The sequence below is a fragment of the Thioclava sp. F42-5 genome, assembly GCF_002213195.1.
Taxonomy (GTDB): Bacteria; Pseudomonadota; Alphaproteobacteria; order Rhodobacterales; family Rhodobacteraceae; genus Thioclava; species Thioclava nitratireducens.
Genome location: NZ_NBNZ01000001.1, coordinates 678,120 through 903,295 on the forward strand (window position 1 = coordinate 678,120; position 225,176 = coordinate 903,295).

General features: G+C 64.8%; 218 protein-coding genes, 4 tRNA genes and 1 riboswitch (1 of these 223 only partly in view). Of the genes, 117 read left to right on the forward strand and 105 right to left on the reverse strand.

The annotated features are described in order from the left end of the window. Positions 1-131: 131 nt before the first annotated feature. Positions 132-222: riboswitch (glycine riboswitch) on the reverse strand. A gap of 164 nt (positions 223-386) precedes the next feature. After that, positions 387-1,715, reverse strand: coding sequence for a glutamate--tRNA ligase (gene gltX / locus B6V74_RS02990; RefSeq protein ID WP_088721920.1), 1,329 nt, complete (start codon positions 1,713-1,715; stop codon positions 387-389). A gap of 97 nt (positions 1,716-1,812) precedes the next feature. On the opposite strand from gltX, the gene B6V74_RS02995 reads away from it, so the two are divergent. The 12 genes from B6V74_RS02995 (at position 1,813) to B6V74_RS03050 (ending at position 12,009) form a co-directional block, all read left to right on the forward strand. After that, complete coding sequence (locus B6V74_RS02995) at positions 1,813-2,229, forward strand: metallopeptidase family protein (protein WP_075776224.1); 417 nt, start codon at positions 1,813-1,815, stop codon at positions 2,227-2,229. A 97-nt stretch (positions 2,230-2,326) separates the two neighbouring features. After that, a complete protein-coding gene (locus tag B6V74_RS03000; protein WP_075776140.1) occupies positions 2,327-3,259 on the forward strand; it encodes an MBL fold metallo-hydrolase in 933 nt (310 codons plus the stop codon). A gap of 130 nt (positions 3,260-3,389) precedes the next feature. Continuing rightward, the gene (locus tag B6V74_RS03005; protein ID WP_075776141.1) at positions 3,390-4,337 is read left to right on the forward strand and encodes a 1-phosphofructokinase family hexose kinase; all 948 of its coding nucleotides are present in this window, start codon (positions 3,390-3,392) and stop codon (positions 4,335-4,337) included. A gap of 62 nt (positions 4,338-4,399) precedes the next feature. Beyond that, entirely contained in the window at positions 4,400-5,161 is a 762-nt protein-coding gene (gene hisF, locus B6V74_RS03010) for an imidazole glycerol phosphate synthase subunit HisF (protein WP_078603953.1), read from the forward strand. Beyond that, on the forward strand, positions 5,158-5,469 hold the full coding sequence (locus B6V74_RS03015; RefSeq protein ID WP_075776143.1) for a phosphoribosyl-ATP diphosphatase: 312 nt from the start codon (positions 5,158-5,160) through the stop codon (positions 5,467-5,469). The genes hisF and B6V74_RS03015 overlap by 4 nt, the downstream gene beginning before the upstream one ends. A gap of 190 nt (positions 5,470-5,659) precedes the next feature. After that, entirely contained in the window at positions 5,660-6,691 is a 1,032-nt protein-coding gene (locus tag B6V74_RS03020; protein WP_088721921.1) for an NADP-dependent oxidoreductase, read from the forward strand. A gap of 93 nt (positions 6,692-6,784) precedes the next feature. Continuing rightward, positions 6,785-7,207: a TerB family tellurite resistance protein gene (locus tag B6V74_RS03025; protein ID WP_240496911.1), complete on the forward strand. Its 423-nt coding sequence runs from the start codon at positions 6,785-6,787 to the stop codon at positions 7,205-7,207. A 164-nt stretch (positions 7,208-7,371) separates the two neighbouring features. Beyond that, positions 7,372-8,166 (forward strand): amino acid ABC transporter ATP-binding protein, encoded by a 795-nt coding sequence (locus B6V74_RS03030; RefSeq protein ID WP_088721922.1) that lies wholly within the window; start codon positions 7,372-7,374, stop codon positions 8,164-8,166. Positions 8,167-8,199: 33 nt separating this feature from the next. Next, complete coding sequence (locus B6V74_RS03035; RefSeq protein WP_075776147.1) at positions 8,200-8,922, forward strand: transporter substrate-binding domain-containing protein; 723 nt, start codon at positions 8,200-8,202, stop codon at positions 8,920-8,922. A gap of 49 nt (positions 8,923-8,971) precedes the next feature. Beyond that, on the forward strand, positions 8,972-9,850 hold the full coding sequence (locus B6V74_RS03040) for an ABC transporter permease subunit (RefSeq protein ID WP_075776148.1): 879 nt from the start codon (positions 8,972-8,974) through the stop codon (positions 9,848-9,850). Next, positions 9,847-10,674: an ABC transporter permease subunit gene (locus tag B6V74_RS03045; protein WP_075776149.1), complete on the forward strand. Its 828-nt coding sequence runs from the start codon at positions 9,847-9,849 to the stop codon at positions 10,672-10,674. Before B6V74_RS03040 ends, B6V74_RS03045 begins: the two co-directional genes overlap by 4 nt. A 3-nt stretch (positions 10,675-10,677) precedes the next feature. Further along, entirely contained in the window at positions 10,678-12,009 is a 1,332-nt protein-coding gene (locus B6V74_RS03050; protein ID WP_088719065.1) for a glutamine synthetase family protein, read from the forward strand. Positions 12,010-12,103: 94 nt separating this feature from the next. Here the strand turns inward: B6V74_RS03050 and B6V74_RS03055 are convergent, their stop codons facing one another. The 5 genes from B6V74_RS03055 to B6V74_RS03075 all read right to left on the reverse strand — a co-directional run bounded on the left by B6V74_RS03055 (position 12,104) and on the right by B6V74_RS03075 (position 15,278). Beyond that, positions 12,104-13,411 (reverse strand): MATE family efflux transporter, encoded by a 1,308-nt coding sequence (locus B6V74_RS03055; protein WP_088721923.1) that lies wholly within the window; start codon positions 13,409-13,411, stop codon positions 12,104-12,106. Then, positions 13,404-13,928 (reverse strand): PaaI family thioesterase, encoded by a 525-nt coding sequence (locus B6V74_RS03060; protein ID WP_075776152.1) that lies wholly within the window; start codon positions 13,926-13,928, stop codon positions 13,404-13,406. Before B6V74_RS03060 ends, B6V74_RS03055 begins: the two co-directional genes overlap by 8 nt. After that, positions 13,925-14,383: a PaaI family thioesterase gene (locus tag B6V74_RS03065; RefSeq protein ID WP_088719067.1), complete on the reverse strand. Its 459-nt coding sequence runs from the start codon at positions 14,381-14,383 to the stop codon at positions 13,925-13,927. The genes B6V74_RS03060 and B6V74_RS03065 overlap by 4 nt, the downstream gene beginning before the upstream one ends. Before the next feature lie 65 nt (positions 14,384-14,448). Further along, complete coding sequence (locus B6V74_RS03070; protein WP_075776154.1) at positions 14,449-14,724, reverse strand: peptidase; 276 nt, start codon at positions 14,722-14,724, stop codon at positions 14,449-14,451. A gap of 104 nt (positions 14,725-14,828) precedes the next feature. Further along, on the reverse strand, positions 14,829-15,278 hold the full coding sequence (locus tag B6V74_RS03075) for a nucleoside deaminase (RefSeq protein WP_088721924.1): 450 nt from the start codon (positions 15,276-15,278) through the stop codon (positions 14,829-14,831). A 123-nt stretch (positions 15,279-15,401) separates the two neighbouring features. Here B6V74_RS03075 and B6V74_RS03080 point away from each other — a divergent pair, with 123 nt between their 5' ends. From B6V74_RS03080 to B6V74_RS03105, 6 genes are all read left to right on the forward strand, one after another. Next, positions 15,402-17,051, forward strand: coding sequence for a pseudouridine synthase (locus B6V74_RS03080; protein ID WP_088721925.1), 1,650 nt, complete (start codon positions 15,402-15,404; stop codon positions 17,049-17,051). A 253-nt stretch (positions 17,052-17,304) separates the two neighbouring features. Then, positions 17,305-18,216 (forward strand): 5-bromo-4-chloroindolyl phosphate hydrolysis family protein, encoded by a 912-nt coding sequence (locus B6V74_RS03085; RefSeq protein ID WP_088721926.1) that lies wholly within the window; start codon positions 17,305-17,307, stop codon positions 18,214-18,216. 61 nt (positions 18,217-18,277) lie between these two features. Further along, on the forward strand, positions 18,278-19,456 hold the full coding sequence (locus B6V74_RS03090; RefSeq protein WP_075776158.1) for a toxic anion resistance protein: 1,179 nt from the start codon (positions 18,278-18,280) through the stop codon (positions 19,454-19,456). Next, positions 19,453-20,421 carry a DUF2927 domain-containing protein gene (locus B6V74_RS03095; protein WP_075776159.1) on the forward strand — a complete coding sequence of 323 codons (969 nt, stop codon included), beginning with the start codon at positions 19,453-19,455 and terminating at the stop codon, positions 20,419-20,421. The genes B6V74_RS03090 and B6V74_RS03095 overlap by 4 nt, the downstream gene beginning before the upstream one ends. A 22-nt stretch (positions 20,422-20,443) precedes the next feature. Further along, entirely contained in the window at positions 20,444-21,571 is a 1,128-nt protein-coding gene (locus B6V74_RS03100) for an SPFH domain-containing protein (RefSeq protein ID WP_075776160.1), read from the forward strand. 4 nt (positions 21,572-21,575) lie between these two features. Then, a complete protein-coding gene (locus B6V74_RS03105; RefSeq protein WP_233243023.1) occupies positions 21,576-22,709 on the forward strand; it encodes a zinc ribbon domain-containing protein in 1,134 nt (377 codons plus the stop codon). 4 nt (positions 22,710-22,713) lie between these two features. Here B6V74_RS03105 and B6V74_RS18880 read toward each other — a convergent pair whose 3' ends face one another. Next, a complete protein-coding gene (locus B6V74_RS18880; protein WP_158275078.1) occupies positions 22,714-22,890 on the reverse strand; it encodes a hypothetical protein in 177 nt (58 codons plus the stop codon). Between the two features lie 68 nt (positions 22,891-22,958). Between B6V74_RS18880 and B6V74_RS03110 the strand changes: the two genes are divergently transcribed. The 7 genes from B6V74_RS03110 to B6V74_RS03140 all read left to right on the forward strand — a co-directional run bounded on the left by B6V74_RS03110 (position 22,959) and on the right by B6V74_RS03140 (position 27,640). Continuing rightward, a complete protein-coding gene (locus B6V74_RS03110) occupies positions 22,959-23,411 on the forward strand; it encodes a thioredoxin domain-containing protein (RefSeq protein ID WP_078539752.1) in 453 nt (150 codons plus the stop codon). An 86-nt stretch (positions 23,412-23,497) separates the two neighbouring features. After that, positions 23,498-23,573: transfer RNA gene (locus tag B6V74_RS03115), tRNA-Ala, on the forward strand. Positions 23,574-23,857: 284 nt separating this feature from the next. After that, positions 23,858-24,361 (forward strand): YbjN domain-containing protein, encoded by a 504-nt coding sequence (locus tag B6V74_RS03120; protein WP_075776162.1) that lies wholly within the window; start codon positions 23,858-23,860, stop codon positions 24,359-24,361. A gap of 26 nt (positions 24,362-24,387) precedes the next feature. Beyond that, a complete protein-coding gene (gene proC, locus B6V74_RS03125) occupies positions 24,388-25,200 on the forward strand; it encodes a pyrroline-5-carboxylate reductase (RefSeq protein WP_075776163.1) in 813 nt (270 codons plus the stop codon). Then, positions 25,197-25,532, forward strand: a complete 336-nt coding sequence (locus B6V74_RS03130; RefSeq protein ID WP_075776164.1) for a tRNA-binding protein — start codon at positions 25,197-25,199, stop codon at positions 25,530-25,532. Before proC ends, B6V74_RS03130 begins: the two co-directional genes overlap by 4 nt. Then, positions 25,532-26,479, forward strand: a complete 948-nt coding sequence (locus tag B6V74_RS03135; protein WP_088721927.1) for a D-glycerate dehydrogenase — start codon at positions 25,532-25,534, stop codon at positions 26,477-26,479. Before B6V74_RS03130 ends, B6V74_RS03135 begins: the two co-directional genes overlap by 1 nt. A 42-nt stretch (positions 26,480-26,521) precedes the next feature. After that, on the forward strand, positions 26,522-27,640 hold the full coding sequence (locus B6V74_RS03140; RefSeq protein ID WP_088721928.1) for a beta-ketoacyl-ACP synthase III: 1,119 nt from the start codon (positions 26,522-26,524) through the stop codon (positions 27,638-27,640). Between the two features lie 3 nt (positions 27,641-27,643). Here the strand turns inward: B6V74_RS03140 and B6V74_RS03145 are convergent, their stop codons facing one another. From B6V74_RS03145 to B6V74_RS03175, 7 genes are all read right to left on the reverse strand, one after another. Continuing rightward, positions 27,644-28,225 (reverse strand): thymidine kinase, encoded by a 582-nt coding sequence (locus tag B6V74_RS03145; protein WP_075776167.1) that lies wholly within the window; start codon positions 28,223-28,225, stop codon positions 27,644-27,646. Positions 28,226-28,276: 51 nt separating this feature from the next. Then, positions 28,277-28,726, reverse strand: a complete 450-nt coding sequence (gene dtd, locus B6V74_RS03150; protein ID WP_088721929.1) for a D-aminoacyl-tRNA deacylase — start codon at positions 28,724-28,726, stop codon at positions 28,277-28,279. After that, positions 28,723-29,646 (reverse strand): carbohydrate kinase, encoded by a 924-nt coding sequence (locus B6V74_RS03155; RefSeq protein WP_088721930.1) that lies wholly within the window; start codon positions 29,644-29,646, stop codon positions 28,723-28,725. Before B6V74_RS03155 ends, dtd begins: the two co-directional genes overlap by 4 nt. A gap of 83 nt (positions 29,647-29,729) precedes the next feature. After that, the gene (locus B6V74_RS03160) at positions 29,730-31,859 is read right to left on the reverse strand and encodes a hypothetical protein (RefSeq protein WP_088721931.1); all 2,130 of its coding nucleotides are present in this window, start codon (positions 31,857-31,859) and stop codon (positions 29,730-29,732) included. Continuing rightward, a complete protein-coding gene (locus B6V74_RS03165) occupies positions 31,856-34,597 on the reverse strand; it encodes a DUF4159 domain-containing protein (protein WP_088721932.1) in 2,742 nt (913 codons plus the stop codon). Before B6V74_RS03165 ends, B6V74_RS03160 begins: the two co-directional genes overlap by 4 nt. Beyond that, the gene (locus B6V74_RS03170; protein ID WP_233243022.1) at positions 34,597-35,517 is read right to left on the reverse strand and encodes a DUF58 domain-containing protein; all 921 of its coding nucleotides are present in this window, start codon (positions 35,515-35,517) and stop codon (positions 34,597-34,599) included. The genes B6V74_RS03165 and B6V74_RS03170 overlap by 1 nt, the downstream gene beginning before the upstream one ends. Next, entirely contained in the window at positions 35,514-36,530 is a 1,017-nt protein-coding gene (locus B6V74_RS03175; protein ID WP_078519704.1) for a MoxR family ATPase, read from the reverse strand. Before B6V74_RS03175 ends, B6V74_RS03170 begins: the two co-directional genes overlap by 4 nt. Positions 36,531-36,602: 72 nt before the next feature. On the opposite strand from B6V74_RS03175, the gene B6V74_RS03180 reads away from it, so the two are divergent. Beyond that, entirely contained in the window at positions 36,603-37,196 is a 594-nt protein-coding gene (locus B6V74_RS03180) for a DUF1285 domain-containing protein (protein WP_088721933.1), read from the forward strand. Position 37,197: 1 nt separating this feature from the next. Further along, positions 37,198-37,947 (forward strand): TIM barrel protein, encoded by a 750-nt coding sequence (locus B6V74_RS03185; protein WP_088721934.1) that lies wholly within the window; start codon positions 37,198-37,200, stop codon positions 37,945-37,947. A gap of 9 nt (positions 37,948-37,956) precedes the next feature. On the opposite strand, the gene B6V74_RS03190 is transcribed toward B6V74_RS03185, so the two are convergent. After that, positions 37,957-38,913, reverse strand: a complete 957-nt coding sequence (locus tag B6V74_RS03190; RefSeq protein ID WP_088721935.1) for a cation diffusion facilitator family transporter — start codon at positions 38,911-38,913, stop codon at positions 37,957-37,959. Between the two features lie 266 nt (positions 38,914-39,179). On the opposite strand from B6V74_RS03190, the gene B6V74_RS03195 reads away from it, so the two are divergent. Further along, positions 39,180-39,416, forward strand: coding sequence for a DUF2798 domain-containing protein (locus tag B6V74_RS03195; protein ID WP_088721936.1), 237 nt, complete (start codon positions 39,180-39,182; stop codon positions 39,414-39,416). On the opposite strand, the gene polA is transcribed toward B6V74_RS03195, so the two are convergent. Beyond that, complete coding sequence (gene polA / locus B6V74_RS03200) at positions 39,410-42,235, reverse strand: DNA polymerase I (RefSeq protein WP_075776177.1); 2,826 nt, start codon at positions 42,233-42,235, stop codon at positions 39,410-39,412. The two genes, B6V74_RS03195 and polA, sit on opposite strands and share 7 nt — an antisense overlap. A gap of 314 nt (positions 42,236-42,549) precedes the next feature. Here polA and B6V74_RS18885 point away from each other — a divergent pair, with 314 nt between their 5' ends. Beyond that, the gene (locus tag B6V74_RS18885; protein ID WP_166504559.1) at positions 42,550-42,711 is read left to right on the forward strand and encodes a hypothetical protein; all 162 of its coding nucleotides are present in this window, start codon (positions 42,550-42,552) and stop codon (positions 42,709-42,711) included. Positions 42,712-42,742: 31 nt separating this feature from the next. Here B6V74_RS18885 and B6V74_RS03205 read toward each other — a convergent pair whose 3' ends face one another. After that, positions 42,743-42,949: a zinc-finger domain-containing protein gene (locus tag B6V74_RS03205; protein WP_075776178.1), complete on the reverse strand. Its 207-nt coding sequence runs from the start codon at positions 42,947-42,949 to the stop codon at positions 42,743-42,745. 81 nt (positions 42,950-43,030) lie between these two features. Here B6V74_RS03205 and B6V74_RS03210 point away from each other — a divergent pair, with 81 nt between their 5' ends. Beyond that, positions 43,031-43,963 (forward strand): ABC transporter ATP-binding protein, encoded by a 933-nt coding sequence (locus B6V74_RS03210; RefSeq protein WP_075776179.1) that lies wholly within the window; start codon positions 43,031-43,033, stop codon positions 43,961-43,963. Here B6V74_RS03210 and B6V74_RS03215 read toward each other — a convergent pair. The 11 genes from B6V74_RS03215 to B6V74_RS03260 form a co-directional block, all read right to left on the reverse strand. After that, a complete protein-coding gene (locus tag B6V74_RS03215; RefSeq protein ID WP_088721937.1) occupies positions 43,960-44,817 on the reverse strand; it encodes a DUF1989 domain-containing protein in 858 nt (285 codons plus the stop codon). The genes B6V74_RS03210 and B6V74_RS03215 overlap by 4 nt on opposite strands. A 118-nt stretch (positions 44,818-44,935) precedes the next feature. After that, positions 44,936-45,112, reverse strand: a complete 177-nt coding sequence (locus tag B6V74_RS18890) for a hypothetical protein (RefSeq protein ID WP_168184171.1) — start codon at positions 45,110-45,112, stop codon at positions 44,936-44,938. A 190-nt stretch (positions 45,113-45,302) separates the two neighbouring features. After that, positions 45,303-46,079, reverse strand: a complete 777-nt coding sequence (locus B6V74_RS03220) for a succinate dehydrogenase iron-sulfur subunit (RefSeq protein ID WP_075776181.1) — start codon at positions 46,077-46,079, stop codon at positions 45,303-45,305. 17 nt (positions 46,080-46,096) lie between these two features. After that, complete coding sequence (locus B6V74_RS03225; RefSeq protein ID WP_088721938.1) at positions 46,097-46,384, reverse strand: hypothetical protein; 288 nt, start codon at positions 46,382-46,384, stop codon at positions 46,097-46,099. After that, positions 46,384-48,189: a succinate dehydrogenase flavoprotein subunit gene (sdhA, locus tag B6V74_RS03230; RefSeq protein ID WP_088719084.1), complete on the reverse strand. Its 1,806-nt coding sequence runs from the start codon at positions 48,187-48,189 to the stop codon at positions 46,384-46,386. Before sdhA ends, B6V74_RS03225 begins: the two co-directional genes overlap by 1 nt. A gap of 15 nt (positions 48,190-48,204) precedes the next feature. Next, positions 48,205-48,597, reverse strand: coding sequence for a succinate dehydrogenase, hydrophobic membrane anchor protein (locus B6V74_RS03235; protein ID WP_075776184.1), 393 nt, complete (start codon positions 48,595-48,597; stop codon positions 48,205-48,207). A gap of 11 nt (positions 48,598-48,608) precedes the next feature. Beyond that, positions 48,609-48,998 carry a succinate dehydrogenase, cytochrome b556 subunit gene (gene sdhC, locus B6V74_RS03240; protein ID WP_075776227.1) on the reverse strand — a complete coding sequence of 130 codons (390 nt, stop codon included), beginning with the start codon at positions 48,996-48,998 and terminating at the stop codon, positions 48,609-48,611. A 255-nt stretch (positions 48,999-49,253) separates the two neighbouring features. Next, positions 49,254-50,288 (reverse strand): MaoC family dehydratase, encoded by a 1,035-nt coding sequence (locus B6V74_RS03245; RefSeq protein ID WP_075776185.1) that lies wholly within the window; start codon positions 50,286-50,288, stop codon positions 49,254-49,256. Then, on the reverse strand, positions 50,288-50,491 hold the full coding sequence (locus B6V74_RS03250) for a DUF1737 domain-containing protein (protein ID WP_075776186.1): 204 nt from the start codon (positions 50,489-50,491) through the stop codon (positions 50,288-50,290). The genes B6V74_RS03245 and B6V74_RS03250 overlap by 1 nt, the downstream gene beginning before the upstream one ends. A 1-nt stretch (position 50,492) precedes the next feature. After that, positions 50,493-51,044, reverse strand: a complete 552-nt coding sequence (locus B6V74_RS03255; protein WP_088721939.1) for an NnrU family protein — start codon at positions 51,042-51,044, stop codon at positions 50,493-50,495. Positions 51,045-51,056: 12 nt separating this feature from the next. Further along, positions 51,057-51,929 carry a CoA ester lyase gene (locus tag B6V74_RS03260; RefSeq protein ID WP_088722180.1) on the reverse strand — a complete coding sequence of 291 codons (873 nt, stop codon included), beginning with the start codon at positions 51,927-51,929 and terminating at the stop codon, positions 51,057-51,059. Positions 51,930-52,093: 164 nt separating this feature from the next. Here B6V74_RS03260 and B6V74_RS03265 point away from each other — a divergent pair, with 164 nt between their 5' ends. After that, positions 52,094-52,426: a hypothetical protein gene (locus B6V74_RS03265; RefSeq protein WP_075776188.1), complete on the forward strand. Its 333-nt coding sequence runs from the start codon at positions 52,094-52,096 to the stop codon at positions 52,424-52,426. A gap of 11 nt (positions 52,427-52,437) precedes the next feature. Here B6V74_RS03265 and B6V74_RS03270 read toward each other — a convergent pair whose 3' ends face one another. Beyond that, positions 52,438-53,184 (reverse strand): sulfite exporter TauE/SafE family protein, encoded by a 747-nt coding sequence (locus tag B6V74_RS03270; RefSeq protein ID WP_346393643.1) that lies wholly within the window; start codon positions 53,182-53,184, stop codon positions 52,438-52,440. Between the two features lie 237 nt (positions 53,185-53,421). Between B6V74_RS03270 and mdh the strand changes: the two genes are divergently transcribed. Together mdh and B6V74_RS03280 are read left to right on the forward strand one after the other, a co-directional pair. Next, positions 53,422-54,384, forward strand: coding sequence for a malate dehydrogenase (gene mdh, locus B6V74_RS03275; protein WP_075776189.1), 963 nt, complete (start codon positions 53,422-53,424; stop codon positions 54,382-54,384). A 69-nt stretch (positions 54,385-54,453) separates the two neighbouring features. Continuing rightward, positions 54,454-55,713, forward strand: a complete 1,260-nt coding sequence (locus tag B6V74_RS03280) for a hypothetical protein (protein WP_088721940.1) — start codon at positions 54,454-54,456, stop codon at positions 55,711-55,713. Here the strand turns inward: B6V74_RS03280 and B6V74_RS03285 are convergent. Beyond that, entirely contained in the window at positions 55,700-56,746 is a 1,047-nt protein-coding gene (locus B6V74_RS03285; protein WP_088721941.1) for a glycosyltransferase family 2 protein, read from the reverse strand. The two genes, B6V74_RS03280 and B6V74_RS03285, sit on opposite strands and share 14 nt — an antisense overlap. Positions 56,747-56,999: 253 nt before the next feature. Here B6V74_RS03285 and sucC point away from each other — a divergent pair, with 253 nt between their 5' ends. The 6 genes from sucC to lpdA all read left to right on the forward strand — a co-directional run bounded on the left by sucC (position 57,000) and on the right by lpdA (position 66,092). Continuing rightward, positions 57,000-58,193, forward strand: a complete 1,194-nt coding sequence (gene sucC / locus B6V74_RS03290; protein ID WP_075776192.1) for an ADP-forming succinate--CoA ligase subunit beta — start codon at positions 57,000-57,002, stop codon at positions 58,191-58,193. Between the two features lie 5 nt (positions 58,194-58,198). After that, positions 58,199-59,086 carry a succinate--CoA ligase subunit alpha gene (gene sucD, locus B6V74_RS03295; protein ID WP_075776193.1) on the forward strand — a complete coding sequence of 296 codons (888 nt, stop codon included), beginning with the start codon at positions 58,199-58,201 and terminating at the stop codon, positions 59,084-59,086. A 577-nt stretch (positions 59,087-59,663) separates the two neighbouring features. Beyond that, positions 59,664-62,618, forward strand: a complete 2,955-nt coding sequence (locus B6V74_RS03300) for a 2-oxoglutarate dehydrogenase E1 component (RefSeq protein WP_088721942.1) — start codon at positions 59,664-59,666, stop codon at positions 62,616-62,618. Between the two features lie 4 nt (positions 62,619-62,622). Continuing rightward, on the forward strand, positions 62,623-64,155 hold the full coding sequence (gene odhB / locus B6V74_RS03305; protein WP_088719089.1) for a 2-oxoglutarate dehydrogenase complex dihydrolipoyllysine-residue succinyltransferase: 1,533 nt from the start codon (positions 62,623-62,625) through the stop codon (positions 64,153-64,155). A gap of 107 nt (positions 64,156-64,262) precedes the next feature. Continuing rightward, complete coding sequence (locus B6V74_RS03310) at positions 64,263-64,655, forward strand: MAPEG family protein (RefSeq protein ID WP_075776196.1); 393 nt, start codon at positions 64,263-64,265, stop codon at positions 64,653-64,655. A 48-nt stretch (positions 64,656-64,703) separates the two neighbouring features. Further along, positions 64,704-66,092, forward strand: a complete 1,389-nt coding sequence (lpdA, locus tag B6V74_RS03315; protein ID WP_088721943.1) for a dihydrolipoyl dehydrogenase — start codon at positions 64,704-64,706, stop codon at positions 66,090-66,092. A gap of 93 nt (positions 66,093-66,185) precedes the next feature. Here the strand turns inward: lpdA and B6V74_RS03320 are convergent, their stop codons facing one another. The 3 genes from B6V74_RS03320 to B6V74_RS03330 all read right to left on the reverse strand — a co-directional run bounded on the left by B6V74_RS03320 (position 66,186) and on the right by B6V74_RS03330 (position 69,972). Continuing rightward, positions 66,186-66,689 carry an acyl-CoA thioesterase gene (locus B6V74_RS03320; protein ID WP_075776198.1) on the reverse strand — a complete coding sequence of 168 codons (504 nt, stop codon included), beginning with the start codon at positions 66,687-66,689 and terminating at the stop codon, positions 66,186-66,188. A 72-nt stretch (positions 66,690-66,761) separates the two neighbouring features. After that, positions 66,762-69,212, reverse strand: a complete 2,451-nt coding sequence (gene hrpB, locus B6V74_RS03325; protein WP_240497034.1) for an ATP-dependent helicase HrpB — start codon at positions 69,210-69,212, stop codon at positions 66,762-66,764. Positions 69,213-69,219: 7 nt separating this feature from the next. Next, entirely contained in the window at positions 69,220-69,972 is a 753-nt protein-coding gene (locus B6V74_RS03330) for a DUF3108 domain-containing protein (protein WP_088721945.1), read from the reverse strand. Positions 69,973-70,102: 130 nt separating this feature from the next. On the opposite strand from B6V74_RS03330, the gene meaB reads away from it, so the two are divergent. Next, positions 70,103-71,089 (forward strand): methylmalonyl Co-A mutase-associated GTPase MeaB, encoded by a 987-nt coding sequence (gene meaB, locus B6V74_RS03335; protein ID WP_088719093.1) that lies wholly within the window; start codon positions 70,103-70,105, stop codon positions 71,087-71,089. 17 nt (positions 71,090-71,106) lie between these two features. On the opposite strand, the gene B6V74_RS03340 is transcribed toward meaB, so the two are convergent. The 5 genes from B6V74_RS03340 to B6V74_RS03360 all read right to left on the reverse strand — a co-directional run bounded on the left by B6V74_RS03340 (position 71,107) and on the right by B6V74_RS03360 (position 74,033). After that, a complete protein-coding gene (locus B6V74_RS03340) occupies positions 71,107-71,667 on the reverse strand; it encodes a copper chaperone PCu(A)C (RefSeq protein WP_088721946.1) in 561 nt (186 codons plus the stop codon). Between the two features lie 39 nt (positions 71,668-71,706). Next, positions 71,707-72,060: a hypothetical protein gene (locus B6V74_RS03345; protein WP_075776203.1), complete on the reverse strand. Its 354-nt coding sequence runs from the start codon at positions 72,058-72,060 to the stop codon at positions 71,707-71,709. 113 nt (positions 72,061-72,173) lie between these two features. Then, a complete protein-coding gene (gene rpmB / locus B6V74_RS03350; RefSeq protein WP_075776204.1) occupies positions 72,174-72,461 on the reverse strand; it encodes a 50S ribosomal protein L28 in 288 nt (95 codons plus the stop codon). Positions 72,462-72,643: 182 nt separating this feature from the next. Next, positions 72,644-73,300 carry a GntR family transcriptional regulator gene (locus B6V74_RS03355; RefSeq protein WP_088721947.1) on the reverse strand — a complete coding sequence of 219 codons (657 nt, stop codon included), beginning with the start codon at positions 73,298-73,300 and terminating at the stop codon, positions 72,644-72,646. A 31-nt stretch (positions 73,301-73,331) separates the two neighbouring features. After that, entirely contained in the window at positions 73,332-74,033 is a 702-nt protein-coding gene (locus tag B6V74_RS03360; protein ID WP_088719095.1) for a SprT family zinc-dependent metalloprotease, read from the reverse strand. Between the two features lie 137 nt (positions 74,034-74,170). On the opposite strand from B6V74_RS03360, the gene B6V74_RS03365 reads away from it, so the two are divergent. Both B6V74_RS03365 and B6V74_RS03370 read left to right on the forward strand, forming a co-directional pair. Further along, positions 74,171-74,497, forward strand: coding sequence for an FYDLN acid domain-containing protein (locus B6V74_RS03365; protein WP_075776207.1), 327 nt, complete (start codon positions 74,171-74,173; stop codon positions 74,495-74,497). A gap of 261 nt (positions 74,498-74,758) precedes the next feature. Beyond that, a tRNA-Ala gene (locus B6V74_RS03370) sits at positions 74,759-74,834 on the forward strand. A 501-nt stretch (positions 74,835-75,335) separates the two neighbouring features. On the opposite strand, the gene B6V74_RS03375 is transcribed toward B6V74_RS03370, so the two are convergent. The 4 genes from B6V74_RS03375 to B6V74_RS03390 form a co-directional block, all read right to left on the reverse strand. Then, a complete protein-coding gene (locus B6V74_RS03375; protein WP_088721948.1) occupies positions 75,336-76,304 on the reverse strand; it encodes a class 1 fructose-bisphosphatase in 969 nt (322 codons plus the stop codon). Positions 76,305-76,365: 61 nt separating this feature from the next. Beyond that, positions 76,366-76,791, reverse strand: a complete 426-nt coding sequence (locus B6V74_RS03380) for an RpiB/LacA/LacB family sugar-phosphate isomerase (protein WP_346425915.1) — start codon at positions 76,789-76,791, stop codon at positions 76,366-76,368. A gap of 80 nt (positions 76,792-76,871) precedes the next feature. Continuing rightward, positions 76,872-76,948: transfer RNA gene (locus B6V74_RS03385), tRNA-Arg, on the reverse strand. A gap of 146 nt (positions 76,949-77,094) precedes the next feature. Then, a complete protein-coding gene (locus tag B6V74_RS03390; protein ID WP_075776230.1) occupies positions 77,095-78,519 on the reverse strand; it encodes a HAMP domain-containing sensor histidine kinase in 1,425 nt (474 codons plus the stop codon). A 305-nt stretch (positions 78,520-78,824) separates the two neighbouring features. Here B6V74_RS03390 and rpmH point away from each other — a divergent pair, with 305 nt between their 5' ends. The 8 genes from rpmH (at position 78,825) to yihA (ending at position 85,809) form a co-directional block, all read left to right on the forward strand. Beyond that, a complete protein-coding gene (gene rpmH, locus B6V74_RS03395) occupies positions 78,825-78,959 on the forward strand; it encodes a 50S ribosomal protein L34 (protein ID WP_075776231.1) in 135 nt (44 codons plus the stop codon). A gap of 130 nt (positions 78,960-79,089) precedes the next feature. Further along, positions 79,090-79,518 carry a ribonuclease P protein component gene (gene rnpA, locus B6V74_RS03400; protein WP_088721949.1) on the forward strand — a complete coding sequence of 143 codons (429 nt, stop codon included), beginning with the start codon at positions 79,090-79,092 and terminating at the stop codon, positions 79,516-79,518. Beyond that, complete coding sequence (gene yidD / locus B6V74_RS03405; RefSeq protein ID WP_075776232.1) at positions 79,515-79,805, forward strand: membrane protein insertion efficiency factor YidD; 291 nt, start codon at positions 79,515-79,517, stop codon at positions 79,803-79,805. Before rnpA ends, yidD begins: the two co-directional genes overlap by 4 nt. Further along, entirely contained in the window at positions 79,798-80,679 is an 882-nt protein-coding gene (gene ttcA, locus B6V74_RS03410; protein ID WP_088719098.1) for a tRNA 2-thiocytidine(32) synthetase TtcA, read from the forward strand. The genes yidD and ttcA overlap by 8 nt, the downstream gene beginning before the upstream one ends. A gap of 81 nt (positions 80,680-80,760) precedes the next feature. Next, entirely contained in the window at positions 80,761-82,380 is a 1,620-nt protein-coding gene (locus B6V74_RS03415; protein WP_088721950.1) for a GGDEF domain-containing protein, read from the forward strand. Between the two features lie 167 nt (positions 82,381-82,547). After that, complete coding sequence (gene yidC / locus B6V74_RS03420; protein ID WP_088721951.1) at positions 82,548-84,395, forward strand: membrane protein insertase YidC; 1,848 nt, start codon at positions 82,548-82,550, stop codon at positions 84,393-84,395. Next, positions 84,392-85,159 (forward strand): MOSC N-terminal beta barrel domain-containing protein, encoded by a 768-nt coding sequence (locus tag B6V74_RS03425; protein ID WP_088721952.1) that lies wholly within the window; start codon positions 84,392-84,394, stop codon positions 85,157-85,159. Before yidC ends, B6V74_RS03425 begins: the two co-directional genes overlap by 4 nt. Continuing rightward, positions 85,159-85,809, forward strand: a complete 651-nt coding sequence (gene yihA / locus B6V74_RS03430) for a ribosome biogenesis GTP-binding protein YihA/YsxC (protein ID WP_075776237.1) — start codon at positions 85,159-85,161, stop codon at positions 85,807-85,809. Before B6V74_RS03425 ends, yihA begins: the two co-directional genes overlap by 1 nt. A gap of 21 nt (positions 85,810-85,830) precedes the next feature. Here the strand turns inward: yihA and argF are convergent, their stop codons facing one another. From argF to B6V74_RS03445, 3 genes are all read right to left on the reverse strand, one after another. Continuing rightward, a complete protein-coding gene (gene argF, locus B6V74_RS03435) occupies positions 85,831-86,757 on the reverse strand; it encodes an ornithine carbamoyltransferase (RefSeq protein ID WP_088719102.1) in 927 nt (308 codons plus the stop codon). A gap of 88 nt (positions 86,758-86,845) precedes the next feature. After that, positions 86,846-88,024: an aspartate aminotransferase family protein gene (locus tag B6V74_RS03440; protein WP_088721953.1), complete on the reverse strand. Its 1,179-nt coding sequence runs from the start codon at positions 88,022-88,024 to the stop codon at positions 86,846-86,848. Positions 88,025-88,246: 222 nt separating this feature from the next. After that, positions 88,247-88,993 carry a ZIP family metal transporter gene (locus B6V74_RS03445; RefSeq protein WP_088719409.1) on the reverse strand — a complete coding sequence of 249 codons (747 nt, stop codon included), beginning with the start codon at positions 88,991-88,993 and terminating at the stop codon, positions 88,247-88,249. 154 nt (positions 88,994-89,147) lie between these two features. Here B6V74_RS03445 and B6V74_RS03450 point away from each other — a divergent pair, with 154 nt between their 5' ends. Then, positions 89,148-90,311: an alpha-hydroxy acid oxidase gene (locus B6V74_RS03450; RefSeq protein ID WP_088721954.1), complete on the forward strand. Its 1,164-nt coding sequence runs from the start codon at positions 89,148-89,150 to the stop codon at positions 90,309-90,311. Here B6V74_RS03450 and B6V74_RS03455 read toward each other — a convergent pair. Then, positions 90,302-91,180 (reverse strand): helix-turn-helix domain-containing GNAT family N-acetyltransferase, encoded by an 879-nt coding sequence (locus B6V74_RS03455; protein ID WP_088719105.1) that lies wholly within the window; start codon positions 91,178-91,180, stop codon positions 90,302-90,304. The two genes, B6V74_RS03450 and B6V74_RS03455, sit on opposite strands and share 10 nt — an antisense overlap. A 203-nt stretch (positions 91,181-91,383) precedes the next feature. Here B6V74_RS03455 and B6V74_RS03460 point away from each other — a divergent pair, with 203 nt between their 5' ends. The 3 genes from B6V74_RS03460 (at position 91,384) to pth (ending at position 93,285) form a co-directional block, all read left to right on the forward strand. Continuing rightward, positions 91,384-92,019 carry a 50S ribosomal protein L25/general stress protein Ctc gene (locus B6V74_RS03460; protein WP_078539807.1) on the forward strand — a complete coding sequence of 212 codons (636 nt, stop codon included), beginning with the start codon at positions 91,384-91,386 and terminating at the stop codon, positions 92,017-92,019. 189 nt (positions 92,020-92,208) lie between these two features. After that, entirely contained in the window at positions 92,209-92,499 is a 291-nt protein-coding gene (locus B6V74_RS03465; protein ID WP_088719106.1) for a hypothetical protein, read from the forward strand. Positions 92,500-92,586: 87 nt separating this feature from the next. Next, a complete protein-coding gene (gene pth, locus B6V74_RS03470; protein ID WP_088721955.1) occupies positions 92,587-93,285 on the forward strand; it encodes an aminoacyl-tRNA hydrolase in 699 nt (232 codons plus the stop codon). Here the strand turns inward: pth and B6V74_RS03475 are convergent, their stop codons facing one another. After that, positions 93,286-93,720, reverse strand: a complete 435-nt coding sequence (locus B6V74_RS03475; RefSeq protein ID WP_075776245.1) for a VOC family protein — start codon at positions 93,718-93,720, stop codon at positions 93,286-93,288. Between the two features lie 154 nt (positions 93,721-93,874). On the opposite strand from B6V74_RS03475, the gene thyX reads away from it, so the two are divergent. Further along, on the forward strand, positions 93,875-94,789 hold the full coding sequence (gene thyX / locus B6V74_RS03480; RefSeq protein WP_088721956.1) for an FAD-dependent thymidylate synthase: 915 nt from the start codon (positions 93,875-93,877) through the stop codon (positions 94,787-94,789). A gap of 765 nt (positions 94,790-95,554) precedes the next feature. Further along, the gene (locus B6V74_RS03485) at positions 95,555-95,968 is read left to right on the forward strand and encodes a DUF1810 domain-containing protein (RefSeq protein WP_088721957.1); all 414 of its coding nucleotides are present in this window, start codon (positions 95,555-95,557) and stop codon (positions 95,966-95,968) included. On the opposite strand, the gene B6V74_RS03490 is transcribed toward B6V74_RS03485, so the two are convergent. The 8 genes from B6V74_RS03490 to B6V74_RS03525 all read right to left on the reverse strand — a co-directional run bounded on the left by B6V74_RS03490 (position 95,957) and on the right by B6V74_RS03525 (position 104,072). After that, the gene (locus B6V74_RS03490; protein ID WP_075776248.1) at positions 95,957-96,868 is read right to left on the reverse strand and encodes an ABC transporter permease; all 912 of its coding nucleotides are present in this window, start codon (positions 96,866-96,868) and stop codon (positions 95,957-95,959) included. The two genes, B6V74_RS03485 and B6V74_RS03490, sit on opposite strands and share 12 nt — an antisense overlap. 12 nt (positions 96,869-96,880) lie before the next feature. Then, on the reverse strand, positions 96,881-98,161 hold the full coding sequence (locus tag B6V74_RS03495; protein ID WP_088719110.1) for an ABC transporter permease: 1,281 nt from the start codon (positions 98,159-98,161) through the stop codon (positions 96,881-96,883). A gap of 17 nt (positions 98,162-98,178) precedes the next feature. Next, positions 98,179-98,670: a DUF2314 domain-containing protein gene (locus B6V74_RS03500; RefSeq protein WP_168184172.1), complete on the reverse strand. Its 492-nt coding sequence runs from the start codon at positions 98,668-98,670 to the stop codon at positions 98,179-98,181. Positions 98,671-98,736: 66 nt separating this feature from the next. Then, the gene (locus B6V74_RS03505) at positions 98,737-99,813 is read right to left on the reverse strand and encodes an ABC transporter substrate-binding protein (RefSeq protein WP_075776251.1); all 1,077 of its coding nucleotides are present in this window, start codon (positions 99,811-99,813) and stop codon (positions 98,737-98,739) included. A gap of 114 nt (positions 99,814-99,927) precedes the next feature. Then, positions 99,928-101,028, reverse strand: coding sequence for an ABC transporter ATP-binding protein (locus B6V74_RS03510; RefSeq protein ID WP_075776252.1), 1,101 nt, complete (start codon positions 101,026-101,028; stop codon positions 99,928-99,930). A gap of 444 nt (positions 101,029-101,472) precedes the next feature. Next, positions 101,473-101,709, reverse strand: a complete 237-nt coding sequence (locus tag B6V74_RS19200; RefSeq protein WP_088719410.1) for a Hint domain-containing protein — start codon at positions 101,707-101,709, stop codon at positions 101,473-101,475. Between the two features lie 475 nt (positions 101,710-102,184). Then, positions 102,185-102,271 (reverse strand) — tRNA-Leu (locus B6V74_RS03520). A 142-nt stretch (positions 102,272-102,413) separates the two neighbouring features. Further along, positions 102,414-104,072 carry a peptidoglycan-binding domain-containing protein gene (locus tag B6V74_RS03525; RefSeq protein WP_088721959.1) on the reverse strand — a complete coding sequence of 553 codons (1,659 nt, stop codon included), beginning with the start codon at positions 104,070-104,072 and terminating at the stop codon, positions 102,414-102,416. A gap of 201 nt (positions 104,073-104,273) precedes the next feature. Here B6V74_RS03525 and lipB point away from each other — a divergent pair, with 201 nt between their 5' ends. The 4 genes from lipB (at position 104,274) to B6V74_RS03545 (ending at position 108,081) form a co-directional block, all read left to right on the forward strand. Further along, positions 104,274-104,948 (forward strand): lipoyl(octanoyl) transferase LipB, encoded by a 675-nt coding sequence (gene lipB, locus B6V74_RS03530; protein WP_088721960.1) that lies wholly within the window; start codon positions 104,274-104,276, stop codon positions 104,946-104,948. 114 nt (positions 104,949-105,062) lie between these two features. Beyond that, positions 105,063-105,494: a c-type cytochrome gene (locus B6V74_RS03535; RefSeq protein WP_075776255.1), complete on the forward strand. Its 432-nt coding sequence runs from the start codon at positions 105,063-105,065 to the stop codon at positions 105,492-105,494. 286 nt (positions 105,495-105,780) lie between these two features. After that, positions 105,781-107,451 (forward strand): cytochrome c oxidase subunit I, encoded by a 1,671-nt coding sequence (gene ctaD, locus B6V74_RS03540; protein WP_075776256.1) that lies wholly within the window; start codon positions 105,781-105,783, stop codon positions 107,449-107,451. A 93-nt stretch (positions 107,452-107,544) separates the two neighbouring features. After that, positions 107,545-108,081: a DUF2244 domain-containing protein gene (locus B6V74_RS03545; RefSeq protein ID WP_088719115.1), complete on the forward strand. Its 537-nt coding sequence runs from the start codon at positions 107,545-107,547 to the stop codon at positions 108,079-108,081. Positions 108,082-108,102: 21 nt separating this feature from the next. Here the strand turns inward: B6V74_RS03545 and B6V74_RS03550 are convergent, their stop codons facing one another. Both B6V74_RS03550 and B6V74_RS03555 read right to left on the reverse strand, forming a co-directional pair. Continuing rightward, the gene (locus B6V74_RS03550) at positions 108,103-108,288 is read right to left on the reverse strand and encodes a DUF3008 family protein (RefSeq protein ID WP_075776258.1); all 186 of its coding nucleotides are present in this window, start codon (positions 108,286-108,288) and stop codon (positions 108,103-108,105) included. 80 nt (positions 108,289-108,368) lie between these two features. After that, positions 108,369-108,833, reverse strand: a complete 465-nt coding sequence (locus tag B6V74_RS03555; protein ID WP_075776259.1) for a GatB/YqeY domain-containing protein — start codon at positions 108,831-108,833, stop codon at positions 108,369-108,371. Between the two features lie 170 nt (positions 108,834-109,003). On the opposite strand from B6V74_RS03555, the gene carA reads away from it, so the two are divergent. Beyond that, positions 109,004-110,167, forward strand: coding sequence for a glutamine-hydrolyzing carbamoyl-phosphate synthase small subunit (carA, locus tag B6V74_RS03560; protein WP_088721961.1), 1,164 nt, complete (start codon positions 109,004-109,006; stop codon positions 110,165-110,167). Positions 110,168-110,237: 70 nt separating this feature from the next. On the opposite strand, the gene B6V74_RS19115 is transcribed toward carA, so the two are convergent. After that, positions 110,238-110,582 (reverse strand): hypothetical protein, encoded by a 345-nt coding sequence (locus B6V74_RS19115; RefSeq protein ID WP_240497036.1) that lies wholly within the window; start codon positions 110,580-110,582, stop codon positions 110,238-110,240. On the opposite strand from B6V74_RS19115, the gene B6V74_RS03565 reads away from it, so the two are divergent. After that, on the forward strand, positions 110,556-112,322 hold the full coding sequence (locus B6V74_RS03565) for a glycosyltransferase (RefSeq protein ID WP_240497037.1): 1,767 nt from the start codon (positions 110,556-110,558) through the stop codon (positions 112,320-112,322). The two genes, B6V74_RS19115 and B6V74_RS03565, sit on opposite strands and share 27 nt — an antisense overlap. On the opposite strand, the gene B6V74_RS03570 is transcribed toward B6V74_RS03565, so the two are convergent. After that, positions 112,323-112,976, reverse strand: coding sequence for a GntR family transcriptional regulator (locus B6V74_RS03570; RefSeq protein ID WP_075776261.1), 654 nt, complete (start codon positions 112,974-112,976; stop codon positions 112,323-112,325). 96 nt (positions 112,977-113,072) lie between these two features. Here B6V74_RS03570 and B6V74_RS03575 point away from each other — a divergent pair, with 96 nt between their 5' ends. The 3 genes from B6V74_RS03575 to B6V74_RS03585 all read left to right on the forward strand — a co-directional run bounded on the left by B6V74_RS03575 (position 113,073) and on the right by B6V74_RS03585 (position 115,530). Next, entirely contained in the window at positions 113,073-113,774 is a 702-nt protein-coding gene (locus B6V74_RS03575) for a pyrimidine 5'-nucleotidase (RefSeq protein WP_088721963.1), read from the forward strand. A gap of 113 nt (positions 113,775-113,887) precedes the next feature. After that, positions 113,888-114,115 (forward strand): hypothetical protein, encoded by a 228-nt coding sequence (locus tag B6V74_RS03580; protein ID WP_075776263.1) that lies wholly within the window; start codon positions 113,888-113,890, stop codon positions 114,113-114,115. A 203-nt stretch (positions 114,116-114,318) separates the two neighbouring features. After that, positions 114,319-115,530 (forward strand): UbiH/UbiF family hydroxylase, encoded by a 1,212-nt coding sequence (locus B6V74_RS03585; RefSeq protein WP_088721964.1) that lies wholly within the window; start codon positions 114,319-114,321, stop codon positions 115,528-115,530. Here the strand turns inward: B6V74_RS03585 and B6V74_RS03590 are convergent. The 5 genes from B6V74_RS03590 to ppk2 all read right to left on the reverse strand — a co-directional run bounded on the left by B6V74_RS03590 (position 115,527) and on the right by ppk2 (position 119,945). Next, positions 115,527-116,885 (reverse strand): MATE family efflux transporter, encoded by a 1,359-nt coding sequence (locus B6V74_RS03590; RefSeq protein ID WP_088722181.1) that lies wholly within the window; start codon positions 116,883-116,885, stop codon positions 115,527-115,529. The genes B6V74_RS03585 and B6V74_RS03590 overlap by 4 nt on opposite strands. Before the next feature lie 100 nt (positions 116,886-116,985). Next, positions 116,986-117,582: a cytochrome b/b6 domain-containing protein gene (locus tag B6V74_RS03595; RefSeq protein ID WP_088719120.1), complete on the reverse strand. Its 597-nt coding sequence runs from the start codon at positions 117,580-117,582 to the stop codon at positions 116,986-116,988. Between the two features lie 6 nt (positions 117,583-117,588). After that, positions 117,589-118,032, reverse strand: coding sequence for a cytochrome c (locus tag B6V74_RS03600; protein ID WP_075776266.1), 444 nt, complete (start codon positions 118,030-118,032; stop codon positions 117,589-117,591). 263 nt (positions 118,033-118,295) lie between these two features. Further along, entirely contained in the window at positions 118,296-118,898 is a 603-nt protein-coding gene (locus B6V74_RS03605; RefSeq protein WP_088719121.1) for a class I SAM-dependent methyltransferase, read from the reverse strand. A 93-nt stretch (positions 118,899-118,991) separates the two neighbouring features. Beyond that, positions 118,992-119,945: a polyphosphate kinase 2 gene (gene ppk2, locus B6V74_RS03610; protein ID WP_088722182.1), complete on the reverse strand. Its 954-nt coding sequence runs from the start codon at positions 119,943-119,945 to the stop codon at positions 118,992-118,994. 198 nt (positions 119,946-120,143) lie between these two features. On the opposite strand from ppk2, the gene B6V74_RS03615 reads away from it, so the two are divergent. From B6V74_RS03615 to B6V74_RS03635, 6 genes are all read left to right on the forward strand, one after another. Beyond that, positions 120,144-120,803, forward strand: coding sequence for a glutathione S-transferase family protein (locus B6V74_RS03615; RefSeq protein ID WP_075776269.1), 660 nt, complete (start codon positions 120,144-120,146; stop codon positions 120,801-120,803). Positions 120,804-121,024: 221 nt separating this feature from the next. Further along, positions 121,025-121,360, forward strand: a complete 336-nt coding sequence (locus B6V74_RS03620; protein ID WP_143597868.1) for a hypothetical protein — start codon at positions 121,025-121,027, stop codon at positions 121,358-121,360. Between the two features lie 123 nt (positions 121,361-121,483). Further along, positions 121,484-123,439, forward strand: a complete 1,956-nt coding sequence (parE, locus tag B6V74_RS03625; protein ID WP_075776271.1) for a DNA topoisomerase IV subunit B — start codon at positions 121,484-121,486, stop codon at positions 123,437-123,439. 9 nt (positions 123,440-123,448) lie between these two features. After that, positions 123,449-123,931 carry a hypothetical protein gene (locus tag B6V74_RS18720; protein WP_146694510.1) on the forward strand — a complete coding sequence of 161 codons (483 nt, stop codon included), beginning with the start codon at positions 123,449-123,451 and terminating at the stop codon, positions 123,929-123,931. Positions 123,932-124,474: 543 nt separating this feature from the next. Beyond that, a complete protein-coding gene (locus B6V74_RS03630) occupies positions 124,475-125,326 on the forward strand; it encodes an aldose 1-epimerase family protein (protein WP_088721965.1) in 852 nt (283 codons plus the stop codon). Beyond that, positions 125,323-125,826 carry a gamma-glutamylcyclotransferase family protein gene (locus B6V74_RS03635; protein WP_088721966.1) on the forward strand — a complete coding sequence of 168 codons (504 nt, stop codon included), beginning with the start codon at positions 125,323-125,325 and terminating at the stop codon, positions 125,824-125,826. Before B6V74_RS03630 ends, B6V74_RS03635 begins: the two co-directional genes overlap by 4 nt. Here B6V74_RS03635 and pdeM read toward each other — a convergent pair. Together pdeM and B6V74_RS03645 are read right to left on the reverse strand one after the other, a co-directional pair. Further along, positions 125,799-126,446: a ligase-associated DNA damage response endonuclease PdeM gene (gene pdeM / locus B6V74_RS03640; protein ID WP_088721967.1), complete on the reverse strand. Its 648-nt coding sequence runs from the start codon at positions 126,444-126,446 to the stop codon at positions 125,799-125,801. The two genes, B6V74_RS03635 and pdeM, sit on opposite strands and share 28 nt — an antisense overlap. Continuing rightward, positions 126,443-128,848, reverse strand: a complete 2,406-nt coding sequence (locus B6V74_RS03645; protein ID WP_088721968.1) for a ligase-associated DNA damage response DEXH box helicase — start codon at positions 128,846-128,848, stop codon at positions 126,443-126,445. The genes pdeM and B6V74_RS03645 overlap by 4 nt, the downstream gene beginning before the upstream one ends. A gap of 305 nt (positions 128,849-129,153) precedes the next feature. Here B6V74_RS03645 and ilvD point away from each other — a divergent pair, with 305 nt between their 5' ends. Then, positions 129,154-130,989: a dihydroxy-acid dehydratase gene (gene ilvD, locus B6V74_RS03650; RefSeq protein ID WP_075776278.1), complete on the forward strand. Its 1,836-nt coding sequence runs from the start codon at positions 129,154-129,156 to the stop codon at positions 130,987-130,989. 52 nt (positions 130,990-131,041) lie between these two features. Here the strand turns inward: ilvD and B6V74_RS03655 are convergent, their stop codons facing one another. The 11 genes from B6V74_RS03655 to B6V74_RS03705 form a co-directional block, all read right to left on the reverse strand. Further along, positions 131,042-132,109, reverse strand: coding sequence for an FUSC family protein (locus B6V74_RS03655; protein WP_146694511.1), 1,068 nt, complete (start codon positions 132,107-132,109; stop codon positions 131,042-131,044). A gap of 53 nt (positions 132,110-132,162) precedes the next feature. Next, positions 132,163-132,993, reverse strand: coding sequence for a fructosamine kinase family protein (locus tag B6V74_RS03660; protein ID WP_240497038.1), 831 nt, complete (start codon positions 132,991-132,993; stop codon positions 132,163-132,165). 534 nt (positions 132,994-133,527) lie between these two features. Then, positions 133,528-133,713, reverse strand: coding sequence for a PLDc N-terminal domain-containing protein (locus tag B6V74_RS03665; RefSeq protein WP_075776281.1), 186 nt, complete (start codon positions 133,711-133,713; stop codon positions 133,528-133,530). A 171-nt stretch (positions 133,714-133,884) separates the two neighbouring features. Next, the gene (locus tag B6V74_RS03670; RefSeq protein ID WP_088721970.1) at positions 133,885-136,971 is read right to left on the reverse strand and encodes an efflux RND transporter permease subunit; all 3,087 of its coding nucleotides are present in this window, start codon (positions 136,969-136,971) and stop codon (positions 133,885-133,887) included. A gap of 7 nt (positions 136,972-136,978) precedes the next feature. Continuing rightward, positions 136,979-138,172 (reverse strand): efflux RND transporter periplasmic adaptor subunit, encoded by a 1,194-nt coding sequence (locus tag B6V74_RS03675; RefSeq protein WP_088721971.1) that lies wholly within the window; start codon positions 138,170-138,172, stop codon positions 136,979-136,981. Between the two features lie 342 nt (positions 138,173-138,514). Continuing rightward, the gene (locus B6V74_RS03680; protein WP_088721972.1) at positions 138,515-140,482 is read right to left on the reverse strand and encodes a bifunctional 2',3'-cyclic-nucleotide 2'-phosphodiesterase/3'-nucleotidase; all 1,968 of its coding nucleotides are present in this window, start codon (positions 140,480-140,482) and stop codon (positions 138,515-138,517) included. 148 nt (positions 140,483-140,630) lie between these two features. After that, positions 140,631-141,644, reverse strand: coding sequence for an oligopeptide/dipeptide ABC transporter ATP-binding protein (locus tag B6V74_RS03685; protein ID WP_088721973.1), 1,014 nt, complete (start codon positions 141,642-141,644; stop codon positions 140,631-140,633). After that, positions 141,641-142,618 carry an oligopeptide/dipeptide ABC transporter ATP-binding protein gene (locus tag B6V74_RS03690; protein WP_075776286.1) on the reverse strand — a complete coding sequence of 326 codons (978 nt, stop codon included), beginning with the start codon at positions 142,616-142,618 and terminating at the stop codon, positions 141,641-141,643. The genes B6V74_RS03685 and B6V74_RS03690 overlap by 4 nt, the downstream gene beginning before the upstream one ends. 1 nt (position 142,619) lies before the next feature. Further along, on the reverse strand, positions 142,620-143,543 hold the full coding sequence (locus tag B6V74_RS03695; RefSeq protein WP_075776287.1) for an ABC transporter permease subunit: 924 nt from the start codon (positions 143,541-143,543) through the stop codon (positions 142,620-142,622). Position 143,544: 1 nt separating this feature from the next. After that, positions 143,545-144,468 carry an oligopeptide ABC transporter permease OppB gene (gene oppB, locus B6V74_RS03700; RefSeq protein ID WP_075776288.1) on the reverse strand — a complete coding sequence of 308 codons (924 nt, stop codon included), beginning with the start codon at positions 144,466-144,468 and terminating at the stop codon, positions 143,545-143,547. 65 nt (positions 144,469-144,533) lie between these two features. Next, positions 144,534-146,153, reverse strand: a complete 1,620-nt coding sequence (locus B6V74_RS03705; RefSeq protein ID WP_341865727.1) for a peptide ABC transporter substrate-binding protein — start codon at positions 146,151-146,153, stop codon at positions 144,534-144,536. Positions 146,154-146,574: 421 nt separating this feature from the next. Between B6V74_RS03705 and B6V74_RS03710 the strand changes: the two genes are divergently transcribed. The 11 genes from B6V74_RS03710 to B6V74_RS03760 all read left to right on the forward strand — a co-directional run bounded on the left by B6V74_RS03710 (position 146,575) and on the right by B6V74_RS03760 (position 159,170). After that, a complete protein-coding gene (locus B6V74_RS03710) occupies positions 146,575-148,017 on the forward strand; it encodes an MFS transporter (protein WP_088721974.1) in 1,443 nt (480 codons plus the stop codon). A gap of 143 nt (positions 148,018-148,160) precedes the next feature. After that, positions 148,161-149,180: an aldo/keto reductase gene (locus B6V74_RS03715; RefSeq protein WP_088719135.1), complete on the forward strand. Its 1,020-nt coding sequence runs from the start codon at positions 148,161-148,163 to the stop codon at positions 149,178-149,180. A 225-nt stretch (positions 149,181-149,405) separates the two neighbouring features. Continuing rightward, entirely contained in the window at positions 149,406-149,777 is a 372-nt protein-coding gene (locus B6V74_RS03720; RefSeq protein WP_075776291.1) for a hypothetical protein, read from the forward strand. Continuing rightward, positions 149,774-152,080 carry a pyrroloquinoline quinone-dependent dehydrogenase gene (locus B6V74_RS03725; protein ID WP_240497039.1) on the forward strand — a complete coding sequence of 769 codons (2,307 nt, stop codon included), beginning with the start codon at positions 149,774-149,776 and terminating at the stop codon, positions 152,078-152,080. The genes B6V74_RS03720 and B6V74_RS03725 overlap by 4 nt, the downstream gene beginning before the upstream one ends. A 208-nt stretch (positions 152,081-152,288) precedes the next feature. Further along, complete coding sequence (locus B6V74_RS03730) at positions 152,289-152,798, forward strand: 2Fe-2S iron-sulfur cluster-binding protein (RefSeq protein WP_088721975.1); 510 nt, start codon at positions 152,289-152,291, stop codon at positions 152,796-152,798. Continuing rightward, on the forward strand, positions 152,798-153,820 hold the full coding sequence (locus B6V74_RS03735; RefSeq protein WP_088721976.1) for a xanthine dehydrogenase family protein subunit M: 1,023 nt from the start codon (positions 152,798-152,800) through the stop codon (positions 153,818-153,820). Before B6V74_RS03730 ends, B6V74_RS03735 begins: the two co-directional genes overlap by 1 nt. Then, positions 153,817-156,012 carry a xanthine dehydrogenase family protein molybdopterin-binding subunit gene (locus tag B6V74_RS03740; RefSeq protein WP_088721977.1) on the forward strand — a complete coding sequence of 732 codons (2,196 nt, stop codon included), beginning with the start codon at positions 153,817-153,819 and terminating at the stop codon, positions 156,010-156,012. The genes B6V74_RS03735 and B6V74_RS03740 overlap by 4 nt, the downstream gene beginning before the upstream one ends. Continuing rightward, entirely contained in the window at positions 156,002-156,919 is a 918-nt protein-coding gene (locus B6V74_RS03745) for an XdhC family protein (protein WP_088721978.1), read from the forward strand. Before B6V74_RS03740 ends, B6V74_RS03745 begins: the two co-directional genes overlap by 11 nt. A 3-nt stretch (positions 156,920-156,922) precedes the next feature. Then, positions 156,923-157,495: a nucleotidyltransferase family protein gene (locus B6V74_RS03750; RefSeq protein WP_088721979.1), complete on the forward strand. Its 573-nt coding sequence runs from the start codon at positions 156,923-156,925 to the stop codon at positions 157,493-157,495. Positions 157,496-157,542: 47 nt separating this feature from the next. After that, positions 157,543-158,538: a DNA topoisomerase IB gene (locus tag B6V74_RS03755; RefSeq protein ID WP_088721980.1), complete on the forward strand. Its 996-nt coding sequence runs from the start codon at positions 157,543-157,545 to the stop codon at positions 158,536-158,538. 143 nt (positions 158,539-158,681) lie between these two features. Further along, positions 158,682-159,170, forward strand: coding sequence for a fasciclin domain-containing protein (locus B6V74_RS03760; protein WP_075776298.1), 489 nt, complete (start codon positions 158,682-158,684; stop codon positions 159,168-159,170). A 141-nt stretch (positions 159,171-159,311) separates the two neighbouring features. Here the strand turns inward: B6V74_RS03760 and B6V74_RS03765 are convergent, their stop codons facing one another. Both B6V74_RS03765 and B6V74_RS03770 read right to left on the reverse strand, forming a co-directional pair. Further along, positions 159,312-159,818, reverse strand: coding sequence for a hypothetical protein (locus B6V74_RS03765; RefSeq protein ID WP_075776299.1), 507 nt, complete (start codon positions 159,816-159,818; stop codon positions 159,312-159,314). A gap of 1 nt (position 159,819) precedes the next feature. Further along, a complete protein-coding gene (locus B6V74_RS03770) occupies positions 159,820-161,271 on the reverse strand; it encodes a trehalose-6-phosphate synthase (RefSeq protein ID WP_088721981.1) in 1,452 nt (483 codons plus the stop codon). 343 nt (positions 161,272-161,614) lie between these two features. Here B6V74_RS03770 and B6V74_RS03775 point away from each other — a divergent pair, with 343 nt between their 5' ends. The 6 genes from B6V74_RS03775 (at position 161,615) to B6V74_RS03800 (ending at position 167,613) form a co-directional block, all read left to right on the forward strand. Beyond that, positions 161,615-162,670, forward strand: a complete 1,056-nt coding sequence (locus tag B6V74_RS03775) for an AI-2E family transporter (RefSeq protein ID WP_088721982.1) — start codon at positions 161,615-161,617, stop codon at positions 162,668-162,670. A 33-nt stretch (positions 162,671-162,703) separates the two neighbouring features. Further along, on the forward strand, positions 162,704-163,513 hold the full coding sequence (locus tag B6V74_RS03780; protein WP_077701143.1) for a hypothetical protein: 810 nt from the start codon (positions 162,704-162,706) through the stop codon (positions 163,511-163,513). Positions 163,514-163,710: 197 nt separating this feature from the next. Continuing rightward, on the forward strand, positions 163,711-164,571 hold the full coding sequence (locus tag B6V74_RS03785; protein WP_088721983.1) for a cytochrome ubiquinol oxidase subunit II: 861 nt from the start codon (positions 163,711-163,713) through the stop codon (positions 164,569-164,571). Beyond that, positions 164,568-166,688: a cbb3-type cytochrome c oxidase subunit I gene (locus tag B6V74_RS03790; RefSeq protein ID WP_088721984.1), complete on the forward strand. Its 2,121-nt coding sequence runs from the start codon at positions 164,568-164,570 to the stop codon at positions 166,686-166,688. The genes B6V74_RS03785 and B6V74_RS03790 overlap by 4 nt, the downstream gene beginning before the upstream one ends. Continuing rightward, entirely contained in the window at positions 166,685-167,305 is a 621-nt protein-coding gene (locus B6V74_RS03795) for a cytochrome c oxidase subunit 3 (RefSeq protein ID WP_088721985.1), read from the forward strand. The genes B6V74_RS03790 and B6V74_RS03795 overlap by 4 nt, the downstream gene beginning before the upstream one ends. After that, positions 167,302-167,613 (forward strand): cytochrome C oxidase subunit IV family protein, encoded by a 312-nt coding sequence (locus B6V74_RS03800; protein WP_075776304.1) that lies wholly within the window; start codon positions 167,302-167,304, stop codon positions 167,611-167,613. The genes B6V74_RS03795 and B6V74_RS03800 overlap by 4 nt, the downstream gene beginning before the upstream one ends. Positions 167,614-167,618: 5 nt before the next feature. Here B6V74_RS03800 and B6V74_RS03805 read toward each other — a convergent pair whose 3' ends face one another. The 3 genes from B6V74_RS03805 to B6V74_RS03815 are packed head-to-tail and all read right to left on the reverse strand — an operon-like array spanning position 167,619 to position 170,171. After that, positions 167,619-168,380, reverse strand: coding sequence for a 5-oxoprolinase subunit PxpA (locus B6V74_RS03805; RefSeq protein WP_088719147.1), 762 nt, complete (start codon positions 168,378-168,380; stop codon positions 167,619-167,621). Then, positions 168,373-169,404, reverse strand: a complete 1,032-nt coding sequence (locus B6V74_RS03810; RefSeq protein ID WP_088721986.1) for a biotin-dependent carboxyltransferase family protein — start codon at positions 169,402-169,404, stop codon at positions 168,373-168,375. Before B6V74_RS03810 ends, B6V74_RS03805 begins: the two co-directional genes overlap by 8 nt. Continuing rightward, the gene (locus B6V74_RS03815) at positions 169,401-170,171 is read right to left on the reverse strand and encodes an allophanate hydrolase subunit 1 (RefSeq protein WP_088721987.1); all 771 of its coding nucleotides are present in this window, start codon (positions 170,169-170,171) and stop codon (positions 169,401-169,403) included. The genes B6V74_RS03810 and B6V74_RS03815 overlap by 4 nt, the downstream gene beginning before the upstream one ends. 135 nt (positions 170,172-170,306) lie before the next feature. Between B6V74_RS03815 and B6V74_RS03820 the strand changes: the two genes are divergently transcribed. The 3 genes from B6V74_RS03820 (at position 170,307) to B6V74_RS03830 (ending at position 173,186) form a co-directional block, all read left to right on the forward strand. Further along, positions 170,307-171,272 (forward strand): TRAP transporter substrate-binding protein, encoded by a 966-nt coding sequence (locus tag B6V74_RS03820; RefSeq protein ID WP_088721988.1) that lies wholly within the window; start codon positions 170,307-170,309, stop codon positions 171,270-171,272. 84 nt (positions 171,273-171,356) lie between these two features. Continuing rightward, on the forward strand, positions 171,357-171,881 hold the full coding sequence (locus B6V74_RS03825; protein ID WP_088721989.1) for a TRAP transporter small permease: 525 nt from the start codon (positions 171,357-171,359) through the stop codon (positions 171,879-171,881). A gap of 3 nt (positions 171,882-171,884) precedes the next feature. Continuing rightward, positions 171,885-173,186: a TRAP transporter large permease subunit gene (locus B6V74_RS03830; protein WP_088721990.1), complete on the forward strand. Its 1,302-nt coding sequence runs from the start codon at positions 171,885-171,887 to the stop codon at positions 173,184-173,186. Between the two features lie 19 nt (positions 173,187-173,205). On the opposite strand, the gene B6V74_RS03835 is transcribed toward B6V74_RS03830, so the two are convergent. Both B6V74_RS03835 and B6V74_RS03840 read right to left on the reverse strand, forming a co-directional pair. After that, positions 173,206-173,715, reverse strand: coding sequence for a winged helix DNA-binding protein (locus B6V74_RS03835; RefSeq protein ID WP_088719151.1), 510 nt, complete (start codon positions 173,713-173,715; stop codon positions 173,206-173,208). Between the two features lie 59 nt (positions 173,716-173,774). Next, positions 173,775-174,578, reverse strand: coding sequence for a crotonase/enoyl-CoA hydratase family protein (locus tag B6V74_RS03840; RefSeq protein ID WP_088721991.1), 804 nt, complete (start codon positions 174,576-174,578; stop codon positions 173,775-173,777). A 151-nt stretch (positions 174,579-174,729) separates the two neighbouring features. Between B6V74_RS03840 and B6V74_RS03845 the strand changes: the two genes are divergently transcribed. Beyond that, on the forward strand, positions 174,730-175,734 hold the full coding sequence (locus B6V74_RS03845; RefSeq protein ID WP_088721992.1) for an LLM class flavin-dependent oxidoreductase: 1,005 nt from the start codon (positions 174,730-174,732) through the stop codon (positions 175,732-175,734). A 75-nt stretch (positions 175,735-175,809) separates the two neighbouring features. Here the strand turns inward: B6V74_RS03845 and B6V74_RS03850 are convergent, their stop codons facing one another. From B6V74_RS03850 to B6V74_RS03865, 4 genes are all read right to left on the reverse strand, one after another. Next, a complete protein-coding gene (locus tag B6V74_RS03850; RefSeq protein ID WP_075776313.1) occupies positions 175,810-177,135 on the reverse strand; it encodes a TRAP transporter large permease subunit in 1,326 nt (441 codons plus the stop codon). Beyond that, positions 177,132-177,743: a TRAP transporter small permease gene (locus B6V74_RS03855; protein WP_088721993.1), complete on the reverse strand. Its 612-nt coding sequence runs from the start codon at positions 177,741-177,743 to the stop codon at positions 177,132-177,134. The genes B6V74_RS03850 and B6V74_RS03855 overlap by 4 nt, the downstream gene beginning before the upstream one ends. Positions 177,744-177,819: 76 nt before the next feature. Beyond that, on the reverse strand, positions 177,820-178,839 hold the full coding sequence (locus B6V74_RS03860; protein ID WP_075776314.1) for a TRAP transporter substrate-binding protein: 1,020 nt from the start codon (positions 178,837-178,839) through the stop codon (positions 177,820-177,822). 24 nt (positions 178,840-178,863) lie between these two features. Continuing rightward, a complete protein-coding gene (locus tag B6V74_RS03865; RefSeq protein ID WP_075776315.1) occupies positions 178,864-179,400 on the reverse strand; it encodes a gluconokinase in 537 nt (178 codons plus the stop codon). A 107-nt stretch (positions 179,401-179,507) separates the two neighbouring features. On the opposite strand from B6V74_RS03865, the gene B6V74_RS03870 reads away from it, so the two are divergent. The 3 genes from B6V74_RS03870 to B6V74_RS03880 all read left to right on the forward strand — a co-directional run bounded on the left by B6V74_RS03870 (position 179,508) and on the right by B6V74_RS03880 (position 182,536). Beyond that, on the forward strand, positions 179,508-180,530 hold the full coding sequence (locus B6V74_RS03870) for a LacI family DNA-binding transcriptional regulator (RefSeq protein WP_075776316.1): 1,023 nt from the start codon (positions 179,508-179,510) through the stop codon (positions 180,528-180,530). 217 nt (positions 180,531-180,747) lie between these two features. After that, a complete protein-coding gene (locus B6V74_RS03875) occupies positions 180,748-181,794 on the forward strand; it encodes a glycosyltransferase family 4 protein (protein ID WP_088721994.1) in 1,047 nt (348 codons plus the stop codon). A gap of 166 nt (positions 181,795-181,960) precedes the next feature. Continuing rightward, complete coding sequence (locus B6V74_RS03880) at positions 181,961-182,536, forward strand: YSC84-related protein (RefSeq protein WP_088719154.1); 576 nt, start codon at positions 181,961-181,963, stop codon at positions 182,534-182,536. Between the two features lie 97 nt (positions 182,537-182,633). Here the strand turns inward: B6V74_RS03880 and B6V74_RS03885 are convergent, their stop codons facing one another. From B6V74_RS03885 to dsbD, 3 genes are read right to left on the reverse strand one after another with little or no spacing between them, the layout of a single operon-like run. Next, on the reverse strand, positions 182,634-183,248 hold the full coding sequence (locus tag B6V74_RS03885; RefSeq protein WP_088721995.1) for a DsbA family protein: 615 nt from the start codon (positions 183,246-183,248) through the stop codon (positions 182,634-182,636). Further along, complete coding sequence (locus tag B6V74_RS03890) at positions 183,245-183,997, reverse strand: L,D-transpeptidase (protein WP_088721996.1); 753 nt, start codon at positions 183,995-183,997, stop codon at positions 183,245-183,247. Before B6V74_RS03890 ends, B6V74_RS03885 begins: the two co-directional genes overlap by 4 nt. Further along, positions 183,994-185,931, reverse strand: a complete 1,938-nt coding sequence (dsbD, locus tag B6V74_RS03895) for a protein-disulfide reductase DsbD (protein ID WP_168184173.1) — start codon at positions 185,929-185,931, stop codon at positions 183,994-183,996. The genes B6V74_RS03890 and dsbD overlap by 4 nt, the downstream gene beginning before the upstream one ends. Before the next feature lie 73 nt (positions 185,932-186,004). On the opposite strand from dsbD, the gene B6V74_RS03900 reads away from it, so the two are divergent. Both B6V74_RS03900 and B6V74_RS03905 read left to right on the forward strand, forming a co-directional pair. Continuing rightward, the gene (locus B6V74_RS03900; RefSeq protein ID WP_075776322.1) at positions 186,005-186,700 is read left to right on the forward strand and encodes a response regulator transcription factor; all 696 of its coding nucleotides are present in this window, start codon (positions 186,005-186,007) and stop codon (positions 186,698-186,700) included. A 17-nt stretch (positions 186,701-186,717) separates the two neighbouring features. Then, positions 186,718-188,010, forward strand: coding sequence for a sensor histidine kinase (locus B6V74_RS03905; RefSeq protein WP_276206147.1), 1,293 nt, complete (start codon positions 186,718-186,720; stop codon positions 188,008-188,010). A gap of 9 nt (positions 188,011-188,019) precedes the next feature. Here B6V74_RS03905 and ligD read toward each other — a convergent pair whose 3' ends face one another. Next, positions 188,020-190,428, reverse strand: a complete 2,409-nt coding sequence (ligD, locus tag B6V74_RS03910) for a DNA ligase D (protein ID WP_088721999.1) — start codon at positions 190,426-190,428, stop codon at positions 188,020-188,022. Next, positions 190,428-191,345, reverse strand: a complete 918-nt coding sequence (locus B6V74_RS03915) for a Ku protein (RefSeq protein WP_088722000.1) — start codon at positions 191,343-191,345, stop codon at positions 190,428-190,430. Before B6V74_RS03915 ends, ligD begins: the two co-directional genes overlap by 1 nt. Before the next feature lie 367 nt (positions 191,346-191,712). Here B6V74_RS03915 and B6V74_RS03920 point away from each other — a divergent pair, with 367 nt between their 5' ends. After that, positions 191,713-192,573 (forward strand): NAD(P)-dependent oxidoreductase, encoded by an 861-nt coding sequence (locus tag B6V74_RS03920; protein WP_168184174.1) that lies wholly within the window; start codon positions 191,713-191,715, stop codon positions 192,571-192,573. Between the two features lie 7 nt (positions 192,574-192,580). Here B6V74_RS03920 and B6V74_RS03925 read toward each other — a convergent pair whose 3' ends face one another. Continuing rightward, positions 192,581-194,464 carry an FAD-dependent monooxygenase gene (locus B6V74_RS03925; protein WP_088722002.1) on the reverse strand — a complete coding sequence of 628 codons (1,884 nt, stop codon included), beginning with the start codon at positions 194,462-194,464 and terminating at the stop codon, positions 192,581-192,583. A 109-nt stretch (positions 194,465-194,573) separates the two neighbouring features. Here B6V74_RS03925 and B6V74_RS03930 point away from each other — a divergent pair, with 109 nt between their 5' ends. Beyond that, the gene (locus B6V74_RS03930; protein ID WP_240497040.1) at positions 194,574-195,005 is read left to right on the forward strand and encodes a MarR family transcriptional regulator; all 432 of its coding nucleotides are present in this window, start codon (positions 194,574-194,576) and stop codon (positions 195,003-195,005) included. Between the two features lie 52 nt (positions 195,006-195,057). On the opposite strand, the gene B6V74_RS03935 is transcribed toward B6V74_RS03930, so the two are convergent. From B6V74_RS03935 to B6V74_RS03945, 3 genes are all read right to left on the reverse strand, one after another. Then, positions 195,058-197,322, reverse strand: coding sequence for a molybdopterin cofactor-binding domain-containing protein (locus B6V74_RS03935; protein WP_088722003.1), 2,265 nt, complete (start codon positions 197,320-197,322; stop codon positions 195,058-195,060). Continuing rightward, the gene (locus B6V74_RS03940) at positions 197,319-197,792 is read right to left on the reverse strand and encodes a (2Fe-2S)-binding protein (RefSeq protein WP_075776330.1); all 474 of its coding nucleotides are present in this window, start codon (positions 197,790-197,792) and stop codon (positions 197,319-197,321) included. Before B6V74_RS03940 ends, B6V74_RS03935 begins: the two co-directional genes overlap by 4 nt. Positions 197,793-198,030: 238 nt before the next feature. Then, positions 198,031-198,570 (reverse strand): DUF882 domain-containing protein, encoded by a 540-nt coding sequence (locus tag B6V74_RS03945; protein ID WP_075776331.1) that lies wholly within the window; start codon positions 198,568-198,570, stop codon positions 198,031-198,033. 527 nt (positions 198,571-199,097) lie between these two features. Here B6V74_RS03945 and B6V74_RS03950 point away from each other — a divergent pair. Next, a complete protein-coding gene (locus tag B6V74_RS03950; protein ID WP_166504562.1) occupies positions 199,098-199,565 on the forward strand; it encodes a nucleoside deaminase in 468 nt (155 codons plus the stop codon). Positions 199,566-199,645: 80 nt separating this feature from the next. Here B6V74_RS03950 and B6V74_RS03955 read toward each other — a convergent pair whose 3' ends face one another. Next, entirely contained in the window at positions 199,646-201,160 is a 1,515-nt protein-coding gene (locus tag B6V74_RS03955; RefSeq protein ID WP_088722005.1) for a catalase, read from the reverse strand. A gap of 245 nt (positions 201,161-201,405) precedes the next feature. Between B6V74_RS03955 and glgX the strand changes: the two genes are divergently transcribed. The 4 genes from glgX to B6V74_RS03975 all read left to right on the forward strand — a co-directional run bounded on the left by glgX (position 201,406) and on the right by B6V74_RS03975 (position 208,817). Next, positions 201,406-203,481: a glycogen debranching protein GlgX gene (gene glgX / locus B6V74_RS03960; RefSeq protein ID WP_240497041.1), complete on the forward strand. Its 2,076-nt coding sequence runs from the start codon at positions 201,406-201,408 to the stop codon at positions 203,479-203,481. Then, on the forward strand, positions 203,478-205,205 hold the full coding sequence (gene treZ / locus B6V74_RS03965) for a malto-oligosyltrehalose trehalohydrolase (RefSeq protein WP_240497042.1): 1,728 nt from the start codon (positions 203,478-203,480) through the stop codon (positions 205,203-205,205). The genes glgX and treZ overlap by 4 nt, the downstream gene beginning before the upstream one ends. Next, positions 205,205-207,481 (forward strand): malto-oligosyltrehalose synthase, encoded by a 2,277-nt coding sequence (treY, locus tag B6V74_RS03970; RefSeq protein ID WP_088722006.1) that lies wholly within the window; start codon positions 205,205-205,207, stop codon positions 207,479-207,481. Before treZ ends, treY begins: the two co-directional genes overlap by 1 nt. A gap of 223 nt (positions 207,482-207,704) precedes the next feature. Further along, positions 207,705-208,817 carry a sugar phosphate nucleotidyltransferase gene (locus B6V74_RS03975; RefSeq protein WP_168184175.1) on the forward strand — a complete coding sequence of 371 codons (1,113 nt, stop codon included), beginning with the start codon at positions 207,705-207,707 and terminating at the stop codon, positions 208,815-208,817. Positions 208,818-208,966: 149 nt separating this feature from the next. Here B6V74_RS03975 and B6V74_RS03980 read toward each other — a convergent pair whose 3' ends face one another. The 3 genes from B6V74_RS03980 to efeU are packed head-to-tail and all read right to left on the reverse strand — an operon-like array spanning position 208,967 to position 213,023. Then, a complete protein-coding gene (locus B6V74_RS03980; RefSeq protein ID WP_088722008.1) occupies positions 208,967-210,223 on the reverse strand; it encodes a Dyp-type peroxidase in 1,257 nt (418 codons plus the stop codon). A 17-nt stretch (positions 210,224-210,240) separates the two neighbouring features. Further along, a complete protein-coding gene (gene efeO, locus B6V74_RS03985) occupies positions 210,241-211,440 on the reverse strand; it encodes an iron uptake system protein EfeO (RefSeq protein ID WP_206185172.1) in 1,200 nt (399 codons plus the stop codon). A gap of 38 nt (positions 211,441-211,478) precedes the next feature. Continuing rightward, entirely contained in the window at positions 211,479-213,023 is a 1,545-nt protein-coding gene (efeU, locus tag B6V74_RS03990) for an iron uptake transporter permease EfeU (protein ID WP_088722009.1), read from the reverse strand. Positions 213,024-213,301: 278 nt separating this feature from the next. On the opposite strand from efeU, the gene gndA reads away from it, so the two are divergent. From gndA to B6V74_RS04045, 11 genes are all read left to right on the forward strand, one after another. Beyond that, the gene (gene gndA / locus B6V74_RS03995; protein ID WP_075776338.1) at positions 213,302-214,711 is read left to right on the forward strand and encodes an NADP-dependent phosphogluconate dehydrogenase; all 1,410 of its coding nucleotides are present in this window, start codon (positions 213,302-213,304) and stop codon (positions 214,709-214,711) included. Positions 214,712-214,921: 210 nt separating this feature from the next. Then, the gene (locus B6V74_RS04000) at positions 214,922-215,674 is read left to right on the forward strand and encodes an SDR family NAD(P)-dependent oxidoreductase (RefSeq protein ID WP_088722010.1); all 753 of its coding nucleotides are present in this window, start codon (positions 214,922-214,924) and stop codon (positions 215,672-215,674) included. Continuing rightward, the gene (gene atpD, locus B6V74_RS04005) at positions 215,671-217,062 is read left to right on the forward strand and encodes a F0F1 ATP synthase subunit beta (RefSeq protein ID WP_088722011.1); all 1,392 of its coding nucleotides are present in this window, start codon (positions 215,671-215,673) and stop codon (positions 217,060-217,062) included. Before B6V74_RS04000 ends, atpD begins: the two co-directional genes overlap by 4 nt. Then, the gene (locus B6V74_RS04010) at positions 217,059-217,469 is read left to right on the forward strand and encodes a F0F1 ATP synthase subunit epsilon (RefSeq protein ID WP_075776341.1); all 411 of its coding nucleotides are present in this window, start codon (positions 217,059-217,061) and stop codon (positions 217,467-217,469) included. The genes atpD and B6V74_RS04010 overlap by 4 nt, the downstream gene beginning before the upstream one ends. After that, positions 217,466-217,762, forward strand: coding sequence for an AtpZ/AtpI family protein (locus tag B6V74_RS04015; protein ID WP_075776342.1), 297 nt, complete (start codon positions 217,466-217,468; stop codon positions 217,760-217,762). Before B6V74_RS04010 ends, B6V74_RS04015 begins: the two co-directional genes overlap by 4 nt. After that, positions 217,759-218,031 carry a hypothetical protein gene (locus B6V74_RS04020; RefSeq protein WP_088722012.1) on the forward strand — a complete coding sequence of 91 codons (273 nt, stop codon included), beginning with the start codon at positions 217,759-217,761 and terminating at the stop codon, positions 218,029-218,031. The genes B6V74_RS04015 and B6V74_RS04020 overlap by 4 nt, the downstream gene beginning before the upstream one ends. Then, positions 218,028-218,714 carry a F0F1 ATP synthase subunit A gene (locus tag B6V74_RS04025; protein WP_088722013.1) on the forward strand — a complete coding sequence of 229 codons (687 nt, stop codon included), beginning with the start codon at positions 218,028-218,030 and terminating at the stop codon, positions 218,712-218,714. Before B6V74_RS04020 ends, B6V74_RS04025 begins: the two co-directional genes overlap by 4 nt. A 2-nt stretch (positions 218,715-218,716) precedes the next feature. Continuing rightward, positions 218,717-218,962 (forward strand): F0F1 ATP synthase subunit C, encoded by a 246-nt coding sequence (locus B6V74_RS04030; protein WP_075776345.1) that lies wholly within the window; start codon positions 218,717-218,719, stop codon positions 218,960-218,962. Between the two features lie 2 nt (positions 218,963-218,964). After that, positions 218,965-219,699, forward strand: a complete 735-nt coding sequence (locus tag B6V74_RS04035) for an ATP synthase F0 subunit B (protein ID WP_075776346.1) — start codon at positions 218,965-218,967, stop codon at positions 219,697-219,699. Further along, complete coding sequence (locus B6V74_RS04040) at positions 219,686-221,188, forward strand: F0F1 ATP synthase subunit alpha (protein ID WP_088722014.1); 1,503 nt, start codon at positions 219,686-219,688, stop codon at positions 221,186-221,188. The genes B6V74_RS04035 and B6V74_RS04040 overlap by 14 nt, the downstream gene beginning before the upstream one ends. Continuing rightward, positions 221,185-221,988 carry a F0F1 ATP synthase subunit gamma gene (locus B6V74_RS04045; protein ID WP_075776348.1) on the forward strand — a complete coding sequence of 268 codons (804 nt, stop codon included), beginning with the start codon at positions 221,185-221,187 and terminating at the stop codon, positions 221,986-221,988. Before B6V74_RS04040 ends, B6V74_RS04045 begins: the two co-directional genes overlap by 4 nt. Before the next feature lie 162 nt (positions 221,989-222,150). On the opposite strand, the gene B6V74_RS04050 is transcribed toward B6V74_RS04045, so the two are convergent. After that, positions 222,151-222,570 carry a hypothetical protein gene (locus B6V74_RS04050; protein WP_088722015.1) on the reverse strand — a complete coding sequence of 140 codons (420 nt, stop codon included), beginning with the start codon at positions 222,568-222,570 and terminating at the stop codon, positions 222,151-222,153. Between the two features lie 378 nt (positions 222,571-222,948). Between B6V74_RS04050 and B6V74_RS18895 the strand changes: the two genes are divergently transcribed. After that, the gene (locus B6V74_RS18895; RefSeq protein ID WP_157771562.1) at positions 222,949-223,095 is read left to right on the forward strand and encodes a hypothetical protein; all 147 of its coding nucleotides are present in this window, start codon (positions 222,949-222,951) and stop codon (positions 223,093-223,095) included. Positions 223,096-223,406: 311 nt separating this feature from the next. On the opposite strand, the gene wrbA is transcribed toward B6V74_RS18895, so the two are convergent. The 3 genes from wrbA to B6V74_RS04065 form a co-directional block, all read right to left on the reverse strand. After that, positions 223,407-224,000, reverse strand: a complete 594-nt coding sequence (wrbA, locus tag B6V74_RS04055) for an NAD(P)H:quinone oxidoreductase (protein WP_075776350.1) — start codon at positions 223,998-224,000, stop codon at positions 223,407-223,409. A 44-nt stretch (positions 224,001-224,044) separates the two neighbouring features. Continuing rightward, the gene (locus tag B6V74_RS04060) at positions 224,045-224,953 is read right to left on the reverse strand and encodes a pirin family protein (RefSeq protein ID WP_088722016.1); all 909 of its coding nucleotides are present in this window, start codon (positions 224,951-224,953) and stop codon (positions 224,045-224,047) included. Positions 224,954-225,126: 173 nt separating this feature from the next. After that, a protein-coding gene (locus B6V74_RS04065) for a GMC family oxidoreductase (protein WP_088722017.1) crosses the window boundary here: on the reverse strand, positions 225,127-225,176 show its end. The gene runs 1,522 nt beyond the window's last position; 50 of the gene's 1,572 nt are visible here — the last part of the coding sequence; its start codon lies off the right edge, out of view; its stop codon occupies positions 225,127-225,129.

Consider the following 225,176-nt stretch of genomic DNA (forward strand, 5'->3'; position numbering starts at 1 on the left):
TCCGGCATCGATTCATGAGCCTTCCGGCTCGCCCGATGCCCCCTCTGTCCGTGCCTGCAATGCAGACGCCTGAGATCGTTATCCCTTCGGCGGATGCCGCGATTGCGCGCCGCATCACTCTCCAGAGTCCTTCGTCGGGCACGGTCCTTTTGCCTGAGAGTTTACCGGGGCGGTTGCTCCTTCGGCACCGAGGTTACCCCCGGATTCTCCCGTATCCGACTTCTTCCGATTACCTGAGGCCCCGCGCGACTGACAAGCCCCAATCGCCAAAACCGCCGCTTTGCCGCCGAAAACGACCTCACGAGGTCGCGAATTGCCCAAACAAAAAGCGCGAGGAAAATCCCTCGCGCCTTTCGAATTGATCTCACGAGCCTGCGGCGGAGCCGTCAGCCGCGCGCCGGAACCTTGTGCAGAAGCGGCATCAGCTCGCCCATATCGGGCCCGTGCGCCATGCCGGTCACGGCCTTGCGCAGCGGCATGAACAGCCCCTTGCCCTTGCGCCCGGTCGCTTCCTTCACCTCCGAGGTCCAGTCCTTCCACGTGGTGTCGGAATAGGGCGGCGCGGGCAGCATCGTCATGGCCTGCGCGATGAAGTCGCGATCTTCCTCGTCGATCTCCGGCTCCGCGCCGTTCAGACACAGATCGGCCCAGCCCTTCAGATCGTCGAGCTTGTCGATATTCTGCGAGGCGACCTTCCAGAAACGCTCGCGCTGCTCCTCGGGGATACCGAGTTCCGCGATGCGGTCCGCCACCGCCTCGAACGGCAGGTGCTGGTTGCGCGCGCGGGTCAGCGGGATCAGGTCCGCTGGGTCGAATTTCGTGGGCGCCGAGCCGAAATGGTTCAGATCGAACCCGTCGGCCAGCTCGTCGATCGACATCTTCAGCTCGATCGGCTGGCTCGAGCCCAGACGCGCCATCATCGACAGCAGCGCCTCGGGGGCGATCCCTTCGGCGCGCAGATCGCGGATCGAGAGCGCGCCAAGACGCTTCGACAGTTCCTCGCCCTGCGGGCCGGTCAGCAGCGAATGGTGCGCGAAGCTCGGAACCTTGCCGCCGATCGCCTCGATGATCTGGATCTGCGTCGCGGTATTGGTGACGTGATCGCCGCCGCGCACGATATGGGTGATGCCCATATCCGCGTCGTCTACCGGTGAGGCGAAGGTATAGAGCACCTGCCCCGAGGCCTTGATCAGCACCGGATCGGACACGCTTGCCGCATCGATGGACAGATCGCCAAGGATGCCGTCTTTCCACTCGATCCGCTCGAGTTCCAGTTTGAAGCGCCAGTATCCTTCCTTGCCCTCGGCGCGAAGCGCGTCTTTTTCGGCATCCGACAGATGCATCGAGGCGCGGTCATAGACCGGCGGGCGACCCATGTTCAGCTGTTTCTTGCGCTTGAGGTCCAGCTCGGTCGGGCTCTCGAAGCATTCATAAAGCTTACCGTCGGCCTTCAGCTGTTCTGCCACCTCGGCATAGCGGTCGAGCCGCAGCGACTGGCGCTCTTCCCGGTCCCACTCGATGCCGAGCCATTCGAGATCCTGCTTCAGTGCGTCGATATATTCCTGCTTCGAGCGCTCCTGATCGGTGTCGTCAAGGCGCAGGATGAATTGACCGCCGGTCTTGCGGGCGATCAGGTAGTTCATCAGCGCGGTGCGCAGGTTTCCGACATGGATATAGCCGGTGGGCGACGGGGCGAAACGGGTAACGGTGGTCATCTGGGCAAACTCCTGTTGGCGCCTGCTCTTTCACAAGGCGGTGCGTTTGTCCATATGAGGGGCCATGCGAGAGGTGCAGAGCGGCTTGGAGGTGGCGATGGGCGAGGGTTACGATTGGGCGGATGTCACGGCGCCGGGCATCGAGGAGATCGAGGCGCTGGCCGAGGCCGCGCGCGCCGCCCTGCCCCCGGCTTTCGCGAAAGCTGCGGCAGAGGTCGCGATCCGGGTGGAAGAGTTCGCCTCCGAAGCGATGCTCGCCGATCTCGGCATCGAAGACCCTTTTGAGCTGACGGGGCTTTATGACGGCATCCCGTTGACCGAGAAATCCGTGATGGACCCCGGTGGCCACGCGGATGTGATCTGGCTCTTCCGACGTCCGATCCTCGACGAGTGGGTCTCGCGCGGCAACGAGCCCCTCGGTGCCCTCGTCACCCATGTTTTCGTGCACGAATTGGCGCATCACCTCGGGTGGTCCGACGGCGATATTTCTTCGATCGATCGCTGGTGGGAGTGAACCGAAGCGGCTCACGCTACGTTCACGAGTCTGTGGGAGCGGCGCGAAGCGCTCGACTTCGACATGCGAAGATCAACCATCGAGAGGGAGAGACCCGATGACCAGGACCTTCATGACCCGCCGTACAGCATTGAAAACCGCCGCTTTCCTGCCCGCCGCCCCCGCGCTTCTGACCGGGACCGGCGCCGCCGCGCAAAGCGCGAACGAAGCCCCGCCCGCGATCCCGCGCTATCGTCGGATGCAGATGGGAGATCTGACGATCACCACGCTGCTCGCCGGATCGCGCGAGCTGGAAGAGCCGCAGACGATCTTCGGCATGAACGCCAGCCCCGAGGACTTCGCCAAGCTCTCTGAGGCCAATTACATCCCTGCGGACAAGTCGCTTAACTTCTTCACCCCGACCCTGATCGAGACCGGCTCGGAGAAAATCCTCTTCGACACCGGCTTGTCGCCCGAGGGGATCACCTCGGCGCTCGCCGCCGCTGGGCATTCGCCCGAGGACATCACCCATGTCGTGATCACCCATATGCATGGCGACCATATCGGCGGGCTGATGGGCGATGGCGGCGAGACCTTCGCCAATGCTGCCTACATCACCGGCCAAAAGGAATTCGACCATTGGTCGAACGCGGGCAACGACACGTTCGAGGCCAAGGTCCGTCCGCTGGCCGAGAAGATGAGCTACCTCAAGGGTGGCGATTCGGTCGTCTCCGGCATCTCGGCGGTCGAAGCCTTCGGCCACACGCCGGGCCATATGGCCTTCATGGTGGAGTCGGGCGGCAAGGGGCTGATGCTCGCTGCCGACACGTCGAACCACTATGTCTGGTCGCTTCAGCGCCCGGAATGGGAAGTGAAATACGATATGGACAAGGAGATGGCCGCGAAGACCCGCAAGGAGCTTCTGGGCCGTGTCGCCGCCGACAAACTGGCTTTCATCGGCTACCACATGCCCTTCCCGGGCGTGGGTCATCTCGAGGCACTCGACACCGGCTTCCACTTCCACCCGATCACCTATCAGCTCAACGTCTGATCCATCGTTTCGATTGTCCGGACGGTCCTTTCGCCGTCCGGGCGCCCACTACCTCAATCCCGCACGCCCCCTTGATCGCAGATCGTTAGCTGCGATGATCCCGATACCCACCACGGCTTCGGAGCCTGCGATGACCTCGATCCTCACGATCACGCTCAACCCGACGGTCGATCTGTCGATCGAAACCCCCGAAATCGCGCCGGAGCGCAAGCTGCGCTGCACGCGGCCGCTGACCGATCCGGGGGGCGGCGGGTTGAATGTCAGCCGCGCGATCGCTGCCTTGGGCGGCAATTCCACGGCCTTCGTCGCCCTTGGCGGCACCACCGGGGATCGGGTGATGCGGCTTCTCGCCGAGGCGGGGATCGCTCTCTTCCCCTACCCCGCGCCGGGCGAGACGCGGATGAGCCTGACTGCCACCGACCAGAGCACGGGCGCGCAATACCGCTTCGTGATGCCGGGGCCGGACTGGGGCGCGCGCGATGTCGCCAAGGCGCTCAGCCGGATCGCGCGCGCCGCCCCTGAAGACGGGATCGTCGTGCTGTCCGGCTCGCAACCGCCCGGCGTGCCCGAGGATTTCCCCGCGCGGCTGGCGACGAAGATGGCCCGGACCAAGGCGCGGCTTTTCCTCGACACCTCCGGCAAGGCTCTGCACCAGTTGATGGAAAGCAAGGCGCAACCCGCCGACGTTCTGCGGATGGACGAACTGGAGGCCGAGGAGTTGGCGGGCCGCAAACTGCCCGAGCGCAGCGACAGCGCCGACTTCGCGCAAAGCCTCGTGCAGCGCGGACTGGCCCATGCGGTGATCGTCGCGCGCGGCTCGGATGGCAACGTGCTCGCCACCAAGGACGCGCGCTGGTTTGCCGTGGCGCCTAAGGTCGATGTCGTCTCGAAAGTGGGCGCGGGCGACAGTTTCGTCGGGGCTTTCACACTCGCGCTCTCCCGCGGCAAACCTTTCCACGAGGCGTTGCAGCACGGCGCGGCAGGCGCGGCGGCCACCGTGACCACCCCCGCCACTGACCTGTGTTCCGCCGCGATGGTGCGCCGCCTTCTGCCGCATTGCCCCGTCGAGCCGATCTGAGCACTCTGCCCCTTTGCCTCGCGGCACCTGCGCGTTATGAAAGCGCCAAAGGAGCGCCGCCCATGCTGAAGACCCGCATTATTCCCTGTCTCGACGTCGCCGATGGCCGCGTCGTGAAAGGCGTCAATTTCGTGAACCTGATCGACGCGGGCGACCCGGTCGAGGCCGCGAAGGCCTATGACGCGGCAGGCGCAGACGAGCTGTGTTTCCTAGACATCCACGCGACCCATGAAAACCGCGGCACCATGTTCGATCTGGTGACCCGCACCGCCGAGCAATGTTTCATGCCGCTCACCGTGGGCGGCGGCGTGCGCACCCATGAAGACGTGCGCGCACTCCTGCTGGCAGGCGCCGACAAGGTCTCGTTCAACTCCGCCGCCGTGGCGGATCCGAACGTAATCACCGAGGCCGCCGACCGCTTTGGCAGTCAGTGCATCGTCTGCGCGATCGACGCAAAGACCGTGGAGCCGGGCCGCTGGGAAATCTTCACCCATGGCGGCCGCAAGCCGACCGGCATCGATGCGGTGGAATTCGCCCGCACCGTGACCGCGAAGGGCGCGGGGGAAATCCTGCTGACCTCGATGGATCGCGACGGTACCCGCGCAGGCTTCAATCTGGAGCTGACGAAGGCGATTTCGGACGCGGTGGACGTGCCGGTGATCGCTTCCGGCGGTGTCGGCAATCTCGATCACCTGGTGGAAGGCGTGACGAAAGGCGGCGCCTCGGCCGTACTCGCCGCCTCGATCTTCCACTTCGGAGAGTACACGATCCGCGAAGCCAAGGAATATATGGCCGCCGCGGGCATTCCGATGAGGCTGCAATGAGCATTCTGGACCAACTCGCCGCGACCATCGAGAGCCGCAAGGGCGCCGATCCCGACACCTCCTGGACCGCGAAGCTGCTGGCCAAGGGCCCGGAGAAATGCGCCGAGAAATTCGGTGAGGAAGCGGTGGAGGCTATCATCGCCGCAGCGAAGGGCGACCACGAAAACCTGACCTACGAGGCGGCGGATGTGCTTTATCACCTCTTGGTGATGCTGGCGGCACGCGACGTGAAGCTGGCCGATGTGCTGGCGGAACTGGAGCGCCGCGAGGGCACCTCCGGCATCGCCGAGAAAGCCGCGCGCAGCTAAGGGGCGCTGTCCCTTCTCTCCTTCGGAAATTCATCCCAGGGATATTTCCGCAAGCCCGATGACGCCCCGGAAACCTCTGGCATTCGGGCTTGTCGAAATATCCCGGGGGTGAGGGCGAAGCCCGAGGGGGCAGCGCCCCCTTTCCCCGTGCGAACCGCGTGCTAGCTGGCCTCTCAAACAGGAGGCTTTCATGGCTCAGACCCAAGACACCAACCGCAAGATCATCCTCGCCGAGCGCCCGAAAGGCGCGCCGAACGAGAACACGCTGAAATTGGAAACCGAGGCCGTGCCGCAGGCGGGCAAGGGCGAGATGCTGCTGCGCACCGTCTATCTGTCGCTCGACCCCTATATGCGCGGGCGGATGTCGGATGCGAAATCCTACGCCACCCCGGTCGAGATCGGCGGCGTGATGACCGGTCAGGTCGTGGCCGAGGTCATGGAGAGCGATGTCGCAGGCTTCTCGAAGGGCGATTACGTGCTCTCGCCCTCAGGCTGGCAGGATTTCTTCGTCTCGGATGGCACGCAGGTACTCAATCTCGGGCCGGAGCCGGAGAACCCGAGCTGGGCCTTGGGGATTCTCGGGATGCCGGGCTACACGGCCTACGCGGGCCTGCTGAAGATCGGCGAGCCGAAACCCGGCGAGACTGTTGTGGTTGCCGCCGCCTCCGGGCCCGTGGGCGCAACGGTCGGCCAGATCGCCAAGATCAAGGGCTGCCGCGTCGTCGGCGTCGCGGGCGGAGCCGAGAAATGCGCCCATGTCACCGAGACCCTGGGGTTTGACGCCTGCATCGATCACCGCGCCGAGGATTTCGCCGAACAACTGGCCGCGGCCTGCCCAAACGGCATCGACGTCTATTTCGAGAATGTCGGCGGCAAGGTGCTTTACGGCGTGCTGCCGCTTCTCAACCCCTTCGCTCGAATGCCGGTCTGCGGCATGGTCGCGTGGTATAACCTGCAAGGCCTGCCCGAGGGACCCGATCACGGGCCGCAGATCCTGTCGACGATCCTGCGCATGAAGGTGAAGGTGCAGGGTTTCATCATCTTCGACAGCTTCCCGATCGAGCTTTATCAGGAATTCTCGGAGGCGATGACCGGCTGGCTGAAAGAGGGCAAAGTTCAGTACAAGGAGCAGGTGGTGGAGGGACTAGAGGCCGCGCCGCAGGCGCTTTACGATCTGCTGGAGGGCCGCAATTTCGGCAAGATGGTCGTGAAAGTCGGCTGAAGGCGAGAGATGTGCGCAGGGCTTTCGCATCCGTGACTTGCCCTGCGCCGCGCATCGCTTATCTCTACGCTTATGTTTGGACGCCTTTTCGATATGCTCAACGATCCCGCCCCCGATCCGATGGAGGGGGAAGATCGCGAATTGGCGCTTGGCGCACTTCTGGTGCGGCTCGCGCGGTCGGATGAAAACTATACCGAAGACGAGAAGATCCGGATCGACCGGGTTCTCGCGCAGCGCAACGGGCTTTCGAGCTTCGAGGCGACCGAGATGCGCAAGCGCGCCGAAGAGGTCGAGGCGGGTGCGCCCGATACCGTCCGCTTCACCCGCGCGCTGAAGGACAAGGTCGCCTACGAGGACCGCACCGGCGTGATCGAGGCGCTGTGGGACGTGGCGCTGGCCGACGGGGTGCGCGACGCCCATGAGGATGCGCTGATCCGTCTCGCGGCGAAGCTTCTGGGCGTCAACGATGTCGATTCGGCGGTGGCGCGGCAGCGCGTCGAGGCCCGCCGAAGCTGAGTTAGAGGGACAGGCCGGCGTGGAGGCGCGACCGGTTCACGCATATTTTTTCCTCAGATGCTCGTGATTTCGGCCCCTTCCCCATCGTCAACCGGGCAGACGCAGTTGCAATCATCGGCCAAATCGCGCCAGATTGCGCGGATGGACAAAGAGAAGCTGCCTGCGTGACCCGAAACGAGCCTGCGCCCCAAGACGCGCCCGTCATCGAAATCCGTGACCTTCACAAGAGCTACGGCTCACTCGAGGTGCTCAAGGGCGTCTCGATCACCGCCCCACGCGGCCATGTGGTGTCGCTGATCGGCTCTTCGGGCTCGGGCAAGTCGACCCTCTTGCGGTGCTGCAACCTGCTCGAAGACAGCCAGAAGGGCGACGTGATCTTCGAGGGCGAGCGCGTCGCCTGGCGTGGCGAGGGACTCAATCGTCGTCCCGCCGACCGCGCGCAGGTCACCCGCTTCCGCACGAACCTGTCGATGGTGTTCCAGCAGTTCAACCTCTGGGCCCACATGACGATCCTGCAGAACGTAATGGAAGCGCCGGTGACGGTGCTGGGCCGCGACAAGGCAAAGGTCGAGAAGCTGGCGCGCGAATTGCTGGCGAAGGTCGGCATCGGCGACAAATGCGACGCCTGGCCCGCGCAGCTCTCGGGCGGTCAGCAGCAGCGGGCGGCGATCGCGCGGGCGCTGTGCATGGAGCCCAAGGCGCTTCTTTTCGACGAGCCCACCTCGGCGCTCGATCCCGAATTGCAGCAGGAGGTGGTGAAGGTCATCAAGGACCTCGCCGCCGAACACCGCACCATGATCCTCGTCACCCACGACATGCGGCTGGCGCGTGACGTCTCGGACCACGTCGTCTTCCTGCACCAGGGCAAGATCGAGGAAGAGGGCCCGCCAGAGGCTCTGTTCGGCGCGCCGAAATCGACGCGCCTGCAACAATTCCTGTCGGCCACCGCGCCGGCGTGAACCAACCCAAGAACAAACAACGGGGAACCCAAGATGAAAAAACTGATCCTGACCGCCGCCATTCTCGGCCTGTCGGCCGGCATTGCCGCGGCTGAAACGGTCCGCATGGGCACCGAGGGCGCCTACCCTCCCTACAACTACATCGACGACAACGGCGAAGTTGCAGGTTTCGAGCGCGAACTGGGCGACAAGCTCTGCGAGATGGAGAGCCTCGATTGCACCTGGGTCACCAATGACTGGGATTCGATCATCCCGAACCTGCTGAGCGGCAACTACGACACCATCATCGCTGGCATGTCGATCACCGCCGAGCGCGAGAAGTCGATCGACTTCACCCAGCCCTACTACCCGCCGGCGCCCTCCGCTTATCTCGCGATGGATCCGAACGTCGATCTCAAGGGCGCCGTGGTCGCGGCGCAGACCGGCACGATCCAGGCGGCCCATGTCGCCGAAAGCGGTGCGACGCTCGCCGAATACGCCACGCTCGACGACACGATCGCGGCGGTGAAGAACGGCGAGGCCGACGCGGTCTTCGCCGACAAGGACGCGCTCAAGCCCTTCGACGGTCAGGACAACCTGCAATTCGTCGGCGACGATGTGCCGCTGGGCAAGGGCATCGGCATCGGCCTGCGCAAGTCCGACACCGAGCTCAAGAACAAGCTCGATGACGGGATCTCGAAAATGAAGGCCGACGGCTCGCTCAACGAGATGATCAAGAAGTATTTCGGCGACAAAGCGCTGACCTTCAAAAACTGATCCAGAAAGCGGGGGGCGGGTCACGCGGCGCGCCCCCCGACCGATCCAGATGCTCAACAGCTGTTCCGATCCTTCCGCCCTTCACGGGCTTTCCTGGCTTCTGTGCTACCTGACAACGGGCAAGCACATGATGTTCTATGGCTCCTTTGGGATCGTGCTGATCCTGCTGGCCGTGACGGCGCCGGTGGCGCTGATCTTCGGTTTCGGGGGCGCGCTCGCCGCGCGTTCGACCCTCGCACCGCTGAAGCTTCTGGGACGCGGCTATATCGCGATGGTGCGCGGTGTGCCGGATATCATCTTCTTCCTCTTCGTGCCGATCGCGATGGACCAGGGGCTCGAATACCTGAAATCGCGCGCGATCTGCCCCGACCCCGGCCCCGCCTGGACGGGGAACGAGTTCCACGTCTGTGCCGCGGCGAAAATCCCGCTCGGTACCTCCCCACAATTCTACCACGAGGCCTATGGCTTCGCGCTGGCCGTGGTGGCCTTCTCCATCGTCTACGGGGCGTTCGCCGCGAACGTGCTGTTCGGTGCGATGCAGGCCGTGCCGCGCGCGCAGCTGGAGACCGCCGAGGCTTACGGCATGACCCGCGCGCAGGTGAACCGCCGCGTACTGATCCCGCAGATGTGGGCCTATGCGATCCCCGGACTGTCGAACCTCTGGATGATCCTCATCAAGGCGACGCCTCTGCTGTTCCTTCTGGGCATCGAGGATATCGTCTACTGGGCGCGCGAACTCGGCGCGACCAAGTCGCAGATCTACTCTTATCCACACCCCGACTGGCGGCTCTACTACTTCCTCGCGCTGCTGGTCTTCTATCTGGTGATGACCAAGCTCTCCGAGATCGTGCTGGCGCGCATCAACCGCCGCCTCTCCTTCGGGCAGGCCACGGCTGCCGGTGAAGCGCTGAGAAAGGCGGGCGCATGAGCTGCATTCAGACCATCGCGGATTACGGTCTGCGGTCCGTGGGCATCGGCGAGCGGCTGCTGCCGCGCTCCGATTTCACCATGTGCCAGCAATTCACCCTGATCGGCTCGGGGATGATCTGGAACCTCTATTTCGGCATCCTCGCGCTTCTGGCGGGCTTCTTCCTCGCGACCACGCTGGCAGTGGCGAAGAACTCCGAACGTGCAATTTTCCGCAAACCCGCGGACTGGTTCATCTTCCTGTTCCGCGGCTCACCGCTTTTCATCCAGTTTTTCCTCGCCTACGAGGCCTTCGCGATGCTGCCCCGGGCTGGCTTCCCGATCCTCGGCATCACGGTCGCGACGGACTGGATCACGCGGGCCTGGGCAGGCGCCTTGATCGTGCTGTTCTTCAACACCTCCGCCTATGCCGCCGAGATCTTCTACGGCGCGCTGCGCTCGGTTCCGAAAGGCGACATGGAAGCCGCGGACGCCTATGGCATGACCGGCTGGACCAAATTCCGCCGCGTGACATGGCCGACGATGCTCCGGCTCGGTTGGCCGTCCTACACCAACGAGGCGATCTTCCTGTTCCACGCCACCACGCTCGTGTTCTTCTCGGGCTTCCCGGCGTTCCGGCAGGAGGGCGACGCGCTCTATTACGCGAAATATTTCGCGGACAAGACCTTCAATCCCTTCATCCCCTACCCGATCGCGGCGTTCTATTTCATCCTGCTCACGCTCTGCGTCATCGCGGTCTTCGGGGTGATCAACCGCCGCCTGAACCGCCATCTGCCGCAGGAAAGCCGCAAGCGCTTCCGGTTCAGGCCGCAGATTATCAGGTGACACATGAACTGGCTGCACGACCATCCCGACGTTCGCACGATCCGCGTGGCGGCGGCCGATCTCAACGGGGTGGCGCGCGGCAAACGCCTGCCGGCTCGTTTCGCCGATAAGGTCTTCACCGAAGGGACGCGCTTCCCCTATTCGGTGATGAACCTCGACATCTGGGGCGAGGATGTCGAAGACAGCCCGCTTGTGTTCGAGTCCGGCGATGCCGACGGCCTTCTGATGCCGACAGAGCGGGGCTTCCTGCCGATGCCGTGGCTCTCGGCGCCGACGGCGCTGCTGCCGATCTGGATGTTCCACATGGACGGCACGCCCTATGCGGGCGATCCCCGGCAGGCGCTGGCCCGCGTCGTGGAACGCTACAAGGCTCTGGGGCTGACCCCCGTGGTCGCGACCGAGCTGGAATTCTTCCTGATCGACGATAGCGGCAAGACCCTGCGGGTGCCACCCTCGCCGCGCTCGGGTAAACGCCGCACCGGCGGCGAGGTGCTATCGTTGCGCGCGCTCGACGCGTTCGACATTTTCTTCAGCCAGCTCTACGACGCCTGCGAGGCGATGGATATTCCCGCCGATACCGCGATCTCCGAAGCGGGTCCCGGCCAGTTCGAGATCAACCTTAGCCACCAACCCGACCCGCTTAAGGCCGCCGATGACAGCTGGCTGTTCAAGATGCTGGTGAAAGGGCTGGCACGCGCGCATGGTTTCGCCGCGTCCTTCATGGCGAAACCGTACGACGAATGGCCCGGCAACGGCATGCATATGCATTTCTCCGTGCTCGACGCCGAGGGCAACAACATCTTCAACGACGGCACGCCGCAGGGCTCGGATCAGATGCGCCACGCGGTCGCCGGCTGTCTGGCTGCGATGTCGGGCTCGGCGCTGATCTTCGCGCCGCATGAGAACAGCTATGACCGGCTGGTGCCCGACGCCCATGCGCCAACTGGGATCGCCTGGGCCTACGAGAACCGCACCTCGGCGCTGCGTATCCCGGCCTCTGGCCCGCAGGCGCGCCGGATCGAGCATCGCGTGGCGGGCGGCGACGTGAACCCCTACCTGATGATCGCCGCTATCCTGGGCGCGGCGCTGATCGGGATCGAAGACAAGATGGAAGCGCCCGAGCCGATCAAGGGCAACGCCTATGCGCTCGACCTGCCGCAGATGCCCACCGACTGGGAAGAGGCGATCGACGCCTTCCAGAATTGCGAGATCATGCCGCGCATCTTCGACCGCGAACTGATCACCAATTTCGCCATGACCAAGCGGCAGGAGCTGCATTACATGGCGGAGCTCTCGGATCAGGAACAGACCGAGCTTTACCTGGATACCGTCTGAAGGGGGCGCTGCCCCCTCGGGCTTCGCCCTCACCCCCGGGATATTTCTCCCAAGGGGAAGGGAGAGGCGGGGCGCAGTCAGAGGGGCCGCGCCTCTACCCGGATGAAGCTTTCGCCTCGGCCCGGGGATAGAGCCGGCCCATCGTCAGGCCGCGCGTGGCGTTGAGGATCATCAGCCCCGCCCAGAGCCCGTGATTGCCGAAAAGCGGGATCAGCACGAATAGCGCCACCGTGTAGATCGCGACCGAGACGACCATCGCGTTGCGCATCTCGCGCGTCAGGGTCGCCCCGATGAAAATGCCGTCGAGCATCCAGGCCGGTCCCCCGATCAGCGGCGCGGCAGCGATCCAGAACAGGTAATCGCGCGCCTCGATGCGGACATTCGGCGCGGTGGTCATCAGGTCGATGATCGCAGGGCCTGCGAGCAGGAAGACCGCGCCCAGCACGAGCGCGCCACCGATCCCCCATTGCGAGGACACGATGCTCGCCCGGCGCAGCCGTGCCGCGGAATGCGCGCCCACGGCCTGCCCCACGAGGCTCTCGGCGGAGAAGGCGAACCCGTCCAGCGCGAAGGCCGTGATCTGCAGGAATTGCAGCAGCACCTGATTGGCCGCGAGGGTCACATCGCCCTGCCCCGCGCCGAGGAACAGGAAGGAGGTGAAGCTCGCCTGCAGCAGGATCGAGCGCAGCATGATGTCGGTATTCACCCGCGCCATAGTCGCCAGTTTCACGCGGTCGAAGATCGCGCGCGCGCGCCACAGCCCTCCCGCAAAGGCAGCGCGACACAGCCAAAGCGCCAGCAGCACACCGCCGATTTCGGAGATGAGCGTGGCGCCGGCAACGCCTTGCACGCCCCAACCGAAGCCGAGAACGAACAGAAGATCCAGCCCGACGTTCAACGCGTTCATCGCCACCTGTAGCAAGAGGACCCCGCGCGTGCGCTCCAGCGCAATCAACCAGCCGGTGAAGGCGTAAAGCGAGATAGTGAGCGGGGCGCCCCAGATGCGGATCTGCAGGTAGTCGCGGGCAAGACCCTCGACCTCGTCGCTCGCAGGAGCCAGTTGGAACGCTGCCCAGAACAGCGGCAATTGCAGCACGATCAGGCTCAGCCCGGCGATCCCCGCAATGATCAGCGCGCGCATCAGCCCGGCGGACACCTCGCCCGTGTCGCCCGTCCCATGCGCCTGGCTCACCAGCCCCGTTGTGCCCATCCGGAGGAAGCCGAAGATCCAGTAGAGCGAGGACAGGATCACCGCTCCGATCCCCACCGCCCCGATCGGCGCGGGCAGGCCGATCTGGCCGACGACAGCCGTGTCGACCGCGCCGAGGATCGGGATCGTGGCGTTCGAGAGGACGATGGGCAGCGCGATCTTCAGGACCCGCGCATGGGTAATCTCAGCCATTGGCGGAGGTATCGTCCCGCGCGGGCATCAGGAAGTGTCCGGTCGCCTGCGCGAAGATCCGGGTCCGGTTGTCTTGCCACGCCTCGACATGGACGCTGGCGTAACGCCGCCCCGAGCGGTTGACCCGCGCCCGCGCATAGGCGTCGCGCGGCAGGCCGGAGCGCAGGTAATCCACCGTGAAGTCGATCGTCTTGGGCAGCCGCGGCAGGCTCTCGGGCGTCAGCGCGTCGAAATCGATCCGCCCCGCCTCGATATCGTCCCAGAGGTAGGACCAGCTGAGCTCGATGATCGCGGTGACCTCTAGAAAGGCCGCCGTCACCCCGCCATGGATCGCGGGCAGCATCGGGTTGCCGATCAGCTTGTCATCATAGGACAGAACACCGGTCAGCTCGTCGCCGCGCCGGTCGAAACCGATGCCGAGGAATTGCGCGTAAGGAATGCCCTCGACGAGCATCTTGAGCGCGCCGTCACGGCGCTGCTTGACCTGCTGGACGGGTTCGGGCTTGGGACGGCTCATGCCTGGCCCTCCGATTTGGGTTTGTCGGGGCGCGAGACGGTGAAAGCACCGGTGGCAGTCGCCACGGGGCGCTCCGCGTCCTCGTCATGGGTGGTCGCACGCACGAAGGCCACCGAGCGGGTGACGTGATAGCATTCGGCCCGCGCGGTGATCCGCTGGCCGGGCGTCGCGGGGCGCATGTAATCGATGCGCAGATCGAGCGTCGCGGTAGAGGCGCCCGCCTGCGGGTGGCTCATTACGGCGGCGCCCGCGCAGGTATCCATCAGCGCCGAGACCGCGCCGCCATGGATCACGCCGGTGCGCGGATCGCCCACGAAGCGCGTGTCATAGGGCATCGAAAGGGTCGCGCAGCCGGGGCGGATCTCGTCCATCTCCATTCCCAGCGCGCGGGAATGCGGGATCGCCTCAATGAACTGGCGCGCCTGTTCGAGTATCTTGTCGTTCTCGTCGCTCATGAAATCATCCCCGAATGTCTTGCGCGACTATCCCCGCTGGCCGACGGGGTTACAAGACCCGCGCCTCAGCCCTGCCCCTGCGACATCAGGAAATAGCGCGCGATCCCGTAGAGGTAGAAACCGGTGAACATGATGTTGAGATATTTCAGCTGGCGCTCTGTATGCAGCCAGGCGTGATAGGCCCAGATCAGACAGAATGGCAGGCTGAGAAACAGGTTGAGCGGGTACCAGTTCTGCACGATGGCAATGGTGGAGGCGATGCCGAGGGCGAGCGCGACCCATTTCATCTCTTGCTGATAGGCAGCAAGGCCACCTTCGCGCAGACGCAATGCCGAACGCATTCCCGCTCCTTCTGGTCGTCTTCGATATAGGGGATCGCGGCCCCTAGGGCCTGCGATACGCTTGATATGCCACATGAAAGTAGACGCGTCCAGACGGGCGAGGCTCAGCGGCGCGCTGCGAAGAAATCCTTCAAAAGCGTCTCGGCCTCCGCCGCCCCGATGCCGTCGTAGATTTCCGGCACGTGGTGGCTCTGCGGATGCGCGAAGATGCGCGGCCCCTGCGCGACGCCGCCCGATTTCGGATCGGCCGCGCCATAATAGAGCCGCGCGATCCGGGCCTGCGAGATCGCCGAGGCGCACATCGGACAGGGCTCGAGCGTGACATAGAGGTCGTAACCGGGCAGCCGCTCCGAGCCGATCTGCGCACAGGCGTCGCGCATCGCGAGAATCTCGGCATGGGCCGTCGGATCGCCGAGCTCGCGCGTGCGGTTGCCCGCAGACGCCACCACCCTACCGTCAGGGGAGACGACGACCGCGCCGACGGGCACTTCGCCGCGCTTGGCCGCCGCGCGCGCCTCTGCCAGCGCCTGTTGCATGAAAGACCGGAATTCCATGGCTCTTCATCGCCTGCAAACCCGCGCTTATCAAGACGCTTCCCACGCGCCTCGGAAAGGTGTAGATCGCGGTCTTTCGCGCCCGAGCGACTCGCGCGCCCCCTCCCCTAGAAGGAACCGGACATGACCGACACTCCCGAAAATTCCGCCCCGAAATCCGTCGAAAAATCCGCCGCGAAGGAACGCGTCGCCAAGGTGATCGCGCGCTCCGGCGTGGCCTCGCGCCGCGACGCCGAGAAGATGATCCTCGCCGGCAAGGTCGCGGTGAACGGCAAGCAGATCGACTCGCCCGCACTCGACGTGGCGGCCTCGGACAAGATCACCATCGACGGCAAGGCGATCGACGCACCGCAGGAGACGCGGCTGTGGCTCTATTACAAGCCGCTGGGTCTGGTCACGACCGAGAAGGACGAACAGGGCCGCCGTACGATTTTCGACGAAATGCCCGAAGGCATGCCGCGCGTGCTGAACGTGGGCCGTCTCGACCTCAACTCCGAAGGCCTGCTGCTCTTGACCAATGACGGCGGCCTCAAGCGCCGTCTGGAACTGCCCGAGACCGGCTGGCTGCGCAAATACCGCGTTCGCGTGAATGGCCGCCCGACCGAGCAGAGCTTCGAGCCGCTGCGCCAAGGCATAACCATCGACGGCGAAGAATTCCTGCCGATGGAGGTCTCGCTCGACCGTCAGCAGGGCGCGAATGCGTGGCTGACCGTGGGCATCCGTGAAGGCCGCAACCGCGAAATCCGTCGCGCCATGACCGAGATCGGCTTCCAGGTGAACCGCCTGATCCGGATCAGCTATGGTCCGTTCCGCCTGATGGACATGAAGGCAGGCGACGTCATGGAAGTGAAGCGCAAGATGCTGCGCGACCAGCTGGGCGGCCTGCTCGACGACAAGCCGGTGGGCGGCGAAGCGAAGCCCGAGCGCAAGGAGCGTGGGGATCGCCCGGAGCGCGGCGAGCGCAAGGACCGGGGCGACAAGCCGCGCTTCAAGCGGGATCGCGACGACGGCGGGCGCGATGACAAGCCGCGCTTCCGCAAGGATCGTGACGAAGGCGGCAGTGAGGATCGTCCGCGCAAGCCGCGCACGGGCGGATTCAAATCGCATCGTGACGAGGGCGACCGCGGAGATCGGGGCGAGCGCGGCGATCGTGGGCCGCGCTTCTCGAAGGACCGGGGCGACCGCCCGGATCGCGGGCCGCGTGGCGACAAGCCGCGCTTCAACCGGGACCGCGACGAGGGTAGCCGCGACGACAAGCCGCGCTTCCGCAAGGACCGCGAAGAGGGCGGGCGCGAGGATCGCCCGTTCCGCGACGGGCCACGCAAGCCGCGGGCCGGTGGCTTCAAGTCGCATCGCGATGAAGGCGAGCGCGGCGATCGGGGTCCGCGTTTCTCGAAGGATCGGGGCGAGCGCCCGGATCGTGGGCCGCGTGGCGACAAGCCCAGCTTCAACCGCGACCGCGATGACCGCTCCGGCGGGAAGTTCGGCGGCAAGCCCAGTGGGAAGTTCGGCGACAAGGCACGCTTCAGCAGGGACCGCGACGAAGCGGGCCGCGACGACCGTAGCGGCGACAAGCCCCGCTCGGGCGGGTTCAAATCGCATGGTGGCAAACCGGGCGGGAAACCGCGTTCGGGCGGCTTCAAATCCCACGGCGACGCGCGCGGCGACCGGCCCGCACGTTCCGGCGGCTTCAAATCGCATGGAGGCAAGCCGGGCGGAAAACCCGGCGGCAAGCCCTTCGGCGGCAAGCCGCGCGGTGGTAACCGCGACTGACCGGCGAAAACACGCTGTGAGTGAGGGGAAAACCGCCGTGGTTTTCCCCTCACTTTTTTCCTCGGCGGGTTTACGCGAATTTCACACCGTCTCTCTGGCATAGACCCGCCAGCCTGCTTATAAAATATTATCAGGACGCCGGAATTCGCGTCCGATGGCAGGGGCTGGCGATGTCGCGCGAAGCGCAAAAAAGAATCGCTTTCTGGCTGATGATCGCGCTGACGCTGTCGGTCGCGTTCACCGGGAGCGTGTGATGGCTCAACGCTATGGCGGAAAATACTCGCCCCAAGGTCCGGCCAGCGGGCCCGACCTGCACGATCCCCGCAGCATACCTCCCCATCGCCGTCCCGATGCTCGCCACCCCCAGGAAGGCCGTCCGTTCTGGATCGTGGCCGCCGCCCTGCCCTTTCTGCTGAGCGCTTTCGGCAGCGGGCCCCTCACCTTGGCCCGCGCGCTCGCGGCTTTCGCGCTGATCGCGGGCGCCGCCTGGACGATCCGCGAGGGGCTGCGGGCGGAATTCGCCTATGTCGCCCGCGCCTCGGCCAAGCGGCCCGCCTTTCCTCGGAAGATTCTGGGCTCGGTCGCCTATGGGCTGGGCCTCGCCATCGGCGCACAAGCGCCCGGCCTCGGTGTGATCGGAGCCGCCGGGATCGGCGCGATCGGCACCGTTGTCTCGCTCGTGGCCTTCGGTCTCGATCCGCTGAAGGACAAGGGGATGGACGGCGTCGACGAATTTCAGCAAGAGCGCGTCGCCCGCGTGGTCAAGGAGGGCGAGGCCTATCTGGAAGAGATGCGCAAGGCGATCACCCCCTCGGGCGAGCGTGTCCTGATCGGCCGGGTCGAGCAATTCGCCACCACTGCCCGCGATCTGTTCCGCGCGGTCGAGGAAGACCCCGGCGATCTGGCGCAGGCGCGGCGCTACATGACGGTCTATCTGCAGGGCGCGCGCGACGCGACGATCAAGTTCGCCGACCTGTGGCGCAACACCCGCGATCAGACCGCACGCGACGATTACGCGGCGCTGCTGGATGATCTGGAGGCGAATTTCACCGCGCGCACCAGGAAGATGCTGGAAGACGGCCGCGAAGGGCTGGAAATCGAGATCGACGTTCTGCGCGACCGGCTGGCGCGCGAAGGGGTCGTGCCGACGACCCGAAAGACATGACGAGGCGTGACGTGACACGTGACCCCGGGACCTGTCCCGACAGGCGCAAGGAGGCCCTGAGATGACCGAGACGACCCGCCAGAAGGCGACCGAGCTGATGACCGAAGTGGAAGGTGTCAGCGGCTCCCTGCTGCCCGAGCCGGGCCCGGCAGAGGCGGTGACCCCGCTCGATCAGGCTCCGCCGGAAACCGCCGAGGAAATCCGCAAGCGCATGGCCGAGCTGGACATGAGCGACACGAATTCGATCGTCCGCTTCGGTTCGCGCGCGCAGACCGATCTGCAATCGATCAGCCAGGAAATGCTCTCGGGCGTCAAGAACAAGGATGTCGGCCCCGCCGGGGACAGCCTGCGCCAGATCGTCACCACGATCCGCGGCTTCTCGGTGTCGGAACTCGATGTACGCCGCAAGCGCAGCTGGTGGGAGAAACTGCTGGGCCGCGCCGCTCCGTTTGGCAATTTCGTCGCCCGCTTCGAGGAGGTGCAGGGCCAGATCGACCGCGTCACCGACGAGTTGCTGAGCCACGAGCATAACCTGCTCAAGGACATCAAATCGCTCGATATGCTCTACGACAAGACGCTGCATTTCTACGACGAGCTCGCGCTCTACATTGCAGCGGGCGTCGAAAAGCTGGCCCAGCTCGACACGCAGGAAATCCCTGCAAAAGAAACAGAGATGGAAGCCGCTTCCGAAGATCAGAAAGTACTCAAGGCACAGGAACTCCGCGATCTGCGCGCCGCGCGCGACGATCTGGAACGCCGGGTGCATGATCTGAAACTGACGCGTCAGGTGACGATGCAGTCGCTGCCTTCGATCCGGCTGGTCCAGGAAAACGACAAGAGCCTTGTGACCAAGATCAACTCGACGCTGGTGAACACGGTGCCTCTCTGGGAGACTCAGCTGGCGCAGGCGGTCACGATCCAGCGCTCGCGCGAGGCGGCGGGCGCCGTGCGCGAAGCGAATGACCTCACCAACGACCTGCTGACCGCCAACGCCAAGAACCTGCGCGAAGCCAATGCCGAGATCCGCACCGAAATGGAACGCGGCGTTTTCGACATCGAGGCGGTGAAAGCGGCCAATGCCGATCTGGTCGCCACGATCGAAGACAGCCTGCGCATCGCCGACGAAGGCAAGCGCAAGCGGGCCGATGCCGAGAAGGAACTGATCGAGATGGAAGACAAGCTGCGCAACACCCTGTCGGCGGCGAAATCCTCCGCACAGGCCGGCGGAGCTGCGGGATGATGCGGATGCGTGCGGCCTTCCCGGTTCTTGCAGGGCTGGCGGCGCTGGCCCTTTCGGCCTGCACGCCGGGCTTGGGCGGCTCGCCGCTCGCACCGGACAAGACCGCGCGCCCGCCCAGCGCGCCAGCCGATCTCGACCGCTCCAAGGTCACGGAGCAGAGCGCGCTGTCGCGAGAGATGTCTGCCTATTTCGCCAAGACCGCCGCCGAGATGGAAAGCCGCGGCCAGCTGCGCACCGATGTCGCGCCGCGCGATGCACCGTTCAACCAGCGCCAACTGGTGCAGAACTTTATCCATATCGCGCTCTACGACGAATACGCGGCGCAGGGCGGCGGGTTCGTCGCCCGCCAGACGCCCTCTCGGCTGCGGCGCTGGGAGAAACCGGTGCGGATGGACGTCGATTTCGGCGCCTCGATTCCCAAGGCCGACCGCGCCTCGGATGTCGCCGAAGTGCGCGCCTATGCGGGCAAGCTCGCGAGCGCCTCGCGCCATCCGGTCAGCGTTGTAAAGCATGGCGGCAATTTCCACGTGCTGTTCCTCAACGAAGACGAGCGTCGCGCGATCGGCCCGCGACTGCGACAACTCGTGCCGGGGATCGATGAAAGCTCCGTCGAGGCGATCACGAACCTGCCGCTGTCCACCTACTGTGTCGTCTTCGCCTTCTCGCAGGGCGACAGCCCGATCTATACCGACGCGGTCGCGGTGATCCGCGGCGAGCACCCGCCGGAACTGCGCACCAGCTGTATCCACGAGGAGCTGGCTCAGGGGCTCGGCCTCGCGAATGACTATCCGCGCGCGCGGCCCTCGATCTTCAACGATGACGAGGAATTCTCGCTGCTGACCAAGCATGACGAGCTGCTGCTGCAGATGCTTTACGATCCGCGCCTGAAGCCCGGCATGACCGAGCGCGAGGCCCGCCCGATCGTCACCACCATCGCCGCCGAATTGCTGGGCGGCGCAAGCTGAGAACCAAGAAGGAACCGCATCCATGGGCATTCTCGATTTCCTCTCGGGCGAATTCATCGACGTCATCGGCTGGACCGACGACACCCGCGACACGATGGTCTGGCGGTTCGAACGTGAGGGCCATGCGATCAAATACGGCGCCAAGCTGACCGTCCGCGAAGGTCAGGCCGCCGTCTTCGTCCATGAGGGGCAGCTGGCCGATATCTTCGGTCCGGGCCTCTACATGCTGGAGACGAACAACCTGCCGATTCTGACGACGCTTCAGCATTGGGATCACGGGTTCAAATCGCCCTTCCAGTCCGAAATCTATTTCGTCAACACAACGCGGTTCAATGACCTCAAATGGGGCACGAAGAACCCGGTCATGGCGCGCGATCCCGAATTCGGCCCGGTGCGCATCCGCGCCTTCGGCACCTATTCGATGCGTGTCACCGACCCGGGCAAGTTCCTGACCGAGATCGTCGGCACCGACGGCGAATTCACCTCGGACGAGATCAGCTACCAGCTGCGCAACGTGATCGTGCAGGAGTTTTCGCGCGCCATCGCCAGCTCGGGCATCCCGGTCCTCGACATGGCGGCGAACACTGCGGACATGGGTAAGGTGATCACCAAGGCGATCGCACCCACCATTGCGAATTACGGGCTGGAGCTGCCGGAATTCTACATCGAGAACGTCTCGCTTCCCGAAGCGGTGGAGGCGGTTCTCGACAAGCGCACCTCGATGGGCATCGTGGGCGATCTGAACCGCTACATGCAATATAATGCCGCGGAGGCCATGGGGCAGCCGGGCTCGGGCGCCTCCGCCGGGATGGGCGCGGCGATGGGGGCCGGAATGGGCGCGGGCATGGGCATGGCAATGGGTCAGCAGATGGGGCCGTGGGGGCAGATGGGTCAACAACCCGCCGCCGCCGCACCGCCGCCCCCTCCCCCGCCGCCGGTCGAGAAGGTCTGGCATCTCGCGGTCAACGGCCAGACGCAGGGGCCCTTCGGGCGCGGCCATCTGGGACGCATGGTCTCGGAAGGCTCTCTCACCCGTGACAGTCTCGTCTGGACGCCGGGTCAGAACGGCTGGATGCGCGCCGAGGACGTGACCGAACTGGCGCAGCTCTTCACCATCGCACCGCCGCCGCCCCCGCCTGCTGCGAGCTGATCCGATGCTGGGTTTCCCGAAAGTGGGGCGGAGCGCAGCTGCCGCCCCTGCCGACCCACGCGGCGAGAGCCACTATCACTGCGAAAGCTGCGGCGCCGATCTGCGGTTTGCGCCGGGCCAGACGCGGCTCGTCTGCGACCACTGCGGCCATGTGCAGGACATTCCCTCCGCCACCGGGCGCGGTGAGGCCCGTTTGCGCGAATTGCCGCTCGACGATGCGCTGACCCGCGAATTGCCCGCGCAGGAGATGGAGGAGCACCGCACCGTCTCCTGCCCCAATTGCGGCGCCTCGATCGAGCTGCAGAATGGCGAGCACGCGACCGAATGCCCGTTCTGCGCGACGCCGGTGGTGGTCGATACCGGCACGACGCGGCTGATCAAGCCGCAAGGCGTGCTCCCCTTCCAACTGACCGAGGAACAGGCGCGCGCGGCGCTCTCGAAATGGCTCGGCTCGCTGTGGTTCGCGCCCAACGGGCTGTCGCAATATGCCCGCAAAGGCCGGCGCATGACCGGCATCTACGCGCCCTTCTGGACCTTCGATGCCGCCACCCGCACGCGCTATTCCGGGCAGCGCGGCGATGCTTACTACGTCACGCGCACGGTGCAGACCGACAAGGGCCCCCGCACCGAGCAGGTCCGCCGCATCCGCTGGACCCCGGTCTCGGGTCAGGTCGCGCGCGATTTCGACGATGTGGTGATCTACGCCGCGCGCTCGCTGCCGCCCGAGTACGTGCAGGCGCTGCGCCCTTGGGATTTGACGGCACTCGAACCCTACCGGCGCGATTACCTCGCGGGCTTCACCGCCGAGGGCTACACCGTGCAACTGCAAGAGGGCCATCATGCCGCGCAGGCAGAGATGATCCGCGTCATCCAGACCGACATCCGTCGCGATATCGGCGGCGACGAGCAGCGGATCGGCGCGATGGACCCGCAGTTTTCGGCCGAAACCTTCAAGCATATCCTGCTACCGATCTGGACCGCCGCGTACAAGTTCCGCGGCCGCTCCTACCGCTTCGTCGTCAACGCCCAGACGGGCCGCGTGCGGGGGGATCGCCCGTGGTCGGCATGGAAGATCGCACTGGCAGTGATTGCTGCACTAATCGTGGCGGGCGTGTTCTTCTACCTGAAGGGCCGCTGAGAGATCAGCCTTTTGCCAAGTCTTCCATCCCGAAGGCGACGCCCTGCGGCGCGAGCCATTCGGCGAAGCGCGCAATCTTCTCGTCAATCGAGCAGGTATTGGTCTGCCGCGCCATTTCGATGTCATAGGCGGCGCGAAGATCCATCTGGCGTTCGGGGCTCAGCTCTTTCCAGCGCGTCATGTCGTCTCCTTGCAAAGCCGAAGTGGGTTCCCGATATATCTTTCAACCCAATGTAAAGGAGGGGTGACATGACCCAATCCTCTCAAAGCTATCGTGTGACCTGCCTCGATTGCGGACAGGCCAACCGCGTTCCCGCCGAGAAGCTGGGCGCGAACCCGAAATGCGGCACCTGCGGCGGATGGCTCGTTTCGCACAAGGTGACGGAAGTAGATTTCAAGACGCTCGCCAAGGCCGAGAAGGACGACCTGCCGCTGCTGGTCGATTTCTGGGCGCCGTGGTGCGGCCCGTGCAAGGCAATGGCGCCGCAGTTCAACATGGCCGCAGAGAAGCTGACACCCCATGTGCGGCTCGCGAAGATCAACACGCAGGTGAACCCTACCGCGACTCAACGCTACCGGATTCAGGGCATTCCCGCCTTCATCCTGTTCGCGAAAGGCCGCGAGGTCGCCCGTGCCGCAGGGGCGCGCCCGGCAGGCGATCTGGTCAATTTCGTGAAGTCGAAAATCTCGGTGCCCGCATAAAGCGGATCGGCAGAAATTTTAGCGTGCGGCGCGGGCGGGCCGCTTGACAACGCCCGCGCCTTGCGCGAAATACCACGCCACGGTACGGGGCCTTAGCTCAGCTGGGAGAGCGCGTCGTTCGCAATGACGAGGTCAGGGGTTCGATCCCCCTAGGCTCCACCAAACCGCCTCAAAAAGCGCCCGACCTTCGGGCGCTTTTTGCGTTTCAAAGCGATCTCAAATACTTAGCGGAAGAGAGCCAGCCAATGGCCCCGCTTTGTGGATGAACTATCCCCAGATTTCGTGGCACCCGCCCGGCTTATCCACCACAAATTGCTTTACAGAACGCAAACCTGCCTACACGATATGTTGTAGGGAAAGGCGGCTGCTACCGCCGCTCCTTGTAAAGCCGACAAGCCCTAGGGGAGCTGCACTCCGGGCATCTAAAAAGGCAGGGGGATACGAGCATGGCACTGAGCGAAGACTATCTGTACGCCGAGGAACTCCACCCGATCGACATCGTCGAGACGCTGGCCGAAGCCCATGAATGGGAATTCGACCGGGTTACCGATGACCAGATCGCAATGGCGGTCGAGGGTCAGTGGCGGACTTACTCGATCACCCTCGCCTGGTCGCCGATGGATGAAACCCTGCGGCTGATCTCCACTTTCGAGATGGATCCGCCCGCGACCCGTGAGGGCGCGCTCTACGAGCTTCTCAACCGCATCAACGACCGGGTCTGGACCGGCGCCTTCACCTTCTGGCCCGATCAGCGGCTGATGGTCTGGCGGCACGGGCTGGTGCTATCGGGCGGGCAGATGCCCGGGCCGGAGCAGATCGACCGGCTGATAGGCGCGGCTGTCGTGTCCTCCGAGCGGTTCTACCCGGCTTTCCAGCTGGCGACCTGGGGCGAGCGCACTCCCGAAGACGCGATGCAGGTGGCCATTGCGGAGGCCTACGGGCGCGCCTAATCTCCCCCCGAACCAAAGGGGGAAGCATGAGCTTTGATAACATTTCCGACCGCGGCCTCGTCATTCTGGGCTGCGGACGCATGGGCGGCGCGATCCTTCAGGGGCTGTTGAAGGGCGGTCTGCCCGCAGCTTCGGTCTGGGTGGTCGATCCGAATCCATCCGACTGGCTGAAAGAGTCCGGCGTGAATCTCAACGCCGAACTGCCCGACCACCCGGCTGTCGTCCTCGTCGCGGTGAAGCCGCAGATGATGGCCGACGCGCTGCCGCAGCTGTCGGCCATGGCCGAAGGCGATACTCTGTTCGTCACCGTCGCCGCGGGGATCACCATCGAGGGCTACGAGAAGATGCTGGGCAAGCAGGCGCGTCTGGTGCGCGCCATGCCCAACACGCCCGCCGCGATCGGCCGTGGCGTGACCGCGATCGTCGGCAATCCGAACGCGACGAGCGACGATCTGGACACGGCAGATGCGCTGATGACCGGCGTGGGTCAGGTCGTGCGGCTCGACAACGAGGGCCAGATGGATGCGGTAATCGGCGTCTCCGGCTCGGGCCCGGCCTATGTCTTCCACCTGATCGAGGTGATGGCGGCAGCGGGCGAGGCCGAGGGGCTCGATCCCGACCTGGCGCTGCGGCTCGCCAAGGCGACCGTGGGGGGCGCGGGGCAATTGGCCGAGGATAGCGACGAGAGCCCGTCGAAGCTGCGCGAGAACGTCACCTCGCCCGGCGGCACCACGGCAGCGGCGCTCGAGGTTCTGATGGACCCCGAGACCGGCATGCCGCCCCTGATGCGCAAAGCGGTCGCCGCGAATATCGCGCGCAACCGGGAGCTGGGGAAATGACCATCTCCTTCGACGACTTCATGAAGGTCGACATCCGGTGCGGCCGGATCACGCAGGCCGAGCCCTTCCCCGAGGCGCGCAAGCCCGCGATCAAGCTCTGGGTCGATTACGGCCCGGAGATCGGCGTGAAGAAAAGCTCCGCCCAGATCACGGTGCATTACGCGCCCGAGGAGCTGGTCGGCAAGCTGGTCTTCGGCGTGGTCAACTTTCCGCCGCGCCAGATCGGGCCGTTCATGTCCGAGGCACTGGTGCTCGGCGTGCCGGACGAGGCGGGCGAGGTCGTGCTGCTGACGCCCGACAAGGACGTCCCGATCGGCGGGAGGATGTATTGATGAAGCTCCTCGTAACCCGCAAGCTGACCGACGAAGTCGAGGCCCGCGTGGCGCGCGAATTCGACGTGACCTTCCGCAACGGGGCCGCGCCGATGACCGAGGAGGAAACCCGCGCGGCTCTGGCCGAGTATGACGCGCTTCTCGTCACGCTTGGCGACAAGGTGACGGCGGCGGCCTTCGAGGGCAGCCCGCGCGCGAAGATCGTGGCCAACTTCGGGGTCGGCTATAACCATATCGACGTGGCCGCCGCCGAGGCGAAGGGCATCACGGTGACCAACACGCCGGGCGCGGTGACGGACGCCACCGCCGATATCGCGATGATGCTGATCCTGATGAGCGCACGGCGCGCCTCGGCGGGCGAGCGGTTCGTGCGGCGCGGCGAGTGGACCGGCTGGACGCCGACGCAATTCCTAGGCCAGCACGTCTCGGGCAAGAAAGTCGGGATCATCGGTCTGGGCCGCATCGGTACGGCAATTGCGAAGCGCTGCCATTTCGGCTTCGGCATGGAGGTGGCTTACACCAAGCGCACCCCCGTCGATCCGGGCTTCCCCGCGACGCATTTGAGCCAAGACGAGTTGCTCGCCAGTTCCGATTTCGTGGTGATCGCGGTGCCGGCGAGCCCCGCCACGCATCACCTGATCGGCGCCGCCGAGATCGCGAAGATGCAGCCACATGCGCATCTCATCAATATCGCTCGCGGCGATATCGTCGACGAGGCGGCACTGGTGGCGGCGATGCAGGGCAATGTGATCGCGGGCGCGGGCCTCGACGTCTACGAGCGCGAGCCCGACGTCCCCGAGGCCCTGCGCGAGATGGATAACGTCACGTTGCTTCCGCATCTGGGCACCGCCGCTCTTGAGGTGCGCGACGACATGGGCCACATGGCGGTCGACAATCTCATCGCCTTTCGTGACGGCAACACGCCGCCCAATCGCGTGTCGTCTTGACCTTTCACCTCCTTGGCGGGAGGCTCTGCCAAGGAGGATCCGATGCATCAAGCCGTCATTACCGGGACCGGGGTCTATACGCCGGAACACGTCATCACGAATGCCGAACTGGTCGAAGCATTCAACGCCTATGCCGATCTGTTCAACGCCGAGAACGCAGAGGCCATCGCCGCAGGCGAGATCGAGGCCAAGCCGCATAGCTCGGTCGAGTTCATCCTGAAAGCCTCCGGGATCGAGCAGCGCTACGTGATGGACAAGGAAGGCGTGCTGGACCCCACGCGCATGTATCCGCGCCTGCGCCAGCGCTCGGATGAAGAGCCCGGCATCATGGCGGAAATCGCGCTCGATGCCTGCCACAAGGCGCTGAAGATGGCGGGCCGCACGGGCGAGGACGTCGATCTGGTGATCTGCGCGGCCTCGAACATGGAACGCGCCTACCCCGCCATCGCGATCGAGATTCAGAAGCTTCTCGGCGCGGGCGGTTTCGCTTTCGATATGAACGTCGCTTGTTCCTCGGCCACTTTCGGCATTCAGGCCGCCGCCGACATGATCCGCACCGGCTCCGTGCGGCGCGCGCTGGTCGTGAACCCCGAAATCACCTCGGGCCATCTCGAATGGCGCGACCGGGATTGCCATTTCATCTTCGGCGATGTGGCGACCGCGACACTAATCGAACGGCGCGAGGATGCGCCACATGGCTTCCTGATCCGTTCCACCCGTTGCGCGACGGAGTTCTCGAACAACATCCGCAACAATAACGGCTTCCTGCGCCGCACCCGGCCCGATGGCGTGGCCGACCGCCGCGACATGCAGTTCATGCAGGAGGGCCGTAAGGTCTTCAAGGAAGTGCTGCCAATGGTGGCGGGCCATATCCACGACCACCTCACCGAGACTGGCGTGGCGACCGAGGACCTGCACCGCCTCTGGCTCCATCAGGCGAACAAATCGATGAACGACTTCATCGGCAAGAAGGTTCTGGGCCGCGATCCCGAGCCGGGCGAGCAGCCCAATATCCTGCAGGACTACGCCAACACGTCGTCTGCCGGCTCGATCATCGCGTTTTCGAATTATTCCGACGATTTCAAACCGGGCGAGATCGGACTGATCTGTTCTTTCGGGGCGGGCTATTCGGTGGGCTCGGTCGTGGTCGAGAAGATCTGAGGCTTAGGCCTCTCCCATCGCCTCGCGCCAATGACGGCGGCAGAGGCTGACATAGGTCTCGTTGCCACCGATCTGCACCTGATCGCCATCGCGCAGCGCCTGTCCGTCCGGGCCCATCCGCACCACCATCGTGGCCTTCTTGCCGCAATGGCAGATCGTGCGGACTTCGCGCATCTCGTCGGCGAGCGCCAGCAGCGCCGCCGAGCCGGGGAACAGCTTGCCCTGAAAATCCACGCGCAACCCGTAGCACATCACCGGCACGCGCAGGTCATCGACCGCGCGGGCGATCTGCCAGACCTGCGTCTCGGTCAGGAACTGCGCCTCGTCCACGAAGATGCAGGCGCAGGGGCCGTCCGCCAAGCGCTTCTCGATCAGCGCGAACATATCGGTCTCTTCGGTGAAACAGGCCGCCTCCGCACCGATGCCGATCCGGCTCGCGATGCGCCCGTCGCCCGCGCGATTGTCGAGCCGCGCGGTCACGAGGAACGTCTCCATCCCGCGTTCGATATAGTTGTGGGAGGCTTGCAAGAGGATCGTGCTCTTGCCCGCGTTCATCGTGGAATAATGGAAGTAGAGCTTGGCCATGGCCTGCAATAGCCCGCGATTTTCAGGGGAGCAAGACTGCCCCAGCGACGTTCACGGACGGTCGGCGCTGTCCATCCAGATCGTGACCGGCCCGTCGTTCAGAAGCGCCACTTTCATATCCGCGCCGAACTCCCCGGTCTGGACCGGCAGGCCCAGAGATTCGAGGTGCCGGGCGAAATGCCGATAAAGCCGATCGCCCTCTTCGGGCGGTGCGGCAGCAGAGAAACCGGGGCGGTTGCCGCGCGAGGTGTCAGCGGCCAGCGTGAACTGGCTGACCACCAGACAGGCGCCGCCAATATCACCCACCGCGCGGTTCATCTTGCCCGCCTCGTCCTTGAAGATGCGCAGTTTCGAGACCCGCTCTGCCAGTTTCTCGGCCACTTTCTCGTCATCACCCTGCATCGCACAGCACAGGATCAGAAGGCCGGGCCCGATTTCGGAGATGCGATTGCCGTCGACGGTGACCGAGGCTTCGGAGACCCGCTGGACCAGCGCCCTCATGCCAGCTCGTCCGACCAGGGCGGGTTGGCCCCTGCCCGGCTGACGACGACCGCAGCGGCGGCCACGCCCAGCTTGAGGCAGTCGGAGATCAATTCTTCCTCGGCTCCTGCAAGCTTGCGCTTGTCGAGAGCATCGGCGCGATCCAGCGCCGCCAGAACGCCAGCGTTGAACGTGTCGCCTGCACCGACCGTATCGATTACCTCGACCTTGCGCGCGGGCACGAACACCTCGCAGTGCTTCGAGAAGCCATGCGCGCCGGTCGCGCCTTCGGTGACGAAGACCAGCTTCGGCCCCTTGGCGAGCAGCCCGCGCGCGAGATCGGCGATGGTGCCCGGCCCTTCGATCCAGCGCAGATCCTCGTCCGAGACCTTCACGATATCGGCCACGGCGAACATCCGTTCAAGCCGCGCGCGATAGGCCGTCTCGTCGCGGATGAAACCGGGACGGATATTCGGGTCGATCATCGTCACGCGGCTCTCCGCCTCGCGCAGCATCAGCGCCTCATAGGCCGCGCCGCAGGGCTCGACCGGCAGGGAGATGCCACCGAAGAACATCGCCTTCACCTCTGCCGGGATCGCAGGCATATCCTCGATCTTCAGCATGCGACCCGCGGTATTCTCGTCGTAGAAGGCGTAGCTCGCATGGCCGTCGGTGAGCGTCACGAAGGCCAGCGTCGTGGGCCGGTCCGAGCGGACCGAGAGCCCCGCATCGACGCCGCTATCAGAGAGTGAGTGGACCAGCATCTGCCCGAACAGATCCTCTGACAGCCCCGACAGGAAACCCGAGCGCGCCCCCAACCGCCCCAGCGCGATCGCGGTATTGAACACCGCTCCTCCGGGATAGGGCGCAAAGGCCGGCTCGCCTTGCGCGCTCTCGCGCGGGAGCATGTCGATCAGTGCCTCACCACAGCTCAGGATCATCGGGGCCTCTCCTCCGTCTTCGCGTTCCGATACCGCTAACACCTGCTACACGTGAAGCGGTCTCCGGGCAATCCCCGCTTGGATCACGCTGCGCTCGGCCCGCCGCCACCGCCGCGCCGATTCCGCCCTTCGATCAGCCATGCCCCCACGGTCAGCAGCGCTGCGAGGAGCAGCCAGACCCAGGCGGGCATCAGCGGCTGCACGCGGATATCGGTGGTGGCCGTCGCGCCGCGCGGCGTGATGCCGATCCAGCCGCGCCCTGCCGAGGGTCGCCCCGCACGCACCTCGCGGATATCGGGCACCCCGTCTTCGAGCCGCGTCACGCCGCCATTCGACGCCTCGACCACGGCAGCGAGGGGATCCCCGCTGGCAATCGTCTGTTCGAACTCGCGCGGGCTGGCGGGGCCCATCGCCACGACCCGCTCCAGATCGCCGTCCTTGAGCCGGTAGAGCCCTGCCTGGGGCGCGGTCCAGCGCGCGGTGAAGCGACCCGGCGCGGTCTCGGTCAGCGGCACTTCCTGCGTCGAGCCATCGGGCAGCGTCACGGTCACCGGCGGCGCGGTATCTTCCATCGTGCGACGGATGATCCGCATCGAAAGCGCGCCGGGATCGATCTCGGCATAGAGTGCCTCCTCTTCCAGTTCAGGCTCTTTCATCTCCCAATGCGCGATGCGGCGCAGCAATTCGAGCTGTGGCCCACCGCCGTCATAGCCGCGATCCCAGAGCCATGCCTGATCGGACGCCAAAAGCGCCACCCGCCCCTCGCCTTCGCGCGATAGCACCAGCAGCGGCTTGCCCTCGGCCCCGGACATGACGACCTCGCCGGTGGGGTTCGTCAGTTCGATCTGGCGCAGCCAGTGCCCCCAATGCGGGCCGTCTTTCTCGGCGGCCGTATCCTCGCCCTCGGGCGCAGGTGCCCCTTCCAGCCCGGCGGTTACCGGGTGGCGCAGGCCCAGATCGGTCGGGCGCGGCAGAAAGCTTTCCGACATGACGCGGCCGGTGGGGCGCGCGGGCATGATGTCGCCAAGGCTCGTCTGATAGAGGCTTTCGACGGTCGCGAATTCCGGACCGGCGGCCACGAGGATCGCGCCGCCGCGCTCGACGTAATCCTTGATGTTGTCGAAATAGGCCGACGGCAGGATACCCCGTGCGCCGTAGCGGTCGAAGATGATCAGATCGAACTGGTCGATCTTGTCGACGAACAGCTCCTGCGTCGGGAAGGCGATCAGTGACAGCTCCGTCACCGGCACGCCGTCCTGTTTCTCCGGCGGACGCAGGATGGTGAAATGCACGAGATCGACGCCCGCATCCGACTTAAGAAGGTTGCGCCACGTCCGCTCGCCCGCATGGGGCTGACCCGAGACCAGAAGCACCCGCAGCCGGTCGCGCACGCCGTTGATCTGCACGGTCGCGACATTGTTGCGGTCGGTCAGCTCTCCATCCAGCGGCGTCAGCGTGAACTGCACCACGTTCTGCCCGCCATGGGTCAGCGTCAGCGGCAGTTCCAGATCGCGATCGGTGCGCACCTTGTAGCTTTTCGGGTCCTTGCCATCGATCGAGATCGTCAGATCGGCCACGCCGCCCGCGCTTTCGGGAACGGCGCCCATATCCTCGACCTTGAGACGGATATCGGTTTCCTCACCGATAATGCCAAAGGAAGGCGCGGTCTCGATCAGGATACGACGATCCCAGTCGCTGCGCTTGCCGGTCAGCAGCACCTGCAGCGGCGCGGGCAGATCGGGGGCAAGCTGCGCGTCATGGGCCTGCCCGTCGGTGACCATCAGCGCCCCCGCGACCCGGGCGCGCGGCTCGGCGGCCAGCGCCTCGGCGAGGCTCGCGCCCAGCTCGGTGCCGGCATTGTCGGCCCCGTCCGGAACGGTGATCCGGCGCGTCTCCACATTAGGCATCGCATCGAGCTGCGCTTGCAGACGTGCCACGGCGCGGTCGGTCTGTTGCCCGCGATCCGAGAGCTTCTGCGAGGAGGACCGGTCGTCGACCAGCAAAACGATATTCGACAGTGGCGTGGTCTGTTCGCGCTGCAAGGAGGGCTGCGCGATCGCGGCCAGCAGCACCAGCGCGGCCAAGGCCCGCAGCGCCCAGCCCTTAAGCCCGCGCCATAGCGCCAGCGCCAGCAGAACGGCCGCCACAGCGGCCGCGCCCGCGATCACAGGCCATGGCAGAAGCGGCGCGAAGATTACCGACAGCCCGTTCATTGCCCCAGCCTTTCGAGAAGCGCAGGCACATGGACCTGATCGGATTTATAGTTGCCGGTCAGCACATGCATGATCAGGTTCACCCCGAAGCGATCCGCGATTTCGCGCTGACGCTCGCCGGTGCGGCCGCGCCCCACCGGGAACATCGGCATCCCGCGATCGTCGACGGCCCAGGCCGAGGCCCAATCGTTGCCGCCGATCACCACCGGCGTCACCCCGTCATTGAGGTTGCGAAACGGCATCCCCTCGGCGCGTTCGGCATCGGCTGGCGGAGCCTCCACCCAGATCGTGCCATCATAGCGACCGGGGAAATCCTGCAGAAGGTAGAAGGTGCGGGTCAGTACGTGATCATCCGGTATCGGCGCGAGCGGCGGAATGTCCAAGGGCGCGGCCAGCGCCTGCAAACGCTTGCCTGCGGGCGTCGCCTCGCCGAAGCCCGCAATATCGGCGTCGCGCGTGTCGAACAGGATCATCCCGCCGCCGCGCAGGTAGCGGTTCAGCTTGGCATATTCCATCGGGCTCGGTGCAGGCTGATCTGCCGTGATCGGCCAGTAGATGAAGGTAAAGACGGCCAGATCGTCATTCTTCAGATCGACCATCATCGGCGCGGAAGGCTCTACCGTGGTACGCCGGTTGAGAACCTGCGACAGGCCCTTCAGCCCCGCCATCGAAACCCGGTCAACTTCGGCATCGCCGGTGGGCATCGCGGCCAGAACCACGTTGGACGCAGCCTCGATCGCGCGCGCCGGATCCATATCCTCGGCATGGGCTTGCGGCGGCGCGAAGCTTGCGAGGATCACGGCGGCCCCGAAAGCGGCGGCCTTCATCGCACGCGGCCCCCAGAGCTTGCCCGAGAGCGCCAGCGTCGCGAGGATGTCCAGCAGAAGCGCCGCAAGCGCAGCCCCCAGAAGCCAGCCTTTCAAGGGCATTTCGCGTTGTTCGAAAGCCCCTTCAACGGGGACATTCGCAGGCCAGCTCGCGGGCGAAAGCGTCGCGCCGCGCGGCAGGGCGTTCAGCGCGACCGAGCGGTCCTCGGCGGTGTAGATGCCCGGGCGCAGCTTCGGCCCCGGCTCGGCCTTGGCCAGCTCCTCGCCCGGCACACCTGCGGCAGCGCCTGCATCCTGCAGCCGCCCGAACCCGTCGAGCAGCTTCTGCGGCACCCAGGTCTGGCCTGCGAGATCAGCCTCTTCCGGCGCGGCGGGCCGGGCAGAGACCGCGAGCCGTTCCAGCATCTGCGGGAACAGCAGCGACAGCGGCAGGGTCGACCATTCGGCATTGGCGGTGACGTGAAACAGCACCACCGCCCCCTGCCCCATCTTGGCGCGGGTGACGAGCGGCGTGCCATCGGTCAGCGCGGCGATCGTGTGTTCGCTCAGGTCCGGCGCGGGCTCGGCCATGACCTGTGCCTTCACCGTCACGTCGTCGGGAACCGTCAGCCCCGTAAAGGGCGAGTTTTCCGGGAAGGGCGCCAGCGCGCGCGGATCGCCCCAGCTCATCGTGCCGCCCAGCGAGCGGCCTCCGGCACGCAGCTGCACCGGCAGCAACGTGTCGGCGTCGAGATTGGCATTGGCCATGCGCGGCCCTGCGAAGCGGATCAGCAGCCCGCCCTTCTCGACCCATTCCTGCAGTTTAGCCTGTTCGGGCAGATCGGCCATATCGGCGAGGATGATCACGTCCGGATCGGCGGTCAGCACGTCGGCAAGCGTGCCCTCGATCAGGTCCGCCGTCGGGGCGAGCGCCTGATGCAGGTAATGCGTGGGCGAGAGCAGCTCCAGCCCCTCGCGGTCGCGCGCACCCGAGAGGATCGCGACCTTGCGGCGTTTGACCGCGTCATCGGTCAGGCTCACCGCACCGGCCGAGCGCATGCCCGTGACCTCGATCCGGGTAATCCGGTTGCGTAGCTCGGGCGGCAGATCGAAACGCAGCTCTGTTTCGCGGCTGTCGGTGAACTGAAGCGGCTGGCTCGCCAGCTCGCGCTCGACACCCGCCGGATCGCGCCCTACCGCGGCGACATCGCGCGGGCTGGGCGGAATAGTGGAGGCAAGCGCGGGCACGACGAGCGCGCCATCCTCGATCCGGGCCGCGCCCAGCGCCAGAACTGGCAGTTGCGGCTGCCAGACCTTGACCGGACCGCGCGCCTCCAGCGCGCTCAGAACACCGGCCCGGCTGTCGCGGGCCAACCCGTCAGACAGCCAGAGCGTCTCGAAATTCCCGCCCGGCAGGTTTGCGGCGTCGAAGTTCTGCGGCGCCCAAGGCTGCGGCTGGATGCCGGGGAGCGACTGGATCAGCGCGCCCGCATCCGTGAAACTCACCTGTGCGGGCGGTGGATCGGCGAGCGAAATTACAGCTGCCGGACGGCCCGCCTGCTGCGCGTCCTTCAGCGCCGCCGTCATCCGCTCCACCCGGCGCGACCAATCGCGGGCAGAGGCCCAGCTACCGTCGACCACGATCAGGAGCGGCCCGGTTCCGGGCACGACCCGCTGTGGGTTCAGGACCGGCCCGGCAAAACCGATGATCGCGGCGGCCAGCGCCAGAAGACGGAGCGCCAGCAGCCACCACGGCGTGCGCGCGGCCTGCACTTCCTCGTCCTTGAGGCCCAAAAGCAGCGCGACGCCCGGGAAGCGCCTGCGGATCGGCGCGGGCGGTACCGCGCGCAGGATCAGCCAGATGATCGGCAACGCAGCCAGCCCCAGCAGAAGCCAGGGCGCGGTGAAGCCGATGGGGCCGAGCATCCACATCAGCGCCCCCTTTCGAGCGCGGAATAGAGCCAGAGCAGCGCCACCTGCGCCGGATCGCCCGTGTGATGGGTCGAGAACTGCCAGCCCGCGCTGCGCGCAAGCGTGGCGAGCTGATCGCGCCGTGCGGCCAGCCGGTCGAGATAACGCGCACGCAAATCGCCAGCCTTGCGCGTCTCATGGACCAGCGCGCCGGTCATCGACTGGAAGATCGTGCGCCCATCATAGGGAAAGGCTTCCTCGTCCGGATCGAGCACCTGCATCATCACGCCCGAGACGCCACGATCCGCCAGACGCCCCAGCGCCGCCTCGATCGGGCCGAGATCACCGAAGAAATCCGACAGCAGCACGACGCGCGATTGCGGCGTGACGCCCGCGATTTCGGGCGCGCCGTAATCCTGCACGCCCGCCTCGCGCGACAGAAGGCCCGCAAGCTCCATCAGCTGCGCGCGTCCGGGCCGTGGTGGTGCGAGAGGGCCGGTCAGCCCCACGCGCTCACCGCCGCGCACCATCAGCACCGCGAGCGCGAGGCCCAACACCCGCGCGCGCTCGGATTTGGTGACGCGGGCGTTGCGACCGCTCTCGGCCCCGGTGAAGCGCATCGAGGCCGCATCATCGACCCACAGATGCACCGATTGCGCCAGTTGCCATTCGCGCTGGCGCACATATTGGCTATCCGAGCGCGCCGAGCGCCGCCAATCGACGAAGCGCAGCTCGTCGCCCGCATGGGCGGGGCGGTATTGCCAGAATTCCTCGCCCGATCCCGCGCGCCTGCGCCCATGCGACCCCATCTGAACGGTCGCCGCCAACTGCTCCGCCGCGACCAGCAGCGGAGGCAGCGCAGAGGCTGCCCCTTCCGCCTCGCGGCGCAGGCTCAGCGCGGGGGCGGGCCCCGACGCTGCGGTATCGGAGGTCACGCTCAAGCGGCGGCCCCGGCGGCGCGCGGCCCGGTGACCTCTGCCACGGCGCGGTCGATCAGGTCGCCCAACGTCTCGCCCCGGGCGCGGGCCGCGAAGCTCAGCGCCATGCGGTGGATCAGCACCGGGCGGGCCATTGCCTGTACGTCGTCCAGCGTCGGCGCCAGTCGGCCATTGATCAGCGCACGCGCCCGAACGGTCAGCATCAGCGCCTGCGCGGCCCGCGGCCCCGGTCCCCAGGCCAGCGCATCGCGGATGAAGTCGGGCGCCTCAGCCTCGCGCGGACGGCAGAGCCGCACCAGATCGAGGATCGCATCGACAACCTTCTCGCCCACGGGCATCTGCCGCACGATCCCCTGCGCCTCGATTAGTTCGGCCGGGGTGAAGACGGTATGCGCGCCCTCCGCCGCGACACCGGTGGTCGCCAGCAGGATCGAGCGCTCTGTCTCGCGATCCGGGTAATCGACGTCGATCTGAACGAGGAAACGGTCGAGCTGGGCCTCGGGCAGTGGATAGGTGCCCTCCTGCTCGATCGGGTTCTGCGTGGCGAGAACGTGGAAGGGCGGGCCAAGCGGGCGATGCTCGCCGGCGATGGTGACCTCGCGTTCCTGCATCGCCTGAAGAAGCGCAGACTGGGTCCGGGGCGAGGCGCGGTTGATCTCGTCCGCCATCAGCAGCTGGCAGAAGACCGGGCCTTCGAGGAAGCGGAACGCGCGGCTGCCGTCGGGCGCCGTTTCCAGAACTTCGGAGCCCAGAATATCGGCGGGCATCAGGTCCGGCGTGAACTGGATGCGGTTCGATCCCAGCCCCATCACGGTCGACAGCGTCTCGACCAGAAGCGTCTTGCCCAAGCCCGGCAAGCCGACCAGAAGCGCGTGCCCCCCGGACAGCATCGCCGCCAGAACCAGCTCCACCACCTGATCCTGGCCGATGAATCGCCGGTCGATCGAGGCGCGGGCCTGGGCGAGCTTGCCGCCAAGTCGTTCGATATCTTCCATCAGCTTTTCGGGCTCGGCCATGACATTCTCCCCGTTGATGCCTATCTTGCCAGCAAAGCAGATAACCACGCTCCGACCAACGGCCAAATTCGCATGACGGATCACAAACAGACAGTTTCGACCTCTTCCCCCACGGCAGATGGGCTTGCGGATGCAGCCAAGAAAGCCAGCAAAAAGGGCCCGCCGCCCGTGCATTTGTGGGATCCGCCCTTCTGCGGCGACCTCGATATGGAGATCCGCCGCGACGGGACGTGGTTCTATCTTGGCACGCCGATCGGCCGCGAGGCGCTGGTGCGACTGTTTTCATCGATTCTGAAACTGGAGGACGGGAAATACTATCTCGTTACCCCGGTCGAGAAGGTGGGCATCCGGGTCGAGGACGCGCCGTTCATCGCCGTCGATTTCACCGCTGAGGGCGAGGGCGACGACCAGTCGATTCGCTTCACGACCAATGTGGGCGACGTGGTTCTTGCCGATGCAGACCACGCGATCCGGGTGGAACATAGCGAGGATGGCGAGCCCCGCCCCTATCTGCATGTGCGCCGCGGACTGGAGGCGTTGATCGACCGCAAGAGCTTTTACCGGCTCGTCGATCTCGCCGTGACCCGCGAATTTGAGGGCGAAGATTGGACCGGTGTGATCTCGGCTGGCAGCTTCTTCCCGATCATGCGTGCCGCGGAGTTGTGATGTGCCGAAGTTCGCCGCGAACCTGACGTTCCTCTTCACCGAACTGCCTTTCATGGATCGTTTCAAAGCGGCAAGAAAAGCCGGCTTCGACGCGGTCGAGGTGCTGTTTCCCTACGACGCTTCCGCGCAAGAGATGCGCCACGAACTGATCCGTCACGACCTGAGCTTCGTGCTGATGAACGTGCCGCCGCCGAATTACACCGGCGGCGATCGTGGCTTCGCCGCGGTACCGGGCAGCGAAGCGCGCTTCCGCCGCGATTTCGACCGCGCGATGCGCTTCGCCGACATCCTGAAGCCGCGCGTCATCCATATCATGGCGGGCAAGGCAGAGGGCGCGGAGGCCCGTGCGACCTATATCGAGAACCTGAAATGGGCGACGGCGCGCGCGCCGAAACGGGTCCTGACGATCGAGCCGGTCAACCCGACCGACATGCCCGGTTATTTCCTCGACAGCTTCGATCTCGCGGCGGAAGTGCTCGACGCGGTCGCTGCCCCGAACCTACATCTGCAATTCGACGCCTATCACGCGCAGATGCTGACCGGCGATCTGGCGGGCTGTTGGGCCGCGCACGGGCATCGCGCGGCGCATGTGCAATTCGCGGATGCGCCGGGCCGGGGCGCGCCCGGTTCGGGCAAAAGCGATCTCGCGGGCTTCTTCGCGACGCTCGATGCGGCAGGCTATGATGGCTACGTCTCGGCGGAGTACACGCCGAAGGGCAGCACACCGGAAAGTCTGGACTGGCTACGCTAGGCCCCGCGCTCAATGCGCGGGGTGCGCCCCGTGCTCATGGTCGTGATCGCGAGCCGCGTGGTCGTCATGTGCCTTGTGGTCGGCGCAGCCCAGATCCGCGCTTTCCGGCTCCAGCGTCGCATGATGGATGCCGAACTGGTGTGCCAGCATATCCTTGGCCCGCGCAATGACGGTTGCGTAATTCCGCCCCTCCGCCAGCACGAGATGCGCCTCGACGGAGACGCGCCGCTCGTCGATCTGCCACAGGTGGACGTGGTGGACACCCTCGACGCCTTCGACATCCCCCAGCGCACGGCGTACCTCGGTGCTGTCCTTCTCGGGCGGCGCACCGAGCATCAGGATGCGCAGCACCGGTTTCAGATCGGTGGCGACATGCCACAGGACGAAGAGCGAGATGCCGATGGTCAGGATCGGGTCGACCATCTTCCAGTCGTAGAGCAGAATCACGACACCGCCCACGATCACCGCGACCGACGCCCCGGCATCGGCCAGATTATGCAGGAAAGCCGCGCGGATGTTCAGGCTGTGCTTGGAGAGCGCATAGGTCAGCGCCGCCGTCGCCAGATCGACGATCAGCGCCAGCGTCGCGAGCCAGACCACGATCCAGCCATCGACCTGAGGCGGATCGATCATCCGCCCGACAGCCTCCGCGATCAGCCAGAGCGAGATCAGGATCAGCGCGATGTAATTGACGAAGGCCGCGATGACCTCGGCGCGCGACCAGCCGAAGCTCATCGCGGCATCCGCGCCGCGCTTGGCCAGCTTGCGCGCCCCGAAGGCCAGCACCAGCGCCGCCGCGTCGGAGAAATTATGAACCCCGTCCGCGATCAGCGCCATCGAGCCAGCGATCGCCCCGCCCAGCACCTGCGCGACCGTCAGGATGACATTGACGACCACCGCCCAGAGCACACGGTTATCGCTCGTATCGGCGTCGAGATGGTGGTGGTGGTAATGATCGTGGGGCATGGGCGCTTTTCTCGAATCTCGGCGCCTGAGGCGCGGTTGGGACGCTCCGCAGGGGATGTTGGGGCCAAGTCGAACGCGATGCCCGCATTTTCGGCTTGGTCCAAATATCCCCGCCGGAGGCATGCGCAGTCTCAACATTGCGCGGCGGCGGGGTCAATGCGAGACAACTCGTTCGCGCGGATCAGCACACAGGTTTGTGCGTTGCCTCCTCACGCTCAATCACCAAAATGCGAGCGGAGAATTTTCCGACCCGAGAAGGAGACCCGATGATCCCCGCGCGCTATGCCCATTTCGTCTTCAGCCTGATCCTGTCGGGGATCATGTCGTGTCTGGTCTCGGGCGTGGCGACCTACCGGGCGACGGGGCTTGTGGAGGACTTTCCGGCGCTCTGGGCGGCAAGCTGGCTCTCGAGCTGGATGTTCGCCTATCCTTCGGTGCTGCTGGTCGCGCCGTTGGCGCGGCGCGTGACCAATATCCTCGTGCGTCAACCCGCGGCTCAGTGAGCGGCGGCCCAGCTCTCCCCCTGCCCCGCGTCGACGACGAGCGGCACCGAGAGCTTCATCACCGGCTCCGCCGCGCCTTCCATCGTCGCCCGGGCGGTCTTGATCAGGTCGTCGATCGCGGCGTCCTCGACCTCGAAGATCAGTTCGTCATGCACCTGTAGCAGCATCCGGGCCGGGAGACCGTCGATCGCCTCGGGCATCCGCACCATCGCGCGGCGAATGATATCGGCCGCAGCCCCCTGGATCGGCGCGTTGATCGCGGCGCGTTTGGCGAAGCCCGCCGACGGGCCTTTCGCGCCAATATCGGGCGTATGGATTTTACGTCCGAACAGGGTCTGGACGTATTTGTGCTCCTTAGCGAAGGCCACCGTGTCGTCCATGTATTTGCGGATACCGGGGAAACGCTCGAAATAGCGGTCGATGAAGCCCTGCGCCTCGGCCCGCGGGATGCGCAGGTTGCGGGCAAGGCCGAAGCCGGAAATCCCGTAGATCACGCCGAAATTGATCGCCTTCGCCTGACGGCGGATCTCAGGCGTCATCTGGTCGAGCGGCACGTCGAACATCTCCGAGGCAGTCGCGGCGTGAATGTCCAGTCCTTCCTTGAAGGCCTCGCGCATCTCGGGAAGATCCGCCACATGGGCGAGGATGCGCAATTCGATCTGGCTGTAGTCGAGCGACACGATCTTGCAGCCCTCGCGCGCCACGAACGCCTCGCGGATGCGGCGGCCTTCCTCGGAGCGCACGGGAATGTTCTGCAGGTTCGGATCGGTCGAGGCCAGACGTCCGGTATTCGCGCCCGCGATCGAGTAGCAGGTATGGACGCGGCCCGTTTCGGGATGGACATGGGTCTGCAGCGCATCCGTGTAGGTCGATTTCAGCTTCGAGATCTGCCGCCAGTCGAGCACACGTGCCGCCAGCCGCGCGGCCTGCGGGTTGGTGTCTTCCATCGTGGTCACGTCTTCGAGCACATCCGCGCCCGTGCCATAGGCCCCGGTCTTGCCCTTCTTGCCGCCCTCGACGCCCATCGTGTCGAACAGGATCTCGCCCAGCTGTTTCGGCGACCCGACATTGAAGGGCTGGCCCGCGATCTCGGCGATCTCGTCTTCGAGTTGCGCCATCTTCTGCGCGAAGGCGTTGGACATGCGCGACAGCACCGAGGCGTCGACCTTCACGCCCGCGATTTCCATATCGGCCAGCACCGGCACCATCGGACGCTCCAGCGTCTCGTAGACGGTGGTGACGCGTTCGCGATGCAGCCGCGGCTTGAACTGCTGCCAGAGGCGCAGCGTGATATCGGCGTCCTCAGCGGCGTAGCGGGTAGCCTTCTCGATCTCGACCTTGTCGAAGGTGATCTGGCTCTTGCCGGTGCCGATCAGTTCCTTGATCGGGATCGGCTGATGATTGAGATAGCGATCCGAGAGCGTATCCATCCCATGGCCGTGCAGCCCCGAGAACATTGCGTAGGACATCAGCATCGTGTCGTCGATCGGCGCCACGCGGATCCCGAGCCGGGCGAAGATCTTGAAGTCATACTTCATGTTCTGGCCGATCTTCAGGATCGCCGGGTCTTCGAGCACGGGTTTGAGGAGCGCCAGCGCCTCCTTGAAGTCCATCTGGCCGGCGACACGTTCGGAGCCGCCGAAAAGATCATCGCCGCCGGAGATATGTGCGAGCGGCAGATAGGCCGCCTTGCCCGCTTCGGTGCACAGCGACACGCCCACCAGTTCGGCCTTCATGTCATTGAGGGACGTGGTTTCGGTGTCGACCGCGACCCAGCCCTTGGCGCGGGCCTCATCCAGCCACTGCGTCAGTGTCTCGGCATCGCGGATGCAGACATAGCTGTCGGGATCGAAGGGCGGCTGGTCCACCTCCGGCGCGGGGTCGACATGGCTTGCCGGCACGTCGGTGACGACGGGCGCGGGCGGCGGCTCGGCGCCGAATTTCTCGGCCACGCGGCGGGTCAGCGTGCGGAACTCCATCTCATTGAGAAAGCCCATCAGCGTATCGACATCGGGCTCGCGGATTTCCAGATCGTCGAGCGTGAACTCGATGGGGGTCTGATCGTCTAGAGTTACCAGCTGCTTCGAGAGGCGAATCTGCTCGGCCTTCTCGATCAGCGTCTCGCGGCGCTTGGGCTGCTTGATCTCGGAGGCACGTGCGAGCAGCGTCTCCAGGTCGCCAAATTCGTTGATCAGAAGCGCCGCCGTCTTCACGCCGATGCCGGGGGCGCCGGGGATATTGTCGACCGAGTCGCCTGCGAGCGCCTGCACGTCGATCACGCGCTCGGGGGCGACGCCGAACTTCGCCTCGACCTCCTCGACACCGATCGCGCGGTTCTTCATCGCGTCGAACATCTCGACCCCGCCGCCGACGAGCTGCATCAGATCCTTGTCCGACGAGATGATCGTGACGCGGCCGCCGGCCTCGCGGGCCTGCCGGGCGAGCGTCGCGATGATGTCGTCGGCCTCGTAGCCCGCCAGTTCCTCGCAGGCGATGTTGAACGCCTTGGTTGCCTCACGTGTCAGCGGGATCTGCGGGCGCAGTTCCTCGGGCATCTCGTCGCGATTTGCCTTATAGAGATCGTAGAGGTCGTTGCGGAAGGTGTGGCTGCCCTTGTCGAAGATCACGGCTGCATGGGTCGGCGCGTCGGAGCCCTTGGCGTCCTCGATGTATTTCCACAGCATGTTGCAGAATCCGGAGACCGCCCCGATCGGCAGCCCGTCGGATTTGCGAGTCAGCGGCGGAAGCGCATGATAGGCGCGGAAAATGAAGGCCGAACCGTCGATCAGATGCAGGTGACAGCCTTTGCCGAATGCCATTGCGGAACCCTCCTTCGCGCGTTGGCCCCGGTTGTGCCACAGGGGGGTGCAGAGGGAAAGAGGATCGGCGACCGCTCAGCGTGAAGGGCCGCGCCCGAGCCTTGGGTGCGCGCTACGCTGTCGTCTGGTTTGAGCAGTTCATTTCGCAAGCCCGTAGGGCAGAGAGGCTGTGGGCTCCATTACCAATGCGCCCTCCCGGGGGAAGGTCGGGCGCCTCCCGGGCTGGTCGGCTGCGCCGAGCGATACGCGTGGCGCCCCTTGTCAGAGCCCCCGAAATCCCCCATCTCAAGCGGCAACCGTAAAGGATTTGAGCTATGGACTATTCCAAGATGGGCGGCGCGAAGCCGCCGAAGAACACGCCCAAACATGCCGAGCATAACGCCTACGGCACCGACAAGACGCCTTTCAGCAAAAAGGACCCGAAGGCTGCGCTGCTTGAACGCATGAAACGCGCGGCACAGAAAAAGGACGGCTGAACGCCGTCCTTCCCTGTCGACTCAGACAGGTTCAGTGATCGTCATGCGCGTGATCGCGGTCGATCACGTATTTCTTGTCGCAATAGCCGCATTCGACGAAACCGGTGTCCCGCGGGATCGACAGCCAAACGCGCGGATGGCCGAGTGCCCCCTCGCCGCCGTCGCAGGCAACCTTCCAGGTGGTGACGACCTCGGTCTCGGGTGCGTCGGGGGCATTGGGCGAATGGGTGGCAGTCATGGATGCTCCGTATATATAAGGCACGAAAACCGCGCCCTGAAATCTGGGCTTCATTCTAGCAATCGCGAAAGGCGGGGCAAGTTGGAACAGCAGGCAATCGAAGTCACCGGGCTGCGCAAAACCTATGCAGGCGGCAAGAAGCAGGCACCGAAAGAAGCACTGAAGGGGCTCGACCTGTCGATCCCTGCGGGGTCGATCTTCGGGCTTCTCGGCCCGAACGGGGCCGGCAAGTCGACGCTGATCAACATTCTTGCGGGGCTGGTGAAGAAAACCGACGGGCGCGTCGTGATCTGGGGTTTCGATCAGGACGTGAACCCGCGCCAGTCGCGCGCCGCGATCGGGGTGATGCCGCAGGAGCTGAACATGGATCCGTTCTTCACGCCCCGCGCGGCGCTGGAGATGCAGGCGGGACTCTATGGCGTGCCGAAATCCGAGCGCTGGACGGACGAGATTCTCGAACTGGTGGGCCTGTCGGACAAGGCCGAGGCTTATGCGCGAAACCTCTCGGGCGGGATGAAGCGGCGTCTGCTGCTTGCCAAAGCGCTGGTACATCGCCCGCAGATCCTCGTGCTGGACGAGCCGACCGCAGGCGTCGATATCGAGCTGCGCGCGATGCTCTGGCGCAATGTCCGCAAGCTCAATGAGCAGGGCATGACGATCATCCTGACCACGCACTACCTCGAAGAAGCCGAGGAAATGTGCGACGAGATCGCGATCATCAACAACGGCGAACTGATCGTGCGGGACACCACGCCGAACCTTCTCAAGCGGATGGACCGCAAGGCGCTGGTGGTGGAGCCGCGCAACGAAGTCACGAAAGAGATTCGGCTTCCCGAAGGCGTCACGCTCGAGACCCGCGCGGGCGGACAGATGGCGTTTTCCTACTCGCGCAACGAGACCTCGGCAGAGGATATCCTCGACGCGCTGCGCGTCGCCGGTGTCGAGATTCGCGACATCGCGAGCGAACAGCCGGGCCTCGAGGAAGTCTTCGTCTCGCTGACCTCGAACCGTTAAAGCCCGTGGCTGCGGTCGTAGGCGTTGGGCGCGGGCGGCGCCCAGCCTTCGGGCGCTGATTTCGGGCAGTAGATTTCCACGCCCAGCGGGTAACATGCAGCCGCGTCCGAGCTGTGCTCGGCTGAACAATCCCCGCCCGGGCACGCCGACAGAACGCCCAGCAAATCGGTCTCTGCGAAGAATTCGAGATAATCACCGGGCCGGACCGGGCTCGCCTTCATGAAATACTGCCCGGTGTCGCGGGTGAAGCCGGTGCACATGAAGACGTTGAGCACGTCATGCACCAGCGCCTCCGCCTCGTGCAGAGGCAGATCACGGGCCGCGGCCAGCGCACGGGTCAGGTTCGAATGGCAGCAATGGTGATACTGCCCGCCATCGGACAGCAGGCAATGCGTATAAGGATCGCAGCGCGTGCCGATCACGTCATGGACCGAGCCACCGAATGCGTCGATGCCATACCAGTCGAGCGTATCCTCGGTAATCGTCGCCAGCGGGCGCATCGTCGGAAAGCCGGACCACAGCTGGTCGCCGCGGCTCAGATGCGTGCCATGCAGCGCGCGTGTCTTGCCTGAATAGAACCGCTCGGACAGGTCCGCCGAGAACAAATTCAGATCGCCCACCTGCGGCCCCTCGACCGAAGCGATGCGGAAGAAATGTCCGGCGGGCACGTCGAAGGCCAGCGCCTCGCGCGGGGGCACTCGCAGGTCGGCGATCTTGTCCCAGTTCCCGCGCGCGGCGCGATAGGCGGGCAGGTCCGGCGCGGGCAGCGCGTCCGTCGGGTAACAGATCACCGGCGCGATATCGCGGCGGGTTTGGGCGTCTTCGGGCGCGGCGTGCTCGGGCGTCGGATGCATGGGGCTCCCTCCTTGTCGCGCCCACTCTGCCCTGCCCCGCCCAAGAGCGAAAGGCGCAAAGAAAAACCCCGGCGAAGAGCCGGGGCAGTCACGACGGAACTATTCGGGAGGTCACCGCTCAAGCCGCGGTGTAATACTCGTACATCAGCTCGACCGCTTCGAGACCGGTGGTCTCTTCAGCTTTCGCGGCCGGGGTGAAATCAGGGGCGGATTTCTCCGGGGTGTAGTAGGCCAGATGCTCTTCGGCCACTTGAACCGGTTGCGCCCCTTTGGGGAATTTGACGATGTCGACCATGGAACTCTCTCCAGTCACGTTTCGAGTTCCTCCCTGCCACCCGATTTAGGGATTTTCGCGGGGATTCAAACCCAAAATGCTGCAACCGCGATATGCATTTGCCGCAACGCAGCGAAAAGGGCGGCTCGCGCCGCCCTTTCTACTATCTGCTGGGGGCGAACCATAGGCTCGCCCCAATATATGCATCGGATCAGACGACCCGGTTGACCTGCATCCGCTTGATCTCAGCGATCGCTTTCGCCGGGTTCAGACCTTTCGGGCAGGTCTTGGTGCAGTTCATGATCGTGTGGCAACGATAGAGCTTGAAGGGGTCTTCGAGCTGATCGAGGCGCTCTGCCGTCGCTTCGTCGCGCGAGTCGATGATCCAGCGATAGGCGTGCAGCAGCGCTGCCGGGCCGAGATACTTGTCGCCGTTCCACCAGTAGCTCGGGCACGAGGTCGAGCACGAGGCGCACATGACGCACTCATACAGACCGTCCAGCTTCTTGCGGTCTTCGATCGACTGGCGCCATTCCTTCTCGGGACGGTTCGTCTTGGTCTCGAGCCAGGGCATGATCGACGCGTGCTGGGCGTAGAACATGGTTAGGTCGGGGATCAGGTCTTTCACCACCGGCATATGCGGCAGCGGGTAGATCTTCACGTCGCCCTTGATCTCGTCGAGACCGTAGATACAGGCCAGCGTATTGATCCCGTCGATGTTCATCGCACAGGAACCGCAGATGCCTTCGCGGCAGGAGCGGCGGAAGGTCAGCGTCGGGTCGATCTCGTTCTTGATCTTCAAGAGCGCGTCGAGAACCATCGGCCCGCACTTGTCCATGTCGATGAAATACGTGTCGAGACGCGGGTTCTCCCCGGTATCCGGGTCCCAGCGATAGATCTGGAACTTGCGGATATTCTTGCCATCCGGCTTCGGCCAGGTCTTGCCGACGCGGATCTTGGAATTCTTCGGAAGCGTGAACTGAACCATGGTTGGTCCCCTTTCCGTCAGTACGAATAGAGCGGCCGCGTGGGCATTCGGCCGGATTTTCTGTAAACGCAGGAGTCGTAGGCCGCGGACGGGTCGCCCTGCACCGAGGCGCCGATATTCATCTCGACCTTCAACTTCGAGCTGAAGCCGCTATTGGTGACGCCCATGCCCGCCTCGCCCGTGATGGGCGGCTTGGGCGCGAACTGGGCATAGCACTGGCGCTCGGCCTGCTCGACCGGGATAGGGGCGCAGGCGGCAAGGCCAAGCCCTGCCGCAAGAAGCCCATATGCCGGCGTGTGACGCATCAATAGACCCGCTTCTTCGGCGCGATCTTCTTGATCTCGATCCCGCCCTGATCCTCGGGGGTCAGCGGGTCCATGTGGACCGGGCGGAAGGTCAGATCGACGTTCGCGCCGTCGACATGCATGATCGAGTGCTTGCGCCAGTTGGTGTCGTCGCGATCGGGATAATCCTCGTGAGCATGTGCACCACGGGATTCCTTGCGTGCCTCGGCGCCCACGATGGTCGCCAGCGCGTTCGGCATCAGGTTCTCGAGTTCCAGCGTTTCCATCAGGTCCGAGTTCCAGATCAGCGACCGGTCCGTGACCTTGAGATCGTCGAGCTTGGCGGCAACCGCCTTCATCTTCTCGACCCCCTCGGCCAGCGTCTTGTCCGTCCGGAACACCGCCGCATCCGCCTGCATCGTGCGCTGCATCTCGTCGCGCAGCGCCGCGGTGGGCGTGCCGCCATCGGCGTAGCGCACCTTGTCGAAGCGCTCGAAGATGGCGTCGATCTTGGCTTTCGGGATGTCCGGGTTCGACGCGTTGGGATCGACGACCTCGCCGGCGCGGATCGCGGCGGCACGACCGAAGACCACGAGGTCGATCAGCGAGTTGGAGCCCAGGCGGTTCGCACCGTGCACAGAGGCCGAACCCGCCTCGCCCACGGCCATCAGGCCGGGCACGATCGCATCGGGATCGCCCTCTTTCGGGTTGATGACCTCGCCGTGGTAGTTCGTCGGAATACCGCCCATGTTGTAGTGCACGGTCGGCAGAACCGGGATCGGCTCCTTGGTGACGTCGACACCGGCGAAGATCTTCGCCGATTCCGAGATACCCGGCAGGCGCTCGGCCAGAGCTTCCGGCGGAAGGTGGCTGAGGTTGAGGAAGATGTGGTCCTTGTGCTCACCCACGCCGCGGCCTTCGCGGATCTCCATGGTCATGCAGCGCGACACCACGTCGCGCGACGCCAGATCCTTGTAGGTCGGCGCGTAACGCTCCATGAAGCGCTCGCCTTCGGAGTTGGTCAGGTAACCACCCTCGCCGCGGGCGCCTTCGGTGATCAGGCAGCCCGAACCGTAGATGCCGGTCGGGTGGAACTGCACGAATTCCATGTCCTGCAGCGCGAGACCGGCCCGCGCGACCATGCCGCCACCGTCGCCGGTGCAGGTATGGGCCGAGGTCGCCGAGAAATAGGCGCGGCCGTAACCGCCGGTCGCCAGCACCACCATCTTCGCGTTGAAGACGTGCATTGTGCCGTCGTCGAGCTTCCAGCAGACGACGCCCTGACACTGCCCGTCATCGGACATGATCAGGTCGATCGCGAAATACTCGATGTAGAACTCTGCGTTGTTCTTCAGCGACTGACCGTAGAGCGTGTGCAGGATCGCGTGACCGGTGCGGTCCGCGGCAGCACAGGTGCGCTGCACGGGCGGGCCTTCACCGTATTCGGTGGTGTGGCCGCCGAAGGGACGCTGGTAGATCTTGCCCTCTTCGGTGCGCGAGAACGGCACGCCGTAGTGCTCGAGCTCGTAGACGGCCTTGGGAGCGTGACGCGCGAGATATTCCATCGCGTCGTTATCGCCGAGCCAGTCCGAGCCCTTGATCGTGTCGTACATATGCCACTGCCAGCTGTCCGGGCCCATGTTGCCCAAGCTGGCGGCGATGCCGCCCTGTGCGGCGACCGTGTGCGAGCGGGTCGGGAAGACCTTGGTCACGCAGGCGGTGCGCAGGCCCTGTTCGGCCATGCCGAGCGTGGCGCGCAGACCCGAGCCACCGGCGCCGACCACGACCACGTCGTAATTATGCGTTTCGTATTCGTAAGCAGCCATTATCTCGTCCCGTTATCAGTTGCCCAGCAGAAGGCCGATGAAGACCATCTTGCCGAGTGCATAGAGTGCGGTCGCCATGATCACGTAAGCCAGCGAATGCATCGCGATCTTGGTGGCCTTCGCGGCGGTGCCGTGGATGTAGTCCTCGATCCAGATCTCGGTGCCCTTCGCGAAGTGGCGCATCCCGACGATCACGACCAGCGCGGTCAGGATGGCCGGAAAGGGCTTCGAGAACGTGGTGATCACGGTCTGCTGGTCCGCACCCAGAGTGGTACCTACGATGTAGAGCCAGGTCGGGATCATGAAGGCGAGAGCAACGGCCGAGGCCGACATCCACCAGTGATGCTCGGGGCCAGTGCCCGAGGCGCCCTTGCCCACGGCGCGCTTGCGGTCGGTGAGGTAACGCATGAGGGCCTCCGTCAGAATTGGATGATGATGAGGGTCAGCACGGTCAGCACGACCGAACCGATGGTGCAGATCCAGCCGAGCATCTCGGCGGATTTGATATCCATGTATTTGCCCGCATCGAAGATCAGGTGCCGGATGCCGGCGAGGTAGTGATACCAGACGCCCAGCAGCGACAGGGTGAAGACGAGATCGCCAAACCACGAGGTCGCGATCGCGTTCACGAAATTGAAGTAATCGGGGCTGGTCGCGGCGGCGAGGAGCCACCAGACGAGCAGCAGAACGCCCACGATGATGCCGTTGCCCGTGATCCGCGTCATGATCGACGAGAAGGAGGTCATCTGCGGACGGTAGATTTGAAGGTGCGGGGAAAGCGGACGCTCAACCTGTTTCGCTTCAGCCATGATCGGTCCCTTTTCGCTGGGCTCGGCGCTCTCGTCGGCCTCGATCGGAGGCACGCGCTGGCGCGGAGCTGGCCGGAATTGGCTCTTTTACTAGCGTAATTTTCTCCCAAGTCACGGGGGGCAAGGTTGAAAACATGTCATTTGCGCGTAAAGAGCGGCGAAAAATTCGCTTTGTGATCACATAAATTCTGTGCGTGATCACATGTTAACGCTCCCGGGCGCCCTGCCCCCGGGAGTGAGTCTCTCGGGCGGCGATCAGATCGGCATCAGAGCCCAGTAGTCGAGGTCGAGCAGCACCTCGGGGAGATATTTGCCGTCTTCTCCCTTATAGCCGAACTCCGGCGCGCCCTGTTTCACGGCGACCAGACGCAGACGGATCGCGCCGACGCCAGGCGCGCCTGTCTCGGCCTTGTCGAGCACTTCCGACCACGCTTTCACCGTATCGCCCGAGAAGCACGGGTTGGCATGCGCCCCGGCATTGAGCGCCACGATCAACTGGGCGTTCGCCAGTCCGTTGAAGGACAGCGCGCGCGCCATGGAGATGACATGCCCGCCATAGATCAGGCGCCGGCCATCGGCACGGAAGGTCGCGTCGAAATGCACCTTGGCGGTGTTCTGCCACAGGCGCGTGGCGATCATGTGCTCGGCTTCCTCGATGGTCACCCCGTCCACATGGTCGATTTTTTCGCCGATCTCGTAATCGCCCCAACGATGCGGCTCGCCCGCCAGATCGAAATCATAATCCTCGAAGCTCAGCCCCTCGGGGATCACCAGATCCTCCGGCGCCACGACCGATGCCAGATCGGGCAGCACGGTCTCGGGCGCGGGCGCGTCCAGATCGCCTTTGCGCACCATCACCCAACGGACATATTCCAGCACAACCTCACCCGCCTGGTTCAGACCGCGGGTGCGGACATAGACCACGCCTGACTTGCCGTTGGAGTTCTGCTTGACCCCGATCACCTCGGATTCCGAGCGCAGCGTGTCGCCCGGATAGACCGGCTTCAGCCAGCGCCCTTCCGCATAGCCGAGATTGGCCACCGCGTTGAGCGACACGTCCGGCACCGTCTTGCCGAAGACGACGTGGAAGGCGATCAGATCGTCGAGAGGCGAGCCATCCAATCCGCAGGCCGCCGCGAATTCGTCCGAGGAATAGAGCGCATGCCGCGCCGGGTAGAGCGCGTGATACAGTGCACGCTCCCCTTCCGCGACGGTGCGCGGGACGGCGTGACGGATCACGTCGCCCAGCTTGTAGTCCTCGAAGAAACGGCCCGGATTGGTTTTGCCCATTATTGCTCTCCCAGCTTCATGTCGGGGTGATACTCACCCTCGATCTCCTTGGTCACGGCTTGGGCACAGCGCATCACGCCATTCGCATGATCGTAGGCATATTGCGGATCGCCATGCAGCACCCAGCCCTTGGACAGCGCAAGGCTGACCTTGTGACAGAAGGCCGAGGTGTCTTCCTCGGTCAGAAGGCGGTAGATTTTCATGTCAGGCTCCGAACGGGTTGTGACCGAACCAGATGTGGATCATCGCGATCAGGCCGAAGAGGACGACCGTGCCGACGATGCCGCCGATCTCCTTGCCGACTTTCACCTCGGGCGTGACTTTCGCGGGCTTCGACTTCTTGTTGATCAGGATGACCTCCACCACGGCCCAAGCGAGCAGACCGCCGAACAGGATGATCCCCGGCAGGGTCGGGTTGACCAGCAGGTGCGCCAAGGCCCAGGTCTTCACCGCAGTCAGCTGCGGGTGGCGAATCTTGCCGCTGAGCCAGAGCTTCATGCCCGAGACCGCGAACAGGTAGACCGCGAAGAGCATCAGCAGGTTGTTGATCCCCTTGAGCGCCGCGTTCGGCGTCCAGAGGTAGAAGACCGGATCGCTTGCGCGCCAGCCGACGAACATCAGAACGAGGCTGATCAGGACGAGAGCGGCGACCATCGGACGCTCGGCCCCTTTGAGCGCGCGCCGGAAGCCCGGAAAGATCCGTTTTGCCAGATGTGCGAGCGACCAGATCAGGACGCCGAGGATGAGTAATGTCATTGCGATTGCCTCTTAGCTGCCAAGCGCGGCAATCGCCTCCGCTTTGGCGAGGACTTGCCGCGCCGTGACGATATGCAGATTTTCGACGATCTTTCCATCCACGACCGCGACACCCTGCCCCGCTTCCTCGGCTTTCTCAAAGGCAGCGATCTGGCGCCGGGCGAGGTCGATCTCGGCCTCGGAAGGGGCGAAGGCCGCATTGCAGACCTCGAGTTGCGCGGGGTGGATCAGCGTCTTGCCGTCGAAGCCCATGTCGCGCCCCTGTTCGCATTCGGCCTTGAGGCCCTCGTCATCCCTGAAGGCGTTATAGACGCCGTCGACGATGATCTTGCCATGCGCTTTCGCGGCGAGAAGGCACAGGCCCAGCCCCGTCTGCATCGGCAGGCGATCGGCGCGGAAGCGGCTCCCGAGTTCCTTCGCTAGATCGTTGGTGCCCATCACCATGCCTTCGAGCCGCGGATGCGCCGCGATATCTCCCGCATTGAGCATCCCCAGCGCGGTCTCCATCATCGCCCAGAGCGGCACGCTCTGAATGAGATCGGCCACCGCGATAAGATCGGCGGGCGTGGAGACCTTCGGGATCAGGATCGCATCGACCTTGGCGCCTGCGCGGATCGCGTCGGCAAAGGCCAGCACATCCTCGCGCCCCCATTCGGTGTCGAGCCCGTTGACCCGCACGATCTTCATGCGCGGGCCGTAATCGACCTCGGTCAGCGTCTTCGCAAGGAGCGCGCGCGCATTGACCTTCTCGTCGATCGCCACCGCGTCTTCGAGGTCGAAGATGATCGCGTCACAGGCAAGCCCGGTGGCCTTTTCCAGCGCACGCTGTTTCGAGCCGGGAATGTAGAGCACGGAACGGGTCGGGCGGGCCATTTGATTCTCCATCTCGTAATTTTCTTTCGCCAGATCGCACGAATGGGACAGAATCGGCAAGGCCAGATTTGCCGCATCGCAGAAAAATCACAACTGCCGACATCGCGCAGCGCCATCGTAAAGCTTTCTTGACAGCTGGACCGTCACTCTCGGATGATGCTTTCAGAGGGATCAAAATGCTGAACAAAACTTATGTGCTCACGCTCGGCCTGGCCGCAGCGATCGGCTTCGCTCAGGCTGCTTTCGGTGAGACGCGGGATCCGTCTGATCCGTCGCGCGCCTGTGGCAAGCGAGACGAGATCGTGGCCAATCTCGAAGCGAAATATCACGAGAGCCGCCGCATGGTGGCGCTCTCCGCAAATAACTCCGTGCTGGAAATTTTCGCGGCGGAGGCGGGCAACTGGACGATCATCGTCACCCCGGCGGATGGCGTGAGCTGCCTGATCGCCTCGGGCGAGGCATTCGAGGAACTCGACGGGAAACTTCCGCAGAAGGACGCGGCGCTTTGAACGCCGCCCCCTCAGTTCATGAGCGCTTGCTGGATCAGCTTCAGCGAGATTAGCAGGAGTGCCCAGATCACGACCTTGAAGAAGATCTCAGTGGGCATCCGCTTGACCAACCAGACGCCGAGGAACACCGAGGCCGAGGCCGGTATCGCCAGAATCAACGCGGTGCCGATGCTGCCCCAGCTTACTTCGCCAAGCGCGATATAAGGCCCGAGCTTCGCGAGATTGACATAGGAGAACAGGATCGTCGCCGTCCCCGCGAATACCTGCTTTGGCAGGTTCAGCGGGATCGTGTAGGCTTGGTAGGGCGGCGCGCCGGAATGGCTGACGAAACTGGTGATGCCCGCGATCGTGCCCCAGAACAGGCCCGGCGCGACCCGCGCTTCCTGCCGCGCACCATGCCGATGCCGGAACAGCGCGTTCACCGCGAAAACAGCGCCGATCACGCCGACCATCAAGGTCACCCAGCGTTCGGGCACGATCTCTGCGGTGGCCCAGCCGATACCGATACCGAAGGTCGCCGACGGGATCAGGATCGCCAGCACACGCCGGTCGTAATGCTTGCGATATGCCCAGAGGCCGAACATGTCCGCGATGATATAAACAGGCAGCAACAGGCCCGCGGCCGCGATCGGGTCCATCACGATCGCCAGCACCGGGACCGAGATCGAGGTTGCCATAGGAACGCCACCCTTCGACAGGCCCACCATGACGGCGGCGAAGACCGCCAAGGCCCAGCCGAGCGTTCCCAAATCCATCATCGCTTGCCCCTCTTCCCGCGGGCGCAGAGAATCGCCCTGCCCCGGTCGGTCCTCTTGCTGGCATGGCGCGCCGGGAAACGGAACCTCGCGCAGGCGGATGCGCGCCGCGGGTGGGGCAGTTTCTGCATACGAGTGCATACAAGCAGCCTCGCCGCAGCGCAGCACCCTTGCCCTTTGCGAGCCAAAGAGCTACTCCACCCGCGATCTATTTTCCAATCCATCCACCCGGAGGACCAAATGGCCAGACCCAAGATCGCCCTTATCGGCGCCGGCCAGATCGGCGGCACGCTCGCCCATCTCGCCGCCATCAAGGAACTCGGTGACGTCGTTCTGTTCGATATCGCCGAAGGTACGCCGCAGGGCAAAGCGCTCGACATCGCGGAGTCGGGCCCGGCGGAAGGCTTCGACGGCTCCTTCAAGGGCACCAACGATTACGCCGATATCGCGGGCGCGGATGTCTGCATCGTGACCGCTGGCGTTCCGCGCAAGCCGGGCATGAGCCGCGACGATCTGCTCGGCATCAACCTCAAGGTGATGAAATCGGTCGGCGAGGGCATTGCAGCCCACGCGCCCGACGCCTTCGTCATCTGCATCACCAACCCGCTCGACGCGATGGTCTGGGCGCTGCAGCAATTCTCCGGCCTGCCGGCACAGAAGGTGGTCGGCATGGCGGGCGTTCTGGACTCGGCACGTTTCCGTCACTTCCTGTCGCTGGAATTCGGCGTCTCGATGCGCGACGTGAACGCGTTCGTGCTCGGCGGCCACGGCGACACCATGGTGCCCCTCGCGCGCTACTCGACCGTCGGTGGCATCCCGCTCCCCGACCTCGTGCAGATGGGCTGGACCACGCAGGAGAAGCTCGACGCGATCATTCAGCGCACCCGTGACGGCGGCGCCGAGATCGTGGGCCTCCTGAAGACCGGTTCGGCCTTCTACGCCCCGGCCACCTCGGCGATCGAGATGGCGGAAGCCTACCTGAAAGACCAGAAGCGCGTCCTGCCCTGCGCCGCTTACGTCAAAGGCGCGCTCGGCCTCGACGGTCTCTATGTCGGCGTGCCGACCGTGATCGGCGCCAAGGGCATCGAGAAGGTCATCGACATCAAGCTCAACAAGGACGAGCAGGCTATGTTCGACAAGTCGGTCGACGCGGTGAAAGGTCTCGTGGAAGCCTGCAAGGGTATCGACAGCACGCTCGCTTGATCGAAATACAGGAGTGATCCAATCTTGGGGCGCGCCTTTGTCGGCGCGCCCTTTGTTTTGGAGAGTGCCATGTGTTCCGCCCGTCTCGTCACGTGTTTCGCCGCCTTGCTCGCCGTTTCACCGATTGCCGCCCATGCGCAGGACGGGCCGGTCACCGTCAAGATCACGCGCAGCGATGCGCCTGCCGTCGATCCGATCTCGGCAAGGATCGGGGCGGAGGGGATCGCGGCTGTGCTGGCCGATCTGAAATCGCGGGACGCGCTCGCGTCGAAGGATCGCTTCGCGCTGGCGGGGCTGGAGTTCCTCGCAAGTCTCGAAGCCGCAACGAGATGGCAGATGGAGGCCGGCGCCGCCCGTGTGCTGATGCCCTTAATCGGCAATGTCCCCGGCGAAAGCGCCGCGCCGCGCGAAACCTTTACCGCCGATGCGGTCACGCGCGAAAGCGAGGCCCTGATCGCCGAGATGGATAGGGCGAGATCCGCGCTCGACGGTGTGGCCGATGGGCCGGAGTTCGGTCTTGCGATCGACCTGAACGACCTCTGGTTCGATCTGGATGGCAATGGCGCGCGCGATGACGGCGAGTCGGCGGTGACAATTCTGCGCGGCGTCTTCATGCCGCGCGCACCGGAGACCGAAGCCGCGGAGGCTCGGATCGTGCGCTTCGACAATGCGGATGCGGCTTGGCTTTCCGCCTATACCCATCTGATCTCGGGCGCCGGCGAGCTGACCCTCGCCTTCGATCCCGAGCCGGCGATCGCGCGGGTGTTGGAGACCTACGCGAAACTCGTGGAAGCGCAGGAGAAAGCCGCCAGCGCGGGTCAATACAGTTCGATGGACGGGCTGAGGATTTTCAGCTTCGTCGACCCGGCGGCTGCGCTTCTCGACATGCTCCACCAGCAACCCGACCCGCAACACACCCGCGCCGCGCGGGATCATTGGCTGGCAATGATTGCCGATAACCGGCAGTTCTGGGACCTTGCCGAAGCCGAGACCGACAATCAGGCGGAGTGGATTCCGAGCGACGCGCAGGATCAGGCGCTTGACGTCGAGTTTCCCGACCGTCTTGGCGAGACATGGCGGGGCGTGCTGAGCGATGGCGAGGCGCTCCTGACGAGCGAAAAGTCCTTCCCCTTCTGGCGCGTGCCGATCGGGGTCGATCTGGGCGCGTGGCTCGAAGACCCCGCGCCGTTGCCGTTGACCGGGGTCGTTCAGGGCTGGGCGCTCGATCCCTATTTCACCGACGCTCCGATGCTGACGCCCGAGAACTGGACGCGCTTTTCGCGGTTGGTCGGCAGCCGGACAGGCTTGATGATGTTCATGCTGAACTGACGAGCGGCTCCGGATCGAAGCCGAATTCGTCCTTTAGGCGAGCGATCAGCTCGGCCTCATGGAGAAGCAGCGCATGGTCGAACGACGCGGGCGAAAGGTCCACCTTGTCGCCAAAAAGCGCGCGCGTTTCGGCCGCGATCTTCACGTCCGGGCGGATCAGCAGCTCGTGGGCCTCCAACTCGGCTGCCTCGTAGTCGCGCATCCCCTGCACCTCCCACCAGAGCGCCTTCAGCTCGGCGGGATCGGCGGCGCGCTCAGCGGCTTCGGCGAACTGCGCCTTGCGGGACCCGACATAGGGCACGGGTTGCCCCTTCACCTTGGTCGTGGCGCGGCGCAGCATCTTGAGGATGAAGTGCAATGGCGTCAGCCCATCGAAATGCATCAACCGCCCATTATAGCTTGGCCTGTAAGGCAAATCGTTTTCCTTACTGTCCCAGTCTTTCAGCGGGTAGTGCACCCCGATCGCATAGCCCCGCCCGGCGCGCACGACGGGCTTCCCTGCGACATGACCCGCGAGACCTTTCTTCAGAAAGCGCGCGCGGAAGCCGTAGAACATCAGCCCGTCATCCTGAAACCCGTCCCAGCGCCGCCGGAACACGCCGCTGAAAATATCCGGGCCGGGTTTGCGGTCGAGATAGCAGCGCTCGTCGACTTCGAGACGCAGCCACGCTTTCTGTTCGCCTGTTTTCGCCAGTTCCCATTCGAGCGGGCGCACGAGGCTCACGAACTCATCCGCGTCGCAATGGATCATCCAATCGAGCTCGGTCTCGGTCAGCGCGCGGGTCGCGTTGTATTTCTGGCGGCCCTGATGGCGTGCGGGACGTTTCCGGCGCCAGCTGCGCTCCCAATCGTCATCGCCGGAATGGTGGATGAAGGCGCCTTCGACCGGCGCGAGCAGCGCCTCGGCCTCCGGGTTCGGGCGGTCGAAGAAGACGTGGACCTCGCTGGCGCCGATGCTCAGATGATGCGCGACATAGGCGGCCACCAGCGCAGCCGGTTCGTCCACCGTCGCCACCACGCCCCAGCGCGGCATATCTTGCCCTTGCGTCACCTGAATTCGATCCCTGCCAATGCGCTCAGCGCAGATAGGTTCAATTAACCGAGTCGTGCCAGTGCACCCATGCCACAGCGCAGCATTTTCCGTTTTGTGATCACACCTTTCCGCCCTGTGATCACGTATGTCGCTTTTTCCGGGCGAGTGGGGCAGATTGTCGCGATTTCGGTTTGTCCCCCCGGCTTAAGCGCCTAGAACCCCCTCAAATCGCACCAGCATGGGGTATCCAAGGATGAATATCCACGAATATCAGGCCAAACAGCTTCTCAAGAGCTATGGCGCACCGGTCTCGGACGGCCGTGTCGTCCTCAAGGCCGAAGAAGCGAAGACCGCAGCCAGCGAACTCGATGGTCCGCTCTGGGTCGTCAAGGCGCAGATCCACGCCGGTGGCCGCGGCAAGGGCCACTTCAAGGAAGCCGAAGCCGGCGAAAAGGGCGGTGTCCGCCTGGCCAAATCGGTCGAAGAGGCTGAAACGCTCGCCAAGCAGATGCTCGGCAAGACGCTCGTGACGCACCAGACCGGCCCGGCGGGCAAGCAGGTCAACCGCATCTACATCGAAGACGGCTCCGACATCGAGCGCGAACTGTATCTCGCGCTGCTCGTCGACCGCGTGACCTCGCGCGTCTCGATCGTGGCCTCCACCGAAGGCGGCATGGACATCGAGGAAGTCGCGGCGAACACCCCCGACAAGATCCTCAGCTTCTCGATCGACCCGGCGACCGGCTACCAGCCGTTCCACGGCCGCCGCGTCGCCTTCTCGCTCGGCCTCGAAGGCCCGCAGGTGAAGCAGATGGTCGGCCTTCTCGGCAAGCTCTACCAAGCCTTCATCGAGAAGGACATGGAGATGCTCGAGATCAACCCGCTGATCGTCATGACCGACGGCAACCTCAAGGTGCTCGACGCCAAGCTCGGCTTCGACGGCAACGCCGTCTACCGCCACTCGGACATCGCCGCCCTGCGCGACGAAACCGAAGAAGACAGCAAAGAGCTCGAAGCGTCGAAATACGACCTCAACTACATCGCGCTCGACGGTGAGATCGGCTGCATGGTGAACGGCGCTGGCCTCGCAATGGCCACGATGGACATCATCAAGCTCTACGGTGCAGAGCCCGCGAACTTCCTCGACGTCGGCGGTGGCGCCACGAAAGAAAAAGTGACCGAAGCGTTCAAGATCATCACCTCGGACAAGAACGTCAAAGGTATCCTCGTGAACATCTTCGGCGGCATCATGCGCTGCGACATCATCGCCGAAGGTGTGATCGCTGCGGTGAAGGAAGTCGGCCTCGAAGTGCCGCTGGTTGTCCGTCTCGAGGGCACCAACGTCGAAAAAGGCAAGGAAATCATCGCGAATTCCGGCCTGAACGTCATCGCCGCCGACAACCTGTCGGATGGCGCAGAGAAAATCGTCAAAGCGGTGAAAGGCTAAGAATCATGGCAGTTCTCGTCAACGAAAACACCAAGGTCATCTGCCAGGGCTTCACCGGCTCGCAGGGCACCTTCCACTCCGAGCAGGCAATCGCGTACGGCACCAAGATGGTCGGCGGCGTGACCCCCGGCAAAGGCGGCCAGGAGCATCTCGGCCTGCCGGTCTTCAACTCGGTCCACGAGGCGAAAGCCAAGACCGAAGCGAACGCCTCGGTGATCTACGTTCCGCCGCCCTTCGCGGCTGACTCGATCCTCGAAGCGATCGACGCGGAAATGGAACTGATCGTCTGCATTACCGAGGGGATCCCGGTCCTCGACATGATGAAGGTCAAGCGCGCGCTGATCGACTCCAAGTCGCGTCTGATCGGCCCGAACTGCCCCGGTGTCATCACCCCCGACGCCTGCAAGATCGGCATCATGCCCGGCCATATCCACAAGCGTGGTTCGGTCGGCGTCGTGTCGCGCTCGGGCACGCTGACCTACGAGGCGGTCAAGCAGACCACCGATATGGGTCTGGGCCAGTCCTCGGCCGTCGGCATCGGCGGTGACCCGATCAAGGGCACCGAGCATATCGACGTGCTCGACATGTTCCTCGACGATCCGGAAACGGAATCGATCATCATGATCGGTGAGATCGGTGGTTCGGCGGAAGAAGAAGCCGCGGAATTCCTCGCCGAGCAGAAGAAAAAAGGCCGTTGGAAGCCGACCGCTGGCTTCATCGCCGGCCGCACGGCCCCTCCCGGCCGCCGCATGGGCCACGCCGGCGCGATCGTCGCGGGCGGCAAAGGCGATGCGGAATCGAAGATCGAGGCCATGAAGTCGGCCGGTATCGTCGTCGCTGACAGCCCCGCCACGCTGGGCGAAGCGGTGATGAAAGCGATCAAGGGCGAATAAGCTCTCTCGAAACTGGCAGGGTCGCGGCGTACGCGGCCCTGCATCCAGACCAAGGAAAGGACCGGACCCATGTCGCTGCGGATCGCACGGCGCGCCTCCCTCCCCGTTTCGGGGACGGTCGCATGCGCCCTGCTCGAAAGCAGCGACGGGGGCCGGTCTTCTTCTGCGGCAGAGCGCGTCGCGAGCGGCGCATGGCTCGCCACGGAATTCGCCGGAACCTCCGCTCATGGCGGGCCCGTTCCGGTCCCGGCTCCCCGCTCGTCGGGCACATCCGACCCCGCGCGCATCCCTGCCCTGCATGGAAGTCCCGAAATCAGCACCTACATCACTGAGCCAGAAGGCAATATGCCCGGGCAAGCAGGTGCCGGTTTCGACGTATCTGTGAGGGCCCCGCGCGCGAAGGAAAGGACCCAGCATCATGTGCCGTTCCACCCCCGTATCCGTCGCGAGGGCCTCTGCGCTCCGCGCGGCCCCGCCACCGCCTCGCGTGCCCAGCGCCTAGCGCGCTCTTCAACGGGCCGGCGATAAACGTTCGAGTTCCCGCAGATCCCTGTTTCACCGACCGAAGGTGAGGAAAATGACCGACCAATCCCCCAACGACCAGTTCAATGCCTCGCAGTTCCTGCAAGGCGCGAATGCCGAATATGTCGAGCAGCTTTATGCGAAGTTTGCCGAAGATCCGTCTTCGGTCGATACCGCCTGGGCTGCCTTCTTCGCCTCGCTCGGTGATCCCGATCAGGACGTGAGAAAATCCGCCGAAGGCGCAAGCTGGGAGCGTCGCGACTGGCCGCCGATGGCAGCCGACGATCTGACTGCGGCGCTGACCGGCGAATGGCCCGCCCCCGCCGAGGGCAAGGCCGCTGGCGACAAGATCAAGAAGAAGGCTGCCGAGGCCGGCGTCGCGGTCGACGAAGCGGCGGTCAAACGCGCCGTGCTGGACTCGATCCGCGCGCTGATGATCATCCGCGCCTACCGTATCCGCGGTCACCTCGCCGCCGATCTCGACCCGCTGGGGATGCGCGACACCGGCCAGCATCCGGAGCTCGATCCGAAGAGCTACGGCTTCACCGATGCCGACATGGATCGTCCGATCTTCATCGACAACGTGCTCGGCCTCGAGATCGCCTCGATGCGCCAGATCATGGATATCGTGAAGCGCACCTATTGCGGCACTTTCGCGCTGCAATACATGCACATCTCCGATCCCGAGCAATCGGCCTGGCTGAAAGAGCGTATCGAAGGCTACGGCAAGGAAATCACCTTCACCAAGACCGGCCGCCGCGCGATCCTCAACAAGCTCGTCGAGGCCGAAGGCTTCGAGAAGTTCCTGCACGTCAAGTACATGGGCACCAAGCGGTTCGGCCTCGACGGTGGCGAAGCGCTGATCCCCGCGATGGAGCAGATCATCAAGCGGGGCGGCCAGCTCGGCCTGCAAGAGGTCGTGGTCGGCATGCCCCACCGCGGTCGCCTCTCGGTCCTCGCGAACGTCCTGCAAAAACCCTACCGCGCGATCTTCCACGAATTCCAGGGCGGTTCGTTCAAGCCCGAGGACGTGGACGGCTCCGGCGACGTGAAATACCACCTCGGCGCCTCCGCCGACCGTGAGTTCGACGGCAACAAGGTCCACCTGTCGCTGACCGCGAACCCCTCACACCTTGAGGCGGTGAACCCGGTCGCGCTCGGCAAGGTCCGTGCCAAGCAAGATCAGCTGGCCGACCGTTCGGACCGCTCCAAGGTCGTCTCGGTGCTGCTACACGGTGATGCAGCCTTCGCCGGTCAAGGCGTCGTGGCCGAGTGCTTCCAGCTCTCGGGCATCCGCGGTCACCGCACCGGTGGCACGATCCACCTCGTCGTCAACAACCAGATCGGCTTCACGACCGCGCCGCACTTCTCGCGCACCTCGCCCTACCCGACCGATCTCGCGCTGATGGTGGAAGCCCCGATCTTCCACGTGAACGGCGACGATCCGGAGGCCGTCGTGCACGCCGCCCGCGTCGCGACCGAGTTCCGTCAGAAGTTCCACAAGGACGTCGTGATCGACATCTTCTGCTACCGCCGCTTCGGTCACAACGAAGGCGACGAGCCGATGTTCACCAACCCGGTGATGTACAAGTCGATCAAGACCCACAAGACCACGCTGCAACTCTACACCGAGCGTCTGGTGGCCGATGGCCTGATCCCCGAGGGCGAGATCGAGGATATGAAAGCCTCGTTCCAGTCGCATCTCAACGAGGAGTTCGAGGCCGGCAAGGTCTTCAAACCGAACAAGGCCGACTGGCTCGACGGTCGCTGGTCCGGCATGGAGCGGGAAAAGAGCGAATACGAGCGCGGCACCACCGCGATTTCGCCCGACACTCTCGAGGAGGTCGGCAAGGCGCTCGTGACCGCGCCCGAGGGCTTTGCCCTGCACAAGACGGTGCAGCGTCTGCTCGACAACAAGAAGCAGATGTTCGAGACCGGCAAGGGCTTCGACTGGGCGACCGCCGAGGCGCTGGCCTTCGGCTCGCTCGTGACCGAGGGCTACCCTGTCCGCCTGTCGGGTCAGGACGCCACCCGTGGTACCTTCTCGCAGCGCCACTCGGCCTTCGTGAACCAGGAGAACGAGGACCGCTATTACCCGCTCAACCACATCCGTGAGGGTCAGGCCCGCTACGAGGTGATCGACTCGATGCTCAGCGAATACGCGGTGCTCGGGTTCGAATACGGCTACTCTCTGGCGGAACCGAAGGCGCTGACGCTCTGGGAAGCCCAGTTCGGCGATTTCGCCAACGGCGCGCAGATCATGTTCGACCAGTTCATCAACTCGGGCGAGCGGAAATGGCTGCGCATGTCGGGTCTCGTCTGCCTGCTGCCGCACGGCTTCGAAGGTCAGGGCCCCGAGCACAGCTCGGCCCGTCTGGAGCGCTTCCTGCAACTGTCGGCGGAAGATAACTGGATCGTCGCGAACTGCACGACGCCGGCGAACTACTTCCACATCCTGCGCCGCCAGATCCACCGCGACTTCCGCAAGCCGCTGATCCTGATGACGCCGAAATCGCTGCTGCGTCACCCGAAGGCCGTCTCCACGGCGGAGGAGTTCATCACCGGCTCGAGCTTCCACCGCGTCCTGTGGGACGATGCAGAGCGCGGCAATTCGGATCTGGAGCTGAAGGCCGACGACAAGATCAAGCGCGTCGTGATGTGCTCGGGCAAGGTCTATTACGACCTGCTCGCGCAGCGCGACGAGCGTGGGCTCGACGATGTCTACCTGCTGCGTCTGGAACAGTTCTACCCGTTCCCCGCGCAGGCGGTCACCAAAGAGCTGACCCGCTTCAAGAATGCCGAGATCGTCTGGTGCCAAGAGGAGCCGAAAAACCAGGGCGCCTGGTTCTTCGTCGAACCCTATATCGAATGGGTCCTCGCCAAGATCGACGCGAAACATGCCCGTGCGCGCTATGCCGGCCGCGCGGCGTCCGCCTCGCCCGCGACGGGTCTGGCAAGCCGCCACAAGGCCGAGCAAGACGCGCTCGTCAACGATGCACTGGAGGGTTGAATAGATGTCCACTGAAGTCCGCGTTCCCACGCTCGGCGAGAGCGTCACGGAAGCCACCGTCGCCACCTGGTTCAAGAAGCCCGGCGACACCGTGGCCGCCGACGAGATGCTCTGCGAGCTCGAAACCGACAAGGTGACCGTCGAAGTGCCGAGCCCCGCAGCCGGCACGCTCGGCGAGATCGTCGCCGCCGAAGGCGAGACCGTCGGCGTCGATGCGCTTCTCGCGACGATCGAAGAGGCTGGCGCCAGCCCCGCGCCGAAGAAAGAAGACAAACCGGCGGAAAAACCCGCCCAACAGCCCCAATCGAACGAGGGAAAGATGACCGACGTGATGGTGCCCAGCCTTGGTGAATCGGTCACCGAGGCAACTGTGTCGACGTGGTTCAAGAAGGTCGGAGACACGGTCGCGGCCGACGAGATGCTCTGCGAGCTGGAAACCGACAAGGTCTCGGTCGAAGTGCCGTCGCCCGCTGCTGGCGTTCTCAAAGAGATCGTCGCCGAGGAAGGCACGACCGTCGACGCCTCGGCCAAGCTGGCCGTGATCGCCGAGGGCGAAAGCGGTGGAACCGCCGCCAGCGCGCCCGCCAAGGAAGAGACCAAATCCGAAGCCCCCGCCGCCGGCGGCAAGGGCGGCAAGGATGTCGAGGATGCGCCGTCCGCCAAGAAGCTGATGGCGGAGAAGGGCATCGACCCGGCTTCCGTTCAGGGTTCGGGCAAGGATGGCCGGATCATGAAGGAAGACGTGGCCAAGGCCGAAAGCGCGCCGAAGCAGGCCTCGGTTTCCGTCGCCTCGACGCCCTCGCAGGCGCCGCGCGGTCCGGTCAATGCCGATGACGCGTCGCGCGAAGAGCGCGTGAAGATGACCCGCCTGCGTGCGACCATCGCCAAGCGCCTCAAGGACTCGCAGAACACGGCCGCGATGCTGACCACCTATAACGAGGTGGACATGTCGGGCGTCATGAACCTGCGCAACGAGTACAAGGACCTGTTCCTCAAGAAGCACGGCGTGAAGCTCGGCTTCATGTCCTTCTTCGTGAAGGCCTGCTGCCACGCGCTGAAAGAGGTCCCGGAAGTCAACGCCGAGATCGACGGCAACGAGATCGTCTACAAAAACTACGTCCACATGGGCGTGGCCGTGGGCACCCCGAACGGCCTCGTCGTGCCGGTCGTGCGCGACGCCGACCAGATGGGCTTCGCCTCGATCGAGAAGACGATCGCCGAGATGGGCACCCGCGCCCGTGACGGCAAGCTCTCGATGGCCGAGATGCAGGGCGGTTCCTTCACCATCTCGAACGGCGGCGTCTATGGCTCGCTGATGTCCTCGCCGATCCTCAACCCCCCGCAATCGGGCATCCTCGGCATGCACAAGATCCAGGAACGTCCGATGGTCGAGAACGGCCAGATCGTCATCAAGCCGATGATGTATCTCGCACTCAGCTACGACCACCGCATCGTCGACGGCAAAGGCGCCGTGACCTTCCTCGTGCGCGTCAAGGAAGCGCTGGAAGACCCGCGCCGCCTGCTGATGGATCTGTAAGACCGGAACGAAGGCGGCATCCCCTGCCCCTTCGCTCTTGCTAAATATCCTCGGGGGGTCCGGGGGGCAAACAGCCCCCGGTCCTCCCTCACCTCCGGGAGCGACCGATGACCCCCGAACTGACCGTGCTCATACTCGCGATCCTGCTCCATCTGGGGCTGATGGTGGCGTATTCGGTGAAGGCCAATACCGAGCTCGGCACAAAATACCCCGTTTCCCCGCGCGACAAGACGCCGCCGCCGATCTCGACCCTGCTCGGACGGCTGCAGCGCGCGATGAACAACTCCTTCGAGGGCCTCATTCTCTTCGCCCCCGTCGCACTGGTCATCGGACTTACCGGACAATCGAGCGCCGCTACCGTGGCCTTCGCCTGGATCTTCCTGATCGCGCGGCTCCTCTACATTCCGTCCTATCTGCTGGGCTGGGTCCCGTGGCGCTCGCTCATCTGGGGCTTTTCCTTCTTCGCAATTCTGGCGCTGGCGATTGCCGCGCTGATCTGACCTCCCGGCGCGAGGCCTCCTCGCGCCCCAACCCAAGGAGCAAGAACAATGGCTGACTATGATGTGATCGTGATCGGCGGCGGCCCGGGCGGCTATGTCTGCGCCATCCGCTGCGCCCAGCTGGGCCTGAAGACCGCCTGTGTCGAAGGCCGCGAAAGCCTCGGCGGCACCTGCCTCAACGTGGGCTGCATCCCGTCCAAGGCGCTGCTGCACGCCACCCACGAGCTGCACGAAGCCGAGCATAACTTCGCCAAGATGGGCCTGAAGGGCAAATCGCCTTCGGTCGATTGGAAGCAGATGCTGACCTACAAGCAGGAAGTCATCGACGGCAACACCAAGGGCATCGAGTTCCTGTTCAAGAAGAACAAGATCGACTGGATCAAGGGCTGGGGTTCGATCCCCGAGACCGGCAAGGTGAAAGTGGGCGACGACGTCCATAACGCCAAGTCGATCGTGATCGCCACCGGCTCCGAGCCGTCGTCGCTGCCGGGCATCGAGATCGACGAGAAAACCGTCGTGACCTCGACCGGCGCGCTGTCGTTGAACAAGATCCCGAAGTCGATGGTCGTGATCGGCGCGGGCGTCATCGGTCTGGAAATGGGCTCGGTCTATGCTCGTCTCGGCGCGGATGTCACCGTCGTGGAATATCTCGACGCAATCACCCCCGGCATGGACGGCGAGGTCTCGAAGAACTTCCAGAAGATCCTGACCAAGCAGGGACTGAAATTCGTCATGGGCGCCGCCGTCCAGAGCGTCGACGTGAAGAACGGCAAGGCCACGGTGAACTACCAGCTGCGCAAGGATGAGAGCAACGCGTCGATCGAGGCCGAGACCGTCCTCGTCGCGACCGGCCGCAAGCCCTATACCGACGGTCTGGGACTTGAAGGCGTGGGTGTGGAGATGCTGCCGCGCGGTCAGGTGAAGACTGACGCGCACTGGCAGACCACCGCCAAGGGCATCTACGCGATCGGTGACGCGGTCACCGGCCCGATGCTCGCCCACAAGGCCGAGGACGAAGGCATGGCTGTTGCCGAAGTCATCGCGGGCAAGCATGGTCACGTGAACTACGAAGTGATCCCGAGCGTGATCTACACCAGCCCGGAAGTCGCCTCGGTCGGTCAGACCGAAGAGGCGCTCAAGCAGGACGGTCGCGCCTACAAGGTCGGCAAGTTCTCCTTCATGGGCAATGGCCGCGCCAAGGCCGTGTTCCAGTCGGACGGCTTCGTGAAGCTGATCGCGGACAAGGAAACCGACCGCATCCTCGGCTGCCACATCATCGGCCCCGGCGCGGGCGACCTGATCCACGAAATCTGCGTGGCGATGGAATTCGGCGCCTCGGCACAGGACGTGGCGCTGACCTGCCACGCTCACCCGACCTTCTCCGAGGCCGTTCGCGAAGCCGCCCTGGCCTGCGGCGACGGCGCGATCCACGCCTGATCGGCCAAGGGTCGAGAGAAACGCGAAAGGGCGCCCCGCGGGGCGCCCTTTTCGTTTGGCGCGGTGGCCCGAACTCCGGTCTCGCGCTCAGGCTTAGCCCTCGCCGTGATCCGCAGCCGCATCCATCTTCGCGGCGAATTCACGGCGCAGTTCCCGGCGGAGTTCGGCGGCGCGCCAGCGGTGGCGTTCCTCGTCCGTGTCGGGCTTCAGCGTCGGCACCTCTGCGGGTTTTCCGTTTTCATCCACCGCGACCATCGTGAAATAGCAGCTGTTCGTGTGTCGCCGCGTGCCCGCGGTGATGTTCTCGGCTTCGACGCGGATGCCGATCTCCATCGAGGTGCGGCCCGTATGGTTCACGCTGGCGCGAAACGTTACCAGCTCGCCCACGTTGATCGGTTGCTGGAAGGTCACCTGGTCGACCGACAGCGTCACCGCGTAGCGCTGCGAGTAGCGTGAGGCGAGCGAGAACGCGACCCGGTCGAGCCAGTTCAGCAGCGCGCCGCCATGCACCTTGCCCGAAAAATTCGCCTGATCGGGCGTCATCAGCACGGTCATCTCGAGGCGCTTGCGGTCCTCGAAGGTCAGTGTTTCGGTCATGGTTTTCCCTCATTGCCTCGCGCCATATGCGCGAAAGCCTCTCGTAGGGTCAATCCGCGCGATGCGCATGGCTCACTTGCGCGGCTTCGCCCGCAGCGTCGGATCGGCCTCGCGCGGGTCCTCGGGCCACGGGTGCTTGGGGTAGCGCCCTCGCATATCCTTGCGCACATCGGCGTAAGAGCCCTCCCAGAACCCGGGCAGGTCCATCGTGACCTGAATGGGTTTGTGGCCGGGTGACAGCAGCGTGATCCTGAGCGGCAGGCGTTTCGGGCCGACCGTCGGATGGGTGGTGACGCCGAACATCTCCTGCAGACGGATCTCGATGCCCGGCGCCTCGCCAGCGTAGTCAATGGGCACAGGACGGCCGAGCGGAGTTTCGAAATGCGCGGGGGCAAGACGGTCCACCAGCTGCATCTGCTCCCAGTCGAGCGCTGCGCGCAGCGGATCGGTGAGGTCGAGCTTGCGCAGGTCGGCCTCGGTCCTCGCCTTGCCGAGATAGGGCAGAAGCCAGTTCTCGGCGGAGGCCAAAAGCCCCTCATCGGAGAAATCGGGCAGATCGGCCCCCTGCCCGCGCAGCAGCTCCACCCGCGCCTGCAGCCGGCGCGCCGCCGCGCTCATCGGCAGGCCGATCTGGCGCAATCCTGCCAGCGCGCCTTGCGCCACCGCCTCGCGCGGGGCGTCTTTCCACACGCGATCGTCGAGGACCAGCGCGCCGAACCGCTCCTGCTTGCGCGCGATCACGCGGCCCTCTCGCTTGGACCAGTCGCAGACATCCTGCCATGCGATTTGATCCGCGTAGAGGCGACGAAGCTCGGCCTCGGAGATCGCGATGCCTTGGCGCACTTTCGCCTCGCGCGGATCGCCGTCGAGATCGCTCACCACGATGAGGCGTTGCGCGCCCAGCGGATCGCCTTCGGCCACCACCGCCCCTTTGCCGCCCGAGAGCACGTAGCGCGGCGCATCCCCCTTGCGGCGAAGCCCCACACGGTCAGGGTAAGCGAGCGCGAGTTGCTCGGCGGAGGAATAGGTCTCGGGCGCTGCAGTGGCGAGGCGGGCCAGCCGCTTCGCCTCGGATCGGATACGCTCGATTGTGCCGCGATGGGGCGTATAGGGGTGGTGCGCCTCGAAGCGCTTCGGGTCGCGAATCGCGCTGAGCCGCAGCGTCAGGTCAGCGGGCGCGCCACGCAGCGGATCGCGTTCGGCCAGAAGGGCAGCAAGCGGTGCCGCCTCGGGGCCCGCGGTCAGCAGCATGTGCCCGAGGCGCGGGTGCAGCGGCAGTTTGGCGAGCTTGCGCCCGTGTTCCGTGATCAGCCCCGATTTCAGCGCGCCGAGTTCTTCCAGCAAAGCGCGCGCCTCGGTCATCGCAGGTGCAGGCGGCGGCGTCAGGAAAGCCAGATCGCCACCATCTGTACCCCAGACCGCGAGTTCCAGCGCGAGTCCGGTCAGGTCGGCGACCTCGATCTCGGGCGGGGCGAAGGCGGGCAGCGCGCCCTCCGCACCCTTGGTCCAGAGCCGGTAGCAGATGCCCTCGGCCACGCGGCCCGCGCGGCCCCGGCGCTGCTCGGCCTCGGCGCGGGAGACGGGCTCGGTCACCAATCGCGCCATGCCGGAGCTTGGATCGAAGCGCGCCCGGCGTGCGCGGCCGCCGTCGATCACGACGCGGATGTCTTCGATCGTCAGAGAGGTTTCCGCTATGGCCGTGGCGAGCACCAGTTTGCGGCCCGAGGGCGCGGGCGCGATGGCGGCGCGTTGGGCGGCGAATTCCATCGCGCCGAACAGCGGGCGGATCGCGATGTCATCGGCCAAGCGGCCCTTCAGCAGCCCTTCGACGCGGCGAATCTCGCCCTCGCCCGGCAGGAAGGCCAGAAGGCTCCCGTCGGTGGCCTCCGCGGCCTCGGTGATCAGCCCAGCCATCGCGGCCTCGAACCGCATCGAACTATCCACCGGACGGTCCAGCCAGCGCGTCTCGACCGGAAAGGCCCGCCCCTCCGACACCACGATCGGCGCGTCGTCGAGCAATGCCGCCACCGGCTCTGCATCGAGCGTGGCCGACATCACCACCAGCGCCAGATCGGGCCTGAGCGCGCCGCGCACCTCCCATGTCAGCGCCAGCCCCAAGTCTGCGTTCAGCGAGCGTTCATGGAATTCGTCGAAGATCACGCAACCGATGCCGGTCAATTCCGGGTCGGATTGCAGAACGCGAGTCAGGATGCCCTCGGTCACCACCTCGATGCGCGTGGATTTCGAGACCTTCGCCTCGCCCCGGATGCGGTAGCCGACCGTCTCGCCAACCTTTTCGCCCAAAGTGTCCGCCATACGCTCGGCGGCGGCGCGCGCGGCCAGCCGGCGCGGCTCCAACATGACGATCCGGCCCTTGATCTGGTCGAGCAGCGCGAGGGGCACGCGGGTCGTCTTGCCCGCGCCCGGCGGCGCCATCAGCACCGCGCGGCCATGCGATGAAAGCGCCGCCCGCAGATCGGGCAGCACCACGTCGATCGGAAGAGAAAAGCGGTCTGTGTTCACCCGCCCCTTATTGCCGAGTGAGACGACCTTTTCCATAGAGCGTGTCGGTCTCGATCTTGTCGACCTGCAAACCGCCATTCGGGCTCGGCTCGTAATAGAGGGTGAAGGCGAAGCGGGACTTTTCCTTCATGTCCTTCTCGGAGAAGCCCGCGAGGCGGCGATATTCGCCCGAACAGACGATGTTCTTGCCATCGGGCTTGGGCTCGAAGAGCCGCACCTGCGAGCGCCGCGCGCCGTCATACATCTTCACGTCGAGCTTGCAGGCCTCGTCGCGCGGCACGTCACGCAGCACCGCATAGAGCGCCGTCAGCGGGTCGACCGTGCCGCCCTGTTTCGCGGGATCGACATCCCGGGGCGAGGGCTTGCGCGGTGGCTGCTGACTGACGGAAACCGGCGTGCCGTTATTGTAGATGATCTGGTGCTTGGACTTGCGTCCCGGTGCGTCGTCGACCTCTGAATATTTCATCGGGGTGAACTTCTGACCGTCATAGAGGCCGGAGACACTGGCCGAAAACTTGATTTTCCGCAGCAGCCCCACGAGGCCCGCCGTCTGCAACACGCCGTTCGCGCCATAGGCACCGTCGGTGATCTTGCCGTTGATCGCCAGCTCACCCGCGCGGATGCCCTTGAGCACCACGTCGAAGACGATCTTGTCGCTCTGATCGGCGCGCGCCGGCGCCGTGCCCAAGGGCGCGACTAGCAACGCGGCGCTCAGGATCGCAGCCACCGGGCGCGACGCAAGGCTCGATAGAAATCTCATTGGTATCCTCTTGTCAGGAATTTCCCATTCGCTCTGGACATAGGTCGCAGGGTGCAGGCAAGTAACCGATAAGTCTTCACGTCTGATGTCATTTTTGACACGAATACCCAAAATCAGCGAAAGCCTGCCGATGACCGATCAAAGCCCCGCCGACCTCGCTCCGCGCATTCTCGCCTCCGATCGTCGCGCCCTGGCGCGTGCGATCACGCTGGTGGAATCCGGACGGGCGGAGCATCGCGCGCAAGCGGTCGAACTGCTCGATACGCTCGCAGGTGAAGGGCGTCAGGCGCTGCGGATCGGGCTTTCGGGCACGCCGGGAGTGGGCAAATCGACTTTCATCGAAGCCTTCGGGATGATGCTGACCGGCAAGGGGTTGAAGGTCGCCGTGCTGGCGGTCGATCCGTCCTCGGCCCGCTCCGGCGGCTCGATCCTCGGTGACAAGACCCGTATGGAACGTCTGTCGCGCGATCCCAACGCCTTCATCCGCCCCTCGCCCTCACAAGCGCATCTCGGCGGCGTCGCGCGACGCACCCGCGAAGCGGTGAGCCTCTGCGAGGCGGCGGGCTTCGACGTCGTGCTGATAGAGACCGTGGGCGTCGGCCAGTCCGAGACGCTGGTAGCCGAGATGGTCGACCTGTTCGTTCTGCTGATGGCCCCGGCTGGCGGCGACGAGCTGCAGGGCGTCAAGCGCGGTATCATGGAGATGGCCGACCTGATCTTGGTGAACAAGGCGGATGGCGATCTGAAACCGGCCGCCATGCGGACGGTCTCGGATTACGCGGGCGCGCTGCGGCTGCTGCGCAAGCGCCCGCAGGACCCCGAGGGTTTCCCGAAGGCGCTGCCGGTCTCGGCCATGGAGGAGAACGGGCTGGAGAAAGCATGGGAAGAAATGACCGCGCTAGCCGAATGGCGCCGCGCGAACGGGCATTTCGATCAGCGCCGCGCCGAGCAGGCGCGGCACTGGTTCGAGGCTGAGGTCCGCGAGGGGCTCCTTGCGCGGTTGCGCCAGGATCCGGAGATCCGGGCGAAAATGCGCGAATTGGGCGACGCAGTGGCCAGCGGTGAAAGCGCGGCCTCTGCAGCTGCGGCCGTGATGCTGGAGCAGTTGGGCGGCTGAGCGCCGCCCTGCCCGGCTTACATATCGCCTTCTTTCTTATCCATGGTGGGCTCGGTATGTTCCGGCTCGCCGTGGGTCACGTCTTCATTTGAAATCTCCGGTGTGGAGACAGGCGCGGGATCCTGCGCAGTCTCGGTCGGCTGATCGCGGCTCAGATCGACCGGGACGTCGACGACCATCAGTCCGGTTTTCTCGAAACGCAGATTGAGCGTGACCATGTCACCCTGATGGAGCGACTGCTTCAGCCCCATGAACATGACGTGATCGCCGCCGCGCTGCAGGACATGCTCGCCCTTGGCGGGAACCTCGAAGCCTTCCTTGACTTCGAGCATCTGCATCGCGCCGTTCGGTCCCTGCTTGTGCGTATGCAGTTCGACACGCGCGGCAACGTTCGAGCTGACCGAGACGAGCCGGTCGTCGAGATCGGAGATGTTCTTGATCTCCATGAAGGCCGCCGCCGATTTCGACATCGGGGTCGAGACCCGGACATAAGGGTCGATGATCTGGATCTGGTCAGCGGCGAAGGCGGGGAGAGCGACGGCGATCAGCGCCGCGCTCATCAGGTATTTGCGGATCATTCATGTCTCCTGAGGGTGTATTCGTCTGAAGGCTGGGGATCAGACGGCTGCAGGCGGACCACGGGCGCGCGGCACCACGAAGGCCTGCGCCTGCGCGCTCTCGAGCTCGACCGTCTGCAGCCTGCGCCCCTCGCCCTGCGGCGGAGTCGGCAGGGCCGGCGCGACCGCGACGGCGGCCATCATCGCCAGCACCATGTCGGGACAGAGATGCACGGGGCCAGTCGGGTTGCCATCGGCATCGACGCTGATCGTGGTCACGCCATAGCCGGTGCAGATCACCACCTCGCCCGCGACACGCGCCTTCCCGCGCGCAACCGCCATGGTCATGCTGGTCATGGCCAGCACGAGCGCCGCGACGATCCCGATCAGTAGCTTGAAGCGCGTCCTCCACATGGCGCTCACACTAGCGTGAGGATGTGACGATGGGAATGCGACAGTTCAGCCGAACAAAGCAAAAACCCCGCGCCTCGGCGCGGGGTTCTCGAAAATTCCGATCCGGAAAGGGATCAGGCGGCAGCCTGAGCTTTCGCGATCGCTTTCTTGATCTTCAGAGCGTTCACCGAGAGGTCCGCATCCTTCGCCTTGGCGAGGAACGCGTCGAGACCGCCGCGATGGTCCACCGAGCGCATGCCGGCTGCGGAAACGCGCAGCTTGAAGCTCTGGCCCAGAGTATCCGAGATCAGGGAAACATCGTTCAGGTTCGGCAGGAAGCGACGACGCGACTTGTTGTTCGCGTGGCTCACTTTGTTGCCCGTCGTGGGGCCCTTGCCGGTCAGTTCGCAAACGCGCGACATGGCATTCTTCCTTCGTTTCTTACCTGGCCGAAGTTACGCGAATCGCGCGCCCGGCCCCAACATGAAAAGGCGCCGCTTGGCAGCGCCCGAAAATCTGTTGGCGCGGAATACGGCCAATGGCGCCTCGCGTCAAGTCGCCCAGGCCGATTTTATACACCTTCCCCACCGCTTCAGGGGCGGTTTCACCACCCGCGCTGAGCCAGATGGCGCAAACCCTGGGTCACATCGGTGCGCACGGCCAATCTCAGCGCCGGTTCGTCGCCCGCCCGCAGAGCGGAGAGAATCATCCGGTGATGGCGCGGCGGCTCGTTGCGCTGCAGCTTGGTATAGACCGCGCGCATCGTCGGCCCCAGCTGCAGCCAGACGGTCTCGATCACCGCGAGCATCGCGGGCGCCTGCGCGCGTAGATAGAGCATGCGGTGGAATTCGAGGTTGGTGCGGATGTAGCCGACCGCATCCTGTTTCGCGACGGCCTCGGCATTGGCGACGTTGATCGCACCGAGACGGTCGATCAGCGCGAGGTGGGCGCGCGGCAGGGCACGGGCCGACAGTTCCGGCTCGATCAGCGCCCGCAGCGCGGCCAGCTCCTCGATCCGTTCGTTGGACAGCTCCGGCGTGGTTACCCGCCCCGAACTCGACAGCGTCAGCGCGCCTTCCGCAACCAGCCGCCGCAGCGCCTCGCGCGCGGGGGTCATGGAGACACCGTATTGCTTGCCCAAACCCCGCAACGTCAGCGCAGTGCCCGGCAGCAACTCCCCCACCATGATCTGCTGGCGCAAAGTGCGGTACAGCCGATCATGGGCGGCGGTCTCGATGGGGCGTGTGGAAATCGTTGTCATTCGCTTTTTGTGATCACGTTGCCGCCGCGGGTCAATCGCGAAACCGGATCGCATGGAGCGCGGAGCCTTCGCGCTTGAGCCATGCGCGCTCTGCCTTGAAGCTCGGCCGCAGGGATTCGACGACGCGCCAGAAGGCGGGCGAGTGATTCATCTCCTCCAGATGCGCGACCTCATGGGCCGCGACATAATCCAGCACGTCCGGCGGCGCCATGATCAACCGCCAGCTATAGGAGAGCGCTCCGGTCGAGCTGCAGGACCCCCAGCGCGAGCGGGTGTCGCGAATCGTGATCTTCGCGAAGTCACGCCCGATCTCGGAGGCGTAGCGCGCGGTCGCCGCATGCAGTCTCTGACGAGCTGCGTGTTTGAAGAAAGTCTCGACCCGCACGCCCAGCCGTGCCGGATCTTCGGGCACGAGGAGGCGCGCGCCGTCGATCTTCGGGCTGCGCAGCGACGCGGGTTCGAGCATCAGCATCTGCCCCTGGAACGGGACAGCTTGTCCGAATCGCACGGCCTGCGCGGGCGGGATCGCCCCGAGCGTCTTGCGCAGCCATTCGGTTTGCGAGCGCGCGAAGGCCAGCGCCTCTCGCTCGGACGCGCCCCGCGGGATCGTGAGCGCCACCCGCCCGTCGACCCGCGACACCCGCAATGAGAACCTGCGCGCGCGCCCGGAACGGCGCATCACCAACTCCACCTCGGGCAGTTCGGGAATGTGAGGTGGGCGGGACAGGGGCATTCTCCGGCAGGTTCGGTCACGAGGCGCGGCCATCGGGTCGCAGCCCCACAAGAAAGGCGCGAAAAGGCTTTGACACCCTGCGCGGCATGTGGCAGTTGGCTGCGACTCTGCTGGATATAAGTGCGCAGGAGAATTCCATGCCGAAAGAGGAATGGGGCGTCAAGCGTCTGTGCCCGCATTGCGCGAGCCGCTTTTACGACCTGAATAACGACCCGATGACCTGCCCGGTCTGCAACAACACCTTCACCCTCGAGGCTCTGACCTCGGGCAGCGGTCGCACGCTCGTGACCGACAAGACGTCGTCGCAGAAAGATGACGACGTCAATCTCGACGATGACGATCTCGACGACGATAACGGCGACGTGGATCTCGACGACGATCTGCTCGACGATGACGACGATGACGACAATGTCTCGCTCGATGACATCGCGGATGTCAGCACCGAGGACAAGGAAGACAACTGATCGGCTGGGCTGCTCGGACGAGAGATCAAGGCGCAACGGGAAACCGTCGCGCCTTTTTCTTTTTCCGGACGTGAGGCCGTGCCTTTCCCGCTTCTCCCCTGCCCCGACGCGCCCTCTAGGCCAGCGCCGCTCAGGTGACGCACGGGAATACGCAGCGGACGAAAATTTCCCCCGCCTTCACAACAAATTCCTCTTGCGCCGCCCCGACGCTTTGCCTATACGCCTCCCCACACAGCGGGCCTGACCCGCTGGACCTCCGGTGGGGCCATAGCTCAGTTGGGAGAGCGCTTGAATGGCATTCAAGAGGTCAGGGGTTCGACTCCCCTTGGCTCCACCAAACAAACTTCCGAAAACGCATCCGATCACATCGCGCTTGTCCTGAGAAGTTCGCCGCGCGCCGGCGCGGTCCGGTTGCCTTGCGCTTAGGCTCCCCCGCATAGGGCTTTCTTCCGCCAGCGAACGACACCGTGAGGACGTGGAGTGTGCGCCAACGCAGCCTTGTCGACCTCAATCGGGCGAGCGCGCGCTTCGGGACGCGACCGACACAGGCGTTGTACTTCGTCGAGTAGCGTCCACCGAGGTCGTCCTTTGCGCGCCGCCAACTCACTCGTGCGCGCGGCCTGTTCGTCGGAGAACGGCCGCTCGCGATCGCGACGATAGCTTCTTCGCATTGGGGCTCGTATCCCGTTGCGCGTCTTCGAACGGAAAGCGTGGTTTCTGCGGCATTCCGGGGCCATGGAGAAAATCGCTCAACATGTGCCGCACTTGTGGCTGGCCTCGACAGGCGACGTGCTCAGCGCGCCGCCAGCAATTGGCGTAGCGTGATGCGGTCCATAGGTCAGGTCTCCTCCGAAAGATATGTCTTGATGATCTCGACCTCTTCCGCCGCGCCGAACACGAGCGGCACGTTCTGGTGCGGCGCCTCCGGTACGAGATCGAGGATGCGCTTGGTGCCATCGGTGGCGCGGCCGCCTGCCGCTTCGATCAGACAGGCGATCGGCACCGCCTCATAGGCCAGCCGCAGCCGCCCCCCTCGATACCCCTCGCGTCGGTCGGCTGGATAGAGGAACGCGCCGCCCTTGAGCAGGATACGGTGCAATTCACCGGCCGCCGCCGCCAGCCAGCGCATGTTGAAATCGCGCCCGCGCGGGCCCTCTGCCCCGGCGCGCAACTCTGCGGCCCAGCGTTGCAGCCCCGGGCTCCAATGGCGCTCGTTAGAGGCGTTGTAGGCAATGGTCGACGCTTTGGGCGACAGCCGGACATCCTGCGCCGTCATGCGGAAGTCCTCGCCGTCATAGGTGGCGATCTGCACCCCCTGCCCGGCCGTGAACCCGAAATCCAGCGAATGTCCGAAGGAGGCATAACCCGCCGCGATTGCCTCCGAACCAGGACGCCGGAAATCGGCGGGCCCGGTCGGATAGATCGCGAACAGCATCCCGAGCGGCGCGCCGATACCGATCGAGCCCGACCCGTCGATCGGATCGATCGCGAGATCGAAGCGGCCTTCCGGGTCGAGCAGTTCGACCTCTTCGGCCTCTTCCGACAGCATGTGCCGCACACCCAGCCCGGCAAGCGCCGCAATGATGTGGTCATGCGCGCCAACATCGAGCGCCTTCTGCACATCGCCGCTCTCATTCTGACCACAGGGCGCGGCCGGATCGCCGGGCAACCTGCCCGCCGCGAGCCGCTGCTCGATCGGCGGCAAGGCATTCGCCAGCGCGGCGATGATCTCTCCAAGCCCGCCAGCAGGCAGGCAGTCACGCAGGTGCGCCGCCTGCGAGGGACGGTCGTTCGGCAAGGTCAGCATGTGGGAATTCCGTCAGTGAGTTGGGACCGGGCGGCGAACCGCCCGACCCTCGGGAGTTCGCTCAGACCGTCGTGTGATACTTGGCATCGACCGCGTCAATGGCCTGAACGTTGTCCGCCGATTTCCCCTCGGGATCGAAGGACGAGGCCAGGAAGGCATCGGCGATGTCTTTCGCGAGCTCCGCACCCACGACCCACGCGCCCATCGTGATGATATGCGCATTGTTCGAGGTCGCCGCCTTGCCCGCCGAATAGGTGTCGTGGGTCTGGGCTGCGCGGATACCGGGCACCTTGTTGGCCGAGAGACAGACGCCAATCCCGGTGCCGCAGCACAGAGCTTTTAGAGATGCCGCAGTCGGTCGCGACGCGCAAAGCCACGCAAATCGCACAGTCGAGCGCGAGGCCGGGTCCCGGCGGCGTGATACTCCGGACACCACGCACCTAAGCCTCTGCCATACGTCATGCGCAACGTCTGGGACTGCAGCCACGCCAGCGCTTGACAGCTATCACCGCGCGCGTAACCGCATCAGTGGTGTGCTGATCATCTATATTTCGGAAGGGAGAGAAATGGCGGACCCGGGACGATTCGAACGCCCGACCCCTTGATTCGTAGTCAAGTGCTCTATCCAGCTGAGCTACGGGTCCGCTTATGTGGGGCGATGTAACGGCCACGTCGGAGCGATGCAAGAGCAAATTCGCGGCAATTTCGCAAAACCGTCAAAATTCCCGGATGCCCTCGCGGCAGCCCTGCGGATGGGTGCATCGCTGCCGGCGCGTAACCCCGCACGGGCTCAGGAGATTGCGCCGGCGCCCTTCTCGGAGACACAATCCAACGCGACATCGGAGGGCAGGAAGATGCGAAACTCGGTGCCGCTCCCATCGGTACGAACGAGGTCCAGCCGCCCGCCATGGCCACGAATCAACTCCGCGGCAATAGCGAGGCCGAGCCCCGTACCGCCCGCTCGGGTGCCCCCGGTGAACGGCTTGAAGAGATGTTCGCGGGCGGTCTCGGGCAGTCCGGGGCCACTGTCCTGCACGCGAATCCACCAACCTTCGGAATTCTCGCCTGCGCCGATCTCTACCGTACCGTTCTTTCCGGTGGCCTCGATCGCCTGACGGGCATTGCGCACGAGGTTGTTGAGCACGCGGTAGAGCTGCTCGCGGTCGGCACGGATTACCAGGTTCGGCGGCATGTCGGTGACGAAATCGACGACCGGGCCTTCGCTCGGGTGTTCCTCGTTTTCCAGAACTTCCTGCGCCAGCTCGCCGAACATGAAGCGCGACAGCGTCGGCGGCGGCTCCTTGGCCTTGCCGAAGGCGAGCGTCGTTTCACAAAGGTTGATCGCGCGCTCGATCGAGCCGGTCAGCTTCGGCGCCGCGCGCTTCACGCCCGGATCGTCCGAGCTTTCCATACGGTCGGCGAAGAGCTGCGCCGTGGTCAGGATGTTGCGCAGGTCGTGGCTGATCTTGGCGACCGCTTGCCCCAGCTGTGCGAGACGCTCCTTCTGGCGCAGCGACGCGGTGAGCTGCTGCTGCATCGAGGCCAAGGCCTCTTCCGCCACGCGCAGTTCCTCGACGCTGGCCTGCGGGGTTATGATACGCCGCGCGTCTTCGGGCGCGTCCGCGTAGGATGACATATGCGCTACAAGCCGCTTGATCGGCACGACCATCAAGCGCCGCACCAGCAGGAACAGCAGAACGGCGGTGATCACGGAGAAGACCGCCGAGATCGACAGGAGCCGTAGCCCGTATTCCACCATCGCGATCCGCATCGGCTCGGTCGCGAGCGTCACCTCGATCACGATGCCGCCCTTCTGCACCGGCTGCCCCAGCACCCGGATTACGCGATCCTCGGAATCGAAGAGCGCATGCACCGCGTCACGGATGCGCGTCCATTCGGTCGAATCGCGCAAATCGTAGGTTTCGGTCACGGGCGAGGGAATCGGAGAGGACAACACCAGCTGCCGCGCCGCATCTCTGCGCAGCACGACGTTGAAGACGCCCGCGTTGGAGAGCAGTTCCTTTTCCAGATCGGGCGCGATGGTGGTGTCTGTGGTCAGCAGCGCGAGCGAGGCGATTTGCGCCCGCTCGAGTCGCGTAAGAAGATAGTCCTCACGGAAATTCGCCAGCCCCGGCAAAAGGATCAACGCCTCGGCGAGCACCACGAAAACCGTGGTCAGGATCAGAAACCGTCCTGAAAGAGTGTTCACTTTCATCGCCTATCAAACGCAGAGCCGCCCCGCAGCGTCGGCCTGTCCCCTTCACTGTCACTCTTGATGCACCGCCCGTCAGGATGCAAGGATGCCATCCTGCGCGTCAGCCGCTCTTTGTGCACAAGATAGGTGGCTCGCACGAAAGGCAAAACCCCGTGAGCGGTCACGATCCATGCGAAGCGACCGGAAAAGCCGGAAAAAACCCGCTTTCGCGAATTGACTTGCCGGGGAGAGGTCACTAAAGAGCGGCTTCGAAATGCTATCTGGCCCTCGAATCCTGTTTCTGGGCCCGAACCGGAGTGAAAACGATGAAACGCACGTTCCAGCCGTCGAACCTCGTTCGCGCCCGTCGCCACGGCTTCCGCAGCCGCATGGCCACGAAGGGTGGACGCCGGGTTCTCAACGCCCGTCGCGCGAAGGGCCGTAAGCGTCTGTCGGCTTAAGGCCGTTACAGCCGCGACTGGCTTTTGACGCCGCCGGATGCTTTTCGCAGGTCGGGCCCTCGGGTCGGATCGGTGAAAAGACCGGCGGCTTCGCTATTTTGCGCGCCGTTTATTCGCCGGAGGTCCCCTGATGGCCGCCATACGCTCAGATGATCCGACTCGCCCGACCGCGGTTCTGCGGCAGCGGGCGGATTTCCTGAAAGCGGCCTCTGCGCAGCGTAAGGGGATGCCCGGCTTTCTGCTGCAGGCGCGCAAACGCCGCGAAGACGAGCCCGTCGCCCCCGATCTGATCCGCGTGGGTTTCACCTGCTCGAAGAAGCTCGGCAATGCGGTGGCGCGCAATCGCGCGAAACGGCGTCTGCGCGAAATCGCCCGCGCCGTTCTGCCCAAGGCGGGTCGGCCGGGCTGGGACTATGTTCTGGTCGGGCGCCCCGAGGCGACCGCAACGCGCGACTTCGCCGCCATGCGGGCCGAATTCGAGACCGTGCTCACGATCATTCACGATTTGCCGATCACCCCGCCGAGACCGCGCAAACCCAAGGGGAGCAAACGCAAATGAGCCCCCTCGCCCGAATCCTCGCCCTGCCGGTTCATGCCTATCGCTTGCTGCTCAGCCCCTGGATGGGGCACGGCTGCCGCTACCAGCCGACTTGCTCGGTCTATGCGCTCGAAGCGCTCGAGAGGCACGGCGCACTGAAAGGGGGATGGCTTGCCGGGAAACGGCTCCTCAGCTGCCACCCCTGGGGCGGGCATGGCTACGACCCGGTGCCTGGCGCCGATCCCGAACATGACGCCGCCCATCGTTGCGCCCATGCGCATGACGCGAAGGACACTCCAGATGCTTGATGACGAAGACAGCCCGATCCATCCGCTTTTCGCAGGAGCGCCCTCGACGACCGAGTTCAAGAAACTGCGCAAGCGCATCGTGCGCGAAACCCGCGAGGCGATCGAGAAATACGGCATGATCGAACGCGGTCAACGCTGGCTGGTCTGCCTGTCGGGCGGCAAGGACAGCTACACGCTGCTGGCCGTGCTGCACGAGCTGCAATGGCGCGGGCTGCTGCCGGTGGAGCTGCTGGCCTGCAATCTCGATCAGGGCCAGCCGGGCTTCCCCGCGACCGTGCTTCCGGAATTCCTCGAGAAGATGGGCGTGCCGCACCGGATCGAATATCAGGACACCTATTCGATCGTGATGGACAAGGTCCCGCAGGGCCGCACCTATTGCGCGCTTTGCTCGCGGCTGCGGCGCGGCAACCTCTATCGCATCGCGCGCGAGGAAGGCTGCTCGGCCGTCGTGCTGGGTCATCACCGCGACGACATTCTCGAGACTTTCTTCATGAACCTGTTCCACGGCTCGCGCCTTGCGACGATGCCGCCCAAACTGCTGAATGAGGAAGGCGATCTCTTCGTCTATCGACCGCTCGCCTTCGTCGCGGAGGAAGATTGCGAGAAATTCGCCCGCGCGATGGACTATCCGATCATCCCTTGCGATCTCTGCGGCTCTCAGGACGGGCTGCAGCGCCAGCAGGTGAAGATGATGCTCGACGGCTGGGAGAAGAATGCCCCCGGCCGCCGCAACAAGATGTTCAAGGCGCTACTCAACGCGCGCCCCTCGCACCTGTGCGACCCCGCGATCTTCGATTTCGCGGGGCTCGAGCGGCGCGCGGAGAGTGAAGCGGATTTTAACGAAAACGTCCCGGTTTTGCGCGAGCGCGATTAACCGGCTGAATACCAATTGCGCCTAACCTCGCCTGCGAAGGGGGCTCCTGAGGGGCCTGCATGTGCCACGGGGGTAGGTGTCATGGGAAAGGACGGGGGCAAGCGCGCCGCCCGCAAATCAGAGCTGCGCGCAAAATATCATGGCAAGCCGGGGCCGGTTCTGCTCCGCCGCGAGATGATCGCCTTCGTACCGGCCTGTGGGCTCGCCCTGCTTTGGGTGGGGCCCGAGGCGATGGTGTTGATCGGCCTTACCGCGCTTCTAGTGGGATGGATGACCCGTCCCCTGCCCGTCCCGCTTGAGACTGACGAGGAAGGCTGCGACCCCGCTACCGGCCTGCCGCCGCCAAATGCCGCGATCTCCGAAATGGCCGCATCCCTGCAGGACGCGCGGGCGCGCAATCGCCCGACCGGCTGCCTGATCCTCGGCCTCGACGCGCCGGAGCAGGCGCTCCGGCGCCTGCCGGCCCGGGACTTCGACCTGCTGCTGCGCCGGATCGGCGAGCGGCTTCAGGGGCAGCTGCGCAGCGGCGACGTAGTCACCCGATGGGAGGGTGCCCGTTTCGCGGTCCTGCTGCGCCCGACGCCACGCCTCGGGCTCGAGGGCATGATCCAGCTTTGCGGGCGCCTGCAGGAAGCGGTAAGCGAGCCTTACTCGATCGCGGCACAGACCGAACAGATCACCATGCATATCGGCTTTCACCTCGTGGGCCGGAGTGATGCGCCCCCTGCCCATCGCGAGGACGCCGCCACGCTGGCCAAGGCCGAAGCGCACGCCCATGCGGAGGCGGAGGCGGCCCTGTCGCGCGCCGAAACCGCCGCCGAGCGCGCGATGCGCAGCGGCCCCGGCGCGATCCGCTCCTCCCGTTCCAACAAGATCGTCATGAAAGAGCCGGGCCCGCACCCGCTATCCGCCAGCGTGAGGGAGGCACTGGAGGCCGGGCATATAAAGGCGTTCTTCCTGCCGCAGATATCCACTGATACCGGGGACATCGTGGGATTTCAGGCAATCCCGCGCTGGCTTCACGCGCAGCGCGGGATCCTGACCGAAAGCGAGATTCTTCCCGCGATCGAAGCTGCAGGGCTCGGCGCGCGCTTCTCCGAGGTGATGCTCTACGCGGCCTTCGGTGCGCTGCGCGACATCTCGCGCGACGGCAGCGACTTCGGCCCGGCCTCGCTGCCATTCCTGCACGGCCAGATGGGCGACCCGAGACTGGCCGAGCGGCTGGCCTGGGAATTCGACCGCTTCGGGATCGCCCCGAACCGGCTGCGGCTGATCGTCCCGCAGGCGATGGTGGCGCGGCTCGACGATCCGGTTTGCTGTCGCACGCTGCACGAAATCAAACGCCTCGGCTGCCTGATCGAACTGGCGGGGTTCGGCTCCGGCCCCGTCTCGGCAGAAACGATCCACCGGCTCGGACCGCAGCGGCTGCGCATCCATCGCTCGCTCACCGCACAGATCGACCACAACACCGAACACCAGCGCCTGACCGCCGCGATCGTATCGATGGCCGAAGGTCTGGGGCTGAAAACGCTCGCCGAAGGGGTGCCGGGTATCGCCGAGCACGCGATGCTGTGCCAGCTGGGCTGCTCAGCGGTGCAAGGCCCGGCGATCGCCGCCCCGATGCCGATCAGCGAATTTCTCGATTGGGCAGAACGGCACCGCACCAAGCTCGCCGCGACGCCGCAAATCGGCCGGCGTTGAGCGGCCCCGCAGACCGCGCTCCGCCGCCGCGCGCCCGGCATCGTGACCAAGCACGCAGAGGCAAACCGTGCCCGATCGATCGTTTCAAGGGAAAATGGCTTGACCTTTGGCTGCCCCTTCTGTTGAACCCATGCAAGTTTTCGACAGGCTTGTGGACTTAGGGTTTCATGGACAACCAAAACAAGAATCTCATTCTCGCGGTGGTACTCTCCGCAGTCGTGCTGGGCGTCTGGACCTATTTCTTCCCGCCCACGCAGGACACGACGACCCCGCCGAGCGAGGTGACCACGCAACAGGCCGCGACGCCCGAAAGCACTGATATCGCACCGAAGTCTGCGGCCGACACCACCGGCGCGCCGGTCGATACGGCGACCATGTCGCAAACCGCGAGCGCCCAAGCCCAAAGCGCCGCGCGCATCGCGATCGACACCCCGGCGGTCGAGGGTTCGATCTCGACTCTCGGCGGGCGCTTCGACGACCTGTCGCTCAAGAAATACAAGGAAACGCTGGCGAAAGATTCGCCCGACGTGCGTCTCCTCTCGCCCATCAGCGGCAATACCGACAATTCGACCCTGCCCTATTACGTCGTCTATGGCTGGCTGCCCGCGGGCGGTCTGCCGGGCGATCAGGTGCCCGGCCCGAATACGGTCTGGACGCAGGTCGGCAACGGCAAACTCACGCCCGACACGCCTGTGACGCTTCAGTGGGACAACGGCCACGGCCTGACCTTCCGGCGCGAGATCTCTGTCGATGACAAGTATCTCTTCACGATCAAGCAGTCGGTGCAGAACGGCACCGACGCCGCCGTGAAGCTTGCCCCCTACGGGATCATCGCGCGTCACGGCATCCCCGAGGAGCGCCGCGTCTACGTGCTCCACGAAGGCCTCGTGGCGATGGATGACGGCAATCTCCAAGAGATCAAATACAAGAACATCACCAAGCTCGATAACAAGGGCGCCGAGGGTCAGGCCGAGATCAAGCAGGTGAAGGACGCCGGCTGGACGGGCTTTACCGACAAATACTGGCAGACCGTTCTGGCGCCGATCTCGGGCCCCTTCACCTCGGTGGTGAAATATTCGGGCGAGAAGTCCGACATCTACCAGACCGAGACCCGCCTGCCGGTGATCGACGTCGCGCCGGGCGCCAAGGGTGACGCGCAGACCCACCTCTTCGCCGGTGCGAAGGAATGGGAAACCCTGCGCGACTATCAGGACAATGTCCCGATCCCGAAATTCGTCGACTCGCTCGACTGGGGCTGGTTCTACTTCCTCACCAAGCCGATGTTCCGCCTCCTGCACTTCCTGCATGGCGCGATCGGCAACATGGGCTGGGCGATCATCGCGCTGACCTTCATCATCAAGCTGATCGTCTTCCCGCTGGCACGGAAGTCCTACATCTCGATGGCGCGCATGAAAGAACTGCAGCCCGAGATGGAGAAGATGAAAGAGGCCGCTGGCGACGACCGCCAGAAGATGCAGCAGGGCATGATGGAGCTCTACAAGAAGCACAAGGTGAACCCCGCCGCGGGCTGTCTGCCGCTTCTGATCCAGATCCCGATCTTCTTCTCGCTCTATAAGGTGATCTACGTCACGATCGAACTGTATCACGCGCCGTGGATCGGCTGGATCCACGACCTTTCGGCCCCCGATCCGACCTCGATCCTGAACCTGTTCGGCCTGCTGCCCTTCGCAGCGCCCGATCCGGGCTCGCCGCTCTTCATCCTGTCGCTCGGTATCCTGCCGATCCTGCTGGGTGTCTCGATGTGGTTCCAGCAGCGCCTGAACCCGGCGCCGACGGACAAGACTCAGGCGATGATCTTCGCGTGGATGCCGTGGGTCTTCATGTTCATGCTGGGCAGCTTCGCCTCGGGCCTCGTGCTTTACTGGATCACGAACAACACGATCACGTTCATCCAGCAGTACACGATCATGTCGATGCACGGGAAGCGGCCGGACCTGTTCGGCAATATCAAAGAGAGCTTCTCGCGGAAGAAACCCGCCGAAGAGAAGAAATGAGCGTAACGCTCTCTCGCATCTACCGACATCCGATCAAGTCGATCGGGGTAGAGGAACTGAAGGACGCGTCCCTTGAAGAGGGGCGCGTCTTGCCTTGCGACCGGGAGTGGGCGGTGCTGCATGAGCGCTCCAAGATCGGTGTCGATGCGGAGGGGCGCGCGGATGGCTGGGGCCAGAAGATCAACTTCGTGATCGGACGTTCCGCGCCGGGCCTGATGGGGGTGACGTCGCGGATGCTCGAGAACGGACACATTCTGCTGGAGCACCCCGAGCAATGGCATCTCGAGATCGATCCCGAGCGTGAGCTCGACCAGCGCAAACTGTTGGAATGGCTGCGCCCGTTCTGGCCTGAGAGCGCGCCGCGCCCGACCGCGCTGGTACGCGGCCCCGACCGGGCTTTCACCGATGATCCCCTGCCCTATGTCTCGCTGATCGGGCAGGCTTCGCTCGACGATCTCTCGGCGCGCGTGGGCAAGCACATCGACCGCCGCCGCTTCCGCGCCAATCTCTGGGTCGAGGGCTGGGAGCCCTTCGCCGAGATGGACCTGATCGGGAAAACGGTACGCGTGGGCGAGGCAGAGCTGCAACTGCGCGCCTGTATCGGGCGTTGTCGCGCGACGGACGGCAGTATCGAGACGGGCGAGCGCGATATCGACATGCTGGCAGAGCTGGAACGCCATTACGGGCATACCGACCTTGGCGTGTTCTGCCTCGTCACCAAACAGGGCCGCATCGCGCGCGGCGACAAGATCGAGGTACTCTGATGGAGTTGAATTTCCCGCTGGCCGAAGAGCCCGACGATTTCGCGCGTGAGCGTGGGCGCAAGCTGTTCGCCGCCCCCGTCGATTTCCTCAAGGGCGTCGTCGCGATGAAGGGGCTACCACCCGCCGACCGCATTGAGGTTTGCTTCGCGGGACGATCCAATGTCGGCAAGTCAAGCCTGATCAACGCGCTCACGAACCGCCGCAACCTCGCGCGCGCATCGAACACGCCGGGCCGCACGCAGGAGATCAACTATTTCACCACGCAGGACGGACCCTATCTGGTCGACCTTCCGGGCTACGGCTTCGCGCAGGCCCCGGTCGCGGTGGTCGCGAAATGGCAGGCGTTGCTGAAGGATTACCTGTCGGGCCGCGCAACGCTGCGTCGCGCCTTCGTGCTGATCGACACGCGCCACGGCGTCAAAGCGGTGGACGAGGAGATCCTGACGCTGCTTGACCGCGCCGCCGTCCCATTTCAGGTCGTGATGACGAAGGCCGACAAGGTCAGCGCGAAAGATTGCGAAAAGGTGCTGGATCAGGTGCGTAAGGCGCTGGCCAAACACCCCGCCGCCTTCCCCGAGATCGTACTGACCTCGTCCGAAAAAGGCGAAGGGATCGAGACGCTGCGCGCGATCATCGCCGGGCTGGAGTGACCCCCTGCCCGGCTTCTGTCGTCACTTGCCGAGGCAGTAGCGCATCACCGCCTTTTGCGCATGCAGACGGTTCTCTGCCTCGTCGAAGATCACCGAGGCTGGGCCGTCCATGACGCCGCTCGTCGCCTCGTCATTGCGGTGCGCGGGCAGGCAATGCATGAAAAGCGCGTCGGCCTTGGCGTGGCTCATCAGCTCCTCGTTGACCTGGTAGGGCCGCAGCTGGTTGTGGCGACGCTCCTTCGCGGATTCCGGATCATGCATCGACACCCAAGTGTCGGTGACAACCAGATCGGCGCCTTCGACCGCCTTGATCGGATCGCGCTCTATCGTGATCGGGTGCCCCGCCTTCTCGGCCAAGTCGAGCCACGCACGTTCGGGGTCGAGCGTTTCCGGCCCGGTGAAGGTCAGATCGAAGCCGAACTGCGCCGCGGCATGGGCGAAGCTGGCGAAGACGTTGTTGCCGTCGCCCGACCAGACCACCTTCTTGCCCGCGATCGGCCCGCGCTTCTCTTCATAGGTCATAACATCGGCCATGATCTGGCAGGGGTGAGTGCGGTCGGTCAGGCCGTTGATCACCGGCACCGAGGCATATTCGGCCATCTCGAGCAGTGTTTCCTCCTCGAAGGTCCGGATCATGATCAGATCGACGTAGCGCGACAAAACGCGGGCGGTATCGGCGATGGTCTCGCCATGGCCCAGCTGCATATCCGCGCCCGAGAGTACCATCGATTGCCCGCCCATCTGACGCACGCCGACATCGAAGCTGACGCGGGTCCGGGTCGAGGGCTTCTCGAAGATCAGAGCGACCATGTGCCCGGCGAGCGGCTGCTCGTCATCGGGCGCGCCTTTCGGACGACCGTTGCGGGCCTGCTTCATCGCGATGCCCTGGTCGATCATGGACCGCAGCGCGGCGGGGTCGGTTTTGTGGATATCGAGGAAATGGTTCATCGGTTTGTCTTTCGTGGAGGGGCCTGAGGGGCTGTCCGCCCCGCTGCGCTCCCGCGCAGCCCCCGAGGATATTTACGCCAAGAGGAAGTCAGGCGGCCTTTTCGAGTTGCGACGCGGCGGCATCGAGCCGGGTCACCGCCTCGGCCAGATCGGCCTCGGAAATGTTCAGCGCGGGCAGCAGGCGCAGCACGTTATCCGCCGCCGGGACGGTCAGCAGGTGCTGGTCATAGGCGGCGGCCACGAGATCGGCCGGCGCGCGCTTGCATTTGAGCCCCAGCATCAGTCCGGTGCCGCGCACGCTTTCGAACGTTTCGGGATGCGCCGCGATCAGCCCTTCGAGCTTCTGGCGCAGGAAACCTGCCTTGGCATTCACCTGGTCGAGGAAAGCGGGCTCGGAGACGATCTCCATCACCCTGGCGCCGACGGCGCAGCCCAGCGGGTTACCGCCATAGGTCGAGCCATGCGTGCCCGCGACCATGCCGGAGGCGGCGTCTTCGGTGGCCAGAACAGCACCCAGCGGGAAGCCCCCGCCGATGCCTTTCGCGACCATCATGATATCGGGCGTGACGCCTGCCCATTCATGCGCGAACAGCCGGCCAGAGCGGCCCACGCCGCATTGCACCTCGTCGAAGATCAGGAGCGCGCCGGTCTCGTCGCAGAGATCGCGCAGCCCTTTCAGGCATTGATCGGGCACCGGGCGGATGCCGCCTTCGCCCTGGATCGGCTCGATCAGGATGGCGGCGGTCTTGTCGGTGACGGCAGCCTTGAGCGCCTCGTGATCGCCCCAGGGAAGCTGGGTGAAGCCGGGCAGCAGCGGGCCGAAGCCCTTCACCATCTTTTCCGATTTCGGCGTGGCCGAGATCGCACCGGTGGAGCGGCCGTGGAAGGCGCCCTCGAAGGTGATGATCTCCACCCGGTCCTCGCCTTTCGAGGACCAGTATTTCCGCGCCATCTTGATCGCGAGTTCCGCAGCCTCGGTGCCGGAATTGGTGAAGAAGACCGTATCGGCGAAGGTCTTCTCGACCAGCGCATCGGCCAGCGCCTGCTGTTGCGGGATCTGGTAGAGATTCGAGACGTGCCAAAGCTTCGCGGCCTGCTCGGTCAGCGCCTCGACCAGTTCCGGCGCGGCATGACCCAGCGCATTCACCGCGATCCCAGCGCCCATATCGAGATATCGGTTCCCATCCGCCGTCTCGAGCCAGGAACCTTCGCCCTTAACGAAGGCGAGCGGTGCGCGATTATAGGTCGGCAGGACGGAGGGGATCATCGGGGTCAAGCTCCAGTAAGGGAAGGCAAATTCGTGCAACAGTCCCGGGGGGCTGTCAACATTCGGGGGCCTTCGGTCAGCGATTTGGGATTGGGTGTGGCGGCAGGCCACGGCAGATCGGACGTCAGGCGCTTCAGCGGCGACGTCGGGGACGGGAAATATATGCGGTCCTTACGATCATGCATGGCGCTTACGCTGGGGCAGCGCGGAAGTAAAGAGGGATCAGCCAAGCGTCACGTCGAGGAACATCATCAGGATCAGGCCGAAGAGTAGCCCGGCGGTCGCGCGGTTCTGGTGCCCGTTGCGGTGGGTTTCGGGGAGAATTTCGTGGCTGATGATGTATAGCATGGCACCCGCTGCAAAGGTCAGCCCCCATGGCAGTAGTGCGCCGGAGACCGACACGGCAGCTGCGCCGACCAGCGCGCCCACGGGTTCGACCGCCCCGGTCATCGCGGTGACGAAGAAGGCCTTCCGCCGAGAATAGCCCTGCCCGATCAGCGCGACGGCCACGGCGAGGCCTTCCGGGATGTCTTGCAGCGAGATGCCAGTCATAACCGAGAAGCCGTTCTCGTTGCCCGCGCCGAAAGCGACGCCGATCGACAGACCTTCGGGAAAGTTGTGAATGGTGATCGCGATCACGAAGAGCCAGATCCGCGCCAGTTGCGCCGCATCGGCACCCTCACGGCCGGAGGTGAAATGCTCGTGCGGCAGGGTCGCGTTCAGCCAGGCCACGAAGCCCGCGCCGATGGCGATCCCGATCGCGGCGATGGCGGCGGCGACCCAGACAGAGCCGAACATGGTCTCTGCCACGTCGATCCCCGGCAGGATCAGCGAGAAATACGACGCCGAGAGCATCACGCCCGCCGCAAAACCCAACATCGTATCGGCGGTGCGCTGGCTCATCGAGCGACCCAGGAGCGCCGGGATCGCCCCGGCGGCTGTCGCGACGCCCGCCACCATGCCGCCCATCAGGCCGAGCCATACCTCGTTCACGGCGCTCTCCTTTTCGTGTTCTCCCGGCGAGATGGGAACGGATCGGGCATGATTGCAAGCCTTGCGATGGGTGATTGCGCAAATTTCGCGAGATTGGTAAGGAAACTTAACCACGGAGAGAGGAACCCCCATGCCCGTCATCACCTCCATCGCCGATCTGAAACGTCTGCATAAGCGCCGCACGCCGAAGATGTTCTACGATTACGCGGAAAGCGGCTCGTATACCGAGCAGACCTTCCGCGAGAATACCGAGGATTTCGCGCAAATCCGGCTCAACCAGCGGATCGCGCGGGACATGACGGGGCGCTCGACGAAATCGACGATGCTGGGTCAGGACGTCGCGATGCCGGTGGCGCTGGCCCCGGTCGGGATGACGGGGATGCAGCGCGCGGATGGCGAGATCAAGGCGGCGCGCGCGGCGGAGAAGTTCGGCGTACCCTACACGCTGTCGACGATGTCGATCTGCTCGATCGAGGACGTGGCCGAGAATGTCAGCCAGCCCTTCTGGTTCCAGATTTATACCCTGACCGACGACGACTATAACAAGCGCGTCCTGGATCGGGCACGGGCCGCGGGCTGCTCCGCGCTGGTCATCACGGTCGATCTGCAGCTGCTGGGGCAGCGGCACAAGGACCTGAAGAACGGCCTGACGGCGCCGCCGAAATTCACCCCCGCCGTGCTGGCCGATCTGGCCACGAAATGGCGCTGGGGCATCGAGATGCTGCAGACCAAGCGGCGCTTCTTCGGCAATATCGTTGGCCATGTGGAGAGCGCCGCCGATCCCGCCTCGCTGGCAAGTTGGACGGCGGAAAAATTCGATCAGTCGCTCAACTGGGACCGGATCAAGCAGCTCATGGACATGTGGGGCGGCAAGGTGATCCTGAAGGGAATCCTGAGCGAAGAAGATGCCGAGATGGCGGCCGCCACAGGAGCCGATGCGATCGTGGTCTCGAACCATGGCGGGCGTCAGCTCGACGGGGCGCTCAGCTCGATCCGGATGCTGCCGAAGATCGTCAACGCAGTCGGCGACAAGACCGAAGTCTGGCTCGACAGCGGTATCCGCTCGGGGCAGGACGTGCTCAAGGCGCTGGCGCTTGGCGCGAAGGGCGTGATGATCGGGCGCGCCTATGTCTACGGTCTGGGCGCGATGGGCGAGCCGGGCGTAACCAAGGCGCTCGAGGTCATCCAAAAAGAGCTAGACACATCGATGGCTCTGTGTGGCAAGCGCCGGATCGCGGATCTGGGCCGGGACGATCTGCTGATCCCGAACGGGTTCTTCGACACCTATTCCTGAGCGAGCAGGCGTTTCTCGAAGAACCGGTCCGGGTAGGGATCGTTGTTGTAACGCGGGATCTCGTGCCAGCCGAAGCGCTGGTACATTGCGATCGCTTCGGGCAGCGCTGAATTCGTGTCGAGCCGCAGGCGCAGGTGGCCCAGTTCGCGGGCCGAGACTTCGAGCGCGGTCATTAGCTGCCGCGCTAACCCCAAGCCGCGTGCGGCGGGGGCAATCCAGACGCGTTTCACCTCGGCATAGTCCGCCCCGCCCTTCAGGGCTGCGCAGCCCAGCGGCAATCCGTCGGATAAGGCGATCAGGAACGTGCCATGGGGCGGACGCATCTCGGCTGCCTCGGGGTCTTTCGACAGGCTCACGTCGAAGCCCCCGTCGAACCGGGCAGAGAGTTCCGCATAATATTTGGCCAGACAGGACTGCGCGCGCGGATCGAGTGGGTCGCAGGGCACAATCTCGATCTCGCTGCGCGTCAACGACGTCGCGATCAGGTCCATCGCCCCCAGCAGCGCGGCGTGATCGGGATGGCGAGACAGGATATCCGCCGCCTGCGCATCGGAGAGCCGTTCATATTCCGCGAATTCCGCCTGGCCCGCGTCGGTGAGCCGCGCGATGCGGCGCCGCCCGTCCTCGGGATCGTCCTCCATCACGATCAATCCCTCGCCCTCCAGCCCGCGTAACAGGCGGCTCATCTGCCCGGAATCGAGGGCCAATGCCTCGCGCAGTTTCGCGACATCCCCTTGCCCGCGCCCGATCAGGTTGAGCACCCGCGCAGAACCAAGCGGGCGGCCACGCCCCAGGAAAGACGAGTTGAGCGCCCCGAGCTGTCGGGTGACGGCCCGGTTGAACCGGCGTATACGTGCGATAGAATCCATGGAAATACCTGACTGAAGTCCGGAATATTTTCTGACTTTAGTCAGGTACCAGGCTGTGGCAACCCCAGTTTCCGTCCCCTCCCGGTTTCCGTAACGTCGTCGGTTTCCCCTTGCCATCCCGGCCAATCCCGAGTATTCGCGCGGCTTCATGGGCCCGACACCCTTGGAGGCGGCCCATCACTTTGACAAATTGGAGACCAGTTATGGCAAAAGAGATCGAAACGATCGAAGCCGTGGCGCGTACGGGGACGGGCAAGGGGGCCGCTCGGCAAGCGCGTCGTGAGGGCCTCGTGCCCGGTATCGTGTATGGCGACGGCAAGGACCCGGTTGCAATCAACCTCGACTACAACCGCCTGATCACCCGCCTGCGCAAAGGCCGCTTCATGTCCACCCTCTTCAACCTGAAGATGGAAGGCCAGGAAGACGTCCGCGTGATCTGCCGCGGCGTTCAGAAAGACGTCGTGAAGGACCTGCCGACCCATGTCGACTTCATGCGCACCCACCGCAACTCGCGCATCTCGCTCTTCGTGCATGTCGAGTTCATCAACCACGAGAAGGCGCCCGGCCTGAAGCGCGGCGGCACCCTCGTCGCGGTGCGCCCGGAAGTCGAACTCAACGTTCTCGCCGGCGATATCCCCGAGCAGATCGTGGTCGACCTCGAAGGCAAGCAGATCGGCGACACCATCCACATCTCCGACGTGGACCTGCCGAAAGGCGCCAAGCCCACCATCGAGCGTGACTTCGTGATCGCGAACGTCGCCCCGCCGAAAGGCTTCGGTGGCGGCTCCTCCGACGAGGACGAGGGCGAAGAAGCCAGCGAAGAAGCGACCGAAGAGTAATTCTTCTTCCAATGAGATTTTCGAGACGGGGCCTTTCGGGGCCCCGTTTTTCTTTACGCGGCGCTTGATTCCCCGGATGCGCGGCAAACCGCCAACCAAACGCGTTCACATCTATGTGATCTCGAATTTCCTCGCCTTTTGCGCGAAACGCTATAGCCTCGAAGTTAATACAACCTAAAGGCTAGTCACATGCTGGAGCTATTCGCACTCGTTCTTGCAGCATTCGTGGTGCTACCGCCTAGAATGCTCAACGCAATTAGCCGCGCCCTCTATACGGTGCTGGGTCCGGTCCTGCGACCGTTCCGCATCTTTACGGCCCGACGACTCCCGCGCAACGGGTATGAGGAAATCGCGAAGTGCAATATCGAAGAGACCAGCGAACGCCTCTTCGATGAGTTTGCCCTTCCCGACACTCAAGAGCGACCGATCGTCGTCGGCTCATCGGGACGCCCGGCCTACGTCGAACACCGCGCCGCCTGAACGCGACGACCCCCTTTCCCCTTCGCGCGCGCTCACTTATCCCGGAGTGAGCAGAGCCTCGACACCGTCGTTCGAAAGGGGAGACGCATGCAACTCTGGGTGGGCCTGGGAAATCCGGGCGCGAAATACGCGAACAACCGTCACAATATCGGCTTCATGGCGCTCGACCGGATCGCCGAGGATCACGGCTTCGCCCCGTGGCGCGGCAAGTTTCAGGGTCAGGTGAGTGAGGGCCGTTTCGGCTCAACCCGCGTTGTGCTGCTGAAACCCGAGACCTTCATGAACTTGTCCGGCCAATCCGTGCGCGCGGCCGCCGATTTCTACAAGGTCGACGTCTCCGATATCACCGTCTTCCATGACGAGCTGGACCTCGCCCCCGGCAAATGTCGCCTAAAGCAGGGCGGCGGCCATGCGGGGCATAACGGGCTGCGCTCGATCCATCAGCATATGAGCCCCGACTATGCGCGGGTGCGGCTGGGCATCGGCCATCCGGGGCACAAGGACCGCGTGGCGGGCTATGTGCTCAACGACTTCCCGAAGGCGGAGCAGGAAATGCTCGACGATCTGCTGCGCGGGATCTCGGACGGCGCGCCTGCGCTGGCGGCGGGCGACGGGTCGAAATTCCTCAATGCGGTGAGCCTGCGGGTCGCGCCGCCGCGCTCTTCGACCGGGACCAAGGGACCCACGAAGGCCGACACCCCTGCCCCGCAAAACGCCCCGCAAAAGAAAGAGGCCACGGAAACCCGCAGCCCCTTCGACAAGCTCAAGGATCACTTTCGCAAGTAATCACCAGCTGCCGGTGTTTTCCATGCTGGCCCAGGGTTCCTGGATCGGCAGCGACTCCCCCATCTGCAGCAGCTCGACCGAGATATTGTCGGGCGAGCGCACGAAGGCCATGTGACCGTCGCGCGGCGGACGGTTGATCGTCACGCCGTTGTCCATCAGGTGCTGGCACATCTCGTAGATGTTCTCGACGCGGTAGGCGAGGTGGCCGAAATGGCGGCTGTCCGAGGGCAGCCCGCTATCGCCGTCCCAGTTCCAGGTCAGCTCGACATCCGCCGTGCCGTCGTCCTGATCGGGCGGGCACATGAAGACCAGCGTGAAGCGGCCTTTCTCGTTTTCGATGCGGTTGCGTTCCTTGAGCCCCAGAAGCTCGTAGAAGGCTTTCGATTTCTCGAGGTCGAGCACGCGGACCATCGTGTGCAGATATTCGATTTTCATGAACAGGCTTCCTTGGAACTGATTGCGGTTAACCGGAGGATAGCTCCTGACGCGGCCGCGGCAAGCACCCCGGCTTATCCACAGGATATGGCGGTTCCTAGAGCCGCCCATCGCAGATATAGTGGAGGTCGATTCGAGACATCCGGAGGACATCATGGCGCTCACCCCCGAACAACAAGCCGAGATCGACGCACAGCGCGCCGAGACGCAAATGACCGCGCGGGCGGTTTCGCCGGGGATGGAGAAGCGGCTCTATACCGCCCATGAAGTGCTCGATCACGGGGTGGTCCGGGTCATCGACTACATGGGCGACGACAACGCGATCGTGCAGGCGGCGCGCGTCTCCTATGGCCGTGGCACCAAGACGGTGAACAGCGACGCGGGCCTGATCCGCTACCTGATGCGGCACTGGCATTCGACCCCGTTCGAGATGTGCGAGGTCAAGTTCCACGTCAAACTTCCGGTCTTCGTCGCGCGTCAGTGGATCCGCCACCGCACCGCGAACGTCAACGAATACTCCGCGCGCTACTCGATCCTCGACCGCGAATTCTACATCCCCGAGGCGAGCCAACTCGCTGCGCAGTCGAGCCAGAACCATCAGGGCCGCGGTCAGGTGCTGGAAGGCGCCGAGGCCGCCCGCGTGCTCGACATCCTGCGCGACGACGCGATGCGCGCCTATGACCATTACGAGGACATGCTGACGCCCGACGAGGATGCGGGCAAACAGGGCCTCGCCCGGGAACTGGCGCGGATGAACCTGCCCACCAATATCTACACGCAATGGTATTGGAAGGTTGACCTGCACAACCTCTTCCACTTCCTGCGCCTGCGCGCCGACAGCCACGCGCAATACGAGATCCGCGTCTATGCCGAGACCATGTGCGACATCGTCAAGGACTGGGTGCCTGCGGCCTATTCGGCCTTCGAGGATTACCGTCTGGGCGGGGTTAACCTGTCGGGCAAGGCGGTGGAGCTGCTCAAGCGCCGTCTGGCGGGCGAGGAGATCACGCAGGAGACCTCCGGCATGAGCAAAGGCGAGTGGCGGGAGTTTTGTGAGGTTTGGGGGTGAGGCACGGCCCCGGATCTTGATCCGGGGCGAAAACGCTCCAGTGGAGCGTTTTCAGTGCCGAACGCCCGAGCGCAAGCGAGAGCCGCGCCATGTATAAAAGGACGGCCGGCATGGGCAGGAACATTCAAAGAACGGGAATGTCCGCGCTTTCAGTTGACGCAAACACTAAAGGGACCGAAACTCCGGACAACAGTTACCCCACCATATGTAGTAGATGCCCAGACGGGAATTGCGGAAGAACAGTGCAAACAGACCAAACATATGAGAGCTTCGGGTGGTCATCATGAGATGATGCCGAGAAGGGCCGCCTCCCCCACGAACTTTGGACGGTCAGAGGGGGAGACGGGAAACGTCCAATCAGGGAGTACCCAATGGACGATATTGAGAAACGCGTGATCTATCGCGCATCAATCCGCCTTAAAAACGGAAAGCGTATCTATGCGTGGCAATACGGGAAGAAAGCTTTTCGGATAGAAATATCCGAAAGCAGTAACCAACCCCGGTTGCCGGGCCTTTAAACTCTAGTGGAGAGGCGGTTCGCCGCCTCTCGCATCTCAGCCAACGAGTATCAGTTACGTCGGATAACTAACCATATCAACTTGGCGAACTGCGCTTCAAGAAAATAAATTTGAAAAAATCCAATACACCCGCCCGGCCCCTAGGCCGGGCCGCGCCCGACCCGCCCCCAGGGCGGGCGCGATTGCGCCCACCCTCGGATCGGTCGCGGCCCTCCTCGCGATGTCCAGAGCGTGCTAGGCTCATCCCATGACCCAACGCTTCCACGCCCCCCAAGCCCGCGACTATCCGACCGCGTTGCGCGAGCTCCGCCAAGGTCGCAAGACCAGCCATTGGATCTGGTGGATCTTCCCGCAACTGGCCTCGCTCGGGCGGTCGCCCCGAGCGGTGGAATACGGGATCGCGGATCTGGCCGAGGCGCGGGCCTATCTTGCCGATCCGGTGTTGCGGGCGCGGCTGGTAGAGGCCTCCGAGGCGGTGCTCGCCCATGCGGGCACGCCCATCGAGGAGATCATGGGGCCGGTCGATGCGCTGAAGCTGCGCTCCTGCGCGACGCTGTTCGAGGCCGCCTCAAAGAAAAAGGAGCCGGTGTTCACCCGGCTCCTTGAGACGTTTTATGGGGGCGAGCGCTGCCCGCTGACGCTTGACGCTTTAGCCGGGTGACATCCCGCGCAGGCGCTCGGAGCGGCGGCGCAGCAGTTCGACCGTGGTCAGAAGCGCGATCGACACGAAGACGAGGATCGTCGCCACCGCAAGGATCGCGGGGCTGATCTGCTCGCGGATACCGTTCCACATCTGACGCGGGATCGTCTGCTGGTCGTAGCCCGCGACGAACAGCACCACGACGACTTCGTCGAAGGAGGTGACGAAGGCGAACAGCGCGCCCGAGACCACGCCCGGCAGGATCAGCGGCATCACGATCTTGAAGAAGGTCGTGCGCGGGTCGGCACCGAGGTTCTGCGCCGCACGGGTCAGCGAGTGATCGAAGCCCACCAGCGTCGCGGTCACGGTGATGATCACGAAGGGAATGCCCAAGGTTGCGTGGGCCATGATGATGCCCGGATAGGAATGCGCGAGCCCGGTCTTCGAGTAGAAGAAGAACAGCCCCGTCGCGGTGATGATGATCGGCACGATCATCGGCGAGATCAGCACCGCCATGATGGCACGGCGGAACGGCATCTCGGGGCGCGACAGGCCGAGGGCGGCCAGCGTGCCCAGCACCGTCGCGAGGATCGTCGAGAAGAAGCCGATGATGATCGAGTTCTTCGCCACGTCGATCCAGGTCGAATGCTGCCAGGCATCCATCCACCACGACCAGCTGCGCTCGACCTGCGGCTCCTGCATCCCGAAGGTCAGCAGCATGTCATACCAGCGCATCGAATAGCCGGAGGGGTCGAAGCTCAGCATCTTCTCGGTGAAGGTGAAGTAAGGCTCCGCGTTGAAGGACAGCGGAATGATCACCACGATCGGCGCGATCAGGAAGAAGAAGATCAGGCCACAGATCACGAGATAGGCGTAGTGCCAGGTTCTCTCGAGCGGGCTTGCATATGCGGGAACGGCCATCTGTGTTTCTCCTCAGCCCAGCTTCATGTTGTCGATGCCCACCAGCCGGTCATAGAGCCAGTAGAGGATGATGACGCCGCCCAGCAGCATCGAGGCGAGTGCTGCCGCGAGCGACCAGTTGAGCGATTTCTGCATATGGAACGCGATCATGTTCGAGATCAGCTGACCGTCTGCACCACCGACAAGGGCGGGGGTGATGTAGTAGCCGACCGAGAGGATGAACACGAGAAGCGCCCCTGCCCCGATCCCCGGCAGCGTCTGCGGCAGGTAGATGCGGCGGAAGGCGGTCCACGAGGTGGCCCCAAGGCTGCGGGCCGCGCGGACATAGCTCGGCGGGATGGTCCGCATGACCGAGTAGAGCGGCAGCACCATGAAGGGCAGCAGGATGTGGGTCATCGCAACGATCGTGCCGGTCTGGTTATACATCATCTCCAGCCGGTTATCGTTGCCGATCAGGCCCGACCAGACGAGCAGATCGTTAATCACGCCCTGCTGCTGCAGGAGCACCATCCACGAGGTCGTCCGCACCAGCAGCGAGGTCCAGAAGGGCAGCAGCACGAAGATCATCAGAAGATTGGATTTCGCCAGCGGCAGCGAGGCCAGAAGATGCGCGATCGGGAAGGCGAGGATCATGCACAGCACGGTGATCACGAGAGACAGGATCGCGGTACGGGTGAACAGCTTGCCGTAGATCGCACGCTGCGGATCGACCGGCACGATATTGTTGTCCTTGTCGCGGCTGTGATCCATCGCGGCGAGGTAGAAATCCACCGTATAGGGGCTCGAGGCAGAGCGCATCGCCCGCCACAGGTTCGGATCGCTCCACCCCTCGTCCACGCCGAGGATGGCCTCTTTCCATGGCGGCTCGAGACGTTCGATCTTGCGCGCGGTCGAGGTGAAGAGCGAGCGCGTGCCCGCGACGTCATAGTTGATCCGCGTCCCCGCCTCGCCCTGCGTCCGGTTTTCCTTCATCTGCTTGAGGTCCGAGGCGAGCGCCGCATAGGCGCTCTCGTCGATGGGCGAGCCCAGCGGATGCGCGTCGAACCATTGCCCAAGCGCCGGCGCATTCTTCGAGAAGCCGTCGTTATAGACCGATTGCAGCAGCATCTGCCCGATCGGTACCACGAAGGTGATCAGGACAAAAAGGAACAGAGGCGCGACCAGCAGGAAGGCGCGGCGTTTCGCGCGGGCCTGCGATTTCGCGAGGGCGACCTTCAGCGGCAGCCCGTCGGCAGTCTTCAACTGTGTTGGTTCAGGGCCGTTTAGGCTCGCATCCATCGTTGCGTCGCTCATCGTGTCTCCTTGGCCCCTCAGGGCAGCGGGGCGAGCTGCGCGCGCAGTTTCGCGGCTTGCTCGGCGGGAATATCGGGCAGCATCACCCGCGTCGTATAGTTACCGTGGAGCTTGCCTTCGCGTCGGAAGCTCCAGTCGGAAATCTGGTTCGGCGCGAAGGTAATCTCGTCTCCTGCATGCGCCTGGAAATGCACGGGCTCGTTCATCAACGTGCCGGTGATTTTCTGCGCGGAGATCGAAATCGGCGCGATCCAGATATGTTCGAGGCCATTGGCGGGGGTATCGATCCCTGCCTTGAGCATGAAACGCGAGCCGGACCGGGCGCGCACCGCGGGAATGAAGACGGTTTCATAAGTCGCGCGGGCTTGGCCGATCGCCATGTTCATCTGCGTATCGCCGGTCTCGTAGCCGACCACCGCATCTTCATCCGCTCGTGCGGGCAAGGTGACGGACAGCGACAGACAAAGGCCGAGGCACAAGCTGGCCAGAGACGACCGGAAGGCTGACATCCACGGGGCTCCTGACATCGAACAGGTCGGGCCGCGCGGCGGAGTGCCGCGCGACCCTTGCAGGACTTAGCCAGCGAGCCAGGCGTTGAAGCGCTCGCTCAGTTCGGTGTCGTGGTCCGCCCAGAACTCCGAGTCATTGACCAGAGCGTTCGACATGTTCTCAGGCGCGGTGGGCATATGCGGGCCCATCTTGGTCTTGCCGTCCTGATACATGCCGACCAACGGAGCCGAGGACTTGCGCGCCGGACCGTAGGAGATCCACTTCGCCTGATTGGCGAGCTGCTGGGTCTCGGTCGCGAACTTCAAATATTTCTTCGCGGCTTCCATATGCGGCGCCCCTTTCGGGATCACGAAGAAGTCGAAGTCCAGAAGCTGGCCGTCCCAGACGATCTTGAAGGGCTGGCCCTCGGCGACCTCGGCGTTGAAGATACGGCCGTTATAGGCGGTCGACATCACCACTTCGCCATCGGCCAGCAGCTGCGGCGGCTGCGCGCCGGCATCCCACCACACGACATCGCTCTTGATCTTGTCGAGCTCGGCGAAGGCCTTGTCGACGCCCTCGGGGGTGCCGAGCACCTTGTAGACGTCCGCGGCCGGAACGCCTGCGCCCATCAACGCCACTTCGAGCGTGCCTTTCGCCGACTTGCGCAGCCCGCGCTTACCCGGGTATTTCGCGGTGTCGAAGAAATCGGCGATCGAGGTCGGCGTGCCGTCGACCTTGTCCGCATTGTAGGACATCACGGTCGACCAGACGATGTTGGCGACGCCGCAATCGGTGAAGGAGCCGTCGATGAAGTCCTCGCTCGCTGGGGTGCCGTCGGGGGCGGCGGCGAGGTCGGTGTCGGGGTCGATCGGCTCGAGCAGACCTTCGTCGCACAGGCGGATCGCGTCGGACTTCTCGACGTCGGCCACGTCGACCGAGACGTTGTTCGCCTCGACCTGCGCCTTGATCGGGGTGCCGGGATTGTCGGCGGCTTCCATGTTCACGTCGATGCCGGTCGCCTCGGTGAAGGGCTTGTTATAGGCCTCGACTTGGCTCTTTTCGTAGGCCCCGCCCCAGGACAGGACAGTGACTTGCTCGGCCTGCGCCGCCCCGGCCACGAGGCCGACGAGCGCCGTGCTCAGGATCATAGCTTTTTTCATCTTGGTTTTACTCCCAGTTGGTTGAGCTTTTGTGGTTTTACGGCGTTTTCGCCGCTTGGCCGCGTGTTGCGGCAGATCGGAGCGTGCGGAGCTTGGCCCGCATGCTCCGCATTCTCAGAGATCGAGCGCGCGCGCGTCCTGCGGGTGCCAGCCGATCTTGACCGTCTGGCCTTCCGTCAGTCGCACCTGATCGAGAGTGTTGCGCGATTTCATGACGAATTCCCGCGATCCCGCGACCTTCATCCGGGTGCGCAGTATGTCCCCCATGTAGATCACTTCGAGTACGTCCGCGGTGATCGTATGGGCGCCCGAAGGCATCATCTCGGGCTTGAACTCGACCCGCTCGGGGCGGATCGAGACCAGCGTCTCCTGCCCCGCCTCGCGAATGTTGACCGCCGTCGCGTCGATGATCTCGCCATTCTCGAGTCGCACCGTGCAGGTGTCGCCGTTCAGCGTCTCGACCTTGCCCGGAAGCTTGTTGTTCTCGCCGATGAACTGCGCGACGAAGCTGTTCTGCGGGCGCTCGTAGAGTTCATCCGGCGGTGCGAGCTGCTGGATGCGCCCGTCGTTGAACACAGCGACGCGGTCCGACATGGTCAGCGCCTCGCCCTGATCGTGGGTGACGTAAACCACGGTAATCCCGAGACTTTCGTGCAGGTGCTTGATCTCGAACTGCATATGTTCGCGAAGCTGCTTGTCGAGCGCACCGAGCGGTTCGTCCATCAGGACCAGCTCGGGGTCGAACACCAGCGCGCGCGCCAGTGCGATCCGCTGCTGCTGACCGCCTGAAAGCTGCGCCGGACGGCGATGGATGAAGCTCCCCATCTGCACCATGTCCAGCGCACGCTTGATCTTGGTTTCGCGCTCATCCTTGCCCATGCCCCGCACTTCGAGCGGGAAGGCGAGATTCTCGCCTACGGTCATGTGAGGAAAGAGTGCGTAGTTCTGGAACACCATGCCGATGCCACGCTTGTGCGGAGGCACCATGTTGATGTTCTGGCCGTCGAGGCGTATCTCGCCATTCGTGGCGGTCTCGAAACCTGCAAGCATCATAAGGCAGGTCGTTTTTCCGGATCCAGACGGGCCGAGCATTGTTAGAAACTCACCCTTGCCGATCGAGAGATTGAGATCTTTCACGACGAGCGTTTCGCCGTCATAGCTCTTCTGCACGCGGTCGAATACGACGAATCCATCGCCGCTAGCTGCGTTGTTCAAAGCGGGCTCCCCGTTGTTTTTTGTCGTTGGTCATTTCCCGTGCATGTGACTAAAGCAAGGGCACTTCCGTTTTTCAACCCGGAAATCAAAAACCCGCGTCACAGGGCTATCACAGCACGGATTCGCCCGAAAAATTGCCGTTTTGCGTCACCTGTCGCGCAAGGAGCGACCAAGACTTGCATTTGGAGCGGTAAAATTGCCGCTGCGTCACCATGGCCGTACACGCGGACCATAGACCGTATTGAGCGCCGCGCCGAGGAAATGGGCCTCGGCCAGATCGGGTCGCGCGCGCAACGGAGGGCCAGGTCGAAGGAGGGCAGCGCAGGTAGCGCCAGCGGCCGGGTCCAGAAGCCTTCGACCCACGCGCCTTAGGCCTTGACCAAGGTGTGACGCGGCAGCAGCAGCCAGACGCAATGTTGCGCGTATAGGACGAGCGCCCGGCGATTACCGGACGCGCAGGGCTGCAGCCGGACCGGACGCAGCCGCGAATTGGCAGCGAGCTGCCCCGAACCGGCGGTGCGCGCACCATAGAACCGGCTGCGGCCCGTCATCCAGCGTGGTGACAAGGTCGCCCGGCTGCAGGCTCTTGACCCGGCGCGGACCGCGCGGCGTCGAGAGCCGGGTGCCTTTCGTGACGCACGGGGATTCCCATCGCGTAAAGCTGCGGCGACCCCGCCGTATCGAGCGGCGGAAACTATTCTATCCGCGTCGCCACCCGACTCGCGCAAAGACGCCCGCAGGGAGATCGCTCACGAGCGCGCCATTCGAGTCAATCTATGCCGAGGCGATCCGAGGCGCCCGCACCGCGACATCCCCCGGCTCGACGCTCATGACGATTCCGCCGAGCCGCTCGAAGCTGACCGTGCAATTGGCGCTGACCGACCCCTCGGGGATATGACGATTCCGGTGATGTGACAGGTCATGCGATCCTCGCTCAGCGTAAGCTGCTGTCGAGGAACAGGACCAGCAAAAGCGCCTACCGGGCGCTGAGCTGAGCGCACGGCGCCCGCCAAAGCGAACTAACCATCTGAAAGATAATGAAAACCGCCAAAAATCTGCCGTGCGAAGATGCACACGCATCTTCGACGTGTCACGGTGAACTTGATCTGGGGGATAACCCGCGTCGGGTCAGTCAGATCTCTCCTAGGGAGAGAGATGGTGCGGTCGAGAAGACTCGAACTTCCACGGGAGTTACCCCACAGCGACCTCAACGCTGCGCGTCTACCAATTCCGCCACGACCGCACTGTCTAGGCTTGGTGTGGCGCGTATTAGCCAAAGGCTTGGGGGATGAAAAGGGGGTATTTCGGGATTGGCGAGAATTTTTCTAATTCACGCTCTTGCCGTCGCGACAGGCCGGGCGGTCCCGGCCTGCGCAAGCGATAGGTTATTGCGGCGCCGCGGTTTCCACGAGCTCTGCCGCTTTCGCGGCAAAGCTTGGCAGGGCCATCGCGGGCTTCGGCGCCGAGGACGCATCGGCGCGGCCGTTCATCATCAGGGCCGCCTTGCGGATGAGACCGCTACGCTCGGGCTGTGCGGGCGCGAAGACCGGCTGCGCCGAAAGCGCGTTTTCGTACCAATCCATCGCGAGATCGGGGCGCTCGGCGGTGCCGATTCCCTGCATCAGGTGATGGCCGACAAGCTCGTCATAGGCTCCCTCGCCCAGACCACCCAGAACCAGCGCCGATCCCAGCGCCACCTCCATGTCGTCGGTGCGGTAGCCGACCGACAGGCAGACCTTCGCGGTGCCCGACAGCTGCGCCGGGCTCATGCCCGAACCGGCGATGAAGCTTTTCACCTTGGCAAGCGTCGCCTCGCGCGGGGAGCTGCCGATGGCGGCCACCTGCTCGGACAGAAGCGCCCCGAAATCGCGGCATTGCGCAGCGATCTGCTCGGGCGTGAAGCCACCGATCTTGGCCTCCAGCGCCGCACCTTCATCGAGCGCGTACCCGCGCGCGAGGCAGAACTGCTCGCCCAGAGCCTGCCCCGGATCGGTCAGCGAGGCCTCCGTGACGAAGCCGCCATTCGACGAGGTGACGAGACTGGTCTTCGAACAGAAAGACGCAAGCGACACCGGCACCGGTTCGGCAACCGGCGCGGGCGCGACGAAGGACGGCATCGCAGGCGCCGGCTGCGACGCGATCTGCGTCGAGAAAGACGGCGCGGCAGGAGCTGGCGCAGGCGCTGCGGCTGTCACCGGCGCGTTGTTCTGGATGTTCGCTCCAGTCTTCTGACAGGCCCCCGCCTGACAGGTAAACATGGCAGGCGTCGCGTTATAGGCCTGGAAATCGTTGCGCGAGAAGCCGCTCGGCGTCGAGGCGAAGACCCGCACCGCGCAGCTCTTGTCGTTGCACCAGAAGCCCGGCCCCAGCACCGAGGTGTCGAGCAGGTAATCGGTTCGACCGTCATTGTTCAGATCGGCCAGCTGCACGAAGCCCGACCGCGCCATCAACTGCTGCGGTTCGACATTGGAGCTGCGCGCGATCTCGAACACGGCCTCGGAAATCTGCGGCGGCAAACCACCGATCGAGTTGCCGGCATAGGTCGCATCTCCGGTGCCCAGCATCTGGTCGCGCGTCTGCATCAGCAGGCCGCGCATCCCCTGCGGATGGGTCGAGATCGTCTGCGCAACCGCCGAACCGCCAAGGCTCGCCTTCTGATAGGCGGTGGTGAGGATGCTGCGCTGAATATCGGTCAGTTCTCCCGTGATCGGGAAATCCATGAAAGCCTGGTATTGCGAGATACCCGCGCGCGAGTTGCGCCCCAGCACCCCGTCCGGTGTGCCGACATTCCATCCGAAGTGGTTGAGCGAGACCTGCACCTCGCGATTGGCCTCGCGCTGCGCCGACGACATGGTCGGCTTCTTGTAATAGGTGCGCTTGGTGACCGTACGCGGCTGGCGGTTGGCCTCGTTCACGATCGCGCCGCCGATGATCCCTCCGATCACCCCGCCGACGATATCCGAACCGCCCGCCAATGCTGGCGCGGTCAGTCCGCCCGTAGCGACGGCGAGCGCAAGACCCGCCAGAACGAACTTGTGTTTCATTCCTGAACCCTCCAATCAAATGACTTCCGGTCTTGCCTGTTGCCCCGCAAATTCCATGTTTCTGCACGACAGGACCGGTCGGAATGTGACCGGCGCGGGGGGTGCGCGACCTTACCAATAGGTAAAGTTTGCGCTCCGAATCGGTGATGTGGCAAGAATTATTGACGTCGGGTGAGGAATTCCGGCGGGTGAGGTTAAGAAATGGTGGAATGGCGCGTAAGTGACAGCCCGGTCCCGTACGACGAGGCACTTGCCTTCATGGAAGACCGCGTCGCCAAGATCGCCGCAGGCGAAGCCGAGGAGATGATCTGGCTGCTCGAGCATCCACCGCTTTACACGGCCGGCACCTCCGCCAAGCGTGAAGACCTTGTCGATCCCGAGCGTTTCCCCGTCTTCGAGGCCGGGCGCGGCGGTCAGTACACCTATCACGGGCCCGGCCAGCGCGTCGCCTATGTCATGCTCGACCTGAACAAGCGCGGGCGCGACGTGCGCTGCTTCGTGCGCCAGCTCGAAGACTGGGTGATCGCCGCGCTCGACGAATTCAACGTGAAAGGCGAAATTCGCGACGGCCGCGTCGGCGTCTGGGTGCAACGTCCCGACAAACCGAAGGCGGCAGACGGTAGCCTGCGCGAAGACAAGATCGCCGCGATTGGAGTGAAGCTGCGCAAATGGGTCAGCTTCCACGGCATCTCGATCAACGTGGAGCCCGATCTTTCGCATTTCGACGGAATCGTCCCTTGCGGGATTCGCGAGCACGGGGTCACCAGCCTCGTCGACCTCGGCCTGCCGGTGGGAATGGCCGATCTTGACGTCGCGCTGCGTGCGACATTCAGTCGCATTTTCGTGAGTAAACTAAATGCGACCTTGGAAGTTTAGTGGACACATAGGCAATCATGCATGTTAGAACGCCCTTCAAGGCAGCGTGACTGCCCTGTGAAAGCCGGGTCGGGAGGGCTCGAGCTTTAACTCAAAACCAACAAGGAAGACGCGATGAAACTCAGCCTTATTGCCATGATCACCGCCGTCGCCGTTGCGGGCCCCGCGCTCGCGCAGGACGTCGAGAAAGGCAAAGACGAATTCAAACGGTGCAAGGCCTGTCACTCGATCGTCGCCCCCGATGGCACGGCGATCTTCAAAGGCGGCAAGGTCGGCCCGAACCTCTACAATGTCATCGGCCGCAAGGTCGCATCCGTCGATGGCTATAAATACAAGGACGGGATCAAGGAATACGCCGAAACCGGCGCCGTCTGGACCGAAGAGCTACTCGCCGAATACATCACCGATCCCACGAAGTTCCTCGAGGAACAAACCGGCGATCCCAAGGCGAAATCCGGCATGGCCTACAAGCAGCGCAAGAACCAGGAAGACATTGCGGCCTATCTCGGCTCGGAAGAAGTGTCGCCCGACGCGCCCGAGTCCTGATCGCGAAACGAACATATCACGCGTTCGTTGGCGGACCCTTTCGAGGGTCCGCTTTTTTGTGAGCCGCGTCGCGGATTCGCAACTGTCGCGCGGGGCGGTCTCAGCCCGCGCTCCGCGTGCCAAGGGCGCGAGATCACGGATCACTCACACCTGACAGAGCTGCGACATTTTTTCACGGCAGCGTGTGCTGAATTCTTGCCCTGCCCTCCAAATCTTCATAACCTCCCGACATTCAGACCCAAAGGGACGGGAGACCCGGGTCTGTCGGGAGAAATGGGAGATCACTATGGCGGACGCAGCCGTTCACGGCGAGGGCGCACATGAGTCGCGCGGGTTCTTTACCCGCTGGTTCATGTCGACCAATCACAAGGATATCGGGATCTTGTATCTCTTCACCGCAGGCGCGGTGGGGCTGATCTCGGTCCTGTTCACAGTTTACATGCGCCTCGAGCTGATGGAGCCGGGCGTGCAATACATGTGCGCCGAAGGCGCGCGCTTCATCGCTTCGGCTGAGGAATGCACCCCCGACGGGCACCTCTGGAACGTGATGATTACCTATCACGGCGTCCTGATGATGTTCTTCGTCGTCATCCCGGCGCTGTTCGGGGGCTTCGGCAACTACTTCATGCCGCTCCAGATCGGCGCGCCGGACATGGCCTTTCCGCGGATGAACAACCTCAGCTACTGGCTCTATGTCGCGGGCACCTCGCTCGGGATCGCCTCGCTGCTGGCGCCGGGTGGCGGTGGCGGCTCGGGCTCGGGCGTGGGCTGGGTGCTCTACCCGCCGCTATCGGTCCACGAGGGCGGTTATTCCATGGACCTCGCGATCTTCGCCGTGCACGTCTCGGGCGCCAGTTCGATCCTTGGCGCGATCAACATGATCACGACCTTCCTCAACATGCGCACGCCGGGCATGACGCTGCACAAGGTGCCGCTCTTCGCCTGGTCGATCTTCGTGACCTCCTGGCTGATCCTGCTCTCGCTGCCGGTTCTGGCAGGCGCGATCACCATGCTGCTGATGGACCGCAACTTCGGCACCACCTTCTTCGATCCGTCGGGTGGCGGCGATCCGATCCTGTACCAGCACATCCTGTGGTTCTTCGGACACCCCGAGGTCTACATCATCATCCTGCCGGGCTTCGGCATCATCAGCCACGTCATCGCGACCTTCTCGCGTAAGCCGGTCTTCGGCTACCTGCCGATGGTCTATGCGATGGTGGCGATCGGTGTTCTGGGCTTCGTCGTCTGGGCGCACCACATGTACACGGTCGGCCTGTCGCTGACCCAGCAGAGCTACTTCATGGTGGCGACGATGGTGATCGCGGTGCCAACCGGCGTGAAGGTGTTCAGCTGGATCGCGACGATGTGGGGCGGCTCGATCGAGTTCAAGACACCGATGCTCTGGGCGATCGGTTTCCTGTTCCTGTTCACTATCGGCGGCGTGACCGGCGTGGTGCTCAGCCAAGCCCCGCTCGACCGCGTCTACCACGACACCTATTACGTCGTGGCGCACTTCCATTACGTGATGTCGCTGGGGGCGGTGTTCGCGATCTTCGCCGGCGTCTACTTCTGGATCGGCAAGATGTCGGGGCGCCAATACCCGGAATGGGCCGGCAAGCTGCACTTCTGGATGATGTTCATCGGGTCCAACCTGATCTTCTTCCCGCAGCACTTCCTCGGCCGTCAGGGCATGCCGCGCCGCTACATCGACTACCCGGAGGCCTTCGCCACCTGGAACTTCGTCAGCTCGATCGGTGCGTTTATCTCGTTCGCCAGCTTCGTGTTCTTCCTCGGCATCGTGTTCTACACCCTGTTCAAGGGTAAGCGCGTCACCGAGAACAATTACTGGAACGAGTATGCCGATACGCTGGAGTGGACCCTGCCCTCCCCGCCGCCGGAGCACACTTTCGAAGAGCTCCCGAAGCGCGAGGATTGGGATCACGCCCACGCGCACTAGTGATCTACATCTCCTGATAACGAGAACGGCCCCGGAGCGATCCGGGGCCGTTTGCAAAAGGGGCGAAAGGTTGCAGGAAGGACCGGGCGGATCATGCCCTATCGCTGGACGGATACCGAAGGCCAAACCATGGAGGCGCCCCGCTCCGAGGCTGCGCCCCTGCCCGATCAATTGCATCTGTGGCCCTACCGCTCCTTGCCGCGTAAAGGTTTCGTCTTCTTCATCGCGGCGACCGTCGTCATGGTCAGCCTGCCGCTACTTTCATTGCTGGGTCACGTGGAGCTTTGGGGGCTCTTGCCCTTCATCGCGCTCGCCATCGCGGGGGTGTGGTGGGCGATCTCGCACAGCTATCGCACGGGCGAAGTGCTCGAGATCCTGACATTCAACGGGCCCGAGCTGCACCTTATCCGCCACGAACCGGGCAAGCCGTCGCGCGACTGGGCGGCGAATCCACATTGGGTACAGGTCGATCTTCACGGAAAAGGCGGGCCGGTCGCAGCCTACCTGACCCTGCGAGGCGGCCCGCGCGAGGTCGAGATCGGTGCTTTCCTCACGCCCGAGGAACGGCAACGACTGCACCGCGAACTGGTGATCCGGCTCGCAGCCGCGCGTGCGCCGCTGCCCTCCTGATCCCCGCGGCAAGCGGACAGATCAGTCGTCCTTGCTGTCCGGAAGATCCTTGCGCTTGGTGCTCGCGATATCGTCGAGCTCGCTCTCGGACATGCTGTCATACATTTCCTTCGAGGCGCCCTGAAGATCGCCCACCTTCATCTCGCCGCGCTTGGCGGCAAGCGCCGCGCCCGCAGCTTTCTGCTGTGCCTTCGATTGTGCCGGCATCGCCGCCTCCTTTCAAAAATGCGCAAAAGAAAACGCCCCACGAGGGGGCGTTGTTCCCGGCCAGCGAAGGCAGCCGCCGATCACGAGGCGAGGCGATCCTTCACCATCGGGCCCGCCTTCGAGAAATCCATCTGTCCGGTGTATTGGCCTTTCAGCTCACCCATCACGCGGCCCATGTCGCGAATCGAATCCGCACCGAGTTTCGCGATGGCCGCTTCGATGGCAGCATTCACCTCGTCTTCGGTCAACTGGCGCGGCAGGAATTCCTCGATCACGCGGATCTCGGCCTGTTCCTTCTCGGCCAGTTCCAGCCGCCCGCCCTCTTCATAGGCACGCGCGCTTTCCTGACGCTGCTTCACCATCTTTCCCATGATCGCAAGCACTTCGGCGTCGCCGACAGTGCCCTCGCCCTCGCCTTCGGCACGCATCGCGATCTCGCGGTCCTTGATGGCGGCATTGACCAGCCGCAGCGTCGAGAGCCGCTCCTGATCCTTTTCCTTCATCGCCGTTTTCAACGCGGCGGCGATCTTGTCGCGCATTTGCATCACATCGTGTCCCTACTTCCGTGAAGGCGCCAGAATAGCGGTATTGCGAAACGCGCACAACTCTTGCAAGTTGTTGATAAATAAGCAATTCGCAATTATCTCGTGCCCTCTTGACCCCCGCGCCCAGCGCGTCTAGGTTCCGGCGAATTTTGACATCGGGGAGTCGCGCCATGCCTGCAAGCCAGTCCGCATCGGAAAAGCCCACTGCATTGATCGCACTCGCTGATGGCTCGCTGTTCTACGGGAAGGGCTTCGGCCGCCCGGGCGAGACGGTGGCCGAACTGGTCTTCAACACGTCGATGACCGGCTATCAGGAAATCATGACCGACCCCTCCTATGCGGGCCAGGTCGTGACCTTCACCTTCCCCCATATCGGCAATACCGGCGTGAACCCGGAAGATGACGAAACCAACGATCCCGTTGCCGCCGGAATGGTGGTGAAATGGAACCCGACCGAGCCGTCGAACTGGCGCGCCGCCGAGACTCTGGTCGAGTGGCTGGAGAAGCGCGGTCGCATCGGCATCGGCGGCATCGACACTCGCCGCCTCACCCGCGAAATCCGCCAGCAAGGCGCGCCGCATGTCGCGATCGCCTACAACCCCGACGGGGTCTTCGACATCGAGGCGCTGGTACGCAAGGCCCGCGAATGGTCCGGGCTCGAAGGGCTCGATCTCGCGAAAGACGTGACCTGTGCGCAAAGCTACCGCTGGGACGAGATGCGGTGGGCCTGGCCCGAGGGTTACAAGAAAGCCGAAGGCAACGACCTGAAAGTGGTCGCCATCGACTACGGCGCGAAGCGCAACATCCTGCGCTGCCTCGCCTCGGCTGGCTGCGACGTGACCGTGCTGCCAGCCACCGCGACGGCCGAGGACGTGCTCGCGCTTGAACCCGATGGGGTCTTCCTGTCGAACGGTCCGGGCGATCCGGCAGCGACCGGAGAATATGCCGTGCCGATGATCAAGGGCGTTCTGGAAACCGAGCTGCCGGTCTTCGGTATCTGCCTCGGCCACCAGATGCTGGCGCTCGCGCTTGGCGCGAAGACCGTCAAGATGAACCACGGACACCACGGCGCAAACCACCCGGTGAAGGACCTGACCACCGGCAAGGTCGAGATCACCTCGATGAACCACGGTTTCGCGGTCGACAGCCAGACCCTGCCCAAGGGTGTGACCGAGACCCATGTCTCGCTGTTCGACGGCTCGAACTGCGGTATTGCGATGGCCGATCGCCCGGTCTTCTCGGTGCAGTATCACCCCGAGGCGAGCCCTGGCCCGCAGGACAGCTACTACCTGTTCGAGCGTTTCGCGAGAGCGATGCGCGCGCGCAAGTCGTAACGCGCTTCCGGCGACTATAGGCTCCGAACTGAGGTTAACTGCCTATTAATCAAACGCTCGCATCCTGCCTTCAAGGACAGATGCGAGGTTTGGCATGGGCGCGCGGCAAAAGCTTTTGAAAACACCAGCGGCTGACGCCAAACCGGCGCCGCTGCTGCTGACCAATCCAATCGCGAATTCCATTTCTCCGCTCAGACGGCGCAGCCTTGATGCCAAGCCAAAACGACACGCCTACCGCGCCGCGCGCCCACCTCTGGGAGAAATCCTGCTGGATCGGGACGCGGTCGATCCGGCCGATCTGCTTACGGCGTCGGCGCTTCGGCAGCGCGAAGATGTCAGGCTTGGTGATATCCTTCTCGCGAATGGCTGGGTACACGAGACCGATCTGATGGCCGCCTTGGCTGAACAACGACATGCCTCGGTCGTCGACCTGCAAGAGGAGCCGCCCGATCCTCGCCTCATCGATGCCATCGGACCGGAGCTTTGCCTGAAGCACGCGATGGTTCCCTGGCGGCGCGTCGGCGGCGTCACCCTCATCGCGACCGCACGGCCCGAGGATTTCGAGGCTCTACAGGCTTCGCTACCCACGTGCCATGCGCCCTACCGGCTCGTACTGGCCGCGGAACGCTGCGTGCATGACAGCCTGCTCACATGCCGCGAGACCGCGCTGATCCGACACGCCGAGATCAAGGTCGACCCGGTCGAGAGCTGCCGCAACCACAACGAACGGCGCGCCAGCCGGATCGCGGCGGGGCTCGTCGCGGTGACCGGGCTCGGAATGTTGCTCGCGCCCAACCTGCTTCTCGGGCTTTTCTTCGGGTGGGTGATGCTGACGCTCGTGGGTTCGATGGCGCTCAAGCTCGCAGCCTTTGCGAGCGAGATCACCGAACAACGCAAGCCCAGCCCCGACCCACTCATCCGGGGCGCGCCGAAAGGGCGGCTGCCGATCATCTCGGTGATGGTCCCGCTGTTTCGCGAGACCGACATCGCGGCGCGGCTCGTCTCGCGGCTCGGCAAGCTGCGCTATCCGCGCGAATTGATCGACGTGATCCTCGTCATCGAACATAGCGACACGATGACCCGTGCGGCCCTTGCGAACGCCGATCTGCCACGCTGGATGCGGGTGGTCACGGTACCGGACGGGCCGATCAAGACGAAGCCGCGCGCATTGAACTACGCGCTGAACTTCTGTCGCGGCTCGGTGATCGGCGTCTGGGACGCCGAGGACGCGCCCGAGCCGGATCAACTGCAGATCGTCGCCCAGCGCTTCCTCGCGGCCCCGCCCGAGACGGCCTGCCTGCAAGGGGTTCTCGACTATTACAACCCGCGCACCAATTGGCTCGCGCGCTGCTTCACTGTGGAATATGCGACGTGGTTCCGGATGTTCCTGCCCGGGCTCGCGCGGCTCGGCTTCGTCGTGCCCTTGGGCGGAACGACCCTCTTCTTCCGCCGCGACGCGCTGGAGGAGCTGGGCGGCTGGGACGCGCATAACGTGACCGAGGATGCCGATCTTGGCGTACGTCTCGCGCGGCACGGCTACCGCACCGAATTGATCGCTGCCGCCACCTTCGAGGAGGCGAATTGCCGCGCCCTGCCTTGGGTCAAACAGCGCTCGCGCTGGCTCAAGGGCTACGCGATGACATGGGCGGTGCATATGCGCGATCCGGTGCAGCTCTGGCGCGATCTGGGCACGAAACGCTTTCTCGGCGTGCAGATCCTGATCCTCGGCTCGCTCTCGCAATATGTTCTGGCGCCGGTCTTGTGGAGCTTTTGGCTCGCGCTGTTCGGGCTGTGGCATCCGATCGCGAGCGCCCTGCCCGGCCCGGTCTTCGCGTTAGTTATGGGGACTTTCATTCTGTCCGAGTTGATCGCGATCACGACCTCTGCCTGGGCCTGCCGGGGGGCGGAGCATCGCAACCTGATAAAATGGATCCCGACGCTCCACCTCTATTATCCGCTGGGCGCGCTGGCGGGCTGGAAGGCGCTCTACGAACTGATCGCGCGCCCCTTCTACTGGGACAAGACGAGCCACGGCATTTTCGACGACAGTGACGCGACAGCGTCGGAGGCCCGACCCGGCGACGAGATCGCCCCCGCAGAGGCCGCGGCGCGCCCGCCCCCGCAACGCGAGGCCCATTCACCGCTTATCGGATAATCACAGAGCCTCGGCCCAGTGGCCCGCCGTCCCGTGATGCGCCGCGTCGAGCGTGAGGCGCGTCTCGAAGGCGCGCGAGATGTGGGCGCGCAGCGCCGAGGCCGCCGCGTCGCCATTGCCCTCGCGGATCGCATCGACAATCGCCTGATGCTCGTCGAGCGCCGCCTCGCCCCGGCCCTTCACCGCAAGAGAGGTGGTCGCGAGAAGCGCCATCGAGCGGTGCACAAGATCGAGCTGCTGGACGAGGTAACGATTATGCGAGGCGAGGTGAATTTGGTGGTGGAACCGGCGGTTGGCCCGGCTCAACGCTTCCGGATCGTCGAGTTGGCCGCGATCTTCGTCGATCATGTTCTGCAGCACCCGGACCTCTTCGGGAGCCGCATGTTTCGCAGCCAGCTGCGCCGCCAGCGCCTCCAATTCGGCGCGCACGACATACAACTCCGCCAACTGGTTGTGATCGAGCGAGGCGACGATGAGCGAACGCCCGTCGCGGGCCAGCATCTGTTGGGTTTCGAGCCGCTGCAACGCCTCGCGCACCGGGGTGCGTGACACTCCGAACCGCTCCGCCAATTCGGATTCGACCAAGCGGTCCCCGGGGCGGTAGACGCCTTCGTCGATGGCGTCGAGTATGAGAGTGTAGGCGTCTTTTTGCATGCATCCTGCTTTCGAGATCTGCCAGAGATTAGGCGCGGCGCGCACCCGGTGACAAGCAGATTGCACCCGCGCGCCCCGCAACTTAGCTTGCAGCCCATGACAGACAGCACCGCGCCTGCCCCCGCCTCCGCCTCCCCCGCCGACCGCGACCTCGCTGCCGAGTTCGCGCATGTCGACGCCTGGGTGTTCGATCTCGACAACACGCTCTACCCGCCGGAGGCGCGACTCTTCGACCAGATCGAGGTGAAGATGACCGATTTCGTGATGCGCTCGCTGGGCGTTGATCGGGCGCGGGCCGATCACCTGCGCAACCACTACTGGCAGCTTTACGGCACCACGCTGGCCGGGCTGATGCACGAGCACGACGTCGACCCGGCGCCCTATCTGCACGAAGTCCACGAGATCTCACTCGATCATTTGGTCAAGGATGATGCGCTGCGCGAAGGCATCGACGCACTCCCGGGCCGCAAGATCGTCTACACGAACGGCTCGGCCCCCTATGCCACACGGGTCATCGAGGCGCGTGGGCTGACCGGGCTTTTCGACGGGGTCTATGGTGTCGAGCATGCGGAGTTTCATCCAAAGCCGCGCGGCGAAGCCTTCGACCGGATATTCGCGCAGGCCGAGATCGAGCCCACGCGCGGGGCTATGTTCGAGGACGACGCCCGCAACCTGCGCCATCCCCACGCGCTCGGCATGAAGACCGTGCATGTCGCCCCCGCCCCTGCGCCAGAGGATCACATCCACTACCACACCGCCGATCTCGCCGCGTTCCTGCGCGAGATCACGCGCGATTGAAGGCAAAGTGACGACTCTGCGACAATATGGCACGGCTTCGCGTCTTTATCGGTCCGCGATGCATCTTTAAGTGACGGGGGCCTGTCAGGGAGACAGCAAACGGGAGAATCGATATGACCATGACGACTGCCGACTCCGGCGTTTCGGCCTATGCGGCCAATCATTCCGAAACCGAGCACAAGCAGATTACGCCTGCTTTCATGTTCACCCTCGCGCTTGTCGTCGTGGCTCTGGCCGCTGGCATGGTTGTGACCATGGGCCTCGGTGGCCTCATCCTCTGGGCTGTTGGCGCGACCTGGATCATGCTCGCCCTTCTCGTGGTGATGACCGCAGGCGGCTGACGTCCTATTCGAAGAATTCTCGCCCATGGCGAACACGGCCCGGATCCGCGCGATCCGGGCTGTTTCTTTTTGTGCTCCCCCTTCGGGATTTGAGCGGGGCCGTCTCGCGTTCCGCTGTGTCGCCACGTCGCATCCCAGCGGCGGATCATTGCACCTGCCCGCGCCGGAGGGCAAAATGGCACGGACATTGACGGAGGCGCCCCATGGCCGAGACCCGCACACCCATCGACACCGATATCCTGATCTCCGGCGGCGGCGTCGCCGGCCTGACCGCAGCCGCGGCCTTCGGGCAGGCGGGCTTCACCACGATCTGCGTCGATCCCATGCCGCCGGTCACCGAAGAAGCAGCCGAGGGCGCGGATATGCGCTCGACCGCGTTCCTGCGTCCTTCGCGGGAGGTGCTGAAAGCGGCGGGAATCTGGGATCGGCTCCTGCCCTATGCCGCGCCGCTGCAGATCATGCGGATCGTCGATGCGGGCGGCGAAAGCCCGACCGCACGGCTGACCCGCGATTTCGACGCGGCCGACTTGTCCGACGAACCCTTCGGCTGGAACTTCCCGAACTGGCTGCTGCGCCGCGAGCTGGTGGCCGCCCTTGCCGATAATCCGCTCGTCGATTTCCGCCCCGGCATCGCGACGACTGGCCTCGTGACCCGCGAAAGCGGCGCCGAGGTGACGCTGTCCGACGGCACCCATGTGCGCGCCCGTCTCGTGATCGGGGCCGATGGCCGCAATTCCTTCGTGCGCGAAGCGGCTGGCCTCGGCGTAAAGACGATCCGCTACGGCCAGAAGGCACTGGCCTTCGCTGTCACCCACCCGATCCCGCATGACAACGTCTCTACCGAGATCCACCGCTCGGGTGGGCCGTTCACGCTGGTGCCGCTGCCCGACCGCGATGGCAAGCCGTCTTCCGCGATCGTCTGGATGGAGCGCGCCGCCGAGGCCGAGCGCCTCGCCGCGCTGCCCACGGAAGCGTTCGAAGCGGCGATCATGGAACGCTCGACCGGGCTTCTCGGGCCGCTGAAGCTGGAGACCCGCCGCGCGGTCTGGCCGATGATGACGCAGATCGCGGATCGGTTCTCGGGCCAGCGCGTGGCCCTGATCGCCGAGGCCGCACATGTCATCCCGCCGATCGGCGCACAGGGGCTGAACATGAGCCTCGCCGATCTGGCCTGCCTTCTGAAGCTGGCCGAGGAAGACCCGGTGCATCTGGGCGAGGCGAAGATGCTCGACGCCTATCACCGTCGCCGCTGGCCGGAGGTGAAGGCGCGCGAGGTGGGGATCGATCTGCTCAACCGTGCCTCGATGGTCGAGGCCCAGCCACTGCGCGATCTGCGCGCGGGCGTCTTGGGCGCGCTCTATTCCCTCGGACCGGTGCGCAAGACGTTGATGAAGGCGGGGCTTGGCGTGCGTTAAGCCGCTGCCGGGCGCGGATGCAGCCATGCACCGCGCCAGAACCGGCGCATCATCATCGCCCCCGCCGATGCGAGGCCGAGGACGAGGCCGAACCACAGCCCCACCCCGCCAAGATCCAGCGTGAAGGCGAGAAAGTAGCTGGCCGGGATGCCGATCAGCCAATAGCTCGCCACCGCCATCCACATCGGCACGCGCGTATCTTGCACGCCACGCAGCAGTCCCAGAGCCATCACCTGCATCAGGTCGAACAGCTGGAAGATCGCCGCGACCATCAGAAAGCGAACGCCGTAGAGGACGATCTCGGGCGTGGCCGGGTTGTCCGCATCGAGAAACAGGCGCGTGAGCCAAGGCCCCGCGAAGACGAAGACCGCGACCGTCAGCAAACCGAAGCCCAGCGACATCCCCGTCACCGCCAACGCCCCGTCACGCAGCAGGCGCGGGTCACGCCGCCCATGCGCCCGACCTGCCCGCACGGTGGCGGCGTTCGAGAGACCGACATGCACCATGAAGGTGATCGAGGAGACCTGCAGCGCGATCCCATGCGCGGCCAGTTCGACCGTGCCGATCCAGCCCATCATCAGCGCCGAGGCCTGGAACATCGAGCCTTCCGCGACGGAGGTCAGCCCCACCGGCAGCCCCATCTTCGCAACGATCCAGAACGCCTCCCAATCGGGTCGCCAGAAGCGCTGGAACAGCCGGATATGAGTCAGTCCGGGCGCACGCGCGGCATAGATCGCCTGCGCGACGAGGTTCAGCACCATCGCGCTCAGCGAGGCGATGGCCGCGCCGCGCACCCCCAGTTCCGGCGCGCCCCAATTGCCGAAGATCAGGATCCAGTTGACGCCCGCGTTCAGCAGAACGGCCCCCAGCGTGATCCAGAGCAGCACCGCCGTGCGCTCCTGCGCCGACAGGTAGGACCGGATCACCATCATCGCGAGCCCCGGCGCGAGCGCGAAGCCGAGGATGCGCAGGTAATCCTGTGCGAGCGCCGCGATCTCGGGCTTCTGACCCAGCAGCTCCAGCACCGCGCCGGAATTCCAGAACAGCGGGAGCATCGCCACGCCGAACACGATCGACAGCCAGATCCCCATCCGGGTGTCGCGCCGCGCCTGCACCTCGTCATCCGCGCCCAGACTCGCCGAGACGCGCCCCATCACCGCCAGCGCGATCCCGTTGCCCAGCATGAAGATAGAGAAGAAATAGGAGGTGCCCAGCACCAGCGCCGCCAGCGCCTCGACGCCATACCAGCCCACCATCACCGTATCGGTCACGTTGAGCAGCATCTGCGCGAGATTGGAGCCGATCAGCGGCAGGCCCAGAGTGAAGATCGCCCGCACATGGCGGGCGAGAGGCATCGCTTGGCTCTGCGGCTGGGGCGGCGGCGCGCTCTGATGGGGATCGTTGCTCGTCATGAGCGAGCGCTAGCCCCGCCCGCTGCGGCGGTCAAGAGAGCGGTTACTCCCCCACCTCTTTCTTGCCGGTAATCATCGGCTTGACGAGATTCACGCCCTTCCACGCCCGGTAATAGACGATGGCCGCGATATGGATGCCGACCACGATCAGCAGCAAGGTCGAGACAAGCTCGTGAATCTTGGGCGCCCAGCTCGTGCTGATGCTCTCGGGCACGGAGCCCGCAAGCGGACCGACGTTGATATAGTCCTGCGGATCGGATGTCAGCCCGGTCACGACCTGCACGATCAGAAGCCCCAGCATCACGACGACAGACCAGCCGCCAAGCGGATTATGCCCGACATGGTCGGAGCTTTCCTTGGATGGCAGGTGGCGAAGATAATCCGCCACCTCCTTGGGCCCATAGAGGAAGTGCGAGAACCGCGCCGTGCGCGGCCCCACGAACCCCCAGATCAGACGCACCGCCAACAGTCCCGCGATGACGTAGCCCGCATAGAAATGCCATGTCATCTGGTTCGGCCCCCACTCCCCCAGGCCCCAGGCAACGGCAAAAGCCAGCACCAGAAGCCAGTGGAACAGGCGCACGACGGGATCCCAGACCGTGACGGTCTTCTTCGCGGGGGCGGCGGCAGTGTCTTTCATCAAGTGTTACTTCGCGCGGAACTCGTCATGGCAGCTCTTGCAGGCGCCGCCGAGTTTCCCGACGGCCGGCTGAAGCGTGTCGAGGCTGCCCGCTGCGGCAGGCATCTCCGCAGCGGCCTGATGCAAACCGTCGAGCTTCTGTCCGAAGAGATCCATGTTCGACCAGATTTCCGACTTCGCGTGGGTCTCCATCATATCGTCGACCGAGGTGCCCTCGACGAAGAGCGGACGGATATCGACCTTGGCGAGCGCCGCGATGTTGTCAGCGGCGGTCTGTGCCTTGGCCGCGTCGAACTCGGTCTTGCCCTGCGCCATTGGCGCGAGCACGGCCATCTGGGCGCCGAGCAGATCGAAATAGCCCTGGCGCGCGTCCACCGCATCCTTGGGCGATTGCGCGAAAGAGGCGGTAGCGGCGAGGGTCAAGGTCAGGGCGAGGAGAGGCTTGCGCATGAGGAACTCCAGTCTGCGATGGCGAAAACGTATCGAATTGATGTTACACGCAATCGTGTCATTCCGAAGACACTCCTTTGTGCGCAAACACACATCTCCCCTCGCGGAGCGATAGGCACGCGCGGGCGCTTCGGCGAGTTCCGGCCGACCGCCGAGGGAGGATGCAAAAACGCCTGAATACCGTGCAGAAAGCGCGACGGAACATCGAGCGTTATGCGTAGAAGCCGCGCGAAGTCCCGAATTTCCTGCCGAAAGCTTCAGAATCACCGCGCGGGTTTGCGGGCGACGAAATCGATCAGCGCCGCGCGCCCGGAATGGCCCGCGCCCTCGTCTAGATCGGCATCGTAATCGGCCTGATGCAGCACCTCCCAGCGCGGGAAGGCGTCACGCAGGAGATCGAGATCGTAAAGCTGTTCCACGATCCCCGGGCCGCCCGTGCCGTAGCGCGGCTGGCGGCGCGCGAAGCCGTGGATCAAAGCGAGACCGCCGGGTTTGAGTGCGGTCGCAATGCCGTCGAAAATCTCTGCCCGAAAGGCGGGGTCGGCGAACTGGATGAAGCAGGCGAGCACGGCGTCGTATTCCCCCCGCGGCCAGTCGTAGCCGCGCAGATCGGCGTCGATCGTCTGCATAGACACGCCCCGCTCCTGCGCCAGTTCGGCAGCCTTTCGGCGCGCGTTTTCCGAGGGCTCTAGTGCGGTCACCTGCAGCCCGAGGCTCGCGAGATAGGTGCCGTTGCGACCTTCGCCATCGGCGATACTCAGAAGCCGCGCCCCAGGCGCGAGACGCCACGCCTGACGCGCCACGAAATCCGCCGGGGTCGTGCCATAGAGATACTCGTCTCCGGCGAATCTTTCGTTCCAGCCCATGCGCTCCTCCGGTTCCTCTCTTTGACATGGATTGCGACACGCCAAGGGACAAGGCGAAAGGGGCCCGGGAGTTCCCGCTCGGCGATCACATGCTCAGGATTTGGTCACGCGACGCTGATCGGGATGAAGAGATGCACCAAGTATATGCTGCGAGGAATGCACGACATGGCTCGCATGGCCGACGATCAGCGGATCGGGCGGTGTCGCAATCGAGGGATCCTTGTCGGGATAGTCCAGCGTCGAGAGGAAATGCTTCATGCAGTTCAGCCGCGCGCGCTTCTTGTCGTTCGATTTCACAATTGTCCAAGGGGCATCGGCGGTATCTGTATAGAAAAACATCGCCTCCTTCGCCTCGGTGTAATCGTCCCAGCGATCGAGGCTTGCCAGATCGATCGGCGACAGCTTCCAGCGCTTGAGCGGATCGGTTTCACGTGCCGTGAACCGGCGGCGTTGCTCCTCGCGGGTGACCGAGAACCAATATTTGTAGAGCCGGATGCCCGAGCGCACGAACATCCGCTCCAACTCCGGGGTTTGGCGCATGAATTCGAGGTAGTCGTTGGGTTTGCAGAAGCCCATCACGCGTTCGACGCCCGCGCGGTTATACCAGCTGCGATCGTAGAAGGTCATCTCCCCCGCGGTCGGCAGATGCTCGACATAGCGCTGGAAATACCATTGACCCTGCTCCTCCTCGGAGGGCTTGTTGAGCGCCACGACCCGGGCGAAGCGCGGATTGAGATGCTCGGTGAAGCGCTTGATCGTGCCGCCCTTGCCCGCGGCGTCGCGGCCCTCAAAGAGGATCACGAATTTCTCGCCGGTCTCCTGCGCCCATTTCTGGACCTTGAGCAACTCGGCCTGAAGCTGCGCTTTCTCCGTCTCGTAAGCGGGGCGCGCCATTTTGCGACGATAGGGATATTTGCCCGTCTCGAAGGCCAGCCGCACCGCGTTGGGATCGACGCGCGGGAATTGCTTCGGGCCCGCCTCCTTCAGCAGGGCCTCGACGCCTGCGGGCGATCCCTCCGCCGGAAGGGAAGGCGCGTCGACCGCCATCTCGGCGGTCGCGGCTTTTGCAGTCGTGTCCCGCTCGGTCGTGGCCTGATCCTTCATGCCTATCCCTCCGTTGGCTGAACCTTGCGAAGCGTCGCGCAATCCCGCGTGATGTGCCTTGATACGTGTCAAAAACCCGTGTCTGCTGGCCTTCCGGCGGATAAAAACGCCCCCAAAATCGCTCGAAACGAGGGAACGGACATGATCACGATCTACGGCAACTATCATTCGCGGGCGAGCCGGGCGCTCTGGTTGCTCGAGGAGCTTGGCCTGCCGTTCCGTCTGCGCCGAGTCGTGCAGGCGAACCGGTTCAAGGATCCGCTCGCGCCGGAGGTGCCGCTCAACACCCGCTCGCCCGAGTTCCGCAAGCTCTCGCCGATGGGCGCGATCCCGGTGCTGGAGGAAGACGGGTTGATCCTGACGGAGTCGCTTGCGATCAACCTGCATCTCGCTCGCAAGGCGGGCGGGCCCCTTGCCCCCGCGCATGAGCGCGAGCTGTCGCTGATGGAGCAATGGGCGCTCTTCGCCGCGACCTGGATCGAGACCGACGCGCTCGCGCTCAGCTTCGTCTATCGCCGCAAGGAACAGGACACGCCCGAGGGCAAGGCCGAGATCGCCTCGCTCCTATCGAAGCTCGCCCGGCCGCTGACCGCGCTCGAGACCCATCTGGAGACGCATAGCCATATCGTGGGTGGCCGGTTTACCGTGACCGATCTCAATCTGGCGGAGGTTCTGCGCTACGGGCAGGACCACCCCGAGTTCCTCGCCCCCTATCCGCGACTGCAAAGCTGGATCAAGCTTTGCCAGAGCCGCAAGGCCTTCCGGGCAATGTGGGACAAGCGCGAGGCCGAGGCGATTTGATTCGGCGGGTTCGGCGCAACGTCTAGACCGAAAGGTATACGCGCAGGGATGCACGTCCGCGTCTTTGCTCAAACCATGGGCAGGCGCTTAGCCACCACTTCGCCTTTCGGTCAGGTCCGCCTTACCAAGCGGTCAGGATTTCCGCAGCAGGGCAAATTCAGGTTTGGCCAAGATCTTTCCCTTACGTCATCTTAACGGGGTGAAGAGGGTTAGAGGACACCATGCCTGCCTTGCTTGGATACAGCTTGTGTTTGAGTGCGACGCTGGTCGTGATCGCTGGCGATTTCATTCTGAAATCCGCGGTTGAAAGGGGGCACGCGCTGCATTCGCCGTCTGTCTTGCTCGGTGGCGCGCTTTATGCCGCCTCGGCAGCAGGTTGGTTTCTGGCCTTGCGGCAGGTGTCGCTGGCGCAAACCGGCGTGGCCCCGACGCTTTTCACGTTGATGGCTCTGGTGACGATGGGGGTCGTACTGTTCGGCGGAAAACTCGCCCTGCGGGAAGTCCTCGGTATCGCAATGGCGGTGGGGTCGATGCTGCTCATGGCGCGCGTCGCTTGAGAGTCGGTCGTTTCCGGGGGTTGTGGGGCTTTCGGAACGCATCGGGGCGGTGGGGTCTTCTTGCTCCTCCGCCCCAACCTGCGGTATCTCTTGTTTAGAAAACTACAAGAGAAAGCGAGCAGCATGGCCGACGATCTTCTGACGCCCCAGACCGATTCCTATGACGCCTCCTCCATCGAGGTGCTCGAAGGTCTCGAACCCGTGCGAAAACGCCCCGGCATGTATATCGGCGGCACGGACGAACGCGCGCTTCATCACATGGTGGCCGAGGTGCTCGACAACTCGATGGACGAAGCGGTGGCCGGTCACGCCAGCCGCATCGAGGTCGAGCTGCTGGCCGATCACTCGATCGTCGTGCGCGACAACGGGCGCGGCATCCCGATTGACCCGCACCCGAAATTCCCGGGCAAATCCGCGCTGGAAGTCATCCTCTGCACACTGCACGCAGGCGGCAAGTTCTCGGGCGACGCCTACGAAACTTCGGGCGGTCTGCACGGGGTGGGCGCTTCGGTGGTGAACGCGCTGTCGGATTCGATGGTCGTTCAGGTAGCCAAGAACAAGGAGCTATATGAACAGCGCTTCTCGCGCGGCATCCCGGAAGGTCCGGTCGAAAAGATCGGCGCGGCGCCGAACCGGCGCGGCACCACGGTCACTTTCCATGCCGACGAGCAGATCTTCGGCCATCACCGGTTCAAGCCCGCACGTCTGCTGAAGATGGTGCGCTCGAAGGCGTATCTCTTCTCGGGCGTGGAGATTCGCTGGAAATCCGAGATCGACGACGGCGAGACGCCGACCGAGGCCACCTTCCACTTCCCCGGCGGCCTCGCCGATTACCTGACCGAGACGCTGAGCGGCGCCAGCACCTATGCCGACCGCCCCTTCTCGGGCAAGGTCGAGTTCCGCGAGAAGTTCAACGTGCCGGGTTCGGTCGAATGGGCGATCAACTGGACGCCCTCGCGCGACGGTTTCATCCAGTCCTACTGTAACACCGTGCCCACCCCCGAGGGCGGCACCCATGAGGCGGGCTTCTGGTCCGCCATCCTCAAGGGCATCCGCGCCTATGGCGAGCTGGTGAACAACAAGAAGGCTGCGCAGATCACCCGCGACGACCTGATCACCGGCGGCTGCGCGCTGGTCTCGTGCTTCATCCGCGAGCCGGAATTCGTGGGCCAGACCAAGGACCGTCTGGCCACCGTCGAGGCGCAGCGTCTGGTCGAGGGCGCGGTGCGCGACCACTTCGACAACTGGCTGGCCTCGGACACGAAATCCGCAGGCGCGATCCTCGATTTCCTCGTGCTGCGCGCCGAGGAACGCCTCAAGCGCCGGCAGGAGAAAGAGACCCAGCGCAAATCGGCCACCAAGCGGCTGCGCCTGCCCGGCAAGCTGGTCGACTGTTCGGCCACGAACCGTTCGGGCACCGAGCTGTTCATCGTCGAGGGCGACTCGGCAGGCGGTTCGGCCAAGATGGCGCGCGACCGTAAGAACCAGGCGCTGCTGCCGCTGCGCGGCAAGATCCTCAACGTGCTGGGCGCGGCAAGCTCAAAGCTCGGCTCGAACCAGGAGATCAACGACCTGACGCAGGCGCTCGGCGTGGGCCTCGGCACCAAGTTCAACGTCGACGATCTGCGCTACGACAAGATCATCATCATGACCGACGCGGACGTGGACGGCGCGCATATCGCCTCGCTCCTGATGACCTTCTTCTTCACCCAGATGCGCCCGATGATCGATCAGGGGCACCTCTATCTCGCCTGCCCGCCGCTCTACCGCCTGACCCAAGGCGCCAAACGCATCTATGTGGCCGACGACGCCGAGAAGGAGGCGATGCTGGAGAAAGGTCTGGGCGGCAAGGGCAAGATCGACGTGCAGCGCTTCAAGGGTCTGGGCGAGATGGACGCGAAGGACCTGAAAGAGACCACGATGAACCCCGAGACGCGCAAGCTGATCCGGGTCACGATCCACGACGACGAGCCGAACGAGACCGGCGATCTGGTCGAGCGCCTTATGGGCAAGAAGCCCGAGCTGCGGTTCCAGTATATTCAGGAGAACGCCCAGTTCGTGGAGGAGCTGGATGTTTGAGGAGGCGCGGTGACGGAGCCACGCTATTCAGTCGAACAGGAACTCGACCCAGACTATCTCCGAAAGCTCGGAGTATATGTTCAGACTTGTGCGCGTATTGAGCTTACCATTTCGAATGTGATCTGTGCGGTTGAGAAGCGTGTCACGGAAACACCAGAATACATCGAGCGTCGGAATGAGCTACGTAGCTTCGGAACCCGTGACCTTATTTCCGCCTTTGGAAAAACAGCAGCACAACTGGAAAAAGGTAACAGGTGGCGCCCCTACATAAGCGAACTGACAGGGTGGCTCCATCGCTATCATGACGCGCGCCACCTCGCGATCCATGGCGTCCACGTCCAACGGGAAGGAACCGTTCGCGTAAATGCCCGGCCGAAGGGAGCACGTGTCAACGAAGAAAACGAATATTCCATGTCCGAAATCGATCAGGCCCTCAAGAACGCGGATGACATCCTGACGGCTCTAATGCGTTTTTATTCAGAGATCGGGTGAGTTCTTCGCCCCCCGCCCGGGCGACCAGCCCGGGCAGCGCCCGACCCTCCCCCCGGGAGGGCGCATTGGCGATGCAGCCCACAGCCTCCCCGTCCTCCGGGCTTGCAAGATAAACCGTTCAAACCAACCGACGGCGAAGCGCCCACCCAAGGGTCGGGCGCTGCCCTCATCTCTTATCACACGCGCCCGTCCGGCCCTTCGCTCGCGCTCTGGGCGTTCGCCGGGGCGTCCTTCTACTGGAAGGCCGCTAGTCCCGGCTCACCCCTCCCCCGGGAGGGCGCATTGGCGATGCAGCTCACAGCCTCCCCGTCCTCCGGGCTTGCAAGATAAACCGCCCAAACCAAACGACAGCGAAGCGCCCCCTGCGCCGCGAGGCGCGGCGCGTTCGCCACTGAAGGCTTCCAAAGGAAGCCCTCCGAGACGCGGCTCACCCCAAGGTCGGGCGCTGCCCCCCTCACTCGGCACGAAACGGACGCGGGCTTGGATCATCTCCGGCGGCGCGATACCAAGGCGCGACACGTCACAACCTCCGGATCCCGACACATGCCCCAGATTTGCTCCCAAAGCCTCAGCGTCACCATCGCCGATCTGGGCGCTGAGATGCAGGGGCTGAGCTATCAGGGGCAGGAGCTGCTCTGGGAGGGCGACCCGGCCTGGTGGAGCGGGCAGGCCCCGATCCTTTTCCCCATCGTCGGCCTTCCCGCGCCCGACGGGGTGACGATCGATGGAACGCCCCACGCGATCTCCAAGCACGGCTTCGCCCGCGACCTGCCCTTTCGCGTGACCGAGCTGACGCAATCCCGCTGCTGCCACCTGCTCGAACCCTCGCATGACACGGCGGCCTATCCGTTCGATTTCCGTCTTGAGATCGTCCACGAAGTCGTGGGGTCGGAGCTGCGCGTCACTGCTACTGTGAGCAATGCGGGCGAGCGAGAGATGCCGTTTTCCTTCGGCTTTCACCCCGCGTTTCGTTGGCCGCTGCCCGGTGCGACCGGCCCGCATCGGATCGAGCTGAGCAACGGCGCGGAGCCTGCGCTCGCTCGGCTCGTGGATGGTATGCTGGGGCGCGCGCGGATGCCTTCGCCCTTCACGACGGGCGCGCTGACCCTCGATCCGGCACAGTTTGAAGACGACGCGATGATCTTCCCTGAAGGCGCGGGCGACGGGCTGCGCTATTGCGGAGAGGGCGGGCCGGTGCTCGATTTCCGCTTTTCCAACCTGCCCAATCTCGCGCTGTGGCAGAAACCCGGTGCGCCCTATATCTGCATCGAGCCGTGGCACGGGCTGCCTGCTTCGGAAGGCGCCGGGCCGGAACTGGCCGCGCGACCCGACAGCATGATCTTGCCCCCCGGCGGGCAGGAGACATTTGCGATGAACCTGAGGGTAAGCGGATGATCCCCTACCTCGCCTATGGCTCCAACCTGCTGACCTCCCGGCTTGCCGCGCGCTGCCCTTCGGCGCGCGTCATCGGCCATGCGGAGATCCCCGGACATTCGCTCGATTTCTCGAAACGCGGGCGCGACGGGAGCGCGAAGGCCACGATCACGCAGGGCGACGCGAGCACCCGAGGCGTGTTGTTTGAGATCGCGGAGAGTGACATTCCAGCGCTCGATGCCGCCGAGGGGGCCGGGCTGCATTACGAGAAAATCGCGCTAGTACTCGAGGACGGCGCACGTGCCTTCACCTATCGCGCCTTGCAGCGCCGGGACGGGATCGCGCCGTTCGAATGGTATCTCGCCCTGATCCGCGCAGGACGGCGCGAGCATGGTCTGGGTCTGGACGACCTCGCGCCGGTCGTGCCGATCCCCGACCCGGAGCCCGATCGCCCCGGCTTCATCGCGGCGCGCGAGGCGCTGGAACGGGCGGGCTATCGCGACTGGCGCAGCGCGCTCTGACCGATCGGGCGCATAGGCATCCCCGGCCCCGTCAGCACCGCTACCCCCGGCCCGACCAGCGACGACAGCTCCGGCCCGTCGCAATCCAACCCGCCGGTATAGGTGCCGAACGCGGGTAGGATCAGGTGATCGCGACCGATGAGAAACGCCCGATAGGCGCGCCGGGCGATCTTGGCTTTGGGATGGTAATGGCCGGAAAGGTCCGGCCCGACACCGGCGATATGGCGCAGCGTGAGCAGGCCGATCTGCGTCTCCTCGACGGTCCGGCCCAGGCCGATCGGATCGTGGTTTCCCGCGATCCATAGCAGCTTGGTCAGGGCCGCGAGCCGGGTTAGACGGCCGGCAATCTCCGGGGCGATTTCGCTCGCGGCCGCGTCGTCATCGAAGGCGTCACCAAGGCTGATCAGCCGCGAAGGTCGTAGGCGCAGCACCTCGGCCTCGAGCCGGATTACCGTGTCGAGGCTCTCGAAGGGCGGCAGCAGCGCACCGCCGCGCCGCGCCATCCGCTCGGACTTGCCCAGGTGAAGATCGGCCACGATCAGCGCGTCCTCCTCGCGCCAATAGAGCGCGCCCGACGGTTGCGCCTCGAACCGCTGCCCCGCGAAGGTGATCTCTCTCATTCCAGCCCCGCCTCGCGCATCATCGCCTGCGCCTCTTCTTCCATCAGTCGTGCCTCGCCCGTGCCGCCGCGAATGCCGACCTGCCCATGTTCGAGCAACAGCGGCGCGGCCAGCGGCGTCACATGCGGGGCGCGGATATGCACGATTCTCTGCCCTTGGGCCAGCATCTCCTCGATCCGCTCGAAATCGACAAGACCGCGGCTAGCCTCTTCGCGAGTGATGCGCAGAAGGAGGTGATCGGGATCGTAGCGGCGCAACGTGTCATAGAGGATGTCCGAGGAAAACGTCGCCTGTTTGCCCGATTTGCGCTGCCCCGGCAGATTGCGCTGAATGAGCCCTGCAATCGTCGCGATCGACCGAAACGCGCGCTTCATCACCGCGTTGCTCTCCAGCCAGTCGCGCAGGCCTTCGCGCAGACCTTCGACCGACAGCAGCGGCGCAGGATCTTCGACCGGGTCGATCGACCAGATCAGCAGCGCGTAATCGGTGGCAACGAAGCCGAGCGGCCCGAGCCCCGCCTGCTCCATCCGGTGCGTCAGCAGCAGTGCGAGCGTCTGATGCGCGTTGCGCCCCGCGAAGCCATAAAGACAAAAGAACGCCCGCCCGCCGCGCAGGAAGGTCTCGCAGGTCAGTGTGCCGGGTGCTGGCAGGGTCGAGATATCGCGCTGCAGTGCCAGCCAATCGCGGGTGTGGGGCGGCAACTGGTCCCAGTCTTCCGGCGAGGCGATCAGCCGTTGCACCCGTTGCGACAGCTCCAGCGAGGTCGCCATCTTCAGCCCCGAGAAGACGGCGATCTTCGGCTCGCGCGTGGCGGCATTCGTCACCTCGACGACCATCTCGCGCAGGCTCTCGTAGCGCACCACCTGTCCGCCGATCAGGAACGTGTCGCCGGGGGTAAGAGACGAGGCAAAGCCTTCCTCGACCTCGCCCAGAGGCGTGCCGCCGCGCCGGGATTTGCGGCGGACTTTCAGCTTCTCGGTCTCGGTGATCGTGCCGATATTCATCCGCAGATCGCGGGTCGCGCGGGGGTCGCGAAGCTGCCATTTACCATCACGCTGCAGCAGGCGCTGCCAGCGGTCATAGGCCCGCAGCGCGTAGCCGCCCGTCGCGCAGAACTCGAGACAGGCATCGAAATCGGCCCGCGGCAGCGTGGCGTAGGGCCCCGCCCCCAGCACCTCGGCATAAAGCGCATCCGCCTCGAACGGCCCGGCGCAGGCGGTCAGCAGGATATGCTGGCACAGCACGTCGAGCGGGCCGCGCCAGCGTCGTCCGCCGCCGTCGAGATCGTTCTCGCGCACGGCCTCCAAAGCGGCGGCGCATTCGACAATCTCGAAGCGGTTCGCGGGCACTATCCGGGCGCGCGAAGGCTCGTCATATCGGTGATTGGCGCGCCCGATCCGCTGCACGAGGCGTTTGACGTTCTTCGGTGCGCCGACCTGCAGGACCAGATCGACATCGCCCCAGTCGAGCCCCAGATCGAGCGAGCCGGTGCAAACCACCGCGCGCAGAGCGCCATTCGCCATCGCCTCCTCGACCTTGTGCCGCGCTTCCCGCGAAAGCGAGCCGTGATGCAGCCCGATCGGCAGGGCGTTGTCATTCACCTCCCAGAGCGCCTGAAAGAACAGCTCCGCCTGTGCGCGCGTGTTAAGAAAAACGAGGCTGAGGCGTGCGTCCTCGATCGCCGCCATCACGTCGCGCGCGGCGTGCCGTCCGCCGCCGCCGGCCCAAGGCGCGGGGAGCTCGGTCGGCAACATCTCGATATCAGGCGGCGGGCCCGGGTCGGCCATGATCACCCGCGCGCCGCCCATGAAATCTGCGAGCGCCTGCGGGGCCTCGACCGTCGCCGACAGCCCGGTAACGGTCAGGCCCGGCGACAGGCTGCGCAACCGCGCGACGCCCAGCATCAACTGGTCGCCCCGCTTGCTTTCGGCCAGCGCATGGATCTCGTCGAGCACCACCCGTTTCACCCCCGCGAAAATCTTCGGCGCCTCGGGGTATGACAGCATCAGCGCGAGGCTCTCCGGCGTCGTCAGCAGGATCTGCGGTGGATCGACCCGCTGACGACGGCGCTGCGTGGCCGAGGTGTCGCCGGTGCGATCCTCGATCCGCAGGTCCAGCCCGATCTCGTCCACCGGCGCGCGCAGGTTGCGGGCGATATCCTTCGAGAGAGCCTTCAGGGGCGAGACATAGAGCGTGTGCAGGCCGTCATGGTTCTCCGCAAGATCGACGAGCGACGGCAGGAAACCGGCCAGCGTTTTGCCGCCCCCGGTCGGCGCGATCAGGAGCGTATCTTCGCGCGACGCCAGCACCTCCAATTGGTGTCTATGCGGCTCCCAGCCGCGGCTGGCGAACCAGTCGGAGAAGCGTTGCGGCAGAAGGGGCGTGGCGGCGGTGTCGGGCATCGGATGAAAGGTAGGTGAAGGCGGCGGATGCGCAAGCTTTGCCGTGTGTCTTCCGGGGCGTCGCGCGCGCGCCGCGCAAGACCATCGTCTCCCGTATGAGGCGCCCTGCGTCGCGCCACGCGGCGCGCTCGCCGCTCAAGGCTTCCACTGGAAGCCTTCCGAGACGCGCTCTCCCCAACATCTCGCACCATCGCACAGTCCACCCGCGCCATCTCGCCACTGTTCATCGGGCGATCCATGTTATATTCAGGCCCGCGACAGGAAATTGCCCGAGTCCCCTCGGGCGCGACAGAAACGGAAATCTTATGGCCTTTTATCGTTCCCGTAGATCCACCCATGGCCGCAACATGGCAGGTGCGCGCGGTCTGTGGCGCGCCACCGGCATGAAGGATGACGACTTCGGCAAGCCGATCATCGCGGTCGTGAACTCCTTCACCCAATTCGTGCCCGGTCACGTCCACCTCAAGGACCTCGGCCAGATGGTCGCGCGCGAGATCGAAAGCGCGGGCGGTGTCGCGAAGGAATTCAACACAATCGCCGTCGACGACGGGATCGCGATGGGCCATGACGGGATGCTCTACTCCCTGCCCTCGCGCGAAGTGATCGCCGACAGCGTCGAGTACATGGTCAACGCCCATTGCGCCGATGCGATGGTCTGCATCTCGAACTGCGACAAGATCACCCCCGGCATGATGATGGCCGCGATGCGCCTGAACATCCCGGTGATCTTCGTCTCCGGCGGCCCGATGGAGGCCGGCAAGGAAGGCGCGGAAATCATCGGTCACGACCTTGATCTGGTCGATGCGATGGTCGCGGCGGCCGACGAGAAATACTCCGACGAGGACGTGCTCGCGATCGAGAAGGCCGCCTGCCCGACTTGCGGGTCGTGCTCTGGCATGTTCACCGCGAACTCGATGAACTGTCTCGCCGAGGCGCTGGGTCTGGCCCTGCCGGGCAACGGCTCGATGCTCGCCACCCATGCCGACCGCAAGGAACTGTTCCTCGAGGCGGGCCGCAAGATCGTCGAGATCACGCGCCGCCATTACGAACTGGAAGACAAGGGCCTGCTGCCGCGCGAGATCGCGACCTTCGAGGCCTTCGAGAACGCGATGAGCCTCGATATCGCAATGGGGGGGTCCACGAATACCGTGCTGCACCTGTTGGCGATCGCGCATGAGGGCAAGGTCGAGTTCACGATGGAAGACATCGACCGGCTGAGCCGCAAGGTTCCGGTGTTCTGCAAGGTCGCGCCGGCGAAGCAGGACGTCCATATGGAAGACGTCCACCGCGCAGGCGGTATCATGGGCATCCTCGGCGAGATGAACCGCGCCGGCCTGATCCACGAACACGTGCGCACCGTGCACTCGGAAACGATGGGCGAAGCGCTCGCGAAGTGGGACGTGATGGTCGCGAATGACGACGCCATCCACCAGTTCTATCGCGCGGCTCCGGGCGGCGTGCGCACCACGCAGGCGTTTTCGACAGAGAACCGCTACAAGGAGCTCGACCGCGACCGTAAGGGCGGCGTGATCCGCACCGCGGAACATGCCTTCTCGCAGGATGGCGGTTTGGCGGTGCTCTACGGCAACATCGCCGAGCAGGGCTGCATCGTGAAAACAGCGGGCGTGGACGACTCGATCCTGAAATTCTCGGGCCCCGCGAAGGTGTTCGAGAGCCAGGACGACGCGGTCTCGGGCATCCTCACCGGCAAGGTCGTCGAGGGCGAAGTGGTCATCATCCGCTATGAAGGCCCGCGCGGCGGCCCGGGGATGCAGGAGATGCTCTACCCGACCTCCTATCTGAAATCGAAAGGCCTCGGCGCCAAATGCGCGCTGTTGACCGACGGGCGGTTCTCGGGCGGCACGTCGGGCCTCTCCATCGGCCATGTGAGCCCGGAAGCGGAAGAAGGCGGCACGATCGGCCTCGTCGAGACCGGCGACATCATCGAGATCGACATCCCGAACCGCACGATCAACCTCGCCGTGGCCGACAATGTTCTGGCCGCGCGCCGCGAGGCGAAAGGGCCGCTGCCGTGGAAACCGGCAGAGCCTCGCAAGCGGGCCGTCTCGACCGCACTCAAGGCCTATGCTCTGCTGGCCAGCTCGGCGGCGAAGGGCGGTGTGCGCATCCTGCCCGATTGATCGACTGACATCTCGATTTGAAACGGCCGTCCCTCGGGGCGGCCGTTTTCGTTCACGCGGCATCGCTCTCGGGGAGGCTTTCCTCCCAGCCGAGCCGCTTGCGGATCGCATGGGCGAGATAGCTCATTGCCAGGGCCGAGGCCCCACCCAGCACCGTCCCCGCGATCCGGCCCCATGCGTTCGACAGCGGCGCATCATTGCCCATCGAGACCATCACCACGATCAGCGCGGTCAGGAAAGCCACGAAGGTCGGGTAATGCGCGGGCGGAGCAAACAGGATCGCGATCACGCCGAAGATCACGTAGAGCCCCGGCATAAGCGCGCTGTGCGGCCCGAGCCCCAGCACAAGCAGGCTCGCTCCGACCGCACCTGCAAGCGTCGCGAGGCTGCGCACGAAGACGCGCTCCCATGTCATGCCCGGGCGCGGGCGCAACATCAGCAACGCTGACAGCGGTGCCCAGTAGGGGTGGTTGATCGAGAGGCCGACCGCGATCCCGTAGGACAGCCCCACCGCGCCCATCGCCTGCAGCCCCTGCCCGATCAGCGAGTTGAGCGGCGCGATGCCGTCGGGCGGCACCTGCCCGTCGAGCGTTGGACCGGTTTCGGGCGCGAAGTATTTCCAGATCACCCGAACCGCCTCTTCCACGGCCAAGACCCAGACCATCGCGCCGCCGACGGCGAGCAGCACCGGCCCGGGCGACGGGATGAACTGTACGAGAAAGGTCGAGAGCGAGAAGAACAGCCAACTTTGCAGGAACAGCCACCACAGGCTCATATCTCGGCGTGACAACAAGCCCACCGCGAAGGCGCCGAGCAGCATTCCCGGGACGCTCAGCGCGACGCCGCCGATCATGACCTTCGCAGCGACCATCCCCGCGAAGATCCCGACGAGCTTACCGGCGATGTCGAGGAAGGTGACGGGCCAGCGGCGGTTGCGGATCGACTTGCCCTGCCCCGTCGAGGTGGCAAACCCCGCGCCGAGCGCCGCCAGTTCCTGCCCGCGCGGCAGGTCGAGTATCAGCACGATCCCGACCAGCCCGCTCAGCGCCAGCGCTGCGGGCAATCCGCGCGACCAGTTGAGCGCGGGCAGCCGCGAGATCGAGACATTGGGCAGGGACACCGTGAACACCTCTCAATGCAGCCAAAGCGCCTCATGGCCGCGCTGGTTCCCCGTTAGACGCCGATCCGGTCCAGAAGCCCCGCCACCATTCCGTGATAACCGGCCCCGAACAGGCGCAGATGCACGAGCGCGGGCCATAGCTGATAGATCACCCGGCGCGCTTCCCAACCGGGCGGCAGCGCGCCGTAGCCCACGGCAAATTCCCGCCCCGGCGCGCCGAAGAGATGAAGCATCGCGAGATCGACCTCCGCGTCGCCGTAATAACATGCCGGGTCGATCAACCCGCTCAGGTGCCCCTGGTCGCCCAACACGTTTCCCGCCCAGAGATCGCCATGCAGCAAGGACGGGAACGGGCGTGGCGGCAGATGTTCCTCGATCTGCGCCGCGAGCCTCTCGACCCGGCGGGCGAGCGGCGCGGGCAGTTCGGGCAGCGACGGGCGCAGCCTTGCCTCGGCCCAGAACTCGGTCCATGTCGCTTGCCCTGCGTTCGGGATCGGCACCGGGCCGAAAGCGTAATCGACGGGCCAACCATAGGGCGTATCATCGGGCGCCCCCGGCGCACGGTGCTGGCGGAGAAGCGACTCGCCGAGTTCCAGCCAGCCCGCGCCCCTCAGCCCGCCGCTCTGGGGTAGCGCCTCCATAACGAGGCAGATCCGAGAGACCGCAAGCACCTTCGGCACCCGCGCGCCCGCCTCGGCCAGCGTTCGAAGCATTTCTGCCTCGGTCTCCGGGCTCGGCCCGCCCTTGGCGATCACCCGCTCCCCACTCGGCAGGTCCATCGCCAGAACCGGGCTCAGATCGCCGCCCGCCAACGGCTTGACCCGCTGCGGGGTCATATCCAGCAAGCGTGCAGCTTCGGTTCCTATCCGTTCGGCTTCGTCCATCTCGTCCTCCCGGTCCGCTCGGTTTGCCCGTTCCGTCGCGGCTACCGGCGAATATCCGCCCTGTGCAGCCCGATTACGGTTGCGTGCGTGCCCCCATCCGGTGCAAATGCCCTTTGTTGCCGTCGATCCGCTTCTCCTTTGCGGGTCAGCCCTTCGCGCAGCTTAGACATTCCGGACGCCTTCGTGTCGAGGACATGCGCGTAGCGCTCTCGACCCGTGGGACCGTCCGCTTTTACGTTCCCGTTCGGGAACAGTACGAGACCCTGACGGAGATTCCCCACACTCGTCTCCGTCGGGCAGCAGCCGCCGCGAACCCCTTGCGGCGGCTGCGTTCACCCGACCCCGCTCATCGCAGGAAGGCGTTCCCGGCGCGGCTCGCAGCAGTTGGCGTAACGGCCTCGCAAAAAGCGAAAGGATCAGCCACCAAGGGCTGATCCAGACAGCCAGCGCGAGCGCCAGCAGCAATAGGGTAGCAGAGCCGATAGGAACGATACGCAGGGCACTGCGCGGCTCGTCCCTTTGCCTCCGCGTCGTTCAAACTGTCGCCTTCGCGCCCTTCGGTCCGGCGATCAGCCAGATGATGAAGCCAATCACCGGCAGGATGATGATCAGCAGGATCCACAGCACTTTCTTGCCGGTGGACGCTCCCGAACCAAAGATCGACACGATGGCCCAGATGTCGAGGATGAGGACGATGAGGCCCCCGATCATGCTCAGCATAACTTCACTCCTTTATCGGTTCTTTCCGGCATTTGCCGGTTTTCCTTGGCGGGGAAACTTGCGTCTTCAACGCTTTGTTCCCCGCATTCCCCGATTCAGGCGGATGTGACAGGTCGCTGAGGCGGTCATGGGCCTGACGCCGCCGGCTCCGCGACGGAATCGCCCCCCGCCTCAGCGCCCCGGAGTGAGTTTGCGGATCAGGACGTAGAAGGCCGGCACCATGAAGACACCGATGAAGGTTGCCGCCGCCATCCCGCCCAGCACGCCGATGCCGATCGCGTTCTGCGCCGCGGCCCCCGCCCCGGTCGCGATCGCCAGCGGCACCACGCCCAGCATGAAGGCGAGCGAGGTCATCAGGATCGGGCGCAGGCGGAGCCGTGCCGCCTCGATGGTCGCGGGGATCAGCTCCTTGCCCTCGGCCTCGAGGTTCTTGGCGAATTCCACGATCAGGATCGCGTTCTTCGCCGCCAGACCAATGGTCGTGAGGATACCCACCTTGAAATAGACGTCATTCGACTGCCCGAAGACCCACGCCGAGACCAGCGCCCCCAGAACGCCCACCGGCACGGCGAGCATCACTGACAGCGGGATCGACCAGCTCTCGTAAAGCGCAGCAAGGCAGAGAAAGACCACAAGCACCGAGAGCGCATAGAGATAGGGCGCCTGATCGCCGGACTGGCGTTCCTGATAGCTCAACCCCGTCCAGGCGACCGCGTAGCCGCCGGGCAGGTCACTGACCAACTGCTCCATCGCGTCCATCGCCGCGCCGGAACTTGCGCTGTCCGACGCCTGACCCGAGATCTCGATCGCATTGGCCGCGTCATAGCGCGACAGCCTTGGGGCGACCGATACCCATTTTGTCGTCGCGAAGGACGAGAACGGCACCATCTCGCCCGACGCGTTCCGCGCGTACCAGGTGTCGATATCTTCCGGCTGCATCCGGTAAGGCGAATCGGCCTGCACGATCACCGGGCGTAAGTTGCCGTTGAGGTCGAAGTCGTTCACCGATCTCCCGCTGAAGATTACTGAGAGCATCGAATTGAGGTTGCTCAGCGTCAGACCGAAGCTTTCGGCCTTCTGCTGGTCGATATCCAGCTGCAGTGCTGCCTTGTCCTCATCGCCGCTGACCCGGACATTGGTCAGGCGGCTATCCGATTTCGCCTCGGCCACGAGCTGATCGCCTGCCTCCTTCAGCGCAGCGGTCCCGTTATTGCCCTGATCCACCAGGTACATCTGGAAGCCCGAAGAATTGCCGATCCCGCGGATCGCCGGCGGTTGCAGAAAGAAGACCTGCCCCGCGCGCAGACCTGCGAAATGGGCGTTCGCCCGCCCCGAAATCGCGGCGGCGGTTTGATCCGCGCCAGTGCGCTCACCAAAATCCTTCAGCTTGGCGAAGACCATCGCAGTGTTCTGTCCACCACCCCCGAAGGAAAACCCGAGCGTCGCGAAGACCGAAGCCACATCGGACTTCTCCTGCGTCAGCAGGTATTGGGTGATCTGGTCGACCACATCCGACGTCTGTGCCGTCGTCGACCCTTCCGAAAGGTTCACCATCGCCATGAGCACGCCCTGATCTTCCTTCGGAAGGAAGGAGGACGGCAGCCGGGTCATCACGCCCCAAGCGCCCGCCAGCACGAGAACTAGCACCAGCGCCATCAGGAAGGGTTTGCGCACGATGCGCGCGACCGCACCGGCGTAGCCGCGCTGCACTTTCGCGAAACCGGTATTGAAAGCGCGCGCCGGCGCAATCGCGCGGCCCGTCGAGGGGCGCAGGAGTTTGGCCGCCAGCGCAGGCGTCAGGATCAGCGCAACCACGGCAGAGAGCACCATCGCGGTGATGATCGTCACCGAGAATTGCCGATAGATCACGCCCGTCGAGCCGGGAAAGAACGCCATCGGCAGGAACACCGCCGACAGCACAAGCGCCACCCCGATCAGTGCGCCGGTGATCTGGGACATGCTTTTCTCGGTGGCTTGGAGGGGACTGAGCCCCTCCTCCTCCATCACGCGCTCGACGTTCTCCACCACGACGATCGCGTCATCGACCAAGAGGCCAATCGCCAGCACCATCGCGAACATTGTCAGCGTGTTGATCGAATAGCCCGCGACCAGCAGCACCGCGAATGTGCCCAGCAGCACCACGGGAACTGCGACGATCGGGATCAATGTCGCGCGCCATTTCTGCAAGAATACGAGGATCACCAGCAGCACCAGCACGATCGCTTCGGCCAGCGTGTGATAGACCTTCTCGATGGAAAGCTGCACGAAGGGCGAGGTGTCGTAGGCGATCTGGAACTTGACACCCTCGGGCAGCGACGATGACATCCGATCCAGCGTCGCACGCACTGCCGCCGCCGTATCGACTGCATTCGCGCCGTTCGCGAGGTTCACGCCGAACCCTGCCGCATTCATGCCGTTGAACCTGGAATTGGTGCCGTAATTCTCCTGCCCGATCTCGATCCGCGCGACATCGCCCAGATAGACCGCAGAGCCGTCGGGTTCTGTTTTCAGCAGGATCTTCTCGAACTGTTCGACCGAGGTCAGCTGGCTCTGTGCGGTGATCGTGGCGGTGAACTGCTGGCCTTCGGTGGTGGGCAGATCGCCCAGCGAGCCAACCGAGACGGTGGTGTTCTGCGCCTGTACTGCCGCGGTCACGTCGGTCGGCGTCAGCTGGTATTGCTCGAGCTTGTAGGGATCGAGCCAGACCCGCATCGCGTAGCCCGAGCCGAAGACGTTGATCCCGCCCACGCCAGCAGTGCGCTCGATCGCTCCTTTCACTTCGGTGTCCAGAATGTTGCCCAGCTCGACGGTCGAATATTTGCCATCGGTCGAGACCAGTGCCCCGACCATCAGGATGTCCGAGGACGAGCGCGAGACATTCACCCCGGAGGTCTGCACCGCATCAGGCAGCGCATTCTCGACCTTGCGGATCTTGGTCTGCACCTCGTTCTCGGCATCGATCGGATCGACCGAGCCGTCGAAGGTCAGCGTCAGCCGCGCAGAGCCCTGGTTGGAAAAGCTCTCCATGTAGAGCAGCCCGTCGAGCCCGGTCAGCGAGTCCTCGATCGGGGTGGTGACCGAGTTCTCGACCGCCTGCGCGGTCGCCCCGGAATAGCTGGCGGAGATGCGGATCGTGGTCGGCGCGACCTCTGGATATTGCGAGACGGGAAGCTGCGTGAGCGCGTAGCCGCCGGCGAGCATCGTCACCAGCGCGAGCACGATCGCGAAGACGGGGCGATGGATGAAGAAGCGGATCATGCCGGGTTCACTCCGCCTTCGCCGTATCGGTCTCGTCACCCGAGGGGCTCGCATCCTTCACGACCCCCTGCGCGTTGATCGTCACCGGCACCGTCTTGATCTCGGCCCCGTCGCGCAGGTTCTTCAGCCCGTCAAGGATCACCTGATCGCCGCTCTCGATGCCGCCGGTCACGATCCACGCGTTCTGATAGGTTCCCGCCGTCGTCAGCGTCACCTTCTTCGCCGTGCCATCCGCGGCGACGAAGGCCGAAAGCGATCCATCCCCTTCCCGCGTGGTCGCGCGCTGCGGCACGAGGATCGCCTGAGTCGTGCCCAGCGTGATCTTCGCGCGCAGGAACTGGCCCGGCAGGATCAGCCGGTCGGGATTGTCGAACTTAAACCGGAAATCGACCGTGCCGGTGGTCGAGGATACGGTCGCGCCGGGGCTGACCAGCGTGCCGGTGCCGTCATATTCCTCACCGGTCTCCAGCAGCAGCGAGACCTTCAGTTGATCGCCGCGTTGAAGCGTACCCTGATCGATCCGTTGACGCACCCGCATGATCCGCGCCGCACTCTCGGAAACATCGACATAGATCGGATCGAGCCGCGTTACCGTGGTCAGCGCGTCGGACTGGTTCGCCGTGACCAGCGAGCCGACGGAGACGTTCGCCACATCCGGGTAGCCGTCGATAGGCGAGCGGATCACCGTGCGGTCGAGATTGAGCTGCGCGGTCTGAAGATCGGCCTCGGCACTCAGCGCGGAGGCCTTGGCTTGGGCCAGCGCGACCCTCGCCGTCTCCAGATCGCTCACCGAAATCGAAGTCTTCTCTAGCTTGGTGTAGCGGTCCACCTGCGATTGCGCGGCCTGCACATTGGCGTCGGCGCTCGCCTTCTCGGCCTCTGCAGCGGTCAGTTCGGCCTGATAGGTGTCGTCGTCGATGTGAAACAGCGCGTCGCCCGTCGCGACCTTGTGACCCGCCTCGTAATCGATCGAGGCGATGGTGCCGGCGACGCGCGGGCGGATATCGGTCTGCTCATAGGCCACGGCGCGGCCCGGCAGGGTGACGGTATAGGGCACGGACCGTGTCTCGACCTGCATCACGCCGACCTCGGTCGGGCCACGCGCGCCGCCCGGCATTCCCTGCGCCAATGCCTGCGCGGCGACCCCGCCCGCAAGCAGCATCCCAAGCGCGGCGCGCCGCGTCATCCGACCAATGCTCATACTGAAACTCCTGTCCGCAGCCCGGTTTTCCCGGCGTTGTTCCATTTCTACGATAGGCCCGCTTGGTTCTGTCGCCACTCGCGCGCGGCGGTAAATGCAGGAAACAAATGCTGCGTGCCGTGAGGCTCGGGAAAGACGGCTTGTCTTACTTATTGTTTTAAAATGTAAACTTCCAATCAACGCAGCCGCTCGCGACATCCGCACCGCAATCCCGGTGTCAGTTCGCGCCCTGCGCGGAGTTCACGTATTCGCGAGATACCGGAGGGGGCAAACCGCCTCGCGACAGCACTGCGTGGAAAAGGGGCGCCGATGGCGCCCCTTTCGGTCTCTGTCCAAGGCAGTTCAGAGCGTGATGCGATAGAGCGCGAAGCCGCCCTCGCCGTCGCCCGCCTGCTCGATGTCGAGACCCCGGGATTTCACGTCCTCGACATAGGCCTGTGCCTTCGGGCCGGTCTCGAACAGCACCGTCGCGCCGCCCGCGGGCGCGAAGGACCAGTTCGCGTCGGCCTTCGGGTTGATCGTGCCCTTGTCGTGGATGTAGCGCACGATCACGTCGCGGTTGGTGTCGGGCGCACGGTAGATCACGGTCGAGCCGTCCGCGCCGGGGAAGCTGCCGCCCCCCGAGGCGCGGTAGTTGTTCGTCGCGATCACGAACTCGGCCTTCGGATCGATCGGCTTGCCCTCGAATTTCAGATCGACGATGCGGTTCGCGTCGGGGTTCACCGCCACGCCGTCCTTGTCGAATTTCGCGGGCTGGGTGATGTCGATCTGGTAGGTCACGCCGTCGATCACGTCGAAATTGTAGGACGGGAAATCGGGGTTCAGCAGCGTCGCGTCCTTCGCACCCGGCTCGATCTGGTTGAACATGCCTGCAGAGCGTTCCAGCCAGTCCTTCACCTGCGCGCCGGTGACCTTCACCGCCTGTAGCGTGTTCGGATAGAGATAGAGGTCGGAGACGTTCTTGATCGCCACCGGCCCTTTCGGAACATCGGTGAAGTAATCCGGACCGCCGCGCCCGCCGGCCTTGAACGGCGCCGCCGCCGACAGAAGCGGCAGCTTGCCTTCGGGCGTGCCCTCCAGCAGTTTCTTCACGTACCAGATCTGCGCGTTCGAGACGATCTGCACAGAGGGATCGTCGGCCACCAGCGCGAAGTAGGAATAGAGCGGCGCTTCGGTCTCGCCCACCTTGGCGCGGACATATTTGAGCGTCTCTTCATGCACCTGATCGGTGGCCGCGAGGATCGGCTTGTAATCGGTGGTCAGCGGCGTGATCGAACGATCCTCGCCGCGCGCGAAGATCGGGCGGATCTCGGAGCTGTGGCTATCGATCTTCCACTTGCCGCCGTCGCGGCTCAGCATCAGGTCGATCAGCCCCATGTGGTTGCCCCAGAAGCCCGCCTGCACCGCGGGCTTGCCCTGCAGCGTGCCCTTCTCATTGTCGATCCCGGGGCCCGAGAAATCCTTGCCGGGGAAGTTACGGTGCTGGTGCCCGGTGATCACCGCGTCGATGCCGTCGACGCCTGCGACGTAGAAGGCAGCGTTCTCCATGCCGTCGGTCTGAGGACCGTTGTCGATTCCGGTATGGGCGAGCGCAACGACCAGATCGGCGCCCTCCTCGCGCATCTGCGGAACCCATGCTTTCGCGGCCTCCACGATGTCGCGAGTCTGGTAATTGCCCTCGAGATGCGCGCGGTCCCATTGCATGATCTGCGGAGGCACGAAGCCGATCACGCCGACGCGGATCGGCATCTTGTTTCCAGCCCCATCGGTCAGTTCGCGGTCGAGGATCAGGTAGGGCGGCAGGTAAAGGTCGTCCTCGCGCGGGGTCGCGCCCAGCTTATGGGCGAAGTTCGCGCAGACCATCGGGTAGTTTGCGCGGTCGTTCACCTTCTTGAGGAAATCCATCCCGTAGTTGAACTCGTGATTGCCCAGCGTGCCGCAATCATAGCCCAGCAGGTTCATCGCCGCGATGACCGGGTGGGTGTCGCCCTCCTTCATTCCCTTGGAGTATGCGATGTAATCGGCCATCGGGTTGCCCTGCATATAATCGCCGTTATCGAAGGTCAGGGTGTTGGCGGCTTCCGCGCGTACGCCTTCGATCAGGGTCGCAGTGCGCGACAGGCCCACGGTATCGACAGGCTTGTCGGCATAATAATCGTAGGGCCGGATATGGCAGTGAATATCGGTAGTGCACAGCAGGCGCAGGTGGGCCTGACCTTCAGCCGCGCGCGCGGTGAACGGGTGGACCATCACGAGACCGCCCGCGGCGGTGGTGGTAACGAGAAACTGACGACGCGAAATAAGCGACATAGGGGGATCCTCCGAGACAATTGGCTCCTTGCCGGAGCGCTCTATCCGGGGATCGTAACAGTCTTTTGACCGATTGGACAAAGACCTTGCGTCAACCTGCGCAAATCCGCGTGAGCAGGCGATGCATCACCGCCCGCCGCACAAGATTTCAGCTCTCCGACAGCACCGCCTGCACTTCGGCCGCAGGGCCGGGATGGTGACAGAAGACCTGACGCCCGGCGACCTCCTCGGTCGGCGGTGTCGTGGCGCAGACCTCGCTCGCCCGCGGGCAGCGGGTGCGCAGCGGGCAGCCCGATGGCGGGTTCAGCGGGCTCGGCAGATCGCCTTCCAGCGCGATCAGGGTCTTGTTGCGCTCGATCTCCGGGTCTGGGATCGGCACCGCCGACAGAAGCGCCTGCGTGTACGGGTGCTGCGGCTCTGCAAAGAGCTTCTCGGTAGCGCCCGCCTCCATCATCTGGCCCAGATAAAGCACCATCACCTCGTCGCAGACATGGCGCACAACGCTGAGGTCATGGGCGATGAAGATGATCGTCAGGCCCAGATCGCGGCGCAGATCTTCGAGAAGCGCGATAACCTGCGCCTGAATCGAGACATCGAGCGCCGAGACCGGCTCATCGCAGATCAACAGCTTCGGCTCCACCACCAGCGCGCGGGCGATACCGATGCGCTGACACTGGCCGCCCGAGAACTCGTGCGGGTAGCGGTTGATCTGGTTCGGCAGAAGACCGACCTTCTCCATCACCTCGCGGACCTTCTGCTTGCGCTCCTTGCGGCCCATCTTCGGGCGATGGGTGCGCAGCGGCTCCGCGATGATCTCGCCCACGGTCATCCGCGGGTCGAGCGAGGCCAGCGGATCCTGAAAGATCATCTGGATGTCGGAACGATATTTCAGCATCTGCCGCGGCGAGAGCGGCAGCAGATCGGTCTCGCCCTCCCAAATGATCTCGCCCTCGGCGGGCAGCATCCGGATCAGCGCGCGGGCCAACGTGGACTTGCCACAGCCGGACTCGCCCACGATGCCGAGCGTCTTGCCCTGCTCCAGCTTGAAGTTCACGCCATTGACCGCGCGCAGCTTCGGCGGCTCGGTCCACGGCAGGTCCGAGGCGCGGCGGATTTCGAAAGTGACCCGAACGTCGCGGGCCTCGATCAGCGGGGTCGTCATGCGGCGGCCTCCTCGATCGTTTCAATGGAACGGTGGCAAGCGCGGGCGCGGCCCGGCGCGAACTCCGTCAGCGGCGGCATAACGTCGGCGCAGACCTCTTCGACGAAATCGCAGCGTGGGCAGAACGGGCAGCCCTTCGGCGCGCCGGTCATATTCGGCGGATTGCCCCGGATCGGGGTCATCGCGACTTCCGCATCGAGACGCGGCAGCGCGGCCAGCAAGCCCTTGGTATAGGGATGGGTCGGGTTGGCGAACAAAGGATCCACGGGCGACTGCTCCATCACCTGACCGCCATACATGACGATCGCCCGCTCGCAGAAGCCCGCGACGACGCCAAGATCGTGGGTAATCAGCACGGTCGCCATGCCCAGCTCGCGGCGCAGCTCGCCCAGCAGGTCCATGATCTGCGCCTGCACGGTGACGTCGAGCGCGGTCGTCGGCTCATCTGCGATCAGCACATCTGGTTTGCACAGAAGGGCCATCGCGATCATCACGCGCTGGCGCATCCCGCCCGAGAATTCATGCGGGAACAGACGCACGCGGTTCTTCGCGTCCGGGATCTTCACCAGTTCGAGCATATGCGCGGCCTCAGCCACGGCGGCGCGCTTGCCCAAGCCCTTATGCAGCATCAGCACTTCGGCCATCTGGTCCGAAATCCGCATATAGGGGTTGAGCGCGGTCATCGGATCCTGAAAGACCATCGAGATCCGGTCGGAGCGCAACTTGTTCAACTCGGGCTCGGGCATGTTCAGGATCTCCCGCCCGTCGAATTTCACCGAGCCCGAGGCCTTCCCATTCGCGGCCAGTAGCCCGAGGATCGAGAAGCTGAGCTGCGACTTGCCCGAACCGGACTCGCCGACGATGCCCAGCGCCTCGCCGCGCTCGAGCGCGAAACTGACGCCGTTGACGGCGTGAACCTCGCCCTCCTGCGTTGCGAACCGGACATTGAGGTCGTTGACTTCCAACAATGGCATATCAGCGCTCCTTCGGGTCGAGCGCGTCACGCAGCCCGTCCCCTACGAAATAGAAACCGAACAGGGTGGTGACGAAGAAGAACAGCGGGAAGGCCAGCTGCCACAGCGTGCCGTAGCTCATCGTCCCCGCCCCTTCAGAGATCAGCGCCCCCAGCGAGGTCTGCGGCTCCTGCACGCCGAGCCCGAGGAAAGAGATGAAACTCTCCGTCAGGATCATCAGCGGCACCAGAAGCGTCGCGAAGACCACCACCACGCCCACGAGGTTGGGCAGGATGTGGCGCCGGATGATCGTGGGGGCCGGCACGCCGATGGCGCGCGCGGCCTCGACATAGTCTCGGTTCTTCAGGGTCAGCGTCTGGCCGCGCACGATCCGCGCCATCTCCAGCCAGGATATCAACCCGACGCCCACGAAGAGCATCCCGATCGAGCGGCCATACATGACCAGCAGCAGGATCAGCACGAACATGTAAGGGATCGCCAGCAGGATATCGACGAGGCGCATCATGAAGCCGTCGACGCGGCCCCCGAAATAGCCTGAGATCGCGCCATAGACCGTGCCCACGGACACCGCGATCAGCGTGCCGATCACGCCGACCAACAGCGAGATCTGCGTGCCCTGCACGGTGCGCGCGAACAGATCGCGGCCCAGATCGTCGGCGCCGAAGTAATGGCCGTTGGCGAAGGACGGCGCAGAGGCCGTGGCATCGCCCATCACGTTGTAGTCGATGTCGGAATTGTTCCACGCCGCGATCAGGTTGCCGAACAGCGCGAAGGCCACGACGAAGACGAGCAGCGCCAGCCCGAAAATCGCGGCCTTATTGTTGAAGAACCGCCGGCGCGCGTCCGCCCAGAGCGAGCGGCCCGCCACGTCTTCGCGGCTCGTTGCCTCGGCGAGCGAGGTCATCTTGGATTCGTCTATGACCATGTCAGTACCGGATTTTCGGGTCGATCCATCCGTAGACGATATCGACGACAAGGTTGAACAGGATGGTCAGCGTGCCCAGCAGGATCGTGATCCCCATCATCACCGCGTAATCGCGGTTGAGCGCGCTATCCACGAAGCTTTTGCCGATCCCGCCGGTGGTGAAATACACGTCCACGATCACCGAGCCGGTGATCATCGAAACGAACGCCGGACCGAGATAGGAGATCACCGGCAGCAGCGCGGGTTTCAGCGCGTGACGCATGATGATCTTGCGCTTCGGCAGACCCTTGGCCCGCGCGGTGCGGATGTGGTTCGAACTCAGCGTTTCCAGCATCGACGAGCGCGTGATCCGCGCGATCGATGCCATGTAGGAGGTCGAGAGCGCGATCACCGGCATGATCCAGAAACGCGGATCGTCGAAGCTCCAGCCGCCGCCGGGCAGCCAGTGCAGCGACAGCGTGAACACCAGCACGAGGATCGGCGCCATCACGAAGTTCGGCAGCACCTGCGCGCCGATGGAAATGCCGACGGCGAGGTAGTCGAGCCACGAGTTGCGCTTGATCGCGGCGGTGACGCCGAGAGTGACGCCTACCAGAACGGCGGCGATGAAGCTGAGGAAGCCGTAGGTCAGCGTGACCGGGAAGCCCTGCGCGATGATGTCGTTCACCGAGCGGTCCTTATACGAGAACGACGGCCCGAAATCGAAATGGGCGACCACGTTCCACAGATAGGTCGCGATCTGCTTCCACAGCGGCTGGTCGAGCCCGTATTTCGCGTTGAGATTGGCGAGCACCTCGGGCGGCACGGCCCGCTCCGACGAGAACGGCCCGCCAGGCGCCGTGTGCATCAAGAGGAAGCTCGCGATGATGAGCACCAGAAGCGTCGGGATCGCGATGGCGAGACGCTTGAGAATGTAGACGATCATAAGAGTGTCCCGAAATAGGTCGGGCGGGCCGATCGCGCGGCCCGCCCGTTATCGTTTCAGCCGGCTTACTTTGCGACCTTGTACATGTTCTTCGCGTACCAGTTCAGCTGGACGTTATCGAACGGGTAGCCCTTGATCTGCGGGTTCAGCAGCATCGGCAGCGAGTAGGCGTAGATCGGCGCGAGCGGCATGTCCTCGGCGAGGATCTTTTCCGCCTTGGTATAGTCCTCTTGCGGATCTTCCGCCGTCTTCGAGTCCTTCATCAACTTGTCGTATTCGGAATTCGACCACTGACCCGAGTTCTGATCCGACCACGAGGTGTTCACGTCGAGATAGGTCGAGGCCTCGTTGTAGTCGGCACACCATGCGGTGCGGGCCACGTCGAAGTCATGCTGCCCGTTGAGCTTGTCGAGATAGACCTTCCACTCGTAGTTCTCGAGCGTCGACTTCACGCCGATCTGCTTCCAGAACTGCTGCACCGCGATCGCGATTTTCTTGTGGTCGGCCGAGGTGTTGTACATGATCCGCAGGTTCAGCGGGTGATCGGGACCGTAGCCGGCTTCCTTCAGAAGCTCCTTGGCCTTGTCCATCCGTTCCTGCTGGGTCATGTCGGCATAAGCCACGTCCGGCGCCTTGAAGTTCGCGGTCGCCCAGTGGGTCCAGGTATAGGCCGGTTTCTGGCCGCCCTTGAGGATCTTGTCGACGATGATGTCGCGGTTGATCGCGTAGGACAGCGCCTTGCGGACCTTCACGTCCTTCAGCGCCTCGGGGCCGTTCGGGCCGACGTTGAAGCGGTAGGCGTAGACGCAGGAGCGCGGCGGAGCGTGCGCGGCATCCGGATACTCATCTTTCAGACGCGGATACTGACCCGCCGGGGTCTGCACGAAGTCCAGCTCCCCCGCCTCGTAGCGCGTCAGCGCCTGGTCGTTGTCCTGGATCGGGATGAACTTCAGATCGGTCAGCGTGACATTCGCGGCATCGTAATAAGCGTCGTTCTTCACCAGCTCGATCGAGTCGCCGATTTTCCAGCTCTTCAGCTTGTAAGGACCGTTGACGACCATGTTCTCGGGCTTGGTCCAGTCGGAACCGTATTTCTCCACGACCTTTTGCGGCACCGGGAAGGTCGAGGACAGAACGAGCATCTGGCGGAAATAGGGGATCGCGCTGTCGAGCGTGACCTGCAGCGTATGGTCGTCGAGCGCCTTCACGCCAAGTTCGCTCGGCTTCTTGTCGCCCGCGATCACGTCATGGGCGTTCTTCACCTGCATCAGCTCGATATACCACGAGTATTGCGAGGCGGTCGCCGGATCGGCGAGGCGTCGCCATGCGTAGACGAAATCCTGCGCGGTGACGGGATCGCCGTTCGACCATTTCTCATCGCGCAGGTGGAAGGTGTAGGTCTTCTTGTCGTCGGAGACCTCGTAGCTCTTGGCGAGCGCAGGCACGAGATTGCCGTGATCGTCCTGCTGGTAGAGACCTTCGAACATCTGCTGAAGAACGTCGTTACCGTCCTTCGATGTGCTCAGATCCGGATCGAGCGTCTTCAGATCGTCCTGCAGCCAATAGGTAAAGGTCTGGTCAGCGGCGAGCTTGGTGCCTTCCGGCACTTTGCTCGACTGGGCGAGAACGGGTGCGGCGCTGCCCAACATCAGGGCAAAAGCGGAGATCGCGGCAATCGACTTCAAGGGATACCTCCATTTCCGGGGTCCGGTCGCGCGCAACGTTAAGGCGAGCGCGGGGCCCCGTTTTTTCGTTGATAGGGCATCAAGGGCATGATCGCGGCATGGCGCAAGTCTGACGTAACGGTGCTCACACCCATGTGAGAGCGCATTTCGCGGGCCTCCGGGAAATCTTTTTGAAACTTGCGCGAGGCCCTTTTTTTTCGCAACGAACGCCAAGCCCCGTTGCCCGCACCCAAGCCTCCCCGCGCCGTTCCCCTTCGAATCCCTGCGCCCGCGATGCATCCACTCGCGCGCCCCTGTGCGTATGTATTTTGACACACTCGAAAGTTGTTCCGCGTGACCCCTCCGAAAGACCCACTATTGACCAGCTTCGCCCCTCCGCTAGCTACCCTTGGCGTTACAGCCGCGACAGAACGGACTCCGAATGGCCGAACCCGAACAAGCATCCCCGCTTTCGCCCACCCGCCGCTGGGCCGCCGCAGCCGTGTTGCTGCTGGCGAACTTCATGAACCTGATCGACATCACGATCGTCAACGTCGCCCTGCCGTCGATGAAGGAAGAGTTGTCGGCCCCGCCGAACCTGATCGAGTGGATCGTCGCGGGCTATACCTTCTCCTTCGCGATCCTGTTGCTGCCGGCGGGACGGATGGGCGACTTGCTGGGACGGCGCAAGCTGTTCGTCTCGGGTATCGCGCTGTTCACTACCGCCTCGCTGATATGCGGCATCGCCCCGGGCATCGGCACGCTGGTCACCGCACGCATCGCGCAGGGCGTCGGTGCCGCGATCATGACGCCGCAGACGCTGGCGCTGGTGCCGCGCTTGTTCCCGCCGGAGCAGCGCGGCGCTGCCTTCGGCCTGTTCGCGCTGACCGCCGGGCTGGCCTCGGTGGCAGGGCCGATCATGGGTGGGTTCCTGCTCACCGCCGATATCTACGGGCTCGGCTGGCGTCCGATCTTCCTCGTGAACATTCCCCTCGGCATCGCCACCTTCATCGCCGCGCTGATGCTGGTGCCCAAGGGACAGGGCAACCGCAAGCTGGGCATCGACAAGGTGGGCATCGCGATCGCCGCCGTGGCGATGCTGGCGCTGCTGTTCCCGCTAGTCGAGGCGCCGTCGATCGGCTGGCAGGGATGGATGTATCCGATGATGCTCGCGGCCCCGGTCCTTGGCTGGATCTTCATCCGCTGGCAACGCCATCAGGAAGAGCGCAAAGCCCCGCAGCTTCTGCCGATGCGCTTGCTGCGTTCCGGCTCGTTCCTGTCGGGCAGCCTTCTGAACGCGGCGCTATTCACCGCGGTGCCGAGCTATTTCTTCACCATCGCCCTCTACCTGCAGGCGGGCTACGGGCTCACCCCGCTGCAATCGGGCCTGACGACGACGCCCTTCCCGGTCGGCGTCCTGCTTGCTTCGGCCACGACCGGCTGGTTCGGGGACCGCTGGATACGCTGGCGCGTGACCGGAGGCGGCATGCTGCTCGCGACGGGCTTTGCGGGCCAGCTATGGGCGATCTGGTCAATGGGCGACGCGATCAGCTGGTGGCGGATGGCACCTTGGTTCTTCCTTGGCGGCTTCGGCATGGGCAACACCGTGTCGCCGCTGTTCCAGGTCGCGCTCTCGTCGGCGGACAGCAATGACAGCGGCTCGGCCTCGGGTGCGGTGCAGGCGCTCCGTCAGGTCGGAATCTCCTTCGGGATCGCGATCATGGGCGGGATTTTCTTCGGCATGTTGGGCGGCGCGGATCAGGGCGATCACGAGGCCTATCGCAGCGCGATGATGTCGGCGATCGGCTACGCGCTCGTTGTCGCGACGGCGGTGATCCTCACCCCGTGGTTCACGCCGATGAAGCTGGAGCGCGCCAAGGACTGACGCCTCCGCCCTCTCGCGCGATGACACGATCGTGCGCGCCAGCCCTACCCTGCGACGCTCGCCGCGAGCGCGGCGCGCCCCATCTACCCGGACCAGAGGGGCCGTCCGAACCGGGCCCCCGACAGATGCGAAAGGAGCGATCCATGCGTTACAGACCTCTCGGCCCCAGCGGCCTCCTCGTCTCGGAACTTTGCCTCGGCACGATGACCTTCGGCGGGTCGGAGGGCATGTGGGGCCAGATCGGCCAGCTGCGGCAGGATGACGCCGACGGGCTGGTGAAGACCGCGATCGACGCGGGCATCAACTTCATCGACACCGCGAATGTCTATGCCGGTGGCGAGAGCGAGCGCATCCTCGGCCAGAGCCTGCGCAATCTCGGTATCGCCCGCGACGAGGTGGTCATCGCGACCAAGGTGCTCGGCCCGATGGGCGAAGGCATCAACCAGCGCGGTGCGTCGCGCTATCACATCATGGAGCAGTGCAAGCAGAGCCTGGAGCGGCTGCAGCTCGACCATATCGACCTCTATCAGATCCACGGCTTCGACCCGATGACGCCGATCTCGGAAACGCTGGAGGCGCTGACCACGCTCGTTCAGCACGGCCATATCCGCTATATCGGCCTGTCGAACTGGGCCGCGTGGCAGGTGATGAAGGCGATCGGCATCGCCGAGGCCCGCAAGCTCGCCCCGATCCTGTCGCTGCAAGCCTATTACACGATCGCCGGGCGCGATCTGGAACGCGAAGTGGTGCCGATGCTGCGCGACACCGGCATGGGCCTGATGGTCTGGAGCCCGCTCGCAGGCGGTCTGCTGTCGGGCAAATACGACCGCGACGGCAAGGGCTCCGACGGGCGCCGCGCCAATTTCGACTTCCCGCCGGTCGAAAAGGACCGCGCTTTCGACCTGATCGACGCGATGCGTCCGATGGCGGAGAAGCGCGATGCGAGCGTGGCGCAGATCGCGCTGGCATGGCTTCTGCATCAGGAAGTAGTCACCAGCGTCATCGTCGGTGCGAAGCGCGAGGACCAACTGACCGACAACATCGCCGCGACGAAGATCACGCTCGACGCGGAGGAGTTGGAGAGCCTCGACAAGCTCAGTGCCCTGCCCGCGGAATATCCCGGCTGGATGCTGGAGCGTCAGGGCGAATATCGCCAGCGCTGAAATAGGGGCGCACATCTCTCACGACACCGCGGCGGGCGGGGCGACGAAATCGCTCCGCCCGCTTTTTCGTGCTGCTGCATCCTCTCGCATGCTGGCCACCAAAGCGGCAGAGGCACCCGTGCCAAGCGCGTTCCTGCGCCCGGGGCTCAAATCAGTTCAATTTTCATGGACCTCAAAAGACACACCGCGCGTTGGGCGATAAAGCACCTACCAAGGAGAGTTCCGTTGGCACATTCCCGCTCAGCGTCACGGCCACGCAGCATCCTGACTGTTTTGGGGGCGCTCGTCGGCGCCGCCATCGCGATCTGGAATTACGTCACCCCCATGACCGGCGTGACCGGCACGTTCGGCGCAGGGCTGGTGATCGCCTCCTCCGTTTTGATCGCTCTCGCAGGGATCGCGATCCAGATGACAGAGCCGGGCGGAATCCGCACGACATTGCGCGTCCTCGTGGCGCTCGGCCTGATCGGCACCGCTGCAGCTGGCTATTTCCTGCATGAATGGTGGCTGATCGCGGCGATGGGCGTCGTGCTGATCGGCCTCATTTACGACATCGCCTCGAGCCGGGGCGCGCGTTCGAAAGGAGCTTACGCATGAACCGCAAGACCGTCTCGCTCGCCTTCGCCCTCGCCTTCTTTGCGGCCGCCGGGTACGCGCAGGACACGACCGCGACCGACAGCACCGCAACAGATACGACGACCCAACCCGCAGCCGACAGCGGCACGACCGATACCGGCACCACGTCGCGCACGGATACGGCAACCACGGATGCAGGCACGCAATCGGACACGTCCGGCACGGGCGCCGGTACGAACACCGATACGGGCGCTACCGCAGACAGCGGTTCCACGGAGACGGGTTCCACGGGCACGGGCACCCAATCCGACACCCAAACCAATCAGAACCAGCAGACCAACGACCCTGCCGCCAACGAGTCCACGCCTTCGGGCCCCGAGGCCAGCACGGGTCAGGCCAAACCGGTGGCGGATAGCGTCGCTCAGCCGATGCTCGCCAGCGGCACGCGCGAGCGCAACGGCAAACCGCTGGTGCCTGAGAAGCCCGTCTGGAACAGCTTCCACGGTCAGCTCTCCGCACAGAAGTATTCGCCGCTGACCCAGATCAATCCCGACAACGTGAGCGATCTGGAGAAGGTCTGGCAGGTCCATACCGGCGACGTCTCAGATGGCTCGGGCGACAAGCCCGCGACCGTTTGGTCGGCCACGCCGATCTTCGCCAATGATACGCTCTATATCGGCACGCCCTTCTACCGCGTGCTGGCGCTCGACCCGGCCACGGGCGAGCAGAAATGGGCCTTCGACACGAAATCCAAGCTCGAGGCGCTGACCCAGCCCGCGCTGAAGAACCGCGGCGTCGCCTATTGGCAAGCCGAGAACCCGGTCGCGGGCAAGGTCTGTCAGAAAATCGTCTATATCGGCACGATGGATGCGCGGCTCTTCGCGCTCGACGCCGATACCGGCAAGCCCTGCCCCGATTTCGGCAAGGACGGCGTGCTGGACGTGAACCAGTGGAACACGGTCAACGACCGCTTCCCGCTCTCGGTGCTGCAGCCGCCGACGGTTGCGGGCAATCACCTGATCCTCGGTTGGGCCGGTCAGGACTGGGAATGGGCCGAAGCTCCTCCCGGTGCGGTCTTCTCAGTCGATGCGCAGACCGGCAAGCTGCAATGGTCCTTCGAGACCCTGCCCGAGAACATCCGCCGCAAGACCGGCACCGCGAATGTCTGGACCGCGATGTCCGTCGATCCGGGTCTGAACATGGTCTACCTCCCGGTGGCCTCGCCCTCGCCGAACTATTGGGGCGGCAACCGAACGCAGCAAATCCCCTACGCAACCTCGACCACCGCGCTCGATCTCGATACCGGCAAGGTCGTCTGGTCGCGCCAATGGGTCCACCACGACATCTGGGACTATGACATCAACTCCGCGCCGACGCTGATGGACATCACCGTCGACGGCAAGGAAATCCCGGCGCTGATGCAGGGCACCAAGATGGGCTTCCTGTTCGTCGTGAACCGCGAGACCGGCGAGGATGTCTGGCCGATCGAGGAACGTCCCGTCCCTCAAGGCGACGGCACGGTGAAAGGTGAGGTCTATGCGAAGACCCAGCCCTTCCCGACCAAACCGGCGCCGCTTCTCGACCAGTCGAAAAAGCCGGAGGTCTGGGGGATTGCCGATCTAGTTTCCGGCGGCGCCTGCTCGAAGCTGTTCGACAACCTCACCTACAAGGGGATGTACACCCCCCCGACCACCACCGGCGAAGGCACGCTGGCCTATCCCGACAGTGCGGGCGGCGTGCAGTGGGGCGGCGTGGCCTTCGATCCTAACGCTCAGATCGCGGTCGTGAACACCTCGCATATCGTGCAGTACATCAAACTGTGGGAGCGCCAGAACTACGAGAAGAACGCCAGCGGCTCGGGCAACGAAGCGGGCTTCTACCCGCAGAAAGGCGCGCCCTACGGCATGAGCCTCGGCAACGCGCTGAACTGGCTCGGGATGCCGTGCTGGAAACCGCCCTTCGGCGAGCTGGTCGCGATCGACATGCACACCGGCGACGTCAAGTGGCGCAAGCCGCTGGGCAGCTCGCAGAAATACGGGTTCTTCATGCCAGAGAGCATGGGCTCGCCCACGATCGGCGGTCCGGCGGTGACCAAGTCGGGGCTGATCTTCATCGGCGCGACGATGGATGCCAAGGCGCGCGCCTACGACATCCAGACCGGCAAGGAGTTGTGGTCCTCGCAGTTGTCGGCCCCGGTCGTCGCGAACCCGGCGATCTACGAGTACAAGGGGCGCGAATACGTGGCCTTCATCTCGGGCGGCAACTCGATCCTGAAGCCCGCCGTGGGTGATCTGGTGGCCGTCTACGCGCTGCCGCAGAACTGATCGCGGCGCAAAACACAGGCCGGGCGGCGCGGCACGGACCGCGCCCCCCGCCCAAGACGCGAACCGCGTCCGCAAAGCCCTCACCGCAACGTGAGGGCTTTATCTCAGGAACCTGTGCCGCGCGCGCGGTGTTCCACATTCAGCCGGTTTGAGCGCCTGCCTCCCCAGATGGCTGCGCCAAGCCCGAATTCCGGACAAGGGGGACCCCATGAAGGTTTCATTTCACGTCAATGGCGAGGCGCGCGCGCTCGACCTCGATCCGCGCGTGACGCTGCTCGACGCGCTGCGCGATCATCTACAACTCACCGGCTCGAAGAAGGGCTGCGATCATGGCCAGTGCGGCGCCTGTACGGTGCTCGTCGATGGCCGCCGGGTGAATTCCTGCCTGAGCCTCGCAGTGATGCATGAAGGCTCCGAGATCACGACGATCGAGGGGCTCGGCACGCCCGAGAACCTCAACCCGCTGCAGCAGGAATTCGTTTCCTGCGACGGCTACCAGTGCGGCTATTGCACACCGGGTCAGATCATGTCCGCGACGGGCATGCTGGCCGAGGCCAGGGAAGGCGCTCCCAGCCATGTCAGCGACAGCCTCACCGGAAAATCGGAGCTGACCGATGCCGAAATCGCAGAACGCATGAGCGGCAATCTCTGCCGCTGTTCGGCCTATCCCTTCATCCGCGAGGCCATCTCGCGTGTCGCCGAAGCGGAGGAGAAATAATGAGACCTTTCGATTATCTCCGCGCCAACGCACTCGATGACGCGGCCTCCAAGGCGGGTGACGGCGCGCAGTTCATCGCCGGAGGCACCAACCTGCTGGACCTGATGAAGCTGCAGGTGATGACCCCCGAGACGGTCATCGACATCAACCATATCGACGGGCTGGACAAGATCGAGCCGCATGAGGGCGGGCTGAAGATCGGCACGTTGGTGCGCAATGCCGACCTTGCGGCCGATCCGCAGGTGCGCCGCGCCTATCCGGTGCTGTCGCGCGCGCTGCTCGCCGGCGCTTCGGGACAGATTCGCAACAAGGCGACCACGGGCGGCAACCTGCTGCAACGCACCCGTTGCCCCTATTTCTATGATCCCGCAATGGCCTGCAACAAGCGCGACCCCGGTGCGGGCTGCGCCGCGAAGGGCGGCGTAAGCCGTATGCTCGCGATCCTGGGCACTTCGGCCGCCTGTCGCGCAGCCCACCCCTCCGATATGGCGGTGGCGATGCGCGCGCTCGATGCGCAGGTGGAAATCCGTGGCACCGATGGAGCGACCCGCACCGTGGCGCTGGACGAGCTTTATCAGCTGCCCGGCGAAACCCCGGAGATCGAGACCTGCCTCGAGCCGGGTGAGATCATCACCGCAGTGATCCTCCCTGCCCCGCAGCCGAACGCGACGCAGAGCTATCGCAAGATCCGCGACCGCGCCTCTTACGCATTCGCGCTCGTCTCGGTCGCCGCCGTGGTCGAAATGGACGGCGAGACGATCAAGACCGCCTCGCTCGCTTTCGGCGGCATCGGCGCGCGCCCCTGGGCGGATGCGCAAGTCAACGCGATGCTCGAAGGCGAGACCCCCTCGGAGGAGCTGTTCGGCAGGGCCGCCGACGTGCTGCTGGCCGACGCTGTCACCGACGAGGGCAACGATTTCAAACGCGAGATGACCCGCCGCGCATTGGTCGCGGTGATGCGCGAGGCGACGGGCATGGCCCCGGCCTCGACCGGAACGGACAAGGTGGAGGCGCTGGCATGAGCGACACGTTCACGATGGATGAAGCGCAGCCGCGGCTGCTAGATGAAACCAATCAGGGTCTGGTCGGCGCTCCGCTCGATCGTCCCGAGGGCAAGCTGAAAGTCACCGGCACCGCGCCCTATGCCGCCGAATTCGCGCTTGAAGGCATGGTCCACGGCGTGATGCTGCGCGCGACAATCACGCGCGGCAAGGTCACCGGCTTCGACGAGAGCGAAGCGAAGAAACTGCCCGGATATGTCGGGCTGTTCCACGGGCCGAAATTCGTGCGCAACCCGGCGCAGGGCATGGCCGGTGCGTCGCCCGTGCAGCCCGGAGACCGCATCGATTATCACGGCCAGCCGATCGGCCTCGTGGTCGCGGAAAGCTTCGAGACCGCGCGCGATGCTGCCGCCCGGATCAAGATCAGCTACGAACAGAACCCCGGCGCACCGGTCGACCCGGCCGGGGTGGATCTCGAACTGAACGAGGGCCGCGAAAGCATCCAGGGCGACCTCGACGCCGCGATGGAGAAGGCCGCGCAGTCGGTGGATATCGAATACACCACCGCTGGTCACGTCTCGGCGGCGATGGAGCCGCATGCCGGTATCGCCGAGTGGAAGGACGGTCGCCTTGTTCTACATGGGTCGCTGCAGATGGTGCGATTCAACAAGGAGGAGCTGGCCGATGCGATTGGCGTCGAGTCGGACAAGGTGCATATCCTCGCGCCCTATGTGGGCGGCGGGTTCGGCTCCAAGCTGGGCATTTCTTCGGAACATATCGCGGCGGCGCTGGCCTCGCGCGAGCTCGAACGCCCGGTGCGGATCGTGCTGAGCCGTCAGACCGTTTTCGACGCCGTGCTGCGCCGCACCGAGACCTGGCAGCGTCTTCGTCTCGCCGCCGACGAGAGCGGCAAGCTGACCGGGATCGGTCACGAGGATCGAGTCTCCAATCTCGAAGAGGAAGCCTTCTCCGAACCGGTGAATGCCGCGAGCCGCTTCATGTATGCCGCGCCCAACCGGGTGATGCGTCAGCATATCTCTCGCAATCACCGCACGCCCTCGGGCTCGGTCCGCGCACCCGGTGAAGCGGTCGGCACCTTCGCAATGGAGACTGCGATGGACGAACTCGCGGAGAAGCTGGGTATCTGCCCGGTGGAACTGCGGCTGCGCAACATACCCGAAAAGCATCCCGAAACCGGTCAGGCCTATTCGGCCCGCGCGCTGGAGGAAAGCCTGCGCGAAGGCGCGAAGCGCTTCGGCTGGGACCAGCGCCCCAAGACAGGGACGCGCCGCGAAGGCGAATGGCTGATCGGCATGGGCGTTGCGGGCGCCGGGCGGTCGAACTTCCTCGTGCCCTCTGCGGCGCGCGTCACGCTCAGCGCGGACGGTGCGTTGGTCGAGACCGACATGACCGATATCGGTACCGGTAGCTACGCCATCCTCGGCCAGATCGCGGGCGAGATGCTTGGCCTGCCGATCGATAAGGTCTCCGTGCATCTGGCCGATAGCGACCTGCCGGGCGCGTCGGGCTCGGGCGGCTCCTTCGGGGCGTCGTCGTCTGGGTCTTCAGTCTTCCTCGCCGCGCGCAAGATCCGCGAACAGCTTGCCGACAAGCTCGGCTGCCGGATCGAGGATCTTAAGCTCGGCAACGGCGAGGTCTCCGGCGACGGCAAGAGCGCGAAGCTGGTGGATCTGCTCAGCGATCCGATCAGCGCCGAAGGCAGGATCGAGGGCGGCAAAACCGCCGAGACCCACTTCTCGGCAGGGTATGGCGCGCATTTCGTTGAAGTCGCCGTGAACGAGGTGTCGGGCGAGGTGCGGGTGCGTCGGATGCTCGGCGTTCTCGGGATCGGTCGCGTGCTGAACGAGAAGACCGCGCGCAGCCAGGCCGTCGGTGGCATGGTCTGGGGCGTGGGCGCGGCATTGCTCGAGGAGCTTGGTCACGATCCGCGCACCGGCCATATTGTCACCCGGGATCTGGCCAATTACCATGTCGCCTCGCATGCGGATATTCCGCGCGACATCGAAGTGGTCTTCCTGCCCGAACGCGACGACGAGGCCAACCCGATCCAGTCGAAGGGCGTCGGCGAGCTCGGGATCTCGGGCTCCGGCGCCGCGGTGATCAACGCGATCCACAACGCGACGGGCATTCGGCTGCATCACTATCCGGCCACGCCGGACAAGGTTCTCAAGGGGTTTGCTGATGGACGGTAGTCCGCTCCGCGCGCGCGCACATACTGAAACCCGGCTCGGCATGGCGGAGATACCGCTGCCCGCGCCGGGACGGTTGGCGGCGCTGGCCATTCTGACGCGGATCGAGGGGGCGGGTTACCGCCCCCTCGGTGCCGCTATGAGCCTCGACGATCGCGGCGACATCCGGGGCCATCTCTCGGCGGGCTGCATCGATGCCGATATTGAGCTGCATCTGAAAAAGGTCGCACAGGACGGCTGCCCGCGGCACTTGCGCTACGGCGAAGGCTCGCCCTTCATCGACCTCGTGCTGCCCTGCGGCGGCGCGCTCGACATCGCCGTGATCCCTGCCCCGCCGGTCTCCGATCAAGAGCGGATGGCCAAGGCGGTCGCTGCCCGCATGCCGTTTTCGCTACACCTGTCGGGCGCGCAGGGCGTTCTGACGCTCGCGCCGCAGCCCGAGACCGATCTGAGCCTGCATCTCGTGCCTGAGCCGCGTTTCGTGGTCTTCGGCACCGGGATCGAAGCCGAGACTTTTGCCCAGCTCGCGGCGGGGGCGGGCTATCAGGCCGATCTCGTCATGCCCGAACCGGTGACCCTGCCCGGCGTGACGAGCCACGAATTCCGGCGCAGCAACCCGCTTGGCGAGATCGCGCCCGATCCACGCATGGCGGCGCTGTTGTTCTTCCACGATCACGACCGGGAAATCCCGATCCTCGCGCAGCTTCTGGAAAGCGACGCGTTCTTCATCGGCGCGCAGGGAAGCCGCCGAACGGCACGTCAGCGCGCGGTGGCGCTGCGCCGCAAAGGGCTCTCGGAAGCCGCGATCTCTCGGCTTCGCGGTCCGGTCGGCCTCATCGAACAGGCGCGCGAGCCGCGGCTGTTGGCGGTCTCCGTGCTGGCCGAAGTGCTGCAACTCGCGCGGGTCTGAAGCTTGGCGCGCAAGATCATGGGCGTGGTTCTTGCGGCGGGCGCGTCGCGGCGCTTCGGTGCCCGTGACAAGCTGGCCGCGCGTTCCGGCGGAGAGGCCGCGCTCGTGCTGCGTGCCGCGGAAACGCTGCGGGGCCTTGGCCTCCCCCGACGTGCCGCGATCACCCGCGGCCCCCGGCTTCCGAAGGAGATCCGCGGCGCGGGCCTCGACCTTTTCTGCATCGGACCGGGCCGCGCCCAGAGCGCGAGCTTGCATCGCGCGATCCGCGCCGCGCACGCCAGCGGGGCCAGCCATCTCCTGATCGTCCTTGGCGATATGCCCAATGTCTCGCGGGCGCATCTGCGCCAGCTTCTCGCGACACCCGGGCCGCATCCGAGGATGGCCACCTCCGAGGGCCGCCTCGCACCGCCCGCGCTGATCCCGCGCAGGCTGTTCGGCGCGGCTTTGCGGCTGACAGGCGACCGCGGCGCCGGGGCGTTGCTGCGCCGCGCCCCCGACCTGCGACGGATTTCGCTGCCGCCCGGAACGCTGCACGATATCGACCGCCCCGATGACTTGCGCGAAGCCCCGCGATAGGCGCGACACGCGGGGAACTGCGCCGAGACCCCCGGCGTTCTCGCCCCATGAAAGATCTGCCCGATCTCGTCTATTATCCCGATGACCGACCAGGCATCACGCGCCGGCGCTGCGGGCGCGGGTTCACCTATACCGCCCCGGATGGCACGACCATCGCGCGCGGTGCCGAGCGTAGGCGGATCGAGGCACTGGCGGTGCCGCCCGCCTACGAGGACGTCTGGATTTCACCACGTCCGAACGGGCATCTGCAGGCGACGGGGCGCGACGCGCGGGCGCGCAAGCAATACCGCTACCACCCTGACTGGACCGAGTTTCGCGCGCAGCGCAAATTCGACCGGCTCGCGGAATTCGGCACCGTGCTGCCACGCCTGCGTCGCGCGATCCTGAACGATCTGCGCGGCCATGATCCGGGCGACCGGGCCTTCGCGCTGGCCGCGGTTCTGGCGCTGCTCGACCGGACCGCGATCCGCGTCGGCAATGCCGATTACGCCCGCGAGAACCGCAGTTTCGGCGCGACGACATTGCGTGGCGCGCATATGACGCTCGACGGGGACACGCTGCATTTCTCCTTCACCGGCAAGGGTGGCGCGCAGGTCGAAAGCGAGCTCCGCGACAAGACGCTGGAACGCGCCCTGACGCGGCTCGACGATTTGCCGGGCGCCGAGCTGATCACGTGGCTGGACGAGGCGGGGGAGCCCCACTCCGTGCGCTCCGAGGAGGTGAACGCCTTCCTCACTGATCGCACCGGGGCCGAAGGGCTGACGGCGAAGACCTTCCGGACGTGGAACGGATCGGCGGCGGCGCTCGAGGCAGCGATGCGGCAGGCGGATGACGGGCGCGTGACGATCAAGGTGATGGCGGAGGCTGCCGCCGCGCGCCTTCACAACACGCCGGCGATCGCGCGCAATTCCTATATCCACCCCGAGGTAATTGCACTGAGCGAGACCGAGCCGAAGACGCTCACCAGCCTCGCTCAGGACGCTCCGGCGGTGGACGGGCTGCGCCGCGCCGAGGCGCAGTTGCTCCATCTTCTCGACGGCTGACCGCTTCGAACGCCCGCGATCACGCGACATCACAAATCCGCGCAAAATTGCGAGCCGCGCGTGATCCGATACCGCGCATCTCCCGTATCTCTCACATGATCCAACATCGGATCTGCCAACGATCCAACCAAGGGAGAAAGAGAATGCTGAGAAGAACCTTCATGGCCGCTGTCCTCGCCGGAACGGCGCTCGTTTCCGCCCCCGCCCATGCCGACAATCATGGCGGAATGGATATCGTCGACACCGCCGTGAACGCAGGCAGCTTCGAGACGCTCGTGGCCGCCGTGCAGGCTGCGGGTCTCGTCGACACGCTCAAGGGCGATGGCCCCTTCACCGTCTTCGCGCCCACGGATGAGGCCTTCGCCGCGTTGCCCGAAGGCACCGTCGATGACCTGCTCAAGCCCGAGAACAAGGACAAGCTGACCTCGATCCTGACTTATCACGTCGTGCCCGGAAAGGTAATGTCCGGCGATCTGAGCGACGGGATGATGGCCGCGACGGTGCAGGGCTCGGAAGTCACGATCAAGACCGACCCCGCGGTCATGGTCGACGACGCCAGCGTCACGCAGGCGGATGTCGAAGCCAGCAACGGCGTGATCCACGTGATCGACAAGGTGATCATGCCCAAGTGACGGGCTTCAGGCAAAGCCCCGAGCATTAGGGAGGCCTGTCGAGGGTCCGCTTTTCGACGAGCCGATCCCGGGCCGTTCGCGCAGCTTCATGCGCGAGCGGCTTGTTCTTTGGCCGAGCGCTCGGCCCCGGACAGAACCCGTTCAGGCATGTGCGCTCAGGATCGAGCCGCTCCCGCCAGGATCGCCGCCACCGGCGACCAGGTCGCTTTCCGCGGGCAGATCGTCGGCGTGAATGACCGGCGCTCCGGTGATACGCGACAGGTTCTGTGCGATTGCTTCGATTGCGGCATGGCACGCGTGATCGCCATCGTGCTTGGGCACGAAGATGCGCGTCAAACCATGCGCCTGCATGATGTAGGACAGCACATGCGCGATCGAGCCATGCTCTTCCGGATCGGAGAGCGCCTCGTCTTTATAGGTCAGGAAGGATGCGCAGATCGGCGTCGCGCCACAAGCGCCGAGCTGGGCGATCAGCGCCCCGCGCCCACCGCCTTCTTGCGACAGGCAAACGATGTGAGAGCGGTCATCCTTCAGTGCCTCGATGAACGCGCCGTGGCACTCGAGATCGCAATTCCCGGGATGAAGCATCAGGACGAGCGCGCCCTCCTCCGACGCGGTCGTCTCCAGATTTCGTGACATCATGGTCATATCAGACCTCCTCCTTTGAAATAGAGCGGCGCGCGCGCGGGTCGAATTCCCGGCCCTCTTCTTCGTCCCGAAGCCATTCGGCGGCGCGCCCGGTAATGCGCAACGCGGGTGTGCAGGCGGCGAGCCGATTGAGGAAGCTGCGCGCCCAGATCCGCGTATCGGTCGCCTCGACTACCTTCAGGCAGGCGGTATGGCGCGCCTGACGCTCCTCGAGCGGCATCGTGAGCGCCCGGCGGATCGCGGCCGCCGTCTCGTCGACGTCATGCGGGTTGACCAGCAGGGCCTCGGTCATGTCCTCTGCGGCGCCAGCGAACCGCGACAGCACCAACACGCCCGGATCTTCCGGGTCCTGTGCCGCGACATATTCCTTCGCCACGAGGTTCATCCCGTCCGCAAGCGGCGTGACGAGCGCGGCTCGTGCGCCGCGCAGCAACCCCGCGATCTCGTCGCGCGGCACGGGGCGGTGCAGGAAACGGATCGGCGCCCAATGGACCTCGCCGAAGCGTCCGTTCACCTGCCCCGCGATCTGCTGCAGATCGGCGGTGATCTCCTGATAGGCCCGCACGCTTTCGCGCGACGGCGGGGCGATCTGCACCAGCGAGGCGCGCGGCCCCGTGTCGTAGCTTTCGAGGTAGCGTTCGAACGCGCGGAAGCGTTGCGGCAGCCCCTTGGAGTAGTCGAGCCGGTCGACGCCGATGACATAGGCGTCGCCGAACAATTCGTGCGCGGGCGGCGGCGCGCAGTCCTGCGCCGCCCGGGCGAAACTCTCAGCCGAGATACCGATCGGAAAGGACCGGACGGATACCTCCTGCGCGCCGAATTTGATCGCGCCGTCGGGCAACATTTCTGCCCTCGGATCGGCGCGGAACATCTCGAGACAGCGCGCCACGTCGGCCCGCGTCTGCAACCCGACGAGATCGTAATGCGCCAGCCAGCGCGCGAAGGCGGGCGGATCGGGCAACACGTCGAGATCGGTGATGTTGGGGAAAGGGATGTGAAGGAAAAAGCCGATGCGATTGGTTACGCCGAGGCTGCGCAGCTCCTCGGCCAACGGGAAGAAATGGTAGTCGTGAATCCAGATGTGATCTTCGGGCGAGATCACCTCGGCCATCTGCTGCGCGATACGGCGGTTCACCCGGAGGTAGCCCTCGTCGAAGCTGCGATTGATCTCTACCAGATCGGTGCGGTGATGCGCGATCGGCCAGAGCACGGAATTGGCGAAGCCGAGGTAATAGGCCTCGCGGTCTTCCTCGGTCAGACGGAAGGCGAGCTTGTCGTATTGGGTGCCCCCCATATCGATGAGGGCGGGCTCTTCGGACCCGATTTCGGGATGCGCGCCGATCCAGATGCCGCCCTTTTCGCGCAGCGCCTCGTGGAGCGCCACCACGAGCCCACCCGAGGGCGTCGCCTCGGAGGGAATGCGGTTGGACACGACGATGAGACGGGCGGGCATGACTGAAAAAACCTCCGGATTGAACGAATGGTGACGGCTGTCACGTCTGAAATATTCGTCCGCTCAACGCCCCCTTGAAGCGCGCAGTTCCGCCCGATGGCGGAGCGTCGGCAAAAAAGTTTAGGCGATTAACATAAGACATTCCGAACTTTTTGTTCGGGTACATTTTTTCATATCTTTTCATCTTGTTCCGAGAAGTCCGGGAAAAACAGCTTGCTTCGCGCGCGTACGAGGGGACGCCAAAGCGGGATGACAATTCACTTCCGCAGTGTCGCGCGCACGGAACCTCGACGGAGGCGACTGGTTGGCTTTTCAACAAGCGAAACCTGCCACGGAGAGCGACATGTCACACCCGGCTCAACCCCGCACAGAAGACGCGCGTCCGGCGCCGCGGGGGCTGCGCGCATGGGTCACGCGCGAGCGGATCGCCTTCTGGCTGCCGATCGCGATTTTCCTTCTGCTGGTCCTGATCGCTCCCCATATCCTGCTGCTGATCTTCGCCGGGCTGCTCATCGCGGTTTTTCTGCGCATGGGCGGGAACGCGATCGCGCGCAGGCTGCGTATTGGCGAAGGCTGGGGGCTCCTGATCTACGCGCTGCTGCTGATCGGGCTTGGGGTGCTGTTCTTCGTATATGCAGCGCAGGGGCTGTCAGACCAGCTCGACCAGTTGCTGAGCGCCCTGCCCGAGGCACGAAAGCAGGCACAGCAATTCATCGACTCGCATGGCTGGCTGCATTCCTTCACGCGCTCGATCGATCTGGGCGCGATGGCGCCGTCCGGCGAAGGGGCCGCGACGACCGTGATGGTGTCGATTGGCATGCTCGGGAACGCGTTGCTGATAACCTTCATCGGTGTCTACGGCGCGGTGGAGCCGCAGTTGTATCGGCGCGGGATCGCCGCGCTCTTTCCGGCCTCTGACCGCGACTGGATCGTCGCGAGTTTCGCGACCGGCTGGGCGGCCCTGTCTGGCTGGCTCTTCGCGCAGATGATTTCGATGACGGTGATCGGCGTGCTGACCTTCATCGGCCTTTGGGCGCTGAACGTGCCGCTGGCCGCGATCCTCGCGATCCTCGCAGGGCTTCTGACCTTCATTCCCAATATCGGCCCGGTCCTGTCAGCGATCCCCGCCATGGCGATGGGTCTGACGGTGAGTCCGATCACGATGCTTTGGGTCGTGCTGCTCTATCTCGGCGTTCAGGCGCTCGAGAGCAATGTCGTCACACCGCAGATCCAGGAGAGGGCGATGTCGCTGCCGCCGGCGCTGGTGATCGCGTTCCAACTGCTGATGGGCAGCTTCTTCGGCATTCTCGGGCTCGCGCTCGCGACGCCTCTGCTCGCGGTCCTGATGCTAATGACGCGGCGCCATTACCTGCCGCTCGTCAGACCCGAGACCGCCTGACCATCTTTCCTTTCCATCCCTCCGGAGCTTTCCTTGACCACTTTCCTGATCCTCCTCGGCGCCGCCCTCGTCGCGATTTCACTTTGGGATATCCTTCTGTGCGCGTTGGGCGCAGGACAGTCCGGGGCGCTCTCGCGTGCCGTCGCGCGGTTCGGCTTCGCGCGGATGCGCACGATTGGTCACACGCGGATCGCGCATCGGATTTGCGGACCGGTGACGATGGCGTGGCTGGGCGCGGTCTGGATCGCTGCGGTCGCCTTTGGCTGGAGCCTGATCTTCTTCGCAGCGAGCCGATCGCTCGAAACGACAAAGGGCCTGCCTGCGGCGAGCTTCGCCGACAGCCTCTCCTACGCCGGGCACCTTCTTTCGACGCTGGGCGGCGGCTACGCCAACCCCGCGGGCACCGGCTGGTCGCTGATCTCTGTCATCACCGGGGTGACGGGAATGCTGGTGCTTACGCTGGCGGTGAGCTTTGTCTTCTCCACCACGCAGGCGGCAGCGCAGGGCCGCGCGGTGATGGCGCTGGCTGAGGTATTTCCCCCGGGCTCCGACGAGTTCACCGGGCAGTTCCTGCCGCAATTTTCCAGCTACGTCGCACAGGTGAAATCCATTCCCTTCGCCCTATTCTACAGCACCGCGCGGCCGCAGCGGAGACTGCCGCGCGGGATCTACCGCCTCTGGAGAGACGCACGCCTGACAGAGACACAGCGCCGCGCGCTCCGGATCATCCTGCATGAAATCCCCGGGCTGGAGGAGGTCGCTCCCGAGCGGTTCGACGGCGCGCTTCTCGATTGGGCGATGCGCCACGACCTGTGCCCGAACGAGATGAGGCGCAGCCAATGACACACAGCCTCGCAGGACCAAGAAACGCGCATAACGTGGAGCGGCCCGCATGGTTCCGTGAAAAAAACGTGTTGGGCAGCCGAACTTGTCCGACGAGGAGGTCGGTCTACCGTTTCCGCACACCCCCTTGTGCACGCGAGTTTGCCATGTCCCTTGCCGCCTCGATCCGCAGAGCCCCCCTCCTTTCCGGAGCGGTCTTGGCCGTCTGGATGGGCTGGGGCTGGACCGGCGCGGGAGAGGCGCGAGCAGAGAGTTTTCTCGACCCGGCCGGGCCGATCGCCTCCGCTCAGGTTACTCATCTGAAGATCATCCTGATCCTCATGGCGATCGTCGTGATCCCGGTTTTCGCGGCGACCCCGTGGTTGATCCGGCGCTACCGCTACGGACGCTCGAAGGGCGAATACCGCCCCGACTGGTCGTTCGCCACGGTGTTCGAAATTCTGGCCTGGGGCGTGCCGATCCTGGTCGTGCTGATGCTTGCCGTTTATCTGTGGCAGCGGACCCACACGCTCGATCCTTACAACCCGGTGGCGGGCAAGGCAGGCAAGCCGCTGGTCGTCGATGTGGTCGCCTATGACTGGAAATGGCTATTCCTCTATCCCGAAGAAGGCGTGGCGAGCGTGGGCGAGCTGGCCTTCCCTGCCTCGCGCCCGCTCGAGCTGCATCTGACCTCCGACACGGTGATGCAGAGCTTCATGATCCCGCGGCTGGGCAGCCAGATCTACGCGATGAAGGGGATGCAGACGAAGCTGCATCTGGCCGCCGACGGCCCCGGCACCTTCGAGGGCCGCAACACGCAGTTTAACGGCGAAGGGTTCTACACGCAGAATTTCAAGGCGAGCGCCATGAACGACGAGGTATTCGCGCGCTGGGTGAAGGCGGCGAAGGCGCGCGGCCTGCCTCTCGACAACAAGGCACGCGCAGCGCTGGAGGAAAAAAGCAACAAGGTCGAACTGGCCCGCGCGCTCGACCAGCCTACCGAGCAGCCGATCCTGTTCTCGACCGCGCCGAGCGGAATGTTCGACGAGATCGCCGGCCTGAAGGAGACGCAACAATGAACACATGGAGCAGCATCTGGGGTTTCCCCTTCGGACGCCTGACGCTGGACGCGCTGCCGGTCACCGAGATCGTGCGCGCCGATGGCAGGACCGAGTTGCTCTCCGGCATCACTGGCACTGCCGCTGCGGGCATGGCGGTGCTGGGCTTCGTCGTCGTGGTTATCTTGATCACGGTGAAAGGATGGTGGCGACCGCTCTGGAGCGAGTGGCTGACTTCGGTCGATCACAAGAAGATCGGCATCATGTATATCGTCTTCTCCTTCGTGATGCTGGCGCGGGCGCTGGCCGAAGCCTTCGTGATGCGCAGCCAGCAGGTGGTGGGCCATGACGGCGGTGGGATCGTGATGCCCGACCATTTCGCGCAGCTCTTCACCACCCATGGCACGATCATGATCTTCTTCATGGCGATGCCCTTCCTGACCGGCATGATCAATTTCGTGATGCCGTTGCAGATCGGCGCGCGCGATGTGGCCTTCCCGGTGCTGAATTCGGTCTCGCTGATGCTGACGATCGCGGGCGGCCTGATCCTGATGATCTCGCTGGTGCTGGAGCCCTTCTCGACCGGCGGCTGGTCCGGTTACCCGCCCTATACGGAAGCCGCCTACAACCCCGGCGCGGGGCCGGATTACTGGATCTGGGCGGTGACGCTGTCGTCGATCGGGTCGACTTTCACGGGGCTGAATTTCGCCGTGACGATCTACAAGAAGCGCTGCCCCGGCATGAAGCTTATGCGGATGCCGCTGTTCACCTGGACGTCGCTCTGCACCTCGATCCTGATGATCTTCGCGATGCCGCCGCTGACCATCGCGACGGCGCTGCTCGCGCTGGATCGCTACATGGGCTTCCACTTCTTCACCAATGGGGGTGGCGGCAACATGATGAACTACGCCAACCTGTTCTGGCTGTTCGGCCATCCGGAGGTCTATATCCTCATCCTGCCCGCGTTCGGCGTCTGGTCGGAGGTATTCTCGACCTTCTCGGGCAAGACGCTCTACGGCTACACCGCACTGGTGATCGCGACGATGGCAATCGCGGTGCTGAGCTTCACCGTTTGGGTCCACCATTTCTTCACGATGGGCCAGAGCGCCAATCTGAATGCCGCCTTCGGCATTGCCACGATGACGATCGGGGTGCCCACAGGGGTCAAGATCTACGACTGGATGCTGACGATGTTTCGCGGGCGGGTGCGCATCTCGGTGCCGATGCTCTACGCCATCGCCTTCCTGTTCCTGTTCACCATCGGCGGGCTGTCGGGCATCATTCTGGCGAACCCGTCGGTCGACTACCAAGTGCACAACACGCTGTTCCTCGTGGCGCATTTCCACAACATGCTGATCCCCGGACTGCTTTACGGAATGATCGCGGGCTACACGATGTGGTTTCCCAAGGCCTTCGGGTTCCGGCTCGACGAGAAATGGGGCTACCGCGCCGCGTGGTGCTGGATACTCGGCTTCATGGCCGCGTTCTTCCCGCTCTACGTACTGGGGCTGATGGGAATGCCGCGGCGGATGTCGGGCTATTTCTCCGGGCAGTGGCTGCCATGGACGATCATCGCGTTGGGCGGCGCGGTCCTGATCCTCGCCGGATTCCTCGCGCTGATCGTGCAACTCTGGGTTTCGGTGCGCGATCGCAAGCGGCTGGCCGTGCCGGTAGGCGATCCGTGGGACGGGCGCTCGCTCGAATGGGGCATCCCCGCCCCCGCGCCGGAATGGAACTTCCCCGCCCTGCCCCGTGTCGAGGGCCGCGACGCCTTTGCGACGCTGAAAGCCTCGGGTCATGATCTCGGCCCGCCCGAGGACGGGTTTGAGGATATCTGGCTGCCGAAGAACGCCGCGTTCGGCCCGGTGATCGGGGCGCTCGGCACGGCGCTGGCCTTCACGCTGACATGGTACATGTGGTGGGCGGTTCTGCCGCTTGCGGCGCTGGTGCCGCTGGTGATCATCGCTCAGGGCTTCCGGCGCGACACCGAGAAGCGCGTCCCTGCCGAGGAAGTCCGCAAGGAATGGCGCGTCTTCCGCGAACTGGCCGCCCGCACGCCGCGCGTGCCCCGCACGTCCGAATACACCCGCGACAACCGCGGCCACGCCATACCGATGTCGCAGGAGGCCACGCGATGAGCCAGACCACCCGTCATCCCGGCCTCAACCTCGGTTCCAAGCACCAGAGCGCCGACGACCAAGCCGAAACCGAAGTCTTCGGCTTCTGGGTCTTCATGATGTCCGATGCGATCCTGTTCGGCCTGCTGATGGCGACCTATGTGGTGATGCGGCCCAACACGAATGGCGGCCCCGGCCCGCAGGAACTGTTCGAGCTGAAGTCGATCTTCATCGAGACGATGCTGCTGCTGGCGTCATCGGTCGCGATCGGCTTTTCGCATCTCGCACTCAAGCACGAGCCGCGCCCGGTGAAGATGGTGCTGTGGTTGCTGATCGCGATGGCGCTCGCGCTGACCTTCGTGGGCTTCGAGATCCACGACTTCCTGAAGATGTTCTCGGAAGGCGGCACACCTCAGCGCAGCGGATTCCTGTCGTCCTTCTTCGCGCTGGTGCCGCTGCATGGGCTGCACGTCACGTTCTCCTGCCTCTGGGCCGTCGCGATCCTGGGGCAGATGCTCGTTTACGGTCTGGAAGACCGGGTAAAGCTGTCGATGGTGCGCCTCGCCGTGCTCTGGCACTTCCTCGACATCGTCTGGATCGGAATTTTCTCCATCGTCTATATCGGGGGGCTGGCATGAGCGAACATGACGAAAGACGCCAAGAGGCCCGCAGCTACCTGATCGGCTATGCGCTCGCGCTGGCGCTGACCCTGCCGATCTTCGCACTGGTGGCGTGGGATCTGCTGCCGAAAGTGGCGATCTGGTGGACAACCGCCGTGGCCGCGATCGTGCAGATCGTGGTCCATTTCCGCTTCTTCCTGCATATCCGCCTGAAGGGGCAGAAGCAGGAAGACCTGCATCTGATCCTGTTCACCACGCTGATCTTGCTGCTGATGGGCGGCGGGACGCTGTGGCTGCTGTGGAACCTGCACGCGCGGATGATCTGAGCCGATCAGGCCCCGAAGCGGCCGATCTCGAAGCCAGCCTCGGTCAGGTGCCCGCGCAGTGCCCGCGCCATCGCCAGCGCCTCTGCCCCGTCGCCGTGCAGGCAGACCGTGTCGATCTTGCAGGGGATTTCCTTGCCCGAGGCGGTCACGATCGCGCCCTTGCGCAGCATCTCCTCGATCCGCGCGCCGACCTCTCCGGCGTCATGCAGCACCGCACCGGGCTTCGATCGCGCCATCAGCGAAGCGTCGTCCTCATAGGCGCGATCGGCGAAAATCTCGCCCGCCCAATTGGCCTGCAACTCGCGCGCAACCTGCTCCATCGGGGTCTGCGGCAGAACGACGAGGATGATGTCGGGTTGCACTTTTAGGGCGGCGGAATAGCAGGCCCGCGCGATCTCGATATCCTCCGAGGCCATGTTCGACAGCGCCCCGTGCAGCTTGAAATGCCGCACCGCGCCACCCGCCGCGCGGGCCATCGCCTGCGCGGCGCCCAGTTGATAAGTGACCAGATTCGTCAGCTCCTCGGCGCTGAGCTTGATCCGCCGACGGCCGAAGCCCTGCAGATCCGCAAAGCCCGGATGCGCGCCGATACCGACATCGTTGGCCACAGCTGCGCGCATCGTCTGCGCCATCACATCCGGATCGCCCGCGTGGAAACCGCAGGCGACATTGGCGGAGGTAATGACCTCCATGAGCGCGGCGTCGTTGCCCATGATCCACGGGCCGAAGCTTTCTCCGATATCGGCGTTCAGGTCGATCTTAGCCATTTTCTTCCTCCAATTCGCGCCCTGCCGTCACGCCGCTGATCAATTGGTAGCTGAGCAGGTCATGAATGTCGTGCGGATCGCGGATCAACGGGCGCAGCTTGGCCCGCTGTGCCTGAAGCTGCGCCTCCCAGCGCAGGGCCAAGGCGTCGGCCTCGTCCAGTGTCACCGCTTTGAACCGCAGTTTCGTCCCCGGCGCGGCTTGGGCGATGCGCGGCAGATCGCAGGGCAGCACGGTGCCGATCCGAGGGTAGCCGCCGATGGTCTGGCATTCGGCGAGCAGCACATAGGGCGTGCCCGCGCCCGTCATCTGAATATCGCCCTCGAAGATCACGTCCGAGGCGAGCCCCTTGGCCTTGTCCGAGGTCAGCGCAGGCGCATCGCTCTCGAGCGCCACGCCCTGACGGTTGCCCTGCCGGGCGCGGGTGAATTCGGTCGTGCTGAGCCGCGCGAAAGTGGCCTCGTCGAACAGGCCCGTCTGCGGTCCCGGGATGATCCGCAACGTGCCGCCCGAGAAACGGTCGTCCTGCGTGAGAACCATCGCCGGCGCGTCGGGCTCGGGGTCCGCACCGAGCGGCAGGCGCGCGCCCGATTCCAGTGCCGATCCGATCCCGGCGGCGAGATGCGCCGAGCGGCTGCCCAGCACTTCGGGCGTCTCGATCCCGCCCGCGAAGGTGAGATAGCCGAACATGCCCGCGCGCGCGGCACCGATCGACAGCACCTCGCCCGGTTCGATCTTGTGGCTCGCGCCCCAGCGCAGGGGGCGTCCGTCAAGCTCCGCCTGCATCGGCGCACCCGTCAGGGCGATCCGCGTCGGAGCCGTAACCTCGAACCGCCCGCCGCTCACCGCCATTTCCAACGCGGGAAGCGGTTTGCGCGACCCCAGAAGCGCCGACGCCTCGACCAATGCGAGCGGATCGACCGCGCCACCGCGCGAGATGCCTTGCGCCATGCGACCGGGGCGGCCCATGTCCTGCACGCTCACGCTTGGCCCGACGCTCCGCAGGATCAGCGATCCGCCGCTCATGACCGCACCTCGCAACGCGCGCCGCCCATCGGATCGCCCGCTTTCAAAAGCGCGTCCATCTCGGTGCCGGAGACCGGCGCGAGGCGAACCTCGTCGCCCGCATGCAGCGGCACGGGGTCGGTTTGGTCGGGGCGGAACACATCGAAGGCCGTCCGCGCGATCTGATGCCAGCCAGTGGGCGAGGCATTCGCGAACAGCACCAATTGGCGCACCGCCACGCAGAGCGCGCCTTTCGGCACGCGCGGGTTCAGCTCGGAGCGGCGCGCGAGATTCCAATGCTCGGGCAGCAGACCGAGATAGGGTTGACCGGGCGCGAAGCCGATGGCGAGGACACTCAGCGGAGTCGCGGTAATTTCGTCGATGGCCGCTTGCGGAGAAAGCCCCGCAAGCTTCGCCGCCTCTTCCAGATCGGGGCCGTGTTCGCCGCCGAACGCGACAGGCAAATGCCAGACACGCTGCGCGGGATGCGGCGCGACACTCAGCCAATCGTCCTCGGACAGCAGGGTCTCCAGCCGCTCGGCCATCTCGGCCCGCGTTACCGCCTCCGGATCGAAACGCAGCAGAACCGACACGAGGCTGGGGACGACCTCGCGCAAATCGGCCAGATCGCTCTCCGTCACGCGCTGATGAAAGCTCTGCGCCGCCGCTATCGCTCGCGGCTCCGCGACCAGCGCGAACCGCACGAGCAGCCCGTCTCCGCCAGCCGGCAAAATCTGCGGGCTATGCGCTTGGGCCGTTCCGGGCCGCAATGCTTCTTCGAGCATCATTTCAGGGCAACTCCACTGGGTCAGGTCGCGATCTTGAAACTTATCGTTGACTTTGATTTCATTTTACAGACAATTTGTCAACGTTATGAAAAAGAGGCGGACACGAATTCCGCCGCGACCCGACAGGAGAGAGATATGATCAGATTTGCTGCAAGCTTCGCGGTTGCGCTGGGACTGGGCACAGCCGTTCAGGCGCAGACCTGGGACATGCCGACGCCCTATGGCGACACCACCTTCCACACCGTGAATATCCGCGACTTCGCCGAGGACGTGTCGAAAGCGACCGACGGCAAGCTGAAGATCAAGGTGCATTCGGCGGGCTCGCTCTTCCCGCATTCCGAGATCAAGAACGCCGTGCGCTCGGGTCAGGTGCCGATCGGAGAGTTCTTCCTCTCGACGCTCTCGAACGAAGATCTGGCTTTCGGCGTCGACAGCCAGCCTTTCCTCGCCACCAGCTACGATCAGGCCGAAAAGCTTTGGGAGGCGCAGAAGCCCGTCATCACCAAGCTTCTCGACAAGCAAGGGCTGATGCCGCTGTTCTCGGTGCCGTGGCCGGCGCAGGGGCTCTATACCAATGGCGAGATCAAATCCGTGGACGACCTCGCAGGGCTGCGCTTCCGCGCCTATAACCCGGCGCTGGAAGAATTTGCGACGCTCGCCAAGGCCGCGCCCGTGCAGGTCGAAGCGGTCGACATTCCGCAGGCCTTCTCGACGGGCCAGCTGCAAGCGATGATCACCTCGCCCTCGACCGGCGCGAATTCCAAGGCGTGGGACTTCGTCGACACCTACACCAAGATCGACGCCTGGCTGCCCAAGAACATCGTCGTGGTGAACAAGCGCGCCTTCGACCGTCTGAGCGAAGACGAACAGAAGGCCGTGATGGATGCCGCCGCCACCGCGCAGACCCGCGGTTGGGAGATGTCGAAGAAAGAGGCCGCCGAAAAGACCGCCGAGATGAAGGATAACGGCATGGCGATCGTCGATCCGAGCCCCGAATTGGAGCAGGGTCTGAAGAAGATCGGCGACGAGATGCTCGCGAACTGGAAAGAAAAGGCCAGCCCCGACGCGCTTGAGGTGCTCAAGGCCTATCAGGGCAACTGAGCCCGCTCGATCCGGGGCCCTTCCGCCACTGCGGGAGGGCCTTTTTCGATGCTCTTCCTCACACAAGCCCCCGGAGTATCCACCATGCGTCGCCTGCTCGATCAGGTCTATCTTCTGTCCGGAGGGATCGCCGCCGTCTCGATCCTCGCGATCTGCCTGCTGGTCACGGCCCAGGTCGGGCTGAATGTGCTCGCCCGTCTGGGCGGGCCCGCTCTCTCCTACACGATCCCCTCCTATGCCGATTTCGCGGGCTATTTCCTCGCGACGGCAAGCTTCATGGCGCTGGCCCACACACTGCGCCACGGCAGCCATATTCGCGTCAATCTCGTGCTGACCCGCCTGCCCGCCCGTGGCCAATGGGTCGCCGAGATCGTAGCGCTCGCGCTTGGCTTCGCGGCCAGCGCCTACGCTGTGTGGTTCGCGACCTCGCTGATGCTCGAGAGCCTGCATTACGGCGATATGTCCACCGGCATCGTCGCGATCCCGATCTGGATTCCGCAATGTGCGATGGTCGTCGGGCTGGGCCTTCTGGCGCTCGCCTTCATCGATACGCTGATCGAGAGCGTCCGCGCCAAGCGCCCGGTGCTCGTCGATGATGTTTCGGAGTAAACCATGTCCGATCCGATGACCTTCGCAATTCTTCTGGGCCTGCTTCTCGTGCTGCTCGCAGGCGGCGTATGGGTGGCGCTGTCTCTGCTGATCGTGGCGCTGGCGGGGCTCAGCTTCTTCTCCGGCGCGCCGACCGGGCTCGTCATGGCGACCACGCTTTGGGGCAACAGCCATAGCTGGCCGCTCGCCGCGCTGCCGCTTTTCATTCTGATGGGGGAGATCCTGCTCCGCTCGCGGCTGTCCGAGGACATGTTCTCCGGCCTCGCCCCGTGGCTGGGCCGCGCACCGGGCCGCTTGCTGCATGTGAACGTGCTGGGCTGTGCGATCTTCGCGGCCGTTTCGGGGTCGTCCGCGGCGACGGCGGCCACGATCGGGCGGATGTCGGTGCCCGAGCTCACCCGCCGCGGCTATCCCGAGAGCCTGATCCTCGGCACGCTGGCGGGCTCGGCCACGCTGGGTTTTCTGATCCCGCCCTCGGTGATCCTGATCGTCTATGGCGTCGCGACAGAGCAATCCATCGCGCGCCTCTTCATCGCGGGAATCCTGCCGGGGCTGATGCTGGTCAGCCTGTTCGGCGGCTATGTCGCGCTGCGCGCCTGGATGAACCCCGCCGCGATCCCGCGCGAGGACATCACCCTGAACCTGCGCGAGAAGCTGCGGGCCTCGCGTCGCCTGATCCCGATCGTGATCCTGATCGGCGGCGTGATCGGCTCGATCTATACTGGTGTCGCCTCGCCCACCGATGCGGCGGCCGTGGGCGTGGTCTTCTCGGTGATCCTTGCGATGGCGACGGGCAGCTTCCGCTGGCGCGACTTCAAGGACGCGCTGTTCTCGGCCACCCGCACCAGCGCGATGATCGCTTTCATCCTGCTCGGCGCCTCGGTGCTGTCGGTTTCGATGGGCTTCACCGGCATCCCGCGCAACCTCGCCGCGTGGATCGGCACCTTCGGGCTGTCGCCCACCGCGCTGCTTGCAGTGCTGACCGTGTTCTTCATCCTGCTGGGTTGCTTCCTCGACGGGATCTCGGTCGTGGTGCTGACCACCTCGATCATCCTGCCGATGGTGGAAGCCGCCGGGATCGACCCGCTGTGGTTCGGCATCTACCTCGTGCTGGTCGTCGAGATGAGCCAGATCACCCCGCCCGTGGGCTTCAACCTCTTCGTGATCCAGGGGCTGACCGGCTACAACATCCTCAAGGTCGCCCGCGCGGCGCTGCCTTTCTTCGGGCTGCTGTTGCTGGCGGTTCTGCTGATTACGCTGGTCCCGGGGATCGTGACCTACCTGCCCTCGCTGATGGGCAACTGAGCCAACGACCCGCGCGGCCTCAGAGCGAAGAGGCCGCGCGGCTCGCCTGATCGTAATAGCCCGAGAGCACACGCAGGGCCGAGGCGATCTCACGCAGGTCTTCGCCCGCCATACCCCCTTTCTGGATCGGCTCGAGCAGGCATTCCTCGCGCACTTTCCGATAGCGTTCGCACAGATCGCGCCCGCTTTCCGAGGTGCGGTAGAACACTTCCTTGCCGCGCTTCTCGGAATCCAGCAGCCCCAGCTTCAACAGCTTGCGCAGCGCATAATTGACCGTATGCGTGTCCTCGATATTGAGCAGGAACGTGATGTCGTTGAGCCGCTTTTCGCGGTCGCGGTGATTGGTGTTGTGCAGCACGAGGATTTCGAGCGGCGAAAGCTCCATCCCCGAGGCCGCCATGCAGCGCTGCATCCATCGCGCGAAGGAGTTGTAGGCGATGATCATCCCGTATTCGAATTCCGAGGCTTCCCAGCCCGGCCCTTCGGCCAGATGGCGGGATGAGACTATGCGGCGTTCTCCTGCGGGCATGAGCGGCACTCTCCTTTCGTGCGTTTACGCCCTCACCTTATAGACATTTCGCTGACATTCTATCCTTGAGAGAAATTTGGCGCGCGCTTTTGCAGGTTCGCCATCACCATTTCCATCTGCGCGGGACCGCCGATGATCTCGGCCTGCAACTCGGCCTCCAGCGCCAACCCGTCGCCGGGCGGCATCGTCCATGCCTGCTCCACCAGCGCCTTGCTTGCCGCCAGCGCCTCGGGGGAGCGCAGGGTGAATTCGGCGGCCATGTCGCGCGCCGCCTGCAGCGGGACCTCGGCCACGCGCGTGATCAGCCCCAGCTTCTGCGCCTCACCGGCCTCTAGCACCCGGCCCGTCATCATCAGCTCTTTCGCGATATCCGCGCGGGTCAGTTTCGGCAGGCTCTGCGAGATGCCCATATCGGGGATCAGCCCCCATTTCGCCTCCATGATCGACAGCCGCGCATCCGGCGCCGCGATCCGGAAATCTGCACCGAGCGCGAGCTGCATCCCCGCCCCGAAGGCCACGCCCTCGATCGCGGCGATCACCGGAACCGGCAGCTGCGCCCATCGCGTCACCGGGCGCTGAAATCGGTTCGCGCCCTGCGCATCGGGTTCGGCCATCTGCGCCTTCACCCCCGCCAGATCGGCCGCGAAGCTTTGCATCACACTCAGGTCGAGCCCGGCCGAGAAACAGCCGCCCGCGCCGCTCAGGATGACCGCGCGCAGGCCCTTTTGCTGCGACAGGCTCTGCGCCGCCCCGGCCAGCACGTCGAACATCTCCAAGGTCCAGGCGTTCTTCTTTTCCGGGCGATTGAGGATCACCTCCGCCACGCCCTCCGCGCTTACCGAAATCTGCACCGGGTCGGCCATGTCCATCCTCCTCGCTTGGCTCTGCGCACTATGCAGACCCGCCGCCCCCTCGCAAAGCGGAACGCGGGGTCATAGGTAGGAGATCAACAGGCGCGCGCGGCGTTGGACAGCCCTGCGCGGCGCGCTAGCTCTGCCCCGACGGAGGTTCCCCATGCAGCAATTCTCACTTCTCGATCTGTCGCCCGTGCCCGAAGGCAAGACCGCAGCCGATGCGCTGGCGGGAACAGCCGACCTGGCCCGGATGGCCGAAGACGCGGGCTATCACCGCTTCTGGCTGGCCGAGCATCACAACATGCCCGGCATCGCCAGCGCCGCGACCTCGGTGCTGATCGGCCATGTCGCCTCGGTGACCAAGAGGATGCGCGTCGGCGCGGGCGGCATCATGCTGCCCAACCACGCGCCGCTGGTGATCGCCGAGCAGTTCGGCACTCTGGCCACGCTCTATCCCGACCGGATCGACCTCGGGCTGGGGCGCGCGCCCGGCACCGATGGCGGCACCGCCCGCGCCCTGCGCCGCAACATGTCGCCCGAGGACACGTTCCCCGCAGACGTACAGGAGCTGCTCGCCTATTTCAGCGACGAGGCAGAGAATTTCCGGGTGCGCGCCATTCCGGGCGCAGGCACGCATGTGCCGATCTGGATCCTCGGCTCGAGCCTCTACGGCGCGCAGCTTGCCGCCTATCTCGGCCTGCCCTACGCCTTCGCGTCGCATTTCGCGCCCGACATGCTGGGCGATGCGCTCGACATCTATCGCAGGAGCTTCCGTCCCTCGGTCCATCTCGACAAGCCCTATGCGATGATGGCCGCCGGGGTCTTCGCCGCCGACACCGATGAGAAGGCGCGATATCTGCGCTCGTCTCAGGTGCTGGCCTTCGCGCGGCTTCGTTCGGGGATGCCGGGCAAGCTGCCGCGCCCGACCGAGGATCTGTCCGAGGTGCCGCCGCAGATGATGGTTCAGGTGCAGCGCGCGCTGTCCTGCTCGGCCACGGGTTCCAAGGACAAGGTACGGGACGATCTGGCGCGTCTGATCGCGCAATACGAGCCCGACGAGCTGATGGTGACCGGGATGATCCACGACGCGGAGGCGCGTCAGAAGTCCTTCAAGATCGCCGCCGAGGTGCTGAGCGAGTTTCGCGAGCAACCTGCCGCGGCCTGAGGCATGGCGCGACACTCAGACATGCAAAGAGGCGGGCCCGGAAGCCCGCCTCTTTTCGTTTCAATCCGGTTGGCCTCAGTGCCCGGTGATCGCCGGGAAGGCCACCAGCAGCCCCACCGCGAAGATCTGGATCGCGATGAAGGGGAGCAGCGAGCGGAAGATCTCGCCCAGAGAAATGTCCTTCGGCGCGACCGACTTCAGGTAGAAAGCAGCTGGCCCGAAGGGCGGCGACAGGAAGCTCACCTGCATGTTCATCGCGAACACGACGCCGAACCAGACCGGGTCGTAGCCAAGGTCTTTCACGATCGGCACGAAGATCGGCATCGTCAGCAGCGCGATCCCGACCCAGTCGAGGAACATGCCGAGGAAGAACAGGATCGCCATCATCGTGAGGATCACGATGATCGGGGTATCCGACACGCCCTTCAGCAGCGCCGAGACGAAGTCGATCCCGCCCATCAGGTTGAACACGCCGACCAAAGCCGAAGCACCGATACCGATCCAGACGATCATCCCGCAGGTCGCGAGCGTCTGCAGCGCGGCCCCTTTGAGCATCGAGAGCGTCAGCTCGCCCCGGATGATGGTCGAGAGCATCACGCCCGCCACACCAAGCGCCGAGGCCTCGGTCACCGAGGCGATGCCGCCATAGATCGAGCCCAGCACGAAACCGATAACCAGAACCGGCAGGATCAGGCCCTTCAGCAGTTTGATCTTTTCCGACCACGGACGGTCGTCGGGCTCCGGCGCAGGCGCCAGATCGGGGTTCAGCTTCACCCGGATGATCACGAAGATCACGTAGAAGGCCGCGAGCATGAAGCCCGGGATGAAGGCAGAGGTGAACAGATCGCCGATGGAGACGTTCGCGGTGAGACCGTAGATGATCAGCACGATCGACGGCGGCACCATGGTGCCCAGCGAGCCGCCCGCACAGATCACGCCGATGGCGAGCTTGCGGTCATAGCCCTGGCGGATCATCTGCGGCAGGGCCAGCAGACCCAGCAACACGATCTCGCCGCCGATGATGCCAGACATCGCCGCGAGAATGACCGAGACGAAGATCGTCTGGATCGCCACCGCGCCGCGCATCCGGCCACCGACGAGCTTCATCGCCTCGAACAGATCGCGCGCGATGCCCGATCGGTCCAGAAGCGCCGCCATCATCACGAACATCGGCACCGAGACGAAGACGAAACTCGATACGAAGGAATAGACGCGGCTGGTGATCAGCGGCACCGCCATCGGGCCGAACCAACCGAGCGCGAAGATCAGCGCCACCAGCAGGGTCACGAAAGCCAGCGGCATGCCGGTCAGCAGCAGGCCGATCAGCAGCGCGAACAGCAGGACCGTCCCGTAGCCGATCCCCAGAGCGGAGAGGTCGAAACTCAGCAGATGCTCGATCATTTACCCGCCTCCGATGCGAAGGCACCCCGCAGGTAGTTCACCGCCATGATCACGAATTGCACCACCATCAGGCCGAGCACCACGAGGAGGAAAATCTTCAGGTAAGCCGGGAACGGCGGATCCCAGGCGCTGCCGGAGGTCTCGAAGTGCACGCCGCCGCCGGGGCGCATCGTCGCCTTGATGACCATGCCGTAGGCTGCCCAGGCGAAGAAGCCCGCCGCGAAGAGACAGATCAGCGAGATGATCGCGTCGAGGATGCGCTTCGCCCGGCCGGTCACCAGATCGTAGATCAGCACGACGCGGATATGGCTGTTGCGCACAACGCAGTAGAGCCCGCCATAGACGAAAGCCATCGCGCAGAGGAAGATCGTGGTCTCATGCGCCCAGATCGTCGGGCTGTTGAAGCCGTAGCGCAGCACGACCTCGTTTAGCAGGATCAGCGCAGAGGCGATGATGCCGATCGCGAAAACGATCCCCACGGCGTTGATCGCGCGGCCGAGGATGCCCGCTTCGGCGATGGTCGCCGCTTCGTCCTCGCTCTGCACCGGTTCCGGCGTGTGCGGATCATGTGCGGGGTGATCCACCCCGGTCTTGTCGGGTTGTGACATTGCAAAAACCGCTGCTGTCAGGAAACTGGAAAAATGCGGGGCCGCAATGGCAGCCCCGCACCGTTAGGGTATCAGATCAGAGAAGGTTGTTCTTCTTCAGATAGTCGGTCAGGACGTCATAGACGTGCTGCGCCTTCTCCGACTTCTTGGCGACCTTTTCCCACTGGGTGATCGCGATGCGGCGGAACTTGGCGCGCTCTTCATCCGACCAGTCGTGGACGTGGATCTTGCCGCCTGCTTCGGCCTTGGCCACGGCCTTCTTGTCGGCAGCCGCGAGATCGCTGACTTCCTTGTCCGCGAATTCCTTAACCGACTCTTCGAAGGCTTTCTGCAGATCGGGCGAGAGCGCATCCCACTCTTTCTTGTTCATCGCGACGCCGACGAGCGGCATCGAGTGGAAGCCCGGATAGACCGGGTTCGGCGCGATGTCGTTGAGGCCCTGCGCCTGGTTGGTCGAGAACACGGTGTAGTCAGCCGCGTCGATCACGCCCTTGTCGAGCGCGGTGTAGACTTCGGACCCCGGCAGGTTCACCGGAGCAGCACCCGCCGCCGCGAAAACGTCCTGCACGAGACCTTCCGGCGCGCGCATCTTCAGGCCCTTCAGGTCAGCCACGCCGTCGAGCGGCACTTTCGACACGAGCGCTTCAAGACCGGTGGTGGTCGAGCCGATGTAATGAACGTCATAGGGCTCGAACAGGTCGTTCGCGAGCTTCTGGCCACCGCCATTGTTCATGAAGTCCAGCAGCTGATCGGTGCTCGACCATGCGCCGACCGGGTTGCCCAGCAGCGAGAAGGCCGGGTCTTTGCCCGCGAAGTAGGAGATGTCGGTCACGATGCCGTCGATGATGCCGGCGCCGGTCGCGTCCAGCGTCTCGTTATGCTCGACGACGGAGCCCACGGGCATCATCTCGACCTGGATCTGGTTGTCGGTGCGCTCGGCGAGGTTCTTCGCCCAGTTCTGCTGGAGTTCGAAGTTCGGATTGCCTGCCGGGTCCGAGCTCTGGAACTTGTACTTGTGGGTTTCGGCATTCGCAGCGCTGGCCAGCGCCAGAACGGCGACGCTCGCGAGGGCGATTTTACGGATCGGTTTCGTCATGGTGTCCTCCCTTAATAGACGAAATCAAACTTGCGAGGCCGTGAGGCCCCAGGCGTTCAATATCTGCGAACAAAGCGCCTCGGGCGCTTCGCGGATATCGCAGGTCTGCGGGGCCTCGTCGGGCCCCGGCAATTCCAGATCGGCCAATTGGCTGTCGAGCAGCGCAATCGGCATGTAGTGATTTTCGCGCGCGGCCATTCGCGCTGCGATCAGGTCGTGCGGCCCGGTGAGATGCGCGAGATGAATCACGCCGAGACTCTGGCGCAGGCGATCCCGATAGGACCGCTTGAGCGCCGAACAGGCGAAGGCGACCGTCTTGCCGTCGCGCCCCGCCTCGATCACGCCCTTCGCCACGAGGTCCAGCCAGTCCCAGCGCATCTCGTCGTTGAGCGGCAGACCGGCGGCCATATGCGCGACATTCTCGGGCGGATGGAAATCGTCAGCATCGAGGAACACGCCGCCCACGGCCTGCGCCACGAGCCGCGCCACCGTCGTCTTGCCGGTGCCGCAGACGCCCATCACTAGGACCGGTGTCGCGTTCGCGCTGCTGCTGTTTGCCATCTTGCCTTACCGGGTTCACAGGTGTTTCTTGGGCACTGAGGGGTAATGTAAGCGGTTACATTCGTCAATCGCACTTTTGAGCAGGGGCGCGCTCGCAGGGAGGATCAATGAATAAAAACAAGGAAACAAAATCAGTTACGATGCGCGACGTCGCCGATCATGTCGGTGTAAGCGTTGCCACGGTTTCGCGTACCCTGCGCAATCCCGAGGTCGTTTCGCAGGCCGTGCGCGACAAGATCGCCGCCGCCATCGAATCGCTCGGATACCTTCCCGACCCCGCGGCCCGCGCCCTCGCCTCGACCCGCTCGGACATCATCGGGGTGATCCTGCCCTCGGTGTCGAACAACGTCTTTGCCGATGTGATGGACGGTATCTATTCCGCAGTCGAAGGCACGCACCACTCAGTCCAGCTCGGCTATTCGCGCTATGCGCCGCTGTCGGAAGAGAACCTGATCCGGGTCTTCCTGCGGCAGCGCCCGGCGGGACTGATCGTGACCGGGATCGACCAGACCGAGGCCGCGCAGGCGCTGTTGCGCGAGGCGGGCTGCCCGGTGGTGCAGATCATGGAGACCGGCGACGCCCCCTATGACCGGATGATCGGCTTTTCGCATTACGACGCCGCCCGCGCCGCCACCGCGCACCTGTTCGCGCAGGGCTATCGCCGTCCCGGTTTCCTTGGCGCGCGGATGGACCCGCGCACGCAGCGCCGTCTCCACGGCTTCCGCGACGAGTTGCGCGCGCAGGGCGTCGAGGAAGGCAAGCGTATCCAGACGACCACCCGCGCCTCCTCGGTGACGCTGGGCAGCCACCTGCTCGCACAGCTTATGGATATTGCTCCCGAGACCGACGCGATTTTCTGCATCAACGACGACCTCGCCCTCGGCGCGATGTTCGAAGCGCAGCGCCGCAACCTGCGCATCCCCGACGATCTCGGCATCTGCGGCTTCAACGACATGGAGATGATGGCAGCCGCCGAGCCGTCGATTTCCTCCGTGCGCACGTTCCGGCGCGAAATGGGCGAAGGGGCCGTGCAACTGATCCTCGACTCCCTCTCTGGTACCGCGGCACAGGAGAAGATCGTCGACCTCGGCTACCAGATCGTGCAGCGTCGCTCCACGCGGGGGCACTGAGCGTAAGCCCGCCGCGAGACGCGAGGTGCAACGGGGTGCGGGATCGGCAGGCTGCTCGCTCTGACTGGCTCGCCACCGGATGACGCACTGTTGTGGCATTCGGCCGTTCTCCTCGCCCTCGCGCGGGTCGCGGCCTATCTGGCTGACGAGGGGACCGAACGCGCCGCGCCGCGACGGGGCCGAGCAGCGCGCCAAACAGAATCGGGAGAGAGATCAAATGACGCCAGCCGTTTTCGCCATTCCGGGAGACATCGCCCAGCTATCCGGCGGGTTCATCTACGAGCGCAAGTTGCTCGAGGCGCTGCGGGCGGAGGGCCGCAACGTCGAGCATCTCGAACTGCCGCCCGGTTTTCCCGATCCGACACCCGAGGAAACCAAGGCCGCGCGCGCGCAGCTGACCGCCATCCCCGGGAGTGTTCCGGTGATCCTAGACGGGCTGGTATTCGGCTCGATCGATACGCAGGTACTCGATGACATGGCGGCGCCCGTGGTGGCGATGCTGCACCATCCGCTGGGCCTCGAGACCGGCCTCGCCGAAGACCGCGCGCGTCATCTGCTGAGGCGCGAGAGAGAAAATCTGCGCCGCGCCGCGCATGTCGTGGTGCCGAGCCCGCATACCAGCACGATCCTGCAAAAGGAGTTCGGTGTCGCTCCGGAGAAGATTTCCATCGCCCTGCCCGGCTTCGACCGTCCTCCGGCGCTGGAGAGCGCGAAACCGAGCCCGCCCTTGATCCTGTCGGTCGGGCTGTTGGCCGCGCGCAAGGGCCATGACGTCCTGATCGACGCCTTGGCGGAGATCGGAGACCTGGACTGGCGCGCACAGATCGTGGGCGGCGCGCACGATCCCGACGTGGCGGACGCGCTCGCCCAGCAGATCGATCGGCTCGGACTGGCTGCGCGGGTACAGCTTGCCGGACGGATGGAACGCGACGCGCTCGAAGCGGCCTATCGCGACGCCGCGATCTTCGCGCTGGCGACCCGCTACGAGGGCTACGGGATGGTCTTCGGCGAGGCCATGCTGCACGGGCTGCCCATCGTGACCTGTCGCACCGGCGCCGTGCCCGACACGGTGCCGCCAGACGCAGGTTTTCTCGTTCCGGTGGATGCCCACCTCGACGTCGCCGAGGCGCTAAGACAGCTTCTCGGAGATGCCGAACTGCGCGCCCGGATGGGTGCGGCATCGGCAACCGCGGGGACGGCTCTGCCCGACTGGCGCGACACGTCGGCGATCATGGGGGCCGTGCTGGACAGCCTCATGGCGTGACCGCACTCAGCCTCCCGCGCCGCCTCCCCGCGCGCGCGCGAATTCAGCGTGTCCGCTTCCGGTTCCGACACGTTTTTCTGAATTACGTGAGTGATCCGAAAAGGAACGTGGGCCGTGCGGGCTCGTTTCATTCCCGTAATTTGATAATTTGAAAAGGAGGCATCTCATGCAATCCAAGATTCGCACCCTGACCGCTGGTATTGCCGCATCGCTCATGGGCACGATGGCGATGGCCGCCACGCCCGCATCCACGATCGACCACGCGAAGGGCGTCCAGCCGCGCCCCGACCTGGACCAGCAGGTCGCCGCAGCGCTTAAGCAATGCGCCAGCCTCGAGGATTCCTGCAAGAAAGTCGCCACCGACTCCGCTGCCGTCCTCGTCTTCCCCGAAGTGACCACGATCGACCTCGGCGTCGGTGGCTCGGGTGGCTCGGGTGCCATGGTCCAGAACGGCAAGATCCAAGGCTATTATGACATCGGCAAAGCCTCGGTCGGTCTCCAGATCGGCGCCAAGCAGGCCAGCCAGATCTACGTCTTCCCGACCAAAGAGTCCGTCAAGCAAGTGCAGAGCGGCGGCGAATGGCATGTCGGCGCCGGCGCAGGCATCACCGTGGTAAACGCCAATGCCACCGCGAACGCGTCCTCCGGCAATCCGCGCGTCTATGTCTTCGACAGCTCGGGTCTGAACGGCGGCGCGAAGATCAGCACCCTGCGCATCTGGAAAGACGGCGACAACAGCTAATCGCCGGTGCCCTTCCCGCCGAGGGAAGGCCCGCGATGAGAAAGGCCCCGGGGAATGATCTTCCCCGGGGCCTTTTTGCCATAGTAGAGCGCGCCGCTCAGGCCTTGCGCGCGTCGCTGATCGCCTTGCGCAGCGTGTCGGCATCGACCGCGCCGGGATAGACGTCGCGCCCGACGATATAGGCGGGCGTGCCGCGCAGCCCGATCGCGACTGCCTGCGCATCGTTACGCGACAGCAGCGCGTCGATCTCCTTGCGGTTGGCCTTGTAGCCCGCCATCGCCTTGTCCGGATCGACGCCGGCGTCGGAGAGTGTCTTGTCGATCAGATCGTTCGACAGCTTTCCTTCCGTCGCCATCAGTGCCTCGAGCCCTTCCTTGTATTTGCCCATGCTCTGCGCGCCGAGTACCAGCTGCGAGGCATAGACGGAGGGCGCGCCGAAGATCGGCCAGTCCTTCATCACGACGCGCAGATTGCCGTCTTCGCGGGTCACCTTCTCGACCACCGGGTGGTTCGATTTGCAGTAGGGACACTGGTAGTCAAAATACTCGACCAGCGTGATATCGCCATCCGGGTTGCCAATCGCGGGCGCGACCGGATCGTGGAACACCGCGTCCGGCGAGATGTCGACCTCGGCAAGGCTCGCCGTCGGCAGGATCAGCGTGGAGCCTGCGGCGACGCCGGCAAGGGTGAGGAAATTCCGGCGATCGATCATGTATTGTCTCCTGTGGTCTGGGGGAAATCTTCGGGTGAGTAGGGAACGGGCGGCAGCGGCTGGCCCGGCGGCACCGTGCCCTTGCCGCTCTCGGCACGGGTCAGCACGACGACATGCGTGCCAGAGCGGAGCCGGTCGGCGAGGTCGATGATGTCCTGATTGAACAGCCGTATGCAGCCCGCCGAGGTCGCCTTGCCGATGGAACTGTCATCCATCGTTCCATGAATGCGGTAGAGCGTATCCTTGTTCCCGCGGTGGATATAAAGCGCCCGCGCGCCCAAGGGATTATCCAACCCGCCTTCGAGCCCATCCTTGACCGGTCCGTAAAGCTCGGGATCCTCCTTGATCATGCTCTGCGTCGGCGTCCAGCTTGGCCAGTCCCGCTGATACGGGATGCGTCCCTTGCCGGAAAAGCCGCGCCCGTCCTCGCCCACCGCGACTGTGTAGCGTAGCGCGCGGTTATTCTTCTGCACGAGGTAGAGCTTGCGCGCCCAAGGGTCGACCACGATGGTGCCGGGCGGCTCGTCGGTCCAGTAATCGACTTCCTGCCGCGCTTTCTCCTCGCTCAGATACTCGGGCTTCACCGCGGGGATCGTGCGCCCGTCGTCCTCCATCGCGCTGTAGATCGCTTTTACGCGTGCGCTGAGCTGCGGCGCTTGCGGCGCGGGCTGTGGGTTAGAGGCAGGCGGCTCGGGTGCACAGGCCGCGAGTGCGATCAGGGCAAAAGGAACGAGGCGGGTGAGGGTCATTGAGCGATCTCCGAAAGCGAGGTCATGAGTTTCGGCGCGGTGACATCCCCGATCAGGCGGGTGCCCTGCGCCTCCGTGTGATCTGGGTTGAGGAAGATCAGCGTCGGCGGGCCGATCACGCCCAACCGTTTCAGAAGCGCCTGCTGCGGCGCGCCGGTTTTGGTCACATCGACCGCGATGGGTGTGACGTGGCGCAGCGCGGCCTGCACTCGCGGGTCGGGGATCACCTCGCGCGCGATGGTCGCGCATTCGGTGCACCATTCGGCGGTGGTGATCAGCATCACCGGCGCGCCCTTCGCAGCGGCCAGTGCGGCGTCGAGCGCTTCGGGCGTCTCGACATGGGTGAAGTCATCCTCTGTCAGCACGTCCGACGAGGCAGCCGCGACGGTCTGGCTCGCTGCGAAGGGAGCAAGCGGCCGCAGTGGATCGCTGGCCCCGCTTGCCGCACCGATACCCTCGATGGCACCGGCCAGCAGTGCCGCGACGCCAAGCGCGCCCCCGGTGCGGCGCAAGCCCGAGCTTTCCGGTCCGAACCGGTCGCGACCGCCCAGGGCCACGCCCGCACCGATCAGCAGCAGCGCCCAGAGCGCGAGGATCGCGGGACCGGCGATGACGCGGCTCAGCAGCCAGATCGCCACGCCCAGGAAGACGAAGCCGAAGGCGCGGTTCACGCCGACCATCCATTCGCCCATGCGCGGCAGGATCGCCGAACCGAAGAGCCCCACTGCCATCAGCAACACGCCCTGTCCCAACCCCAGCGCAAACAGCGCCGAGGCCCCGAGCCCGGCGTCACCCGTCTGCGCGATATAGAGGAAGGCCCCGGCTAGCGGGGCCGTCACGCAAGGTCCGACGATCAGCGTCGACGTGAAGCCGAGGATCGCCGCCCCCGCAAGCGTGCCGCGCCGCCCCTGCACGGAGCTCACCTTGTTGGTCAGCGCCTGCGGCAGGCGCAGCTCGAACAACCCGAAGGAGGACAGCGCGAGGACGGCAAACAGCAGCGCCAGCGCGATCACCGTCGCAGGGGCCTGCATCAGGAATTGCAGGTTCTGCCCAGACCACGCTGCCACGATGCCCAGAAGCCCGAAGGCCACCGCCATCGCCAGTACATAAGTGCCGGTCAGTGCGAGCCCGCGCGCAGGCGTCAGGTCTTTTCCTTGCGCGCCGAGCATCCCGGCCACGATCGGCACCATCGGCAGAACGCAAGGGGTGAAGGCCAGAAGCAGACCGAAGCCGAAGAATGAGGCCACCACCAGCGTCCAGCCGCCTTTCGCCGCTATCCCTGCGACGAGCCCGTCATCGGAAGAGAGGCTCAGCTCGCTCCCGCTTTCTTCGGAATTGGATGCAGCCGGTGAAGGGCTTTCGGCCTCGGAGGACGCCGCAGGCGCGGAAGACGAGGCAGGCGCGTCGCTCCGCGCATAATCGGGCACCCCGGCGGCTTGGTTCGACTGCGCCGCGCCGGATGCAGACGCAGTCGCGGCCCCACCCGGCGGCACGATCTCGCGGCTTTGCGGCGGGTAGCACAGCCCCTTTTCTTCGCAGCCCTGCCAGTGCAGCGTGAAGGGGCCGGTGATGTCGCTCACCACGGCCTCGGTGTGATCATGCCAGACCTCGACCGTGCCGAAATTCGGATCGTCCTTCATCTCGCCCGGCTGCGTCTCGATCACCGGCGTATCGCCGCCCTCGGAGCTCACAGTCAGATGCTCGCGATAGAGGTAATAGCCCGGCGCGATGTCAAACGAGACGGCGAGCGTCCCGTCATCCTGCCACTCGGTCTCGACCTGAAACGCCGCTTCGGGCGACAGCGGACCGCTGCCCCCCTTGGGCTTCAGAAGATCGAAGCTTTGCGCCGCAGTGAGGCCGGGCAACAGCAGCGAGATCAGAAACACGCCCCAGAGGGCGCGCAGCGATAGACGGGAAAGAGCCTTTGCGTTCATGTTGGCCGGATCGCGGGCGAAGCTTAAGTCAGTCTTAAGATTCGTGCGCTGTATCCGCCGCGAAGGAGAAAAGATGCGCATACTCGTCGTCGAAGATGACAGCATATTGGCGGATGGCCTGCGGGTGGGGCTCGGCATGGCCGGGTTCACCGCCGATGTCGTCTCCTGCCTCGAAGATGCCCGCGCCGCGCTGGCCGGGGCGGAATATCGCGCGCTCGTGCTGGATTTGATGCTGCCCGATGGCTCCGGGCTCGAACTGCTGCGCGAATTGCGCGCGGGCCGCGCCGGGCTGCCGGTGTTGCTGCTGACCGCGCGCGATCAGGTCGAGGACCGGGTCGCGGGGTTGGACGCAGGCGCTGATGACTATCTCGGCAAGCCTTTCGACCTGGACGAGCTGGCTGCGAGGCTGCGCGCCCTGTCGCGCCGGTCGGACGGGCGAGCGGCAGCGCAGATCGCCCATGCCGGGCTGGAGCTCGACCCCGGCACCCGTAGCGCGGCCTTCAACGGCCAACCGCTGAAACTCTCGCGCCGCGAATTCGCAGTGTTGCAGGCGCTGGCCGAACGCCCCGGACGGGTGCTTGCGAAATCGGATCTCGAAGACCGGCTCTACGGCTGGGACGAAGAGGTCGAGAGCAACGCCGTCGAAGTTCATATCCACCATCTGCGCGCGAAGCTCGGGCGCGATTTCATCGAAACCCTGCGCGGCATCGGCTACCGGCTGCGCCCAGAGGAGACCTCGCCATCTCGCTCCGCCTCCGCCTCTTCCTGATCCTCACCGGCGCGACGCTGGCCGTCTGGCTTTCGGCGGTGCTCTGGATCGAGAATTCCACCCGCGCCGAGGTGACGCGCGTGCTCGACGCGCGTCTGGTCGAGGCGGCGCGCATGGTCTCGTCTCTGGTCTCGAAAAACCAGATCGCGCTGAACCGTGACGATCCGGCGCAGATCACCCTCTCGCATGACGAGAGCTACGAGCATCAGCAATTTTGCCAGATCTGGTCTTTCACCCAAGGGCTCGTCGGACGCTCGAACGGGGCGCCGAGCGCGCAGCTGGTGCCCGCCGATGCAACGGGCTTTCGCGATGTGACGCGCGACGGCAAGGCGCTGCGGGTCTACACGATCATCGACCCCGATCTGGGCGGGCAGGTCACGGTGGGCGACAGTCTCGCGATGCGCAACCGGCTGGTGCGCGACGTGATCGAAGGGTTCCTGTGGCCCGCGCTGGTGATCCTGCCGGTGATGTGGGGATTGATCTGGCTTGCGATCTCGCGCGGGTTGGCACCGCTAGACCGCTTCGCCCGCGATCTGGACGCGCGGCCCAGCGAGGATCTGCGCGCGTTGCCCGGCACTGCCCAGCAACCACGCGAGATCCGCCCGCTCGCCGGAGCGCTCGACGACCTTCTGGCACGTCTGGCCGCCGCGCGCGGGCGCGAGCGCGAGTTCATCGCCTACGCCGCGCATGAGATGAAAACGCCGCTCGCCGGGCTGAAGACGCAGGCCCATATCGCGCGCCATGCGCCCGATACCGACACCCGGGAACACGCCCTTGCCGCAATCTCGACCTCCGTCGACCGGACCGACCGGATGGTGCGGCAACTTCTCGATCTGGCGCAGGTGGATAGCCGCGAGACGCGGGCGACCCCGGTCGAGCTGACCGGGCTGCTGCGGCAGGTGCTGGGCGATCTGGCGGGGCTTGCGGCGCGGCGGGGGGTGACACTGGAACTCGACAGCGCTCTGGACGCCCCGAGCGTCGGCAGCGATCCGCTGCTCCTGTCCCTCGCCCTGCGCAACCTGATCGAGAACGCGGTGCAGGCGAGCCCGGACGGAGCAGCGATCAAGACGCGTGTGACCGGGTCCGACGACGCGCTTTTGATCGACATCCATGATGGCGGGCCCGGCCTGCCGCCGGAGATCGCGCAGCAGGCGGGACAGAAATTCGTCAAGGGCAAAGGTGCCGATGCGAATGGCTCTGGCCTAGGCCTCGCAATCGCGCGCGATGCGTTGGCGCGTCTGGGGGCCACGTTGCGTTACGAGATGCGCGACGACGGGCATCACACGCTGGTCGACCTGCCCACCGCGTGAGGGAGGCAGTCACTCCGAGGCGTCGAGCATGTCCTTGAGCTTGTCGACCCGACCCTGGCTAATCGAGACGGCATCGGGAAACGCGATCTCTGCATCACGCTTCAGCGCCGCGCCCAGATCGAAGGTGTTGGCCTTGCGGACTTTCTTCAGCTCGTCCCACGAGACCGGCATCGCGACCGGCGCACCGGGCCGTGCGCGCAGCGAATAGGGCGCGATCGCTGTCGCTCCCTCGCCGTTGCGCAGCCAGTCGACGAAAATCCGCCCCTTCCGCTTCGACTTCGACATTTCGGCGGTATAGCGTTTGGGCGACTGCGCGACGAGAAGATGCGAGAAGACCCGCGCAAAAAGCCTGACCGTGTCCCATCCGGCGCTGCGCCGGAGCGGCACCGTCACGTGGATACCCTTGCCGCCGGACAAGAGCGGCCAGCTCGGCATGTCCAACTCGGCCAGCAGATCGCGGATCTCGATGGCCGCATCTTTGACCCCGGCGAAATCCAATCCCTCGTCGGGGTCGAGGTCGAAGACCAGCCGGTCGGGCCGCTCCAGCCGATCGACGCGGCTGCCCCAGATGTGGAACTCGATCGTGCCCATCTGCGCGGCCGCGACCAGACCCTCCGCTGTGCGGATCATCATGTACTGCGCGGTCTTGCCGTCACTCTCGGTGATCTCAACATTCTCGATCCCGTCGGGAAAGCCCCGGCCCGCGTGTTTCTGGAAGAAGCGCTCGCCGCCCAGACCTTCGGGCAGCCGGAGCAGCGACACCGGATGCTCGGCAAGATGCGGCAGGATGCGATCGGCCATCGCCTCGTAATAACGCGCGACATCGAGCTTGGTATAGCCGGCGCCCTCGAATACCACCCGCTCGGGCGAGGAAATCCCGATCCCCGCGACGTTCGGGCGCTCCTCGGAGGGTGCGTCGTTATCCAGCCGTACCGTGCGCGCGGGCTTGTCCTCGCGCAGCCCGAGGAAGACCGCATGCCGCAACCGGTCGCCCCCGGTGCGCTCGGCATAGCGAATCTCGGCGACCAGTTCGGGCGTGATCCAGTGCATGCCCTTGGCCTCCGATGCCTCGACATCGGCGGGCGCGGTCTTGCGGGCGAGCGGTTTCATCGCCTTGGCCAACGCCTCCGCCTGATCCTCGTCGAAGCTGGTGCCGACCTTGCCGACATAGCGCCAGCCGTCGCCCTCGGCGGTCCCCAGCGCGAGCGAGGCGAAGGGCCGGCCACGCTTGTCGCTTTCCTGCCAGCCGAGAATGACGAACTCGTCGCGGCGCTCGCATTTGACCTTCATCCACGATTTGGAGCGGGTCCCGCGATATGGTGCGTCGATGCGCTTTGCGATCAGCCCCTCGCCGCCCGCTTTGCAGATCGTGTCGAAGGCACCCTCGGGGTCTTTGGAGATCACCGGGGAGAGCTGCGCAGGCCCCAGCGCGGGGAGCGGCTTCATCACCTCCTCCAGCACCTCGCGGCGTTCGGAGAGCGGCGCCTTGCGCAGGTCCTCGCCGTCGCGCGACAGGATATCGAATCCGTAGAAGCGGAACGGCCCGCCTGCCGTGATCGCCTTTTGCAATTCCGAGAACCCGTCGAGACCTGCGCCTGCGACGATCTCGCCGTCGATCAGGGCGCTGTCGCAATCGGTCTCAGCCAAGGCGGGCAGCAGGCCTTCGAAGCGATCCGTCCAATCCTTGCCGTTGCGTGTGAAGACGCGCGGGCCGTCGTCTCCAAGCGCGATCAGTGCCCGGTAACCGTCGAATTTCAGCTCGTGCCACCACCCCTCGCCCGCGACCATCTTGTCCGACAGGGTCGCCAGCTGCGGCTTGGAGAAGCCAGGGCGTTTGCCGCCTTGCGTCTCGACGGGCGGCTTGTCGGCGGCGATCTCGCGCATCGTGCGCTGGCTGATAACAGAGCGGCGATAGCGCGCAACCGGATCGCGCGCGCCGCTGGCCGCGTCCTCCGCCTTCGTCAGCAGCCAGTTCTCGCGCTTGCCTTGGGTTTTCATGCGGATCAGGTGCCACTCGCCTGTCAGTCGCGCGCCATGCAGGCGCAGGTGCAGATGCCCTTTCTTGAGCGCCTTGCCGACCGGGATCAGCGGCTGCCAATGCCCCAGATCCCACAGCATCACCGTGCCCGCGCCATAGTTGTCCTTCGGGATCGTCCCCTCGAAGGTGAGATAGTCGAGCGGGTGATCCTCGGTCCGCACCGCGAGCCGCTTTTCACCCGGATCGAAAGACGGTCCCTTGGTGATCGCCCAGGACAGCAGCACGCCCTCCCATTCGAGGCGCAGATCGAAATGGGTGCGCGTCGCGTCGTGTTTCTGTATCGAATAGCGCGGCGCGAGATGGCCCGAGGCGGTGCCGCCATCGGGCTCTGGCGTCTGCGCGAAGTCGCGCATCTCGAGATAACGATCGAGGCTTCCCATCACGCCGACTTCTTGGTTGAGGACTTCGCGCCGGAGGATTTGCTGGATTTCGACCCGGATGACTTCGCGCCGGAGGTTTTCGATGACGATTTGCGACCCGTCGATTTGCCCCCGGATTTGTCGCTGCCATCGGCCTTGAGGCTGTCCTGCAGCGCCGACATCAGGTCGACCACGTTATCGCCGCCTCTGCTGCTGTCATCCTCACCCGCCTTGGCGCGGGGCGTCTTCTTCGACTTGCGTTTGCGGTCGATCAGATCGCGCAAAGCCGCGTCGTAGTGATCGGTGAAGGCGGAGGCGTCGAAGCTGTCGGTCTTGCGGTCGATCAACTGAGTGGCGACCTCCAGAAGCTCTTTGTCCGCAGGTTCGTCCTCGATGTCGGAGAACAGCGGGTCGGCTTCGCGGATCTCGTCGGCATAATGAAGCGTCTCCAGCAGGATGCCGTCGCCGCAGGGCCGCAGCGCGCAGAGATATTCCTTGCCGCGCATCACCAGTTGGCCAAGCCCCACCTTCTTCGATTGCCGCAGCGCATCGCGCACCACCCGGTAGGCATCCTGCGCCAGATCGTCGGTCGGCACGACGTAATAGGGCCGGTCGTAATAAAGCGGCGGGATTTCGGACGCGTCGACGAATTGCACAAGCTCAAGCGTCTTCTTTGTTTCCAGCTTGATCGCGTCGATCTCTTCGGGCTCCAGCAGCAGATATTCATCGTCGCCGAGCTCGTAGCCCTTGAGGATCTCCTCGGCGTCGATGGGCCCGATGCCGGGGACGGTCTTCTCATAATGGACACGCTTGCCCGAAGGCCCATGGATTTGCCGGAACGACAGTCGCGCGCCGGATTTGGTCGCGGAGTGGATTTCGACGGGGATGCTGACCAGCGACAGTCTGAGCTGGCCTTTCCAGATCGCGCGTGAGGCCATGAGCGGCTCCTTTGGCTTGACCTTGGGAGAACGCCCGCTGCCGCGCGGGGTTCCGCGCCGGGCTCGGGCGCTTGATGCATCTTCCGCATAGACCCGCGCAATGTCGAGCGTCGCCTCCATTTTTACCCTTATCAAAGCCGACACACGAGAAATCGGAGAACCGGCGAGCGGCACGGTGGCCGCCGGGGCAATCGGTCATGGAACACAGGCCGGAGAACGAGCGTTCGCCCCCCTGTCGGATTTATCTCCATACCGATGGAAGCGCCTTTGGCCCCCTTGCGGTCACCAGCATGTGCCTGCCGCTCTCGGAACCTTGCGAAGGCGCCTCGCATTCGGTCAGCAACAGCATCACGAACAGGAGCAGAGCATGGCGAAAATCGCATTTCTTGGCATGGGAGCGATGGGCTCGCGGATGGCGCGAACCCTTCTGGATGCGGGCCACGATCTTGTCGTCTGGAACCGGACGCCGGAGCGCTGCGACCCGCTGATCGAGGCCGGAGCCACCGGCGCGGAAACCCCGCGCGATGCCGCCGCAGCCGCCGAGTTCACGATCTCGATGCTGCGCGACACCGATGTCTCGCGCGAGGTCTGGTGCGACCCGGAAACGGGCGCTTTCGCAGGTCTTCCGGAAAGTTCCGTCGCAATCGAAAGCTCGACCATTACGCCCGAAGGTGCGGCAGAGCTGGGCGAATTCGCCCGCGAGCGTGGGCTGACCTTTCTGGAAGCGCCGGTATCGGGTACGCTGCCACAGGCCGAGAACGGCGCGCTGGTCTATTTCCTCGGCGGTGAGGCTGAGACCGCCAAACGCGTGCATGACGTGCTCGAGCCGCTCGCCAAGGCACAGCATCATGTCGGCACGTGGGGCATGGGCGCGCGAATGAAGCTCGCGACGAACGCCATGCTGGGCGTTCAGGTCGCGGCCTGGGCCGAGATCATTCCGATGCTGGAGCGCGGCGGCATGGATATCGATCTTGCGCTGGAGGCGCTCTCCTCCACCCCGATCTGGACGCCGAACGCGCCCTATATCACCGGCACGATGCAGCGCTCGGATTTCACCCCGCAATTCCCGGTCGACCTGATCTCGAAGGATTTCCGCTATGCCATCGCCGAGGGCGGAGAAGCGCGGATGCCGATGACCGAAGCCGCCAAACGCCTCTTCGCGCGGGCGAGCGAGGCCGGCCATGGCGATGAGAACATGACCGGCGTCGTGCAGGTGAACCGCGACTGACGCGCCCTCAGCCAGCCGATTGCAGGATCAGGATGCGGTCGAAGAAATCCGCGACCGCGTCCACCGCATCGAGCGGCAGAACCTGCGCGACATATTGATCGGGGCGCAGCACCAGCAAGGCGCCCTGCACCCGGTCGATGCCGCGCAGATCGAAGATGTCGGGGCCGGTGACGGCGGGGCAGAAGACCTTCTCGTAATCGACCAGCCCGTAGCGCCCCTTCTTGGGCCGCAGGAGCGCGGGCAGCGCCTCGATCAGCATCTCGCGGTGGGGCGTCTGGAAGACTGCGCGAAGGTCGATGACGCTGTCGATATCCGCGCCCTCCGGCGTGAAGCGGTGAAGCAGTCCCTCCGGCCCGTCGAGCCGGTCGCATAGCTGCGCGATCGCCCCGCCTGTCTCGCCACTGTCGCCCTCCGGCGCGAAGGCCAGAAGCCGCCAGCGTCCATCCGCCTTGAACGCATGACCCAGCTGCATCGGCTTGGCATCCGCCAATCGCACCACCGACGCGGAGTGGAAGCGCTTGCCCACGACCTGCCCGGCGGCCAGCGCCTGATGCGCGGCGTCGCCAATCAGAAGTCCCGGCGCGTATTGCGTCTCGACCCCGGCGGTATAGCGCCCGTGTTTCTGGAAATAGGCCTGAAACTGCGCCTCTTCCTCCTTGGTCTGCGGCTTCGCACTGAACAGCCGCGCCATGTCGCGGTCGAAATCGACGAGCTCCTGCGCCTTGGCCTGCCGCTCCTCCGAATAGGTCCGGAGAAGGCCTGGCCGCGCCTGCCCGCGCAGCACGGCCGCCAGTTTCCAGCCGAGGTTGAACGTATCGGCCATCGAGACATTCATCCCCTGCCCGGCCTTCGGGCTGTGGGTGTGACAGGCGTCGCCCGCGATGAAGATGCGCGGCTCGGTCGCGCCGTCGCCGTCTCTGTCGCTGTCGTCGAACCCGTCGCAGACACGCTGGCCGATCTCATAGGCCGACCACCATGCGACCTCCTTCACTTCCAACGTATAGGGAGCGAGGATGGCCTGCGCCTTTTCGATCAGCATCTCGGCACTGACATTGCGATCTGCGGCACGCTCGTCGCCATGCAGCGCGTCGAGCTCGATATAGAGCCGCACCAGATAGCCGCCCTCGCGGGGGATGATCAGGATGCTGCCCTCGGTGGCTGACTGGATCGCCGCCTTGAGCCGGATATCGGGGAAATCGGTGACCGGCAGCACATCCATCACGCCCCAAAGCTGGCGCGCGGATTCCCCGTGCAATTCGTGCCCGATGGATTTGCGCACCGTGCTGCGCGCGCCGTCGCAGCCGACGACATAGCGCGCGCGGATCGTCTCGGTCCCGCCCGGCGCATCGAGGCAGTCGAATGTCGCGACGAGCGGATAATCGGGATCGTCGGTGCGGGTGAGCATGGTCAGCGCGCGGTCGTAATCGGGGGTCAGGCGGCGCGGGCCGTTGCGCATCGTCTCGAGGTAGAAATCATGGACCCGCGCCTGATTGAGGATGACATGCGGCATCTCCGAGAGATCGTCGGCCACGTCCTGAATCCGGTCGGCCCGTTGCAGCCCGTCGCCTTGCGTGCCGGGCCGCCAGAAGGCGACCTCGTTCACCCAATAGCCCTCTTTCATAACCTTCTCGGCGAAGCCGAAAGCCTCGAACATCTCGACCGAGCGGCAGGCGATGCCATCCGCCTGCCCGACTTCGAGCGTACCGGGTTTGCGCTCGGTGATGCGCACGGAAATCTCGGGGAAGGCTGCAAGCTGCGCCGCAAGCGTCAGCCCTGCCGGGCCGCAGCCGACAATCAGAACGTCGACCGTGTCGAGCTTCTCACCCGCCTGCGGATGACGCGGCGCGATGGCCGGATCGCCGGGGTTGAACCCGTTCAGATGAAACTGCATAGCTCGCCCTCCCAATTGATATGCATACTTACCATTAGCGGAAGGACTGGCGCCGCGTCAATATAGTAAGTACACTTACATAAATCGCGGAAGAACCGGAGCGCAGCTTATGCCGAACGAATTCGAGACCATGCCCGGCCACCTTATCCGGCGGCTGAACCAACGCTCGACGGCGGTGTTTCAGAAACGGATCAAGGACGCCCCGCTGGAGCTGACCTCTGTGCAATTCGCTGCGCTCGATGCCCTGTCGCGCGAACCGGGGATGGATCAGGCGCAGCTGGCGGCGCGCATTGCCTATGACCGCGCGACGATCGGGGACGTGGTGAAACGGCTGGTGCAAAAGGGGCTCGTCGAGCGGACCGTCAGCGAGACGGATCGGCGCGCGCGCAGCTTGCATCTGAGCCCCAAAGGCGCGGAGGCGCTGGAGGGCGCGCGGCCCGTAGTGACGCGGCTGCAGGCGGAGATTCTGGAAGGGTTGAGCCAGGAAGAGGCCGCGCAGTTCATCGCGCTCGTCCGCAAGGCGGTCGCCCCGCAGGACTGAAAAAGGGAGGCGCATCGCGCCGCCTCCCCCAAATCTTTCCGTCCCGACGGGCTCAGCCCTTCTTCAGGTCGAGCTTGTCCATCGGCATCGAACGCACGCGCTGCCCGATCAGCACCGAGACCGCATTAGCGATCGCCGGCGGAACGGCAGGCAGCGGCGGCTCACCCACGCCGCCCATCTTCGCGCCGCTCTCGATCACCTTCGCATGGATACGCGGCGCACGCGCCCCACCGAGGATCGGGTAGTAGTCGAAGTTGCGCGCCGTCGGCTTGCCATCCTTGTAGACGACCTCTTCGATCAACGCCTCCGAGGTGCCTAGGGTCGCAGCACCCATGATCTGCGCCTTGATGATCGACGGGTTCACGATGCTGCCCGGGTCGAGCACGTCCCAGACGTCATGCACCACGATCTTGCCGTCCTGGACCGAGACTTCGGCAATCGCCGCCGCCTCGCTGCCGAAGGGCGAGGCCATCGCGACACCGCGGGCGCGGCGGGTGCCGTCCTCGGCATCGAAGGGACCACGCTTCCAGCCGCCCGACAGATCGCCGACCGCTTTCAGCAGGTTGGTGAGACGCTCGTTCCCTTCGAGCAGCTTCATGCGCAGCTCATAGGGGTCCTGCCCGCCCGCATCGGCCATCTCGTCGAGGAAGGCTTCGTAGAAGAAGTCGTTCATCGAATGGCCGACCGAGCGCCAATAGGCGAGCGAGGTCGGGTTCTCGACATAGTTCTGCGCAATGCGGCGGTTCGGGATCGCGTAGCTCTTGCCGGTCAGCCCCTCGACGGCCATCGCATCGACCTTGTCGGGGTTGTGACCGTTCAGCGCCTCGGTCGGACCTTCGCAGGCGGAGATCGCCTCCAGCGCCACCGGCATGCCGTTCTTATCCAGCGCGCCACGGAAACGCACCGCCGCCATCGGGCGCAGCGGGTCGCGCAGGAATTCCTGCTCGCGCGTCCAGATCACCTTGATCGGCTTGCCGACCTCCTTCGCAAGCTGGACCGCCTGCGGGAAGGGGTTGGCCGACGGGTACAGGAAGTGCCGCCCGAAGAAACCACCCAGCATCGGCGAGTTGACCTTCACCTGCTCGGGCTTGATCCCCGCCGCATCGGCGATCTGGGTCTGGAACTGCTCGGGCGCCTGGTTGGGCAGCCAGATGTCGAGCGTGCCATCCTCGTTGAACCGCGCCAGCGTCGAGGCTGGTTCGATCTGGGCGTGGTGCAGATACTGGCTCTGGTAGGTCGCATCGACCGTCTTCGCTGCCCCGTCGAAGCCCGACTTGATGTCGCCTTCGCTCTCGGCCTCGGTGCCGTCGCCCTTGGTGTTGGCCAGTTGCTTGGCGAACTCCTCGGTCGAGAAATCGGCGGGCATGTAGCGGATTTTGGACTTCTCCTCCTCGCTCGGCTCCTGCCAGTCGACCTTGGCGGCTTCGACCGCCGTTTTCGCGTCCCAGAAGCGCTCGGCCACGACAGCCACCGCGCCGTCGAGCTTATGCACCGACATGACGCCGGCCATGCCCTTCACCTCGTCGAGGTTGCTGATATCGCCGGGTTTCAGCCCCAGACGCGGTGCGTGCTGGACGGCTGCGTGGAGCATACCGTCGACCTTGGCATCCATCGCATACATCGCCTTGCCGGTCGATTTCTCGTAGACGTCGACGCGCTTCACGGGCTCGCCGATCCACTTGAAGTCTTTCGGGTCTTTCAGCGTCACGGAATCCGGGCTGGGCACTTCCTGGTCGAGCGCATCGCCCGCCAGCTCGCCGTAGCCCACCGACTTGCCGGAGCCCTTGTGGACCACCTTGCCTGGCTCGGTCGACAGTTCGGACACCGGCGCGTCGAGCTTCTTCGCCGCTGCTTCCAGCATCATCTGCCGTGCAGCCGCGCCGAGCTTGCGCATCGTGTCGTAGCTGGTACGCACCGACATCGAGCCGCCGGTGATCCGCATCTTGCCGTAGACCACGAGGTAATCGCTGCCTGCAGGTGCGTTCTCGACGATGAAGCTGTCGGGGGCGACGTCCATTTCCTCGCCCACGATCTGTGCCATCGCGGTGAAGACGCCCTGCCCGCCTTCGTTGAACGGGCTCAACAGACGGACCTTGCCGTCCTTGCGCAGCTCGAGGAAGGCCGGGACGTTGGCGCCGGGCGGCATCTCCTGCGCGGCAGCCGCAGCCTTGTTGGGCGCGACGCTCAGGCCGAAGCCCAGCACGAGCGAGCCCGCGGTGATACCGGCCGAAGCCAGCAGGAAACGGCGACGCGAGACGTTCTCGGGCGCACCGGTCGGGTAGCCGGGATCGGAAATCTTGGGATCGTGGTCGTTCATTGCGCATCCCCCGCTTTCGCTGCATCGGTACCAGCAATCGAGGCGATCGTATCGTTGATCGCGTTGTAGGTGCCGCAGCGGCACAGGTTGGTCATAGCTGCCGTGATGTCATCTTCGGTGGGCTTGTCGTTCGACTTCAGCAGCGAGGTCGCCGCCATCACCTGACCCGATTGGCAATAGCCGCATTGCGGCACTTCCTTGTCGACCCACGCCTCAACGACACGCTTGCCGACGGGGTCGTTCTCGATCTCTTCGATGGTGGTGACTTCACTGTCGCCCACCGCGCTGACCGGCAGCACGCAGCTGCGCTGCACGGTCCCGTCGAGCAGCACCGAACAGGCGCCGCATTGCGCGATCCCGCAGCCGAATTTCGTGCCGGTCATGCCCAGCTCATCGCGGATCACCCATAGGAGCGGGGTATCCGGGCCGGACTGCACGTCGACGGACTTGCCGTTGATCTTCAATTTCATGAGTTCCTCCTCGCCGTTTTATCGGTGAGCGCCCGCGCGGCGCTTGTTGGCCGACCTTCACGTAGGGCGCACACGGCGCGAGGCACTAAATTTTCGTGAAAACTTCGCGAGAAGAGGGAACCGTCTCGGGTGCCGAGGCGTCAGCGCGGCGCGACGCCCTGCCCTCGGTCCGGTTCCGTGAAAGCAGGGACACAGCGCACCGCGCCGATGCCGTTCGAGACGCGCGTGGCGCTTGCGCTCAGCCGCGCCAGGTGCGGACGGGTCCGCAATCGACATGCACGAAATGCTCGCTCGGATAGTAGCCGACACCGCCGCCACGGATACGCAGGGCCACCTTGTGCAGCATGCTGGTCGAGACATGCGGGTGCGTGATGTCGAGCGCCTCGCCGCGCATGTGGAAGCTGTGCGTCGCGCCATGCACCAGCCGGTTCGTCTTGGGCGTGCGATAGCCCGACACCAGCATCAGCGGCGTGCTCTGCTCGAGGAGCTTCTGCATGTTGTAGGCGATGTTGATCGTGCGGTTGTCGATCTTCACCTCCTTCTCCTGACGCCAGTCGCGGGCGATCCGGTAAAACTCGCGCATCGCCTGCTCGTCATATTGCCCCTTCGAGAAATAGACTGCGTCGAAATTCTCGTTGGTATGGGGGTTGTGGAAGCTCAGGCGACGCTCGTCCGTCTGACCTGCTGCCTGTGCCGGGGTGACGATGTAGGGGGTTGCAAGTACGCCCGCCGCGCCCAGGAGAAACTCGCGCCGAGCCAGACCCGTTGCCTTTGCCATGATAGATGTCCCTTCAAATTCGTATCGAAGGGCGCAAATTCGAAATTTCGGGACGGAACAAAAGGGCGGGCCCGGGTTCCATCGACGGAACCGGCAGCCAAATGCCGAGTTGTCAGCGACGACTTGCCGACAGATGCCTGTGCCTCAAGGTCATCTGAACGGTTGTGATCTCTTGAAACCCGCTCAGCCCTTGCAGGTCACGACGGCGAGAGGGAGCGCGAGGGCAGCCTCACACGGGAGAGAGGCCGGATTTCCGCTTCCGGACACGTCACCGCACCTGAAAGCTCCACCCGATTCGCCCCGTGGAGGCTTGGACCCCACGAAGACGCAGCAGCTTCGCGGTGCGCCTTTCGGTCACCTGTAAGTCCTGCCTAACGCCGAATGTCGACATGGGTTCCGGAAAAAATCGGCATGCGTGTGGGATTGGTCGCACTCGCGCGCGGGGAACAGCGCGCAGCTGGGGGCGTTCGTCCCTGCGCGCCATCCTTGCCCGCCTCTCATTCTCAGACCGCCGAAAGGACCGACCCATGCCCGAGCAACCGACCCCGACCGAACGCGAGGCGATGGCCCGTTTGATCGCCAAGGCCAAAGAAGCCGCACAAGAACCGGGCAAGGCGGGGATCGCCGCCGCGATCCTGCGCGACGGGGAGATCATCGCCGAAGGCGAGAACGAGGTGCATCTCGACTGCGATCCAACCCGCCATGCCGAGATCGTCGCGATTGCGAAGGCGACACGCGCGCAGAACGACCCGTCGCTCGATGGCTGCGTGTTGCTCACCACCCTGCAGCCCTGCGAAATGTGCCTCTCGGCAGCGCGCTTCGCCGGGATCACGCGGATCATTTTCGGCGCGCAGAAGGAAAACGTCGCCGGAAAATATTTCGTCTTCCCCGACCTGACACTGTCGGAATTCCGCACTGCGGGCGGGGCTTTCGAGGCGATCGGCGGCGTGCTGGAAGAAGACGTCGTCGCGCTCTATGCCGACGGCGAGGAATGATGCCTGCTGCAGACAGTGAGCGTGACAGCAAAAAGGCGGGGCCGACCCCCCGCCTTTTCCCGTTCTCGTAGACGACCGGCTCAGCCGCTGATGCTCTTGGCCGAGGCCATGCCCGGCGCTTTCGATTCACCGCCCAGCTTGTCGCGGACCGCTTTCTCGATCCGAGCGCCAATGTCACCATCGACGTTACGCCAGTACTCAAACGCCCGCTGCAGCACCTTCTCGCTGACGCCATCGCAGAGGTGTCCGGTGACGTTGGTCACGAAACGCTCGCGCGCCGCGTCATCCATCACCTCGCGCACCAACGCGCCCGCCTGGCTCCAGTCGTCGTCATCCTCGCGCTGTCTGTAGGCCTCGCGCACCATCTCGCCATCGGCATACCAGAGGCCGGCCTCGGCCTGCTGCGGATGCGCCTCCGGACCGCCGTAGGAATTCGGGAAATAGACCGGGTCTTCCGACTTGTTCACCCGCATCTCGCCGTCCTTGGTATAGGCGTTGACCTCGCTTTGCGGCTTGTTCACCGGGATCTGCTTGTAGTTCACCCCGAGCCGCGCGCGATGCGCATCGGCATAGGAGAAGCCCCGCGCCAGAAGCATCTTGTCGGGCGAGAGACCGACGCCGGGCACCATGTTGTTGGGCTCGAAGGCCGCCTGCTCGATCTCGGTGTGGAAATCGGTGGGATTGCGGTCGAGAACCATCTTGCCGACCTCGATCAGCGGGTAGTCTTCGTGCGGCCAGATCTTGGTCAGGTCGAAGGGGTTGATGCGATAGGTCTTGGCATCCTCGAAGGGCATGATCTGGAAATACAGCGTCCAGCTCGGATGGTTGCCTTCGGCGATCGCGTTGAACAGGTCGCGGCGGTGAAAGTCGCTATCGGCGCCAGCCATCTGATCGGCTTCGTCCTGCGTGAAATGGGCGTTGCCGTCGCCTTGGTCGGTCTTGAAGTGGAACTTCACCCAGAACATCTCGCCGGCTTCGTTGACGAGCGAATAGGTGTGGCTCGAATAGCCGTTCATCTCTCGCCAGGTGCGCGGGATGCCGCGATCGCCCATCAGATAGGTCACCTGATGCGCGCTTTCGGGCGAGAGGGTCCAGAAATCCCACTGCATGTCGTGGTCGCGCAACCCGTTATCTGCGCGGCGCTTCTGGCTTCGGATGAAGCTCTGGAACTTCAGCGGGTCGCGCACGAAGAAGATCGGGGTGTTGTTGCCCACCATGTCGAAATTGCCGTCCTCGGTATACATCTTCACCGAGAAGCCGCGCGGGTCGCGCCATGTGTCGGGGCTGCCGCGCTCGCCGGCCACGGTGGAGAAGCGCGCGACGATGTCGGTCTTCGCACCCGGCTGAAACACTTTCGCCTTGGTGTATTTCGAGACGTCGCCCGTGACCTCGAAATAACCGAACGCGCCCGAGCCCTTGGCGTGCGGCTGACGCTCCGGAATACGTTCGCGGTTAAAATTCGCCATCTGTTCGATGAGGTAGTGATCGTTCAGAACGATCGGACCGTCGGAACCGACCGTGAGCGAATGTTCGAGACTTTGGACGGGGGCGCCCCCGTCTGTGGTGGCGGGGCGTCCGCGCTTGTCGTTCGTCATGTCGGAACCTCTGATATTGGAGAATAATGGTTCCGAAACGCGGGGGGTATGGCGGAGTTCCTTGAAGTTTTCCCGACAGAATTCACGGCTACGGCATATGACGCAGCCCGGCTGGGCACGATCGCCAGCTCGATCGCCTCCGGTTTTTGCGTGTCACGCTCAGGAACCGATTACGTTGCGGCGCATTGGTCCCGTTGGCGCGTCGCCGTTTCTTCCGCATATTTCTTCCGCATATGGAGCCCTCAATGACCCCGAGTTCGCTGCGTTTCGATCCGTTTGCGGGGCGACCCGATACTCTTGGCGCGCGCGTCACGGGAGACGGCGTGAATTTCGCGATTTTTTCCGGAGAGGCCGAGAAGGTGGAGCTCTGCCTTTTCGACGACGAGGGCAAAGAGGAATTGACGCGGCTGGAAATGCCGCAGCAGGAGGGCGGGATCTGGTTCGGGCATCTGCCCGGCGCGCAGGAAGGCCTCGCCTATGGCTACCGCGTGCATGGGCCGTTTGCCCCCGAGGACGGCCTGCGCTTCAATCCCAACAAGCTGCTGCTCGATCCCTACGCGATGGCGATGCGCGGCTATCTGAAATGGGACGACGCGCTCTTTGGCTATCCCGTCGGAGGCTCTGACCTCGAACAGGACACACGCGATTCCGCGCCCTTCATGCCGAAGGCGATCGTGGCCGATCCGCAATTCGACTGGGATCAGGATCAGGTGCTCCATCGCCCGTGGTCGGAGACCGTGATCTACGAGGCTCATGTGAAAGGTATGACGATGCGCCATCCGGGTGTCGTGCAGGCCGATCGCGGGACGTTCCGGGCGTTGGCCTCGCCGCCGATCATCGACCACCTGCTGAAGCTCGGCGTGACGACGATCGAGCTGCTGCCGATCCACGCCATCGTGCAGGACCGACATCTGGTCGAGAACGGCCTGTCGAATTACTGGGGCTACAATTCCATCGGTTTCTTCGCCCCCAATCGCAGCTATCTGCCGGGCGAGGACGTGCACGAGGTACGCGCCGCGGTAAAGCGCTTCCACGAGGCCGGGATCGAGGTGATCCTTGACGTCGTCTATAACCACACCGCCGAGGGCAACGAGCTTGGCCCGACGCTCAGCTTCAAGGGCATCGACAACCGCAGCTACTATCTCCTCTCGCCGGAAAACCGCCGCCACGGCTTCGACACCACCGGCACCGGCAACACGCTCAACGTGGCCCATCCGATGGTGCTTCGCCTCGTCATGGACAGCCTGCGCTACTGGGTTGAGGCGGTGCATGTCGACGGCTTCCGCTTCGATCTTGCGTCCACCTTGGGGCGCGAGCCGGACGGCTTCGAACGTGAAGGAGCGTTCTTCAACGCGATCCGACAGGACCCGGTACTCTCTGGCGTGAAGCTGATCGCCGAGCCATGGGACGTGGGCGAAGGCGGCTATCAGGTGGGCGGCTTCCCCTGGCCCTTCCGCGAATGGAACGACAAGTTCCGAGACGACACCCGCGCCTTCTGGCGGCGCGACCCCGGCATGGTGCCGAAGCTTGCCGACCGGCTGATGGGCTCGCCCGTGCAGTTCGACCACACACACCGGCCCGCCACCTCGTCGATCAATTTCCTCGCCGCCCATGACGGGTTCACGCTCTGGGATACGCTGAGCTACAACCACAAGCACAACGAAGCCAATGGCGAGGACAATCGCGACGGCCACGACCACAACCTGTCCGACAATTTGGGCGTCGAAGGCCCGACCGACGACGCCGAGATCGACGCCGCCCGCCTGCGCCGAGCACGCGCGATGCTGGGTACGCTGATGGTCAGCCACGGCGTACCGATGATCCTCGCGGGCGACGAGATGGGCCAGAGCCAGAACGGCAATAACAACGCCTATTGTCAGGATAACGAGACGACCTGGATCGACTGGGAGGGCGCGCGGGTCGATCTGCGCGACAGCGTCGGCGCGATGATCGCGTTCCGGCAGGACTGGCGCTATCACCTCGCCCCGCCCGCCTTCGCGCCCAACGTCGCGACCCCGGTCAGCGACTGGTGGCATCCCTCCGGGCGTCAGATGAAGGACGACGACTGGCAGGATGGTGGTCTGTGCTGCGTGGGGCTGCGGCACCGGCTGGAGGGCTATCCGGAGTTGCTGATCGTCGCCAATGCGGGCGACGCCTGCGAGTTCACGCTGCCCGGCAAAGGCTGGCACCATATCCTCGACACGACGCGGGACAATCCGCGCTGCGACGAAGCTGGAGAGGAGAAAATGAATCTGCCTTGGCAATCGCTGCACGCGTTCTGTCGCGCCGAGGAGGCATCGCCCGACGAGGCGACTTCGTGAGAGAGGCGAGCGATCCCCTGCCCCTGCGCTGGGGCGCGCATCCCGGAACGGGCGGGTCGTGGGACTTCGCCATCTGGGCCCCTGCGGCAGAGCGCGCAGAACTGATGCTGGACGGGACCGCGCATGACATGGCACCGGTCGGAAACGGCGGCTGGCAGGCCTCGATCCCGGCGCGCGACGGTCTATCCTACACGTTCCGCCTCGACGGCACCGACTACCCCGACCCCGCCGCGCGTCTCCAGCAAGGCGATGTTCACGGCCCCTCGCTGACCCACGACCCGGAGGCCTACGACTGGGGCGCCCCGTGGCACGGGCGCCCATGGGACGAGGCGGTGATCCTCGAAATTCATATCGGCACCTTCACTCCCGAAGGTACCTTTGCCGCCGCTGCGGAACGCCTGCCCGAACTGGCCGACCTCGGCATCACGGGCATCGAGATCATGCCGGTCTCGCACTTCCACGGCGCGTATGGCTGGGGCTATGACGGGGTGCTCCTGCGCGCCCCGCATCCCGCCTATGGCTCGCCCGATGAGATGCGGGCGTTCATACGCGCAGCCCAAAGCAACGGGATCGTGGTAATACTCGACTTGGTGCTGAACCACTTCGGCCCGTTCGGAAATTACCTCCATTCTTACGCGCCCGAAGCCTTCGGAGGGGAAGCTACGCCTTGGGGAGATGCGATCGACTTCACCCGGCCCGAACTGCGCGCGCTGCTGCGCGACACGGCGACGGGATGGATCGACGAATACCACCTCGACGGGCTGCGGCTCGATGCAGTCCATGCGATCCGTGACCCGTCCGAGCCGCATTTCCTGATTGAGCTTCTGCAAACGATCCGCGCGAAGGAGCGCGAACGCCCGATCCACCTGATCCTCGAGGACGAGCGCAACCTCCCCGATCTGCGCGAGGCCGGTTACGATGCGCAATGGAACGACGATTGGCACAATGCGCTGCATGTCGCGCTGACCGGCGAGACGCAGGGCTACTACAAGGCCCATGCCGCTGACCCGTTCGGTGATCTGGCACGCGCAATGACGCTGGGCCAGGTCGAGGAAGGTCAGACGCGGGCCGACGGGACGAAAGCTCGTGGCGCGCCCGCTGCTCATCTGCCTTGGTCCGCATTCGTGAATGCCAACCTCACCCATGACCAGGCAGGCAACCGCCCCAAAGGCGAACGCCTCCTGAGCCTGATCGGCGACGAGGCGGGTGCGGTGAGCCATGCGCTGTTACTGCTGATGCCCTTCACGCCGATGCTGTTCATGGGCGAGGAGGTCGGCTCCACAGCGCCCTTCCCCTTCTTCGCAGACCCGCCGAAACACGCCGTCGCCGCGCTGCGCGAAGGCCGAACGAAAGAGCTGCAAGGCCTCGGCTATGACACGAGCGCGATGATCGACCCCGCCTCTCCTGACACGCCGCGCCTGTGCTATCCTTACGGTGACACCAGGCGGCGCACGCGGGAGTGGTTGCGGCTGACGCGCGAACTTCTGAGCCTGCGCCGGAGGCATCTGCTGCCGCTTCTGCGCAGTGGCAAGCGCGGGCCCGGCGAGGTCACGCGCCACGGACTGAAAGCCTTCCATGCGCGCTGGCCATTCGGCGCCGGGACGCTCGACATTCTGGTTAGCCTCGGCGCGCCCGCAGCCAACGCCGCGCGCCGGGACACCGCGCTGTTTTCCATGGGCGACCCGCGTCGGGAAGCCTTCGCCATTGATGTAAGGATTGATTGATGCCGTCCGAGGAGCCCGCCGCCACTCATCCGATGATCGCCACCTACCGGCTGCAACTGCGAAACGGCATAGATTTCGCGACGGCGAAAACCTTTCTGCCCTATCTCGCAGACCTGGGCGTGAGCCACCTTTACCTCTCGCCGATCTTCACCGCGACGGAAGGCTCCACCCACGGCTACGACGTCGCCAACCCGCAGGAGATCGACCCGGTCCTCGGCGGCGAGGCAGGGTTTCGCGACCTGTCGGAGGCTGCGCAGGCGCGGGGGCTGGGCGTCGTGCTCGACCTGGTGCCGAACCACACGGCACTCTCGCTCGACAATCCGTGGATACGCGATGCGATGCGCCACGGCCCCGACAGCGCATATGCTGAATACTTCGCGATCGACTGGTCCCAGAAGCTGATCCTGCCGTTCCTGCCCGAGCCGCTCGACGACATGCTGGCGGCAGGCAAGCTGCGGCTTACCGAGGATCACGGCGGCGCGGTGGAATGGGAGGGCGGATGGCTCCCGCTCGCCCCCGGGACGGCAACGCTGGGCGACGTGGCCTCCGTGCTGACGCACCAGCATTGGCAGCTGCGCGACTGGACGCGCGAACGCGGCGCGCTCTCGCATAGGCGCTTCTTCAATGTCACCGGTCTGATCGGGATGCGCGTCGAAGACCCCGCCGTCTTCGACGCGATGACCGAATTGCCGGCGCGGCTGGTGCGCGAGGGGCTCGCCCACGGGCTGCGGATCGACCATATCGACGGGCTCGCCGATCCCGTCACCTATCTCGAACGGCTGCGCCGGACTGTGGGCGACGCAGTGCCGATCTGGGTGGAGAAAATCCTGACCGGCGACGAGGCGATGCCCGCCGAATGGCAGACCGATGGCACCACGGGTTACGAGGCGGGGCGCCAGATTTGCCGCGTGCTCACCGCGCCCGATGGGTTCGAACGGCTCGACACGCTTTGGCGCGATCGCACCGGTGGCTGCGACGATTACGAGACGCTGTGCCGGGAAGCCCGCGCGCAGGTGATCCCCGAGGACCTCGCCGCCGAACTGCACCAGCTGATCGACCTCGCGCAGGCGGCGCTCGCGGTGGACCTCCTCGACCCGCCCGACGCCGAGACGCTGCGCGACGCGATGCTGGCGTTGCTGATCCACTTCCCGCGCTATCGGACCTATATCACCGCGCCGCCCGCCTCGCCCGAGGATCGCGCGGTGATCGAAAGGACCGTGGCAGGGGCCGCGGAGACACTGCCGCAGCGCGAGGCGCTCGATCTGCTCGCGGGGCTTCTGTTGGGCGGCACGGATAAGGCGAGCCGCAAGTTTCGCATACGCTTCCAGCAGGTCACGGGTGCGGTGGTGGCGAAGGCGCAGGAGGACACCGCCTTTTTCCGGCACACTCGCTACCTCGCCGCGAACGAAGTGGGCGCGGAGCCGGATATGCCGGTTCTGGACGCAGAAGGGCTCAATGACTGGTTTGCGAGTGCGCAGGGACAACGCTCCGGCGGCCTGACACTCACCTCCAGCCATGACACGAAACGGGGCGAGGATACGCGGATGCGCGTCGCGGCGATCTCGCATCGTCCCGAGACTTTCGCCGCTTTGTTCGATGCCGCGATGCAGGCGGCCGCACCTGCAGCCCCCGGCTTCGTCTGGTACGCCACGCAGAGCCTCTCGGGAATCTGGGACGACCCCGCCCCCGGACCGGAGCTGTCCGAACGCCTTACAGAGCACCTCCGAAAGGCACTGCGCGAAGGCGGAGAGATCACGCGCTGGTCCTTCCCCGACATCGAGGCCGAAGAAACCGCCTTGGACGCCGCCCGCCGGATTTGCGCGGCGTGGGAGGCGCAGCCCCCAGCAGAACTCGCGCGTCTGATCGCGACGGGGAAACGCTTGTCGCTGCTGCAACTGGCGCTCAAGATGATGCTTCCGGGCATGCCCGACATCTATCAGCGCGGGGAGCGGGCGCTCTACGAATTGACCGACCCCGACAACCGCCGTCCCTTCGCCCTGCCGGAGACGCTGACGCCTTTCGAGCGGAGCAAGTCAGAGGCCACCCGCCAGCTGCTGAGTTTACGCAGAGCGGCGGCGGAGGTGTTCCGCTCGGGCGCAGCCGAAGCCTCGGAGCGCAATGGGGTCTTCACGCTCACCCGTCGTTCGGACGGGCGCGAGATCACGCTCCGATTCTGCCGCGACCTCACCGACCTTCGTGACGGCGTGCTGTTCGAGATTTCCGATTCGAGCGCTGCGGACGCCTCTGGGACCCTCCGCTTTCCGCCACCCGGCTGACCGACGACCGGCGGGATCGATCCGACCGGCTTTTGACACATCGCGCGAGACCTCCCCCTAGACTCAAAGGGTTATCGGGCACCGCTCGAAATAGTAAAAAAACTTGCGCGAAAATCTTACCGCGAAGCGGCGGAAAACCGGGAACCGCGGCCCCGATTTGTGGCTTTTATTCATGAAAAGCGTTAAACTTTTGAATGTCGCAGCGTCACGGGGAGGAGCTCTGATGCTGACTCAAAAACGGCCCAATTTATTGAACGGTTGTCTTCCAGTGGTCTTGGCCGGCGGGCGCGGGAAGCGTCTCTACGAGTTGACCGAGAACATGTGCAAGCCTGCCCTGCCCTTTGGCGCTGGCGGCCTGCGACTGGTGGATTTCACCCTTGCCTCGTTGCACGCCGCAGGGTTCACGCGCGCCATCATCGCCACCCAGTACCGGCCCGCGCCGTTGATCCGGCACCTGCACGCCCGATGGGCGGACAGCTTCCCCGACGGGCTGCTGATCCGCGACGCGACGCGGCTTTCGCGCGGCGGCTATCGCGGCACGGCCCATGCGCTTCTCGCCAATCTGAACCTGCTGGAGCGCGAAGGCGTTAACGACATTCTGGTGATGCCTGCCGATCAGATTTGCGACATCGATCTGCGTCCGTTCATCCAGCGCCACCGCCTGAGCGATGCGCCCGCGACGCTCGTCGCCGCGACCCTCGCGTCTTCGGACGCGGAGCATCACTCGGTGCTTGAGGTCGCGCAGGATGGCCATGTCAGCGCGCTCACCCACCGCCCGAGTTCGCCTGCCGAGATCGACGGCAGTTCAGGGCGAAGCCTGGTCGCCACCGGCATTTACCTGTTCAAGACCACGTGGCTCCGCGAGGAATTGCCGAAACTGGCGCTGGGACGTTTCGACATTTCGATCGGGGCCGACCTGCTGGAAATCGCACTGCGCGAGAAGGCCCTGCAAGCCTACCGCCTGCCACGCGGCGACAACGGCCGCGAAGCCTATTGGCGAGATATCGACACGCTCGACGATTATCGCTCCGCGCTTCTCGATTTCGCGGCACCGCAGGGAACCACGACGCGCGGCAGTCCGCCGCTGAGCTGCCTGCATCTCGATGTGCCTCCGGGCGTCATCGGGGTCGGTCGGCGCTCTGCGCTGACGGCGAAAGGATCGGTGTCGCCTGACTGCCACTTGACCGATACGCTGCTGGCGCCCGATGTCTCGCTGCCGGCGGGAACGATCGTTGAAGGGATCGGACGCAGCAACATGCGCTGGTTCCGGCGCAGCGGCGACACCAACCTGATCACGCAGGCAATGGTCGACCGCTCGATCGCGCGGCTGCACTAAGAGCTGATAGCGACCAAACGGATCTTCGGAATGGGCCGACGCGATCTGCTCGGGCAATCCGGGTTGGGCGGAGACCCCGATACAGACCCAACTGCACACCGCCGCGACGACGGCGCGCAAAGGAGTCACCGCCGGATCGCCTCCGGGGCTTAGACCCCAGCGAAAAGCGGCGCGCCGATATAGGAGCCTTTCTGCGCTGCGGGCGGCACCCAGAACAGCCCCGATCCGGTGTGGGAAATGTATTCGTTCAGCAGATCCGACGCCCCGAGCCGCCGTTGCAACGCCTCGAAATGCGCAGGATCGTTCTGGTAGCTGATGAAGAACAGCCCCGCATCGAGCCGCCCGACCGCGTTCAGACCGCCGGTGAAGTTGTAGCCGCGCCGCAGGATGCGGATGCCTTCATTGGTCTCATGCGCCGCGAGCCGGATATGCGCATGCGTCGGGATTACCGGCTCGCCTTGCGCGTTCTTCGCCTTGAAGTCAGGCGTGTCGAATTCATCCGTGCCAGTCAGCGGCGCGCCGGTGAGCTTGTGCCGCCCGAAGACATCGTTCTGGTGGCTGACCTGCGCGTTGTCCCAGTTCTCGATATGCATCTCGATCCGGCGCATCACCTGATAGGTGCCGCCATGCTGCCATTCGGGCCCGTCATTGGCCCAGACATGCTGCGCGAGTTGCTCGGGCGTTGTGATGTTGCGGGTGCCGTCGCGATAGCCAAAGAGGTTCCGCGGCGTCTCCTGCCCTGCCCCGGCCGAGGCGCGCCCGAAGCCGAGCTGTGTCCAGCGCACGGTCGCGGCGCCAGTGCGTTTCGCGATCCGCGCGAGAATGCGCACCGCGTGATAGGCGACCTGCGGATCGTCGGCGCAGGCCTGCAGCGAGAGATCGCCGCCACTGATCTCGGGGCGCAGGGCGTCCGAGGGCAGATCGGCGAGCGGCCGCAGATGCGGCGGAGCCTTCGCCGCCAGCCCCATCTCCTTGGAGAAGACGCGCGGACCAAGACCCACCGTCACCGTCAGCCCCGCCGGGCCAAGACCGAGCGCCTCGCCGGTCTCGAGCGCGGTCGCCGCGGCGCGGTCGGGCTCTACCGGGCCGACCGGCTGCCCTTCCATCATCAGCCCGATCGAGGCCGACCAGCGCGCGAGCAGCACTTGCAGCGCGCGCGGATCGGTCCCTGTCAGGTCGAAGGCCATGGCCATCAGATGCTGCTGCGGCGGCGTGGCGATCCCGGCCTGCGGCCCGGTCCCGTAAAAGGCGTAGCGCCTCTGGTCCGGGTCGGGCATGGCGTCGGGCGCGACCTTGCCGGTCTCCGCCGCCTGCCCCGCCGTGGCGAAGGTGCCGCCAAGCGCTGCCGCGCCCAGAAACAATCCACGCCGTGACAGTCCTGCCGGTTTATCGTCTTGCCCGCGCATCATGGCCTCCTTCGTCTTCAGCTTGCCGTGGCGACTTTTTCGGCGATCCGCGACAGCGGCTCCTGCAGCATCTGGATCGCGCGGCTCAGCTTCACCGCGTCCGATTTGCGCAGCTCGGCATCGTAGATCTTGTAGCCGCCCAGAGCGTCGGGATCGCGGTAGTCTTCGAGCATCGTCTGCACATCCGCGAAGCGCTGCGCGATGGTCTCGGCCACGTCCGGGTCGATCCGCTTCAGCCCCGGCTCGAGGAAGGCGAACGCCTGATGCGCGCCTTCGATATTCGCCGCGAAGTCCACGAGGTCGATATGGCTGTAGGCCTCTTCCTCACCGCTGATCTTGCCGCTTTGCACTTCTTCTAGAAGGGCTGCAGCGCCGTTCGCGAGATCCTCGGGGCGATACTCGATCCCGCCGGACAGATCGGCGAGCATCTTGACGTTCTTCACCAGCTCCGCCGCATAGGTCTTGGTCTCGTCGGTGATTTCGCCTTTCTCGAACAGGTCGCGCTCCACCGCGTGGAAGCCGTGCCAGCCGACCGCCGGGTCGAGGTTCGAGGCGCGCATGTCGATCAGGTAATCGAGGTTGCCCGAGTTATCGGTCGGGTCGGTGCCGGGAAGGACGAAGCCCTCAACGTCGGGCTCGATCCGCTCGTAGAACGGACGGGCCTGCGCATAGGCCGCCTTCGCGCCCTCCACGTCGCCTTCGTCCACTTTCGCAGCGAGCCGTTCGCTTGCGGTCACCATCGCGCCGACCATGCCTTCGACGTAGTTCGCGTAGCCTGCGGTGCCTTCGTCCAGCAGATCGCCGATCGCGCTTTGCGCGCGCTGCTTGCTCTCGCCGGTCACGGTGAAGGCGACGGTGTCTTCGGCAGCGCCCGGGCAATAGATACGATAGTCGCCACCGTCGAGCGTGACGGTGAAGCTCGAGGCAGGCAAACCGGGAGCGAGGTTCTCTTTCTCGCCGAGGATACGGCTGTCCGACAACAGCTCCAGCTCGGAGATCGCGGGGGCGGATTCATTGGTCACCGTAAAGGTGATCGGCCCGGCCGCCGCGCTGTCGTGATCGAGAACGCAGGCACCGCCATTCTCGCCAGTCAGCGTGATCGCGACCTGCGCGGCCCCGTTATTCGTGGGCGCATCGGCCAGTGCGGGCTGCGCGAAGAGCGCGGTTGCGGCGAGAAGTGGAATGGCGCGGCGGCGCGCGCGGGGCGACATGTTCATTGTCAGGCTCCTGTATTTGCTCTGCGGAATTGGCTTGGTCAGAGGGACCTGGCGGGGAAAAACGGTGCGGGGCGCGCACGGGCGAGCGCGGAGGCCGCCAGCGCAAGCGCGATGAGGAAGAGGATCACGGGCAACTCTCGGGCCCAGAACTGATGCTCAATGCGGGCGCGGCGCAGCGCACGCAGCGCATCCGCGGCCTCTTGCGTGGCGGCAGGGGCCATGACCCAGACGCCGGTTGCCGAACCGCTGGGCGCTGAATCGACGCGCAGCGTGCGCGGCGTGGTCAGCCCACCGCCCGACAGGCGTAGCGTCACCGCGCTATGACCCTGCGCATCGAGAAGCGCATCGCCCGCTGTCCAGACGGTCACTTGCTCCAGCCGCGTCCACTCGGCCACGAAAGGCCCGGGGTTGCGCGCGGGGCTGACGCCCACCGGCAGCCGCCCACCCGCGACCTGCGCAAGCGTGGCGAGATCGACCTCGCCGGGGGCGCCCGCGATCTCGGTCTGGCTCTGCACTTGGCGATGCAGGGACGGGAGACCCAGATGCCGTTCCGGCGTCGCTTCGGCGCCCGTCAGATCGACGCGGGTCGCACCTATTTCGAGCATGTGTCCCTGCAGACGCAGATCGGGTCCGGCGGAGGTGTCGACATCTCCTTCAAGCACACGCGGCGCATGATCGGGCAGCGTCACCTGCGGCTGCGGCCAAAGCGCCGCGATACCGACGGCCAATGCCGCGAAGGCGACCGCGAGAGAGCCGCGCAGCCATTGCGCCGTGCGGGGATCGGGGCGCAGCGCACGCGGCCAATAGGTCAGCGCCGCGACCGGGACCAGATAGGCGATCCAGCCCAGCAGTTCGATCAGGCGCGGATCGGCGGGAATGCCCAGCACACCCGTGATCAGCGCCGAGCGCACTGTGCCGGGGGCCACGAGCCAGCTCAGATCGGCAATGCGCTGCTGCCCCGCAAGCAACCAGCCCGCCTCATGGGCCGAGCGCAGCGTCTGCAGCACCAGCCCCGCCGCGACGAGGATCAGGAACACGCCGGTCCAGCGGAAGAAACGCCCCAGATTGAGCCGCATCCCGCCCTGCGCGATCGCCCAGCCGAGCGCGACCGAGGCTGCGAGGCCAAGCGCCGCGCCGAGGCCCGCCCAATGTCCGGTCTGCGCGCCCGAGATCGTGGCGAGCAGGAACACCGCGGTCTCAAAGCCTTCGCGCAAAACGGCGAGGAAGGCCATCGCGGCCAGGGCGATCCGGCTCCCCTGCCCCAACGCCGCGTCGGCGTCCCGCTCGATCTGGCCCTTCAGCCCCGCCGCGTGGCGCGTCATCCACAGCACCATCAGCGTCACGAAGACGACCGCAACGGCGGCGATCACGCATTCCAGCTTTTCCTGCGCGCTTTGCGGCAGCGCAGCCTCGATCAGCGCCAGACCGGCCCCCACGCCGACCGACAGCGCCACCGCGGCAGCAACGCCCAGCCACATCTCGTGCAGACGCTCGCCCCGGGCGCGCAAAAAGGCCGCGATGATGCCGACGATCAGCGCCGCCTCGAGCCCTTCGCGCAGGCCGATGATGAATGTTGCGAGCATGGAGACGTTCCTCGTCGATTCCCGAGTAATTTGCTTGGGTATTCGTTAGCTGCGTCGACTGACGGGCGCAACCCCCTAACCCGAGTAATTTTATCGGGTACCCGGCACGGCGTTTCTTCGCGCTCGCAGCGATCAGGCGATTTGCAACTTCCGTCATCTTGGGGCAATTCGTGCAGGTCGCCCTCGCAGCGCCGCGCAATTTGGCGATACGGCGTAGCGAGCGAGGCGACACCCCGGGCCGACGGCGGCCCGCATGTAACAAATTCGGAGGCCGTATTTTGGCACAATCGCAAATCGGGCTGATCGGCCTTGGCACCATGGGCGGAATGCTCGCCCTCAACATCGCGGAAAAAGGGTTCGACATCGCGGTGTTCAACCGCACGACCAGCGTCACCAAGACTTTCCATGAGAACGCGGGTGAGCTGGCGTCGAAAATCACGCCCTGCGAGAGCCTCGAAGAGCTGGTGAAATCGATCGCGAAACCCCGCGCGATCATCCTGATGGTGCCCGCGGGCGAACCGGTCGACCAGCAGATCGAGGCGCTGCGCGCCTATCTCGACGCGGACGACCTGATCATCGACGCGGGCAACGCGAATTTCCACGACACCGAGCGCCGCGCCGCCGAAGCCGCGAAGGCCGGCCCGCGATTCCTCGGCATCGGGGTCTCGGGCGGTGAAGAAGGCGCGCGCCACGGGCCTGCGATCATGGGCGGCGGCGAGCAGCAGGACTGGGACCGCGTCGCCCCGATCCTCAATGCGATCGCGGCCAAGTTCGACGGCACGCCCTGCGCCGGTTTCATGGGCAAGGGCGGCTCGGGCCATTTCGTGAAAGCCGTGCATAACGGCATCGAATATGCCGACATGCAGATGATCGCCGAGACCTACGGCGTGATGCGCGACGGGATGGGCCTCGACTCGCAGGCCTGCGGCGAGATCTTCGCGAAGTGGGACGAAGGCGCGCTCAAATCCTACCTGATCGAGATTTCCGGAAAGGTCGCACGCGCCACCGATCCCGAGAGTGGCAAGCCGATGCTCGACATCATCCTCGACCGCGCGGGCCAGAAGGGCACTGGCCGCTGGACCGTGATCGAGGCGCAGCATCTTGCCGCCCCGGTGCCGGTGATCGAAGCGGCAGTGATGGCGCGCAACCTGTCGTCGCGCCTCGTGGCGCGCCAGCAGGGCGAGGAGATGTTCGGCGCCGCCCCCGAGGCGCTGCCTGAAGGCGCGCTGAGTGCCGACGATCTGGAGAACGCCCTGATCGCGGGCAAAATCCTGTGCTACGCGCAGGGGTTCGAGCTGCTGCGCTCGGCCAATGCGCCCTTCGACTGGGACCTGCCGCTGCCCGATATCGCCTTGGTCTGGCGTGACGGCTGCATCATCCGCTCGGCGATGCTCGACGACATGGCGAGCGCGCTCAGCGAGTCGCCCGATCGCAACCTGATGTACGCGCCCTATTTCGCGGACCTGCTGAAGACCCATCACAGCGCGCTGCGCAAGGTCGTCAGCATCGCCGCAGCCCACGGGCTCGCAGTTCCGGCCCTGTCGATGGCGCTGAGCTATTTCGACACGATGCGTACCGCACGCGGCACCGCGAACATGATTCAGGGCCAGCGCGATTTCTTCGGTGCGCACGGGTTCGAGCGCACCGATCGCGAGGGTGGCGACTTCCACGGCCCCTGGGCCATGTAAGCGCAGACTGAAGGCTTGAAGAAGTCCGCCCGCGCCTCGATGAGAGCCGCGGGCGGTTTGCATTCGGCGAACCTCCGGACGCCGCGACCCGCCCTGCAGTCACGAAGACGTGCGCATCCAGACTGCGCCCACGGCAGTTGATCCCCATCAAAGTCCCGAAGCCTCGAGCCCGTTACCCTCGTCGCATTCAAAACGGAGGCCGGGACTGCCATGACACGGGATTTCGAAGGTAAATCAGCTATCGTTACGGGCGCGGGATCTGGGATCGGCGCGGCGATCGCCAAGGAGTTGGCCGCCCGCGGCGCTTCGGTCTTGCTTGCCGATCAGAATGCGGATGCGGCCAAGTCCGTGACCGAGGAGATCCGCAAGGCAAGCGGCACGGCCGAGCCGATGGCGGTCGACGTCACCTCTGCCGATGCTGTCGAAGCGATGGTCGCCAAAGCCGTCAAGGCGTTCGGCAAGCTGGATCTCGCGGTGAACAACGCCGGCATCGGGGGCGTGCAGGCGCCGCTCGGGGAATATCCGCTCGACAGCTGGAAACACGTGATCGACGTCAATCTCAACGGGGTGTTCTACGGGATGCGCTACGAGATCGCGGCGATGCTGAAATCGGGCGGCGGGACCATCGTGAACATGTCCTCGATCCTCGGCTCGGTCGCGTTCCCCAGCGCCTGCGCCTATGTCGCGGCGAAACATGCGCTGCTCGGCCTGACGCGGGCGGCGGCGCTCGATCACGCGGCGCAGGGCATCCGCGTCAATGCGGTCGGCCCCGCCTTCATCGAGACGCCGCTTCTGTCGGGTCTGGCACCTGAGGTAAAGGACTCTCTGGTCGCCCTGCATCCGGCGGGTCGGCTCGGCACGCCTGAAGAGGTCTCGGCGCTGACCTGTTTCCTGCTATCGGACGCCGCGAGCTTCGTGAATGGCAGCTACCACCTCGTCGATGGGGGATATACCTCGCGATGAGCGTGGCCGAGGGACGTATCATCGCGGTGCGCGGGCCGGTCATCGATGCGAGCTTCGATGGCCCGCTGCCGCCGATCTATTCGATCCTCACGACCAGCGATGGCGATCCGGAGGGCAGCTTCGAGGTCCATGGCCATCTCGACGCGCATCGGGTGCGCGCCATAGCGCTGCAATCGACGCTCGGCCTGTCGCGCGGGCGAAAGCTGCACGCCACGCGCAAGCCGCTCGAAGTGCCGGTTGGCGAGGCGGTTCTGGGGCGGCTGATGGATGTGACGGGGGCGATGCGCGACGGCGGCGATCCCCTGCCCAAGGAAACACCCCGCCGCCCGATCCACGGCACGCCGCCGCGCCTGTCGGGCAGCGGCGCCGTCACCGCCTTCGAGACCGGCATAAAGGTGATCGACCTGATGCTACCGCTGGCACGCGGCGGCAAGGCCGCGATGTTCGGCGGCGCGGGCGTGGGCAAGACGGTGCTGGTGATGGAGCTCATCAACACGATGGTCGAAAAATATCAGGGCATCGCGATCTTCGCGGGCGTGGGCGAACGCTCGCGCGAGGGCCACGAGATGCTCGCCGACATGACCGACTCCGGCGTACTGGCCCGCACAGCGCTGGTCTATGGCCAGATGAACGAGCCGCCCGGCGCGCGCTGGCGGGTGCCGCTGACCGCTGTCTCCATCGCCGAGGATTTCCGCGACCGCGATCACCGCAATGTCCTTCTGATGATGGATAACGTCTTCCGCTTCGTGCAGGCGGGCAGCGAGGTCTCGGGGCTTCTGGGTCGCCTGCCTTCGCGCGTGGGCTACCAGCCTACCCTCGCCTCCGAGGTCGCCGAACTGGAGGAGCGCATCGCCTCCGCCGCAGGGGCTTCGGTCACCGCCATTCAGGCGGTCTACGTGCCGGCGGATGATTTCACCGACCCGGCCGTGACCGCGATTTCGGGGCATATGGACAGCTCCATCGTGCTGTCGCGTCAGCTGGCCTCGGAGGGAATCTACCCCGCGATCGACCCGCTTGCATCGTCGTCGCAATTGCTCGACCCCGAGATCGTCGGGGCGGAGCATTTCCAGCTGGCGGGCGAAGCGCGGGCGCTGCTGGCGCGGTTCCGCGAATTGCAGGACATCATCGCGCTGCTCGGCGTCGAGGAGCTGGGCGCGTCGGACCGGCTGGCCGTGCGCCGCGCGCGCAAGCTGCAACGCTTCCTCACCCAGCCCTTCGTCGTGACCGAGGCGTTTACCGGCCAGACCGGGCGCTCGGTGCCGCTGGCCGACACGCTGGAGGGATGCCGCGCGATCCTTTCGGGCGAGGCGGACGAGTGGTCCGATCAGTCGCTCTACATGATCGGCGGGATCGACGAGGCCCGCCAACGAGAGGAGGCCGCGGCATGAGGCTCACCATCGCCACACCGCTCGAGATCGTCGTCGATGCCAAGGACGTCACCGCGATCCGCGCCGAGGATGCGAGCGGCGGCTTCGGAATCCTGCCCGGCCATGCCGAGTTTCTCACCAGCCTCAGCATCTCGGTCATCTCCTGGGAGGCCGAGGGCAAGCGACACTATTGCGCGGTGAAGGGCGGCGTACTTATGGTCGAGAATGGCAGCGACGTCTCGGTCTCGACCCGCGCCGCAGTGACCGGCGACCTGCCGGAGCTGGGCGACACGATCCTGAAACGCTTTCAGGCCGAGGATGATGCGGCGAAGACCGAGCAGGCCGATGCCACCCGGCTGCATCTGCTCGCAATCCGACAGCTGGTGGCGAGCCTAGACGGCGCGCGAACGCGGGAGCACTGGACATGACCCACCCGCCGGAAGACCCGGACAAGACGGAGGAGCCGATGGAAAGCGCTGCGCGCCGCCACGCCGCCCGGACCGAGAAGGCGCGACGGGAGGGAGAAATCCCGCTGGGCCGCCGCTTGGGCCAGATAGGTGTGCTCGGATGGATCGTCGTGCTACCGATGCTCGCCGGAGCCGCCGGGGGACGATGGATCGACCGCAGCGCCCAGTCGGGCATCTTCTGGACCGCCGCGCTGATGATGGTGGGGCTTGTCGTGGGGTGCTGGCTCGGCTGGCGCTGGGTGCAACAGCAATGAGCGGGGTGGAGCTTCTTCTTGGCGCAGGCGCCCTGATCCTCGGCATCGGCGTGGGGCTCGTGCATTTCGCGCTGCTGCGGGCGGGAACTGATGCGATGCTGCTCGAAAGCAAGGCGCTTAAGGCGATCGCGCTGACCGTTTTGCGCTTCGGGCTGACGATCACGGTTCTCGTGGGCTGCGCGCTCTTGGGCGCCGTGCCACTGATCGCGGCGGCGCTCGGGATCGGCATTGGGCGGGCGCTCACTCTGCGACGCTCGAGGTCCGCATGAACTCGCCGCTGGAGACCGCCGTGCTGTTCTGGATCGGCCCCGTGCCGATCACGCAACCCGTCGTCACGACATGGGTGATGATGGCGATGATCGTGGCCGGCTGCTACACGCTGACCCGAAACCTGAGCCTGCAACCCGGACGCCGGCAAGCGGCGCTGGAGCTGCTGGTGACCGTGCTCGACACCCAGATCCGAGAGACGATGAGCGTCTCCCCCGACCGCTACCGCACCTTCCTCGGCGGGCTGTTCCTGTTCATCCTGATCGCGAACTGGTCCTCGCTGGTCCCCGGCGTGGAACCCCCGACCGCCAATCTGGAAACCGATGCGGCGCTGGCGCTGCTCGTTTTCGTGGCGGTGATTGTCTACGGCATTCGCGCGGGCGGCGTCGGGGGCTACCTGCGCAGTTTCGCAATGCCGACGCCGCTGATGATCCCCCTAAATCTCGTCGAGACGCTGACGCGCAGCTTCTCGCTGCTGATCCGCCTGTTCGGGAATATCATGAGCGGGGTCTTCATCATCGGCATCGTGCTCTCGCTCGCGGGGTTGTTCGTGCCGATCCCGTTCATGGCGCTCGACCTGCTGACCGGGCTCGTCCAGGCCTACATCTTTACCGTCCTCGCCATGGTGTTCATCGCGGCGGCAGTGGCGGAATCCCAACCCTCCCGAGACTCCGGAAAGGACTGATCATGGAATATGTTGAAGTGGCGAGCATCATCTCGGCCGCGGCGGCGGTGGCCTTCGGGGCGCTCGGCCCCGCGCTTGGCGAAGGGCGCTCGGTCGCGGCTGCAATGGATGCGATCGCCCGCCAGCCCGAGGCCGCGAACGCGATCTCGCGCACGCTCTTCGTCGGGCTCGCGATGATCGAGACGACGGCGATCTACTGCCTCGTGATTGCGCTTCTCCTGCTGTTCGCCAACCCGTTCATCGGCTGACCATGACACTGGACTGGTGGACGCTCGGGCTGCAGACGCTCAATGCGGCGGTACTGATCTGGCTTCTGAGCCGGGTGCTTTGGCGCCCGATCGTGAGTGCCATCCAGGCGCGTCAGGCCGAGGCCGACAAGCAATTGAGCGACGCGAGCGAGGCCGCGCGCAAGGCCGACGAGGCGAAGGCACGGGCCGAGGCGGCGCTTGATCAGGTCGGCACGCGCAAGTCCGAGATGCTGGCGCAGGCCCAGACCGAGGCCGAAGCCGCGCGCAAGGCGCTTCTGGATCACGCGCGCGCAGAGGCTGCCGACATGGCCCGCACCGCCGAGGCCGAGCGCGCTGCCCGCGCGGAGGAAGCCGAGAAGCGATATGCAGCGCGCGCAGCCGATCTGGCGCAGCGCATGGCCGAGCGGATCGGTGCGCGCCTGTCGCGGCCCGCGCTGCTCGAAGCCTACGCGACGGACCTTCTGGCGCAGGTCGCCGCCCTCGACACCGAGGATCGCGCCGCGCTCGGCTCGGAAAAGCTCATGCTACGTATCAGCGAGGCGGTGGAAGCGGGTTACGGCGAAGCGTTCGCCCGCCGCGTTGGCCAGACCCTTGGCAAAGAGATTGGTCCCGCGATCAAGACGGATGCGGCGTTGATCTGCGGCCTCGCGCTGGAGACTGAACATCTGCACCTTGAAAGCTCATGGGCCGCCGATCTCGCCCGGATGCGCAAGGAGGTGGCCAATGACACCCAATGATCCGGACGAGTGGTTGGACCGCAGCGTCAAAGCCATCGAGCGCGCGCCTCTGGGCCCCGTCGTGCGCCGCAGTGGCCGGGTGGAGCGCGTGTCCGATGGCGTCGCGATGGTGTCGGGCCTGCCCGAAGCCCGCGCCGGCGAGCGGCTGGTCTTCGAGGGCGGACAATCGGGCTTCGTGCATGTGCTCGACGAAGAGACCCTTGCGGCGGTGCTTCTCGACGATATCGCGGGCGTCGCGCAAGGCGATGCGGTGACCGGCACGGGCGACGTGATGCGGGTTCCGGTAGGGCCGGAACTGTTGGGCCGGATCGTCGACCCGCTCGGGCGGCCCCTCGACGGGCTCGGCCCGATCGCGGCCAGTGCAAAGCACCCGGTCGAACGCCCCGCCCCCGCGATCATCGACCGCGCGGCAGTGGTCGAGCCGATGCAGACCGGCACGCTGGTCGTGGATGCCCTCTTCGCGCTTGGCCGGGGGCAACGCGAGCTGATCGTGGGCGACCGCGCGACCGGCAAGACGACGCTCGCGCTCGACACGATCCTGAACCAGAAGGACGGCGACGTGACCTCGGTCTATGTCGCGATCGGTCAGAAGACCTCCTCGGTGGAGCGCGTGATTGAGACGCTTCGGCGCAACGGGGCGCTGGCGCGCACCATTGTCGTGGTCGCCGGACCGTCGACGCCGCCGGGGATGCAATGGCTCGCCCCCTTCGCGGGCATGACGATGGCAGAAGAGCTGCGTGACACCGGCGGCCACGCGCTGATCGTGCTCGACGACCTCACGCGCCACGCCGCCTCGCATCGCGAGCTTGCGCTGCTGACCCGCCAGACGCCGGGGCGTGAGGCCTATCCGGGCGATGTCTTCTACCTGCACGCCCGCCTTCTGGAACGTGCCGCGCGACTCTCGGACAAACTGGGCAGCGGCACGCTGACTGCCTTGCCTGTGGCCGAAACCGATGCCGGCAACCTCGCAGCCTTCATCCCGACCAACCTGATCTCTATCACCGACGGGCAGATCGTGCTGGATACGAAGCTGTTCAACCGCGGACAGAAACCCGCGGTGGATGTCGGCACCTCGGTCAGCCGGGTCGGCGGCAAGACGCAGGCGCACAGCCTGCGCGACGCGGCGGAGTCGATGCGGCTCGATTACGCCCAGTTTCTCGAACTGGAAATCTTCACGCGTTTCGGGGGCATGCCGGACACGCGGGTGAAGGCGCAGCTTGCGCGCGGCCGGGCGGTGCGCGCGGTGCTGGCTCAGGTCCAGCACGCGCCGCTGCGCCTCGCCGATGAGGTAGCGCTGGTTCTGGCGGTGCAGGCGGGGCTTCTCGACGGATTGGAGCCCGCGCAGATCGACGCGTTGCGCGACGCGCTTCCCGGCGCGCTCGATGCGTCGAGTCTGTCTGGGGCCGATTTCTCCGCCAAGCTTAGCGAAGGTCTGCATGACCAGATCCTGCAATGCGTGAAGGGGCTTCTGCCGGAGCCTTCGAAATGAGCGAGCAGCTTGCCGAAATCGAAGCGCGTATCGGCAGTGTCCGCACGCTGGCCTCGGTGATCCGGGCGATGCGCGCCATCGCGGGTGCGCGCGTGCGCCAGACGCAGGGACAGCTTGCCTCGGTCGACCTGCACGCGGCGACGGTGAGCCGCGCGCTGGACCGGGTGCTCTCGCTCGCCCCCGAGCCGCCCAAACCCGAAGGGCCGCCGCTCACCGTTCTGTTTCTGGCGGAGCAGGGTTTCGCGGGCTCGTTCAACGCCCGGCTACTGAGCGCGTTGGGAACGCCGCCCGGCGGCCTCGTCGTAATCGGGACGCGCGGCGCAGCGCTGGCGGCGGAACAAGGGCTGAGCGCGCTTGCGCAGTTCCCCTTGCCCTCCCACGGCCCGGCAATCCCGCCCTTCGCGGACCGGCTGGCCGAGACATTGCTTCAGCTTGCGGGCCGGGCGCCGATCGACGCGTTTCACGCCCAGACGGAAGACGGCAGCTGGAAGGCCTGCCGTCGCCGCATCTTCCCCCGTCCGGCCCAGCCGAGCGCACCGCCGAGCCAGCCGCCCCTGTTGACGCTGCCGCCGGAGCAGCTTTGCGCCGCGCTTTTCGCCGAGATGCTGCATGCGGAACTGTGCCGCGTCGCGCTGCACGCCACGGCGGCGGAGAACACCGCCCGGATGCTCGCAATGGCCTCCGCCCAGGGGACGACCGAGCGCAAGCTCGACGCGCTGGAACAGACCGCACGGATTTCGCGGCAGGAAGCGGTCACTACGGAAATTCTGGAGCTTTCGGCCGGGGTCACGTCCAGCTGAGCTGAAACGTCGTCAAACCCACCGCGCAAGCATCGCCACGGCGGAAAACGGCTTCGGCCGAGACCGCGGGTTGCAGGAAAAGGTCTAAGATTCGCGATCGCCCGCGCGCCCGAGTGGTCTCGGGACATCCGCGCGGGGCAAGCAATTTGAAGAGCGGGCCGGTCAGTGCAGCCGCGCGTCGGACAGAGCGAGCTGCTCTGCATAGCCGCCGCGGACCTTGAGCGACGACAGCATCGGCTGGGACTGCATGATGTAGCCCTCGAGGAAGGTGACGAGGGCGATGCGCCAGCGGCGTTCGATCTCGATATAGGGATCGGAAGTGGCGAACGAGCTCACGTTGACCGACACCGAGAATTTTTGGGGGTCGAAGGTCGCGCGCTGATCGAGCAACTCGGCGCGCAGGGTCGAGGTGAATACTTTTTCCGGCTGCGCCAGTGTCGCCAGCCCTGTCAGGTCGATCGAGTCGGTCGACGCATAATCGCGAGCACCGCCGAGGAACCGAAGAGAGAATTTTCCGATTTCCGCAACACCGCGCTCGCCAACCTTAACAAGCAATTCGAGCGACACGTGTTCAACATTCATAATCATTACCTCCGTTGGTCGCGAGTAGCCCCGAATGGGCCGTTGCGGCTCGCCGACGGGGGCTGGATCACATGCAAGCGCGGCGATGTTGTGACTTGATTTGGGCAACTATGTCAAAGTTAGTTTTCACGTTACGTCACCTATCGGGACAGCGGCGGCGAGTCCATCGGCGGGATCGGCCGCTTGCGAAATATCGCTGCGGCCATCGCCCGCGCATAAGGAGCGGCAGAGCTGCCTCGAGGGTCGTCTCGCCAGTGCCGCTAAGCACATCGGCCACAACAAAAACATTGCCGCGCCGCACGGTGCGCCCCAAATAGTTGAACCGGGTCGTTCACCCGAGCGACCTAGTTCATTTGAAATTTTCGAGAGGAACCCGACATGCAAAGCCCGATGAAGAAAAAAGCCGTGCTCGCTCTGGTCGCAAGCTGCGCCCTGGGAATCCTGGCTGCCTGCAACCAGACTCAGGGCACGGCGACCTATCCCGACGTTCCGAACATGAAGGCGAATATCGAAAACCCGATGTGAACTCGCGGCGGCTTTTTCGCCGCGCCCATGCCTCGCTCCCTCTCTTGAACAAGCTTGAATAAGAGCCGAGAGCGAGGCGGGAGCCGGCCCGCCACTGACGCGGCGCATCATTGCCGGCAAAGAGAACATCGGGCGCGCTCCCGCGCCGCTCGCGCGTTCGCTCATATGGGCCTGTAGCGACTTGCTGCCGCTCAGCAGACGACTGAAAGGGGCTTCGTCCGGCTCGAGGAAGGAACCGGCACCGGACCGATGTAAAAACAGGTGCGCCCCGCCCAGAAAGGGCGGAGGCGCTTTCTCAATCTCGGGAAAGATCAGCCGACGAGCTTCGCCGTCATCTCGACCAGGCGCTTGGCCTGATGGGCAATCGCGGCCTTACCGGCCTCGTCGACACCGCCGGCGTTAGTCGAGAAGCCGTAGGGGTTGCCGCCCGCGTTGAAGATCGCTTCGTCGGTATAGCCGGGCGCGACGATGATGCAGCCCCAGTGCATGGCCGTGGTGTAGAGACCAAGGATCGTCGCCTCTTGCCCGCCATGGGCGTTCTGCGCGCTGGTGGTCGCGGTGAAGGTCTTGTTGGCGAGCTTGCCCGCGCCCCAGAGGCCGCCCAGCGTGTCGATGAAGGCGCGCATCTGGCTTGCGGAGACGCCGTAGCGGGTCGGCCCGGAGAAGAAATAGCCATCGGCCCATTCCATATCGTCAGGGGTCACTTCCGGAATGTCGCTCATCTTCTCCAGCTGGTTTTTCCAGGCGTCCTGACCTTCGACGACGGCTTTCGGGGCCGTTTCGGGAATGCGGCGCAGGCGCACCTCGGCCCCGGCGGCCTCGGCGGCTTCTGCTGCGGCCAGCGCGACGGCGTGGTTGGTGCCATAGGTGGAATAAAAGACGATTGCGATCTTCGGTTGTGCCATTTCTATCTCCTGTGTTGGGAAGGGTCTGAGGGGCAACGGCGCCCTCAGCCGTGTTTGATGAAGGTGCCGTTGTTGAGTTCGGTGAGCGCCTGGCGCAGTTCATCCTGCGTGTTCATGACGATCGGGCCGTGCCATGCGACGGGCTCCTGAATCGGACGCCCCGTCATCAACAGGAAACGGAGGCCTTCGTTCCCGGCCTGCACCGTGATTTCGTCGCCTGCTCCGAAACGGACAAGCGTGCGGTTGCCGGTCATGTCGCGGATATTCAGCTCCTGCCCGCGATATTCCTTCTCGACCTTGATGCCGACCGGATCGCTGGCATCACGGAAGGTGCCGGAGCCCGCGAAGACATAGGCGAGCGCATTGGAGCGCGTATCGACCGGCAGTACCTTGCGGCGTCCCGCGGGAATCGACACGTCAAGCAGCATCGGATTTGCGGCGATCCCGTCGACGGGACCGGTCTTGCCCCAGAACGAACCGATGATGACCTTGACGGTCGTGCCGTCGTCATCGCCTTCGATCGGGATATCGCTGGCCGTGATATCCTGATAGCGCGGCGCCGTCATCTTGAGCGCCGAGGGAAGGTTGGCCCAAAGCTGGAAGCCGTGCATCTGCCCCTTGGCATTGCCCGAAGGCATTTCCTGATGGACGATACCGGAGCCTGCGGTCATCCACTGCACGCTGCCTGCGCCGAGAAGCCCGCGATTGCCGAGCGAATCCGCATGCTCCACCTGCCCGTCGAGCACATAGGTGATGGTTTCGATGCCGCGATGCGGGTGCCACGGGAAGCCCTTGGAATAGAGCCGCGGATCGTCGTTGCGGAAATCGTCCATCATCAGGAACGGGTCGGTCAGCGACGGATCCCCGAAGCCGAATACGCGGTGCAGATGAACACCGGCGCCTTCGAGCGCGGGTTGCGCCTGACTGGTGGCCGAGACGGGTCGAAAGGTCATGGAAGCCTCCAAATGTCGTTGACCAGAGTTTGGGGCTTCTCCAGGAAAATGAAATTAGCGAAGGTCCCGCATGTCCTGTGCGCAAGCGCGCAGACGGGCAAAGGTTCCGCAAAAAGAACCGGGCCACCCTTGAGCAGCCCGGTCGTCTTTTGCCTTAGCTGATCCGCTCGGGATCAGATGTTTCCCTTCGACATCTCCCCGGCGATGAAGTCAGCCTGCCGGA

Bases quoted from the DNA above. Each gene is read 5' to 3' on its own strand.
- B6V74_RS03940 (WP_075776330.1), bottom strand. From the start codon at position 197,792: ATGAAATTGAAGATCAACGGCAAGTCCGTCGACGTGCAGTCCGGCCCG.
- B6V74_RS03455 (WP_088719105.1), bottom strand. From the start codon at position 91,180: ATGGATTCTATCGCACGTATACGCCGGTTCAACCGGGCCGTCACCCGA.
- B6V74_RS03950 (WP_166504562.1), top strand. From the start codon at position 199,098: ATGCCCGAGCAACCGACCCCGACCGAACGCGAGGCGATGGCCCGTTTG.
- B6V74_RS03830 (WP_088721990.1), top strand. From the start codon at position 171,885: ATGTCCGATCCGATGACCTTCGCAATTCTTCTGGGCCTGCTTCTCGTG.
- ctaD (WP_075776256.1), top strand. From the start codon at position 105,781: ATGGCGGACGCAGCCGTTCACGGCGAGGGCGCACATGAGTCGCGCGGG.
- B6V74_RS03605 (WP_088719121.1), bottom strand. From the start codon at position 118,898: ATGGGCTGGAACGAAAGATTCGCCGGAGACGAGTATCTCTATGGCACG.
- B6V74_RS03570 (WP_075776261.1), bottom strand. From the start codon at position 112,976: ATGCAAAAAGACGCCTACACTCTCATACTCGACGCCATCGACGAAGGC.
- argF (WP_088719102.1), bottom strand. From the start codon at position 86,757: ATGAACCATTTCCTCGATATCCACAAAACCGACCCCGCCGCGCTGCGG.
- B6V74_RS03415 (WP_088721950.1), top strand. From the start codon at position 80,761: ATGGGAAAGGACGGGGGCAAGCGCGCCGCCCGCAAATCAGAGCTGCGC.
- B6V74_RS03015 (WP_075776143.1), top strand. From the start codon at position 5,158: ATGAGCATTCTGGACCAACTCGCCGCGACCATCGAGAGCCGCAAGGGC.
- dsbD (WP_168184173.1), bottom strand. From the start codon at position 185,931: ATGAACGCAAAGGCTCTTTCCCGTCTATCGCTGCGCGCCCTCTGGGGC.
- B6V74_RS03065 (WP_088719067.1), bottom strand. From the start codon at position 14,383: ATGAGCGACGAGAACGACAAGATACTCGAACAGGCGCGCCAGTTCATT.
- B6V74_RS03735 (WP_088721976.1), top strand. From the start codon at position 152,798: ATGAGACCTTTCGATTATCTCCGCGCCAACGCACTCGATGACGCGGCC.
- B6V74_RS03175 (WP_078519704.1), bottom strand. From the start codon at position 36,530: ATGGCCGAGCCCGAAAAGCTGATGGAAGATATCGAACGACTTGGCGGC.
- B6V74_RS03425 (WP_088721952.1), top strand. From the start codon at position 84,392: ATGAGCGTAACGCTCTCTCGCATCTACCGACATCCGATCAAGTCGATC.
- sucD (WP_075776193.1), top strand. From the start codon at position 58,199: ATGGCAGTTCTCGTCAACGAAAACACCAAGGTCATCTGCCAGGGCTTC.
- B6V74_RS03255 (WP_088721939.1), bottom strand. From the start codon at position 51,044: ATGACATTACTCATCCTCGGCGTCCTGATCTGGTCGCTCGCACATCTG.
- B6V74_RS03930 (WP_240497040.1), top strand. From the start codon at position 194,574: ATGCCGAACGAATTCGAGACCATGCCCGGCCACCTTATCCGGCGGCTG.
- B6V74_RS03875 (WP_088721994.1), top strand. From the start codon at position 180,748: ATGACGCCAGCCGTTTTCGCCATTCCGGGAGACATCGCCCAGCTATCC.
- B6V74_RS03070 (WP_075776154.1), bottom strand. From the start codon at position 14,724: ATGCGTTCGGCATTGCGTCTGCGCGAAGGTGGCCTTGCTGCCTATCAG.
- efeU (WP_088722009.1), bottom strand. From the start codon at position 213,023: ATGCTCGCAACATTCATCATCGGCCTGCGCGAAGGGCTCGAGGCGGCG.
- B6V74_RS04040 (WP_088722014.1), top strand. From the start codon at position 219,686: ATGACACCCAATGATCCGGACGAGTGGTTGGACCGCAGCGTCAAAGCC.
- B6V74_RS03300 (WP_088721942.1), top strand. From the start codon at position 59,664: ATGACCGACCAATCCCCCAACGACCAGTTCAATGCCTCGCAGTTCCTG.
- mdh (WP_075776189.1), top strand. From the start codon at position 53,422: ATGGCCAGACCCAAGATCGCCCTTATCGGCGCCGGCCAGATCGGCGGC.
- B6V74_RS03235 (WP_075776184.1), bottom strand. From the start codon at position 48,597: ATGCGTTACCTCACCGACCGCAAGCGCGCCGTGGGCAAGGGCGCCTCG.
- ttcA (WP_088719098.1), top strand. From the start codon at position 79,798: ATGCTTGATGACGAAGACAGCCCGATCCATCCGCTTTTCGCAGGAGCG.
- B6V74_RS03280 (WP_088721940.1), top strand. From the start codon at position 54,454: ATGTGTTCCGCCCGTCTCGTCACGTGTTTCGCCGCCTTGCTCGCCGTT.
- B6V74_RS03790 (WP_088721984.1), top strand. From the start codon at position 164,568: ATGAACACATGGAGCAGCATCTGGGGTTTCCCCTTCGGACGCCTGACG.
- B6V74_RS03615 (WP_075776269.1), top strand. From the start codon at position 120,144: ATGATCACGATCTACGGCAACTATCATTCGCGGGCGAGCCGGGCGCTC.
- ppk2 (WP_088722182.1), bottom strand. From the start codon at position 119,945: ATGGCGGTCGACGCGCCTTCCCTTCCGGCGGAGGGATCGCCCGCAGGC.
- B6V74_RS04060 (WP_088722016.1), bottom strand. From the start codon at position 224,953: ATGACCTTTCGACCCGTCTCGGCCACCAGTCAGGCGCAACCCGCGCTC.
- B6V74_RS03550 (WP_075776258.1), bottom strand. From the start codon at position 108,288: ATGCCGGCACAATCGAAGGCACAGCAGAAAGCTGCGGGCGCGGCGCTT.
- B6V74_RS03445 (WP_088719409.1), bottom strand. From the start codon at position 88,993: ATGGGCGGCATGGTGGCGGGCGTCGCGACAGCCGCCGGGGCGATCCCG.
- B6V74_RS03195 (WP_088721936.1), top strand. From the start codon at position 39,180: ATGATCCCCGCGCGCTATGCCCATTTCGTCTTCAGCCTGATCCTGTCG.
- B6V74_RS03320 (WP_075776198.1), bottom strand. From the start codon at position 66,689: ATGACCGAAACACTGACCTTCGAGGACCGCAAGCGCCTCGAGATGACC.
- sdhC (WP_075776227.1), bottom strand. From the start codon at position 48,998: ATGGCTGAAGCGAAACAGGTTGAGCGTCCGCTTTCCCCGCACCTTCAA.
- rnpA (WP_088721949.1), top strand. From the start codon at position 79,090: ATGGCCGCCATACGCTCAGATGATCCGACTCGCCCGACCGCGGTTCTG.
- B6V74_RS03250 (WP_075776186.1), bottom strand. From the start codon at position 50,491: ATGAAAATCTACCGCCTTCTGACCGAGGAAGACACCTCGGCCTTCTGT.
- B6V74_RS03770 (WP_088721981.1), bottom strand. From the start codon at position 161,271: ATGCCCGCCCGTCTCATCGTCGTGTCCAACCGCATTCCCTCCGAGGCG.
- B6V74_RS03535 (WP_075776255.1), top strand. From the start codon at position 105,063: ATGAAACTCAGCCTTATTGCCATGATCACCGCCGTCGCCGTTGCGGGC.
- B6V74_RS03670 (WP_088721970.1), bottom strand. From the start codon at position 136,971: ATGATCCGCTTCTTCATCCATCGCCCCGTCTTCGCGATCGTGCTCGCG.
- yihA (WP_075776237.1), top strand. From the start codon at position 85,159: ATGGAGTTGAATTTCCCGCTGGCCGAAGAGCCCGACGATTTCGCGCGT.
- B6V74_RS03050 (WP_088719065.1), top strand. From the start codon at position 10,678: ATGAACTGGCTGCACGACCATCCCGACGTTCGCACGATCCGCGTGGCG.
- B6V74_RS03120 (WP_075776162.1), top strand. From the start codon at position 23,858: ATGGCACTGAGCGAAGACTATCTGTACGCCGAGGAACTCCACCCGATC.
- B6V74_RS04010 (WP_075776341.1), top strand. From the start codon at position 217,059: ATGAGGCTCACCATCGCCACACCGCTCGAGATCGTCGTCGATGCCAAG.
- carA (WP_088721961.1), top strand. From the start codon at position 109,004: ATGCCTGCAAGCCAGTCCGCATCGGAAAAGCCCACTGCATTGATCGCA.
- B6V74_RS03190 (WP_088721935.1), bottom strand. From the start codon at position 38,913: ATGCCCCACGATCATTACCACCACCACCATCTCGACGCCGATACGAGC.
- B6V74_RS03055 (WP_088721923.1), bottom strand. From the start codon at position 13,411: ATGGCTGAGATTACCCATGCGCGGGTCCTGAAGATCGCGCTGCCCATC.
- B6V74_RS03920 (WP_168184174.1), top strand. From the start codon at position 191,713: ATGGCGAAAATCGCATTTCTTGGCATGGGAGCGATGGGCTCGCGGATG.
- B6V74_RS03675 (WP_088721971.1), bottom strand. From the start codon at position 138,172: ATGAGCATTGGTCGGATGACGCGGCGCGCCGCGCTTGGGATGCTGCTT.
- B6V74_RS03915 (WP_088722000.1), bottom strand. From the start codon at position 191,345: ATGGCCTCACGCGCGATCTGGAAAGGCCAGCTCAGACTGTCGCTGGTC.
- B6V74_RS03135 (WP_088721927.1), top strand. From the start codon at position 25,532: ATGAAGCTCCTCGTAACCCGCAAGCTGACCGACGAAGTCGAGGCCCGC.
- B6V74_RS03665 (WP_075776281.1), bottom strand. From the start codon at position 133,713: ATGCTGAGCATGATCGGGGGCCTCATCGTCCTCATCCTCGACATCTGG.
- B6V74_RS19115 (WP_240497036.1), bottom strand. From the start codon at position 110,582: ATGTCGTTGTTCAGCCAAGGCGGCCATCAGATCGGTCTCGTGTACCCA.
- B6V74_RS03765 (WP_075776299.1), bottom strand. From the start codon at position 159,818: ATGACCATGATGTCACGAAATCTGGAGACGACCGCGTCGGAGGAGGGC.
- B6V74_RS03825 (WP_088721989.1), top strand. From the start codon at position 171,357: ATGCGTCGCCTGCTCGATCAGGTCTATCTTCTGTCCGGAGGGATCGCC.
- B6V74_RS03850 (WP_075776313.1), bottom strand. From the start codon at position 177,135: ATGATCGAGCATCTGCTGAGTTTCGACCTCTCCGCTCTGGGGATCGGC.
- B6V74_RS03730 (WP_088721975.1), top strand. From the start codon at position 152,289: ATGAAGGTTTCATTTCACGTCAATGGCGAGGCGCGCGCGCTCGACCTC.
- B6V74_RS03085 (WP_088721926.1), top strand. From the start codon at position 17,305: ATGGCTCAACGCTATGGCGGAAAATACTCGCCCCAAGGTCCGGCCAGC.
- B6V74_RS03575 (WP_088721963.1), top strand. From the start codon at position 113,073: ATGACAGACAGCACCGCGCCTGCCCCCGCCTCCGCCTCCCCCGCCGAC.
- wrbA (WP_075776350.1), bottom strand. From the start codon at position 224,000: ATGGCACAACCGAAGATCGCAATCGTCTTTTATTCCACCTATGGCACC.
- B6V74_RS03110 (WP_078539752.1), top strand. From the start codon at position 22,959: ATGACCCAATCCTCTCAAAGCTATCGTGTGACCTGCCTCGATTGCGGA.
- B6V74_RS03545 (WP_088719115.1), top strand. From the start codon at position 107,545: ATGCCCTATCGCTGGACGGATACCGAAGGCCAAACCATGGAGGCGCCC.
- B6V74_RS03155 (WP_088721930.1), bottom strand. From the start codon at position 29,646: ATGATCCTGAGCTGTGGTGAGGCACTGATCGACATGCTCCCGCGCGAG.
- B6V74_RS03865 (WP_075776315.1), bottom strand. From the start codon at position 179,400: ATGGCAAACAGCAGCAGCGCGAACGCGACACCGGTCCTAGTGATGGGC.
- B6V74_RS03485 (WP_088721957.1), top strand. From the start codon at position 95,555: ATGACCCAACGCTTCCACGCCCCCCAAGCCCGCGACTATCCGACCGCG.
- meaB (WP_088719093.1), top strand. From the start codon at position 70,103: ATGACCGATCAAAGCCCCGCCGACCTCGCTCCGCGCATTCTCGCCTCC.
- ligD (WP_088721999.1), bottom strand. From the start codon at position 190,428: ATGGGAAGCCTCGATCGTTATCTCGAGATGCGCGACTTCGCGCAGACG.
- B6V74_RS03130 (WP_075776164.1), top strand. From the start codon at position 25,197: ATGACCATCTCCTTCGACGACTTCATGAAGGTCGACATCCGGTGCGGC.
- B6V74_RS03090 (WP_075776158.1), top strand. From the start codon at position 18,278: ATGACCGAGACGACCCGCCAGAAGGCGACCGAGCTGATGACCGAAGTG.
- B6V74_RS03160 (WP_088721931.1), bottom strand. From the start codon at position 31,859: ATGAACGGGCTGTCGGTAATCTTCGCGCCGCTTCTGCCATGGCCTGTG.
- B6V74_RS03660 (WP_240497038.1), bottom strand. From the start codon at position 132,993: ATGGACGAAGCCGAACGGATAGGAACCGAAGCTGCACGCTTGCTGGAT.
- B6V74_RS03440 (WP_088721953.1), bottom strand. From the start codon at position 88,024: ATGATCCCCTCCGTCCTGCCGACCTATAATCGCGCACCGCTCGCCTTC.
- B6V74_RS03005 (WP_075776141.1), top strand. From the start codon at position 3,390: ATGACCTCGATCCTCACGATCACGCTCAACCCGACGGTCGATCTGTCG.
- B6V74_RS03000 (WP_075776140.1), top strand. From the start codon at position 2,327: ATGACCAGGACCTTCATGACCCGCCGTACAGCATTGAAAACCGCCGCT.
- B6V74_RS04045 (WP_075776348.1), top strand. From the start codon at position 221,185: ATGAGCGAGCAGCTTGCCGAAATCGAAGCGCGTATCGGCAGTGTCCGC.
- B6V74_RS03450 (WP_088721954.1), top strand. From the start codon at position 89,148: ATGCCCGTCATCACCTCCATCGCCGATCTGAAACGTCTGCATAAGCGC.
- B6V74_RS03270 (WP_346393643.1), bottom strand. From the start codon at position 53,184: ATGATGGATTTGGGAACGCTCGGCTGGGCCTTGGCGGTCTTCGCCGCC.
- B6V74_RS03490 (WP_075776248.1), bottom strand. From the start codon at position 96,868: ATGGCCGTTCCCGCATATGCAAGCCCGCTCGAGAGAACCTGGCACTAC.
- glgX (WP_240497041.1), top strand. From the start codon at position 201,406: ATGACCCCGAGTTCGCTGCGTTTCGATCCGTTTGCGGGGCGACCCGAT.
- B6V74_RS03180 (WP_088721933.1), top strand. From the start codon at position 36,603: ATGACGGATCACAAACAGACAGTTTCGACCTCTTCCCCCACGGCAGAT.
- B6V74_RS03745 (WP_088721978.1), top strand. From the start codon at position 156,002: ATGGACGGTAGTCCGCTCCGCGCGCGCGCACATACTGAAACCCGGCTC.
- B6V74_RS03360 (WP_088719095.1), bottom strand. From the start codon at position 74,033: ATGCCCCTGTCCCGCCCACCTCACATTCCCGAACTGCCCGAGGTGGAG.
- B6V74_RS03025 (WP_240496911.1), top strand. From the start codon at position 6,785: ATGCTCAACGATCCCGCCCCCGATCCGATGGAGGGGGAAGATCGCGAA.
- B6V74_RS03795 (WP_088721985.1), top strand. From the start codon at position 166,685: ATGAGCCAGACCACCCGTCATCCCGGCCTCAACCTCGGTTCCAAGCAC.
- B6V74_RS03740 (WP_088721977.1), top strand. From the start codon at position 153,817: ATGAGCGACACGTTCACGATGGATGAAGCGCAGCCGCGGCTGCTAGAT.
- B6V74_RS03975 (WP_168184175.1), top strand. From the start codon at position 207,705: ATGCTGACTCAAAAACGGCCCAATTTATTGAACGGTTGTCTTCCAGTG.
- pth (WP_088721955.1), top strand. From the start codon at position 92,587: ATGCAACTCTGGGTGGGCCTGGGAAATCCGGGCGCGAAATACGCGAAC.
- B6V74_RS03505 (WP_075776251.1), bottom strand. From the start codon at position 99,813: ATGAAAAAAGCTATGATCCTGAGCACGGCGCTCGTCGGCCTCGTGGCC.
- B6V74_RS03600 (WP_075776266.1), bottom strand. From the start codon at position 118,032: ATGCGCAAGCCTCTCCTCGCCCTGACCTTGACCCTCGCCGCTACCGCC.
- B6V74_RS03140 (WP_088721928.1), top strand. From the start codon at position 26,522: ATGCATCAAGCCGTCATTACCGGGACCGGGGTCTATACGCCGGAACAC.
- B6V74_RS03345 (WP_075776203.1), bottom strand. From the start codon at position 72,060: ATGTGGAGGACGCGCTTCAAGCTACTGATCGGGATCGTCGCGGCGCTC.
- B6V74_RS03955 (WP_088722005.1), bottom strand. From the start codon at position 201,160: ATGACGAACGACAAGCGCGGACGCCCCGCCACCACAGACGGGGGCGCC.
- rpmH (WP_075776231.1), top strand. From the start codon at position 78,825: ATGAAACGCACGTTCCAGCCGTCGAACCTCGTTCGCGCCCGTCGCCAC.
- B6V74_RS03285 (WP_088721941.1), bottom strand. From the start codon at position 56,746: ATGCCGCGCTGGGGCGTGGTGGCGACGGTGGACGAACCGGCTGCGCTG.
- oppB (WP_075776288.1), bottom strand. From the start codon at position 144,468: ATGATCGTCTACATTCTCAAGCGTCTCGCCATCGCGATCCCGACGCTT.
- B6V74_RS03580 (WP_075776263.1), top strand. From the start codon at position 113,888: ATGACCATGACGACTGCCGACTCCGGCGTTTCGGCCTATGCGGCCAAT.
- B6V74_RS03095 (WP_075776159.1), top strand. From the start codon at position 19,453: ATGATGCGGATGCGTGCGGCCTTCCCGGTTCTTGCAGGGCTGGCGGCG.
- B6V74_RS03565 (WP_240497037.1), top strand. From the start codon at position 110,556: ATGGCCGCCTTGGCTGAACAACGACATGCCTCGGTCGTCGACCTGCAA.
- B6V74_RS03495 (WP_088719110.1), bottom strand. From the start codon at position 98,161: ATGAGCGACGCAACGATGGATGCGAGCCTAAACGGCCCTGAACCAACA.
- B6V74_RS03935 (WP_088722003.1), bottom strand. From the start codon at position 197,322: ATGAACGACCACGATCCCAAGATTTCCGATCCCGGCTACCCGACCGGT.
- B6V74_RS03945 (WP_075776331.1), bottom strand. From the start codon at position 198,570: ATGGCAAAGGCAACGGGTCTGGCTCGGCGCGAGTTTCTCCTGGGCGCG.
- B6V74_RS03980 (WP_088722008.1), bottom strand. From the start codon at position 210,223: ATGCGCGGGCAAGACGATAAACCGGCAGGACTGTCACGGCGTGGATTG.
- pdeM (WP_088721967.1), bottom strand. From the start codon at position 126,446: ATGAGAGAGATCACCTTCGCGGGGCAGCGGTTCGAGGCGCAACCGTCG.
- B6V74_RS03225 (WP_088721938.1), bottom strand. From the start codon at position 46,384: ATGCGTCACACGCCGGCATATGGGCTTCTTGCGGCAGGGCTTGGCCTT.
- B6V74_RS04030 (WP_075776345.1), top strand. From the start codon at position 218,717: ATGGAATATGTTGAAGTGGCGAGCATCATCTCGGCCGCGGCGGCGGTG.
- B6V74_RS03860 (WP_075776314.1), bottom strand. From the start codon at position 178,839: ATGACGAAACCGATCCGTAAAATCGCCCTCGCGAGCGTCGCCGTTCTG.
- B6V74_RS04035 (WP_075776346.1), top strand. From the start codon at position 218,965: ATGACACTGGACTGGTGGACGCTCGGGCTGCAGACGCTCAATGCGGCG.
- B6V74_RS03060 (WP_075776152.1), bottom strand. From the start codon at position 13,928: ATGAGCCGTCCCAAGCCCGAACCCGTCCAGCAGGTCAAGCAGCGCCGT.
- B6V74_RS03815 (WP_088721987.1), bottom strand. From the start codon at position 170,171: ATGATGCTCGAAGAAGCATTGCGGCCCGGAACGGCCCAAGCGCATAGC.
- polA (WP_075776177.1), bottom strand. From the start codon at position 42,235: ATGGCATTCGGCAAAGGCTGTCACCTGCATCTGATCGACGGTTCGGCC.
- B6V74_RS03725 (WP_240497039.1), top strand. From the start codon at position 149,774: ATGAACCGCAAGACCGTCTCGCTCGCCTTCGCCCTCGCCTTCTTTGCG.
- B6V74_RS03760 (WP_075776298.1), top strand. From the start codon at position 158,682: ATGCTGAGAAGAACCTTCATGGCCGCTGTCCTCGCCGGAACGGCGCTC.
- B6V74_RS03500 (WP_168184172.1), bottom strand. From the start codon at position 98,670: ATGTCAGCCTTCCGGTCGTCTCTGGCCAGCTTGTGCCTCGGCCTTTGT.
- yidC (WP_088721951.1), top strand. From the start codon at position 82,548: ATGGACAACCAAAACAAGAATCTCATTCTCGCGGTGGTACTCTCCGCA.
- odhB (WP_088719089.1), top strand. From the start codon at position 62,623: ATGTCCACTGAAGTCCGCGTTCCCACGCTCGGCGAGAGCGTCACGGAA.
- B6V74_RS04020 (WP_088722012.1), top strand. From the start codon at position 217,759: ATGAGCGGGGTGGAGCTTCTTCTTGGCGCAGGCGCCCTGATCCTCGGC.
- atpD (WP_088722011.1), top strand. From the start codon at position 215,671: ATGAGCGTGGCCGAGGGACGTATCATCGCGGTGCGCGGGCCGGTCATC.
- B6V74_RS03145 (WP_075776167.1), bottom strand. From the start codon at position 28,225: ATGGCCAAGCTCTACTTCCATTATTCCACGATGAACGCGGGCAAGAGC.
- B6V74_RS18885 (WP_166504559.1), top strand. From the start codon at position 42,550: ATGGACTATTCCAAGATGGGCGGCGCGAAGCCGCCGAAGAACACGCCC.
- B6V74_RS03205 (WP_075776178.1), bottom strand. From the start codon at position 42,949: ATGACTGCCACCCATTCGCCCAATGCCCCCGACGCACCCGAGACCGAG.
- B6V74_RS03800 (WP_075776304.1), top strand. From the start codon at position 167,302: ATGAGCGAACATGACGAAAGACGCCAAGAGGCCCGCAGCTACCTGATC.
- B6V74_RS03475 (WP_075776245.1), bottom strand. From the start codon at position 93,720: ATGAAAATCGAATATCTGCACACGATGGTCCGCGTGCTCGACCTCGAG.
- B6V74_RS18895 (WP_157771562.1), top strand. From the start codon at position 222,949: ATGCAAAGCCCGATGAAGAAAAAAGCCGTGCTCGCTCTGGTCGCAAGC.
- B6V74_RS03710 (WP_088721974.1), top strand. From the start codon at position 146,575: ATGGCCGAACCCGAACAAGCATCCCCGCTTTCGCCCACCCGCCGCTGG.
- B6V74_RS03100 (WP_075776160.1), top strand. From the start codon at position 20,444: ATGGGCATTCTCGATTTCCTCTCGGGCGAATTCATCGACGTCATCGGC.
- B6V74_RS03330 (WP_088721945.1), bottom strand. From the start codon at position 69,972: ATGAGATTTCTATCGAGCCTTGCGTCGCGCCCGGTGGCTGCGATCCTG.
- B6V74_RS03080 (WP_088721925.1), top strand. From the start codon at position 15,402: ATGACCGACACTCCCGAAAATTCCGCCCCGAAATCCGTCGAAAAATCC.
- B6V74_RS03845 (WP_088721992.1), top strand. From the start codon at position 174,730: ATGCAGCAATTCTCACTTCTCGATCTGTCGCCCGTGCCCGAAGGCAAG.
- B6V74_RS03035 (WP_075776147.1), top strand. From the start codon at position 8,200: ATGAAAAAACTGATCCTGACCGCCGCCATTCTCGGCCTGTCGGCCGGC.
- B6V74_RS03890 (WP_088721996.1), bottom strand. From the start codon at position 183,997: ATGACCCTCACCCGCCTCGTTCCTTTTGCCCTGATCGCACTCGCGGCC.
- B6V74_RS03835 (WP_088719151.1), bottom strand. From the start codon at position 173,715: ATGCCCGCAGGAGAACGCCGCATAGTCTCATCCCGCCATCTGGCCGAA.
- B6V74_RS03840 (WP_088721991.1), bottom strand. From the start codon at position 174,578: ATGGCCGACCCGGTGCAGATTTCGGTAAGCGCGGAGGGCGTGGCGGAG.
- B6V74_RS04015 (WP_075776342.1), top strand. From the start codon at position 217,466: ATGACCCACCCGCCGGAAGACCCGGACAAGACGGAGGAGCCGATGGAA.
- B6V74_RS03680 (WP_088721972.1), bottom strand. From the start codon at position 140,482: ATGTCGCTTATTTCGCGTCGTCAGTTTCTCGTTACCACCACCGCCGCG.
- proC (WP_075776163.1), top strand. From the start codon at position 24,388: ATGAGCTTTGATAACATTTCCGACCGCGGCCTCGTCATTCTGGGCTGC.
- B6V74_RS03525 (WP_088721959.1), bottom strand. From the start codon at position 104,072: ATGAAACACAAGTTCGTTCTGGCGGGTCTTGCGCTCGCCGTCGCTACG.
- B6V74_RS03900 (WP_075776322.1), top strand. From the start codon at position 186,005: ATGCGCATACTCGTCGTCGAAGATGACAGCATATTGGCGGATGGCCTG.
- B6V74_RS03340 (WP_088721946.1), bottom strand. From the start codon at position 71,667: ATGATCCGCAAATACCTGATGAGCGCGGCGCTGATCGCCGTCGCTCTC.
- B6V74_RS03925 (WP_088722002.1), bottom strand. From the start codon at position 194,464: ATGCAGTTTCATCTGAACGGGTTCAACCCCGGCGATCCGGCCATCGCG.
- B6V74_RS03690 (WP_075776286.1), bottom strand. From the start codon at position 142,618: ATGCCATTGTTGGAAGTCAACGACCTCAATGTCCGGTTCGCAACGCAG.
- B6V74_RS03375 (WP_088721948.1), bottom strand. From the start codon at position 76,304: ATGCTGACCTTGCCGAACGACCGTCCCTCGCAGGCGGCGCACCTGCGT.
- B6V74_RS04050 (WP_088722015.1), bottom strand. From the start codon at position 222,570: ATGAATGTTGAACACGTGTCGCTCGAATTGCTTGTTAAGGTTGGCGAG.
- B6V74_RS03820 (WP_088721988.1), top strand. From the start codon at position 170,307: ATGATCAGATTTGCTGCAAGCTTCGCGGTTGCGCTGGGACTGGGCACA.
- B6V74_RS03355 (WP_088721947.1), bottom strand. From the start codon at position 73,300: ATGACAACGATTTCCACACGCCCCATCGAGACCGCCGCCCATGATCGG.
- B6V74_RS03165 (WP_088721932.1), bottom strand. From the start codon at position 34,597: ATGTGGATGCTCGGCCCCATCGGCTTCACCGCGCCCTGGCTTCTGCTG.
- B6V74_RS03245 (WP_075776185.1), bottom strand. From the start codon at position 50,288: ATGGGCAAAACCAATCCGGGCCGTTTCTTCGAGGACTACAAGCTGGGC.
- B6V74_RS02995 (WP_075776224.1), top strand. From the start codon at position 1,813: ATGGGCGAGGGTTACGATTGGGCGGATGTCACGGCGCCGGGCATCGAG.
- thyX (WP_088721956.1), top strand. From the start codon at position 93,875: ATGGCGCTCACCCCCGAACAACAAGCCGAGATCGACGCACAGCGCGCC.
- lipB (WP_088721960.1), top strand. From the start codon at position 104,274: ATGGTGGAATGGCGCGTAAGTGACAGCCCGGTCCCGTACGACGAGGCA.
- B6V74_RS03460 (WP_078539807.1), top strand. From the start codon at position 91,384: ATGGCAAAAGAGATCGAAACGATCGAAGCCGTGGCGCGTACGGGGACG.
- B6V74_RS03265 (WP_075776188.1), top strand. From the start codon at position 52,094: ATGCTGAACAAAACTTATGTGCTCACGCTCGGCCTGGCCGCAGCGATC.
- B6V74_RS03220 (WP_075776181.1), bottom strand. From the start codon at position 46,079: ATGGTTCAGTTCACGCTTCCGAAGAATTCCAAGATCCGCGTCGGCAAG.
- sdhA (WP_088719084.1), bottom strand. From the start codon at position 48,189: ATGGCTGCTTACGAATACGAAACGCATAATTACGACGTGGTCGTGGTC.
- B6V74_RS03810 (WP_088721986.1), bottom strand. From the start codon at position 169,404: ATGAGCGGCGGATCGCTGATCCTGCGGAGCGTCGGGCCAAGCGTGAGC.
- B6V74_RS03775 (WP_088721982.1), top strand. From the start codon at position 161,615: ATGTCACACCCGGCTCAACCCCGCACAGAAGACGCGCGTCCGGCGCCG.
- B6V74_RS03465 (WP_088719106.1), top strand. From the start codon at position 92,209: ATGCTGGAGCTATTCGCACTCGTTCTTGCAGCATTCGTGGTGCTACCG.
- B6V74_RS03215 (WP_088721937.1), bottom strand. From the start codon at position 44,817: ATGCATCCGACGCCCGAGCACGCCGCGCCCGAAGACGCCCAAACCCGC.
- B6V74_RS03715 (WP_088719135.1), top strand. From the start codon at position 148,161: ATGCGTTACAGACCTCTCGGCCCCAGCGGCCTCCTCGTCTCGGAACTT.
- B6V74_RS03635 (WP_088721966.1), top strand. From the start codon at position 125,323: ATGATCCCCTACCTCGCCTATGGCTCCAACCTGCTGACCTCCCGGCTT.
- B6V74_RS03855 (WP_088721993.1), bottom strand. From the start codon at position 177,743: ATGTCACAACCCGACAAGACCGGGGTGGATCACCCCGCACATGATCCG.
- B6V74_RS03620 (WP_143597868.1), top strand. From the start codon at position 121,025: ATGCCTGCCTTGCTTGGATACAGCTTGTGTTTGAGTGCGACGCTGGTC.
- B6V74_RS03880 (WP_088719154.1), top strand. From the start codon at position 181,961: ATGCAATCCAAGATTCGCACCCTGACCGCTGGTATTGCCGCATCGCTC.
- rpmB (WP_075776204.1), bottom strand. From the start codon at position 72,461: ATGTCGCGCGTTTGCGAACTGACCGGCAAGGGCCCCACGACGGGCAAC.
- B6V74_RS03685 (WP_088721973.1), bottom strand. From the start codon at position 141,644: ATGACGACCCCGCTGATCGAGGCCCGCGACGTTCGGGTCACTTTCGAA.
- B6V74_RS03595 (WP_088719120.1), bottom strand. From the start codon at position 117,582: ATGAAAGACACTGCCGCCGCCCCCGCGAAGAAGACCGTCACGGTCTGG.
- B6V74_RS03310 (WP_075776196.1), top strand. From the start codon at position 64,263: ATGACCCCCGAACTGACCGTGCTCATACTCGCGATCCTGCTCCATCTG.
- B6V74_RS03040 (WP_075776148.1), top strand. From the start codon at position 8,972: ATGCTCAACAGCTGTTCCGATCCTTCCGCCCTTCACGGGCTTTCCTGG.
- B6V74_RS03075 (WP_088721924.1), bottom strand. From the start codon at position 15,278: ATGGAATTCCGGTCTTTCATGCAACAGGCGCTGGCAGAGGCGCGCGCG.
- B6V74_RS03260 (WP_088722180.1), bottom strand. From the start codon at position 51,929: ATGGAGAATCAAATGGCCCGCCCGACCCGTTCCGTGCTCTACATTCCC.
- B6V74_RS03045 (WP_075776149.1), top strand. From the start codon at position 9,847: ATGAGCTGCATTCAGACCATCGCGGATTACGGTCTGCGGTCCGTGGGC.
- yidD (WP_075776232.1), top strand. From the start codon at position 79,515: ATGAGCCCCCTCGCCCGAATCCTCGCCCTGCCGGTTCATGCCTATCGC.
- treY (WP_088722006.1), top strand. From the start codon at position 205,205: ATGCCGTCCGAGGAGCCCGCCGCCACTCATCCGATGATCGCCACCTAC.
- B6V74_RS03390 (WP_075776230.1), bottom strand. From the start codon at position 78,519: ATGAAAGTGAACACTCTTTCAGGACGGTTTCTGATCCTGACCACGGTT.
- B6V74_RS04000 (WP_088722010.1), top strand. From the start codon at position 214,922: ATGACACGGGATTTCGAAGGTAAATCAGCTATCGTTACGGGCGCGGGA.
- B6V74_RS03365 (WP_075776207.1), top strand. From the start codon at position 74,171: ATGCCGAAAGAGGAATGGGGCGTCAAGCGTCTGTGCCCGCATTGCGCG.
- B6V74_RS03885 (WP_088721995.1), bottom strand. From the start codon at position 183,248: ATGATCGATCGCCGGAATTTCCTCACCCTTGCCGGCGTCGCCGCAGGC.
- parE (WP_075776271.1), top strand. From the start codon at position 121,484: ATGGCCGACGATCTTCTGACGCCCCAGACCGATTCCTATGACGCCTCC.
- dtd (WP_088721929.1), bottom strand. From the start codon at position 28,726: ATGAGGGCGCTGGTCCAGCGGGTCTCCGAAGCCTCGGTCACCGTCGAC.
- efeO (WP_206185172.1), bottom strand. From the start codon at position 211,440: ATGAACATGTCGCCCCGCGCGCGCCGCCGCGCCATTCCACTTCTCGCC.
- B6V74_RS03590 (WP_088722181.1), bottom strand. From the start codon at position 116,885: ATGCCTCTCGCCCGCCATGTGCGGGCGATCTTCACTCTGGGCCTGCCG.
- B6V74_RS03585 (WP_088721964.1), top strand. From the start codon at position 114,319: ATGGCCGAGACCCGCACACCCATCGACACCGATATCCTGATCTCCGGC.
- B6V74_RS03645 (WP_088721968.1), bottom strand. From the start codon at position 128,848: ATGCCCGACACCGCCGCCACGCCCCTTCTGCCGCAACGCTTCTCCGAC.
- lpdA (WP_088721943.1), top strand. From the start codon at position 64,704: ATGGCTGACTATGATGTGATCGTGATCGGCGGCGGCCCGGGCGGCTAT.
- B6V74_RS03870 (WP_075776316.1), top strand. From the start codon at position 179,508: ATGAATAAAAACAAGGAAACAAAATCAGTTACGATGCGCGACGTCGCC.
- B6V74_RS03755 (WP_088721980.1), top strand. From the start codon at position 157,543: ATGAAAGATCTGCCCGATCTCGTCTATTATCCCGATGACCGACCAGGC.
- gltX (WP_088721920.1), bottom strand. From the start codon at position 1,715: ATGACCACCGTTACCCGTTTCGCCCCGTCGCCCACCGGCTATATCCAT.
- B6V74_RS03555 (WP_075776259.1), bottom strand. From the start codon at position 108,833: ATGCAAATGCGCGACAAGATCGCCGCCGCGTTGAAAACGGCGATGAAG.
- B6V74_RS03695 (WP_075776287.1), bottom strand. From the start codon at position 143,543: ATGGTCATAGACGAATCCAAGATGACCTCGCTCGCCGAGGCAACGAGC.
- B6V74_RS18880 (WP_158275078.1), bottom strand. From the start codon at position 22,890: ATGACGCGCTGGAAAGAGCTGAGCCCCGAACGCCAGATGGATCTTCGC.
- sucC (WP_075776192.1), top strand. From the start codon at position 57,000: ATGAATATCCACGAATATCAGGCCAAACAGCTTCTCAAGAGCTATGGC.
- ilvD (WP_075776278.1), top strand. From the start codon at position 129,154: ATGGCCTTTTATCGTTCCCGTAGATCCACCCATGGCCGCAACATGGCA.
- B6V74_RS03805 (WP_088719147.1), bottom strand. From the start codon at position 168,380: ATGGCTAAGATCGACCTGAACGCCGATATCGGAGAAAGCTTCGGCCCG.
- hisF (WP_078603953.1), top strand. From the start codon at position 4,400: ATGCTGAAGACCCGCATTATTCCCTGTCTCGACGTCGCCGATGGCCGC.
- B6V74_RS18890 (WP_168184171.1), bottom strand. From the start codon at position 45,112: ATGGTCGACATCGTCAAATTCCCCAAAGGGGCGCAACCGGTTCAAGTG.
- B6V74_RS03105 (WP_233243023.1), top strand. From the start codon at position 21,576: ATGCTGGGTTTCCCGAAAGTGGGGCGGAGCGCAGCTGCCGCCCCTGCC.
- B6V74_RS03020 (WP_088721921.1), top strand. From the start codon at position 5,660: ATGGCTCAGACCCAAGACACCAACCGCAAGATCATCCTCGCCGAGCGC.
- B6V74_RS04025 (WP_088722013.1), top strand. From the start codon at position 218,028: ATGAACTCGCCGCTGGAGACCGCCGTGCTGTTCTGGATCGGCCCCGTG.
- B6V74_RS03630 (WP_088721965.1), top strand. From the start codon at position 124,475: ATGCCCCAGATTTGCTCCCAAAGCCTCAGCGTCACCATCGCCGATCTG.